This window comes from Alteromonas sp. BL110 (genome assembly GCF_003443615.1).
Classification (GTDB): Bacteria; Pseudomonadota; Gammaproteobacteria; order Enterobacterales; family Alteromonadaceae; genus Alteromonas.
The window spans coordinates 3,748,375-3,979,060 of record NZ_CP031967.1 but is presented as its reverse complement, the minus strand read 5'-3'; the positions used below and the strand labels follow the sequence as shown (position 1 = coordinate 3,979,060).

The 230,686-nt window shown below is 43.4% G+C and carries 224 protein-coding genes and 6 tRNA genes (1 of these 230 cut by a window edge); 121 read left to right on the top strand and 109 right to left on the bottom strand.

Annotation, left to right across the window (positions count from 1 at the left end; genetic code table 11):
- The first annotated feature begins 68 nt into the window (after positions 1-68).
- From pyrD to rmf, 6 genes are all read left to right on the top strand, one after another.
- Positions 69-1,076 (top strand): quinone-dependent dihydroorotate dehydrogenase, encoded by a 1,008-nt coding sequence (gene pyrD / locus D1814_RS17365; protein WP_118494765.1) that lies wholly within the window; start codon positions 69-71, stop codon positions 1,074-1,076.
- A gap of 84 nt (positions 1,077-1,160) precedes the next feature.
- Positions 1,161-3,257, top strand: coding sequence for a bifunctional 23S rRNA (guanine(2069)-N(7))-methyltransferase RlmK/23S rRNA (guanine(2445)-N(2))-methyltransferase RlmL (gene rlmKL / locus D1814_RS17360; protein ID WP_118494763.1), 2,097 nt, complete (start codon positions 1,161-1,163; stop codon positions 3,255-3,257).
- On the top strand, positions 3,254-3,487 hold the full coding sequence (locus D1814_RS17355) for a glutaredoxin family protein (protein WP_118494761.1): 234 nt from the start codon (positions 3,254-3,256) through the stop codon (positions 3,485-3,487). The genes rlmKL and D1814_RS17355 overlap by 4 nt, the downstream gene beginning before the upstream one ends.
- The gene (uup, locus tag D1814_RS17350) at positions 3,484-5,424 is read left to right on the top strand and encodes an ATP-binding cassette ATPase Uup (protein ID WP_118494759.1); all 1,941 of its coding nucleotides are present in this window, start codon (positions 3,484-3,486) and stop codon (positions 5,422-5,424) included. Before D1814_RS17355 ends, uup begins: the two co-directional genes overlap by 4 nt.
- Before the next feature lie 12 nt (positions 5,425-5,436).
- Entirely contained in the window at positions 5,437-7,194 is a 1,758-nt protein-coding gene (locus D1814_RS17345; protein WP_118494757.1) for a DUF3466 family protein, read from the top strand.
- Between the two features lie 302 nt (positions 7,195-7,496).
- On the top strand, positions 7,497-7,673 hold the full coding sequence (rmf, locus tag D1814_RS17340; protein WP_039220169.1) for a ribosome modulation factor: 177 nt from the start codon (positions 7,497-7,499) through the stop codon (positions 7,671-7,673).
- A 97-nt stretch (positions 7,674-7,770) separates the two neighbouring features.
- On the opposite strand, the gene fabA is transcribed toward rmf, so the two are convergent.
- Positions 7,771-8,289, bottom strand: a complete 519-nt coding sequence (gene fabA, locus D1814_RS17335; protein WP_118494755.1) for a bifunctional 3-hydroxydecanoyl-ACP dehydratase/trans-2-decenoyl-ACP isomerase — start codon at positions 8,287-8,289, stop codon at positions 7,771-7,773.
- A gap of 207 nt (positions 8,290-8,496) precedes the next feature.
- Between fabA and D1814_RS17330 the strand changes: the two genes are divergently transcribed.
- Entirely contained in the window at positions 8,497-8,784 is a 288-nt protein-coding gene (locus D1814_RS17330; RefSeq protein WP_118495427.1) for a hypothetical protein, read from the top strand.
- On the opposite strand, the gene D1814_RS17325 is transcribed toward D1814_RS17330, so the two are convergent.
- Both D1814_RS17325 and D1814_RS17320 read right to left on the bottom strand, forming a co-directional pair.
- Positions 8,781-10,445, bottom strand: coding sequence for a cryptochrome/deoxyribodipyrimidine photo-lyase family protein (locus D1814_RS17325; protein ID WP_118494753.1), 1,665 nt, complete (start codon positions 10,443-10,445; stop codon positions 8,781-8,783). The two genes, D1814_RS17330 and D1814_RS17325, sit on opposite strands and share 4 nt — an antisense overlap.
- 12 nt (positions 10,446-10,457) lie before the next feature.
- Positions 10,458-11,765 (bottom strand): DASH family cryptochrome, encoded by a 1,308-nt coding sequence (locus D1814_RS17320; RefSeq protein WP_118494751.1) that lies wholly within the window; start codon positions 11,763-11,765, stop codon positions 10,458-10,460.
- A 112-nt stretch (positions 11,766-11,877) separates the two neighbouring features.
- Here D1814_RS17320 and D1814_RS17315 point away from each other — a divergent pair, with 112 nt between their 5' ends.
- The 15 genes from D1814_RS17315 to D1814_RS17240 all read left to right on the top strand — a co-directional run bounded on the left by D1814_RS17315 (position 11,878) and on the right by D1814_RS17240 (position 32,382).
- On the top strand, positions 11,878-13,302 hold the full coding sequence (locus tag D1814_RS17315) for a cryptochrome/photolyase family protein (protein WP_118494749.1): 1,425 nt from the start codon (positions 11,878-11,880) through the stop codon (positions 13,300-13,302).
- A 3-nt stretch (positions 13,303-13,305) separates the two neighbouring features.
- Positions 13,306-14,844 (top strand): cryptochrome/photolyase family protein, encoded by a 1,539-nt coding sequence (locus D1814_RS17310; protein ID WP_118494747.1) that lies wholly within the window; start codon positions 13,306-13,308, stop codon positions 14,842-14,844.
- Entirely contained in the window at positions 14,831-14,983 is a 153-nt protein-coding gene (locus D1814_RS17305) for a DUF2256 domain-containing protein (RefSeq protein WP_118494745.1), read from the top strand. The genes D1814_RS17310 and D1814_RS17305 overlap by 14 nt, the downstream gene beginning before the upstream one ends.
- 280 nt (positions 14,984-15,263) lie before the next feature.
- Positions 15,264-16,628 carry an MATE family efflux transporter gene (locus tag D1814_RS17300; RefSeq protein ID WP_118494743.1) on the top strand — a complete coding sequence of 455 codons (1,365 nt, stop codon included), beginning with the start codon at positions 15,264-15,266 and terminating at the stop codon, positions 16,626-16,628.
- Positions 16,629-16,778: 150 nt separating this feature from the next.
- On the top strand, positions 16,779-18,674 hold the full coding sequence (locus D1814_RS17295) for an IucA/IucC family protein (RefSeq protein ID WP_118494741.1): 1,896 nt from the start codon (positions 16,779-16,781) through the stop codon (positions 18,672-18,674).
- Entirely contained in the window at positions 18,664-20,478 is a 1,815-nt protein-coding gene (locus D1814_RS17290; RefSeq protein WP_118494739.1) for an IucA/IucC family protein, read from the top strand. Before D1814_RS17295 ends, D1814_RS17290 begins: the two co-directional genes overlap by 11 nt.
- Positions 20,471-21,775, top strand: a complete 1,305-nt coding sequence (locus D1814_RS17285; RefSeq protein WP_118494736.1) for an AMP-binding protein — start codon at positions 20,471-20,473, stop codon at positions 21,773-21,775. Before D1814_RS17290 ends, D1814_RS17285 begins: the two co-directional genes overlap by 8 nt.
- Before the next feature lie 8 nt (positions 21,776-21,783).
- Positions 21,784-23,106 carry a DUF6005 family protein gene (locus tag D1814_RS17280; protein ID WP_118494734.1) on the top strand — a complete coding sequence of 441 codons (1,323 nt, stop codon included), beginning with the start codon at positions 21,784-21,786 and terminating at the stop codon, positions 23,104-23,106.
- Positions 23,103-23,948, top strand: a complete 846-nt coding sequence (locus D1814_RS17275; protein ID WP_118494732.1) for a sugar phosphate isomerase/epimerase family protein — start codon at positions 23,103-23,105, stop codon at positions 23,946-23,948. The genes D1814_RS17280 and D1814_RS17275 overlap by 4 nt, the downstream gene beginning before the upstream one ends.
- Positions 23,949-23,986: 38 nt before the next feature.
- Positions 23,987-24,322, top strand: coding sequence for a hypothetical protein (locus D1814_RS17270; protein ID WP_118494730.1), 336 nt, complete (start codon positions 23,987-23,989; stop codon positions 24,320-24,322).
- Positions 24,323-24,568: 246 nt separating this feature from the next.
- A complete protein-coding gene (locus D1814_RS17260; protein ID WP_118494726.1) occupies positions 24,569-26,128 on the top strand; it encodes a PepSY-associated TM helix domain-containing protein in 1,560 nt (519 codons plus the stop codon).
- A gap of 15 nt (positions 26,129-26,143) precedes the next feature.
- Positions 26,144-27,274, top strand: a complete 1,131-nt coding sequence (locus D1814_RS17255; RefSeq protein WP_118494724.1) for a heparan-alpha-glucosaminide N-acetyltransferase domain-containing protein — start codon at positions 26,144-26,146, stop codon at positions 27,272-27,274.
- A gap of 179 nt (positions 27,275-27,453) precedes the next feature.
- Positions 27,454-28,767: a DUF2254 domain-containing protein gene (locus tag D1814_RS17250; RefSeq protein ID WP_118494722.1), complete on the top strand. Its 1,314-nt coding sequence runs from the start codon at positions 27,454-27,456 to the stop codon at positions 28,765-28,767.
- A 1,783-nt stretch (positions 28,768-30,550) separates the two neighbouring features.
- A complete protein-coding gene (locus D1814_RS17245; protein WP_118494720.1) occupies positions 30,551-31,807 on the top strand; it encodes a tyrosine-type recombinase/integrase in 1,257 nt (418 codons plus the stop codon).
- Between the two features lie 224 nt (positions 31,808-32,031).
- Entirely contained in the window at positions 32,032-32,382 is a 351-nt protein-coding gene (locus D1814_RS17240) for a hypothetical protein (protein WP_118494718.1), read from the top strand.
- Between the two features lie 35 nt (positions 32,383-32,417).
- Here D1814_RS17240 and D1814_RS17235 read toward each other — a convergent pair whose 3' ends face one another.
- A complete protein-coding gene (locus D1814_RS17235) occupies positions 32,418-32,840 on the bottom strand; it encodes a universal stress protein (protein ID WP_118494716.1) in 423 nt (140 codons plus the stop codon).
- A gap of 182 nt (positions 32,841-33,022) precedes the next feature.
- Here D1814_RS17235 and D1814_RS17230 point away from each other — a divergent pair, with 182 nt between their 5' ends.
- Positions 33,023-33,496, top strand: a complete 474-nt coding sequence (locus D1814_RS17230; protein ID WP_118494714.1) for a c-type cytochrome — start codon at positions 33,023-33,025, stop codon at positions 33,494-33,496.
- Positions 33,497-33,690: 194 nt separating this feature from the next.
- Here D1814_RS17230 and D1814_RS17225 read toward each other — a convergent pair whose 3' ends face one another.
- The gene (locus tag D1814_RS17225; RefSeq protein WP_118494712.1) at positions 33,691-35,322 is read right to left on the bottom strand and encodes an FMN-binding glutamate synthase family protein; all 1,632 of its coding nucleotides are present in this window, start codon (positions 35,320-35,322) and stop codon (positions 33,691-33,693) included.
- Positions 35,323-35,652: 330 nt separating this feature from the next.
- Between D1814_RS17225 and D1814_RS17220 the strand changes: the two genes are divergently transcribed.
- The 3 genes from D1814_RS17220 to bfr (D1814_RS17210) all read left to right on the top strand — a co-directional run bounded on the left by D1814_RS17220 (position 35,653) and on the right by bfr (D1814_RS17210) (position 38,301).
- Positions 35,653-37,224, top strand: coding sequence for a cation:proton antiporter family protein (locus D1814_RS17220; protein WP_118494710.1), 1,572 nt, complete (start codon positions 35,653-35,655; stop codon positions 37,222-37,224).
- Between the two features lie 133 nt (positions 37,225-37,357).
- Positions 37,358-37,834: a bacterioferritin gene (gene bfr, locus D1814_RS17215; protein WP_118494708.1), complete on the top strand. Its 477-nt coding sequence runs from the start codon at positions 37,358-37,360 to the stop codon at positions 37,832-37,834.
- A complete protein-coding gene (bfr, locus tag D1814_RS17210) occupies positions 37,834-38,301 on the top strand; it encodes a bacterioferritin (protein WP_118494706.1) in 468 nt (155 codons plus the stop codon). The genes bfr (D1814_RS17215) and bfr (D1814_RS17210) overlap by 1 nt, the downstream gene beginning before the upstream one ends.
- A 149-nt stretch (positions 38,302-38,450) precedes the next feature.
- On the opposite strand, the gene D1814_RS17205 is transcribed toward bfr (D1814_RS17210), so the two are convergent.
- Positions 38,451-38,930 carry a hypothetical protein gene (locus tag D1814_RS17205; RefSeq protein ID WP_118494704.1) on the bottom strand — a complete coding sequence of 160 codons (480 nt, stop codon included), beginning with the start codon at positions 38,928-38,930 and terminating at the stop codon, positions 38,451-38,453.
- A 229-nt stretch (positions 38,931-39,159) separates the two neighbouring features.
- On the opposite strand from D1814_RS17205, the gene ccoN reads away from it, so the two are divergent.
- The 12 genes from ccoN (at position 39,160) to D1814_RS17145 (ending at position 50,562) form a co-directional block, all read left to right on the top strand.
- Entirely contained in the window at positions 39,160-40,593 is a 1,434-nt protein-coding gene (ccoN, locus tag D1814_RS17200) for a cytochrome-c oxidase, cbb3-type subunit I (protein ID WP_014949589.1), read from the top strand.
- Between the two features lie 15 nt (positions 40,594-40,608).
- Complete coding sequence (gene ccoO, locus D1814_RS17195; protein ID WP_118494702.1) at positions 40,609-41,214, top strand: cytochrome-c oxidase, cbb3-type subunit II; 606 nt, start codon at positions 40,609-40,611, stop codon at positions 41,212-41,214.
- Position 41,215: 1 nt separating this feature from the next.
- Positions 41,216-41,377, top strand: a complete 162-nt coding sequence (locus tag D1814_RS17190; RefSeq protein WP_012518547.1) for a cbb3-type cytochrome oxidase subunit 3 — start codon at positions 41,216-41,218, stop codon at positions 41,375-41,377.
- A 16-nt stretch (positions 41,378-41,393) separates the two neighbouring features.
- On the top strand, positions 41,394-42,347 hold the full coding sequence (ccoP, locus tag D1814_RS17185; protein ID WP_118494700.1) for a cytochrome-c oxidase, cbb3-type subunit III: 954 nt from the start codon (positions 41,394-41,396) through the stop codon (positions 42,345-42,347).
- Positions 42,348-42,577: 230 nt separating this feature from the next.
- Positions 42,578-43,057 (top strand): FixH family protein, encoded by a 480-nt coding sequence (locus D1814_RS17180; protein WP_118494698.1) that lies wholly within the window; start codon positions 42,578-42,580, stop codon positions 43,055-43,057.
- Entirely contained in the window at positions 43,057-45,489 is a 2,433-nt protein-coding gene (locus tag D1814_RS17175) for a heavy metal translocating P-type ATPase (protein WP_118494696.1), read from the top strand. Before D1814_RS17180 ends, D1814_RS17175 begins: the two co-directional genes overlap by 1 nt.
- Position 45,490: 1 nt before the next feature.
- The gene (gene ccoS / locus D1814_RS17170) at positions 45,491-45,721 is read left to right on the top strand and encodes a cbb3-type cytochrome oxidase assembly protein CcoS (protein ID WP_118494694.1); all 231 of its coding nucleotides are present in this window, start codon (positions 45,491-45,493) and stop codon (positions 45,719-45,721) included.
- Positions 45,708-46,367: a sulfite exporter TauE/SafE family protein gene (locus tag D1814_RS17165; protein WP_118494692.1), complete on the top strand. Its 660-nt coding sequence runs from the start codon at positions 45,708-45,710 to the stop codon at positions 46,365-46,367. The genes ccoS and D1814_RS17165 overlap by 14 nt, the downstream gene beginning before the upstream one ends.
- Positions 46,368-46,412: 45 nt before the next feature.
- On the top strand, positions 46,413-47,153 hold the full coding sequence (gene fnr, locus D1814_RS17160; RefSeq protein WP_118494690.1) for a fumarate/nitrate reduction transcriptional regulator Fnr: 741 nt from the start codon (positions 46,413-46,415) through the stop codon (positions 47,151-47,153).
- Positions 47,154-47,424: 271 nt separating this feature from the next.
- Positions 47,425-48,348, top strand: a complete 924-nt coding sequence (gene uspE / locus D1814_RS17155) for a universal stress protein UspE (RefSeq protein ID WP_118494688.1) — start codon at positions 47,425-47,427, stop codon at positions 48,346-48,348.
- 234 nt (positions 48,349-48,582) lie between these two features.
- Entirely contained in the window at positions 48,583-49,536 is a 954-nt protein-coding gene (gene ttcA / locus D1814_RS17150; RefSeq protein WP_118494686.1) for a tRNA 2-thiocytidine(32) synthetase TtcA, read from the top strand.
- A complete protein-coding gene (locus D1814_RS17145; RefSeq protein WP_118494684.1) occupies positions 49,537-50,562 on the top strand; it encodes a patatin-like phospholipase family protein in 1,026 nt (341 codons plus the stop codon). It begins immediately after the preceding gene.
- Positions 50,563-50,585: 23 nt separating this feature from the next.
- Here the strand turns inward: D1814_RS17145 and D1814_RS17140 are convergent, their stop codons facing one another.
- The 36 genes from D1814_RS17140 to D1814_RS19460 all read right to left on the bottom strand — a co-directional run bounded on the left by D1814_RS17140 (position 50,586) and on the right by D1814_RS19460 (position 83,229).
- Positions 50,586-51,233 carry a DUF2987 domain-containing protein gene (locus D1814_RS17140; RefSeq protein WP_118494682.1) on the bottom strand — a complete coding sequence of 216 codons (648 nt, stop codon included), beginning with the start codon at positions 51,231-51,233 and terminating at the stop codon, positions 50,586-50,588.
- Positions 51,230-52,021, bottom strand: a complete 792-nt coding sequence (locus D1814_RS17135) for a glucosaminidase domain-containing protein (protein WP_118494680.1) — start codon at positions 52,019-52,021, stop codon at positions 51,230-51,232. The genes D1814_RS17140 and D1814_RS17135 overlap by 4 nt, the downstream gene beginning before the upstream one ends.
- Entirely contained in the window at positions 52,014-52,745 is a 732-nt protein-coding gene (locus tag D1814_RS17130) for a stress protein (RefSeq protein ID WP_118494678.1), read from the bottom strand. The genes D1814_RS17135 and D1814_RS17130 overlap by 8 nt, the downstream gene beginning before the upstream one ends.
- 83 nt (positions 52,746-52,828) lie before the next feature.
- Positions 52,829-53,455, bottom strand: coding sequence for a LysE family translocator (locus D1814_RS17125; protein ID WP_118494676.1), 627 nt, complete (start codon positions 53,453-53,455; stop codon positions 52,829-52,831).
- Positions 53,456-53,467: 12 nt separating this feature from the next.
- Positions 53,468-54,193 carry a Sir2 family NAD+-dependent deacetylase gene (cobB, locus tag D1814_RS17120; protein WP_118494673.1) on the bottom strand — a complete coding sequence of 242 codons (726 nt, stop codon included), beginning with the start codon at positions 54,191-54,193 and terminating at the stop codon, positions 53,468-53,470.
- 122 nt (positions 54,194-54,315) lie between these two features.
- Complete coding sequence (locus tag D1814_RS17115) at positions 54,316-55,146, bottom strand: sulfurtransferase (protein ID WP_118494671.1); 831 nt, start codon at positions 55,144-55,146, stop codon at positions 54,316-54,318.
- A 120-nt stretch (positions 55,147-55,266) separates the two neighbouring features.
- Positions 55,267-55,764 (bottom strand): thiol peroxidase, encoded by a 498-nt coding sequence (tpx, locus tag D1814_RS17110; RefSeq protein ID WP_118494669.1) that lies wholly within the window; start codon positions 55,762-55,764, stop codon positions 55,267-55,269.
- Positions 55,765-55,838: 74 nt separating this feature from the next.
- Positions 55,839-56,531 (bottom strand): tRNA-uridine aminocarboxypropyltransferase, encoded by a 693-nt coding sequence (locus tag D1814_RS17105; RefSeq protein ID WP_118494667.1) that lies wholly within the window; start codon positions 56,529-56,531, stop codon positions 55,839-55,841.
- 279 nt (positions 56,532-56,810) lie between these two features.
- Positions 56,811-58,916, bottom strand: a complete 2,106-nt coding sequence (locus D1814_RS17100) for a PKD domain-containing protein (RefSeq protein ID WP_118494664.1) — start codon at positions 58,914-58,916, stop codon at positions 56,811-56,813.
- Positions 58,917-58,930: 14 nt separating this feature from the next.
- A complete protein-coding gene (locus D1814_RS17095) occupies positions 58,931-61,828 on the bottom strand; it encodes a hypothetical protein (protein WP_118494662.1) in 2,898 nt (965 codons plus the stop codon).
- Positions 61,821-63,182: a hypothetical protein gene (locus tag D1814_RS17090; protein ID WP_118494660.1), complete on the bottom strand. Its 1,362-nt coding sequence runs from the start codon at positions 63,180-63,182 to the stop codon at positions 61,821-61,823. The genes D1814_RS17095 and D1814_RS17090 overlap by 8 nt, the downstream gene beginning before the upstream one ends.
- Before the next feature lie 46 nt (positions 63,183-63,228).
- A complete protein-coding gene (locus D1814_RS17085; RefSeq protein WP_118494658.1) occupies positions 63,229-66,120 on the bottom strand; it encodes a hypothetical protein in 2,892 nt (963 codons plus the stop codon).
- 2 nt (positions 66,121-66,122) lie between these two features.
- A complete protein-coding gene (locus D1814_RS17080) occupies positions 66,123-66,749 on the bottom strand; it encodes a DUF2163 domain-containing protein (protein WP_118494656.1) in 627 nt (208 codons plus the stop codon).
- Complete coding sequence (locus tag D1814_RS17075) at positions 66,746-67,339, bottom strand: hypothetical protein (protein WP_118494654.1); 594 nt, start codon at positions 67,337-67,339, stop codon at positions 66,746-66,748. The genes D1814_RS17080 and D1814_RS17075 overlap by 4 nt, the downstream gene beginning before the upstream one ends.
- Positions 67,340-69,733: a phage tail length tape measure family protein gene (locus tag D1814_RS17070; protein WP_118494652.1), complete on the bottom strand. Its 2,394-nt coding sequence runs from the start codon at positions 69,731-69,733 to the stop codon at positions 67,340-67,342.
- Complete coding sequence (locus D1814_RS19825; RefSeq protein ID WP_442857724.1) at positions 69,733-69,900, bottom strand: hypothetical protein; 168 nt, start codon at positions 69,898-69,900, stop codon at positions 69,733-69,735. Before D1814_RS19825 ends, D1814_RS17070 begins: the two co-directional genes overlap by 1 nt.
- A gap of 140 nt (positions 69,901-70,040) precedes the next feature.
- On the bottom strand, positions 70,041-70,508 hold the full coding sequence (locus D1814_RS17065) for a hypothetical protein (RefSeq protein ID WP_118494650.1): 468 nt from the start codon (positions 70,506-70,508) through the stop codon (positions 70,041-70,043).
- Positions 70,508-70,927: a phage tail tube protein gene (locus D1814_RS17060; RefSeq protein WP_118494648.1), complete on the bottom strand. Its 420-nt coding sequence runs from the start codon at positions 70,925-70,927 to the stop codon at positions 70,508-70,510. The genes D1814_RS17065 and D1814_RS17060 overlap by 1 nt, the downstream gene beginning before the upstream one ends.
- A 2-nt stretch (positions 70,928-70,929) precedes the next feature.
- The gene (gpU, locus tag D1814_RS17055) at positions 70,930-71,328 is read right to left on the bottom strand and encodes a phage tail terminator protein (RefSeq protein WP_118494646.1); all 399 of its coding nucleotides are present in this window, start codon (positions 71,326-71,328) and stop codon (positions 70,930-70,932) included.
- Positions 71,328-71,879, bottom strand: coding sequence for a phage tail protein (locus D1814_RS17050; RefSeq protein ID WP_118494644.1), 552 nt, complete (start codon positions 71,877-71,879; stop codon positions 71,328-71,330). Before D1814_RS17050 ends, gpU begins: the two co-directional genes overlap by 1 nt.
- Positions 71,880-71,881: 2 nt before the next feature.
- Positions 71,882-72,163, bottom strand: coding sequence for a hypothetical protein (locus D1814_RS17045; protein ID WP_118494642.1), 282 nt, complete (start codon positions 72,161-72,163; stop codon positions 71,882-71,884).
- A gap of 2 nt (positions 72,164-72,165) precedes the next feature.
- Positions 72,166-72,414, bottom strand: coding sequence for a hypothetical protein (locus D1814_RS17040; RefSeq protein WP_118494640.1), 249 nt, complete (start codon positions 72,412-72,414; stop codon positions 72,166-72,168).
- A 59-nt stretch (positions 72,415-72,473) separates the two neighbouring features.
- The gene (locus tag D1814_RS17035) at positions 72,474-74,363 is read right to left on the bottom strand and encodes a phage major capsid protein (RefSeq protein ID WP_118494639.1); all 1,890 of its coding nucleotides are present in this window, start codon (positions 74,361-74,363) and stop codon (positions 72,474-72,476) included.
- Positions 74,360-75,919: a phage portal protein gene (locus D1814_RS17030; protein ID WP_118494637.1), complete on the bottom strand. Its 1,560-nt coding sequence runs from the start codon at positions 75,917-75,919 to the stop codon at positions 74,360-74,362. The genes D1814_RS17035 and D1814_RS17030 overlap by 4 nt, the downstream gene beginning before the upstream one ends.
- Positions 75,920-75,922: 3 nt before the next feature.
- Positions 75,923-76,435 (bottom strand): hypothetical protein, encoded by a 513-nt coding sequence (locus D1814_RS17025; protein ID WP_118494635.1) that lies wholly within the window; start codon positions 76,433-76,435, stop codon positions 75,923-75,925.
- Complete coding sequence (locus D1814_RS17020) at positions 76,435-78,501, bottom strand: phage terminase large subunit family protein (protein ID WP_118494633.1); 2,067 nt, start codon at positions 78,499-78,501, stop codon at positions 76,435-76,437. The genes D1814_RS17025 and D1814_RS17020 overlap by 1 nt, the downstream gene beginning before the upstream one ends.
- Complete coding sequence (locus D1814_RS17015; RefSeq protein ID WP_118494631.1) at positions 78,434-78,913, bottom strand: hypothetical protein; 480 nt, start codon at positions 78,911-78,913, stop codon at positions 78,434-78,436. The genes D1814_RS17020 and D1814_RS17015 overlap by 68 nt, the downstream gene beginning before the upstream one ends.
- Positions 78,914-79,018: 105 nt before the next feature.
- A complete protein-coding gene (locus D1814_RS17010) occupies positions 79,019-79,267 on the bottom strand; it encodes a phage holin (protein ID WP_159613732.1) in 249 nt (82 codons plus the stop codon).
- Between the two features lie 69 nt (positions 79,268-79,336).
- A complete protein-coding gene (locus D1814_RS17005; RefSeq protein WP_118494627.1) occupies positions 79,337-79,873 on the bottom strand; it encodes a hypothetical protein in 537 nt (178 codons plus the stop codon).
- 9 nt (positions 79,874-79,882) lie between these two features.
- A complete protein-coding gene (locus D1814_RS17000; protein ID WP_232368916.1) occupies positions 79,883-80,320 on the bottom strand; it encodes a M15 family peptidase in 438 nt (145 codons plus the stop codon).
- A gap of 182 nt (positions 80,321-80,502) precedes the next feature.
- Positions 80,503-80,853 (bottom strand): antitermination protein Q, encoded by a 351-nt coding sequence (locus D1814_RS16995; RefSeq protein ID WP_118494623.1) that lies wholly within the window; start codon positions 80,851-80,853, stop codon positions 80,503-80,505.
- A gap of 2 nt (positions 80,854-80,855) precedes the next feature.
- On the bottom strand, positions 80,856-81,563 hold the full coding sequence (locus D1814_RS16990) for a replication protein P (protein ID WP_162889841.1): 708 nt from the start codon (positions 81,561-81,563) through the stop codon (positions 80,856-80,858).
- A complete protein-coding gene (locus D1814_RS16985) occupies positions 81,502-82,191 on the bottom strand; it encodes a hypothetical protein (RefSeq protein ID WP_162889840.1) in 690 nt (229 codons plus the stop codon). The genes D1814_RS16990 and D1814_RS16985 overlap by 62 nt, the downstream gene beginning before the upstream one ends.
- 137 nt (positions 82,192-82,328) lie before the next feature.
- The gene (locus tag D1814_RS16980) at positions 82,329-82,823 is read right to left on the bottom strand and encodes a hypothetical protein (RefSeq protein ID WP_118494617.1); all 495 of its coding nucleotides are present in this window, start codon (positions 82,821-82,823) and stop codon (positions 82,329-82,331) included.
- Positions 82,823-83,077, bottom strand: a complete 255-nt coding sequence (locus D1814_RS16975; RefSeq protein WP_118494616.1) for a hypothetical protein — start codon at positions 83,075-83,077, stop codon at positions 82,823-82,825. The genes D1814_RS16980 and D1814_RS16975 overlap by 1 nt, the downstream gene beginning before the upstream one ends.
- Positions 83,074-83,229, bottom strand: a complete 156-nt coding sequence (locus tag D1814_RS19460) for a hypothetical protein (RefSeq protein ID WP_162889839.1) — start codon at positions 83,227-83,229, stop codon at positions 83,074-83,076. Before D1814_RS19460 ends, D1814_RS16975 begins: the two co-directional genes overlap by 4 nt.
- 84 nt (positions 83,230-83,313) lie before the next feature.
- Between D1814_RS19460 and D1814_RS16970 the strand changes: the two genes are divergently transcribed.
- A complete protein-coding gene (locus D1814_RS16970; RefSeq protein WP_118494613.1) occupies positions 83,314-83,607 on the top strand; it encodes a hypothetical protein in 294 nt (97 codons plus the stop codon).
- On the opposite strand, the gene D1814_RS16965 is transcribed toward D1814_RS16970, so the two are convergent.
- Positions 83,575-83,829: a hypothetical protein gene (locus D1814_RS16965; protein ID WP_118494611.1), complete on the bottom strand. Its 255-nt coding sequence runs from the start codon at positions 83,827-83,829 to the stop codon at positions 83,575-83,577. The two genes, D1814_RS16970 and D1814_RS16965, sit on opposite strands and share 33 nt — an antisense overlap.
- An 82-nt stretch (positions 83,830-83,911) precedes the next feature.
- Here D1814_RS16965 and D1814_RS19455 point away from each other — a divergent pair, with 82 nt between their 5' ends.
- Complete coding sequence (locus D1814_RS19455) at positions 83,912-84,079, top strand: hypothetical protein (RefSeq protein ID WP_162889838.1); 168 nt, start codon at positions 83,912-83,914, stop codon at positions 84,077-84,079.
- Between the two features lie 6 nt (positions 84,080-84,085).
- Here D1814_RS19455 and D1814_RS16960 read toward each other — a convergent pair whose 3' ends face one another.
- Positions 84,086-84,349 carry a hypothetical protein gene (locus D1814_RS16960; protein WP_118494609.1) on the bottom strand — a complete coding sequence of 88 codons (264 nt, stop codon included), beginning with the start codon at positions 84,347-84,349 and terminating at the stop codon, positions 84,086-84,088.
- A gap of 104 nt (positions 84,350-84,453) precedes the next feature.
- Here D1814_RS16960 and D1814_RS16955 point away from each other — a divergent pair, with 104 nt between their 5' ends.
- Positions 84,454-84,909 (top strand): hypothetical protein, encoded by a 456-nt coding sequence (locus D1814_RS16955; RefSeq protein ID WP_118494607.1) that lies wholly within the window; start codon positions 84,454-84,456, stop codon positions 84,907-84,909.
- A 252-nt stretch (positions 84,910-85,161) separates the two neighbouring features.
- On the opposite strand, the gene D1814_RS16945 is transcribed toward D1814_RS16955, so the two are convergent.
- A complete protein-coding gene (locus D1814_RS16945) occupies positions 85,162-85,713 on the bottom strand; it encodes a hypothetical protein (protein WP_118494603.1) in 552 nt (183 codons plus the stop codon).
- Positions 85,714-85,722: 9 nt separating this feature from the next.
- Positions 85,723-85,965, bottom strand: coding sequence for a hypothetical protein (locus tag D1814_RS16940; protein ID WP_118494601.1), 243 nt, complete (start codon positions 85,963-85,965; stop codon positions 85,723-85,725).
- 303 nt (positions 85,966-86,268) lie between these two features.
- Between D1814_RS16940 and D1814_RS19500 the strand changes: the two genes are divergently transcribed.
- The 14 genes from D1814_RS19500 (at position 86,269) to D1814_RS19445 (ending at position 92,545) form a co-directional block, all read left to right on the top strand.
- Positions 86,269-87,144 carry a hypothetical protein gene (locus tag D1814_RS19500; RefSeq protein ID WP_205422066.1) on the top strand — a complete coding sequence of 292 codons (876 nt, stop codon included), beginning with the start codon at positions 86,269-86,271 and terminating at the stop codon, positions 87,142-87,144.
- Positions 87,144-87,347, top strand: coding sequence for a hypothetical protein (locus tag D1814_RS16930; RefSeq protein ID WP_118494599.1), 204 nt, complete (start codon positions 87,144-87,146; stop codon positions 87,345-87,347). Before D1814_RS19500 ends, D1814_RS16930 begins: the two co-directional genes overlap by 1 nt.
- Positions 87,348-87,376: 29 nt before the next feature.
- Positions 87,377-87,745 carry a hypothetical protein gene (locus D1814_RS16925; protein WP_118494597.1) on the top strand — a complete coding sequence of 123 codons (369 nt, stop codon included), beginning with the start codon at positions 87,377-87,379 and terminating at the stop codon, positions 87,743-87,745.
- A 2-nt stretch (positions 87,746-87,747) separates the two neighbouring features.
- The gene (locus tag D1814_RS16920; protein ID WP_118494595.1) at positions 87,748-88,605 is read left to right on the top strand and encodes a DUF2303 family protein; all 858 of its coding nucleotides are present in this window, start codon (positions 87,748-87,750) and stop codon (positions 88,603-88,605) included.
- Between the two features lie 39 nt (positions 88,606-88,644).
- Positions 88,645-88,812 carry a hypothetical protein gene (locus D1814_RS19450; protein ID WP_159613765.1) on the top strand — a complete coding sequence of 56 codons (168 nt, stop codon included), beginning with the start codon at positions 88,645-88,647 and terminating at the stop codon, positions 88,810-88,812.
- 4 nt (positions 88,813-88,816) lie between these two features.
- Complete coding sequence (locus tag D1814_RS16915; RefSeq protein WP_118494594.1) at positions 88,817-88,999, top strand: hypothetical protein; 183 nt, start codon at positions 88,817-88,819, stop codon at positions 88,997-88,999.
- On the top strand, positions 88,999-89,394 hold the full coding sequence (locus D1814_RS16910; protein ID WP_118494592.1) for a hypothetical protein: 396 nt from the start codon (positions 88,999-89,001) through the stop codon (positions 89,392-89,394). Before D1814_RS16915 ends, D1814_RS16910 begins: the two co-directional genes overlap by 1 nt.
- Positions 89,391-89,948, top strand: coding sequence for a hypothetical protein (locus D1814_RS16905; RefSeq protein ID WP_118494590.1), 558 nt, complete (start codon positions 89,391-89,393; stop codon positions 89,946-89,948). The genes D1814_RS16910 and D1814_RS16905 overlap by 4 nt, the downstream gene beginning before the upstream one ends.
- Complete coding sequence (locus D1814_RS16900) at positions 89,945-90,154, top strand: Lar family restriction alleviation protein (protein WP_118494588.1); 210 nt, start codon at positions 89,945-89,947, stop codon at positions 90,152-90,154. The genes D1814_RS16905 and D1814_RS16900 overlap by 4 nt, the downstream gene beginning before the upstream one ends.
- Positions 90,155-90,574: 420 nt before the next feature.
- Positions 90,575-90,853 (top strand): hypothetical protein, encoded by a 279-nt coding sequence (locus tag D1814_RS16885; RefSeq protein ID WP_232368915.1) that lies wholly within the window; start codon positions 90,575-90,577, stop codon positions 90,851-90,853.
- On the top strand, positions 90,850-91,164 hold the full coding sequence (locus tag D1814_RS16880) for a Lar family restriction alleviation protein (protein WP_118494582.1): 315 nt from the start codon (positions 90,850-90,852) through the stop codon (positions 91,162-91,164). Before D1814_RS16885 ends, D1814_RS16880 begins: the two co-directional genes overlap by 4 nt.
- Complete coding sequence (locus D1814_RS16875) at positions 91,164-91,370, top strand: DUF4224 domain-containing protein (protein ID WP_118494580.1); 207 nt, start codon at positions 91,164-91,166, stop codon at positions 91,368-91,370. The genes D1814_RS16880 and D1814_RS16875 overlap by 1 nt, the downstream gene beginning before the upstream one ends.
- A gap of 3 nt (positions 91,371-91,373) precedes the next feature.
- The gene (locus tag D1814_RS16870; protein ID WP_118494578.1) at positions 91,374-92,375 is read left to right on the top strand and encodes a phage integrase central domain-containing protein; all 1,002 of its coding nucleotides are present in this window, start codon (positions 91,374-91,376) and stop codon (positions 92,373-92,375) included.
- Positions 92,372-92,545 carry a hypothetical protein gene (locus tag D1814_RS19445; RefSeq protein ID WP_162889837.1) on the top strand — a complete coding sequence of 58 codons (174 nt, stop codon included), beginning with the start codon at positions 92,372-92,374 and terminating at the stop codon, positions 92,543-92,545. The genes D1814_RS16870 and D1814_RS19445 overlap by 4 nt, the downstream gene beginning before the upstream one ends.
- 26 nt (positions 92,546-92,571) lie before the next feature.
- Here the strand turns inward: D1814_RS19445 and D1814_RS16865 are convergent, their stop codons facing one another.
- From D1814_RS16865 to D1814_RS16800, 14 genes are all read right to left on the bottom strand, one after another.
- Positions 92,572-93,336 (bottom strand): hypothetical protein, encoded by a 765-nt coding sequence (locus tag D1814_RS16865; RefSeq protein WP_118494576.1) that lies wholly within the window; start codon positions 93,334-93,336, stop codon positions 92,572-92,574.
- 257 nt (positions 93,337-93,593) lie between these two features.
- Positions 93,594-93,680, bottom strand: a tRNA-Leu gene (locus tag D1814_RS16860).
- Between the two features lie 59 nt (positions 93,681-93,739).
- A tRNA-Cys gene (locus D1814_RS16855) sits at positions 93,740-93,813 on the bottom strand.
- A gap of 41 nt (positions 93,814-93,854) precedes the next feature.
- Positions 93,855-93,930: transfer RNA gene (locus D1814_RS16850), tRNA-Gly, on the bottom strand.
- A gap of 169 nt (positions 93,931-94,099) precedes the next feature.
- Positions 94,100-94,672, bottom strand: coding sequence for a CDP-diacylglycerol--glycerol-3-phosphate 3-phosphatidyltransferase (gene pgsA, locus D1814_RS16845; RefSeq protein WP_118494574.1), 573 nt, complete (start codon positions 94,670-94,672; stop codon positions 94,100-94,102).
- Positions 94,673-94,795: 123 nt separating this feature from the next.
- A complete protein-coding gene (uvrC, locus tag D1814_RS16840; RefSeq protein ID WP_118494572.1) occupies positions 94,796-96,613 on the bottom strand; it encodes an excinuclease ABC subunit UvrC in 1,818 nt (605 codons plus the stop codon).
- Between the two features lie 31 nt (positions 96,614-96,644).
- Positions 96,645-97,289, bottom strand: a complete 645-nt coding sequence (gene uvrY, locus D1814_RS16835; protein ID WP_118494570.1) for a UvrY/SirA/GacA family response regulator transcription factor — start codon at positions 97,287-97,289, stop codon at positions 96,645-96,647.
- 180 nt (positions 97,290-97,469) lie between these two features.
- Positions 97,470-98,195, bottom strand: coding sequence for a pirin family protein (locus D1814_RS16830; RefSeq protein WP_118494568.1), 726 nt, complete (start codon positions 98,193-98,195; stop codon positions 97,470-97,472).
- 239 nt (positions 98,196-98,434) lie between these two features.
- Entirely contained in the window at positions 98,435-99,844 is a 1,410-nt protein-coding gene (locus tag D1814_RS16825) for an aminotransferase class I/II-fold pyridoxal phosphate-dependent enzyme (protein ID WP_409049192.1), read from the bottom strand.
- Positions 99,845-100,138: 294 nt separating this feature from the next.
- Positions 100,139-102,253 carry a 5-histidylcysteine sulfoxide synthase gene (gene ovoA, locus D1814_RS16820; RefSeq protein WP_118494565.1) on the bottom strand — a complete coding sequence of 705 codons (2,115 nt, stop codon included), beginning with the start codon at positions 102,251-102,253 and terminating at the stop codon, positions 100,139-100,141.
- A 255-nt stretch (positions 102,254-102,508) separates the two neighbouring features.
- A tRNA-Ser gene (locus tag D1814_RS16815) sits at positions 102,509-102,600 on the bottom strand.
- A 319-nt stretch (positions 102,601-102,919) separates the two neighbouring features.
- A tRNA-Ser gene (locus D1814_RS16810) sits at positions 102,920-103,011 on the bottom strand.
- 248 nt (positions 103,012-103,259) lie between these two features.
- Entirely contained in the window at positions 103,260-104,726 is a 1,467-nt protein-coding gene (locus D1814_RS16805) for a DUF3360 family protein (protein ID WP_118494563.1), read from the bottom strand.
- Positions 104,727-104,868: 142 nt separating this feature from the next.
- Positions 104,869-104,960 (bottom strand) — tRNA-Ser (locus D1814_RS16800).
- Between the two features lie 239 nt (positions 104,961-105,199).
- On the opposite strand from D1814_RS16800, the gene D1814_RS16795 reads away from it, so the two are divergent.
- The 6 genes from D1814_RS16795 (at position 105,200) to D1814_RS16770 (ending at position 108,135) form a co-directional block, all read left to right on the top strand.
- The gene (locus D1814_RS16795; protein ID WP_014949619.1) at positions 105,200-105,865 is read left to right on the top strand and encodes a Bax inhibitor-1/YccA family protein; all 666 of its coding nucleotides are present in this window, start codon (positions 105,200-105,202) and stop codon (positions 105,863-105,865) included.
- Positions 105,866-105,921: 56 nt separating this feature from the next.
- Complete coding sequence (gene tusD, locus D1814_RS16790; RefSeq protein ID WP_118494561.1) at positions 105,922-106,311, top strand: sulfurtransferase complex subunit TusD; 390 nt, start codon at positions 105,922-105,924, stop codon at positions 106,309-106,311.
- Complete coding sequence (locus D1814_RS16785) at positions 106,311-106,679, top strand: DsrE family protein (protein WP_118494559.1); 369 nt, start codon at positions 106,311-106,313, stop codon at positions 106,677-106,679. Before tusD ends, D1814_RS16785 begins: the two co-directional genes overlap by 1 nt.
- Entirely contained in the window at positions 106,679-106,987 is a 309-nt protein-coding gene (locus tag D1814_RS16780) for a hypothetical protein (protein ID WP_118494557.1), read from the top strand. The genes D1814_RS16785 and D1814_RS16780 overlap by 1 nt, the downstream gene beginning before the upstream one ends.
- Positions 106,987-107,334 carry a TusE/DsrC/DsvC family sulfur relay protein gene (locus tag D1814_RS16775; protein ID WP_118494554.1) on the top strand — a complete coding sequence of 116 codons (348 nt, stop codon included), beginning with the start codon at positions 106,987-106,989 and terminating at the stop codon, positions 107,332-107,334. Before D1814_RS16780 ends, D1814_RS16775 begins: the two co-directional genes overlap by 1 nt.
- Before the next feature lie 363 nt (positions 107,335-107,697).
- Entirely contained in the window at positions 107,698-108,135 is a 438-nt protein-coding gene (locus D1814_RS16770; RefSeq protein WP_118494551.1) for a host attachment protein, read from the top strand.
- Positions 108,136-108,212: 77 nt separating this feature from the next.
- Here the strand turns inward: D1814_RS16770 and D1814_RS16765 are convergent, their stop codons facing one another.
- From D1814_RS16765 to lrp, 8 genes are all read right to left on the bottom strand, one after another.
- The gene (locus D1814_RS16765) at positions 108,213-108,926 is read right to left on the bottom strand and encodes an SOS response-associated peptidase family protein (protein ID WP_118494549.1); all 714 of its coding nucleotides are present in this window, start codon (positions 108,924-108,926) and stop codon (positions 108,213-108,215) included.
- Between the two features lie 110 nt (positions 108,927-109,036).
- Positions 109,037-111,943, bottom strand: a complete 2,907-nt coding sequence (locus D1814_RS16760) for a TonB-dependent receptor plug domain-containing protein (RefSeq protein WP_118494547.1) — start codon at positions 111,941-111,943, stop codon at positions 109,037-109,039.
- 480 nt (positions 111,944-112,423) lie between these two features.
- A complete protein-coding gene (gene serS, locus D1814_RS16755; RefSeq protein WP_118494545.1) occupies positions 112,424-113,716 on the bottom strand; it encodes a serine--tRNA ligase in 1,293 nt (430 codons plus the stop codon).
- A gap of 10 nt (positions 113,717-113,726) precedes the next feature.
- Entirely contained in the window at positions 113,727-114,110 is a 384-nt protein-coding gene (gene crcB, locus D1814_RS16750; protein WP_118494543.1) for a fluoride efflux transporter CrcB, read from the bottom strand.
- A 75-nt stretch (positions 114,111-114,185) separates the two neighbouring features.
- The gene (locus D1814_RS16745) at positions 114,186-115,493 is read right to left on the bottom strand and encodes a replication-associated recombination protein A (RefSeq protein WP_118494540.1); all 1,308 of its coding nucleotides are present in this window, start codon (positions 115,491-115,493) and stop codon (positions 114,186-114,188) included.
- The gene (gene lolA, locus D1814_RS16740) at positions 115,480-116,262 is read right to left on the bottom strand and encodes an outer membrane lipoprotein chaperone LolA (RefSeq protein WP_118494538.1); all 783 of its coding nucleotides are present in this window, start codon (positions 116,260-116,262) and stop codon (positions 115,480-115,482) included. Before lolA ends, D1814_RS16745 begins: the two co-directional genes overlap by 14 nt.
- A 16-nt stretch (positions 116,263-116,278) precedes the next feature.
- Positions 116,279-119,086: a DNA translocase FtsK gene (locus D1814_RS19760; RefSeq protein ID WP_118494536.1), complete on the bottom strand. Its 2,808-nt coding sequence runs from the start codon at positions 119,084-119,086 to the stop codon at positions 116,279-116,281.
- Positions 119,087-119,375: 289 nt separating this feature from the next.
- Positions 119,376-119,861 (bottom strand): leucine-responsive transcriptional regulator Lrp, encoded by a 486-nt coding sequence (lrp, locus tag D1814_RS16730; RefSeq protein ID WP_118495424.1) that lies wholly within the window; start codon positions 119,859-119,861, stop codon positions 119,376-119,378.
- A 185-nt stretch (positions 119,862-120,046) separates the two neighbouring features.
- Between lrp and ald the strand changes: the two genes are divergently transcribed.
- Complete coding sequence (gene ald, locus D1814_RS16725; protein WP_118494534.1) at positions 120,047-121,180, top strand: alanine dehydrogenase; 1,134 nt, start codon at positions 120,047-120,049, stop codon at positions 121,178-121,180.
- A 254-nt stretch (positions 121,181-121,434) separates the two neighbouring features.
- On the opposite strand, the gene pyrF is transcribed toward ald, so the two are convergent.
- The 10 genes from pyrF to gyrA form a co-directional block, all read right to left on the bottom strand.
- Entirely contained in the window at positions 121,435-122,133 is a 699-nt protein-coding gene (gene pyrF / locus D1814_RS16720; RefSeq protein WP_118494532.1) for an orotidine-5'-phosphate decarboxylase, read from the bottom strand.
- A gap of 6 nt (positions 122,134-122,139) precedes the next feature.
- Positions 122,140-123,309, bottom strand: a complete 1,170-nt coding sequence (lapB, locus tag D1814_RS16715; RefSeq protein ID WP_118494530.1) for a lipopolysaccharide assembly protein LapB — start codon at positions 123,307-123,309, stop codon at positions 122,140-122,142.
- The gene (locus tag D1814_RS16710) at positions 123,309-123,569 is read right to left on the bottom strand and encodes a LapA family protein (RefSeq protein ID WP_409049189.1); all 261 of its coding nucleotides are present in this window, start codon (positions 123,567-123,569) and stop codon (positions 123,309-123,311) included. Before D1814_RS16710 ends, lapB begins: the two co-directional genes overlap by 1 nt.
- Positions 123,570-123,646: 77 nt before the next feature.
- Positions 123,647-125,989: a PilZ domain-containing protein gene (locus D1814_RS16705; protein WP_118494528.1), complete on the bottom strand. Its 2,343-nt coding sequence runs from the start codon at positions 125,987-125,989 to the stop codon at positions 123,647-123,649.
- Positions 125,990-126,193: 204 nt separating this feature from the next.
- Positions 126,194-126,481, bottom strand: a complete 288-nt coding sequence (gene ihfB, locus D1814_RS16700) for an integration host factor subunit beta (protein ID WP_014949641.1) — start codon at positions 126,479-126,481, stop codon at positions 126,194-126,196.
- Positions 126,482-126,557: 76 nt separating this feature from the next.
- The gene (gene rpsA, locus D1814_RS16695; RefSeq protein WP_014949642.1) at positions 126,558-128,228 is read right to left on the bottom strand and encodes a 30S ribosomal protein S1; all 1,671 of its coding nucleotides are present in this window, start codon (positions 128,226-128,228) and stop codon (positions 126,558-126,560) included.
- 119 nt (positions 128,229-128,347) lie between these two features.
- Positions 128,348-129,019 carry a (d)CMP kinase gene (gene cmk, locus D1814_RS16690; RefSeq protein ID WP_118495422.1) on the bottom strand — a complete coding sequence of 224 codons (672 nt, stop codon included), beginning with the start codon at positions 129,017-129,019 and terminating at the stop codon, positions 128,348-128,350.
- A 184-nt stretch (positions 129,020-129,203) separates the two neighbouring features.
- Positions 129,204-130,487, bottom strand: coding sequence for a 3-phosphoshikimate 1-carboxyvinyltransferase (gene aroA / locus D1814_RS16685; RefSeq protein ID WP_118495421.1), 1,284 nt, complete (start codon positions 130,485-130,487; stop codon positions 129,204-129,206).
- 1 nt (position 130,488) lies between these two features.
- Positions 130,489-131,574 (bottom strand): 3-phosphoserine/phosphohydroxythreonine transaminase, encoded by a 1,086-nt coding sequence (gene serC, locus D1814_RS16680; RefSeq protein ID WP_118494526.1) that lies wholly within the window; start codon positions 131,572-131,574, stop codon positions 130,489-130,491.
- Positions 131,575-131,718: 144 nt separating this feature from the next.
- Entirely contained in the window at positions 131,719-134,433 is a 2,715-nt protein-coding gene (gene gyrA / locus D1814_RS16675) for a DNA topoisomerase (ATP-hydrolyzing) subunit A (protein WP_118494524.1), read from the bottom strand.
- Positions 134,434-134,735: 302 nt separating this feature from the next.
- On the opposite strand from gyrA, the gene ubiG reads away from it, so the two are divergent.
- The 4 genes from ubiG (at position 134,736) to yfaE (ending at position 139,857) form a co-directional block, all read left to right on the top strand.
- The gene (gene ubiG / locus D1814_RS16670; protein ID WP_118494522.1) at positions 134,736-135,440 is read left to right on the top strand and encodes a bifunctional 2-polyprenyl-6-hydroxyphenol methylase/3-demethylubiquinol 3-O-methyltransferase UbiG; all 705 of its coding nucleotides are present in this window, start codon (positions 134,736-134,738) and stop codon (positions 135,438-135,440) included.
- Between the two features lie 552 nt (positions 135,441-135,992).
- Complete coding sequence (gene nrdA / locus D1814_RS16665; protein ID WP_118495420.1) at positions 135,993-138,314, top strand: class 1a ribonucleoside-diphosphate reductase subunit alpha; 2,322 nt, start codon at positions 135,993-135,995, stop codon at positions 138,312-138,314.
- Between the two features lie 127 nt (positions 138,315-138,441).
- Positions 138,442-139,572 carry a class Ia ribonucleoside-diphosphate reductase subunit beta gene (nrdB, locus tag D1814_RS16660; RefSeq protein ID WP_014949649.1) on the top strand — a complete coding sequence of 377 codons (1,131 nt, stop codon included), beginning with the start codon at positions 138,442-138,444 and terminating at the stop codon, positions 139,570-139,572.
- A 12-nt stretch (positions 139,573-139,584) separates the two neighbouring features.
- Entirely contained in the window at positions 139,585-139,857 is a 273-nt protein-coding gene (gene yfaE / locus D1814_RS16655; RefSeq protein ID WP_118494520.1) for a class I ribonucleotide reductase maintenance protein YfaE, read from the top strand.
- Between the two features lie 98 nt (positions 139,858-139,955).
- Here the strand turns inward: yfaE and D1814_RS16650 are convergent, their stop codons facing one another.
- Complete coding sequence (locus tag D1814_RS16650) at positions 139,956-140,198, bottom strand: DUF2164 domain-containing protein (protein WP_118494518.1); 243 nt, start codon at positions 140,196-140,198, stop codon at positions 139,956-139,958.
- 392 nt (positions 140,199-140,590) lie between these two features.
- On the opposite strand from D1814_RS16650, the gene D1814_RS16645 reads away from it, so the two are divergent.
- Positions 140,591-141,688, top strand: a complete 1,098-nt coding sequence (locus D1814_RS16645) for an NADH:flavin oxidoreductase (protein WP_118494516.1) — start codon at positions 140,591-140,593, stop codon at positions 141,686-141,688.
- A 23-nt stretch (positions 141,689-141,711) separates the two neighbouring features.
- Here the strand turns inward: D1814_RS16645 and D1814_RS16640 are convergent, their stop codons facing one another.
- From D1814_RS16640 to dapA, 5 genes are all read right to left on the bottom strand, one after another.
- Positions 141,712-144,066 carry a sensor domain-containing phosphodiesterase gene (locus D1814_RS16640; RefSeq protein ID WP_118494514.1) on the bottom strand — a complete coding sequence of 785 codons (2,355 nt, stop codon included), beginning with the start codon at positions 144,064-144,066 and terminating at the stop codon, positions 141,712-141,714.
- Positions 144,067-144,313: 247 nt separating this feature from the next.
- A complete protein-coding gene (locus tag D1814_RS16635) occupies positions 144,314-145,180 on the bottom strand; it encodes a DMT family transporter (protein WP_118494512.1) in 867 nt (288 codons plus the stop codon).
- A gap of 183 nt (positions 145,181-145,363) precedes the next feature.
- Positions 145,364-146,077, bottom strand: coding sequence for a phosphoribosylaminoimidazolesuccinocarboxamide synthase (purC, locus tag D1814_RS16630; protein WP_118494510.1), 714 nt, complete (start codon positions 146,075-146,077; stop codon positions 145,364-145,366).
- A 12-nt stretch (positions 146,078-146,089) separates the two neighbouring features.
- Positions 146,090-147,193 (bottom strand): outer membrane protein assembly factor BamC, encoded by a 1,104-nt coding sequence (gene bamC / locus D1814_RS16625; protein WP_118494508.1) that lies wholly within the window; start codon positions 147,191-147,193, stop codon positions 146,090-146,092.
- 12 nt (positions 147,194-147,205) lie between these two features.
- The gene (gene dapA, locus D1814_RS16620) at positions 147,206-148,090 is read right to left on the bottom strand and encodes a 4-hydroxy-tetrahydrodipicolinate synthase (RefSeq protein WP_118494506.1); all 885 of its coding nucleotides are present in this window, start codon (positions 148,088-148,090) and stop codon (positions 147,206-147,208) included.
- Between the two features lie 178 nt (positions 148,091-148,268).
- Here dapA and D1814_RS16615 point away from each other — a divergent pair, with 178 nt between their 5' ends.
- A complete protein-coding gene (locus tag D1814_RS16615) occupies positions 148,269-148,832 on the top strand; it encodes a glycine cleavage system protein R (RefSeq protein ID WP_118494504.1) in 564 nt (187 codons plus the stop codon).
- Entirely contained in the window at positions 148,810-149,274 is a 465-nt protein-coding gene (gene bcp / locus D1814_RS16610) for a thioredoxin-dependent thiol peroxidase (protein WP_118494502.1), read from the top strand. Before D1814_RS16615 ends, bcp begins: the two co-directional genes overlap by 23 nt.
- A 67-nt stretch (positions 149,275-149,341) precedes the next feature.
- Here the strand turns inward: bcp and D1814_RS16605 are convergent, their stop codons facing one another.
- The gene (locus D1814_RS16605; RefSeq protein ID WP_118494500.1) at positions 149,342-150,415 is read right to left on the bottom strand and encodes an AI-2E family transporter; all 1,074 of its coding nucleotides are present in this window, start codon (positions 150,413-150,415) and stop codon (positions 149,342-149,344) included.
- 388 nt (positions 150,416-150,803) lie between these two features.
- On the opposite strand from D1814_RS16605, the gene D1814_RS16600 reads away from it, so the two are divergent.
- Positions 150,804-152,267, top strand: coding sequence for a M48 family metalloprotease (locus D1814_RS16600; RefSeq protein WP_118494498.1), 1,464 nt, complete (start codon positions 150,804-150,806; stop codon positions 152,265-152,267).
- A gap of 53 nt (positions 152,268-152,320) precedes the next feature.
- On the opposite strand, the gene D1814_RS16595 is transcribed toward D1814_RS16600, so the two are convergent.
- On the bottom strand, positions 152,321-152,836 hold the full coding sequence (locus D1814_RS16595) for a TlpA family protein disulfide reductase (RefSeq protein WP_118494496.1): 516 nt from the start codon (positions 152,834-152,836) through the stop codon (positions 152,321-152,323).
- A 217-nt stretch (positions 152,837-153,053) separates the two neighbouring features.
- Between D1814_RS16595 and arsC the strand changes: the two genes are divergently transcribed.
- The 3 genes from arsC (at position 153,054) to D1814_RS16580 (ending at position 154,512) form a co-directional block, all read left to right on the top strand.
- Positions 153,054-153,407: an arsenate reductase (glutaredoxin) gene (gene arsC / locus D1814_RS16590; RefSeq protein ID WP_118494494.1), complete on the top strand. Its 354-nt coding sequence runs from the start codon at positions 153,054-153,056 to the stop codon at positions 153,405-153,407.
- The gene (gene wrbA, locus D1814_RS16585; RefSeq protein WP_118494492.1) at positions 153,407-154,015 is read left to right on the top strand and encodes an NAD(P)H:quinone oxidoreductase; all 609 of its coding nucleotides are present in this window, start codon (positions 153,407-153,409) and stop codon (positions 154,013-154,015) included. Before arsC ends, wrbA begins: the two co-directional genes overlap by 1 nt.
- A 74-nt stretch (positions 154,016-154,089) precedes the next feature.
- Positions 154,090-154,512, top strand: coding sequence for a DUF2069 domain-containing protein (locus D1814_RS16580; protein WP_118494490.1), 423 nt, complete (start codon positions 154,090-154,092; stop codon positions 154,510-154,512).
- 226 nt (positions 154,513-154,738) lie between these two features.
- Here D1814_RS16580 and hda read toward each other — a convergent pair whose 3' ends face one another.
- Both hda and D1814_RS16570 read right to left on the bottom strand, forming a co-directional pair.
- Entirely contained in the window at positions 154,739-155,476 is a 738-nt protein-coding gene (gene hda, locus D1814_RS16575) for a DnaA regulatory inactivator Hda (RefSeq protein WP_118494487.1), read from the bottom strand.
- Positions 155,477-155,482: 6 nt separating this feature from the next.
- A complete protein-coding gene (locus tag D1814_RS16570; protein WP_118495419.1) occupies positions 155,483-156,880 on the bottom strand; it encodes a DUF2066 domain-containing protein in 1,398 nt (465 codons plus the stop codon).
- Between the two features lie 303 nt (positions 156,881-157,183).
- Between D1814_RS16570 and purM the strand changes: the two genes are divergently transcribed.
- The 5 genes from purM to D1814_RS16545 all read left to right on the top strand — a co-directional run bounded on the left by purM (position 157,184) and on the right by D1814_RS16545 (position 163,112).
- Entirely contained in the window at positions 157,184-158,224 is a 1,041-nt protein-coding gene (gene purM / locus D1814_RS16565) for a phosphoribosylformylglycinamidine cyclo-ligase (RefSeq protein ID WP_118494485.1), read from the top strand.
- Complete coding sequence (gene purN / locus D1814_RS16560; protein ID WP_118494483.1) at positions 158,221-158,871, top strand: phosphoribosylglycinamide formyltransferase; 651 nt, start codon at positions 158,221-158,223, stop codon at positions 158,869-158,871. Before purM ends, purN begins: the two co-directional genes overlap by 4 nt.
- The gene (locus D1814_RS16555) at positions 158,831-159,583 is read left to right on the top strand and encodes a DUF3108 domain-containing protein (protein WP_232368914.1); all 753 of its coding nucleotides are present in this window, start codon (positions 158,831-158,833) and stop codon (positions 159,581-159,583) included. Before purN ends, D1814_RS16555 begins: the two co-directional genes overlap by 41 nt.
- Before the next feature lie 384 nt (positions 159,584-159,967).
- Positions 159,968-162,430: an acyl-CoA dehydrogenase FadE gene (fadE, locus tag D1814_RS16550; protein ID WP_118494479.1), complete on the top strand. Its 2,463-nt coding sequence runs from the start codon at positions 159,968-159,970 to the stop codon at positions 162,428-162,430.
- Positions 162,414-163,112: a CAP domain-containing protein gene (locus D1814_RS16545; protein ID WP_118494477.1), complete on the top strand. Its 699-nt coding sequence runs from the start codon at positions 162,414-162,416 to the stop codon at positions 163,110-163,112. Before fadE ends, D1814_RS16545 begins: the two co-directional genes overlap by 17 nt.
- A gap of 50 nt (positions 163,113-163,162) precedes the next feature.
- Here the strand turns inward: D1814_RS16545 and D1814_RS16540 are convergent, their stop codons facing one another.
- On the bottom strand, positions 163,163-163,798 hold the full coding sequence (locus D1814_RS16540; protein ID WP_118494475.1) for a response regulator transcription factor: 636 nt from the start codon (positions 163,796-163,798) through the stop codon (positions 163,163-163,165).
- A 174-nt stretch (positions 163,799-163,972) separates the two neighbouring features.
- Here D1814_RS16540 and cmoA point away from each other — a divergent pair, with 174 nt between their 5' ends.
- The 10 genes from cmoA (at position 163,973) to D1814_RS16490 (ending at position 174,979) form a co-directional block, all read left to right on the top strand.
- Positions 163,973-164,704: a carboxy-S-adenosyl-L-methionine synthase CmoA gene (cmoA, locus tag D1814_RS16535; protein ID WP_118494473.1), complete on the top strand. Its 732-nt coding sequence runs from the start codon at positions 163,973-163,975 to the stop codon at positions 164,702-164,704.
- A gap of 57 nt (positions 164,705-164,761) precedes the next feature.
- Complete coding sequence (cmoB, locus tag D1814_RS16530) at positions 164,762-165,760, top strand: tRNA 5-methoxyuridine(34)/uridine 5-oxyacetic acid(34) synthase CmoB (protein WP_118494471.1); 999 nt, start codon at positions 164,762-164,764, stop codon at positions 165,758-165,760.
- 94 nt (positions 165,761-165,854) lie between these two features.
- Positions 165,855-166,727 (top strand): kinase, encoded by an 873-nt coding sequence (locus D1814_RS16525; protein ID WP_118494469.1) that lies wholly within the window; start codon positions 165,855-165,857, stop codon positions 166,725-166,727.
- Positions 166,724-167,533 (top strand): HAD-IIB family hydrolase, encoded by an 810-nt coding sequence (locus D1814_RS16520; protein ID WP_118494467.1) that lies wholly within the window; start codon positions 166,724-166,726, stop codon positions 167,531-167,533. Before D1814_RS16525 ends, D1814_RS16520 begins: the two co-directional genes overlap by 4 nt.
- Positions 167,534-167,545: 12 nt before the next feature.
- Positions 167,546-168,769 (top strand): glycosyl transferase, encoded by a 1,224-nt coding sequence (locus D1814_RS16515; protein WP_118494465.1) that lies wholly within the window; start codon positions 167,546-167,548, stop codon positions 168,767-168,769.
- A 5-nt stretch (positions 168,770-168,774) separates the two neighbouring features.
- Positions 168,775-170,529, top strand: a complete 1,755-nt coding sequence (locus D1814_RS16510; RefSeq protein WP_118494463.1) for a sugar phosphorylase — start codon at positions 168,775-168,777, stop codon at positions 170,527-170,529.
- Positions 170,530-170,623: 94 nt separating this feature from the next.
- Positions 170,624-171,295 carry a phosphoglycolate phosphatase gene (locus tag D1814_RS16505; protein WP_118494461.1) on the top strand — a complete coding sequence of 224 codons (672 nt, stop codon included), beginning with the start codon at positions 170,624-170,626 and terminating at the stop codon, positions 171,293-171,295.
- A 228-nt stretch (positions 171,296-171,523) separates the two neighbouring features.
- Positions 171,524-172,030 (top strand): outer membrane beta-barrel protein, encoded by a 507-nt coding sequence (locus D1814_RS16500; protein ID WP_118494459.1) that lies wholly within the window; start codon positions 171,524-171,526, stop codon positions 172,028-172,030.
- Between the two features lie 208 nt (positions 172,031-172,238).
- Positions 172,239-173,453 (top strand): molybdopterin molybdotransferase MoeA, encoded by a 1,215-nt coding sequence (moeA, locus tag D1814_RS16495; protein ID WP_118494457.1) that lies wholly within the window; start codon positions 172,239-172,241, stop codon positions 173,451-173,453.
- 152 nt (positions 173,454-173,605) lie between these two features.
- Positions 173,606-174,979, top strand: coding sequence for an MATE family efflux transporter (locus tag D1814_RS16490; protein ID WP_118494455.1), 1,374 nt, complete (start codon positions 173,606-173,608; stop codon positions 174,977-174,979).
- 33 nt (positions 174,980-175,012) lie between these two features.
- Here D1814_RS16490 and D1814_RS16485 read toward each other — a convergent pair whose 3' ends face one another.
- From D1814_RS16485 to D1814_RS16475, 3 genes are all read right to left on the bottom strand, one after another.
- Positions 175,013-175,798 (bottom strand): nucleotidyltransferase family protein, encoded by a 786-nt coding sequence (locus tag D1814_RS16485; RefSeq protein WP_118494453.1) that lies wholly within the window; start codon positions 175,796-175,798, stop codon positions 175,013-175,015.
- A 138-nt stretch (positions 175,799-175,936) separates the two neighbouring features.
- The gene (locus D1814_RS16480; RefSeq protein ID WP_118494451.1) at positions 175,937-177,118 is read right to left on the bottom strand and encodes a vWA domain-containing protein; all 1,182 of its coding nucleotides are present in this window, start codon (positions 177,116-177,118) and stop codon (positions 175,937-175,939) included.
- Positions 177,118-177,954, bottom strand: coding sequence for an AAA family ATPase (locus D1814_RS16475; protein ID WP_012518654.1), 837 nt, complete (start codon positions 177,952-177,954; stop codon positions 177,118-177,120). Before D1814_RS16475 ends, D1814_RS16480 begins: the two co-directional genes overlap by 1 nt.
- 271 nt (positions 177,955-178,225) lie before the next feature.
- On the opposite strand from D1814_RS16475, the gene cysK reads away from it, so the two are divergent.
- The 19 genes from cysK (at position 178,226) to D1814_RS16365 (ending at position 191,190) form a co-directional block, all read left to right on the top strand.
- Positions 178,226-179,191, top strand: coding sequence for a cysteine synthase A (gene cysK / locus D1814_RS16470; protein WP_118494449.1), 966 nt, complete (start codon positions 178,226-178,228; stop codon positions 179,189-179,191).
- A gap of 229 nt (positions 179,192-179,420) precedes the next feature.
- Positions 179,421-179,879 carry a hypothetical protein gene (locus D1814_RS16465; RefSeq protein ID WP_118494447.1) on the top strand — a complete coding sequence of 153 codons (459 nt, stop codon included), beginning with the start codon at positions 179,421-179,423 and terminating at the stop codon, positions 179,877-179,879.
- 225 nt (positions 179,880-180,104) lie between these two features.
- Entirely contained in the window at positions 180,105-180,380 is a 276-nt protein-coding gene (locus D1814_RS16460) for a hypothetical protein (RefSeq protein ID WP_232368913.1), read from the top strand.
- Between the two features lie 211 nt (positions 180,381-180,591).
- Positions 180,592-181,698 (top strand): serine hydrolase domain-containing protein, encoded by a 1,107-nt coding sequence (locus D1814_RS16455; RefSeq protein ID WP_118494445.1) that lies wholly within the window; start codon positions 180,592-180,594, stop codon positions 181,696-181,698.
- 70 nt (positions 181,699-181,768) lie between these two features.
- Positions 181,769-182,092: a hypothetical protein gene (locus D1814_RS19440; RefSeq protein ID WP_162889806.1), complete on the top strand. Its 324-nt coding sequence runs from the start codon at positions 181,769-181,771 to the stop codon at positions 182,090-182,092.
- Positions 182,093-182,224: 132 nt separating this feature from the next.
- Complete coding sequence (locus D1814_RS16445; RefSeq protein ID WP_147402516.1) at positions 182,225-182,665, top strand: hypothetical protein; 441 nt, start codon at positions 182,225-182,227, stop codon at positions 182,663-182,665.
- A 903-nt stretch (positions 182,666-183,568) separates the two neighbouring features.
- A complete protein-coding gene (locus D1814_RS16430; RefSeq protein ID WP_232368912.1) occupies positions 183,569-184,030 on the top strand; it encodes a DinB family protein in 462 nt (153 codons plus the stop codon).
- Between the two features lie 282 nt (positions 184,031-184,312).
- A complete protein-coding gene (locus D1814_RS16425; protein WP_118494437.1) occupies positions 184,313-184,567 on the top strand; it encodes a PspC domain-containing protein in 255 nt (84 codons plus the stop codon).
- Between the two features lie 146 nt (positions 184,568-184,713).
- Positions 184,714-185,097: a hypothetical protein gene (locus D1814_RS16420; protein ID WP_118494435.1), complete on the top strand. Its 384-nt coding sequence runs from the start codon at positions 184,714-184,716 to the stop codon at positions 185,095-185,097.
- Between the two features lie 331 nt (positions 185,098-185,428).
- Positions 185,429-185,662, top strand: coding sequence for a GNAT family N-acetyltransferase (locus tag D1814_RS19650; protein WP_232368911.1), 234 nt, complete (start codon positions 185,429-185,431; stop codon positions 185,660-185,662).
- Between the two features lie 27 nt (positions 185,663-185,689).
- Positions 185,690-185,827 (top strand): DUF6624 domain-containing protein, encoded by a 138-nt coding sequence (locus tag D1814_RS19755; protein WP_310794145.1) that lies wholly within the window; start codon positions 185,690-185,692, stop codon positions 185,825-185,827.
- A 105-nt stretch (positions 185,828-185,932) separates the two neighbouring features.
- Positions 185,933-186,148 carry a hypothetical protein gene (locus D1814_RS16410; protein ID WP_118494433.1) on the top strand — a complete coding sequence of 72 codons (216 nt, stop codon included), beginning with the start codon at positions 185,933-185,935 and terminating at the stop codon, positions 186,146-186,148.
- Between the two features lie 116 nt (positions 186,149-186,264).
- Complete coding sequence (locus tag D1814_RS16405) at positions 186,265-186,558, top strand: hypothetical protein (protein WP_232368910.1); 294 nt, start codon at positions 186,265-186,267, stop codon at positions 186,556-186,558.
- Positions 186,559-186,769: 211 nt separating this feature from the next.
- Positions 186,770-187,309 (top strand): TlpA family protein disulfide reductase, encoded by a 540-nt coding sequence (locus tag D1814_RS16400; protein ID WP_118494429.1) that lies wholly within the window; start codon positions 186,770-186,772, stop codon positions 187,307-187,309.
- A gap of 1,235 nt (positions 187,310-188,544) precedes the next feature.
- Positions 188,545-189,399: an acyl-CoA thioester hydrolase/BAAT C-terminal domain-containing protein gene (locus D1814_RS16385; protein WP_118494423.1), complete on the top strand. Its 855-nt coding sequence runs from the start codon at positions 188,545-188,547 to the stop codon at positions 189,397-189,399.
- Positions 189,400-189,425: 26 nt separating this feature from the next.
- The gene (locus tag D1814_RS16380; RefSeq protein WP_118494421.1) at positions 189,426-189,794 is read left to right on the top strand and encodes an MmcQ/YjbR family DNA-binding protein; all 369 of its coding nucleotides are present in this window, start codon (positions 189,426-189,428) and stop codon (positions 189,792-189,794) included.
- Positions 189,795-189,808: 14 nt separating this feature from the next.
- Positions 189,809-190,186, top strand: a complete 378-nt coding sequence (locus tag D1814_RS16375) for a DUF3703 domain-containing protein (RefSeq protein WP_118494419.1) — start codon at positions 189,809-189,811, stop codon at positions 190,184-190,186.
- A complete protein-coding gene (locus D1814_RS16370) occupies positions 190,176-190,967 on the top strand; it encodes a PhzF family phenazine biosynthesis protein (protein WP_118494418.1) in 792 nt (263 codons plus the stop codon). Before D1814_RS16375 ends, D1814_RS16370 begins: the two co-directional genes overlap by 11 nt.
- Before the next feature lie 37 nt (positions 190,968-191,004).
- Positions 191,005-191,190 (top strand): DUF4177 domain-containing protein, encoded by a 186-nt coding sequence (locus tag D1814_RS16365; protein ID WP_118494416.1) that lies wholly within the window; start codon positions 191,005-191,007, stop codon positions 191,188-191,190.
- Positions 191,191-191,327: 137 nt separating this feature from the next.
- On the opposite strand, the gene ggt is transcribed toward D1814_RS16365, so the two are convergent.
- Together ggt and D1814_RS16355 are read right to left on the bottom strand one after the other, a co-directional pair.
- Complete coding sequence (gene ggt, locus D1814_RS16360) at positions 191,328-193,085, bottom strand: gamma-glutamyltransferase (RefSeq protein WP_118494413.1); 1,758 nt, start codon at positions 193,083-193,085, stop codon at positions 191,328-191,330.
- A 14-nt stretch (positions 193,086-193,099) separates the two neighbouring features.
- Positions 193,100-193,864, bottom strand: coding sequence for an enoyl-CoA hydratase (locus D1814_RS16355; RefSeq protein WP_118494411.1), 765 nt, complete (start codon positions 193,862-193,864; stop codon positions 193,100-193,102).
- Between the two features lie 112 nt (positions 193,865-193,976).
- On the opposite strand from D1814_RS16355, the gene rrtA reads away from it, so the two are divergent.
- Positions 193,977-194,561 carry a rhombosortase gene (rrtA, locus tag D1814_RS16350; protein ID WP_118494409.1) on the top strand — a complete coding sequence of 195 codons (585 nt, stop codon included), beginning with the start codon at positions 193,977-193,979 and terminating at the stop codon, positions 194,559-194,561.
- Between the two features lie 208 nt (positions 194,562-194,769).
- Here rrtA and D1814_RS16345 read toward each other — a convergent pair whose 3' ends face one another.
- On the bottom strand, positions 194,770-197,265 hold the full coding sequence (locus D1814_RS16345) for a prolyl oligopeptidase family serine peptidase (RefSeq protein ID WP_118494407.1): 2,496 nt from the start codon (positions 197,263-197,265) through the stop codon (positions 194,770-194,772).
- A gap of 179 nt (positions 197,266-197,444) precedes the next feature.
- Here D1814_RS16345 and D1814_RS16340 point away from each other — a divergent pair, with 179 nt between their 5' ends.
- Positions 197,445-197,999 (top strand): glutathione peroxidase, encoded by a 555-nt coding sequence (locus D1814_RS16340; RefSeq protein WP_118494406.1) that lies wholly within the window; start codon positions 197,445-197,447, stop codon positions 197,997-197,999.
- Positions 198,000-198,167: 168 nt separating this feature from the next.
- On the opposite strand, the gene D1814_RS16335 is transcribed toward D1814_RS16340, so the two are convergent.
- A complete protein-coding gene (locus tag D1814_RS16335; RefSeq protein WP_118494404.1) occupies positions 198,168-198,770 on the bottom strand; it encodes an FMN-dependent NADH-azoreductase in 603 nt (200 codons plus the stop codon).
- A gap of 240 nt (positions 198,771-199,010) precedes the next feature.
- On the opposite strand from D1814_RS16335, the gene D1814_RS16330 reads away from it, so the two are divergent.
- On the top strand, positions 199,011-201,479 hold the full coding sequence (locus tag D1814_RS16330) for a CHRD domain-containing protein (RefSeq protein ID WP_118494402.1): 2,469 nt from the start codon (positions 199,011-199,013) through the stop codon (positions 201,477-201,479).
- A gap of 109 nt (positions 201,480-201,588) precedes the next feature.
- Here D1814_RS16330 and D1814_RS16325 read toward each other — a convergent pair whose 3' ends face one another.
- Positions 201,589-202,830 (bottom strand): cystathionine gamma-synthase family protein, encoded by a 1,242-nt coding sequence (locus tag D1814_RS16325; RefSeq protein WP_118494400.1) that lies wholly within the window; start codon positions 202,828-202,830, stop codon positions 201,589-201,591.
- Positions 202,831-202,926: 96 nt separating this feature from the next.
- Entirely contained in the window at positions 202,927-203,562 is a 636-nt protein-coding gene (locus tag D1814_RS16320) for a 1-acyl-sn-glycerol-3-phosphate acyltransferase (protein ID WP_118494398.1), read from the bottom strand.
- Between the two features lie 292 nt (positions 203,563-203,854).
- Between D1814_RS16320 and D1814_RS16315 the strand changes: the two genes are divergently transcribed.
- The 3 genes from D1814_RS16315 (at position 203,855) to D1814_RS16305 (ending at position 208,454) form a co-directional block, all read left to right on the top strand.
- Entirely contained in the window at positions 203,855-204,637 is a 783-nt protein-coding gene (locus tag D1814_RS16315) for an NRDE family protein (protein ID WP_118494396.1), read from the top strand.
- Between the two features lie 147 nt (positions 204,638-204,784).
- A complete protein-coding gene (locus D1814_RS16310) occupies positions 204,785-205,975 on the top strand; it encodes an amino acid aminotransferase (RefSeq protein ID WP_039222153.1) in 1,191 nt (396 codons plus the stop codon).
- 313 nt (positions 205,976-206,288) lie between these two features.
- Positions 206,289-208,454 (top strand): S46 family peptidase, encoded by a 2,166-nt coding sequence (locus D1814_RS16305; RefSeq protein WP_118494394.1) that lies wholly within the window; start codon positions 206,289-206,291, stop codon positions 208,452-208,454.
- Positions 208,455-208,502: 48 nt separating this feature from the next.
- Here the strand turns inward: D1814_RS16305 and D1814_RS16300 are convergent, their stop codons facing one another.
- The 4 genes from D1814_RS16300 to D1814_RS16285 form a co-directional block, all read right to left on the bottom strand.
- Positions 208,503-208,961 carry a YaiI/YqxD family protein gene (locus D1814_RS16300; protein ID WP_118494392.1) on the bottom strand — a complete coding sequence of 153 codons (459 nt, stop codon included), beginning with the start codon at positions 208,959-208,961 and terminating at the stop codon, positions 208,503-208,505.
- A gap of 25 nt (positions 208,962-208,986) precedes the next feature.
- Complete coding sequence (locus tag D1814_RS16295; RefSeq protein WP_118494390.1) at positions 208,987-209,748, bottom strand: SDR family oxidoreductase; 762 nt, start codon at positions 209,746-209,748, stop codon at positions 208,987-208,989.
- A gap of 151 nt (positions 209,749-209,899) precedes the next feature.
- The gene (locus D1814_RS16290; RefSeq protein WP_118494388.1) at positions 209,900-210,667 is read right to left on the bottom strand and encodes an SDR family NAD(P)-dependent oxidoreductase; all 768 of its coding nucleotides are present in this window, start codon (positions 210,665-210,667) and stop codon (positions 209,900-209,902) included.
- 78 nt (positions 210,668-210,745) lie between these two features.
- Positions 210,746-212,548 carry an acyl-CoA dehydrogenase gene (locus D1814_RS16285; protein ID WP_118494386.1) on the bottom strand — a complete coding sequence of 601 codons (1,803 nt, stop codon included), beginning with the start codon at positions 212,546-212,548 and terminating at the stop codon, positions 210,746-210,748.
- Positions 212,549-212,690: 142 nt separating this feature from the next.
- Between D1814_RS16285 and D1814_RS16280 the strand changes: the two genes are divergently transcribed.
- Both D1814_RS16280 and D1814_RS16275 read left to right on the top strand, forming a co-directional pair.
- Positions 212,691-213,680 (top strand): GlxA family transcriptional regulator, encoded by a 990-nt coding sequence (locus D1814_RS16280; RefSeq protein WP_118495418.1) that lies wholly within the window; start codon positions 212,691-212,693, stop codon positions 213,678-213,680.
- A gap of 263 nt (positions 213,681-213,943) precedes the next feature.
- Positions 213,944-216,220, top strand: coding sequence for a TonB-dependent receptor (locus D1814_RS16275; RefSeq protein ID WP_118494384.1), 2,277 nt, complete (start codon positions 213,944-213,946; stop codon positions 216,218-216,220).
- Between the two features lie 89 nt (positions 216,221-216,309).
- Here D1814_RS16275 and D1814_RS16270 read toward each other — a convergent pair whose 3' ends face one another.
- The 4 genes from D1814_RS16270 to D1814_RS16255 all read right to left on the bottom strand — a co-directional run bounded on the left by D1814_RS16270 (position 216,310) and on the right by D1814_RS16255 (position 223,397).
- Entirely contained in the window at positions 216,310-216,666 is a 357-nt protein-coding gene (locus tag D1814_RS16270) for a hypothetical protein (protein WP_118494382.1), read from the bottom strand.
- Between the two features lie 153 nt (positions 216,667-216,819).
- Complete coding sequence (locus tag D1814_RS16265; RefSeq protein ID WP_118494380.1) at positions 216,820-218,982, bottom strand: prolyl oligopeptidase family serine peptidase; 2,163 nt, start codon at positions 218,980-218,982, stop codon at positions 216,820-216,822.
- 48 nt (positions 218,983-219,030) lie between these two features.
- Positions 219,031-222,165: an efflux RND transporter permease subunit gene (locus D1814_RS16260; RefSeq protein WP_118494378.1), complete on the bottom strand. Its 3,135-nt coding sequence runs from the start codon at positions 222,163-222,165 to the stop codon at positions 219,031-219,033.
- On the bottom strand, positions 222,165-223,397 hold the full coding sequence (locus tag D1814_RS16255; RefSeq protein ID WP_118494375.1) for an efflux RND transporter periplasmic adaptor subunit: 1,233 nt from the start codon (positions 223,395-223,397) through the stop codon (positions 222,165-222,167). Before D1814_RS16255 ends, D1814_RS16260 begins: the two co-directional genes overlap by 1 nt.
- 380 nt (positions 223,398-223,777) lie before the next feature.
- On the opposite strand from D1814_RS16255, the gene D1814_RS16250 reads away from it, so the two are divergent.
- Positions 223,778-224,086, top strand: a complete 309-nt coding sequence (locus D1814_RS16250; protein ID WP_118494372.1) for an isoamylase early set domain-containing protein — start codon at positions 223,778-223,780, stop codon at positions 224,084-224,086.
- 105 nt (positions 224,087-224,191) lie between these two features.
- On the opposite strand, the gene D1814_RS16245 is transcribed toward D1814_RS16250, so the two are convergent.
- Positions 224,192-225,118 (bottom strand): electron transfer flavoprotein subunit alpha/FixB family protein, encoded by a 927-nt coding sequence (locus D1814_RS16245; protein WP_118494369.1) that lies wholly within the window; start codon positions 225,116-225,118, stop codon positions 224,192-224,194.
- Complete coding sequence (locus tag D1814_RS16240; protein ID WP_118494366.1) at positions 225,115-225,867, bottom strand: electron transfer flavoprotein subunit beta/FixA family protein; 753 nt, start codon at positions 225,865-225,867, stop codon at positions 225,115-225,117. The genes D1814_RS16245 and D1814_RS16240 overlap by 4 nt, the downstream gene beginning before the upstream one ends.
- A gap of 370 nt (positions 225,868-226,237) precedes the next feature.
- Between D1814_RS16240 and D1814_RS16235 the strand changes: the two genes are divergently transcribed.
- From D1814_RS16235 to fldA, 5 genes are all read left to right on the top strand, one after another.
- On the top strand, positions 226,238-227,887 hold the full coding sequence (locus D1814_RS16235) for an electron transfer flavoprotein-ubiquinone oxidoreductase (RefSeq protein WP_118494363.1): 1,650 nt from the start codon (positions 226,238-226,240) through the stop codon (positions 227,885-227,887).
- A gap of 122 nt (positions 227,888-228,009) precedes the next feature.
- Positions 228,010-228,408: an H-NS histone family protein gene (locus D1814_RS16230; protein WP_118494360.1), complete on the top strand. Its 399-nt coding sequence runs from the start codon at positions 228,010-228,012 to the stop codon at positions 228,406-228,408.
- 103 nt (positions 228,409-228,511) lie between these two features.
- Positions 228,512-229,291, top strand: coding sequence for an alpha/beta fold hydrolase (locus D1814_RS16225; protein ID WP_118494357.1), 780 nt, complete (start codon positions 228,512-228,514; stop codon positions 229,289-229,291).
- 124 nt (positions 229,292-229,415) lie between these two features.
- On the top strand, positions 229,416-229,634 hold the full coding sequence (locus D1814_RS16220) for a DUF2788 domain-containing protein (protein WP_012519093.1): 219 nt from the start codon (positions 229,416-229,418) through the stop codon (positions 229,632-229,634).
- A gap of 26 nt (positions 229,635-229,660) precedes the next feature.
- A complete protein-coding gene (gene fldA / locus D1814_RS16215) occupies positions 229,661-230,185 on the top strand; it encodes a flavodoxin FldA (protein WP_118494354.1) in 525 nt (174 codons plus the stop codon).
- Positions 230,186-230,317: 132 nt separating this feature from the next.
- Here fldA and D1814_RS16210 read toward each other — a convergent pair whose 3' ends face one another.
- Positions 230,318-230,686: the end of a methyl-accepting chemotaxis protein gene (locus tag D1814_RS16210; RefSeq protein WP_118494351.1), read on the bottom strand. The gene runs 1,638 nt beyond the window's last position; 369 of the gene's 2,007 nt are visible here — the last part of the coding sequence; the start codon falls outside the window, past its right edge — the gene reads right to left on this strand; the stop codon is at positions 230,318-230,320.

Sequence of the window (230,686 nt, the reverse complement as noted above, 5' to 3'; positions counted from 1 at the left end):
GATAACCTGTAAACGTGAGCCGTAGTTACGACCAACAGACCATTAATAAGCGAGCGTTAAACACAACCATGCAATCTCTAGTGCAAAAGTTCTTACTTCAGTGCGAGCCTGAAAAAAGTCACGATTTCACCATTAATTGGTTAAACAAGACACAACATACACCGCTGAAATGGATGTACAGCACACCAACGCTTAAAAAGCCCGTTACCGTTGCCGGCATGACTTTCGACAATCCTGTGGGGTTGGCCGCAGGCCTGGATAAAAACGGTGATTGTATTGATGCGTTTTCAAGCATGGGGTTTGGTTTTGTAGAGATTGGCACAGTCACGCCTCGTCCACAGCCTGGCAATCCTAAACCTCGCTTATTTAGAATTCCTGAAAAGCACGCCATTATTAATCGCATGGGATTTAATAATAAAGGTGTTGATCACCTTGTCGAGCAAGTAAAAAAAGCCCAGTTTAAAGGGCCGATTGGTATTAACATTGGTAAAAACAAAGACACCGAAGAAGCGAAAGCACTCGACGATTATTTAATTTGCTTAAATAAGGTTTATCCTTACGCCAGCTATATCACTATTAATATCTCATCACCTAATACGCCTGGGCTTAGAAATCTGCAATACGGTGAAGCGCTTGATAAGTTGCTAGTAGGCTTAAAAGCCGCGCAAGAAACACTAACTCAAACTCACGGAAAATACGTACCGCTATTTATTAAGATAGCGCCAGATTTAAGTGATGTTGAAATCGAAAGTATTGCAGCATCGCTAATTAACAGCAAAATGGACGGTGTGATCGCGACAAATACAACGCTTTCACGTGACTCGGTTGCTGGACTACAGCACGCTGATGAAATGGGTGGCCTTAGCGGTTCAGTGATGACCGACATGAGCCTAGAAGTAACCCGTAAACTAAATAAGGCGCTTGACCGCGCTATACCTATTATCGGCGTAGGGGGCATCGACTCTCCCGAAGCGGCGCAAGCGCGGTTAGACGCAGGCGCATCATTAGTGCAAGTCTACTCGGCCTTTATTTATCAAGGCCCATCACTCGTTAAACGTATCGTAAACGCGTTATAATACAGTCGGATTAAAGTACACCCGAAACCAATCTCTCGTGTACGTGCTTCAAGTTAAGCGCGTACATCAAAAACAGGTACATGAATGAATACTATTCTGGTTACGACCAGTCGCGGTCTTGACGAACTATTGAAACAAGAAGTGCTAAGCCTTTGCCCTGATGCACACATTAAACAGGGGCCTGGTACCATTCAGTTTGAAGGGTCAAAAGAAGATGCTTATAAGCTTTGCTTATGGTCACGCTTGGCTAATCGCGTAATCTGGGTACTAGCATCCGGTAAAGCTGGCGATGCAGAGGCTTTGTATAACACAGCTATGGGCATTGACTGGCAAATGCAGATGGATTCACGTCATACCTTATCTGTACAGTTTATCGGTACTAACTTTGCTATCAAAAATACTCAGTTTGGCGCGGTTCGTGTTAAAGACGCCATCGTTGACTCATTCGTTGAGCAAGGTTTGCCTCGCCCGTCAGTCGAGCGTAAAAGCCCTGATATCTCTGTTTATGCCAGACTGCATCGTGACAATGTGATATTGGGTATAGACTTAGCGGGAGCGAGTCTGCACCAACGCGCGTACCGACAAGAGACCGGTGACGCTCCGCTTAAGGAGCATATCGCCAGCGCAATGCTTATGCGCAGTGGTTGGACAGAAAACACCGATGCACCCATGGTAGATTTAATGTGTGGCTCAGGCACTATCGCAATAGAAGCTGCTTATATAGCTCGAAATATAGCGCCGGGGATTAAGCGTTCATATTGGGGCTTTACTAAATGGCTCGGTCACGAAGCAAAGATTTGGGAAGATTTGGTAGAGCATGCCATTTCGGTTCAAAAGCCAAGCTGTGGCGGTATTTATGCGGGCGACTTCAGTCGTAAAATGGTTGCGATTGCAAAAGCTAATGCCGATTTCGCTGGCGTATTCAATGATATTTCGTTTTCTCAGCAAGATGCGACGAAATCGTCGCCGCCAGTTAGCACACCAGGTTACGTTGTGTCTAACCCCCCGTATGGTGAACGCTTAGGCGAACTAACTTCATTAATACCGCTATTTAGCGATTGGGGTAAACGTTTTAAAGAAGCTTGGAAAGGCTGGCATGTATCGCTGCTTAGTAGTAACCGTGATTTGCTACGGGTATTAAAGCTACGCGCAACCAAAGATTACGCCATGAATAATGGTAAGTTAGAGTGCCGTTTAGCTAACTATGTACTTGATGAACAAAACACGATTCAATTTAGTGAAGACGCCGGCAACCATGAATTTGCTAATCGTTTGAAGAAAAACCTCAAGCGTATGAAAGGCTGGATCAAGGGCGCTAACACAAACTGCTACCGAATTTACGACGCTGATCTTCCCGATTATAACGTGGCCGTAGATAGATACGGTGATTGGCTGGTAGTACAAGAATATGCACCTCCGAAGACTGTTTCGGAAGACAAGGCGCGTAAACGCTTGCAAGAGGTATTACTACACCTACCGGCAGTTACTGGAGTCTCTCCTAAGCACATAGCACTTAAGGTACGTAGCCAGCAAAAAGGCACTAAGCAATACGAAAAAATAAACCAGTCTGGCGAAATGATGGAAGTGTTCGAAAACGACGCACGTTTTCTGGTTAACCTTACTGATTACCTGGATACGGGTCTTTTCTTGGACCACCGCAATACTCGTCAAAAAGTGCAAGCCTTATCCCAAGGTAAAGACGTACTCAACCTGTTCTCTTACACGGGCAGCGTTTCGGTATTTGCGGCAAAGGGCGGCGCAAAATCTGTAACTACAGTAGATATGTCAAATACGTATTTAGAGTGGGCAAAGAAAAATATAGCGTTAAATAAACTAAATGGCCCCCATGCCTTCATTCAAGCCGATTGCACCACATGGTTAGGTACGCACAAAGGTAAATATGACCTTATTTTTATCGACCCACCGTCGTTTTCAAATTCAAAGCGCATGCAGAACACATGGGACGTTCAGCGCGACCATGTAAAGATGCTTACCGACGCCAAAGCCTGCTTAAAAGAGCAGGGGACGATTATTTTCTCTAACAACAAACGTGGGTTTAAGCTTGACGAGTCAGCCATTAATGCCCTTGGCTTGACGATTGAAAATATAACTCACGAGACCATACCCGAAGATTTTGCTCGTAAGGGTAAAATACACCAGTGTTGGATTTTGCGTTCATGAAAATAATTTTCTACACGGGCCCCCAATGTAGCCTTTGTGATTTAGCCGATGCAGAGCTTCAGCAGACGTCTACATTTTCGTCACTTGATATTGAGAAAGTCAACATTCGCACAAGTACCGAGCTTTATCATCTGTATGGTGCCCGTATCCCAGTGTTAAAGCGGGCCGATAATGAAAAAGAGATTGGATGGCCTTTTAATGCCGCCGATTTAGAGGAGTTTCTTCAGTGAGCATTTTGCAGTTAAAAAACATCACTGTCATATATGGAAATCCACCGCTTTTAGACGGTGTTGAACTGGTTGTTCAGCCCAAAGAGCGCGTATGCTTAGTTGGTCGCAATGGAAGCGGTAAATCAACCCTAATGAAAGTTATCGCAGGGGATATTATTGCCGACGATGGCCAGCGTATTATTGAAAATAATACTGTAATCGCACGTTTAGAGCAGGACCCGCCACAAACGACAGATGTAACACTGTTTGATTACGTTGCTGAAGGTTTATCTGATGTCGGTGAAACGCTAAAAGCTTATTTTCATCAAACCCGCATTGTGGGTGAAGACCCTAGTGAAGCTAACTTAAATAAGCTCCAGCGCTTGCAAGAGCAATTAGAGGCTAGAGACGCTTGGCAGTTTGAGCAGCAAATTGAGCAAACGCTTACCATGCTTAAACTGGACCCTGAAATATCGTTATCAACGTTATCTGGTGGCTGGCGCAGAAAAGCCGCGTTAGCGCGTGCGCTAGTACGTCAGCCGGATTTATTGCTGTTAGACGAACCCACTAACCACCTTGATATTGAAATGATCCGCTGGCTTGAATCGAGCTTAAGCAACTATCAAGGGGCTATTGTATTTGTCAGCCACGACCGTGCTTTTATACGCGCCATGGCAACGAGAATTATTGACCTAGACCGCGGTTCTGTTACCAGCTATCCAGGCAATTACGAAACCTATCTTGAGAAAAAACAGCACGATTTAGAAGTTGAAGCGTCGCAAAACGCTGAATTTGATAAAAAGCTTGCGCAAGAAGAAGTATGGATTCGACAAGGTATTAAAGCTCGTCGTACCCGTAACGAAGGCCGAGTGAGAGCGCTGAAAAAACTACGCGAAGAGCGCAAAGCGCGCAGAGCAGTGCAGGGCAATGCAGTGGTTAACCAACATCAGGGCGCGCGCTCTGGCAAAATGGTGTTTGAGGTAAAAGACTTAAGCTATAGCATTGAAGGTAAGTCTATCGTAAATAGCCTAAACTTAAATGTCTTACGCGGTGATAAATTAGCACTAATAGGGGCTAATGGTTGCGGTAAAAGTACACTTATTAAACTGCTTTTAGGCCAATTACAGCCGGATAAAGGTTACTGTAAGCAAGGCACGAATCTAGAAGTTGCGTATTTCGACCAGCACCGACATGGTTTAGATCTAGAGCAAACAGTTATCGATGCAGTAGGCGATGGTAAGCGCGACCTTATGGTGAACGGCCACCCGCGCCACGTAATTAGTTATTTGCAAGACTACTTGTTTACGCCTGAACGCGTAAATGCGCCAGTTAAGTCACTGTCAGGGGGCGAAAAAAACCGCTTGATGCTCGCCAAACTTATGCTTAAACCGAGCAATGTTTTGGTTCTCGATGAACCGACTAACGACTTAGACGTCGAAACCTTAGAAATGCTTGAAACCTTACTCAACGAGTATACTGGAACCGTGCTTTTAGTAAGCCACGACAGGGAATTCGTGGATAATGTTGCTAATAGCAGCGTAGTTTTTGAAGGTAACGGCCTGCTTCGTGAATTTATAGGGGGTTTCACTGACGTAGAAAACTGGTATAAAGAGCAACAGGAAAAACGTCAGCAAATCGAAAAGGAAGAGAAAGCCAAGGTAAAGAATGAAACTAATTTAGCTTCTGACAGTCCTAGTGCTAAGTCTTCTCCCCGTAAGACGAAAAAGCTATCATATAAAGACCAGCGTGAACTTGAGTCCTTGCCCAAAGAACTAGAAACACTTGAGGAAGAACTTGAGGCTATGCAAGAAAAAGTCAACGACCCAGACTTTTTCAAACAAGACAGTGACATTACTGCCAAGGCGTTAGCCGAACTGGCAGATAAAGAAGAATTACTTTCCCAGAAATATGCGCGCTGGGATGAACTAGAAAGTATGCTGGAAGATAATCAGCAGTAAATAGGATTTTAAATGAAACGAACTCAGCTTGCCGCCGCCGTTCTGTTGGCAACAGGAAGTGTTTCGGCATTTGCCGCGACCTATTCAGTGACGCCTCTTCCTTTACAGGATACCGCTAGAAACAATTTCGCTCGTTCAATCGATAACTCAGGCAAAATGCTGTCTGTAGTTCAGCTTGAATACAATCCCCCAGTAGATGTAGATCAGCTTGAAGACGACACAACCTTCTTTGATGTTAATGGCTCAGCTTTAGAAAATGAAGACGATGCGCGCCAAGGAGTCTTCACTGATGCAGATTACACGACAATAGTTAACTATTTGCTCTCTAATAGTACTGCGACCACAGGTCAAAAACTTGCACCTTTCAGAACCTTCTTAGCTGACACGCAAGACATTTCTTTGGTGCCAGGCTTAGACGAAGTGACTGACAAATTTGATGATTACACCCGCTCGGTGGAAGCAATAGGTAGAGACAGCCTAAACGGCAACTTTATAGTAGGTGATTCATCTGGTTTGGTCGTTTTAGACCCATACGAAAATGAAGATGGCGATACCATCAACTACACTTACGCGGAATCAGCTCAACAAGGTTTCATTCAAGCATCTGGCGTATCTAAAGCGCTACCAGCTGTAGACACCACAGCCGGCGGCTTTTCTTCAGCCCGTGCAGTTAATGCAAACTTACAGGTCGCAGGCTTTAGTACAGTTAGTTTCCAAGACGATGTGGAGGAAGCTATTGAAACCTGTGAAGACGATGAGTTACGTGGCGACCAGTCTGAAGGCCGTTGTCTCTTCACCATTTACAATGGTGATTTTGCAGTACCACGCATTTCTAGCTATTTCCTCAATACATCTACGAACTATCTGCCAGGCTTCGTTTTATTGTCAGAAGTTAATGCCACCATATGGCAAGTTGACGTTAATGGAGATGTGATTAGCACAGATACTTACCCATTATTGTTCGAGCCAGATGAAGACGATACTTCACACTACTTTACTTATGCTTATGATATCAACAACCAAGGTATTGCAGTAGGTGAAGGGCTAACTGGCGATCGTATTACAATTACTCGTCCTAACCAATCTGGCTTGACTGAAAGTGAGCGCGTTGCAACGGTATTTAGAGACGGCGAGACCATTGAGCTTCTTCCTCGAGAAGAGAACATTATCAGTCAAGCAATTGCTATCAACGACGAAAACTGGGTAACTGGCGCCGTACTTCGCTCACAAAGCGATATCGCGCGTTCACGCCTATTCGTATATAACCTCGATACGCAAGAACAAAAATATCCTGATGGCTTTTTCGTAAGTGCAGGTGTTACTGCTAACGCAATTAACAATAACAATATCGTGGTGGGTAAGGCAGATGTCGATGCTACAAGTGACACGCTACGTGAAACTGCTGCATTTATGTATAACATTGATACTGAAGAGTTTTTGGATCTAAATGATCTAGTTTCGTGTGACAACACCTACGAATTAATTGAAGCGGTTGATATCAACGACGACAACGAAATTATTGCTAATGCGCGTATTAAATCAAACAGTAAATACGTAACTGGCGTCGACATCATAAACTCAAGCGGAGAAACAGAACTAGTTGATTCTGTCGTTGCGGTTAAGCTATCTCCATTAGCTAATGGTTCTATTGAAGATTGTGAGGTACCTGAGGACGAACAACCGTTTGAGCGCAGTGGCGCATCTACTGGCTGGTTCGCATTTTTTGGTTTGTTGGCTGCTGCTTTTGTGCGTAGACGTTTTAAAAAATAAATAACCTTTTTAAGTTAATCTATAATGCATTTTAAAAGCCACATTCGTGTGGCTTTTTTTATGCCTTAAAGGCGCAAAAATAGACATATTTATGCATAAAAAATGTAATATAAATTTCACTGAAACTTCATTTATTTATCGATTGTCAAGCGCTTTAATTTTATATTTTTCTTGAACCATTTTGTTAATTGCACTATCAAAGTAATGTACGCGATCAATTTTCCGGCACTATCAACCGATATGATGTAGAGCGCTCGAGAAAATGATTTGTTGTACATTCAACAAACAAAAGAGGCTAATCAATGAAAAGACAAAAAAGAGATAAAATGACTCGCGCCCATTCTAAAGGCTATCAAGCTGGTATTAGCGGTCGTTCAAAGGAAAATTGTCCATTTCAGCAAAACGATGCACGTTCACAGTGGTTAGGTGGATGGCGTGAGGCAGTAGAAGATAGACACTTAGGGTTAAGCGTCAAATAACACTTCTCTTTTATGAACTGATTATGCAAAAAGGAAAGCCCCTGAAAAGGGGCTTTTTTGTGCGTAAGCGTTTTATGCAGTGCTGAATGAGCAGCGCTTAAAAATTTGATGTATCTTGGAATAGACCTACTTTCAAATCTTTTGCGACATAAATTTCCCGGCCATCTACCTCAACCGAACCATCTGCCATACCCATGAAAAGTTTACGTTTAATTACGCGCTTCATCGTGATTTTATACGTTACTTTTTTTGCTGTGGGTAGAATTTGACCAGTAAACTTCACTTCACCAACCCCAAGCGCTCGCCCTTTACCCGGCCCGCCGCTCCAACCAAGGAAAAAGCCAACTAGTTGCCACATTGCATCTAGTCCAAGACAACCTGGCATGACAGGGTCACCTGGAAAGTGGCAATCGAAAAACCATAAATCTGGGGTAATATCTAACTCAGCGATAATTTCGCCTTTGCCATGTTCGCCGCCGTCTTCAGTAATGGATACAACGCGGTCCATCATTAGCATATTTGGTGCAGGCAATTGACTGTTACCCGGACCAAACATTTCACCACGGCTACACGCCAATAAATCATCTTTATTAAAACTACTTTTCTTCTCGGACATTCCCAACTCTTTGTTGTTATTTAAGTGACGGTGTTAATTTAGCGAACACTTGTACGCCAAACAACTCTGAACAGTCATTTTTCTGAAGAAAAACGCGTGCTACTATACTTACTATAAATTTAATCCGTACAAATATCGCCCCATGCGTGCAATTTATAAACAGCGATTATACTACGCTCCACAATATAGTATTTGTGTGTGAAAACTATGACAGAACAAACATCAAAAAAAACCAGTAAAAAAAGCCCTGCAGATAGAGCAAAAGCGAACGCTGATAAACAACGTCGTTTTAGAGAAAGACAAAAAGACGCCGGCAAAAAGCTAGTGAGAGGCTATGTCAGCCCGGAAGCGAAGGCATGCTATGACGAAATACGCGAAAAAACAGATTGGACCGACAGTGAAGCTATGTCGAACGCTATGCGGCTAATGTATGCGGCCTACAAGTGTGGTCAGATTAAGCTATTAAATGAGTGGCTAAGAAAGAATAACCGTTAGGCTGTTTTTTCAATTTTCGATTTGAGCCACATTCTGCTTGGACTATTTTGCATGGTATGGCGCCTGACAATACGCTGCGCTTCTTTTACCACATCATCGCGCTCGCGATAGTCCCATAAACGTTTCGCTGTTATACGGTTATTCTCTGCAATATCAATAACGGGCAACGCATAATCTTGTTTAACATCAAAGCCAAGCATTTGCGCTTCTAATGGCGGTAGGTCGTAAGGCGCATGAACGGCTTCATTAGGTAGTTTAGCTAGCTCTGGCACCCACTTCTTAATAAATACGCCATCAGGGTCTAATTTTTGTGACTGTGTTGCCGGATTATAAAGTCGAACGGTATGAATACCGGTGACACTCGCCTGCATTTGAATTTGTGGATAATGGATACCTGGTTCAAAGTCTAAAAACTGTGTTGCAAGATAATGTGCGGCTTTAAGCCAGTGCACGTTTAAGTGGTGACACAAAAAACTCGTTACCATTGCCCGCATCCGAAAGTTAATATATCCAGTCTGTCGTAGTGCTCGCATACAGGCATCTACTAGAGGGTAACCTGTGCGTCCAATGCTCCAAAGATAGAAACGTCGCTCAGCTTCTGGGCCGTCTATAAACGGAAAGTGTTCATAAGCTCTGTTCATCGGGCGCCACTCTATACTGGCCTCGCTTTCAAATTTTTGAATAAAGTGGCAGTGCCAATGCAGTCTGGATGTTAGAGCGGATAGGGCGCGACTCCACTGTTTGCGCTGTGATGTTGGCAAAGCTTTCTTAGCTTGTTTTTCCAACTGAACGCTTTGATACACCTGCTTGATAGAAATGTTGCCCCATGCGAGATAAGGGCTTAATCGTGAACATGCGCGTCGTGCATACTCAGGTTTTGAAATATGTTGGTGATAATACTGTCCACGAGAACTGAAAAAATCCTTCAAAACCTGCCAAGCACGCTTTTCACCACCAGGCTGCATCAAAGCGATATTAGGTGTTACTTCAATTTCAGTCATTTCGCCCTTGAATGCGCTATCGTGTATATTACCGCTACAGTAGTTGGGTAGGTCAGGCGATGACCGTTTAAGTTCAGCTATCTCGTTAATAGATTTCGACGCTTTTAAAATGTCTGAAATTTCACGCCAGTTAGCCCAATTAGCCGTTTCTATATCAAAATCATAGGTGGCGGTTGCGAAATGGTGCTCCCAGTTTTGCTGCCATTGTGCTCTATGAGGCAGACCACGTATTACTGCACCATACTGATATTCAGCGAGCATAATAGATCTATTTATCAGATATTTAGCAACATCAATATCGCGGTTATGCGTAACCGAAAGGCCGGTTTCTTGGTAACTCCTAACCGCATCAATGTTATAATTTTGAGCAATAAGTTCAAGTGCTTCTATTACTTCACAGTGCAAGGTCAAAACACGGGCATGAGCGGGCAATTGGCTGTTAATGTCATCTATACTTTGTTGCATAAATCGCCAATGGCGAATATCCATATGCGGGTCTGCAATAAGCGAGGGCTCCCAACAAAAAAGTGGGAGCAGCTTTTCACCTGCCTGAACAGCGCGATAAAAAGGCTCGTGATCACGTAAGCGAAGGTCTCGCTTTAACCATATAACCGTGACTGTCTCTTTTGAGTTAGCCTTTTTTAAGTTATCTGACGCCATACAGTTAAATAACTAAAGCCATTTATTACGAAATGCGCCTGCCGGGTCGTAAATTTCAGTCTGTTTTTGAAGGTTGAATTGCCTATGTCCGCGAGGGTCGCTTCCCACGCCGGCAAGGTAAAGCCAATTTCCCCAATTACTTCCCACATCATGATCAACTAACTGATGTTCAAACCACGCAGCACCGTAACGCCAGTCTTGCCGAAGTTCGTGTACAAAGCAGCTAGCAACAAGCTGCCTACCGCGGTTCGACATATAGCCTGTCTCTGCAAGTTGTCGCATACACGCGTCTACAATAGGGTATCCAGTATTGCCTTCACACCACTGTGCAAAGGTGTCAGGGCAATGTGAAGTGGAAGGTGTTTTACCTTGAATGCCGCTAAAGCGAAACCATTTAGCGCCATACTTACACTGCAGCCAGTGAAAAAACTCTCGCCACAACAGCTCGAAATAAATCCAATAAGTGGAATCATTTTTTTCTACGGTCTCTTCAAAGTTATGAACTTGCCTCATCACTTCGCGCGCAGAAAGTGAACCATTAGCTAACCAGGCAGACAACTTTGTGCTGTCTTTCCATGTATCAAGTGCATTGCGTGTTTCCTTGTAAGATGACGCAGCATGCCAGTCAAACAGATACGTGTTTAGGTGAGAAAGCGCTGCGGTTTCACCACCAACGAATGACGATTCAGACGGTTTCGGTAAATCGAGGTCAATACTGAATAGAAAAGACGCGTCTAATGTTGGTGTGAAGGGGGTAGGAAAGCACTCTGGTGTAGGATGAACCGCTAACGGTTTGCAATGTTTCTCTACTTTTCTTCGAAACGGACTAAAAACATCGGGCATCTCTTCAATACTAAACGGAAATGTTTGCGCATCAAAAAGACCAAACGTCGAGCGCTCGACAACGGTTAGTGAATCAAAGAAACGTTTTACTGTGTTTAATTCTGCGGTTTCATCATAACCACAATATTGACTCACTCCAAGGTGGGTGTACTGCCCAGATTTTAACAGCTCAACTAGACACTCTGCAGTGCTACCTTTTACAATAAGTAAATCCTGCCCAAGCTTTGCTAGCTGTTGCTTTAAATCTACTAATGTCTGCAGCAAGAAGGTGTGTCTGTGCTCGCCCATTGGATTAAGCCCAAACGCGTTGGGCTTAAAGTTCTTATCATCTAATATATAGACGAACGTAACTTGGTCGACCTTTTCGCACAACGCCGTAATAGCCGCATTATCGTGCAGCCTTAGGTCGTGCCTGAACCAGAATAGTCCTCGGTTATCACTAGATTGAGGTTTATCGTTGGAATGCTGATTTATCATACTAATTTTAAGCGTTATTTTTTATAATTTGACGGATCTTGAATCCGCTTTACTACGTAAGATATAAGATACGAATAATATTTAGATTTGGCGCAACGCCTGAGGAAAAAAAGTGACCGTTCCTGTTAGTATCATGTGGTTCAGACAAGACCTACGCGTAAAAGACAATCCTGCATTAAATGCAGCTTGTGATATGGGGAAAATAGTTCCCATCTATATTTATGATGATACAACCCCTGACGGTAGAGTACCTGGAGGAGCCAGTAAATGGTGGCTTCATCATTCTTTGGCTTCTCTGAATCAGCGCCTTAATGGCCACCTACAAATTTTTAAAGGCAACCCAAAGGATATCATTTCAACATTAATGAAATCTTTTGACGCAAAAGCTATCTTTTGGAACCGGTGCTATGAACCATGGCAGATAAATCGCGATAAAGAGATTAAGCAATCTCTCATTGGCAGTGATTACGAAGCGCACAGCTATAATGGAAGTCTTTTATGGGAGCCAATGAAAGTGCTCAAAAAGGACGGCACGCCTTATCGCGTATTTACTCCTTATTACAAGAAAGGTTGTTTGCAAGTAGAAGAGCCGCGTTATCCTAAAGCGCCGCCAGCACGCATAACTTATGCAGATGTAGAAAATGAAGGTATTGAATTAGCATCGCTAAACTTACTGCCCACTATCAATTGGGACGAGACCATTTCGAAAGAATGGTCGCCAGGCGAAGACGGAGCTGCGGATAATTTAGCAGATTTTATTGAAAAGTCTGCGCGTAAATATAAAGACGGAAGAGACATCCCTTCAGCTCGCGGCACATCACGCTTATCGCCCCATTTGCACTTTGGTGAGGTTTCGCCAAACCAAGTGTGGTACGCAATAAAAGACAAATTTGGCAATAGTGAAGACAAAAGCATTGAAACCTATTTGAGCGAATTAGGTTGGCGTGAGTTTAGCTACTACTTGCTATTCCATTTTCCAACTCTGCCAAATAAAAACTTCAACGAAAAATTTAATAAGTTTCCTTGGCGTTCAGATGCTAAGGCGCTTAAGGCTTGGCAAACAGGAAAAACCGGAATACCAATTGTCGATGCGGGTATGAGAGAACTATGGCAAACCGGATACATGCACAACCGTGTACGCATGATTGTGGGGTCATTTCTGGTGAAAAACTTACTGCTTAGCTGGCATGAAGGTGAGCGGTGGTTTTGGGATACACTGTTAGATGCAGACCTTGCCAGTAACAGTGCCGGTTGGCAGTGGGTAGCAGGTTCTGGGGCCGACGCTTCGCCATACTTTCGCATTTTTAACCCACTATTACAGGGCGAAAAGTTCGATAAAAAAGGCAGCTATGTTCGTAAGTATTGTCCAGAATTGAATAAGCTATCTGATAAGTACATACACAAGCCTTGGGAAGCACCTAGTGCAATACTAAAAGATGCAGGGATTGAACTTGGTAAAGAATATCCCAAGCCGCTAGTTGATTTAAAAGCATCACGGCAGCGTGCTTTAGACGCATTTCAGCAAATAAAAGAGTAGGCTATGGCAGCACTTATTTTAGTTTTAGGCGACCAGCTTACCGAAACCTTACCGGCTATTGCCAATGCTGTAAAAAACAAAGATACCATTCTAATGGCGGAGGTTCGTGAAGAAGCGACGTACGTAAAGCACCATAAAAAGAAAATAGCGTTTTTATTTAGCGCTATGCGCCACTTTGCTAAACGTTTGCGCGATGAAAACTATAACGTTAACTATGTTCACTACACCGATAGCGCTAACAAAGGCGACTTACTCGCTCAAGTTAAGCACACATTAAGCGAAAAGGATTTTGCTGAAGTAAAAGTGACCATGCCTGGTGAATACCGCTTGTTGAAAAGTATAGAGCAGTGGGGAAACGTGCTCGGTATACCCGTTACTATATGTGAAGACAATCGTTTCTTATCCACCCCCCAAGAGTTTACAGACTGGGCGGAAGGTAAAAAACAGCTTCGGATGGAGTTTTTCTACCGTGAAATGCGTCGTAAGCACAAAATACTTATGGATGGGAAAAACCCTATTGGTGGTAAGTGGAATTACGATGCTCAAAATCGTGAATCTATGCCAGAAACCCAAAAAGTACCAAAGCACACCACATTCGACAATGACGATATTACTTCAGATGTCATAGAACTAGTAAAACACGAATTCAGCGACCATTTTGGTGATATTGATAACTTTCATTTTGCGGTCACGCGGAAAGGCGCTCTTACCGTTTTAAACACCTTCATAGAACAAAGGCTGCCAAATTTCGGTCAGTATCAAGACGCCATGGTCGAGGGAAAGTCTTGGCTTTATCATTCTCATATCGCGTTCTACCTAAACTGCGGGTTATTAACTCCCAAAGAAGCCATTCAAGCTGCCGAGCAAGCCTATCATGCTGGGCAAGTACCCCTTAATTCTGCTGAAGGGTTCATCCGGCAGATACTCGGCTGGCGTGAATATGTAAGAGGTTTTTATTGGCACTTTATGCCGAATTTAAAAACGGACAATTATTTTAATAACACTCGCGCGTTACCTTCTTTCTTTTGGGATGCACAAACCAATATGAATTGTATGCGCCAATGCATAAAGGAAACCCAACAAAACGCTTATGCTCATCATATACAGCGGCTAATGGTGGTTGGCAACTTTAGCTTGTTGACCGAATTAAACCCCGAAGAGGTACAAGCGTGGTATTTGCTTGTTTACGCCGATGCTTACGAATGGGTTGAACTGCCCAATGTAGCGGGAATGATTTTGTACAGCGACGGCGGCAACTTAGCCAGTAAGCCATATGTCGCGAGTGGTAGCTATATCAACAAAATGAGCAACTACTGCAAAAACTGTGGCTATCAAGTTTCGAAAAAAACGGGACCAAAGGCTTGCCCGTTCAACTACCTATACTGGCATTTTATTGATAAGCACAAAGAAAAGCTAAGTAACAATCACCGTATGGCCATGATTTATAAAACCTATGGGCGGATGAAAGAAGAAAATATAGAAACCATGAAACAGGACGCCACAATATTTTTATCAAAGCTAACTAAAAATGAAGAAGTCTGACTTACCTACTAAAATGTGCCCAGTATGCGATAGGCCGTTTACATGGCGTAAGAAATGGGAGAAAAACTGGGAAAACGTTCGCTTTTGCTCGAAGCGGTGTGCATCTTCAAAGAATAAAGCACAGGTAAACAATGTCTAACCTAGTGCAAATAAACTGGCAAATTAAGAATAATGACGCTTCTTGGTTTGCCAACCGTATAGCAAATGTACTTGCCCCCGTTAATACCAACAATCTAGGATGCAGCGGCATTGACTTGTTAACGAACTCGCCTTTAAACAGTTACCATTGGCGACTAATACTATAAAGCCTTTTTTAGAGGGTTGTTACATGTCATTAACATATGTGTCAAATGTAACCTTCATTGAACGACTCGCTCAACGAACTTAGGATTACGGCAAATCAAGTTCGAGAAGTAGTAATGGCACTGTCTGCAAAAGCTGCAATTTTAAACAACCCTTTATTAAGCACTTTTTTCAAACAATCGTTTTTATCACTTATTGGCCTTAGTGCTTTAACAACCGCCAGTTTAGTTGATGGTATTTTTATAGGCCAATACGTCGGCCCACAAGGTCTAGCCGCAGTTACGTTACTTTTACCCTACATCACCTTTCTTGTAGCGCTTTCTTTGATGCTCGCAATTGGTGGAAGCGTTACTATCGGCACCTTCATGGGGAAGGGCGACACTTATTCAGCCAGTGCATTATTTACGCAAATAATAATAGTTACGGTAACGCTTAATATTGTATTGGCAGTATTAAGCTACATTGCAGAACCTGCATTATTTTGGCTACTTCATATACCGTCTGACATTGTGCCGCTGACAAAGCAATATTTTTCCGTGCTTAGATGGGTATTCATCCTTCAATTTTCGGGCATGGTGTTCTACTACCTAGTTCGAGCGGATGGATACACGAAACTTGCTACCACTGCATTACTTATAGGTGCATTGACTAATATAGCGTTAGATGCACTATTTGTAGGGCATTGGGGTTATGGGATTGAGGGCGCAGCTTATGCGACAGGCGTAGCACAAACTCTTCAGCTCTTTGTATTAGCCGCTTTTTTCGCAGATAAAAACCGAGGCGTAACACTTGCAACGTTTAATAAACCCTGGCGCAGGCTATTCAGCGTATTAAGAAACGGTATTTCAGAATTTACTAACGAAATTTCAGTGGGTGTACTTTTCTTAGTCATCAATGCACTACTGGTTATTAAAACTGGCAGCGATGGGGTAGCGGCCTACAGTGCGGTTAATTACTTTATATTCCTTAGCATCATGCTTAGTTTCGGTATCGCAGACGCACTTCATCTACTTGTTAGCTACAACCGGGGTGCCTCACAACCAACAAGAGTCAATGCTTTCCTGTTAATAGCATTAGCGACAGTATTTACTGTTGGGCTAATAATGACAGCGTGTTTGCTGTGGTTTAAACCTTTCTTCGTTGGCCTTTTTCTTGCCCCAACACAATATGAAGTTTCTACCTACGCGTATAGCATCATTCTATATATTTGGCCGCTTTTCCTTGTTAACGGCTGTAATGTATTACTTAGTGTCTTTCTAACTGCCATTGAAAAGCCATTTCAGTCTGCTGTTATTGCGTTAAGCAGAAGTATACTGTTTCCAGTTGGCCTTCTATTTTTATTATTCTACTTCACGTCTTCTACATCAAAAAATAAGAATCCTGACTTTTCGTTCCTCATAGCACTTCCCGTTGCAGAGTGGGTGACACTTTGCTGCGCCGTCTTTTTTGTTTGCAAGCATTGCATGAAAAGAGAAACCTAAGAAAAACATTAAAAGAAGCTCTTAGAAAGAAACGCCTAAGAAATAACACCCAAAAAATAACCACATGTAACAAATGTAAAAGTCTTTGCTAATGAGAACTATTCTCACTAGATTGTCGCGGTAATTTGCTCATCCTAAAAGGGTATAACCATGACTTCAGTAGCTAAGAAACAAGCTAATAACGCGTCATTTCAAGCATTCATGAATGCTTATATCAAAGAAATCGATACGGGGGTTTGGCACACTAAAGCAGATTGGGTCATTCGAACAGGCGTCCAGCTACATCAAAATGATAAATATGCCGTTGAGCTTTATCTAACCGCAAACAACACTCGGCTTTCAGTATCCGCATCGTATCGCTCTACGGTAGGGCGACATGTCTTCAATTCGGTTTACAAACAACTTCCCAATAGCCTTCAGTGGGAAGAAATTTCCTTCATGAGCGCTATTTTATTGCTTATCGACGAGATTTACAGTGGGGGCGAAACAAATAAGGAATCAACAGACACAATCGCAGAGCAAAGCTTAGAACTTTATGCCAGGATGATAGAAAGTCACCAAATTATGGCGATGTACTTGGAAAATCGCGCTGGTGATCCCGCCCTCGAAAGTAATCAATTTATAGATTCGGAACAAGCCATTCTTTTTGGCCATTGGTTACACCCAACGCCAAAATCAAGGCAGGGTATGCACCGTTGGCAACATGAGCTTTTCACGCCAGAGCTTAAAGGGAATTTCAAACTGCATTATTTTGCAGCTAAGCAATCCATCACTTTTTCTAATAGTGCAGAGACAGCGTCTGCTTTTGAAATACTAGAGAATATAGCGTTATGCGATGGCGACCCTTCAACCAAAGGGGTTATCAAGGAATTACATAGTAAGAATTTAAAATTGTTGGCGGTACATCCGCTGCAAGCTGACTGGCTGTGTGCTCAGGCTCATATACAAAAATTGCTTGATGAGGGCAAGTTGCTTCACTTGGGTGAGTTAGGGCCTTTATTTACGCCCACGTCTTCAGTAAGAACTTTGTATAACGCAGAGTTAGATTATATGGTGAAGGTATCTATACCTGTGAAGGTAACCAATTCTTTAAGAAAGAATATGCACCATGAATTAGAGGCTGGCGTCACCCTTTGCCGCTTACTAAAACGGTGTGGTTTTTCTAAACTCTACCCTGAATTCAAATTTATCGATGACCCTGCATACGTTTCTCTCAACGCGGGGAATGCGAAAGAAAGCGGGTTTGAATTGATATTAAGAAAGAACCCTTTTAATAAAGCGAGTCAAATCGATGGCCTTGGCGGAACGCAGTCTATAGCAGCGCTTGTTCAAGATCCTCTTTTTCCCGGTGCGCATTCTCGACTTGCGAATATCATTCATTCACTGGCACAAAAAGAGGGCATTGATAGTAGTGAAGTGGCTATTAAGTGGTTTGATAGTTATTTTAACTGTGCAATCGAGCCGGCAATAAGGCTCTTTGACCAGTGTGGTATTGCCTTAGAAGCGCATCAACAAAACTCGCTTTTATCAATGGCAGAAGGTTACCCTGCAGCTTATTATTATCGCGATAACCAAGGTTTTTATTTGTCTAGAGAAAGACAACAAATACTTGAAACCATGGAGCCTCAACTCGTTCTCTGCAAAGACCTGTTTTATGGTGAGCAGATGATAATCAATCGATTCACATACTATCTTTTCTTCAATCAGTTATTTGCTGTTATTAATCGCCTCGGTAGCGACCAGCTTGCGCCAGAGCCTACGTTACTACACATAGTCCACTGTAGATTAAAATCCATGCTCCCCAGCTTAGGTTCATTGGGCTCGGCATTCGTCACCTCAGTGTTAGAGCGAGAAAAGCTTCCTTTTAAAGCCAACCTTCTAACTCGGGTAGAAGATGTTGATGAGCTAGAAGCACAAGATGAGCTAGCCGTGTATGTATGGGTAAACAACCCATTTAAAAGTGTTGGAAAGCTGAGTGAAGCGCCATTATTAGTTAACGAGCAACAAGAAAAAAGTACAGATAAGGTAGTGGCCGATGCTTGCTAACCTCATTTTAGAAAAAACCGAAGCACCAGAGGTTGCATTGAAAGAAGCAAGTGCTTTAGCGATGTGTGAAAACGAGAAGCGCGTTGTTCGCCAGCTGTTTGAAGCTTTGCTCTACGAGGGCTTAATCGAATACTGTTTTGAAGGCGGAAAGTTTACGTTAAATATTGGCAAGGCACTGATAACGGCCCAGGGCCAAATTACACATTTCAGTAGAGTTCGTTTAGATCCTGATTCAATTAAAAGAGATGGTGTGCCCTTAACACTGTCCAACGCTATCAAGCTGATTCATTCGCTACCTTACGCCGAAGAAAAGCGGATTCAACTCGCCGATGAATTAGAACACACGTTATTACTTTGCCGCTGGAATCAAAAGAACCTGGCTCAAATGCCAAGTAGGCGCGCGCTTAGTTATAACCGCTTAGAATCTGCACTTATAGAAGGGCACCCGTACCACCCATGCTTTAAGTCAAGAAGCGGCTTTAGTGTTGCAGATCATGAGCAATACGGCCCTGAAACCGGCGGAACGTTTAAGCTTCATTGGCTTGCAATAAAGCGTGACTTTTTAAGTGCAAATTTTAACGGCGAGGTCGAACAAAGCTTCTGGAAAAGAGAGCTGGGCCACTCTACCTACAACTATTTGACTGATATCTTGCGCCAGCAGGGGGGAAATCATCAAGATTATGGCATAGTGCCGGTGCACCCGTGGCAGTACAACAAGCTAGAGCCCATTCTCCAACAACCTACAGCAGATAAAAAAATTTACTGTCTTGGGCTTGCTGGAGATGACTATCAAGCGAGTACGTCTTTAAGAACCCTACTCAATGCAAGTAATGTAAATAAAGCCAGCGTAAAGCTACCGCTTAATGTGGTAAATACCTCGTCTTTGCGTACGATTGAACCTCATTCAGTCTGCACTGCCCCCCATATTTCTAATTGGTTAGCCAACGTAATTAATAATGATGAGTGGTTACAAAGCCAAAACGTTCTATCTATTCAAAAAGAATACGCCGGCATTGCTTTAAAAAATTCCGAAGATCATAGCGAAAACGGTAGTTGGATTAACGCTTTGTCACCGAGTCTGAGCGCTATCTTTCGTGACGCTAGCGTGTTAAACGAGCCTAACTCTAAAACTGTACCCTTTGCCATCCTTGCAAGTACTGAACAAGACGGCAAACCATTTGTTGCCCATTGGATTGATAAACACGGCGTAGAAAAATGGTTAGACGCACTTATCAATACTGCAGTGCTTCCCGTATGGCATTTATTGGTTAATCACGGTATTGCAGTAGAAGCACATGCTCAAAACATGTCCTTAATATTGGACGACGGTTTACCAAAGAAAGTGGTGTTACGTGATTTTCATGAGAGTTTAGAGTACGTACCTGAATTTATTGCAAACGCAAGCATTGTGCCTGAGTTTGAAAAGATAAACCCTGAGTACGTCAACGCCCCTTTAAACCACTATTACTGGATGGATAATATCGGCGCATTGCGAGAGTTATTCGTGGATACGGTCTTTGTTTATAACTTAACGGAGCTGTCCTTTCTTTTTTCTAAACACAATTACTGTAGCGAGGGTTTCTTTTGGTCGAAAGTAGCGTGCACTTTGCGCTCGTACAACGATAGCGGAGTTACAGACTACTCTCGTATAAATCGCCTGAGTCTATTTGAACCACGCTTCATTACTGAATCACTTTTAAAGAAAAAACTTCATGCAAGCAGTACGCATGAAGAGTTTCATCACACCATTGATAACCCATTAGCCAAATGTTTCAAAGATACTTGTGGAGAGTCACATGCTTAGTATCGACGATAAAGTCATCTCAGCCCAAGATATAAGCTCAAAATTTGAGGTATTTTCAAATACCCCTTACCTAAAAGCAAAAAAAGGTAGTATTGCTGTGTGCATTGAAAGCGTTACTGATTGGCTTTCACTGTGTTTTTACGCAAAAGAAACCGGGCTTACTGTTATGCCTATTCATGCTAGTACGCCAGAAGCGTTGGCCCAAAAATACGCCAATAGAGCCGGGTGCTATGCACTTATTTACCAAACACTCGACAATGTGATTTTATTTCCGCATAACGAAATGCCTGACACTGCGCCTGGATTAATTCAAATGAGTTCGGGGACCACTGGCGAACCGAAAAGTATCAAACGGTCTTGGCGTAGCATTGACCAAGAGGTAGCGGCTTACGTCGCACATTTTAGAGCACCGAACTCTATGACTCCGGTTATTGCTTGCCCCGTTACTCACTCATACGGGCTTATATGCGGGATATTAGTTGGATTAGCGCGAGGTAAACACCCTAGAGTCTTTACGAGTATCAATCCCAAGCATTTACTTAAAGCGCTGCTTAAACTTGAGCAACCGCTATTGTATTCGTCACCATTAATGATAGATACGATATGCATGCTTTGGCCCAACAACAGTAAGCTTCACGCTGTTATGACCTCTGGCACCTTGATGTCAGGCCCCGTGTTTGACCGAACCAAATCCAAAATCAAACATTTTTATCAGCAATACGGATGCTCTGAAGCAGGATGTGTTGCAATAAGCGAAACCTTTGACCGCGCTAATGTAATAGGTGAAGTGCTTCCTCATGTTACCGTTAAAGCTGGTGATAACTCGAAAGCACCGAGTGAAATTGTAATAACGGTAAAGCAACCACTCGATGGTCAAGTTTCAGAGATCTATACCAGCGACCTTGGTTATTTCGAAACCATCGATGGCAAGAGCCAGCTATGCTTTGTTGCGCGCCAAGATGACACCATAATTGTTTCGGGTCTTAACGTTTACCCCAAAGATGTTGAGGACATTGTATTAACCCATCCCGACATTAAAGATGCGGTTTTATTTAAAGTAAAAGACCACAGCACAGGCTATCGGGCTTACCTACAATTTTGTGCGCCCCGTCGTTATACCAATGAAGATAAAGCTGCGTTAAAACGCTGGTGCCATCAGCATTTAGCAACCTATCAAGTCCCTTTTGATTTCGTTCAAGTCGACGCTATTGCCCGTTTGCCAAATGGCAAGGTAAATAGAAAAGCCATAGCAAAAAGCTATCAATTAGAAACAGAAACTCAAGTAGCTACAGCCTAGAGCCCTTTATGAATTTAGACTCTTTAATAACTACAATTAAGCATGTGCTTACGCACGATATGAAGTCACAACACGCTGAAAAATTTTCTCCTTCAGCTCGCCTGAATGAAGACCTTTACATTGATTCAGTGGTGCTAATGCAGATGCTGATTCAACTAGAATTGTCTTACGACATTGAAGTGCCTGAAAGTGCTATATCTCAAGACGACGTAAAAACGGTAGAAAGTTTTGCGTATTTTATTTTATCTCATCAAGATGCAAATCAAGACGAAGATAATACTCAGGTTCAAGAAGTGCCCTTTGAAGATATAAAGGTTCACTGTTTTGTAAGCTGCTTGTGTGAAAGTATCAAAGCTTCGCCAAAAGTCGACCACCGACCTTTTTACTTCGGTGTGTGGGATGCGGATGTTGTTGTCACAGAAGAATTTACACTGGCTTATCATGACGAGTCGGTCAGCCACGACTTTTTTATTCAGTGGTATAAACGTATTTATGGTGTAGAGGTTGCGCCTTGGTATGACAATACGAAAACTAAGGCACAGAATATAGCCGAACTAGAAAGCTTACTCGACAATGCCACTGATTCCCAAAATATCATGGTAATGCTAGACATGTACCTGCTACCTGAACGGGAGAATAAGTTTAACCAGAACCCATTTCCTCACTATGTGATGTTGAAGAAAACAGACAACCAGCAGCGCTGGTTTATGTCTGACCCAGACTTTAGGTGGGAAGGAGAGGTTGAACGCACGGATGTTATTAATGCCATTACATCACCACATGTTGCAGGGGGGTATCTATTCGACAGCAATGATATCGCGCCTTCGTCGCTTGAAACTATTACCGAATACTTTAAAGCTACTTTTTTACCCAATCATAACGTTCTTACAGATGCCATAAGGAAAATTGTCGTTGCCCATCGTGACTATCCTAACGGCAAGGGGGCTCATCTAGGTGAAGCATTAAAGCAAATTCCCGTTCTTGCCATTAGAAAGTATGCATATGAACACGGGTTCGCTTATTTCTGGCGTGACATTGGGTTTCCAGAAGTCACTTTCGAACTGTGGTGCGATGAAATAGAGAAACTTGTATCGACGTATAAAGCAATACAATACCGTGCTATCAAACTTTCAGAGCTGGCGAAGGAAAGCAAAGAGACTGCAACGCTTTTTGAAGAAATTATTAGATTACTCGATGAACAAGATAGTACTGAGAAGAAAATAAAGTCAAAGCTTAATGATGTGTACTGTGAATGGTTGGCCTTTCACAAACTTCATACTAAAGCGGAGCCCAGTTTAACGAGTGTTTGTGAGCTGGAGGCTGCCCTATGAACCTTTCAGTATGCACCATATCATTCAGACACCAGCTTATATCAATAGCTGAAATCGCAAAATGGTCTGTGGCCAATAGCTTTCAAGGTATTGAACTGTGGGGAGCCCATGCGACCAATTTGGAAGATCAGCCATTATACGGTAAGGAGTGGCTTTCAAGTTATTCCTTGAGAGCCACGATGCTAAGCGACTATTTGCCACTTTTCGAGGAAAGGGACGCGTTATATTTCAAAGTCCACCGCCTTTGTCGCTTAGCGAAACATTGGGGAGCGACTAAGATTCGGACATTTGCAAGCAATGAAGCGAGTAGCGATATTACCGAAGACAAAAGGCATTTACTTTTTGAACGGCTGAAACTTGTTTGTGATTGGTTGAGTGACTATGACCTTAACTTAGTAATAGAAACACACCCGAATACCTATGCCGATTCTGTAGCTTCTACTATTGAGCTTTTCGAGGGGGTTAACAAAAAGAATCTACAGCTTAACTATGATGTATTACATGTGTGGGAGTCCGGCGCAGATGTTATTGCATCTTGTGAACTACTCGCCCCATACATCAATCATTTTCATTTCAAAAATATAAGTAGCAGTAAGCATTTGAGCGTGTTCGCACCAGACAATGTTTATGCTGCTGCAGGTTCACGCGAAGGGATGGTCCCCATTTTTGATGGTGCGGTAGATTATCAAGGGTTCATCGAACATCTGTATTCAAAACCACAGCTACGCAATATAGATTCGTCGTTGGAGTGGTTTGGCAACGACTGTAAAAATGTTCTTAGTCACGACAGATATAAACTTCAAAAGATGAGTCAGGCGGCCAATACTGCTATAGCCATTTAAACGACATGGTGAAGATAAGCAAAAGGATTTGAATCTTTATGTTTTTAATTACAAATATACTCGCATTGCAAACATTATGGGGTGGGTGCGCAGCACTTTACTTTTCTTCTACGCATCAAAGAACTGACGCACCAACTATATCAAAGGTTTTAAGCAGTATTCTGTTCGTCACTGCATTGATAGTGGCAGCTTTTCTCTTAAAAGAGCAGTACAACATTTGGGCGGTAGTGTTTTCCATCATCACTGTAATCATGATGAACTTTATCTTTATAACCCTTATTGGCGCTCACGAAAATCGCTTTCTTAGACTTATTGCGTACGGCACCGTGTTTAACTTCGCTTTGTCTTTAATAGGAGGGGTTTATGTGGCGTAAAACACTGCTTTCATTTTTTATCGGTTTAGTGCTCAGCGTAAGTATCACGTTAAATATCAACCACTTTTTACCCTTTGATGTAGGCATCAAATTACTAGCGGGTTACATACTCGGCTTTCTACTTTGGGCTGGATTAATCACCTATTTTTACTGTTTCGAAACAATAAAAAAGCCGTTACTTCAATGCTCATGCGCTTTACTAATTTCACTTGTACTAAACGTGCTGATTAAGATGGGAGTTGTTGCATGAAAGCCAGTACTATTCGTTCTGCATTAGAAGGTCACGGTTGGATAGGACTATTCATTTCAATTCCTCTGTTTATCGTGTTTTGGGCTGGCTCTCTTACATTGTTCTATCCAGAGTTAAAAGCATGGTCGGTCTTACCTCATACAGAATTCCGTTCAGCAAAGGACGCTTTACCCCTGAGTGAAATAGTAGATTCCGCACTTTCGGAACATGATGTGGACATGCAAGAAAGAATGTTTGTCGTACTCCCCACTGACACACTGCCACTGTATGAACTCTATCTTCCAGTGAAGCAAAATGAAGCAGACCACACCGAGCTAACTTCTCTCTATGTAGACCCGGCAAATGGCAAAACTGTAGCGCCTATCGCCAGTTTCCACTTAGCCGACTTCTTATATGGCTTACATATCGATTTAAATTTGCCAATGGGTGGTCACATTGTTGGAATAATTACCTTATTTTTCACTGTGGTCATTTTCACCGGATTAATTGTTCAGTTTAAAAAGCTGATAACACACTTTTTTTACTATAGAGGTTCAAAAGCTACACAGCGCTATCAGCTTACAGACATGCACAATGTAATAGGGGTAATGAGCTTACCCTATACATTTATGTATGCGCTTACCGGCTTGATGTTTAATCTGGGCTTAATTTCACAAATCGTCACGCTTTTATTTGTTTACGATGGAAATAGAACCGCGCTGCTCAATGACTCAGGGTTCCCAAAAATAACAGAGTCGTACGCTGGTATCGAACGAGAAATGCCTGACTTAGACGCACTGGTGGCATCGTGGGAAGAGGAGCAACACGCAAAGGCTCACTCGCTAAGACTCACAAATTATGGTGACGAAAACGCGTTAATTCGCATCATAGGTCAACATGAAACAAACTTCTCACAACGTATAGATATAACTTACCGCGTACGTGAAAATGCATTTTCTACAGAGCTAAACCCAAGTGAGAGAAACGCTTTTGCAGATGGAACACGCTTTCTTTATGCGCTACATTTTGGCCACTTTGCGGGCCTTGATATCAGGGTTGTTTTTTTCATTCTGGGCCTTGCCGTATGCGGCCTGATTGTTGTTGGTAACATGTTGTGGCTTAACAAGTTCCAAAACAATCGCAGTATCTCAAAACGATTCAAACGTAATACCTCCGCGCTTACATTAGGAGGGTGCGCAGGTATTATTCCGGCTACCGCACTTGCCTTCTTACTTGAGAGAACGTTAGCTGCCGGTTTGGATAACAGGGCACTGATGGTTGAAGCTGCTTTCTTCTTAGTTTACGGCCTTTCTGTAGTCGCTACATTTTTTATTAAAAATGGGGTTAGAACGATAAGTGTCATGGCTTTAGTTAGTGGGGGCGTTCTAGCACTTTTAACGTTCGTCGACGTGATCTCTCACAGTCGAGGCATAATGCAATACTTCAATGGTAATTATAAAAGCCTTTTTTCTGTGTCTTTAACTTGTTTTAGTTTTTCTTGCCTGCTTCTTTGGTTAGGTATGAGCTTATTAAAGAAGAGTGAAGTGACACGCCATACCAATACTGGCCACCAATAATAAAAAGCGAAAATAATGAAATTATTCTATTTACCCAATAGCTCAGCCACGCACTGCCTTAACCGACAACTAACTTTTGATGTTGCAAAGGGTGTGGCAGTGTTACTTATGATAATGATTCATGTATTAGATTTTTACGGTTTGGACGAGGTCAGGTTCAGCACGTTTGGTAATACCATCAAGTTTGCTTTAGGTTGGCCTGCTGCATCGATGTTTGTTTTTATTATGGGAATTTTTGTAGGCTTCTCAACGTCGTCAACTCCCACCGAAGACGTCAAACGCGCGTTGTCGCTATTCGCACTTGGCTATTTACTCAACCTTGTTCGCGGAACAATACCCATGTGGCTGTCAATTGAGTTAGGGCTTGTTACATATCAGGACGTTGCTCCTCACACGCCTTTAAGTGAACTGCTAATAGGTGATGTATTCCAATTCGCGGGCATTTCTCTATTAATATGTTCAGCTTTGAAACATGCAACTAATAAAATTTATATTTGGTTATGCGCGGCAACCGCTATCGCTTTTTTATCGCACACGGTTTGGGATAAATATACGACAGTCTCTATTTTCAATGAGTTACTGAAGTTATTTGTCGGAAACGAAGAAGTAGGAGCCATATTTCCTATTTTCCCCTGGGCCGCTTATCCCATTGCGGGAATGGCATTTGGTCGCTTTTTGAAACGTAAAAATGATTGCAACGCTATTAACTTTACTTGGTGTTTTAAGTTCGGTGCTGTTTGCGCGACATTAGGCGCTGCAATTACCTTAAGTAACCCCGACTATCACATCGTTACAAACCTTCGAAGTGGCCCAGGGATAGTGCTACTTATGACAGGCATTGTTATGCTATTTATCTTTGCGATTCACTTGTTCGTAGTGAGGTACGAAGCAACCTATGTGGTTTCGCTACTTGCCTTTTGGGGTGAAAATGTAACCGCGCTGTATGTCTTACAATGGGTATGTATAGGTTGGGGGCTTATGCTTGTTGGACTTCAGCAGCTATCAACCCTGGGCACCTTAACAGCGATGCTTATTGTTTTATTCGCCTGTCACTACCTTGTATTACCTTGGTATAACTATAAATTTAAGAGAAGAGGCACCACGTCTAAACCTCACGTTTCAGTTAAGGCCAAGGCGCCGGTTTAACGCCTTAAACCGATATGGATCCATATTATTTATCTTATATACGGGTCTATATAGCAAGTCATATGTACGCAAAGGGCCTTTCTTTTTACGTACTGCTTTCACCTAATAAATGTAATGTAAATCAGAAATCTAATAACTTTCGTACTTATAAGTGAAAAGTTAACTAAAAAGAGAGCAACGTGGAAGCCCCGATAACTGTAGATAGACTCAGATTCCTTATTTATAGCCTAAAAGAAAAGCTTTGGGTGAAGCCACTTGGGTTTTGCCTTCTTTCTATTTTCGCTGTGTTCCTAGCCAAAGTGGCCGATGGCACTTCGCTAGCCGAACATATCCCTGAAATTAAACCTGACTCTGTCGAAACTCTGCTTTCGATAATGGCATCGAGCATGATGGTTATTGCCACATTCTCAGCAGGTACTATGGTTAATGCCTATGCATCAGCCAGTCAGTCATCTACACCTCGTTCATTAAGTCTAATTATCTCTGACGATGTCTCGCAAAACGCATTATCCGTCTTTATCGGTGCATTTATTTATAGCGCTGTGGCCCTTACTGCAATGACACAAGCTTTTTTTAATGAAGCCGGGCTCTTCATTTTATTTTGCTTAACGTGCTTGGCCTTTGTGATAGTAATTTTAACGTTTATACGATGGGTAGATAGCGTTGCTCGTTTAGGTCGTGTGGGATCGACACTATTAAAAGTGGAAGCCGCCACTACACGGGCGGTAAAAAATAGAATAGACAGCCCTTGTCTAGGGGCAGTTCCGCAAGAGGAAATAAAAGAGCAGGGGAGTTATGCTATTTCCACCGAGAAGGTAGGGTATATCCAGCTAATTGATATCGCTAAACTGCAAGCCTTAGCGAAAAGTAAAGACTGCTTTATCAATGTCGCTTTACTACCCGGCGAATTTGTAACCCCAGAACGCCCATTGGCGTATTCAAACAAAGATATAGAAAAAGATGAAATTGTTAGTGCTTTTACTATAGGCGAAATACGATCATTTGAAGCAGACCCTAGGTTTGGATTTATTGTTCTCGCTGAAATTGCATCCCGAGCTTTATCACCATCTGTCAATGACCATGGTACAGCGATAAACACCATCAGTAGTATCACCAGGCTAATGCTACTGTGGCACAAGCCCGTTTATAAGGATAATAGAGGCGCGACTAACGCTAACCGTAATTCACGACAAGCTAGTAAAAATGACACGAAATATGACCGGGTTTCTTTACCTAAGTTAAGTGTGGACGATTTATTTGATGACGCCTATACGAGTATTGCTAGAGACGGTGCGGCTAACATAGAAGTGGCAATACGAATTCAGAAATCTCTTAACACTATAAAAGCTTGTTTCGATAACAGCGATACAGATGTAGATAAAGACTTCACAAATGCGGCGAATAAATTCGCTAAGCAAAGTTATGAGCGTGCTAAATTAGCACTAAACTATGCTGAAGATATAAAGCGAATTGACCAAGTTTATAAAGGCTAAACTTTAACCCGCAATTAAGGCTAAAAATAAAAGCTATTGCGGGTTTCTTTGACATTGTTATTTTCACATCATACCAATAGTTATCATGACTAGCGTGTTTCGATACGCCAGATAGACGAACGACTAGCGTTATAAGTTATCTTGAGGTTATTTAGATAATTAGCATAATACGAATTAAGTCTATCTAAATAAATGCAACGCAGGTTCTGAGTGCTCACACTTATCAACTGTTCTCAATATTAAAGTTAAACCATAATACCTGAGTCCGATCCCCTTAAAAATCTAACGTAACGCTACGTGAATGAAATTATATTTTGTGAGGTGTAGCACACCAGATTTCACGTAGCGCACGATTCAATTTATCACGCCTAAATCAAATTATCTGAGCGGTTTTAAATCAAAAGTACCGCTGTAAGTTAAGCGTTCACACACAAGCTAAAAACGAAACGCTGAGCTAACACAGCAGCCACGCATAAAAGTTCGTAAGTAATTACAGCCAACAAAGCATCCGAATAGAGCGACATCATCGCCCTAATCGTCCATATACCTAATTACGCATAATGTATATTATGTTAAATAGAGTATTGAAGTAGATATAAAAAGCTCGCACGAAACATAACGCTATCCCGCTGAACTTACCTTCTACGTGTAATTCACTTTTTCCTCGTTTAAATAGAATTATGACCAGGTATTTATACGATAATGATTATCACAGAAATTAAATATGTTGGGTTTGAAACTGCGATTGTTTTTAAAACTTAATAGGCAGCTTATCCTAATTTGCCTATTTTTATAAAAGCGTCATCTTTATTATCTAGCGCTGTTTATATCTATTCCTTCTGTCTGTATTTCTTCTAGCGGAAAAATATGCTTTACGCGTATTTAAGAAGCTCTGTACGTAAAAAATAACGTCCATGATAAATGGCCGTTATTTTTAATTAACTATAAAAACTGAGCCGCTGTAATGCTTAGCAGAATTTTTGTTCGATGTATTTTTTCAATAAATAAGGAACTTACAAAAGTCATTTCGAATAATATAAGTAAAGTAACCAAAGCGTATCTATTTAGGATTAGAGCTAAATTTAGGTATTTAAAGGCTCTCAATTGCTGGTTGCTGTTGTGTGACTAAAAATAACTTTCCTAAAGGATTAGTTTAACTAGCACTTAAAATATGTAGTACGTATTTTAGCTGCCACGTTTATTTTGAGCGCAAAGGTAGAAGTACTACTTACAAAACTATCGCCTATTCTTCTTCGTAAGTGTGAAAACTTAAGTTATCTCGTTTAGACTAATCGCTGCTAGCGGCAAGCTCCAATGCTTTTTATAGGCATAATATTCTGACGCTGAACACAGATTTCAGGGCGATGCATTTAAGTATTGCTGCTCATTTTTCGGGCGACGCTACGTGAAATCTGACGTGCGATTAGGGGTATTGCCTTGCAGATTTTACGTAGCGCACGGTTCAAATTGGGGTGCTAATAACACAATATAGACATATAAACTGTGTTTAAGGTACAACGACAAGAGAGATACTGATTTCTCGCCTTGCAAGCTTATACATACTAAAGTTAAAACTGTTCGTATATACAGTGGTATGATAGAGTATCACACATTAAGTTGTGTAAGCACATGAATGAAAAGTTATCCTTTTCGCTCAGTAGGCGCTTAAGTTCACGCATGATAATTACAGTTATCATGCGTGAATTATCATAAATATCAGTAACTTATAGTCTTCCTCGCAATTAAGCATAATACACACATATCGTGGCTATCGGATTATTTAATGTCTTCAAAATTAAACAATTTGCACTTATCTGGGCGCAAAATGACTAAAGGCGCCACTAATGATTCTCCGATGAAAGTTACAAAGAACACTGATAAAGCAAGTTATTCCTCAGACTCAACTGCCGTTGCTAATACGGGCGATGGTTATGTTACCGAGTCCGATTCTAATGTGCAGTTTTCGACTAAGGCTACTGAGACTCGTGAAACATCATCCCTAGAGGTAAGTTCCAATGACAGAAGTTTTGAAAATTACTACCAGCAATACTATCAAGACATTTTTACCAAGCTACCTTATAACACACAGCGTGCTTATATAAGTGACTATAACGAATTTGCAATTTTTTGCAGGCAGCACGGTTTTGATGGTTTCAAAAATGATTTTGAACACAATGAAACCTGCATAAAAAATTATGTAGAAGAGTTGTGTCGTTCTCCCCTAGCCTATAGAACTATCAAGCGTCGGCTATCCGCGCTTAGTAAATTTCTAGGCGTCGCCAAGTTACCTAATCCCATTATTAGATCAGCGTACTTAAGAGACTTTATTCGACTGTCGTTAATTGAAAATAGAAAGTATAGGCTTTCACATAAACAAGCGGTTCCTCTTACTATCGATATGGTCGAACAGATTAATAACGCTATAATTCCAGATTCATTGCTGGAACTGCGCGACCTCGCTATTATTAATTTGATGTTCGATGCTTTACTACGTGCCGATGAGCTAGTGCGAGTTTGTGTTGAGGATATATCTGCTCGAAATAACACGCTCCTCGTTGTTTCATCAAAAAGTGATCAAACTGGCCAGGGCCAATATCGTTACGTTTCGTCTAGTACCATTTCTATGGTTCAAGAATATATCAATGAAGCAAACATAGACCCAAAGTCCAAAACACAAAGACTACCCTCTGATTTACGCGGTTTACACAAAGGCATTTTATTCAGGCGGCTTACGAATCATAAAACTGCACTTTTACCTTTTGACGAAAACATACCAAGTCATAAGGCTAACGTACTTAACTATTCGAGCGTATACAGAATTTGGCAACGCATTGCCCATCGTGCTGGTATAAGCGAAAACATTACACCCCATAGTGGTCGCGTCGGGGGAGCTGTTTCTCTTGCCGAAGATGGTGCGTCCTTGCCTGAACTTCAACTTGCTGGCGGTTGGCAATCACCAGAAATGCCCGGTCATTACACAAAGCAAGCGAACGTAAAACGTGGTGGAATGGCAAAATTATCGGCGAAAAGAAAACGATAAATATAAACAAAACAAAAAGATATAACCATTACTAGTTACGCGTAACTAGATTTGGCGTTTAGATTCTCATTCACCTACTCTCTTTATCATCATACCAATCTGAATTGCCATAACGTGCGTATTGATTATGCATGATTAGAATATTTTCACTAGTTTGTGTTACGACTTACACTAAGTAGTGTTGTTACAAATAAACTAGAACGCCCAGAATAAAGGAGTTATATATGAGTAGCGGTATCGATACTAAACATGGAAAATTACTCGCGGAATTGGTTGTTCCCTCTTCTTCATGGAAAGTTCAACCGGAAAAGCAAGACCCCTTTAAATCGCAAGAGGCTGCGATTGATTATTTAAAATCAAATAACGAGCCATTGTATCTTCATGTGCCCCTTGCGCAGACTGACGATTATGTTCGAATTTGTGTTACTTCTCGCGGTGATGATGTCGTATTTACAATAAAAGACATCAACGAGGGCGGTGAGACGTCTGTACATTATTCACATATAAAAAACCTAGAAAGTACCATTAGAAGTCTAGTCTTAGAATGTTGCGATAAAAAAATCAAAGCTTTTTAAAAAGGTCTTATTTGTTTATCAATCGCAGTATTGGTTTATACTTTCACAGCTAGTACGTCGGTTTTTACGCCATGTAAAACCGCATTAGCTGTGGAGCCCAGCAGTAGCCTTAGGCCGCTTTGGCCATGGGTTCCTACAACAATAAGGTCTGCATTAATTTTCTCAGCCATGTGATGAATTTCATCCGCTGGCGAACCTATTTCAACGTTTATGTGGCTGTAAGGAATATCGTGTTTTGCGGCGACATCCTTTAAGAGCCTTTGTGCCTGCTCTCTTACCTCTTCGGAAAAGTCTCTTTCTAAGAATAAACCATAAGGCTCAACATTAGTTTGTGGATAAGCGACATATAGCAAATGAACCTTATGGCTATTACCGGCTATAGCAATCGCTTTTTCCACTACAAGTTCGTGATCAGAATATATATCGATGGGTACTAGTATTGTTTCATAGCTTTGCACTTTTACGCTCCTCAGCCTTGCATTGTTAAGATCATCGCGGCATCTATCGTTTAGTACTTCACATAATAGAGCCTTACAAATATATATTCTTTGCGCTAGGTCAATGTTCAGATTGCAAACTTGTTCATACTTAGTTTATGCACATAGCTTTTTACAAACGTTAAACGTGTGAGGGGAACGATATGAAAACAATGATATTAGTTTTAGCTACGCTTTTACTCTTTGCTTGTGACCAAGGGGCAAAGTCGCCACGAGGTTTTAGTTTACCTGAAGGTAATATGGAACAAGGCGCAAAAGTATTTAAAAAGTATCAGTGCCAAGACTGTCATAGGATTGCGGGAGAAAAAGAGCGGGAGGACGCCAAGTATTTAGTGGCAGCGCCCATTCCATTAGGCGGAAGTAGTGGCCGAGTCAAAACATATGCTGAATTAGTTACCAGTATTATCAATCCCTCCCACAAACTTACACCTCGTCAGCCTGCAAGTTTTACGAGCGAAGACGGTGTTTCATTAATGCGAGTGGTGAATGACGAACTTACTGTATCTGAGCTTATTGATTTGGTTGCATACTTACAGCCTAAATATAAAGTAACGCCTTACAGAACAAGTGACTACCGCTTATACCAATTGCGTATTCCCGAAAAGTCCAATGAGTAGCAGTACCATATCTAGTTGGTAAGAACCACTAAGCCAAGCATACGAATTTCGATTCGATTGAAAACCTGGCTTAGTGGCGTTTTCCTTTTTTTGCACTTTTTTCGGCTAATTAACGACGTAATTGGCCTAGTGAAACAATTCTGTAAAAAGTACTTTTACCCTGCACCGCTCATGTGCTTATTCATAAATAAACGCTATGATACGTCCTTCGTCTCTTTTTCTATTTCAGCTAACAGGCTACAAGGCATAAAGCTTTGAGCATTTGCTTCTTTCAAATGAAGTTTAAACCTATCGGGCACGTCATCTGTGAGAAAGCTTCCCGTTTTAACTAGCGGAAAGATTTCGTCATAACGAGCGATGTTACATTGGTCAACCCGCCTAAATATATGGGTACGGTTTAACTCACTTGTTCTAATATGGCCTGTCGATGACAAGATATCCATTAGCGCATGAATAGTCTTTTTATGAAAGCGGTACACACGCTCATACTTATCTTCCACGTTTAAACCTTTTGCTAGCTTAGGGTCTTGAGTGGCTACACCGGTGGGGCATTTATTTGTATTGCAGGATAACGACTGTACACAACCAAGCGCCAGCATCATCCCCCTAGCGCTGTTACAAATATCTGCTCCCAAACTCAGATTTTTGGCTACCTGAAAGGCGGTAATAATTTTACCTGATGCAATTATTTTTATTTTGTCACGCAGACCAAAACCTGTAAGACAATCGTCCACAAAAGCGAGTGCTTCACGAAGAGGAAAGCCAATAGAATTGGTATATTCAAGGGGCGCAGCACCTGTACCTCCTTCACCGCCATCAACCGTGATAAAGTCCGGTGTAATACCTTTTTCTACCATGGCTTTGCACATGGCGATGAACTCGCTTTTTCTGCCAAGGGCAAGTTTGATTCCCACCGGTTTGTACCCGCTTAATTCTCGAAGCTGGCTAATAAAATCAACCATTTCTAATGGTGTTGAGAAAGCTTTATGTCTAGGTGGAGAGTCTACCTGAGTACCAGGTTTAACGCCCCTAATCTCCGCTATTTCTGGAGTGTTTTTATAAGCAGGAAGAATGCCGCCGTGCCCGGGCTTAGCGCCTTGGCTCAGCTTTATTTCTATCATTTTAACATTCTCAAGATTGGCTTTTTCTTCGAACGCATCAGGGTCAAAACCGCCATCCTCGGTTCGGCAACCAAAGTACCCCGTACCAATTTGCCACACAATGTCGCCACCGTTTTCCAGGTGATAAGGGGTTAACCCGCCCTCGCCAGTATTATGAGAGAACTTTCCTTTTGCTGCTCCTTTATTTAGCGCTAAGATAGCATTTTTCGACAAGCTCCCAAAACTCATGGCACTGATATTAAGCACACTAGCGCGATACGGCTTTTTACAGTGGGGGCCTCCCACCAAAACGCGAGGGTCTTCATCCATATCTTCTACTTCTCTGGCAGATAGAGAGTGGCCGATCCACTCATAACCATCTTTATAGGTATCTAGTTGAGTACCGAAAGGTATCGTTTCTCTACTATTTTTCGCTCGCTGATAGACTATAGAGCGAAACATGCGGGAAATAGGCGTACCGCCGGTATCTGTTTCTATGATGTATTGCTGGATGTAGGGTCTTAACCCTTCTACCGTCCAGCGCACTCTGCCTATTAACGGGAAGTTTTTCAAAATGGCGTGTTTAGTTTGGAAGGCGTCGTAAAGACCAAATATCAATAACGTGACAGATAAAAGTAAAAACCACCACACCGGAGCCCATAGCAGGCCAATTACTACATTAAAGGCGACCAGTAAGATGAGTATGGTTAAAATAGTTAAACGCATTAAGAGTCCTTCTTTAATTCGGCCATATTTAAACAAGATAATATGCCTATAACCCTGTTCAATACACCTCAAACCAAAAACTAGATTCACGCTAAAGGTAAGCCCATGATTTACCTATTAAATTTATACCCCAACATCAAAACTCATATATGTTACGCGTAACCATTACATCGCTAAGTGATACTTTTTTAGCTGCGAAAACAAGTCATTACGTGCTAATCTACAGCATTAAATTAGTGAGTTTACCCATTATTTGCAAATAGTGGGTTATAGATAATGTGACCTGTTAAGGGTAACGGATTTTACGTTCAACTTTTTGAAAGGTAATTCATGGAGTATGCATTTCTTCTTTTCGCATTTATATGTGGCTTATCGGTAAAACTAATTGGCATTCCTCCTCTTGTCGGCTATTTGGTAGCGGGCTTTTTATTGAACTTTGCAGGTTACACACTCACTGAAGATTTAACCCAAATAGCCAATTTGGGTATTACTATTATGTTATTTACCATCGGCTTGAAACTTAATATTCGTGATTTGAGCCGTCGTGAAGTTTGGGCAGGTAGCATTTCCCATACACTAATATGGGTGGGCGTAATAACTTGCTGCGTTTATGTAATTGGCGCAGTTGCCGCTAATTTCGTTGACGGTCTTACTTGGAAAAGCGCAGCGCTTATCGCATTTGCACTTAGCTTCAGCAGTACCGTATGTGTGGTTAAAGTTTTAGAAGAGAGCGGTGAAAGTAAGACTCGCCACGGTCGCCTCGCCATTGGCATTCTGGTTATGCAAGATGTTTTTGCTGTTATCTTTCTTGTTGTGGCAACAGGTAAGCTCCCCTCGGTTTGGGCACTGGCGTTACTTGCGTTGTTCCCTGCAATGCCCATCATCAATAAGATGATTAATAAATCGGGGCATGGCGAATTGCTCCCGCTGACGGGGTTTATTCTCGCGCTCGGTGGCTATCATTTATTTGAGTTAGTTAATATCAAAGGCGACTTAGGCGCCCTTATCTTCGGTATTATGCTAGCGCAACATGAGAAAGCGTCAGAACTTGCCAAATCATTGCTTAGTTTTAAAGACCTATTCCTGATTGGCTTCTTCCTTACCATCGGTCTTACTGCCCTCCCCGATCTAAGTATGGTCCTTCTTGCTATAGTGTTCTGCTTGTTTATCCCGTTAAAAGCTGCGCTGTTTTTCGGCTTATTTACCTCGCTACGCCTTCGGGGGCGAACCGCCTATCTAAGTAGTTTAGTGCTTTCTAACTATAGTGAGTTTGGGCTTATTGTCGGTGCCCTCGCAGTTTCCCTAGGGTTGTTAGAAAATACTTGGTTAGTGGTTATTGCTTTGGCCGTTTCCATCTCGTTCGTTTTTACCAGCGTGCTTTATCGCAATTCACACTCCCATTATCACAATCACAAACACACCATTAAACGTTTTGAAAAAGAAGAACGATTAAAAGAGGATATTTATCCAACTCTCCATAATGCAGAGTTCTTAGTACTGGGCATGGGTCGTGTTGGTCGCGGTGCTTTTAATGCACTGTCAAAATTAACAGGTGTTAATGTTTGGGGAATGGATGCCGATCGCGTAAAAGTAAAAGAAATGGCAGATGAAGGCTTTAATGTAATTTGCGGCGACGGTGAAGACGTAGATTTGTGGGATAACCTAGATATTAAGCAAGTAGAACTTGTCCTTCTTGCGTTACCTTCTATTCAAGATTCAATCAACATCACGCGACAACTTAAAAACGCAGGTTACACCGGAAAAGTTGCTGCCATTGCACGCTATGAAGATGAAGTATCTTACCTTCTAGAAAACGGCGTTGATAAAGTCTTTAACTTTTTTACTGAAGCAGGGCTCGGTTTCGCTGAAGAAAGTCTCGCTTATGCCCACGCACAACGGTAATGCTGTTCTAAATACGAACAATGGATGAATTGAGAAACATTATCGTTAGTAAATGTATGTTTTACAAGGAGATTTTGACAGTTCATCAAGTTTAGTCTACACTTTATCCAAATTCGTTAATAGGGTTTTCACAATGCAAGGTGATAAACAAGTCGTCGCAAAATTGAACGAAGTACTTACGAGTGAACTTACTTCGATAAATCAATACTTTCTGCACGCTCGTATGTTCAAAAACTGGGGTTTTTCTGAACTTAACGAAAAGAACTATAAAAAGTCCATCAAGGATATGAAGCAAGCGGACGAGCTTATCGAACGCATTCTTTTTCTTGAAGGCCTTCCTAACCTTCAAGCGTTAGGTAAGCTTTATATCGGTGAAGACACCGTAGAGATGTTGTCATGTGATGCGCGTTTTCAAAAAGAGCAGCTTCCTCTACTTCGCGAAGCTATCGCGCTATGCGAAGAGAAGCAGGATTATGTCTCTCGGGATTTGCTTGAAGACCTTCTTGAATACGAAGAAGAGCACTTAGACTGGATTGAAACGCAAGAATACCAAATTGATGCAATGGGAATTGAAAACTACCTACAAGCGCAAGTAATGGGAGATGACTAATGAAAGGTAACCAGGCAATCATCAATGGCTTAAATGAACTACTCTCTTACGAGTTAGCCGCCATGGATCAGTATTTTATCCACTCCCAGATGTATCTTGATTGGGGTATGAACAAGCTATATGAACGCATCGATCACGAATTTGACGATGAACGCGGTCACGCCACTAAGTTAATCGAACGCATGCTGTTTTTAGAAGGTACGCCTGACATGACAAAGCGTACAGGCTTTAAAGTGGGTAAAGACGTACCTGAAATGCTTGAGAGTGATTTGCGAGTTGAATACGAAGTTGACGCAAAGCTGCGTGAAGTTATCGCACTTTGCGAAACTGAAAAAGACTATGTAACCCGCGACATGCTAATTGTACTACTAGACGACACAGAGATGGATCATGCACACTGGTTAGAGCAGCAGCTAGGTCTGATAAAACGTATAGGGCTTCAAAACTATTTGCAATCGCAAATGTAAGATTTATGCCTAAAGCCTGTACATTTAGTTAGTATTAAATAAAACGGCCGTTTAAACCATGTGTTTAAGCGGTCTTTTTTATTTATAACGCTTTATTAGCTTAACTACACTCGTTGCAGCTCTTCTATTTATATAAGGGTCAAATCTGCTTACTGCTGCGTGACAAAATACAAATAGCTGGGACTGTCCATACCTTCTATATTCAGTCGCAACTGCCACTTCATTACGGGTTCACTACAACTGCCTAACATAAACCAGCCTGACCACTTTCCTTTACCATCGCTATCTAACAACACTGGAATTTTGCCCATATACATATTTACGCCTTCAATCCAAGCGCTTTCAATATTCTTCCCTTCGGGAATTAAAAGTTTAACTGTTACTGATTCTTCGGGCTTTGGCATGGTTGAAAAGGATGCAATGGCAAGCTTGTCATCAATTAAGAATTCGCAAGTTTCATTGACAAAGTTGCAGCTATTTCCTATTCCATTAACAACGCTCGTGTCTTTTAACGCCGATGACTGGAATTTATGTGCAAGGTATACACACACAGCTACAACAACAATAGCCACTAGCGGCAGCTGCGAATGTAAAATTTTTGATCGTTTATTGTTATCGTTATTTAGCATTTCTTAAATTTTGTGTATTTCTTCATTGATGGAGATCAAGCTTACGTAGTTTATGGTATCTTTTTGTAATTAAAAACCTTATCATCCGCGTACCAACTGGCTTGGAGACAATAATTATTACTCTTTCCGAGCTCGGTGTGAAGCGTTATTCCTTAGCTGATACACGTCTCGACCGTACTATTCCGGCAGTTGGAGACCATAGTTCATTTGAAGTGGAAGATTCATTAAAATGAGTGAAATAAGCCAAGCACAACCTGACTACAATTATAAAGTAGTTAGGCAATTTACCATCATGACCATAGTCTGGGGTATCATTGGTATGGGCCTAGGGGTATTCATTGCCGCGCAATTATTTGCACCTATGCTTAACTTTGACACACCATGGCTAACATTCTCACGTTTGCGTCCGTTGCACACTAATGCCGTTATTTTTGCCTTCGGCGGCTGTGCGCTATTTGCAACGTCGTACTACATCGTTCAGCGTACCTGCCAGGTAAGACTGTTCAGTGACAAACTTGCCGCATTTACCTTCTGGGGTTGGCAAGCCGTAATCGTTCTAGCTGTTATCACCCTGCCTATGGGTTTAACTAGCTCGAAAGAATACGCTGAACTAGAATGGCCAATTGATATCCTTTTGGCACTGGTTTGGGTCGCTTATATCATCAACTTCTTCGGAACCCTAGTAATCCGTAAAGTTTCGCACATTTATGTTGCAAACTGGTTCTTAGGCGCGTTCATGTTAACTGTTGCAATTCTTCATATTGGTAACAGCATGGCTATTCCGGTATCTTTCACTAAATCGTATTCATTGTATGCAGGCGCAGTAGACGCCATGATGCAGTGGTGGTACGGCCACAACGCGGTAGGCTTTTTCCTAACTGCGGGCTTCCTTGGTATGATGTACTACTTCGTACCTAAGCAAGCTGGTCGCCCGGTTTATTCATACAGACTTTCAATTGTTCACTTTTGGGCACTTATCTCTCTGTATATCTGGGCTGGTCCTCACCACCTTCATTACACTGCCCTACCTGACTGGACTCAGTCACTAGGTATGGTGATGTCTATTATCCTATTCGTTCCATCTTGGGGTGGTATGATTAACGGTATTATGACGCTATCTGGCGCGTGGCATAAACTTCGCACCGACCCAGTATTGCGCTTCCTTATTGTTTCATTGTCTTTCTACGGTATGTCTACCTTTGAAGGTCCAATGATGGCAATTAAGACCGTTAATGCACTGTCTCACTACACTGACTGGACAATTGGTCACGTACACTCTGGTGCACTAGGTTGGGTTGCAATGGTTTCAATTGGTTCAATTTACCACTTAATTCCTGTGCTATTCGGTCAGCGCGCGATGTACAGCACTAAGCTTGTTAACGTTCACTTCTGGTTCGCAACTATCGGTGTTGTTCTATACATAGTAGCGATGTGGATGTCTGGTGTACTACAGGGGCTAATGTGGCGTGCAGTTAATGCTGACGGTACCTTGACCTACAGCTTTGTTGAGTCATTAGAAGCGTCTAAGCCTTTCTATGTGGTTCGTTTCATTGGTGGTTGTTTCGTGGTAGCGGGTATGCTTGTTATGGCATACAACACATGGAAAACCGTTCGTGCACCTAAAGGCAGTATCGCTGCAGATCCAGCGACTCAGCCAGCGTAGTAAAGGAGACGAATAATGAAAAACGCACATGAGTTAATTGAAAAGAACGTCGGTCTGTTAACGGTATTAATTCTTATCGCTATCAGTTTTGGTGCCATGGTTCAAATTACGCCGTTGATGTTTCAACAGCAAGTAATGGAACCGGTAACAGGCCTACGTCCATATACCGCGCTTGAGCTTGAAGGCCGAGACATCTACATCCGTGAAGGTTGTGTAGGTTGTCACAGCCAGATGATCCGTCCATTCCGTGCAGAAACTGAGCGTTATGGTCACTACAGCGTTGCTGGTGAGTCAGTATGGGAGCACCCTTTCCTTTGGGGCTCTAAGCGTACTGGTCCAGATCTAGCACGCGTTGGTGGTCGTTACAGTGACGAATGGCACCGAGTTCACCTGCTTAATCCTCGTAACGTAGTACCTGAGTCGAATATGCCAGGTTTCCCTTGGCTAGCGGAAAACACGCTTGACGGCGAGTTAACAGCTGAAAAAATGGAAGTATTCCGTGGATTTGGTGTTCCGTATACCGACGAAGATATTGCGGGTGCGAAAGCGGCAGTACAGGGTAAAACGGAAATGCAAGCCCTTATTGCTTATCTACAGTCTCTTGGCACACATTTGAAATAATATGGATCAAGGAATTGTAGGCAGCATTTTTACTGTCATCGTCTTTGTAAGCTTCATCGGCGTTGTGTGGTGGGCGTTTAGCGGCCGCAACAAGAAAAAATTCGACGAAGCAGCAAACTTACCGTTTGCAGACGAAGAAAAAGAAAAATCAAAAGAAGATTAGCAGGAGTCTCGAACTCATGAGTATGTTTTGGACAATTTGGATTTCAGTGATAACCCTAGGGTTAATCATTGGTTGCTACTTCCTTCTTCGCTGGTGCCTTTCTAACAAGACTGGCGTAGCTGAAGGTGAGTCAATGGGTCACGAATTTGATGGTATTGAGGAGTTGAATAACCAACTACCTCGCTGGTGGACAATTATGTTCTACATGACCATCGTTTGGGGCTTTATATACCTAGCGCTTTATCCTGGCCTAGGTGCGTATGAAGGTATTTGGGGTTGGAAGAGCTCTAACCAAAATATTCAATCACTAGAAGAATCTGCTCAGGCGCGTATTGACGCAAAAGAGCAAGGCTACCTAGTAGAGTATGACCGTGAACTTGATTTTGCCGCAGAGAAGTTCGATCCGATCTTTGAAGCGTATGCACAAGTTCCTGTTGAAGAACTGGCTAAAGACCCAGAAGCAAATAAAGTAGGTCAGCGTTTATTCCTACAAAACTGCTCTCAGTGTCACGGTTCTGACGCTCGCGGTCAAAACGGCGGCTTCCCTAACCTAACGGACAACGATTGGTTGTACGGTGGTTCAGGTGCGAAAATCGTTGAAACCCTTACGCTAGGTCGTAAAGCGGCAATGCCAGCATGGCTTGACGCTATGGGTGAAGACGGTATCGAAGAAGTGGTTAACTACGTACTTAGCTTAAGCGGTCGCGATGTAGACCCACAGCTAGCCAATGCGGGTAAAGCTCGCTTCGCAGCATGTGCGGCATGTCACGGTATGGACGGTAAAGGCAACCAGGCGCTTGGTGCGCCAAACCTTACCGACAACATCTGGCTTTACGGCGGCAGCCACAGAGCGGTAACAGAGACGCTTACTTACGGTCGTAACGGTGTAATGCCTTCATTCAAGAAAACCTTGGGTGACGACAAAATTCACGTTGTTGCAGCGTATGTTTACAGCCTTTCAAATGATTAATGATTTAAATCATTAAATATCTTAAAAAGCCTCGTTACTACGGGGCTTTTTTTATGAGAAAATACAGCTATATAGACAGTGCCATTACGTACAAACTTAGCGCGCTGTAGGTGCAAATTACTAACACCATATTTATCTTTATTACACAGGTCGGATACGCATGTTCAGTAGTAATAATAGATATGTTGTTAGCGACCTTGCTAGTGAAGTAAAGACGAGTAAATAATTAAATGAATAGACCCTGGTATAAAGAGTTCTGGCCCTGGTTTTTAATTGCCGTTCCTATCATTACCCTTATTATGGGTGGCGTATTGTTAAACCTTGCTATTTCTACTGAGGATAGCCTTGTTGTAGACGATTATTACAAAGAAGGCAAAGCAATTAACGCCCGTTTGGACAAGGAAGCCATAGCCCGGCGCATGAATATCACCACAGACTTGACCATTGAAGATGGTAGCATAGCGCTGCAATTCCATTCGGGTATCCCACAAGAAGGTAACGCAGTTAAGTTAAGTTTCTATCACGTCACGCTAGAAGAGCGTGACGTCAGCGTTTTACTAAGTCGCGATGCGAATGGGATTTATCGCGGTTTTGTCGAAGAAGACTTAGATGGTAAATGGCGCATATCGCTCACGCCAATCGATGATAGCTGGAAAATTCAAAACACGGTCTATCTGCCCCACTCTGGCAAAATGAAATTCAATCCATAATGGCCAAGCACGACTGTTACCATTGCGGTTTGCCAGTGGCAGATTCCGACGATGGCAAATTTACTACTGTTATTTTAGGGCAACAGCGGGATATGTGTTGCCCAGGGTGTTTAGCGGTAGCTGAAGCTATTGTTAGTAATGGTCTTGAAGACTATTATCAGTTTAGAACCGAACCTGCCCAAAAATCAGATGATAGCATTCTAGAAACACTCGACAAGCTCAAAGTGTATGACGACCCTTCCCTTCAAGAAGAGTTCGTGTTTGAAGAAGGCCAAGATAAGCAAATTCAGCTGACCCTTGAGGGTATCACATGCGCTGCGTGTGGCTGGCTGATTGAAAAGCAATTATCGAAAGTTGAAGGCATTAAGCAAGTAGCTGTAAATGTACAAGAGCGCAGAGCACTGGTTACCTGGTCACCGTCTCAAATTAAGCTCAGCCAAATTCTGTCTACGCTGAAACGCATTGGCTATATTGGCTCACCATTTCATCCTGATGAGCACGAAGCTAGTTACAAGCGCGAACAAAAGACCTTTTTGAAAAAGCTGGGGCTTGCAGGCATTATGACCATGCAGGTTATGATGTTAATGACCGGTCTTTATTTTGACTGGTTTGGCGCTATTGAATTAGAGACTCGACAATATTTTTACTGGGTTGCTCTTACACTGACTACACCGGTTGTGCTGTATTCTGGTAGCACCTTTTACGTGGGTGCAGCTAAAGCACTTAGCGCGAAAACGGTTAACATGGATGTGCCGGTTACACTGGCAATATTTGGCACTTACATCGCCGGTATTCGCTCTACCATGCTAGAGCAAGGCGAAGTGTATTTCGAATCCATCTGTATGTTCATTTTTCTGCTGTTACTTAGCCGATTCTTAGAACACCGTAGTCGACACAGAGCCGCGCAGATTTCTGCGAATATGATGCAGTATGTGCCTGTGTCAGCGACTAAATTAATGTCAGATGGTAGCGTTGTTGAATGTCTAGCAAAGCAGTTAAAGATAGACGATGTAGTGCTTGTTAAGCCTGGTGAGACTATCCCCATTGATGGGCTGGTTACAGAAGGGAACGCTGCGGTTGATGAGTCTATGCTTACCGGTGAATTTAACCCAGTTCGTAAATCAAGCAACAGCGCTGTTTACGGGGGTACCGTATGTCAGGACGGTAGCCTCACCATTATAGTTACGCAAACTCTTAAAAATGCGTTGGTAAATCAGATTGTTAGGCTTCAAGCAAGCGCGATGGCAAGTAAACCGAAAGCCGCACAGATAGCCGATAATTTCTCTCGATATTTTGTCTCGGCGGTACTGCTTATTTCAGCGGTAACCTACGCCTTTTGGGCCTTTAACGGCAGTAATGATGCATTTTGGATCACCATTTCAGTGCTGGTAGCTACTTGCCCTTGCGCCCTAGGATTAGCCACGCCATCAGCGCTTACTTGCGCTATGGCGAAATTAAACAGGCAAGGTATTTTGCTAAAGCGTGCCGACGCCTTAGAGCAAATAACTGATATTGACACCATCGCGCTAGATAAAACCGGTACGCTTACACAAGGTAAGTTCACTATATCAAACGCCTGGTATGCTGATGGTGTCGATAGTGATAGCGCGCTATCCATCGCCCGCTCGCTGGAATCTCGTTCTGAGCACCCTATTGCTAAAGCCTTTAGCGATAATAAAGCCCTTAGCGATAATAAAGCGTTAAGCAGCAGCACTATCCACAAAGTCTCTAATTTTACGGTCACACCAGGTGGCGGAATTAGCGGTGAAATTAATGACACGCTTTTTTCCATGGGCTCTGCAGCATTCAGCGTTCACGAATCACAGTTAAAAGTCATCGATGAATTTCCTTCAGCTAACGTGTTTCTTACTGTCAAAGGCCGTATTATGGCGGCATTTGAAGTTCGAGACTCACTGCGTGACGATACCCAAGAAACCCTCGATATATTGGCAAAAAGTCATACTCTTGCAGTATTAAGCGGTGATACACAGCCAAATGTGAATTCTCTTACCGCGTCTTTACCAATTTCCACTGCGAAAGGTGGACTTACACCAGAGCAAAAATACGAAGCAGTTCAAGCTATGCAGCAATCAGGCTCAAAGGTAATGATGATGGGGGATGGCATCAATGACGCACCTGTTCTAGCCAGTGCTGATGTAGCAATAGCAGTAGGTAATGCCACTGATGTTGCAAAAACTGCCGCTGACGTGATTTTGCTAGGCGACCAATTACTCTCAGTACCTGAACTTATTCGCACATCACATCAAGTGAAGCAAAAAATAAGACAAAATATTGGTTGGTCGGTAGGTTACAACGTTTTGATCTTACCTTTCGCTGTATCAGGCCTACTTTCGCCGTGGATGGCGGTTGTTGGCATGTCATTAAGCAGTATCATAGTAGTGACAAACTCTACGCGACTTTTAGGCAAATAGCATGAGCATTATTTACGTTTTAATACCAATCGCGATCATCATAGTGGCTGTGGCAATCGTGATATTCTTCTGGGCGGTTAAAACCAATCAGTTTGAAGACTTAGACCGTCAGGGCTACAGCATACTATTTGATGATGATCTTCCGCCTGAGGAGAAAAAGCTCGCTGAGCAACGCAAACAACTTCAGGAAACTAAAGCAGAGAAAAACCAAGGGCAGCATGGAGGGGATTAATTACTTCTCGGCCTTTCTTATCGGCTTAGCTGGCGGTGTTCATTGTGTGGGCATGTGCGGTGGTATAGTAGCGGCGCTGAGAATGGTCTCACCAAAAGGTGCATCAGCAGTACCTTACACCCTCGCCTATAACATGGGGCGCATAGCTAGCTACACCATTGCTGGCGCTTTAACCGGGGCACTTGGAAAAATTGCAGCAGACTATATCCCTCTTGCCAACTATGCCCTTTCCCTTCTAAGTGGAATTATGTTGCTTTTACTGGCCTGCTATTTAGGCAAATGGTGGACGGGTCTAACGGTATTGGAAAGCGCAGGAAAAGGTTTATTCTCCAAACTACAGCCGTTATCTAAACGTTTTTTACCGTTCAAAACACCGCTTAGTGCTATACCCTACGGGTTTATCTGGGGGTGGCTGCCGTGTGGATTAGTGTATTCAACACTGACTTGGTCTTTAGCGGCGGGGAATGCGCTACAAGGCGCTGCTATTATGTTTTTCTTCGGTTTAGGCACCCTGCCTACTCTCCTCGCTGCAAGCGCAGGTAGTCATTACATTACCCGTAGTTTTCAGCACAATCGCGTTAGACAAATCATCGCAGTAATGATGGCCATATATGCAGCCTATCTTATTCATGGCGCAATAGTTTAAAAATGGGTGTATCATAATTGCGTAATCTTCAAAAGAGCATGCATTATGAGCAAAGGAAGCCAATTTTCTATTCACTGTCAAAACTGTAGCTTCAGTCACTTATGTTTACCGGTGGCACTGAACAAAACAGAAATTGAGTCTCTTGACGATATAATTGAGCGCAAAAAACCGCTCCATAAAGGCGATACGCTCATTCAAACTGGCGATAAATTTCGTTCACTTTTCGCTGTAAGAACGGGCTCTTTCAAATCATTTGTAACCAACCAAGAGGGTGAAGAGCAAATCACCGGCTTCCACTTCCCGGGTGATATTATTGGGTTCGATGCCTTACGGGAAAATAAACACCAAAGCTACACCTCTGCGCTAGAAACAGCCATGGTATGTGAACTGCCTTACGACACCCTCGATGAAATGTCGGTGCAATTCCCTAAGTTACGCCATCAAATAATGAGCTTTATGAGCGCGGAAATAAAACAAGATCACGACATGATTATGCTTTTAAACAAGCGTACCGCAGAAGAGCGTTTACTTTATTTTATATCGCATCTTTCCCAGCGCTTTGAAGAGCGCGGCTTCTCGCACAGGGAATTTCACCTGACTATGACCCGTAACGAAATCGGCAACTATTTAGGGTTAACGATAGAAACCATTAGTCGTCTATTGAGCCGTTTTCAGAAGGAAAACATTATAAAAGTAGACGGTAAGCTTATTTCTGTTTTGGATTTTGATCGGTTAAATACCAAGCTAGAGGCGTTAAATGGACCTAGCGTGGTCTGTAACGGCTAATTTTTCGTGTGTTACCTTAAGCGCGCGGAACGTGCGCTTTTGCTTAACACTCGTTCATCTCATATCGCTAACTTTTACCTTATATCTCACTGAACGCGCTCAGCTTTCGTTTTAATTCCTGAACTTTTCATTTACGTTTAACACTCTTGATCCAAAACAACTCACGTTTTTCAAAATGTCGTTTATAGTTAATATAAATGGTTTATATAAACTGTTTTGAAACAATTTCGATGTCGACAGCCATACAAAGCTTTGTAGTTGAGGAGACGTTATGATTGAGTGTAAACGAATTCTTGCCGTAGTGGATGCGGAACGCGATAACCAGCCTGCCCTAAGCCGTGCCTATGAACTTGCGTCAAAAACGGGCGCCACGGTTACTGCTATGATGGTGGTATTTGATCTGTCTTACGATATGACAACCATGCTTAGCCCCGACGAACGTGAATCAATGCGCGATGCCGTTACAAAAGAGCACGCCAAATGGCTTTCTGCCCAACTAAAAGAACAAGGCTTTTCAGAGACCGATATTGTAGTTGAGTGGAACAACCGTGCTTATGAGTCGATTATTTATTTCGCCCTTAACAACCAAATCGACTTAGTAGTAAAAGCCACTAAAAAACATGACGACCTTGCCTCGGTGATCTTTACCCCTACGGACTGGCACTTAATGCGCAAGTGTCCGCGCCCCGTTCTACTCGTTAAAGAACATGACTGGCCAGAAGGCGGTGAAATCATTGCTGCAGTGAACGTAGGAAGCGAAGATGATGAACACGCTGTACTAAACGACAAGCTTACATTAATCGCGAATGACTATGCCTCTTTGCTGAAAGGTAACGTTAATTTAGTCAACAGCTACCCTTCAACACCACTCAACATTGCCATCGAAGTGCCGGAGTTTGACCCTGACACGTATCACGATGCGGTAAAAAACCATCATATGAAGGAAATGCGTAGTCACGCACTCAAATACGGTATTCCAGATAATAAATGTGTGGTGAAAGAAGGCTTACCTGAAAAAGTTATCCCACAAGTAGCAAAAACACTCGATGCAGAGTTAGTTGTAATAGGTACCGTGGGACGGGTGGGTATTTCAGCAGCGCTTATTGGCAATACTGCCGAACACGTTATCGATGAACTGAATTGTGACGTATTAGCAATTAAGCCCGATGGATTTGAATCACCGATAACCGTGTAGTTAACTACTTAGTTGCGCTAAAATACCAAGACACTCGGTGGCAACAAATAGCGAGTCGGCGCTTGGCGTTTTTCATAAAAAAAAGTGCGCATTTAGCGGTTAATTACGCGAATTAGTCACACACGCTTAAATCAGTACTTAACGCTTCTCGATAAATTTAACTACACAGCGATAGTCTCGAAAAGGCGCTTTAATGTATAATGGCGTCTTTATCACAAACCAAGCTAGTTAATTATGAGTTTAGGCACAAGCAGTGCTGACGCGCCGACGTTAAACGCCGCGCAAAGTAAGCAAAAGTACAACTTCAACAAACTTCAGAAACGACTTCGCCGCAACGTGGGTAAGGCCATTGGCGATTTCGGTATGATTGAAAACAACGACAAGGTCATGGTGTGTTTATCTGGCGGTAAAGACAGCTATACCATGCTTGATATTCTATTGTTTTTAAAGAAGATTGCGCCTATTCATTTTGATATTGTTGCGGTAAATCTTGACCAAAAGCAACCTGGTTTTCCCGAACATATCTTACCCGAGTACTTAGACAGCATTGGCGTTGACTACAAGATTGTAGAAGAAGACACCTACTCTATTGTTAAAGACAAAATTCCTGAAGGGAAAACGACCTGTTCGCTTTGCTCTCGTTTGCGTCGTGGTATTTTATACCGCACAGCGAAAGAGTTAGGCGCGACTAAAATTGCTTTAGGACACCATCGTGACGACATGTTAGAAACTTTCTTTCTGAACATGTTTCACGGTGGTAAGCTGAAATCTATGCCACCAAAACTGGTCAGCGATAACGGTGAACATATTGTTATTCGCCCACTTGCGTACTGCAGCGAAAAAGACATTGTGAAATATTCACAAGCCGCTGAGTTCCCAATAATTCCGTGTAACCTTTGTGGTTCACAGGAAAATCTACAGCGCCAGAATATCAAAGCAATGCTTCAAGACTGGAACCGCCGTTTCCCAGGTCGTATTGAATCAATGTTCCGTGCGCTTCAAAACGTGGCCCCTTCACACCTTGTAGACAGCAACCTTTATGACTTTAAGTCTATTGCCACCCAAGACGGCCCCGTTGCAGATGGTGATATCGGATTTGATGAACCTTCTTTTACTACAGAAAATAGTGCAGATCTTAACGATGAAGATAACGCTATCGAGGTAGTAAATATTATGGAACCAAAGTAAATGAAAATTGGACTTGCGTTAGGTGCCGGTGCCGCAAGGGGCTGGACGCACATTGGTATAATTGAAGCATTAGAAAAGCTTGGCGTTAAGATTGACGTTGTCGCTGGTTGCTCCATTGGTGCTTATGTTGGCGCTGCCTACGCAAGTGGCAGATTAGAGGGTTTAAAAGAGTGGGCCTGTTCACTTAGTGACTGGCAGGTACTTGCGCTTATGGGCGTTGGATTAAGACGCGGCGGTATTGCCAGCGGACAAAAGGTTTTCGACAAACTTGCAAGCGAGTTTTGTGTCTCTTCTTATGAAGACATGCTTAAACCTTTTGCCACAGTCGCTACCGACCTATACACAGGTCGAGAAGTGGTGTTCAATTCAGGGCCCATTGGCGACACCATTCAAGCATCTTGCGCTATCCCTGCGCTCTTTGCCCCCGTCGCTCACGGCGATCGCTGGCTGGTAGATGGTGCGGTGGTTAACCCTGTACCGGTTAACCTGTGTCGACAGTTAGGTGCAGACTTTGTAATTGCGGTTAACCTTAACGCCGACTTTCGCCCGCTTCGGTTAGAAAAGTTAAGGCAAGACCACGAAGAAAACCAACGTAAAACCGAAGACTTTTTTACTAAAAGCCAAAACGTATTGCGCCAATGGTTTTCGCCTGATAGTAAAGATGACAAAGCATCAGCGGAAAATGAAGAGCAGCTTCAATTTAATGCTTCTGACGATGTGAATACCGAAGAAAGCATAGCGTCTGACGTTATTGAAAAAGTAGAAGAAGAATTTACCGAAGTACCCGCTAAGGTGAATAAGCGAAATCCACCGGGGATCATGAGCGTAATGAGTAGCTCACTTGAAATACTTCAAGCTCGTGTTACTCGTTCACGTCTAGCCGGCGATCCGCCAGATATACTTATCGAACCTCAGCTTACTGATGTTGGCATTATGGAGTTTCACAGGGCGGAAGAACTTTGCGCAAAAGGTGAAGAAACCATCGCGCGGATCGCAGAGCAAATTAGGTATCAGTTGCTAACCTGATACCTAATTGTTCAAAAGGCAGATTAACTAGATGCCATAGCTGTTACACGAAGCGGCGCTTTAGGGAGCGTTAAGCCTTTCGCCTCATTTATCCACTCTTGTTCTAAATGCAGAACACCGTTGTTAATTTGTACACCTTGCGGCGTAACGAAATCTAAATTCTTGTCGTCAAACTGAATCATTAAGCCCTTCACTGACGGCATCATAAAAGACAAAAAGCTCCCCATCTCATTGAAGAAAGCTTCATACTGTTCATATAAGAAAGTGAGTTCTTCTTGCTTGTAATACTGTTTAAGGTATTCGGGCTTAGTTTCAAGCTGCACTGACATATCACAAACGTTCGCACGTTCGTTTAAGTCGATACGTACCAGTGCATTAGCCAGTTTCAGTGCTTTTTCAGTGGGTACGGTAAAACGTCCTTCATCAGTAACTTCTAGTGACATTGTTTTCTTATCGGTAACGATAGATGCACCGTTAACCCCGCATAAACGCCCTTCACCTACTCGGACAAAACCAAAAGCAAACTGAAGTGCTTGGGTATCTTCGTTATCTAGCTTTTTAACATGGCTGTAGAAACGGCTGTACTCTACATCTATCGTTTCAGCAGTTACGGATGTACTGCCAAAACCGACAAACAGAGATGAAGCAATAAATAATGCAGCGCGTATCATTCGGATAAAAACTCCTCGTTAAATAGGATCATTGTTTGGAGCTCTTCAACATAAGCGGCTCCTCGCTCGGAATAATTCATTAGCCCTTCTGCCAACGCAACACCAGTAATAGGTAATTGGTTAGCTCGTAGACGGCTGCGGATCTCTCTTAAATCAGCATAGGCATCGTGTCTGTTGAGGTTACGCATATAGGTATAGGTGGCGCGCGATAAGCTATCAAACTTAGCAACTTCGTGTGATGCGCCGGTATTTCGGCGATTTGGGACGAAACCGCACCCTTTTGAAAAACACCATAAACCAAAAAAGTTGTAGCCCTTTCTTGCAAATCGGCTTGTTCCCCAAGCAGATTCATTTGCAGCTTGAACAAGTACTAGCTCTTCAGGTAAAACATCAATTTTTTGCAATAAGGCCAATAGCTTGGTTTTTAAAGGCTGTGTGGACTTTACCCGATACTCTTCTTCAAGCCATTCAAGCCTAGCCATGTCGTCTTCTGAAAGTGACTCGTTAGCTAACGCTTTTCTATACAAGGTTTGTACATAATGTCTCAAGGTGAGTAGGTAGGCATTTTGCTTCTCTACCTCAGGGCGCAGATAATCAAAAAACGCCTCTTTCTTCTCTTTTACGTTGCTATAAGAAGAGAAATCAGGCACCGGCTTTTTAGCCTCTACCGTTTGCGGTATATCTAAAATATCCGGTTCGTCCTTAGTAAAAATAATGGCATTAATAACAATAACCGCCAATACACCTAGCGTTATAAGGACAATTTTAAAGGTTTCTCTTTTATGCATCGAAGCTCGACTCATTCACATCATTTACAGATGCTTCCGTGCTTACTCCCTGCTCGCCAATCAATTCCTGATAGAGCAACCCCATCATACTAAAATAAAAAGGTAACACCCAGATGAGGGAAACCCCGAACGTCAGCGGTACCGAAACAAACAATAAGAAGAGCACCCCGAAGATACTGGCAATGTGAGCCCAGTACGCATTGAATACACGGCATGAAAGAATAATTGCGCTTATTGGCGTTAACTTTCTGTCGGCCACTAACATAAGTGAAAAAGACGACGCTAAATAGAAGTACACACCAGGTAAGATGAGCAGCATCATGCCCAGCTGCACCAGGATACTGTTAACTAGCTGGGTTAACGCAACCAGAAATATAAGGGGAAAAAACTGAAATACCGTAAATACCGATATTTTTACGCCTCGCGCTACAAAAACGCCCATCATATATAAGCCTGTAAGTAGCGGAGCAACAATGCAGATTGCCACAATCTGGATTATAGACTGGTGCTCGAATACATAGCTACCGTCGTCATTGATTGTAATGTACTGTTGAGCAACCCCCCCAAGCACCACAAAGGCCAAAAATAGAACAAGGCTACCTTGAAACAATGATGAAAAATTAGCTTTTGTTAAACCGGCAGCGCGGCGCAAGAGACCTTTAGTATCGAATTGATACTGTTTAGACAACGTATTGTTCAGGCGGTCTGGGTTTACGTCTTTCACACAACTCTCTTATATTTTTAGAAAAATCGGCGCGATTATACCAATTCACAAAAATAAATGCCTGCTTGTGTAATAAACAAAAGTTAACCTAGCACTAACTTAGCTGCTAACCCAACTAAAAGCACGCCCATAGCCCTATCCAACCAGTAACCTTTTTTACCAATAAGTTCGGCGACTTTACTAGTACTTAAGAGGTAGGAAAGGAAACAAAACCAAAGCCCAGTGGCAAACGCTAAATAGATACCATAGCCGAGCTTTACGCTAAATGGCGTATCAATGCTGATGATGGCGGTAAAAAGTGAAAGGAAAAACAGTGTTGCTTTTGGATTAAGCCCGTTTGTGAGAAACCCCATCCATACGGCACGTTTTGCAGAGATCTGTGATGTTTTCTTTTCGGCGTTTACGGGTTGCTCCTGGTTTACAGGACCACTTCTAAGCGCACCGAACGCCAGATAAAGTAAATAAGCGGCGGCAGCGTAGCTAAAAGTGGTGAAAAGCCAAGGAGTTGTTGCAATTACTACACTTAACCCAACTAGCGAGTAGGCAACGTGCAGTAAGATAGCTAGGCCGATACCGATACTGGTGTAAATGGCTATACGTCTGCCATAAGCCACGCTGTTTCGAACAACCACCGCAAAGTCAGGTCCTGGGCTGGCAACAGCCACAAGATGGACCAGTGCAATGGTAAGAAATTCGTTCATATACTGCATGCTTTGCGCCTCCTACAGCGCATACTTTGAAATTAGTTCATCTACCCACTGCGGAACTATGCGCGAGGCAGGACCGGTGAGTGATGCGTCGAACAAGGCATTGGATACACCAGGTTCTAAATTCGCTTCTATTGTATGTGCCCCATTTTCTTTAGCAATCTGAACAAACCCAGCAGCCGGATACACATTACCCGATGTACCGATAGCTAAAAATACATCGGCCTGTGAAAGAGCATCGTAAATCTCTTCCATATACATGGGCATTTCACCAAACCACACGATATCCGGTCGAAGGGTTAAACTGTTGCAACACGGGCATTTAGTGGTGTGGTCAAAGCTTTCACGCCAATCAAAAGTTTGCTGGCTAATAGCACAGCGCGCCGACAATAGCTTACCATGCATATGATAAACCGATTCACTTCCACCACGCTCATGTAAGTCATCTACATTTTGCGTCACCAACATTAGCTTATGACCGAAAGCTTTCTCGAGTTTAGCAAGCGCCCTATGTGCTGCGTTAGGCACAACATCATCCTGTTGAAGCTGTGCTCGTCGCGCGTTATAGAAGCGATAAACCAAACTAGGATTTTGCTCGAAAGCTTCGGGTGTAGCGACTTCTTCAACGCTGTGATTTTCCCAAAGACCGTCATTATCGCGAAAGGTTTTTAACCCAGATTCAGCGGAGATGCCTGCACCGGTGAGAATAACAATATTGGGTAAGGATTGATTAGCTGACATCGGATTATTTTTACTCTGTTGCGATAAAACCAATTATTCGGTTTGCTATGAAGCTCGCGATAATATGGCGCTTAGGCGTACAATTTACGTAAATGATTGCTGTACTTCATGTTTCTATGCTTTTAAACGTCTTTGACCACAGGATACTGAGTATTGGCGCCCCACTCAGACCATGAGCCATCATATACTGAAACTTGCGTAGCGCCGCACATAAGAGCTGCAACACCAATGATACAAGCAGTAACGCCTGAACCGCAGGTGCAGATAATAGGTTTACGTAAATCGACTTTTGCTTGTGCAAAAACAGTACTAAGTTCATCTACAGATAAGAAATGCCCGTCTTTTACTAGTGTATCGAAAGGAACATTGAATGCGCCTGGCATATGCCCTGAACGCACGCCCTTGCGGGGTTCTGAAATTTCGCCTTTGAATCGCGGGGCACTTCTAGCATCAAGCAATTGCGCTTCGGTATTTATAGCTTGAAGCACTGCGCTAGAATTTGCAAACCACCCTGGTCGAGGTGTAGCTTGATAGGTCAATTTCCCATACTGCTGTTGTTCTGATACGGGAAGCCCTGCCCGCTCCCACGCTGGTTGACCACCATTTAATATATATACATCTTTATGCCCTAATGCTTTTAACATCCACCATACTCTAGGCGCAGAATAAATACCTCGGGTGTCGTAAACCGCTATGGGCGTATTCGCTGTTATACCCTGATTACCGAGATAAATAGCAAGGTCTTCAGCTGAGGGCATACTGTGCGGTAGGCCTGTAATGTGATCACTACCTTCGCTATCTAGATCAAAATCCACTGATGCAGGCAGTACCATGGCTGTTCGTGTATCCGGTGTTTTTGACACGGGATCATCCATCAACGCTCTTACAAGCGTGACTGGCTTTTGTTGCATTGCATTAGCTAGCTCGCCTATTGATAGCAATACTGATGCCATTACATCCTCCTGGAAAGCGCCCGTATAAGTGGGCGCCTTGTAATACCGGGTTAAAAACTAGTCGGTACGTGTTGATTCACATTAAATATGAATCTTTTTACTTAGTACTAAACTGGCTTCTTAGCTTAATGCAGCAATAGCAGACTCGTAGTTTGGTTCTTCAGTAGTTTCTGCTACTTGCTCTGTATAAACCACTTTACCTTCAGTATCGATAACAACAACCGAGCGCGACAGTAAACCTGTTAGCGGTGCTGATTCAAATGTTACACCGTAATCATCGCCGAAGGTTGAACGGAAAGTAGAGCCTGTAAGCACGTTTTCGATGCCTTCTGCGCCGCAGAAACGGCCCGCAGCGAAAGGAAGATCTGCCGATACACAAATAACCGTAGTGTTATCTAGCTTCGCCGCTTCTTCGTTAAATTTACGTACTGACATCGCGCAGGTGCCTGTGTCGATTGAAGGAAAGATATTCAATACAATGTTTTTTCCAGCAAGTTCAGACAGCGTTACTTCGCCCAAATCCGCCTTTACTAACGTAAAGTCTGGTGCAGCTGTACCAACTTCTGGTAACTGCCCTTTAGTTGTAACTGTGTTGCCTTGAAAAGTAACTGATGCCATTCGCTTTCTCCGTTTTTCATTAATATAAAATAGTGGATGTAAAACAATACTTTCGCAAATAAAAGTGACACTTTTTAGGTGTTATCTTTAACCTGCGACTCCGCAAACGCGAGTTTATGCTGTAAATGGGGCTTACCTTTTAAGTATTCCCGCCTGAACACGCTAAAATAATGCGCTAGCGTTTGAGCCCCTCGCTTTTGTTCAGCAAGTGCTAAAACGCTAATACCTACCTCTGCGGTGCAGTGTTGGAAATCATGGGTAGACTCTCTTAATAGATAGTCTGAAGCCACTTCCATGCTAACACCCAACACAGGAAAATTATGTAAGTAAGGGCTTTTTACAAACATCTTCTTTGCTTCACGCCAGGTTCCATCCAAAAAAATAAATAGTAACGTTTTGCCAGTATTCAATGGTGGAGCGTCAATACAGCGTTCAACTGCAGCATATTCGTGTGGAAATACCACAACGGGAAAGTATTTTTCGTCACTTAACAGTTTCAGTAACGCTTCATCAGGTTCGGTTCGTTTCCATAAAAACGCGTGGTTGTCTTTAACCACATCCGCTATCAAACGGCCTGTATTAGTAGGTTTATAGTATTCGCCTTTATACATTAAAAACAAAACCGCCACGTCTGTGCCAGCTTCAGGCTTAAATTCACAAATACAGTTTTGCGTTGGAAGCAAACATGCATCACAGCGAATTACTTTGCTACCACGGGCGTGAAATGGACGTTCAGCACGAGATAGCTCGTCTAAACGAAGTGACATAACAGAATTCAAGATAGTACGTCTTTACCAAAGATTTTTACGGATTTTACCATAGTAAATCGTAGTAAAAGAGCGTGATTGACAAAGTTTTGTATTGAATAGAAATAGGAAATAAAATGGTGCCCGGGGCCGGACTTGAACCGGCACGCTGTTACCAGCGAGGGATTTTAAATCACACTATAAAAAATAACATTATCAATAATATATAATTAAATTTCAAAATATAATGCAGCCCTGCAGACCGCATTATACCGTTAAAAAAACACTGATATTATGAAGCTAAAGTGTGACGTATGACATCGGTTTATTGCCGCTGGACCCCTTCGAAGATACGACAACACCTTTAGTGTCACCCTCGACAAAAACGACGATAGAGAAGTAAAGACTACCGTTTTTAGAAGCCTCTAAATCGCCTAATCTCACTAGCATCTCAGAACCGTCCAAATTAATTGAGTCAGTCTTGGAAGATATCGAGCTACCTCCAGCTATAACCCTCACCTCTTCTATGGTGTTGCTGTCGAGCAGCATGAAGCCATCAGCATCGAGCGCCAATCCAGTAGGGTCTGACGGCTTTAGCTTCATAACCTCTCTATTTGCACGTCCAAAGTATGCATTAACATCGCCCTGCGTTGCCAAATCAAAATCTAGTCTTTCAATAACTTTTAAAATTTCAGACAAGACTACCGCAGCAACGTTAACATTGACGGTACCAGGCGAACTTTCTTCACCTTCATCATCAACCGTTATCAGCTGAAATGTTAGCGTTTGCGCTATCGTTCTGCTGGGTGATGTTGCGGTGGGCCTAGCGGGGTCTTCTAGGTTAAGTATTACAGTGTCACCCGCGGTTTGTGTCCAGCGCCATTCGACTATAGTGCCGTCTGTATCTAGCGAACCGGTACCATCTAGCATGAATTGCGTTGCGGCCGCTACTGATTGGTCGGGTCCAGCGTTAGCAGTTGGGGTTTGGTTTACGGGCACTGCTGATGTCGACAGTCCTTCAAATTCGTCTGCAATTGCTATCGATATATTCTCAGCCCAAATATCTTGACCAGCATAGTTCAAGTGAGAGATATCAGAGTAGTAATAACTTGACCAAACGCCTATTCGCTCATCGCTATTCAGGTCGTAGCGCAAATCAATAGAAGTTTCAGTGTTTGACATTATCCAGTCGTTTACTGCAACGCGTGTGGCTTCAATTGTCTCCGTGGAAGTATCGCGAGGCGGTATAGTTGAAATAACAACGTAAAAGCCTAGCGCCTTTGCCCTTTCTGCTAAGTCAGTAAGGCTTGCAATAATATCGCTTGAACTTCTACCTAATCGACAATCATTAATACCGAATCCATTTAGTACATAGATATTGAACTCTCTGGACTCATCATAAGCAGGGATAACATTAGCGTTAAATGTGCTTTGCGCGTCTGATGTTTGTTGGCCACCTACACCAAAATTGCTGAAAGTTGGGGTTGGTGTGAGTAAATCATTAACCCTATCAGGTACAGGTAAAACGGGGTCTGAGCCTGTGCCGAATGTGCGGCTATCACCATCCCAAACGATGTTGTATGTTCCAGCTACAACCCCCTGTTGTACAACAACGGTGACTGTATCAGTGTCCGTAGTATCTCCATTCGACACTTCGAGTTGGAAAACAAAATTTTCTGTTATATCTGGTGCGTCAAAGTTAGCTATAGCATTATTAGCGTTACCAATGATAACAGTAGGTGAGGCAGGGCTAATTTGCGTCCACGTATAGCTAGTAATTGGATCGCCCGTGCTAGTTGAGGCTGAACCATCCAATATAACAGGGTCGTTTGGCTCTGCGTTTAGATTAGGACCAGCGTTAGCCGTTACCGTTCCTGAGCCTTGAGAATACTCAACAAAATTGTAAGTAGCCATTGGCGTGATAAAAGTTGCATTGTTAGAGCCGCTAACTTCGTTCTCATCTTCCAAAGCTGAATCGGTTACTACATAGCTTCTATCATCACCTGCCGTTGATAGAGTTAAGTAGTAAAGGTCTATCGAAGCACCGCTGTAACCGCTATTTGAATTAAATCCGATAGCATCAATATTCATTGTCCCACTATCTGTACCAGAGGCAATTTCAGATCCATCCACTGATATAGAAATGGCACTACCTACCCTTGTTATCGTTAATTCGATGTACTGGTCTATAGGTGGGTTGTAACCCGTAAAAATTGCGGAGCTTGCTTTAAAAAGCAACTCGCCACTTGGGAATGTAGCAATGTAGCTGTTACCTGAAGACTGAAGGCCAATAAACAACTCTTCTACAGCTTTGAACTTCAACCCTGCCGTGATAGTAAAATCACCCGAAGCTTGCCAATTTGGGATAGTTGCCTCTGCTTCAAGCATCTGTAAATAAAATGCCATATTTTATATTCTCTCTATACTGTAATTGAAATTGTGTTAGACCATGCGCCAGTAAGCGCACCGTTTAGGCAACGGCATCTGATCTCGTATGTGCCTGAAGAAAAAGAAAGGGTTCGTCCAAATGCGCCGATGACACCAGGCAGGTCAATGTTGGGGACATTTAAAGTAGACCAAGTCGAACCACCGTTGCTTGACACTTCAAATTCCATATCGGTCATAGCAAAGCGGTTCAAATCATCTAGGGTTGGGTAGGTTTTTAAAACCTCTACTGAGTTTCGGTTTGGACCTAAAACGCCACGCCCTTCAAAGTAGAATGTTTCGTCTTTGTGTTGGTTAACAAGTTGCTCTTTGGTTACGCAGCGAACCCCATCAACCGCGCAATTCCAAATCTCTATAATTGCGGGACTGTGCGTAGGTGAGAACACTTCACGAGTGCCGTAGTCTTGCTCAAACTCAGTATTCGTTACTAATGCTTTGCCATGCTTGTGTGTTCTAAGCATTTTGCAAGCACCGAAGTAGTAAGCGTTGTTAACCTCAACATTCTTTTTAAGGTCTGTTACTGCATCAGAACCGGCACGCAAATCGGCGTTGTATATGTGAGCGCTATACAAATAACTTTCTTCGCCATCATAGGCACCGTTGACAACAATCGGATCGGAGTTACCAAACTGAACGGTGTAGTCACCAAAATTTGAGGGCAACCCTAAATCAATTTCTAAGTTCCCAAGTTGCTGTATCTTGGCGTATGGGGTATATAAATCGACTTGAATGCCAACTTGCCACGTATCATTTGCGCCAGTGTAACCACCAGTACACTCAAAACCGTCTACCTCGACTGACTCGGCACCATAGAGGCTTATGCCTTTACGCTTACCAGAACACCATACGTTTTCAAACAAGTAGCTTTTTGTTTCATCTTCGCGGTAATATCCAAATTGCGTATCGTGATCGAGTTCTTGGTTTTGAATGTGAATGTCTGCGGTGTATGAATCTCGTAAGCGAGCAACGGGAATGATTTTCCATTTAAGCGTTGCCTCATTACCGTTAACTGAGCCGCTTAAAGTTGGTACTGCAGGCGTTTCAGTTCTTAGCAGCTTGCGTACATAGATATTCTGTACGTTACCCTTGTAGCCACTGGCTGTGATTTGCACTTGCGTAGCATTAGCTGGCGCACGAATAAGCCATACTTCTGTACCTTCAATAGCATGGCTATATTGACCAACTGAATTACCGATTTTTGGCGTGACCGAACCGCTTTTTTTGTCTACTAACTTTAGTGATATTTGATAGACTTCACCGGCTTCAAAGTTGTAACTGGCACTTAAAGCGTTACTTGTGCCTGCAGCGTAATAGTTGTCGCCACTCTTAGACCAACCCGAACCGCTAAAACCATCTGGCTGTACTACTTTTGAACCTACTTCAGGTGAAGGCAGTATTTCAAATGTGTGCATGAATATCAGGGTTTCAGTTGAATATCTAAAGTAGTCTGCCCCTGTTTCCCCTGGGTCTAAATGAAGCCATGCTTCACCAGGTATGTAACGCAATGAGCCATCACGAGTAGGCGCTATTCTTGCGCCACTGGGTAACGTGATCACACTTTCAAACGGGCGCTGAGAGCCTTGAACAGCAATAGCGTTAGCCATTTCAGGAATGTGCAAGTAAGGAAGTGATAGCGTTTTGTTTGCGTATACAGGAATAACATTAGGTGTCACAGTGGCTTTAACACCGCGCCATGATTCACCCTCAGTCAACTCAATGATTTCGTTATAAAGCACACCGTTTAGCGTTACGTTATTCAAAACTACTGTGCAAGAACCTAGCGCTGATAGGAACGGCAACGGCAGGTGCGCTCGGTAATCACCACCATTAATAGTAACGGTAGCATTCTGGCCAATTACAACTACGCCTAAGCCGCCTGTCTCATCTAAGTTACAGCCGCAGTTATTTAATTCACCGTCTTTGTGAAAGTAGTAAGCAAAGCTGTCACCGGATAACTGGCGCGTCCAACTCACCATACAATCACGAGCAGTAGATACTTCTGCAAACTCAATGCCTGCGCCATCACGTGTAGAGTGCAATCCTTTTACATCAACTTCGCAACCGAACTTAAAGCCGTTACCACTAAAACCTACAGTGCGCACTTCGCGAACAATGGCTTTTGCGCCCTGCTCTATCTCTAGCCCGTATAGAAGTGTTCCGTTTTCGCTGAACTCATGGTTATCATTAGTTATCGTGCCGCCGATCACTTCCATTTCTGAATGACCAGAGCGAATAACGATGCCGCAATCACCCGTACCTGTTATATCAAAATCCTGCGTTGATACATTACTTGAACCAAATGGGATATCGAGAGCTTTGAATATCGTGTTGATAAACGTGAGCTTGCGTAAAATCCAGTCGAACATAGCATAACCTTGTGTATCTATGAGTCCAGTGTTGCTTAATAAAGCGCCGTGAACTTCCCCGCCTCTGTTATCTGCGTTCAGTTTCAATACTGGGTCTGAGTCTTTAACCTTTAACCCAAAAAACCTATGGTAATCGGCGTCAAGAATGATGAAATCACCAGACACGTTTTGCATCCATGGGCTGTGGTTTTCTAAGTTGGTATCTATTTCACGCTCACCTACCTGTAGACCGAAATAGAAAGAGAGCGGATTACCATCGCGGCCTTTATCAATTTTTAAATTCCACGGCAATGTGCGAGGCGTCCAATCTCTTACTTGGTTTGGGTGGGCGCCTATGTAGAAATTGTCACCTGGGTCTATTCGATAGCTCGGGTCATCTTCTTCACTGTCGCTAAAAGTGCGACGATAAACACGCGCCAAGTCTTGCGCTGGGTTACACTCTGCCCACTCTTGGCCATCCGTCCAGCCAGACACATCAAGCAAATTGACATCAAACAATCTATCCATAATGCGGGATTCTCATTTTTATTGATTCAACTGTAAGTGCTGCGGTAGTAGAAGAACCGGCGCGTTTAAAGTAAATGCGCTCATCTGTGATAAAGCGTGCTGGGCCTTGGTAGTAAACTTTATTGGGGTCAGAGTTTGAAACTGTTAAAGCAAGTGTTCCATCGATATAAGAAACGTTTAACACCATTTCAAATTGATATTCGTCATAGCCATCACCAAAGAAACGAAGAGCGTCTGTACTGCCTGTGGCTTCGGTTACTGTAAATATGCGGTGGTTGTTTGCATCTTGTACCCAGCTAGGGCCGATCTCATCTAACGTATCGGGAAACATATCATCGCTATACCAATAGCCATCCGCTTTTTGGTAGAAGACTCTGAACGGTGATCGGAAGGTGCCAAAGGCAACATCAAACTTAGCATTAAGCGAACTTACATCAGACTGGTTAACATCAAATTGATGCCAACCGTTATCTAATTCGATGTACTCAATAATTCCTTCAAAATACTCACTGTTAAATTCGCCTATTTTGTATAGATTCGTTACGCTTGTTTCGTATTCTTGCCATTCATGATCGTTAATAAATGGTGGGTTACCTGGCAAACCTAAACCGCCCTTCCCCATGGGATATACGCGCATTTTAATGTTGCCGCTGTACGAACTGTTGTTATTGAAGCGAAGTATCAGGCCCCGATAAAAAATTGGGAAAGTGCGACTTGCTATAGTTGTGGGTACAGTGAACCATCTATCGGTTAACGCTATGTGCACTTCGCCGCGCACATCATCAAACTGGATTAATCGTTTGTTGTTTGGTGACTCCGTGGGGCGAACTTCTGTTTTCTTGAGTGTTGGATAGTCACTTAATCGCTGGGTTAGACTTTTTTCGCGTTTGATGGGAGGACTCATTGCCTGAGTTTTTTTATTGTCTGTATCAATATCGTCCGGCAATTGCTCTTTCGATATCTTTCCAGCCAGCTCAGAAAAGTTTGGCCATCTAAGTGCAGTTTGTGGAGGGTTGTTTACTTTCTCCCATTCAACTTCACCACTTCCCGCGTTTTCTAAAAATGCGGCATAAGCAGCTCTGTTATTTTCTAATGCTTGAAGAAGTACACCCACCGCCCCTATTGGCACTACTTGAGCAGCCACATTACTTAAATCACCTTGCTGCCAGTTATATTTAAGCGTTAGCGTGTTGGCGGTAGTGTCATGATCAATAATTGTGGCAGGTAGCTTTCCAGCAATGAATAACTGGCTACCCTCAATCAACCCAAAGAACGAATCTAAGTTATTTACAGACACAACTGGGCTACCGTCTTCAACACTAATGTCGTTGAGACTAAAAACGTAGGTACTCATTATTTTTCCGATATCTGAGAAGAAACGACTTTATTTAGAGCCGTTTTTATTGGACAGGCTGGCCTTGCTGAAGCTGCTGTATGCCAAATGCCTGTTTGAATACTTGAACGAAAACATCACCGTCGATAATGCATGTTCCGTTGTTACTGTTACCTTGAATTTTGACATCAACAACGACATCGGTGTTGGCCGGAACTCTAACAACCACGCCAGAAACACTATCGCCTTTGAATGTATCGCCTGGCGTTGAGATAACATGCACAGAACTACCATTCACGTCTGCAGTGATAAACAAGTTGTCCAAACTGCCCCACTGAATTGGAATGGGGTGAACGTAAGCGACACGCTCGAATGGTTGCGCCTGGATAAGAAAATTAACAAGTACGTGCTCTTGCGTTGGCGTGCCAGAACCATCAAACGTAATAGGCCGCATATCTAGCACTGCACCGTCTGTAATATCTCCTTCGATATTTTCGGCGTATATAGTGGCATAGGACTTAATGGTCCCTGATACACTGTCCCATTCTTGCCAAACGGCTCCATCCTGACTGGTAATTTTAACGTTCTCTGCAGCCAAAATAATTGAACTGACGTTTTCACTGCCTTCAATGAACATTCCGGTTAAACGGCCATTCACATCGATGGCGAACTGAATCTGTCCCCTTACTTCACCAATCGCAGTTTCCAGTGCTTCGAAGTAAGAAAAAACGCTAACCTGATCACCATCCAAGTTGTTTATTTTTATTTCTTGGAAAGCCTGCGCGAACGCGGCCCCTTCTATCCATTCGCCGTTTTCGTCTTCGTAGCCTATCTGAGCATTTTTAAAGTCAGAAATTTGCGCTTGAACACTCTTATCACCTATCTTTTGTTTAACGCCTAGCACATCTAAGCTGATAACTTGGTTTTCTTGCGCTACTTCAGTCACGCTGTAGAGTAACGTCGAGTACTGTTCGCCTAGCTCGTTCGTTTGCTGTGACCAGTTGGCCACATCATTGACTACACTATTTATAGTGTCACCAAGGTTTTCAGGTAAGCCTGGTAACATCACCGTTCTAACGATATTGCCCCAAAATTCATCTACTGCAGAAGTCCGTGCAACTACGAACGTCCATTGCGACTCGCCTAGAGCATTGGATGAGCAAACCCATATTTTGAAATCACGTTCTGGTGCTAAGCCGGGGAACGTGTAAGCATGAGCTGGCCCACGATACGGCAAAGGCGGCTCTTCATCCGCTAAGTCATGGCTAATGGAATACAGAAATGCGGTTGAACTATCAGAACCGGCTAAGTATGGAATAACTTCCAACTCTGTAGCAGTGGGGTTTATTGTAATGTCAGTTGGCACGCCAGGCTTTTGCATTATCAGCGGTATTTCGGCCCATCCGCTTCGCGCAGAAAGACCACCTAACGCCATAACTCTAAAACGGTAGGTACCAAGCGCGTAGCCTGAAAGGTTTACGTGATAACGCGCAATTGAGTCAGTTTCTATTAGCAAGCCTTGTTCATCTAACACCTGATATAGAAAACGTGATGCTTCAGAATACCAAGAGATTTTAACTTGTACGAACGCAGAATATACGTGTTCAATCGTCAAGTCGCTTGGCTCATCGGGATTAGTAAAGCTATATGTGGTATCAGGTATTTCTGGTTTGTTGCCTTCCCCAAAAAAATCGTAGATATAGGGCTGGTGTTCGCGAACCGTTAATGTCACACGTTGTTTATTAGAGGAAATTTGTTCTATTCGAAATAGCTTTCCTTCCCAGCCTAAAAACGAATCGTAAACAGGCACAATGTCACCCACGTCATATATAAGCGCCCACTTGGGCAAATGTATGCGGGTTTTCGTTTGCTCACGTGAAATTTCAAGCCATGTTTTGGCGAACTCAAGGGCTTCGTAAAAGTTGTTGCAAGTAACCAGGTCAACGGAACCTTCATTAATGAAGCCGTTATCTTCTTCTAACAGCTGAGTCTCTAACGCACTGCCTTTAGGTGGATAAACAGCTTCCTGCGCAGTACCATCTGCTGCAGGTTCATAGTATGTTACAGCAACACGATTATACCGCTTGTTCTTACTGCCTTCGGAAACACCATCCATCTCGATAATATCTTTCTCAAGGATTGGTATGCTAACCGGGTCATCATCTTGCTCAATAACTAAAGTCAACTGGCCATCTATAATAGGCAGCCAACCACGCATAGGCTTTAACAGCACATTGACGTTTTCCAATATGTCTTTACTTGTGTCTAGCTTGCAGTTACAGCTAAACAGTGGTCTTTGTTCTGGCTGGCCAACGACCTCATCGACAAGAGAGTCGCAAAGGTCCCTCCCTCTGTAAAAAGAATTTGTGTTAATCAGTCCAGTAGAGAGGCCTTTCCCATAAAGAGGATCTTTAAGATAGTCGAGTAAAGCCAGTGCTGGGTTTGAGTGAGTGGTACCCGTTAAATCAGCGGTAATTTTAGGCTCTGATGAGATAGCAAACTCGCCACCATGATATTCAAGACGAATGTAGCTGCATGCTTTACCTGAAGCTTTGTCTGATAATCGCCACCCTGCTGCAGTAAGCATAGGATCTTCATAGTTATCCATGCCATCAGGAAAATTACGCATGTGCACCACGCGCCCGCCATCATCGTGAAAGAACGCAGGATTATCAGAAGAAACGGGAATATCGTCTACATAAACCTCATCAATTGATTTTACCTTTTCAGCCCACACGACAATGATATGAAGCAAGTCATTTTTAATATCATCAGAGTCACCATCATTGGTTTCTTTAAATATAATATTACCCGTTGTTTTGTGGACCTTGCCTATAACCACACCAACGTGCGCATCAGTTTGCGCTGATGTTAACTCAGTGCCAGGTGGCATTGGCTCTGGTGCTTCAGGTGCTAACCACCCAAAAAAGAACCCACCAACATCTTCTAAAAAGCTCATTTCTAAACCTGCTGCGTTATTCTTGGCAGATCAAAGCGGCCACTACCAGAGGAACTGCCACTACTTGATGCAACTGGCGCATTTTTACCCCAATAAATTTTTCGTTTTGCTCTGGCTACATGTTCAAAGGCCGTATCATCTGGGTAATATTTTTGATGTGAACCTGAGTTCGTCTTGGTACCGGCTTGCTTTTCGAAGTCAGCCCAGACTGATGCTAAAACCGCGTCAATTTTTCTTGTTTCTTTGAAAATGTCACGAGAATCAATGAAACCTTCAAATACATTTAAAGTGACGATCACGCCTAGCTCATCAGCATGTTGTTCATAAACCGTTACTTCTGAGTTATTCCATCCCTTATTTAGAAAGTAAGGAATGAACGCACCGTCACGCGCATCCAATGTGGTATTGAACTCATTTGTTGCAGGCTCTGAAGTCACTTCAATGTCATCAATACTGTCAGACGTTATATAACCCGGTTGATAGTAAACACCACCGTAGAAAACAGGGGCATCCCTATCTGTCAGATAAAGCATATTCCCGTTTATGTTCATTTTTATTAGGTAGGTTTGGTAGCGTGTGGGGTTGTAGCCTTTTAAGCGCTCAATCTCTGATGCTGTTAGATTCTTCAAAGCTGCTCCATTAACTCTAAATCGAAGATGGTTTTCCCCGCATCTTTAACACCAAACTCACCACCATTTCGGTTCTTTACACACACCTGAAAACTTACGTCATCGCCATAGCGAATCTGTGTTCCAGCTGGAATATTATGTAAAAGCGGCTGGGTGAGCGTTATTGTAGCGCGGCCTGTTGGGTCTGAGTTTGCACTAAAAGCAATTCGATAGCCTTTGGTGTTTATATCGGGTTGTATAAAATCCCCACCCCACACTGCTTTTTCACGCGATGGCGGTAATCCTGCAACTTTCAATTCTTGACTACCGACGAACCCGCCTGTTGTCAGATAAAGACCGCTAAGTTTTCTCACCGACTTTAACGGGTTAGGCAGAAGAAAGTTCCTAATTGAATCGTTGTACCAATCAAGGATTCCGCTAATTTCCATCGCGTCATCATGGTTAACTGGTGTAGAGGTGAGCGCAAAGAGGTAGTAAGGATCTTCACTCCCTAATGACTTGTTTTCATACAGTCGCTCTTCTGGTTTGATGATGTCGAGAATTAACGTAACCTCAACCTGTTTAAAAAACTGAATAGGAAAAGCAGACATTTATACTGGCCTCTCAAGACGTGCTTTGAACAAGCGAATGAAGCGCTTGTCGCGCAATGCTATCTCTCGCCAATCGCGATTTGATGCATCACCGTGAATATGGGTTTCGTTTTTAACGCTAAGACTTGAGGAATTATTCGTTTCTGATGAACTTAAGAATCGTGTTAGGTCGCGGTTCTGGTCTGGTTGAACAACCCGTTCCCCTCCGTCTAGTAGATAGGTACCCTCAGAAGGAATGTTTGTCATACCGCTGTGCGCCATACCAGTTAACTTTGCTGCTGCAGCTGCACCCGTAACGACCACACCCGCATAAGCAGCGCCACCCAATACTGGTCCGATATAGGGAATGCTGGCCAGTGCGTTATAGGCCCCCATCGCCGCATCCATGGTGTTAGTCCATATAGACTGCAGACTTTTTCGCTTCTTTTCGTTAAGTAAGGTTTCACCGATAGACAAAGCCATTCGCGCGTAACCCGCTTCGCGCCCTTCCATGCCATCAAAAAAGCTGTTAGCTGCATCAAATAGCACTCCGTAACCTTCTTGTTGACGTGCTTTTTTCTCTTCTTCCTTCTTGAGCTCTTCCTCTCTCGCTTCATCGCGAATTTCAGCAAGCCTCCCTTGGTGAGTTGCTTCCAGGTCTTCCATTGCCTGCTTATGGGCCGCTTCAATTTCCTGTGTTGCTAAGCCTTTTTCGCGTAGCATGTCGAGCTCAGCTTCAATTTCCTCTACACGCTTGTCATGCCTAAACTGGGCTAATTCTTCATCTTTTCCGCCAGCTTCAAGGGCAGCTTCACGTATTGCAGCATACTTCTCCGTTGCCGCATCTATTTCGCGCTGGTTCAGTTCTGCAACCTTCTCCTCTTTTGTTAGTAGAAGATTATTCAGTGCTTCTTGATGTTCCTTTTCGAGCTCTTGGGTCAGCAGTCCCTTTTCACGCATAAGCTCAAGCTCTGCGTTCATCTCTTCAACCTTGCGCTCGTAGCGCAAGTTAGTTAACTCTACCTCTCTACCGTCAGCTGCCAGTGCTTCGTCGTAAATTCGCTGATACTGCGCACGAAGGCTTGAAGCCATTTTCTCAGCTTCTTCTTGCCGTTTAACTTGTGCAGCCTGATCAGCCTCTTTTTTAATTGCAGCCTGAGTTTCGACATGGGCTTGGTTAGCGTCTTCTAGTTGTTTTTTCTGACGCTTAAATTCTTGGAGTTCTGCTGCAGCTTTTCGTTGTTGCTGTTGAAGCTTCTCTTTTTCAGACTTACCGAACCTACCGACGCCACGCGAGCTCGCTTCAGGTAACCTGGTATTTATTTGTTTTAGCTCATTCGACCTTTGTTCTATTAGTTGGTCGAGAGCCTGCAGATCTCCCTGCTCTGCTTTTAGCTGCAGAATTTGTTCTTTTAACGCTTCAGCTTCTGCAGAACGAACCGCATTCGCGGCCTTTGCAGCGTTGCCGCCACGCCCAGTTGTCGCTTTCTGCTGACTGGCTTCAAGAGTTTCTAATTCTGCTTCAAGTTCATCAATGGTTGGCGCGATTTTGCCGCGCAACTTATCAAGGGAGTATGAAATACCATCTAACCAGCTTTTAACCCCGCCACCAATAGAAGAGCTTTCAGAAAAACTGAGTAGCAATTCATCCCAGCGCTGGCCAAGCGTGTCTACTGAACCTGCTAACCCGCCAGCTTCGGCAGAACCAGCACCGCCTACTTGACCCGCAAGCTGTTCAAGAATGACCTTCTGAGCGCCTGCAGTATCGCCCATTTCTACCATTGAACGAATCATGTCTTTCTGCGCAGAAGTGAAGCTAACACCACTGCGCTTAAGTGCATTAATACCGGCTACAGGATCTTCTAATGCTTTACCCAATTGCAGGGCTTTATCTTTAGCGGTACCGCCAAAAACAGCGGCCATATCCTGAGAAAGTTCCACTGCCTGTGTGAAGGTTTCTCCGCTCACAGACTTAAACGTCTGAAGAACGTTCTGTGCTTCGGTTATTCCCTGCACACTGGCCAGCGTGCTTAACGCAACTTGGTTAGCTTGTTGTTGTAGTTGCTCAGCAGTAAAACCAGCTGCATTACCAGTCGCCCTAACTAATGCTTCGGTTCTTAATTGGCTTTTTTCGTATTCATTGAACACCTGCAGCGACTTATAGCCAACCGCAACTAGGCCAGCTAAAGCCGCAGCTAAACCGCTAGTGACGGCAGCACCAGAAGAAAACAATGAATTAACGACAGATACCCTACTGGCCACGCCGCCCATTGGGCCCTGAATAGCTTGAGCGCCCTGTGATAATCCACGCATTGAGTTGTTAAAGCGGTCATTGCTTGTTATTGCACGCCCTAACTCGCTGCGATAAGACCGGGTATTGCCTCGCAGTTCAACTTCGTAGTTCTTTTTGTTCATTATCTTCTCGTAAAGCGCTTATAAAGCTCTTCTACAGACATAGGTTTGACTTGCATTTTGGGGCGATATCCAACGATAAAATCGCTAGATTCAAAGGGTTTATCACCCTTTTTGCGTAAATAATTTGCCACTTGTGCACGTAAACCAGCTACTTGGAACTGGTCAATTTTGCCGCCGTATGGCTCGATTTCGCCAAATCGTAACCATTCGAGAAGCTTTGACGCACTGAGTCTATCTAGGAGGGAGTCTGCATCTTCGCAGCCTAGCTTTAAGGCCAGCCTAAGTGTGGCTGTTCGATACGGCTGGCCTATGAGGGGTTTCTTGCTAAATCCTCATCACTAAGCGGTTCGGGCTCTTCTGATTGCGAGTTGCCTTCACTGCTTGGTGGTTGATAGAGGGGGTCTATCCAAGGCATATCAGAAACACTGGCAATCTCTGCAAGCACTAAGGAAATTTTCGACTGTGGGAATGATGCGAGAAATAGAAGGTCAGTTTCACTATCCCATTTAAGAGGTATGCGACCAGACTTAGTTCGCAGCGACATTGCAATAGCCTGGTATCTCAGTGCCATTACATTGCGCCCTTTCTCTTCCAAGTCAGCATGGGAACGCTGAATAAGATTGAGTTGGTCCATGATCACTACAGCGTCAGCTGCAGAAAGCTCAACGATAAGCCAACGCCCCAATTTAACTGCTGCACTTTGCGCGCGATGCACGAAGGTTTTATCCTTCGGCATCTTACGCTCAGCGATAAAACGCTTAAAGAAACCAAACATTAAGTAAGATCTTCTTCAAGAATAGGACCGTCGACTTTTAGCGTTAAGCTTCTGTCTATTTGACCTTCTTTAGGAATTGCATAACCGACTTTTGTGGTTAGGCAACGGAATGATAATGTTTTAGAAATTGGTGCTGGAAATTGCACCTGTACGTGGTTTTTCGTGCCGTTATGAAAAGCATCAATAATACTTTCAACATCAGTCTGCGTTTCACGGTAACGAACAGTAATATTCCATTCACCGCCATCACGCAAACCGTAGTCCGACTCTTTCCAGTCATGTTCGGTACCATACTGGGTTGCATCTACCACTTCACTGGTCATTTCACCAGGCTCCATGGTCATAATGTCTGCTATAGAATTACCGAATGAAGTGCCATCATCCGTCGATAAGTGCAATGAAACTAATTTACCCTTCATGATTAATCCTCGTCTAGGTATTGTATTGTGTAAGTAAGCTGCAATTCACCGATAGTCGTTTCACTGTCACGGTCGTATGCAAAGTTGGTTCTATTTATGCCTTCAATCAGGCCGTCTAACTGGGGGTTTTCGCGCAGCAGCTGCTGCACTGCAGTGGCTTTTTGGTCTAATGCATCATCAATATTGCCCGGATCACGAAGCATGATTTCAACAATGACTTGCGCCTCTGTAATTCCGGTGTCATCGAAGTCATATTCAGTCTCACCCGAATTAAAGAAGACCTTCAACGCAGGTAGCTCGTCTTCGAATATCTGCGCTGGAGAGTAATTAAAAGTAGTGGAGAAGCCAGCAGGCTCCGCTATAGCGCGGATTGCTTCTCGTATCTGCGAACGTGTGGCCATTACTTAATTCCTAGCGCTTTATCTAATCGCCAGGTCAATTGGCGAAATAGCTCTAAAGGAAAGTCTTTAGCAAGTGAAGCTTCTGTCTCTTGGTTTACAGCATTCTTAAGCGTTTGCTCTGTGAACTTTGCACCAAAACCAGCGACTTCAATATTTCCTCTGCCCTGACCTTTTCGAACATAAATGTTGCGTAAGCCTTTATTGGTAAATGTGTTTGGCCACTCGTAAGGACCAACCGCATGACCATCACCTCGCGGCTTAGCGCCTGCCGTTCTTGCAGACAGCCTATTGGTACCGGCCCACACTTTTCCATGCAGACTAGTCGCTTTAGCACGTGTGATTTTCACACGTTGTCTTATAGGTGCTTGCTTAACTTGCATGGCCTTAGAAGCACGGCGAACTATTTTCGTCCGTGATTTTTTAAGACTATCGTTGATGGTTGCCGCCATTGCACGGTTAACCTCGCCTTTTCTATGAGTATCTAGCGCACGACTCATTCGCTTCATTTCAGCTAAGGCTTGTTTTGAGTTAACCGATACAATTTTTGACATTACTAAACACGCTCAAGGATCAAGCTGGTAACTTCGCCAGACTCTTGCTTTGTCACGAAAAGGTATTTAACGCCGTTTACCGTGATAGGTTCCCTGCGCTTTATGGCTGGTAGCGATGTTTTCGGTGTGTCGAACTGAACCTGATTAGTGTCCAGTTCACCGAATTCATGCGCCCTGGTGTACAGGTATCCGTTCACCTCTACACCAGCGATAACCGCCACATGTTTAAAGTCAGCAAAAAAAACTGACTCCATATCTGCGGCAAGATCATCTTGAAAGCTCATAGCTATTCGCTTTCACCATCTGTTTCTGGACCAAACGCCGCGTCTAAACCGTCATCGATTTTTGGCACTTCGATTTCAGTATTAGCTTTTGCGTCGACAATTTTACCTTTCGACGCTGCCTGCAGTTCCTTTGCCATCGAAGCATCAATCGAGATGATTGTTTTACCCTTTGCCTTAGGAAAGTAGCTTTTACCCATAAGGCGCACACCGCGTGTAAGCTCAAAGCTTACTTTTTTACTATCTCTAGCCATTTTCTTTTACCTTAAAAAAAAGCACCCGAAGGTGCTTTGCTAGTTAAAAATTAAGTAGATTACTCACCCAAGCAGAATGCTTGAGGGTGACGAACCGCAACGTCTGCGTCTTGGAACAAACGCATAACAAGACCACCGCTAGCAACTTTGGTAGCGCGATCAGGTACCACGTCAAGCGCACCCCACAAGCCAATTAGCGCTTGCGAGAAGTCACCAAACAACATCTGGCCAGCGTTCATTTGTGTTGTTACTGCAGCGTTGTAGTCGTTAACACGGCCATTCTGCCAAATAAACTGGCCTGTGCCTGAAGCTTTCTCAGTCGTTTTAAGCTTGCCGCGTAAAGACGGGCGCATTAGATAAGCCATGGTGTTAGCATCTGCGTTGGCTTCTGCCACGTCAGTTTCAAATGCAACAGTTTCAGCCCATGTAGGACTATTTGGTGTAGCGAACGCAATTGCACCGATACCGCTGGTGTTAGCGATACCTGTAGGCTCATTGCCAATGCCCGAACCGTAAAGCGCGCCCTGGTCTAAACCTAAGCTTTGACCACGCATGATGTCAGCCATAACCAGCGCTTCAATATCTGGCGTAGACTGGTTCATGATACGGCGAGTGATAGGAACCGCAGTAGCTAGCGTTTTAGGTCGTAGCTGTACAGTGGTGAAAGACAGGTCACTGTCTGTAGCTTCACCGTCTTCCTCTACCCAGTAGAAGGTTGCCGAACCATTCTGTTTAGGAATATCAACATCACCCACAAGGCCAGACACCATGCGCGCACCTAATTGACCCACCACTGCTTGTGCGCGAAGTGCTTCAATGTACATTTCAGCATGAAGTTCGGTAGCTACAAGCTCAGCGCCTTTACCCGCACCGCCAGCTGATTGCATGCGCGCAAGTTGCATTTGGCGCAAACCATAGCCCATGGCTTCATAGCTAAGGTAAATACCATCAGCATCACGGCCAACACGTTTAGCTATAGCTTCTGACACTTCACGCTCAAGGCCAGCTTTCTTAAAGTTACCCGTAGCAACAGCACGAAGCGCATTGATAACACTGTACTTGCGAAGCTCGTTTTCACCGATATCCAAATTAATCATTGTGGACTCAGCTTCAGGGTCTCTTCGCTTGCCGTGAAGCTCACGAATAAGCGCACTGTTAAACTCTTCGTAGCTGCGGCCTTTAGCAATAAAGTTATTGCCTAAATCAGTGGCACCGTACTGACGTGCAGTTTCAGCAATACGTTGAGCATCGCTTGCTTCAGGTGCGGTTTTCACTTTGCGTGGCTCTGCGAATTCACGCTTAGTTTGGTTAGTCGTTTCCGGTGATACCGAACGTTCGGCTGTTTCATCCGGGGCGTTGTTGTCTTGGATTTCGATATCATCCATTTTACGTACCTCAGTGGTGGTTATTTTTACGGGGTTGTCGTTTGTTTCAGCGTTTCGACCAACACCTACGGTAGGGTCTGCCGGTACTGATACAGAAGATATTTCTAGCGGTTCCCAGTGGGTAACGCGGTAGTAATCTAAATCGTTTTCTTCGCGGGTTAATTTCGCGGCGTGGATGCGGTAGCCAACAGATACATTCACACGAATCTCATCTTGCATATCGATAAGAAGCTGCTGTCCGAGCGGGTTGCGGCTCATCTTTATTTCAGCGTAGCCACGGCCTTTCTCAATCCATGCTTTTTGAATAACGCCGCGTTGGTCGTTCCAATTGTGATCACTAAGGAACGGACCTTTATTGTTAATTCGTGCTAGGTCACATTCACCTTCATCATGACCAAGGGTTTCTACCCATCCCCAGCGCTCAACTTCATATTCACTGGAAAAGCTAAGGGTGACGATACGGCTTTCTTCGTCTACCTTTTCAATTTGCGCTTCCATGTCGCGCTGCATGACAGGGCATTGCCCTTTGCGCAACATGGCTGCAGTAACTTTATTTACGTTCACTGTTCGCCCTCTTCTTCGTCATTTTTAGGGGCGTTCTTATTGGCTGCAGCTGCAACTTTTGCCCCTTTGCCAATACCAAAACCTTTAGCCAGCTCCATCGCTGGACCTAGTATCTGAAGATATTGCTGCCAGCCTTCAGCCATTTCGTCGACATCAACACCTTTTTCATTCAGAACGTCCATCGGGTTAACGGTGAAGTTATCCATGGCAGCGCCGATGGCCTGTTCATCTTTTAATGGGTCAACCCATTGCCATCTGCGGCCCTTGAAAGAAAATGCATCAACGCTGCGCTCTAGGTCGTAACCTCTTAAGTTATCTATAGCGCCATTCAAAAGCGCATGTTTAAGCCAGCGTTGGTATATCGAACCAACCACTTGGCTTATTAACCAACCTTGAAGTCGCTTCCAGTGCTCTCTATCTTCGAGTACAGCTTGACGAAGGCTTGACCATGAGACGCCTTCATAATCGTTCGCGCCTGTGTTGTAGTTCACATCTACGCCAGCAAACGCGCCTTTAAGCGATGCCTTTTGAAATCCTTCAACTGAATCGCCGTGATGTTGAAAGTTTGTTTCTTTTGCGCGGTAACCCTCTGGGGTAATTGCTGCACCGCCTGGTTCAAGTTCGAAAATGAAATCACCTTCGTCCTCTTCTTCAGGGGCTTCTTGCTCTGGGTCGCGTTCGTAAATAACCATGTTGCTGGCTGCAACCCTGCTACCCACTAGCGCTGATTCGCGATAACCACCGATATCGTGAAAATCTAAAAGTGATGCGTGAGCCCATGGAACACCGCGTGTTTGACCAGGGCGGAACATTGGGAAAGGAAGAATGATTTCATCTGCAGGAATACGAACGTAGCGTTTGCCAGTATTGTCATGGCGCCACGTATGCTCACCAGGGTGGTTAGTCAACAAGTGGTAAGCAACATGTCTGCCCCACTTATCTATTTCAACGCCCATCTTGATGCGAACGCCGTTCCCTAAATCTTTGTTTAACGTCGCGTCTAACAGGTCAGCTTCAATCAGCTGAATGGCATACCCAAACTTATTGGGCGCGCCGTGAATGTGACGAATGATAATGTCACCGTCTTGGCATACGGTTTTTGCAATGAGCTGCATGGCCCCAATGAAGTCCATGCGCCCACTTATTTCACACACGCCAATTTTGCACCACTTAGCGAACGCTTTTTCAATAGATTGGTTAGCTAAGCGGTCTAAATTTCCATCGTTTCCGCGAACTTCAGCGTGTAAGCGCGGCCCCTTATCACCAACAACGTGAGTCTGCACCATGGAAAAGAAGCGCTTCATATAGCCAACGTCTTCACCAGCTTTGCGACTAGCAGCCTTAATTCTTGATAAATCGCGTCTTAACGTTTCATCAATGCTAAGACCAGAACCAAAGAAATTATTTGAACTGATACGTGGACTTTTTGCTGCAGCAAAGCGTTCCTGTGCATGCAATTTATGACGCTGACGATCACGGCTAGAACCAGCGCCTTTCCCAAGAACTGGTTCAAGTCGCTCGGTTTCGCCTTTCGACTTTTTAAAGAGATTAAACATACACTACCTGTAGTAAGCTCGACGGGGTGGTTTAGTTAAGCCCTTCTTCTGCTTAACTGTGCGAACGCGCCAGCTATATTTGCGCTTTAACTTTTCAAGCTGCTCAATAGGTATGCGAGTTAAGCTGCGACCATCAACGGTATAGTTTTCATGATCAGAAAGAATGCGGCCTTCAATACGCTTTTCTATCGCCTTTAAAACGCGTTCGGCATGGCTGGTTGTGTCGCAATACTCTAAATCATGCGGGTTCGCGTCGATAATGATGTAACCATGGGCTACTGTTCTGCGGCCTGTGCCATCATCGCTAAAAAGATGCCAGCGGTATTCGCCAGACTGATAGGTCTTTGTTTCTTCAGAAGCCAGGTCAACATGAAGCGTCCCATCAACCACAGTCGTGTCGATGGTAAATTTGCTTTCGGGGCCAACCAGAATGTACTGATAAGTGTGTGATGCGTTCACCACTTTACGTGACCACTTTGCGTAGTCACCTTTTACTAAACGTTTTGGTTCGTTCATTATCTAACCTGAGTGCTAAAGCCACGCTTTCGCCGTGGGCGAGTGGCAGATGATTGGCGTTTTCGCTTGGTAGCTTTCTGTTCAACTTCGCTTTCTAATTCAGCGCTAAACATGTCTTTCTGACTTAAGCTGCTCTCTAATGCATCCCATTGGGCGCTAGTTTTGGCGTGAACCTTTTGAGACATTGCAGCGTGAAGCGCATAAACTTCGCAGTCGGTACCTTCGTTTCGTCTACCGCTCCGGCATTGCCAAGTCATTTGGCCGCGAAGCTTTTTACTTGGCGCTTTGACCTCAGCCGTGACTTGTTCCCAGTAGTCAGCGCGCGCATCTTTGTAGCTGTGCATGAAAGCACTGGTACCTTGAAGCCGTTTTGATAGAAGATCTTTAGCCTTGTGAGTACCAACCAGGTAAACAAGAACGCCGTGCTTGTCTGCTTTTGTTGAGCGCTTGGCGTTGTTATGGTCAAGTTTTGCAGAAGGTAAGCGGAATATTTCACGCTTGCCGTTGTCGTTACTGTCACCTTTGATTGCCATAAGGTGAACACGCTTATGTTTCTTACTTCGTGTTCGAACGTAGTGGTAAACCGCTTGGTTGGTACCACCGTCAGAGCTATCTATACTGGCCGCTGAAAGATAAACCCTTCCAAGCGTTTCATGCTCGAACCCGTTGAAAAGTAGCTGGTCCAACTCATCCCACACTGGATCAGCTTTATCAACACAGTCACCGGCAATTTCTTTCCAGAGAACCAGCCAGCTTTCCTCGTTTCTACCGAACGCCCGAATGATGATAGCTAGCCTATCGTGCTGAACATCGACACCAGCGGTAACAATTAAGCCGCCTTTTGGTACCGTTAACTCTGGGTAGTCGTCGGCAAGCGCCTGCAGCTGCTCGTGATTCAGGTTATCTTTACTGCGGTATGCGTAAGGCTTACCCAGTTTAGAATTCTGAAAAATTATCCTACCGGCTTCATCACCAGCTGCAGCTTCATGCTCTGCTTCAAGAAAGTCCTTAACCAAACTAGAAAGCGATGTACCAGGAATACAAACGTAAAGTTCAGACAGCCCTTTGAAGGTTTCAATTACGCCATCAGTGTTAACTGTTGGTACCCAACCGCAGAACTTATCACCTTCTTCCTCTGCAACTCTGCAGGTATTGAAAATGTTTTGCTGACGCTGCCAGTCATTCCACGCGCTACCACAGTGAGGGCATGCGTAAACCGCCGTTTCCGGTAAATTTCTACCGTAAACAGGGTGAACGGGGCCTTCATCTTGCTCTACCCAGCTGACATTTTCCCAGTCTAAAACGTGCTTTTCGCCACAATCGTGGCAGGCCACTGGCAGAGTTCGCTGGGTACCGAGGTTGATGTAATGCTCAACTTCGCTTAAATCCTCGACGGAAGGGGTACCGCCAAGAACAAACTTACGTTTTCGAAAGCGCTTAATGCGTTCACGCGCTAGGCGTATCGCATCACCCTGATCACCAACGTTACCGTTTGTGTCGTCGGGTTCTTCAACCAGCACCACTGGCGATGGCGTCGACTTAACGTTACTGACTGAGTTAGAGCCAAAAACCTTAAGAGAGCCCCCAGGGAAATTCTTTTTGTTACTTCGGTTACCCGCCTTTCTACTGCTGCTTACATCAACTTTTTTAGCAAGTTCTGGCGTAGCCCTGATAACAGGTTCAAACTTCTCTTCAATGAAGTCGCGCGCTTTGTCGTCTTTGGGAAATAAGCCAAGAATACGACTGGGTTCACAGCAAATACGCTTTGCTATCCAGCCAGTTTCAAGCAGTGTCCAGCCGATTTGGGCAGCTTTCATCAAGCCGACCATTTCAACAAAGTCGTCATCTAAGGCATGCATTACACCCCAGAAGTACGGCACGTAATCCGCGTTATACAAACCAGCAAAGTCTGCATCTTCAGCAGGGAGTCGAAAGTATTTTTCAAGCCATTCGCGCGTTGGAATGTTTTCAGGTGGTAGCCACCCAGCACGGCATTCGTCAATCAGAGTCTGTAGATTGGAACTGGAAGTCTGCAATAACTCGCATGGCAGCAGCTGTGGTTCCATCAATTGATTCTCTGTCTATGGTGATACCATGCTGGCTTTCCAGCATGGCTAAGATTTTTTCTATCGAGTTTGTGTACTCAGATTTCGCCAGGGCAATCCAACCGTCGATAGCCTCACGAACTTGTGCCTTGTCGAGAATTAGCTTTTCCTCTTTGAATAGCATGAGCTCTTTCATTCTCGCGTTGGCAGAAGCTTCGCGCGTTCGCGCTTCATCTAACTTTAAGCGCTGGTCGCTTGCGGTTCTTCCGCTGGCTTCGTCGCGTAGTTTTTCGCAGTAAGCACGTAACCACTGGCGGTAGGTACCACCACGAACTAGGGTTCCGTTATCGAGATGTTTGTGAATGGCCGGTTGTGAAGCACCAACCAAAGAAGCGAATTCTGTTTGTTTAGCTTTATCATCTAAATCAAACAAAATATAACCCCCCTATGGGATTTTATAGCTGTTAAAAAAACGCGGGTCTATGCGCCGTGTGAGGGGGTACCTCCAAAAGGACCCGCGGAAATATTTTTATGAAAGTTATTTAGGAATGCATTCGTTGTTAGGTGATGCTTCCATAAGTTTGGCATGAAGCTCTTCTTGTCGTCTGTCTTCTTTACGCTTGAAGTAGACGTTAACGCCGAAGGTGGCTATGGCTATGATAATACCTATCACTGCTACTAGATGGTCGATGTTTACCATTCCCCATAAAGCCGTAAGGCCACTGGCTGTGTAGTTAGTAGCTGTGGTCTTATCACTCATTTTAAATCTGTCGCTATATGCTGACATGCTATGCACTCCTGTAGGGCCCATAACATGATTATTCAATTGTTGTTCCATTGTGTATTAGACGTAAGATTAAACCTTACTCTTAAATGCCAATACATTGCGCTTACCAATCTCTCTCAACCCTGCATATGCAGTAGGTAGAGCCAAAAATGCGCTTAACACCAATAGGTCTGGTTGGTTAGTAAACAGACCGTAGTAGATACCAGCAACCAAAGATAACGTTGCATGCATAGGACGTATATATTTAACTGCACCCTCTGCATTATCGCCATTACGTATGGTCTTTTGAGTTTCTGAATGGCTCAGTTGCGCATCATTGTTATCAGCCTTCTTGTGCTCAAGCTCTATCGAAAGCGTCGCCTCTAGATGCCTATTTAATTCAGCTTCTCTTTCAGCTGCTATCTCTTCTAACCTGACCATTGCATCAGGGTTACGCTGAAGAGCGGCTAATGCCTGGTCTGGGTCAGTCGTCCCCGTTGCCTGTGCAACCATTGAGGCCCCAGCACTCACAGCGCCTACTACATTGCCAGTCAATAGCGAACCAACTAGCCCAGCTACGCCTGTTTTGTTTTCCTTTAGAAAATTTCCAACGTCTGACCAATTCATTATTTCACCTTATGGCTTATACAGTTCAAAATGTGGTAAGTCGCGGAAACGCTCATCACGGCTTCTACCGTCCATATCCCAATCACCACCCCAGCGAAGCAAGTGGGTTGTTTTACCCTCAGCGTATAGCTGACGAGCAATACACATGACATGTCCTGCGAATACAGCGAAAGCTAATTCGTCTTTCCAGTCTGTGTTACTTAATTCTACGAAGTAAGGGCCAGCATCAATAGCCATGGAAGGAAAAGTGTTGTGCTTTGAGTTAGGCCACTCCAATTGACTCAAACCATCGGCAAAGGCTTTGTTCTGCTCATCTTTACCGCGATAGCCGCAAAAGATCGACGCATTAATGAACTTCTTCACCTCATTGAATATCGTTTGAGTATCAACATGGCACGTATCAAGACGGGCTTGTGAAGTTTTGCCGTAGGGAAACATAATCTTCATCCATAAAAAAGCCCCACCAAATGGTGAGGCAAGGTTGGGATAAACAAGACACAACAAGCAGAGAAAAGCAGGCACAAAAAAAGGCCACTCAATGAGTGACCTTTGTGTCGAGTGCAGCTTCGCTTAGCTTACGTGAAGTAAAGTAGATGATCCGCGCGCGCAGATCAACAAGTTTTTTAAAATTATGCCAATTTAACGTCTAACGTAAACCCAATTAAAGCCCCATCAACCCAACAAATAGCTGATTTATGGAGACTTCTTGCTTTTGTCTCACCAATATTTAACGCGTTAGAAATCATTGGATAATTGTAATCGCTTCGATAGTACATGATGACTATGTTGGCTAACAAAGGTCGCTCTCGCTTCAGTTCTGCAACAAGACGGTCTACCAATAGCGCCATATCGTCATTGATGAAATACACGTTGTTGTTATCGCTTTTACCGATATTGAGCCCTAATCCCATTCGGCTCCATTTGCCCCACTCGTTAAGCAAAGTCTCGGTTTCGCTTGTATCGTGCTGAACGTCTGTCACTACTACGCTACCTTATCGTCTGGTGTGCTTATGTGCGCTTGGCGTTTTCTAGAAACTAGCATGCCAAGCTCTTTAATTTTCTGACTAACCAGGTCATCCCCAAGCATAGGCTTGCCGTGCTTAGCCACGTAACTGTCGATAACCGGCTTTTTCGGTGTTGAGTATTCAAGCGCTTTTTTCGCTTCAGGCAAATCCCCTGTCATAGCTCTGCCTACCCAGTACTCATACTCACCTTTGAACAGTTCCATGAAGTCAGCGTCTCGCATTTGATAAACACGATGACCAACACGTTCGTCTACCAGCTCAACCGCGCGATGGCTAAATTCAAAGTCTTTACCTTTGAATCTTCCACGTCTGGCGATCACTTCATCGTAAGCTTCACGCAGTGAGGGTATGCCAAGTTCCTCAGGTGTAGGCTTACAAAGCTTCGCAAACTCTGTAGGCCGTGGGCGATATTGCTGCTTACACGCCTTTGCAATACCCGATTGAATTTGTCGGCTACTGGAAACGCCCTCGTCAACCATCTGCTTAGCGTATTCACGAATGGCCCATTGCTGCATATCCAGTTCTGGGTACTTGTTCACGAATTCAGGCCAGTACTCCATCAACACTGGTTTCAAGTTCGTTAGGCAAAACTGGTAGACAGTATCAAGTCTGCTCGGTAGAGAAGTCGAACGCTTCGACCCCTTCGCCTCGTTGCGCTCGTTCATAACAGTCTCGCCATGCGGTTGCGGTTGCATTGCGATACCCACTTTGTTGACTAGATTGCTGCTTGAGTGCATGACTGCCCCCTTTGACTTGGTTGTGCTTGATGGTTGCGCAGTAACGCATCCAGTACTTTCGATGTGTGGCTATGTGGCGATAGGTGTTACCTGTATCGCTAAACTTCCACTTGTTGAAAATCGCTTGTAGTTCATCCGTACTGACTGAAAGACCAACTTGCTTGGCCAACCCTACCCAGTCGTTACAGAAGTTCAGATTTTCGCGCGCGCACGCGCTATCTTCTTCTTCTATATCGGATATAACGGATATGTGTTGTTCATCGGACTTTTGAAATTTTAAGACGTTTCCGCCGTATCGCTTATGTGGTGAGGGTTGTGGCGTTTTTTTGTTGCGTGTTGTTCCCGTGTTGCTCTCGTGTTGTTCCTCATTTGAACCTGATAAGTCTGTTGAGGCTAAAGAGCAGTGATAACAGGCTGCTTTTTGTTCTTTAATAGAGCCTTTTCTAACCAGTTCGATTAGGTTTGCGCGCTCTAATTGTCGAACTGCTGTTCGTATTTTCTCAGTGGTAGGCTTGGGCTCAACCGTGTTAGAGCCACGAGGGGGGGTGTGCTCCATTTCCTCTTTCATAGAGCGTAAGGAAACATGCACTAAGCCGTCACTATATCTCATTTTTTTTCGAAAGCAACGTATGTATAGCGTAACTGCGAATGGAGGCAAGCAGTTATCGCTTAGCGCTTCATACTCGGCCTGATTCACTGCATGCCCTCGCCTAGCTTGGTTATCGCTTCCAGCTGCAGCAGGTCGTCTGCTATTTCAACTAGCTTACTTGATATGGTTGGATCCATGAATCTGGCTAACGCATTTAGTGTTTCGCGCTTAATGCTAAGGTCTTGCGGTTTACGTCTAATTGCGATGAACAATGCTTCCAAGCTTTTAATGGATGTGTGAACCGGGTCTTCCTGCTTTTGGTCTTTAGCAGTTCGTGCTGCGCTGATATCTTTCACTTTGTCGTTAAGTGAAGCCACAGTACCGCCAATCGGCTCGAAGTAAGTAGCTGCTTTACCTTTGGCCGTTAGTGACCACGTCTTCTCAGCAGGATCTTTAACGATATACCCTTGCCCACTCAGTCTACCCAGTGCTGCAGAAAGTGGTGGTAATTCAACTGCACCAACAACCTCGGCGAGGATTTCGCGGCTATATGTACAGTTGGGCCTAAAACAATTTAGCAAGTCAGTATCAGTAAACATTACTGGTCCTCAGCGGCAGTGATCAGAATTAAGTCTTCAGGCGCTAAATGAATGCGCCCGTTCAAGTCGTCATCAACGTGGATGATGCGTTCAAAAACAATGGCTACTTTTCCGTAGCTTTTACCATCAAGAATGGTGGGTTCAGTTAATGTGCGTGCGCCTGGCATTGGCCGAACTGCATCACCAACCTTAAAATTCTTCTTTCGGGTTGGTGGTAAGCCCATGTACTTCATCATTCGGCCTTGTGCGCTCATAGTGCCACCAGAGCATAAGCGGCAATAGCGAACGGCATAGCGACTACAAAAAGCGAAATGGTAAGCAAAGCTGCTCTTACCATGCGCACAGTAAGTGGTGGCTGGTGCCACATGTGGTGGTGACCTTTAACTGCTTTATTTTTTGTAGACATAACCATTACCTATTAAAAGTCATCCCAAAGGCTGCTAAGCTGCAAATCGGACAAAAAACAACCCGCAACCAAAGGAATGAAACTATGTACAACCTGCTAATAAAATCTAAATCTAATAGTGAAGTAGATACTGTCGAAATTGATTCAGACGCGTTGCCCCGTATTGGTGAGCAGTTATTCATTGATGATGAATTAATTGCTCAGCACTGCGGCGGCATGAAACACTTTTTAGTTGTTGATATTTCCTATTCACTCAGCTACAAACACCGAGAAGTAGCACCATTTGTAACTGCTGTTCCGGTTTCCTCAACCGAAGATGGGATTCCCGAAAAAAGAGCCGAGCTTCTACAAAAGTTCGGTTGGCTTAATGAGGTTTAACGCCTCTTCAGCTAATTTTTCAATTTCCACGGCCTTTTTATAAATCTCAGTCTGTTCAAACGCGTCTCTCTTTTTTTGTATTGATGCGTTTTTTTCTTCGCTATGCATGGAGCATGTTTGTTGCACACTAGTAATGACACTGAGTGCACAGCTAGCGGCCTTGCTTAAGTTTTTTTCAATCTTTGCTGCTTGCCATACTGGCAGTTGAATTGGTTGGCTCACGATTTCCGCTCCTTAGTACAGTTATAGGTTTGCAGTGCTTCAGTTATGCTTTCGAGTGAAACACTGTTTAAAAGGTATTGTGATGAAACAGCAAAAAAACCTAGAAGCGGCTTTTGCTCTGTTAAAAGAAGCTGTTGAAGCGTTGCGGCCACTTTCGCTGAATGGCTGTGACGACGATTTAGCGTTATTCGTGCAATGCGTGAAGTGTGAGCTAAGCGTTCACAAAGCGCTTCTTGATGAGAAGTCCTAGCTAGAGTCATGCTGCCTTGCTCTCTTCTTCATGTTGCTGCTTTGTGCTAAATACTTCCGCAATGTCGGGTCTTTCGTCTTCTGGAAAGATCACTTCGCCAGGTGTTAATTCCACTGAGGCCGAATACAATGCGGCACACATAGACACGCTGGCCTTTTTTGGGGTGTATGCAAGTTGATTGAGATAACCGACAGTGCTATCCGCTTTTTCAGCCAGCTTCATTCTCATATCTAGCGATTTGTGCTTTTGAAACCATTCTTTGAGTGTCATAAGTCACCTTAACCTTACCGTTAAAGTAAGATTCTAGTATTGACAAATCTTACCGTCAAGCTAATTTACCATTTAGGTAAGATATGGTTTGATTGAGAGACTAAATGAATAAGCGACTGGAATTTATAATGGATGTAAAAGAGGTTAGGCGATTAAACCTTGAATATCTTATAGCTGTGATCGGTTCAATCAAGGCGTTGTCGGACCTTGTAGACACTGATGCAAACTACATAAGCCAACTGAAAAATGGCAATAGCAATAAGAAAATGGGTGATAAGTTCGCAAGGAAGCTAGAAAAGGCCTTCGAAAAACCTGTAGGCTGGATGGATAAACTACAGGTTTCGAAAGATGATAATGTTGGTCACTTGAATGATGAGGACCTACTTACACTGGCCGTTAAAAACGTAATAAACCAGTTAATAGCTGCGGGTATTTATGAGCCAAAGAAATCGATAGACTCAGAAGCTGTCACAAGCTTAATTATTACGGAGTATAAAAACCTAATTAATAGCAAAGATGCTAAGCGCTCTGGCGGGAACGAAAGTCATCAAGCTTTATAATATCAGCCGATTTGACTGCATCACAGTCAGTTAGTTTGTGTTTCTCAATGTAACTTAGGAGCTCTTCTATCAGGGCTTCTCTTCTCTTCGAATATTCAAGCGTTTGCAGTCCGTCACTGCACTCTTCAGCACACTTTTTGAGGTATCTTACATTGGCAATATATATGGCCAATTGCTTTTGTTTTGCCTGATGGTTTGGTTTCGAAAATGATACGAAAACCATTGCAGAAACGACTAAACCAAACACTAACACTAAGAAAAACGTGAACATAGATACTCCTTTATATCCTCACCAACGAACAAATATATAAATAAAAAACAACCAGTAACATTCAAACTTACCGTGTAAAAATCCCATAAGTACCAATATCCAGATGGGAAACCTTTATTGGCAATAGCGGTCCCCAGCTCAATAGATTCACTTATTTTGTTTAGCCCTATCACATTTCTATCAATGTGAAGAAGCAGCTGCATGACCATTGAAAAAATCATGACTGAAAAAACTGTTGTCGTGGTGAAGTTGGGCCCTAGTCTAAATATAAGCGCAGCCATGAAGAACCCGGCGAGCGCATAAAGAAGAAGCCTCGAAGAATAACGAAAGTACACCTGTTCATCGAACGGTAACTCGTTAATCCAAGCCAGTAAGAAGTGCCCAAAGGCGTACATCAAGGCAACCGTAAGTGAAGATGCTATAAGTCTGCTGTTGTGTGAGTTAAATGTCATGTTGTAGACGAATGCCAGGGCGGCAAGTACTACCGCCCACTGGTCTAACGCCCATTCAAAAGCTATTGATATGAGCGCCATGTAATACCTCTATTCGTTATTTTTCTCATCATTTACACCGTTTGTAATTTCCGTTTTCGTACCAGTGTTACCGCCATTATTGCCACCGGTACCACCATGACCTGTCCCCCCAGCCCCAAGCGTTGATGAGCATGAAGAAGGGTTTAAGGCGCAAGTAAGCTTGCTAACGGTATCAGCGTTAGCATTGGTAGAGGCGTAGCACGCGAAGATTGCGATTGAAATTAGAGAGGTGTTTTTAAGCAGCTTTTTCATGATAGTTCCTGTGTATGTTGTTGTACGGATGTACAGCACAACTCTAACAGAAATCTTACTGCTTCAATGAAAATCCCTTACTTCAAACCCCAACTATCTGGTCTTACCAGTTAATTTCTTACCGTTTTGGTATTGCATAACCTTACCTTTTTACTAATATTAGTATTATCTTTTTGGTAAGTAAAGGCAAGATTCTTACCTTTAAGCATATTCCCTGTGGGGTGTCGGTTTAATAAATAACCGCGCCTTAATATATAACGACTGTTCAAAAAAGCAATAGATTTGAACTGGAGATGCGAAAACATGCAAACAAATTCAATACTTAAAGAATCCATCGCGGCAGGCAAAGACGAAATGCTGCTTCTTACAAATGCTATTGCTGAGGACGCACGCTTTACTGTTCAGCACCAAATAGCGCTAGATAAAGGTTATTTCTTTATCGATATTTGGAAAGACGGTGTAAACCACTGCTACTTAAGCAATGCGAACTCGTGGCCTGGTGAAAACTATCTGTTTGAGAAGATTCAAGAGACAGTAAGTAAGCTGCGTGAAATCTGTAAAGAATTTGGTGTTGAATTTACCAGTAGCCAGGCTAAACCGAATAATGTTGTACCTCTATCAAACGCTCACGTTCCTCCTAAGGTTCAGCTGCGTTCCGGTACCATGTTTGATTACACCAACATTAAGCACATGCTTTTTGATATTGAAGACATCGCACACGCGCTTTCTAACATGTGCCGCTTCAATGGCCACACCAATAAATTCTACTCAGTAGCGCAACATTCAGTTCTTGTTAGTGAGTTGGTACCAGAAGAGCATGCGCTAGCTGCCCTACTTCATGATGCTGCAGAAGCTTACTGTGGTGACATGGTTTCCCCTTTAAAGCAGCTGCTACCTGTTTACCAAAGTATTCACACCACTATCGAGCAGAACCTTTACAGAAGTGTCGGCGTTGAATGGCCAGTTCATGCATGCGTAAAAGACGCTGACGTAAAAATGCTAGCTACCGAGGTGCGCGACCTTATGACACCTCACCCTGCTCACTGGGCATTCATTAGTGATCAAGTGCCTTGTGAAGAAATCATTCATCCGCTTCCACCAATGGGCGCCAAAGAACTATTCCTAGACCGCTACTTCAGTTTGCAAGCTAAAGCTGCAGCGTTAGCTGCTAATGCTTAATGAAGCGCGAAGACGAGTTGAACATTGACCTTGGCTTGGCAGTGCTAAGTGTGCTTATCGAGCCAGGGCAAATAATTACTCGTGACGCTATTGCAGAAGTATGCGGCTGCAACGTTTACCGCATCGACAAACTAGAAAAAACCGCGCTTGAGAAGTTCAAGCGAAGAGCACAGCAACGCGGTTTAGACGATTTTATTGAATAGCTGCTAGCAGCTTAACCAAAGGAAAAACGATGAGCGAACAAGGCCCATTAAATGAATTTCTCGCTGAAGTAGATAGCGGTGCATTTGAGCGTCAGCTAACTGCCTTTCTTACAGAGGTGAGTAAATCAATCTTTCGATTCAATAAGGGTGGCAAGTTAGACGTTACCTTCAAAATTGAACCGGCTGCAACGTCTGCCCAAAACGGCGCAGGCATTAAAGTGAAAGTGGTATCTACTGCCAAATATTCACGTCCTACCCCAACGGGCAAGATTAACGAAGAGACCACCACTGAAACCCCAATGTGGGTGAACAAGGATGGTTCTATTAGTTTGCTTGCTAAAAGCCACGACGACCTGTTCGCGGGTCAAGCCAATGTAACTAAGATGACTAAGGAATAACTATGTTAGATCGCGACACACTTCTAGAACTTCAAAAGAGCGAACTTAACAAGCAATTAAATGCGCAGCTGGCTGACACTACTTGCTTGATTCAGGAAAGAGAAGCGCCGGCCATGATGGTACCTGATAATTTCTCTTTACTTAACTTTGAAAACCAACTGCAAAACCGAACACGCTTTCGTGGCTCCTTCACTACGGAAGATATCAAAAGCTTTGTTGATTATGTGAGCGAGTACGTTGGTGATGAAACCCCGCTTTACCCTAACGCGCAAGTATTTATCGACGGTGAAGACATGAAGGCCGCAGCCATTTTAAACGTTGGTGATTTAACTGTACCTGGTCACTGTGATCACAAGGCTACACTTAGCATCCCTAAAACAGCTGCTTACAAAGCGTTGATTTCTGCATGCGATAGGCGTTCTGGTCAACAAGACCTTAGTGATTTTATTGAAGACTGGAAAGACCGCATCACAGTAGACGGTATTTCAGGCGAACAAATGAACCTATCTGTGGCCATTAACGCAGTAAGAACGGTAACCGTTGAGCGTGTACGAGAAATTGAAAGTTCAATAGACCAGTTCGAGAACAGCGCCAGCGTGACAGAACGTGAAGCGGCCAAGAACAAAAAAGACCTACCAGCCTATATCAATTTTACATGCGTGCCCTATGCAGGTCTATCAGAAGTTACGTTCAGGATTCGCGTTTCAATGCTCACTGGTGATGCGCGCATTGCCTTCACGCTGCGCATTGTTGGTGAAGAAGAGCATAACGAACAAATCTCTGAAGAGTTCAAAGAGAAGATTTCAGACAACCTAAACGAGTTGCCTGTTGAAGTATTTATCGGCGGCTTTCGCGCTTAACCATCAATAAGGTGTGGGGCACTGCCCCACTCAGTAACTATGAAACACATATTTCAATTGAACGGTACCGGAGTAAGCGCGTTGGCCAAGGTGATTGGTTCGAACCTGCCGGTTCAGTTTAGCGTTGATGAGGTTCGCCAGTTAGAGAGCCTTGCCATTCAGTTAGAACGCGCTGAAGCGCTAGAAGAAACAAGCAAAAAGGATTAGGCAAATGAGACCGCATAACGATGTATTTCAACAATTCACTGATTCATGCTTTCGCGGCAAAGGAACGACTGAAAAGCGCCGCACCAAGCAAGAATCACTCGAAGCTTGTCGCGTTCGTCGTCGTATAGAAGCGCTGGAAATGGCGAAAGAACTGGGCGTAACACTTGAAGATTTGGGGATGCAGTAATGATTAAACTTGATTTTAAGGCCTTAGGCCACTGCCCTGTTAATGGCGCCCTAATTTCAGCTAATGAGGTTAGAGAGGCATTCGCCCCAATCGTTGAAGCTGCCACGCGTAATGAGCAAAAGCTTGAAATGCTGCTTGAACATTGCGCTGTTAACAACTTGGTTAGCGAAGGTGGATGTGCAGTTGATGCAATTATTCAGGAACTGGCACGCGTTAATGCAGAAAATGAGCGCTTAAAGCGTTTGGCCATGTCTGAACTGCAGCAGCATGCAGAAACCATTAATGACGGAAACGTCGAATGCGGCCTATTACAAAAACAGTGTGAGCAGCTGCAGGAACAAATCAACCAGGTCACTCGCGAACGTGATCAATGGAAAGAGGTGGCCAGCGCATGAGTAATGTATTTAAAGATATAAAAAAGCTTCCTTTTCCTCATACAGCCAGAAGCTTTCCTGAAATGGCCGCGGTATTCGCTGAAGAAGATGTTCGGGAAACTGTAGCTAGTTTTGAAGCCGAACTCGCAAGGGTTAGTGATCGCGTGAGGGAATTAGAGTACATCAAAGAGGGTCTAGCAAAAGAAGTGTCCATTTTGTTGAGGCGCTATGGTGATATTTGGTATGACGGCTTCCAAAGCGCCAAGGAAGAGCAATCAAAATTGAATTTGGGCTGTATAACAGACATATCTGATGACGTTATTTTATCTATGTCAGAGGCTGCTGAAACAAAGTATTTAAAAAAAGCTTCCTCGAAAGTCGCAGAGTTACCAATGCAAAAAGCGCTAAACAAATTCGCCATAGAGAAGAAGATTGAGGCGCTTCATTCAGCTGCCAGCGATTTGGAGGAGATTAAGTCAAAGCTAGGAGAAGATATAGTAAGAAGTTCTCTAGCAGTTGCTATAGGTTACTTAAAGTCTAAAGCAGAACAACTACACAAGGAGCAAGAAGAATGAGTGATTTAAAACCATGCCCTTTTTGCGGTGGTGAGCCTGAGTTGATTTCAAGTAAACCATCAACGGCTAATCACAACAAAGGCGCAGTGCATTTCGGAGTGGCTTGTTTTGAGCTCAAGTGCCCTATAATGCCCTACCCTAAACTTTGGCAAGTTAACGAAACTGACGCAGTAAACGCTTGGAACAAACGCAAGGAGCAAGAGTGATGAGTCTGGTAAGAGAAAACTTGTTATCAAGGTTAAATTACACGCCTTATTGCGGTGGAGAGTGTTGCAAGGTAATGCCTCGCACTTCCTTTAATGGTAGCCAGTTCCAATGCTCTAGTTGTGGTTGGGTTTCAAGGTTCGAGCCTGAATTTATTGAGACGTATATTTCTAGGCAAGAACAACTACGCAAGGAGCAAGAGTGATGGACTACGATAATCTTTTTAACATCAGCTGGGCGCTTCTGATTTGCTCTTCACTTCTCTGTTTTTTCGGTGTGATTGTTAGCTTCAAATACTACGGTGGAGACTGCCGAACAGAGCCAAGGGCGTTTAACTATTTAATGCGTTCTGTGTGCTGGGTATGGATTGCATCTATAGTAGCCGTTTTCGTGTTTGGCCTACTGGCGTTGGGTAAAAACTCATGATGCAAATGAAACTTCCTAAGGCATGCATAGCCTGTAATCACTTTTCAGTTGAAGGGTATAAGCAAGATAAGCACTGCCCTTACGTTGAAAAGTATACAGGCCGTGCGAAAAACAGAACCCAGTTCGGTACCTGCGAAGCGCATGGTAAAAAAGTATTCTGCACTGAAATCTGCAGCAGCTTCGTTCACGACTCTTTAATTGAAGTATTCGAAGTTACGAACAGGCCAGAGCCGCTAGAGCCACACCAGGCTAAAATGTTTGGACAACTTGAATGAAACCGCAAAATGAACTTAAGCCCTGCCCTTTCTGTGGAAACTCAGACGTGCATGTGGATGGCGTACACCTAGCTTTTGCGCCCCTTCACCGCGACAACCACACAGTGAACGCGTTCATTAGATGCGAGAAATGCCCGTGCAGCATGCACATGCAATTCGATTCAAAACAGAAAGATTGGCGAAACATTATAGCAGCAGCATGGAATCAACGCATGGAAGGCAAGCCAAGAAATAACGAAAAACGGAATGTTAATGTTGCTAGTTCACCAACAGAAGTAGCGCATCAAACTGATTTATTTGGAGTCCTTTAATGCAAATTGTAATAGGCTCAGATATAACGACAATGACCGGGTACGAGAAGCGAAGCTCTCAAGTGCGCTGGTTTGAAGAGAACGGTATCACCTACCGTGTAAATGCTAAAGGGGAAGTGTGGACAACCGACGACTGGCTAAATGGCCGCGACAAAGCGCCAGCTGCAGCAAATGATGACGGTTTTAACCCTAACTTTTTGAAATAGATTATGCCACGTAAACGTAAAGTAGAAGATCAATGGATGCCTCAGCGAGTGTACAAGGGGCGCAGCGCTTACGAGTTTAAACCCGTAGGTGGTGGAACTGTGCGCCTTTGTGATGTCGACGCCAAACAATCGGAAGTATGGGCTGCTTACGAAAAGTATATGGCCATAGCCAACAACAAACACACTGTTCAACATCTAGTTGAAACGTTCTTTGATAGTGCTGATTTCCGCGAGTTATCGTTACACACGAGGAAAGACTATAAGAAGTACAGCAAGAAAGTACTCAGTGCATTCGGCAAAATGGACCCGAATACGGTTACCCCTGTTCATGTAAGAAAGTTCATGGACATCCTTGGCCAAAAGTCACCAGTTCAAGCAAATAGACACAAAGCATTTTTATCTCGTGTATTTCGCTGGGCATACGAACGCGGCAAAGTTCAACGTAACCCATGCCAAGGTGTTAAGCAGTTCAAAGAGAAAGCGAGAGACCGCTATATTGAAGACTACGAGTATGACGCGGTTTATCAGAGAGCTTGCCCAGTAGTTAAAGCAGCAATGGAAATTAGCTATTTGTGCATGGCCCGTAAAGCTGACGTGGTTAAACTGCATCAAAGCCAGCTGCTTCAAGACGGTATTTTCATACAGCAAGGTAAAACGGGTAAGAAACAAATTAAGGAATGGGGCCCACGACTACGCAAGGCTGTAAGCACAGCAAATGAAATAAACCCAGACGTATTCAGTATGTTTGTGCTTCACCAGAAGAACGGTCACCCTTTCGCAGTAGCGAGTTTCGATCAGCGCTGGCGCAAAGCTATCATCAAGGCGCGTGAAGAAACCCAGCTACCTTTAGATTTCACGTTCCATGACATCAAAGCAAAAGGTATTAGTGACTTTGAGGGAACAGTAAGCGAGAAACAACAAGCCAGTGGCCACAAGACAGAAAGCCAGGTTCGTGTTTATGACAGAAAAGTCTCGGTGGTACCAACAGTGGAGAGTAAGAAGTGAGTGAAGACTATTGTGATGTAAGTGGGTGTGAGTACTGCCATAGAATTCCAGTCTCTAACTATTATGGCGCACGTCTTTGTGATGACTGTATTGAAATGGAAAGGAATACAGACTGGGATGCTTATGAAGAGAAGAAGAGAAAGCGGATAGCAGAAGAAAACGAATACTAAAAACCCGTCATGCGACGGGTTTTCTTTTACTGGTCTAAGCCTTCGAGCTTTCGAACTTCGCGAATAGCTGCTCTTAAACTCTCTTTCTTTTCCGGGGTCCATTCCGTATCGGTAACCGAAGGGCTTGGAGCAGAAGCCGCAAGGTCACCAGAAGCAAATGCTAACTTAATAGTTTCTGCTAGAGGTGATTCGCTTAACTTTAAAATTTCTTTATCATTTAACGTCATTATATACCCTCCATGAATGATGCTGTCTGTAATACAAGTATAGTCGTAGACAGGATCTTTTACATTTGTTTTACCGCTATTGAAATCAACGTACTTATGTATATTGCTAGTAAAAGGATCCCGCTCCGCCGCAGCTGTCAATGCTGTCCTTGAGCACTGTGTAACAACCCAGCTCTCAGCTGCTGCTTTTCCACCGCTACCAGTGAAGGCTGCTTTTAAATCGCTAGTCTCAACACACTTGTAAGCTATTTTAAGACCACAATCGTGAATCACTTCGTTATTGACCTTATCAATAACGATCAGTGAAATACCATTTTGTCCGTTCACTTCAGTTTCTGGTAAATCATCAGGGTCTAAACTTTCAAACCACCATTTTTTCCATCGAGCGATTAACTGACCATCGCCAGCTAAAATCATTACCGCGTTATCTCTGTTTGCAATTTTTTCAAATTCGCAATCATCGACGAAAACTAAGTAAATAGTACCTTCGATATTAACGGGAGCTGACCATCTAGTGTCAGTCAACACAAGCCTATTGAAGCGATCGTAAATTGTGGTAGTCATCTATTCCCTGAATCTTTCTTATTTTTTGCTTTTGCTCAATCTTTAAAACAACTTTAATCTCTCATAAGAAAAAAAATTGTTCAACAAAAAGCGCAATACAACCAGGGCGTGAATACTGACAGAAAGGGTAGTAAATTTCAATTTTTGAGGATTAATATTCTGAAATAATATTCTGAAATATTATGAAATGAGTTTTAGATGTGTTTTAAGTGGCGGGGGTGATTGTTGTAAGTTGCTGAATTTAAATAGTTTTTAATTGGTGCCCGGGGCCGGACTTGAACCGGCACGCTGTTACCAGCGAGGGATTTTAAATCCCTTGTGTCTACCAATTTCACCACCCGGGCATCGGGTTGCTTTTCAGCAAAGGTGTCAGGTGTAGAACCTGATGCTGCGTTGCAGCGTTTGGAGGCGGAACCCGGAGTCGAACCGAGATAGACGGATTTGCAATCCGCTGCATAGCCATTCTGCCATTCCGCCAGATGCGTCTGGCGCGTGATTAAAACTCATCTCTAAGAGATTGGAGCGGGAAACGAGATTCGAACTCGCGACCCCGACCTTGGCAAGGTCGTGCTCTACCAACTGAGCTATTCCCGCATGTCTTAATCGACCATTTCGTTTGGTTGATGTCCTCTCGAAATGTGGGGTGCATTCTACCTACCCATTCAAAACTGTCAACACAAAAAAGCGTTTAAATTGAGATAAATGCGGTTTTTTATGATCGTTTGCTATTTTTTTATTCACTTTGATTAAACCGCGATCAATTCTACTTTACTGCGCCACTTCGAAGGTGTGGCCACGCCGCTTTTGTATAAACAAACATTGACCAAATTGACAGCACTGCAGAGAAATATAAAAGAATATAACCTAAAGAAACCCAATAAATTGTTACGCCCATAAAAGTTTCTAACCCTGAAAGTAACCCAATTAAGGCCAACATTTGAGCAGTTGTTTTGGCTTTACCTATAAAAGACACTTTAACTGCGTCTCTTACGCCATTTGAACCCATCCATTCTCTTAGGGCCGATACATAAATTTCACGCACTAAAAGCGCAATGGATGGCAACGTTATCCAAAGGTTTGCATAACTATGTGTGATCATAAGAAGCGCGGCACCAACAATGAGTTTATCTGCCACTGGGTCTAAGAAGGCACCAAAGGGCGTAGATTGCTGAAGTTTTCTTGCTAAATACCCATCAATCCAGTCAGTAATGGCTGCCAGCCAAAAGATAAAGGCCCCTGCCTCGTGCGCCCAGCGCCAATCAAGAAAATAAACAACCACAAAAACAGGTATAAGGATTACTCGAAATAAAGTAATACAGTTTGGAACAGTCCACATAAAAATTACGTCTCGGTGTTATGCCTCTATGGGCGTTTCAGCGCAGTAGCTTTTTAGCTTAGCGTCTTGCATTTTCATAACACATTACCTTAATTCGTAATGTATTGCTTGTTACTCAGTCATTTATTGATGAAGGTGGTCGTAAATAGTATCCGCCAATTCAGGGCTTATGCCTGGTACACTTGCTATTTCATCTTTACTAGCCTTTTTGAGACCTTGTAAGCCGCCCATAAACTTTAACAACGTTTGTCTGCGCTTAGCGCCAATACCAGGAATACTTTCAAGACTCGAGGTTGTTTTCACTTTCTGACGGCGGTTGCGGTGCCCAGTGATAGCAAATCTGTGTGATTCATCGCGGATATGCTGAATAAGGTGAAGCCCAGGCGAATGGCTATCCATTGGAAGCACTTGATGACTGCCTGCCAGTATCAAGGTTTCCAAGCCCGGCTTACGAGTAGTGCCCTTTGCTACACCTAACAACATGGGCTTCTTATCATGAGGCCAGTCTTCAAAAAAAGCCTCAGCTTGAGCAAGCTGACCTTTACCACCATCTATTAATAGAAGGTCCGGAATTTTTTGCACTTCTTTAACGGACTTATAGCGACGCTTTAGTGCTTGCGCCATAGCCGCATAATCATCTCCAGGTGTAATGCCTTCAATGTTATAGCGACGGTAGTCACTTTTAAGCGGCCCTTCACGATTGAATACCACGCAGGACGCCACTGTTTGTTGACCGGAGGTGTGAGAAATATCAAAACATTCCATGCGCTGAATGGGTGTATCCACTTCAAGGGCAGCTTCTAAATCGAGATAGCGTGCAAACACCGACTTTTGTTGACTGTACTGTGCATCTAACGCAGTTTCTGCATTTGATTGAGCTAGCTGCAGGTATTTACGCTTCTCTTCCCTCGCCCCTTTAAAGAAATGCACCTTGTGCCCTGCTTCACTGGCAAGTACATCTGCAATAGCATTTTCATCACTTAAGGTGTTGCTTAACACTATTTGCTTGGGAATGACTTTGTTACCCGCTAAATAAAATTGTAGGAAGAAAGATTCGAAAACTTCTTGCTCGTCGGCCGTATTGGGTACTTTAGGGAAATACGCTTTACTGCCTAATAACTGTCCTTCGCGAATAAACATAACTTGAATGCAGGCCATGTTGCCTTTGAACGCAAACCCAAACACATCCATTTCGTCCTGGGTACCGGCAACCCATTGTCGCTCTTGTACTTTCCTTAATGCGTTTATCTGATCGCGATAGCGCGCAGCGGCTTCGAAGTTTAATGCTTCACTGGCTTTTTCCATTTTGTCCACCAGCCCACCAATAACTTGCTGGTTTTTACCTTTTAAAAATAAGCGAGCAAAATTGACCTGCTCTTTATATTCCTCGTCGCTCACATAGCCTTCAACACAAGGCGCGCTGCACCGTTGCATCTGATACTGAAGGCAAGGTCTGCTGCGCGCACGGTAATAGCTGTCTTCGCATTGACGAACAGGGAAAATACGCTGCATAGAACGTAAGCTTTCTCGAACTGACCATGCACTAGGGTATGGCCCGAAATATTCACCCTTTTTCTTTTGCGGGCCGCGATGAAAAGACAGCCGCGGATGCTCGTGGTCTGATAAAAAGATGAAAGGGTAAGACTTGTCGTCACGCATTACCACGTTGTAACGCGGCTTATACTTCTTAATGAAGTTGTTTTCTAGCAGAAACGCTTCGGTCTCACTATTTACTACGGTTACATCCATGTTCGCAATCTGACTGACTAACGAACGGGTTTTAGCGTTATCAAGGTTAGTACGAAAGTAACTTGATACTCGCTTTTTAAGGTTTTTGGCTTTTCCTACGTAAATAACCTCGTCCTGGCTGTTGTACATACGGTACACACCAGGTTGAGAGGTTAAATTCTTAAGAAATGCTGCTGAATCAAATGCAGACATAATCACTTTGACGTTATGCGTCTAGTGACGCTTAAAAGGTATTAGGATTGATTAGCTTATGACGGTAGGCTAAGTGTGTTAACTCTACGTCAGACGTCACGCCTAATTTTTGAAACATACGATAACGGTAGGTATTAACCGTTTTGGAATTGATGCTAAGTTCTCGGGCAATATCTGGCACTTTATGACCTTCGGTTAATCTCATGGCTATAGTAAGTTCTCTACTCGATAGCTCATCAAATGGATTATCCGAACTTGGCAATAACTTACTTATCGCAATAATATTGGCCATTTCGTTGTCGAGATACATTTGCCCCGCTGCTACTTTACGAATGGCAAGAATGACCTCGTCTGGCTTTGCGTCTTTGGTAAGAAATCCAAACGCCCCCGCTTCCATTACCTGCATAGGTATAGGGCTTTCTTTGTGCATTGAAACACATATCACCCGCGTATTTTCTGACATGCGAACAATTCTCTTAGTCGCTTCTAGTCCACCAATACCGGGCATGTTCACGTCCATGAGTACCACATCTGGCGCATTTTTTCGGCACATTTGTACCGCATCTTCACCGTTACTTGCTTCATCGATAACAGTAAAATCTTCTACGTCTTCCAGAATTCGGCGTATCCCTCTTCTGACCAAATCGTGATCATCTGCTAGGATTATTTTTATCACTCTAGTATCTCACTGACTTCAGTTTTCTAAACAACTAGGTTAAAGGCCGCTAATTTTCGTTAATGATAACTATTAACAACCTAAAACCTTATCACAGTCATCATACCACGAGATAAAAATTCGTGAAGTAGAGATACACAAATTGAAACTAAATTATTGATCTAGATTACTTTTAGTCAATTAAATTGGTAAATCAAACCAAAGGGCAACCAAATCTTGAGATGCAGTGAGCGAAATACTATCTTCCTCGTAGATTCCAATAGCATCGCCAGATTCTAATTCTACCATCCCAGGTTCACTTTTCACCGAAGCTTCAGCCACACCTGAGATGATATGAAGATATCCTTTCTGCCTTTCAGTATTTCGATACCATGCTTCTTGATACCTCAAGGTCAAACGACTTATTGATGCATTCTGCTTAATTCTCAACGATTCATGTCTGCCGTCGTCACTTACAAGCAATTCAAGCTTTTCATTTTCTTTCCCACCAGCGCGTCTGCCGAAGGTTTTTTGCATATAACCTGGCGTTCCGCCTTTTACATTTGGCGCAATCCAAATTTGCAGAAAGTTCACAGGTTCTTCACTAGACGGATTAAACTCTGAGTGCATGATGCCGCGACCTGCACTCATCACTTGTATATCACCCGCAGGTACCACGTATTCATTGCCCGTGTTATCTTTGTGTTTCAAGGCACCGCTCACTACATATGAGACGATTTCCATATCTCTATGGCCGTGAGTCTCGAAGCCTCTACCTGCTTGAACAATATCATCATTAATCACCCTTAACGCTGAAAAGCCCATGTGTTTCGCATCATAATAGTGCCCAAATGAAAAACTGTGTCGGCTTGTTAGCCAACCAAAATTGACTTTTCCTCTTTCATTCGCTTTTCTCAAGTACATCATTTTATTTCCTTAAGCCTTTCTGCTCTCACAACACCTTCTAACTTTCCACGTGCCACGTAGCAGCTTCTATCTTGGCTGATTTCATTCGCAATAAAGTTAGTTTAATTCTTTCTAGTCGGAATAAAATGCGGGATTATAGAGTCAGTTATTCTATTATTTAGAATGCTGTCATCGGTCATGAAAAAGGGGTCGATTAGAAACTCATTGGTTTGTAATTCAAGCTAAGCGGTAGCGAACAGCTACGACATGAAACACAAACGCTGCAGAGCGGTCTCGATAACCGCTGGATGACAGGCCAAATTAAGCCTTATATGATTCGGCGCACCGAAGGGTGCTCCGTCGTTACCTACTACGCCCCGCTCTATACACTGCTCTACACTTGCAACAGGTGAATAACGAAGAATTTGATCAGACTCCTTTCCTAATGAGTCTTTTTCAGTCGACACAGAAACCATTGGTTGCGAAATGTTCGAGGGAAATGTGGCGAGATCTAGCCAAAGAAAGTAGCCAGCGCTTCCCATTGTATAATTTACATTGATGCCGTAGTGCTTGAAGAAACGCACAACGAGCTTTCTATTGAAGGCTAACGCACCTTTAACCCCATCTAACCATGTACTGCCTTTTTCATAGGCAGCAATAAGTGCAACTTTGCCCAAGTTGCTCGCATTAAGGTGCCGTTCGCTAATAGCTTGGGCAAACCTTTCTCGTGTCTTTTTGTCTTTTACAATTGCATACGACGCACCGGGAATACTCGCTAGGTTAAAAGCTTTAGAGGCGCTATTAATGTGAATGCTCCGAGGCGCAGGCACAATATTTTTACCTATTGGTTTATCTCGCTTATTTATTTCCTCTTCATTTAAACCTGCCCTATCAAGTTCACAGCCAAAGATAGGAATAAGGGTCGGTTCGTTGTGTGAGTTGAAGGCAAATTCACTGTGTACTTCATCAGTGATCAATAAAATATTGTGGTTAGCGCAGAAATCCACAATCTTACGCTGTGCTCTAGCGCTCAATACGGTGCCAGTAGGATTATTTGGATGGCAGATTACAAATGCTGCGGCAGATTTGTCTAAAGCGTTAAGAGCTATGTCGGTAAACGAATTATTAATACTTTGATGATTACAAGTGTGTGACGAAGCTACATCAGTAAATTTTTCTTCAATGGTATAGGCTGACTGCCCTACAGGTATATATACAGGTTTTAAATCGTTGTTTTCCACCGTTTCGGTTATAGGCGAATAAGTAGGCGTTAAAACCATCACCTTTTGTCCGGCTTTACAGAATGTACGAAGCGCGACATCTATTGCGCCAATTACACTGGCTACATCGACCACATCACTACTGCTAACTTCAAACCTGCTATATCGTGGCGCACTACGTTCAAAACGTTTGGCTACTGCCTCACCAATATCAAGAGACTGATATCCGTATGTTGAGCGAAGATTTTGTGTAACTGCACTTATAATGTTATCGCAAGGGGGTATATCCATGTCGGCTATCCACATTGCAATAGGTTCTTGCTGCAAAGCTCTAACCGATGCCTGATTGCCCCCTATGCTATAAAAGCGACGCAATATAGCTGAATACTTAAGTCGGGTTTCATCGAGTTTTAGGTGAGCAGGAGCCTGCCACACATTTTTGTGAGGCATAAATTCATGCTCAACTTTACTGAACACTGGCAGTTGACTTTGCCCTTTGTTCACCCTCGACTTACCCTTTTAAACGTTGTTTTGCCTTTTAGCTTACTCTGCTAAGTTTGTTCCGTTGAGTTACCCTGTTGACTCGCTTTACTTGGCTTGTTGGCACTGTAACAATCTCAACGCGTTGCCCAATTATTATTTATGCAGGTATAGATTCAGACATCAATATCAAGCCGCGCTTTGTTTAGTGGCATAACCCAGAGCACGGGCCCTAAGCGCGGCATTATGCTCCTTTTTTCGCTTTTACTCGCTTATCTTTTCAAATACATTGAACTCCGAAAGCGTGTGCTGATATTTACGTTTGGTTTCGCGGATGACAAACGGCAACTCTGTGGGCTCCCCAACACGCTTGAAGCCGCTACCTAGGGCATCTTCTAATGCTTGCGTAGAGCTAAGTGTTTCACCATTTTCATCTTTATAGCCCCCTAACCACTCGCTTCTCTCTGTGTATTCTTCCAGCCAAGTGAAGGGGCTGGCTACAACCAGCAGACCGCCTTTGTTTAAACGTTTTGCCATATCAGCCAATACTTTTCTAGGGCTGTAGACCCTATCAATCAAATTCCCCATGAAGATAAGGTCGTACCCAGTATATTGAGGCTTTAAATTACACGCATCGCCCTGAGCAAAAGCGACTTTTTCCGCACTTTCTTCTAAACCTAAGGCCGAAAGTTTCCTTGCCTTGAATGACGTTAGTTCGCCTTCTTCTATTAGGTTATAGCGGATCTCTCCACGCTCTTGCATATCGAATGCGGTTTTTATAAAGCGAGCAGAAAAATCAATGCCATCAACGTGGTCGAAATACTTAGCAAGTTCAAAAGAAGACCTTCCCACAGCACAACCTAAGTCTAATGCTTTGCTATGCTCACGCCCTTGCATATTCTCAATACAAAACTGAGCACTGGCTTTGGCGAAATTAGGCACACCATAGTATTCGTCACCATAGTGAAACTCGCTATATTGCGACACTTGTGTATCGCTTTCGTAATCAAAATCGTTCACTGCTATAACTCGCTTTCCTTGAACATATCTAAACCCGGCGTGCTGAAAGAAATGGCGCCTAAATGCGTAACGGCTGTCTTTCATTGCCTCGTTGCCAGTAGATACCCAGCTACCACCTTTAATGAGGTTATGCTTGTTATCATACGTTGGCGTAGTAAAGTCATCGTACAGAGGGTGCACCTTAAAACCTTCAAACGGATAAATTGGTGTTTCAGTCCACTGCCATACGTTCCCTACCACATCAAAAAATTCACCTGACTGATTAACATTAACAGGCTCACTCGAAGCGTATTTTTGAAGCGCAATATTGAAACCATCAGCGTATACGGTTTGTGTTACACCAGCATTCTGACGTAGAGCTTGCCATTCGTTTTCTGTCGGTAGGCGAACAAGCGAACCAGTCTTCTCGCTTAAGTAATTACAAAAGGCTTTAGCTTCATGATAATTAACGTCTACCGGCCAATCTACAGGAAGTGGGTGTTCTTCAAGCATACTGCGATAGGCATAGTCATCGCCCTTTTTGACCCAAAACACAGGGTGTTGAGCCTGGGTGTATTCACGCCACTTGTTGCCTTCAGCTTCCCAGTACTTCGCGTTGTGATAACCGCCGTCTTTAACGAAAGCTAAATACTCGCCATTGCTTACCAGAAACTTAGATGCACTAAACTCGCTTACAGATTCTTGCTGAGTTCCGTATTCATTGTCCCAGCCGTAATAGGCACTACCCCAATTTTTATCATTAATTACCGTTTGCGCTTGAACTGTAATTAATGCGTTGGGAGCAAGTTCTTCAGGATTAGTGAGCATTGTAGGGCAAACAGGCCATTCTGAACTAGGTCGTACAGACGAAATGGGTAACTGCCTAATAAGTACAGACGAGGTTTCTAAATGAATGCGTTCGTGTTCTATTCCCATCACTACAGGCCACATTGGACTGTCCCAGTCGATAGGCATGCTAAAAGACATGGTATCTATGAGGTCACATACCAAGGTGCGCACTTGATTTCGATATTGACGCACCTCTTCAACCTTTGGCCAGTCATAATTTTCATCGTTGAGGTCATCCCAACTCATTTCATCTACGCCTATCGCAAAGAGCGATTCAAACTTAGGGTTGATACGCTCGTTGATAGCCTTTGAAAGCACGAGCTTATTGATAAAAAACGTGGCAGTGTGGCCGAAATAAAAAATTAACGGATGACGCAGCGTTTCAGGTCGTTCGTAAAAGGCCTCGTCATTCGCTAGGCAAGAGAAAAGTGATTCATATGTGTTGAATGAGTCGAGGAAATACGCCTTTATTTCCTGTCTTTTTTGTCCAACCGTACCTTCCCGAAGATTAAGTGTGGGCATTGCCTGCATAATGTCCTCTTGAATTCTTGTTATTACTACCAACTGCGTAGGACCAGCGATATACGTACGAGTACACCGCTTTAATATGCCGTAATGATTTCAGTTGATTGTAAACCTTTTTATATATATCAAGCTTTTGTGAATAAAGCGCGACATAACTTGGTTTTTATGAAATGTTTTGTAATTACAAGATACAGACAGGATGAGATCAGAAAATATTTCACCCATAAAAAAACCCGCAACAATGTGCGGGTTTTCGTAATATGGCGGAGAGTGAGGGATTCGAACCCCCGGTGGGTTTGACCCCACGTCTGATTTCAAGTCAGGTGCATTAAACCGGGCTCTGCCAACTCTCCTTAAGTGATGCTTATCTTAATGATTTACGGCACGCTGTAAAGCACTAATTTCAATTAAATCAATCAACTGGTGAAATATTCATCTTTTTGCAAGAAGCTTAATCACCTTTGATTAAAACTGAATCCATTTGTATTACTTATGCGCTTAGTGTTTCTAGCTATAAATTCTTTAATGTACAACTTGAGGGATATAAGTGCCCTTTCCACAGCACTAGTCCTTTGCGTTTATTAGTCGAGCGACGGCGCTCCTTCTCTCACTCAATAAAACATTTATTTTAGCCATAAAAAAACCCGCAACTGTGTGCGGGTTTTTCAAATATGGCGGAGAGTGAGGGATTCGAACCCCCGGTGGGTTTGACCCCACGTCTGATTTCAAGTCAGGTGCATTAAACCGGGCTCTGCCAACTCTCCTTAAGTGCTGCGTATCTTAATGATTTCTGAGGGCCTGTAAAGCACTAATTGTAAGATTTCGATCTAAGCGAACAATTGATAAACAAAGTGTTCAATTATTAGTAAAAGAACACTCCGTTTACCTATATTTCATACTGTACTTGATAAACTACGAACATAAATTGTGTAGTGCATAAATCACAAACGTTCTAGTTTTCTTAGCGAAATCACGGAGTGGAAGAAAGCTCCCACGCCGTATGCTTTTGACACTACATTCTAAAGCTTTCCATTATTGCTGGCACACCAGGGAACATACCGATTAATGCCATAACCGTACACAGCACTAAGAAAGTAATACCAGGAATCACCCAGCGCCCAGCTTTGCCTAAGTCACCTGCCCTGTCTTTACATCCAACTACACCCAAATTATCTAATAGCATGGTAAAAGACCACCCAAATACAGGGTTAACTAGCACAGACGAAATGACGACCAATGCCGCAGACTGGGTTGTTTTTCCTTCTCGTGTCATTTGCATACCCGCTTCCATTAACGGAAGGAACACGCCAACAATTAAAGCCACACAGAGTACTGGAGGCCAAATAGCTAGGTCCATAGGATAACCCCACAGCGCGGCGACAACACACAATAGCCCGGTAACTAATGCGCCACCGGGAATGGGTCTGCGAGCAATAGACGCAGGGATAATGTAGGTTCCCCACGAAGAGGATATATTACCACCTCCCAATAAGCTTCCTACTGCTTGACGGCTTGAAGCTGCAATCATGGTGTCATCGATATTCATGTGCGCCCTTTCACTTTTTTTAGGGTAGCTAAGCTTTTGAAAAACTTGATGCCCCAAAAAGTCTGGCGACCACATAGACACTGCGAGTACAGCAAAAGGAAGCACTGCAATAAAGTGCGACCAGTCTGGTAAGCCTAGTTTCCAGCCTGTGTCTTCGCCCCACCAATATGCAGGGTTCAAATTAGGCATACCCGGCGATGTGGTGAACTCAAACGGTGCGCCAAAAGCAAAAGCTATTACTGCAGCCATCACTGCGCCAAGTGGAATGGCTAACCAGCGCTTTTTAATATGCTCTAGCCATGCGTACATAAGAATAGTGGCAATCAGCACTACAAAGGCTAAATAAGCCATGTCGAAGCTCTCTGCCCAAGCAAATAGCTTCTTAACCTGGCCTGTAATGCCTATGAAACCTAAATATAGCAATAGCCCACCACACACACCGTTACTGGTGAGTTTAGCGAGTATGCTACCGCCCTTTGTTATGCCTAATATGAAACCAAACAAACCGATGAGCAGGCCGAGCGCCATGGGGTGACCACCAGAAGCAACGATAAGAGGCACCAGTGGCAAAAGCGGCCCATGGGTTCCCGCTAAATTGGCAGACGGGTTAAGAAAACCTGAAATCAAAACAACGAACAATACGGCGGCTATAAGTAACTCGAAGCGTACGTTTTCAATAACAAATTCAGGTGATAAACCAAGCGGCGCTGCGAATGCACCAACGACGGCGGCAACCATAACAATTTTACCTATGGTTGCAGCCATACCGGGCACAAAGTCTTCCCACTCAACGCGATAATCTTTACCAGGTAGGTTTAACCGCCAACGTTTAGGAGAAAGTATTTGTAATTCGTGGTTTAAATAATCGTCTCGTGATTTAAAGCTACTGCTCGGTTTGTGAAGATTTTGATAAGAAGAACTTTCCTGTGACACATAACACCTTTAGATTGCGCGAAGAAAACGCAAGCCTAAACATGTGAATGGAATGTAACAATGCGACTGTGGTCTTATACGAAAGTTTAACGTGGCAGATAGGCATAAAAAAACCCGCAACAATGTGCGGGTTTTCATAATATGGCGGAGAGTGAGGGATTCGAACCCCCGGTGGGTTTGACCCCACGTCTGATTTCAAGTCAGGTGCATTAAACCGGGCTCTGCCAACTCTCCTGAAGTGCTGCGTATCTTAATGATATTTTTATGACTGTAAAGCGAAAAATTAAAAAAGTTGTCTAAGTGCCGAGATTTCAATCAAATACGCTGTTTAGCACGTATAAAAGATGTTTTTATATTCACCTGACACCATTTTCATCTGAAACTACTTGAAAATGGGAACTAAAACCCATACAACATACACTAAATAATTGTGTACCATTTTGGTCATATCATAAGTCCTATTGGAGGAAACAATGGATCAACGTTCGATGTATTCAAGTGCATCTCAACCATCGGTATTGCAGACGAACAAGGTTCTACGCAACACCTATATGCTGCTTGCGATGACACTAGCGTTTAGTGCGGTTTGTGCTGGTATAGCAATGGCGGTAGGCATTTCTCCTATGATGTCTCTTGTTATGACTATCGGCGCATTTATTACTCTTTTTGTAGTCCAGAAAAAAGCGGATTCAGCGTCTGGTATTTACTGGGTGTTTGCATTCACTGGTTTAATGGGTGCTTCACTAGGTTACACGCTTAATTTCTATTTAGGTGTAGCTGGTCCTGGCCTAATCATGGAAGCACTGGGTGCAACAGCACTTGTGTTCTTTGCGCTATCTGGCTATGCCCTTACTACTAAGAAAGACTTCTCGTTTATGGGTGGCTTCTTGGTTGTAGGTTTAGTTGTAGTGCTTGTAGCTGCTATTGCGAATATCTTCTTCGCAGTACCGGCGGTAAGCCTAGCAATTAGTGCAGCGATTGTGTTCATCATGTCTGGTTTCATCTTGTTTGATACAAGCCGTATCATCCACGGTGGTGAAACAAACTACATTCGCGCTACAGTTTCGCTATACTTGAACATCTATAACTTGTTCACGTCTATCCTTCACCTTCTAGGTGCGTTTGGCGGCGACGATTAGTTTAGCGTTAAAGGTTGAAAAGATAAACACCCCTTGACCGGGGTGTTTTTATTTGTATGGCAGAATATTCAATACTTATCACATCATCACCGTTTCAAGGCGACACGGCACTACGTGCCCTCTCCTTTGCGCAAGGTGTTATTGATAATGGTGATGTAATAAACAACGTTTTCTTTTACAGCGAAGGTGTACACCACACTAACAACTTAATGCTGAAAACGGGCGACGAGCTTTTTGCGTTTGATGGCTGGAAGACCTTGGCAACGGAACACGGGATAGAGTTACTCGTATGTATTACCGCTGCCGTTAAGCGAGGCATTGTGAGTGAGTTAGAGGCGAAAGAAAATGGGTTGGCTCAGGCCAATTTAACCGCGCCTTTTGAACAAGCAGGCTTGGGCGAATTCTTCACCGCGCTCCATGATTGCAATAGGCTGGTGCAATTCTAATGGCGCATTTACTTATTAGATTTACCCAAAGCCCATTTTCCAGTGCGAAAAGCCAAGACGGTTTAGACTTTGCGCTTGCCGCTACAAACTATGGTCACGATGTTAAGGTGCTGTTTGAAAACCAAGGTGTACTGCAGCTGGTTAAAGCGGCGTCAACCAAAGGGCTGAAAAATCACACTAAACGTTTGGCTAGCATGCCGTTTTTCGATATCGAAGAATGTTATGTGTGTAAAATGAGCGCAGAAACTTATGATATTGAACACGTACTCGCCAACACTGACTTAGTTGAAGAGCTTGAATGCAAATGGGTAACTTCATCTGAAAAAGTTGCGTTAATTCAACGCGTTGACCATGTGGTGACCTTTTAATGCTTATTTCCATTTCAACGCCAACCGTTTCCGTTGCTGACAAGCAGTTTCTAATAGCAGCCTTAGAGCAATTAAGCGTAGATGTCTACGTGGTTTGTATAGGCGACGGTGTTTACGCCCCTACAATCGAAAGTTTGTTTTTTGAAGAATTAACGAATCACTTGAAAGAAGAATCACCACTTAATTTGGCATTTATCGATGGCGATGCATCGGCAAGAGGTGCTAAGTTGCCAAAGCAAGCCATGTCTATCACTTCCAGAGAGTTTGCTGCTTTGTCAGCGAAAAATACGCATTGGGTAACCCTTTAATGACACAAGAAACTTTTAGCTTTACCTATAGTGGTCAAGAGATCCCTACTGATAAAGCCGGCTATTTACTCGACTACACGCTTTGGGAAGAAGGTATGGTTGAAATGCTGGCTGAACAAGAAAACATCGAACTTACTGATGCCCATTGGGAAGTCGTTCGGTTCGTACGTGCATTTTACGAAGAATACGAAACCAGCCCAGCGATTCGTGCTTTAGTGAAAGCCATGGCCAATAAGTTTGGGCCAGAAAAAGGTAATAGCCGCTACCTGCAGCGACTCTTCAAAAAAGGCCCGGCCAAGCAAGCCACTAAACTGGCTGGATTACCAAAACCAGCGAAATGCTTGTAAAGGCGATTACATATTATATTGAAAGTGCTAGCGCCCCCTGCTAGCCTTTTTCTCTTTCGCATATTCCTCAAGATTACTTACTCGTCATATCACAGTATCGATTGTTGTATATTGACAAGGGTTAAACCACCTATCCCTCTTTTACTAAAAACACTTGTTTAGCTACCGCTCCTGATGAAGCTTGATTCAAGGTAGCGAGTAGTAGAGCCGTCCTATTGCTAACTTGTTTTAGCCTTGGTGTTGATATTGCAACTCCCCTCTTACATTAGCGTTTTATCTCGGGTTTTGGGCACATTTTTCATACTTGCCATTACCGAACACTATAAACGTGAATGTTTTACATAAATGGACATAGGAGGCTGTATGACAGTTCAAAAACACTACGTAATTGTGGCTAACCACGAAGACGCCACAGCTTACACCTATACCAACCACGGAAGTGCACTTGTTGAAGTAAAGAAATGGCACAATGAGTTTAGTGGCGCGAGTGACCAAGACATTTATACAGATAAACCCGGCAGACAATCGGCTCCCGCTTCGCAGGTACCGGGCGTTGATAGCATGAACAGAAAAGATGCCGCAGAACTTGAAGATGAACGATTTGCCAGTGACATTGCCGACTGGCTAGATGGTGAGCGTAAACGGGGGGCACTAGGCTCAATTGATATTATTAGCGGGCCAGGATTTCTTGGCAAATTAAGAAACGGAATGTCATCTCAATGTACGGATGTTGTCGATAAAGAAGTCAAAAAGAACGTTTTAGGTGCGGACGAGGAAACCTTACTTTCCTACCTTAAATAAAACGTTATTTAGAACATAGCTTATCACAGGCGGCTGCTGTTAAAGCCGCCTTTATTTTGTTCGCATACGAGTTTAATTCAAAAGTTTTCGTCAGCCTTTAACATATTAACTTCACCGATTGCCTCGGCACTCTTAAACGTTTTTACTCGCGTGACTTCAAGGTCGGTATAAATACGAGGGTTATTCAAAATATACTCTACCTCATTATCCAATGCCCCTTCTTTGTCAACGGTTAACCACGCATTAATAGCGTGACTGTCATGAGGAAGAAAGCAGGGAATGGATTTTTCATGATACTGACTAAAGCCATCTATAGGCGGGCGTGTTACTACTGCACAGGAAAATAGCCCATTACTAAACCGCCGATATACCGCGCCAATAAGCAATGCTCCGCTAGTGGGCTTCATTAAATAATGTGCTTTTCCTTCCCCAATCGGATTAGACTCCCCTACAGCCGTTGCTACGACTATAGCCCGCCTTTCTCGAATAAACTTTCCCCAATAAGGGCTTTCTAGATTACGGGCGTTAAATGTTGTTCTATTGCCAACCTCTAACGTGTTGCCTACGGGCTTAGCATCAAACCACCATGTAGCATCTATGGTGCTATCACAAGAAACAATTAAATTGGTAATTTGTCGTTCAGGCACTTTTCCAAATGCAGGATAAAAGTTGATGACATTGCTTGTAGAAGATTCGTTGACGAAAAGCGGAATGGTTTGTGTGAGACCTACTTCTTCAAGAAGCGCTATAACGTCTGGAGAGTCAGTAACACGTTGTATAAATCCACACATAAAGAACACTATTGAAAGTCTGGTTTGTCTTTAAAGTACAGAAATATTTAGAGAAGTAAAATAAAAAGAGCCACCACATTACAGTGATGGCTCATAGTTTTTAGCAGTATTTATTCGAAGCGAACAGTAATACCAGCATTCAATCTGCGACCTAAAAGGTCATACAGTGGATTGAACGTGTAGCCAGGTGGTACCTTATTGAAGGCGTTTCTCAGGCCCACATATACGTCAACATTTTCGTTGTAGGTATATTCAATGCTGAAGTCGTGAGTCCAAATACTTCCAACAAAGGCTGGTGAAGTGTCTTCAGGAGTATCTCCGCCAGGTGAAACATCAAATAATGCAGAACGGTCAATAAAACGACTTGTGTAGTTGAAGTTCCACTCATCCAGACGATAGTCAACAATCGTTCTCAATTGATACTCTGGGTCTCCTACCTCACCCACTTCTACGTTAATTTCATCTGGACGGTCTTGGAACGCGTACTCTTCAAGTTCATTAACTTTGTTACCTTGAAGGTTTAAGCGTAGCTCACCCGGTAGACCTAAATCACCAAGTTCGGTCGTATAGCGGATTTGGAATTCTACACCTGACGTTTTAAGTGCAGACGCATTGATAAAGCCTGAACGTACAACTTCCACATCGTTGTTCTCGTCACGGTCAATCTGCGAGCAGAAACCCGCGTCAGGGCCACCCGTGGCATCAACACAGTTATCTAGGATATCCTGTGCATCAACTTCTGTGATTGCATCTTCAATTTCAATGTCGTAGAAATCAAGGGTAACAGAGAAGTTTTCTAAAAACTCCGGCGTCCAAACTACACCAACGGTTTTCGATTCACTGCTTTCAGAAAACAAGTCAGGGTTACCGCCAGATAGTGTTTCAATACTTACGTTGTCGTTTGCTTCAAAGCCAGCAGGAATACCCAGTGCTAAACAGTTCGCAGCGCGGTCTGGATCATCATTAATATTGTCGGCGTCACACGGGTCGTTAATATTTGCGAAACCTGGCGATTGCGGAGAAAATGCCTCATCCACGTTAGGTGCACGGACAGCTTCACCTACTGTACCGCGAATACGTACATCTTCAATTGGTGCCCACATAAAGCCTACTTGCCAAGCATCTGCACTACCTGCGTGTGAATAGTCAGCTGTGCGATACGCCGCGTCGACCGACAGTTCCTTGGCCAACATAACATCACTAAGTAAAGGTAAGCGAAGCTCAATGAAGAACTCACTAACATCATAGCCACCAAAAGAATCAGGAGTGGCAGCGCTGGTAAATACGCCTTGTTGCGTTAATTCATCGGTAGTTGTTTCAACATCTTCTTCACGATATTCATAGCCGAACGCGATACCTAGCGGACCACCTGGAAGCTCAAACCACTCAGCAGAATCAAATGCCAGTGTTCCACCAATCATTTCTTGAGTGATTTCATCTTCGCGCTGTACATCACCGGCGATGAAGTCTGCAGAAGCTGCGCTTGCTTGACCGAAACCAAATGGGTTGAACGGTGCACAGTTCTCTGGATTAACTAAAGCTGGATCTTCATAGTCATCGCCTTGAAGTGCAGGGACCTGACTACGACATGCAGCTTGCCCTGTCTCAGGATCGATTACAGAATCCAAGGCAGCTAGGAAGTTTGAAGGAATTAAGTCGTTTAAGGTACGACGCACGTTAGACACTTCGCCTCGCGTGTAATAAACGTCGTAGTCAAACTCAGTATCGCTTAGCGAGAAATACCCTTCGAAACCGCCAATAAAGCGAAACAGTTCACGATCGTTAGACGCTGTTCGGTTACCTATATCAGTGAAAAAGCGCGACATTTCTACCACGGATTGACCACCATCAAGAAGGCGAGATCGCGTAGAGTCGTCTAAAAATGCATTGTCTTCAACATCGACGAAAATACCGCCAAAGCGGAAAGATGGTTGAAACTGCTGCTCAATCTTCTTATCTACATGTTTAACGTCACCATAGAAACGTACGTTGTCTGTAATGTCATAGCGGAACGTACTGGCTAACGTAACTGTTTCTTGATCAGGAACGTAGTTAACATAGTCTTCACCGAAGAAAACCGTATCATAACGCTGGTCAAAACTACCAAACGCAAAGCTGTTCGTTTCTAAACGAGAGACTTGGTCCATAGGTGTGCCGTTTGGCATAAACGTAATTCTAGGACCACCACCAAATGGGTTGATAATGCCAAACTCGTTGATCATCTCTGAACCAACAAATGGAACGCGAAGTCTATCTGCGATACCATCGTCTTCACCAGTGTCTAGTGGGTTTACTATAGTTCCCCACGCTGCTGCTTGCTGAAGGTCAGGCTCCATAACTTGGTTGATGTTGTTCTTTTCAGCAAAGAAGGTAATGTTACCTTTACCGTCGTCGGTAGTGTGACCGTAAAGCGCACTAAAGTTGTTAGTTCTGTTACCAACACCTTCAAGGTCAGTAGTACCATCAAACCTAAACTCTAAGCCCTCGTAATCGTCTCGAAGAATTACGTTAATAACACCTGATACCGCATCAGAACCATAAATAGCCGACGCACCGCCGGTAATGACTTCAATTCGTTCGATCATAGCAGCAGGAATTGAGCCCGTATCTACCGCATTTGAAAATGGTGAACCCGCCACGTGACGTTTGCCATTTACTAGTGTTAAGGTTCTGTTTTCGCCAAGAGAGCGTAAATCTGGTGAGCTAAGCCCAGCATTGGCATTACTGTTGTTGTTACCAATTAGGGTTGAGCCTGCAGCAATTGCAGGAAGCTCGGCAAGAATACTACCTAAGTCGGGAGTACCGAAGCGCTTTATTTCCTCTGCACTTACTGAAACGATCGGTGCCGGCGTTGAAAGCTCTGCTCGCTTAATGCGCGAGCCTGTTACTTTGATTTTTTCAACTGTCTCTTCGTCTACAGCCATCTCTTGTGACATAACTGGGTAGGCAAGTGACCCAACAAGACCTACTAACGCCGCATTTCTCAACGTAGTGGTAATGAGGTTTTTTTTAAACATGTGTTTTCCCTGGAATTTTGTTGAGGAAACGGAAATTCCAAGAAGGACATTTCCCTTATCCCCAACCGTCATTGTTGATTTATCAATCGATTTTTATGCGCGCAACTAGATTTTATATTTCATTCTTGTTACGCAAACCAAACATTAGCCAAAAGTGTAAGATTTGTAAAGAAATGCCAGTGTCGACACTAACGTATGAAAATTATAAGTTTTTTACCAAATGTGTGAGTTTATTTACAATTTGAAACAAGTTATATCTTTTGTTCTTTGTTCGTAAAACTTTGATTACATGCGTATTTTATAATATCTCTTCACTTTTTTTCACTTGTTTAGAGGATACTTGTGATTAAAGTATTAAATTCTAGACACGTTAGAGCGAAAAAAATCCGACACCTTATTAGGATATCGGATTTTGCTTTAATTGGCTTAGAAGTTTATTTTTGGATCAAATAATGTCGATTATCTATCTAAATTACTGTTTTACGCCTTAATCACTTCTTGGCCTGCCATGTAAGGCACGAGCGCCTTTGGAATGGTTACGCTTCCGTCTGCTTGCTGGTTATTCTCCAGAATAGCTACAAGGGTGCGCCCTACCGCCAAACCAGAACCGTTCAATGTATGAAGCAGTTCAGTTTTATTCGTTTCTGGGTTACGGAACCTAGCCTGCATACGTCGTGCTTGGAAATCCAGCATGTTTGAACATGAAGAAATTTCACGGTAAGTGTTCTGTGCAGGTAGCCATACTTCAAGATCGTAGGTTTTACATGCACCAAAGCCCATGTCACCCGTACATAGCAGCACTTTACGGTACGGCAACTCTAGCTTTTGCAGAATAACTTCAGCATGTCCTGTAAGTGCTTCTAGTGCGTTAAAGCTATCTTCTGGCTTAACTAGTTGCACTAGCTCGACTTTGTCGAACTGATGCTGACGAATTAGACCACGGGTATCACGGCCATAAGAACCGGCTTCTGAACGGAAGCAAGGCGTATGTGCCGTCATTTTCACAGGCAGCGTTTTCGCATCTAAGATTTCATCGCGGGCGATATTCGTTAGCGGTACTTCTGCCGTTGGAATAAGGCTTAGCCCCTGCCCCTCTTCGGTTGCAGGCTTCGTATGAAATAAATCTTCACCAAATTTGGGCAATTGGCCTGTGCCGTACAAGCTGTCAGCATTAACCAAATAAGGCACGTACATCTCTTGATAGCCGTGTTCTTGGGTATGAGTATCAAGCATGAACTGAGCTATGGCACGATTTAGGCGAGCCATGTCACCGCGCATAACTACGAAGCGACTGCCTGTAAGCTTACTTGCCGTTGCGAAATCAAGACCATTGTTTAAGCCTTCCGCAACATCTACGTGATCTTTTACTTCAAAATCAAACGTACGAGGCTCACCCCAACGGGAAATTTCCACGTTGTCGTCTTCATCCTTACCTTCTGGTACAGACTCATCCGGCAAGTTAGGAATGCCTTGTGTAAGGGTATTTATTTCTTCTAACAGTTCGCTAAGCTCCGCTTTAGCGGCATCAAGCTCGTCACCCAGTTTACCCACTTCAGCTAAAAGCGGTGCGATATCTTCGCCCTGCGCTTTTGCTTTACCAATGGATTTACTTCGTACGTTACGCTCGTTTTGCAGATCCTGTGTTCTGGACTGAAGTGTTTTTCTTTTTTCTTCAAGCGAACTGAAAGCTGCTACATCGAGGTTAAAACCACGGGCAGCTAATCGCTTAGCTGTTTGTTCTATATCGCTTCGCAAACACTTTGGATCTAACATGTGTTTCTAATTATCCTTTCATTAATTGAATGGCTAGCCAACCTGCTATTAGGCAAGCGCCAACGTTAAGAAATACATTCGCTATGGCTTTGAGCCACAACCCGTTTTCTAATAAAGTTAAGGTTTCAACAGAAAATGTTGAGAATGTAGTAAAGGCACCTAATAGGCCCACACCGATAAGCGCACGGTAAGGAGAGTCGCTTAAATCGTGACGTTCAATAATGCCGTACAGTAACGCGAGTGCAAACGACCCAACCACATTCACCGTTAGTGTACCAAACGGCATGTGTTTTCCAAATAAGGAATCAACACTTGTGGTAACAAAATAGCGTAAACAGGCGCCAGTCGCCCCGCCTGCGGCAATAAAACAATACAAAGCTAACCCTTGAGGCACGTAAAACTCCCTAGCGCGTTCTTTTTATGAACTAATCCATAGTCTTTGGATTAGTAAAGGTACATATGTACAACTTTACCTTTTATTATTGCTTCTCGCATTAAGCGAGTCGAGGAATTCCCGTTTGGCTTTAAGCGCTTTTTCTAAACCGCGCTCATTGGGCTTGTATAAGCGAGTACCTACAAGGTTTTCTGGTAAGTATGTTTCGCCTGCAGCGAAGGCATTCGGCTCGTTGTGTGCGTAGCGATAACCGTCACCATGACCCAATTCTTTCATAAGCGATGTAGGCGCATTGCGCAAATGCATGGGAACCGGTGCATCAGAGGTCTTTCGCGCTAACGCTTTCGCTTCATTAAACGCCATGTAAACCGCATTACTTTTTGCAGCTAAGGCACAGTAAACGGCAGCTTGTGCAATGGCACGCTCGCCCTCTGCAGGACCTACGCGATGAAAGGTGTCCCATGCGTTTATACATAGCTGCATAGCCCTGGGATCGGCGTTACCAATATCTTCAGACGCGATAGCCAGTAATCGCCTCCCCACGTAAAGTGCATCACCGCCGCCATCCAAAATTCTTGCATACCAATAAAGTGCCGCGTCGGGATCTGAACCCCTTACAGATTTGTGAAACGCTGAAATGAGGTCGTAGAAGGTATCGCCCTTATTGTCGTAGCTGGCAACTTTCTCGCCCACTGCATGCTCAACATCGCTAACGGTGATATTGTTAGCACTTGTGAAGTCGGCGGCCAGTTCTAAATAGGTAAGAAGGCGCCTGGCGTCGCCACCGCTTAAATCTATAAGGGCGTTTCTTGCTGTCTCTTCAATACCAAGGGCTTTATCGCCCAAGCCTTTTTCACTATCACTCAGCGCTCTATCGACTAGTTCAGATAGCGCGTGTTGTTCAAGTGTTTTTAGCACGTAAACGCGAACTCGAGATAACAGCGCTTTGTTTAATTCAAACGACGGGTTCTCTGTCGTTGCGCCAATAAAGGTGACCACACCCGATTCAACAAATGGCAAGAACGCATCTTGCTGACTCTTGTTGAACCTGTGTACTTCGTCAACAAACAATAAGGTTCGCTGATTATAGCGGGCGTTTTCTTCAGCCGTATCCATGGCTGCTCTGATATCTTTAACCCCTGAGGTAACAGCAGAAATACGCAGTACAGATGCATTAGTGTACTGAGCGATAAGTTCAGCGAGGGTGGTTTTGCCTGTTCCTGGCGGCCCCCACAAGATCATAGAGTGGCAGTGGCCTGCCTCTAGCATTTTACGAAGCGGCTTGCCCTCGCCAAGTAAATGTTCCTGACCGCTGTACTGCTCAATGGTAACAGGGCGCATTCGCGCCGCTAACGGCGCAAATTCTTGATTAACGCTGGTCATCAACTATGAAGCTATCTGGAATATCAACTGAGAAGGTGTCGGCTGACACTGGAAAGCGAGTTTCAATATTATTGAACACTAAGGTGCTAATTTGCTGTTGCGCATCGAGCATATTAAGCGAAGTGAGCTCATTATCTTGATTGAAGGTTAAAGTAAGCGTGACAATTTGACCGCCTTCTTCCTTCGGAGTGATTTGATAACTTTGCAAGGCAGTATCATTGTTGATGACACTCGTTGAATTGTCAGCAGATATCCCACTGTTCATTTGGCTAATAGAAAACTTCGACCAGGTCCCATCATCCGTAGAAGTTAGCAAAACGATAGGGTTGTCTTTAATCGCGTTGGCTTGAGATAGAACCGTGACCTGCTCTACAAAGGTATCCACATTCCATACAGCTTCACCATCAGCTACCAGCAAGGTTTCATCAGGAAACGTGGTTTCCCAGCGTAACTTATTGGGGCGAGTCATAGTAAGCGTGCCTTGTGCTTCATGAACTACGTTTTGCTGGGCGTCTACCACTGTTTGTTCGAAACCTGCACGGAACTGTTTCATATCGCTTAATAGCGCTCGTAGCGATGAACTCACAACTTCGTTTTCACTGACCGAAGTAGCCGTAGCAACTGTGTCAGCGCTAACATCATACGCATTCTGAATGTTAGTAGCGTTAAGCTCTACTGACGTAGTTGCAGAATCCACTGGTACGCCCGCTAAGGATGGTGCACTTATGAAAAATGCACTTATAAAATAAACCGAAACTGCTTTATTCATTTATTCAATCCATTCGTTATTCTTTGTGGGGCGGCGGTGCAAGCACCTCTCGGTTTCCGTTATGCCCCTGTGCACTTACGACACCACTCATTTCCATTTGTTCAACTAAGCGCGCTGCGCGGTTGTAACCAATTCTAAATTTACGCTGCACACTAGAGACACTTGCACGACGAGTTTCGGTAACAAATGCGACTGCCTCATCATAGAAAGCATCGAATTCTTGGTCTTCGCCCTCCGGTTGTTCACCCGGAAGTAAGACTTCTGCCGTTGCTTCGCCATTGAGAATTTCATCTATGTACTCTGGTTCACCGCGCTTCTGCCAGTCGGCCACTACCGCGTGCACTTCGTGATCGTCAACAAACGCACCGTGAACACGGGTAGGTACTGGGCTTCCAGGTGGAAGATAAAGCATATCACCCATACCTAGCAGGGTTTCTGCGCCTTGTTGGTCGAGAATGGTTCTTGAATCTATTTTGCTTGATACCTGGAATGCACAGCGAGTTGGAATGTTCGCTTTAATCAAACCGGTGATAACATCTACCGATGGACGCTGTGTAGCAAGAATAAGGTGGATACCTGCCGCACGGGCTTTTTGAGCAATACGCGCAATAAGCTCTTCCACTTTTTTGCCTACAATCATCATCATGTCGGCAAATTCGTCCACTACCACCACGATAGCTGGAAGTTTTGCTAAGTCTGGCGCTTCGGCATCCATACTTTCTTCATTCTTCCAAAGCGGATCTTTAATTGGTGTGCCGTTAGCGATGGCTTCTTCTACCTTAGCGTTATAACCTTTGAGGTTACGCACACCAAGGGCGCTCATTAAGCGATAACGGCGTTCCATTTCTCCAACACACCAACGAAGTGCATTGGCGGCCTCTTTCATGTCGGTCACAACCTCAGAAAGTAAGTGCGGTATGCCTTCATACACTGAAAGCTCAAGCATTTTGGGGTCTATCATGATCATGCGAACGTCTTCAGGCGTGCTTTTATAAAGCAAACTCAAGATCATTACGTTCACACCGACAGACTTACCTGAACCTGTAGTACCGGCAACTAAAAGGTGAGGCATTTTAGCTAAATCAACTACTACAGGCTGACCAGAGATATCTGCTCCCAACACCATGGTTAAAGGCGATTTATTAGATTGGAAGGTATCGCAGCTAATTACTTCGCTTAAACGCACCATTTCGCGTTTTTTGTTAGGGAGTTCTAACCCAATAACCGACTTACCTGGGATAACCTCAACTACACGAACTGAAATAGCTGACATTGCACGGGCTAAGTCTTTTGATAGCCCTGTAATTTTGCTCACTTTAACGCCAGGCGCTAGGTCTAGCTCAAAGCGCGTAATTACTGGCCCTGGGTACACACCCACTACAGTGGCTTCAATATTAAAATCAGCAAGCTTTTCTTCCACTAAGCGCGAAATGCCTTCAATTTCTTCTTGCGTTAACGGGTTTTCATGTTTGTCAGCACGTTCTAGCAAATCAAACGACGGCATAGGTGGCAAATCAGGATCAACCCCATTCGACTTTGCTTTAACCGGCTTAGCGCCAAGCGCTGCAGGCGTGAATGCTTGAGTGCTTTCTTGGCTCGCTGGTTGTGCCTGTTCTGTTTGTGAATGCGCCGTTTGTGCTGCTGCGGGAGCAGGTGTTTCGCTAACACTTACGGAAGGCGCGGGCTTACTTCCCGTTTCATAAGGCAAATCTTCGTCAAACTCTTCTAGCTCGTCAAAGTTAATATGTGGGCTTTGCTGAACCTGAGGCTCACTTCGAGTATTTTCACTTTCTGACGTCACTCGCTCATCTTGGTTAGATTTACCCAAGCCAGTTTTATCTTTAAAGCTACCCGTTACCGCATTACGCATGCCTGATAGTGAAAATGCTGACTTCTTCGTCTCAGGTTCAATTTCGCCCGCATTTGAAAGCGCTTCATCGCTTCGCAAGTTTTCGCTGTCTTGCGTCGACTTTCCTTCAGATTGCGCTTTATCGCCGCCATCATAAGTATAAAACGGTGGTTCATTATCAAGCTCATTAATACCGAAAGAGGGTTCATTGCGAATCGGTGTAGCTCTCTGAGTAGGCGTTTGCGGTTGCTGTGGCTGTTCCTGAGCTTGTGCGGAAGAAGCTAAGGGTTCTGCTCGCATACTGGTAATATCCAACTCGGCAGTGTCGGGGCTTTCTTGATTTGAAGATTTATTAGCCAGCGCCAGACGTGGCATTTCAAGTGCCAATAAACTTTGTGGTGCAGACAGGGTTTTACGACCCAACCACAGCGTTCCCTCTCCCAACCTGTCGATAATGGTAAGCCAGCTAATACCTGTTAATAGAGTAAAACCGGTACAGAAAAAGCAAAGCAGCAATAGGATAGTACCGGCAGTATTAAAGTACGGTATAAGCGCTGAACTAATCACATCACCTACAAAGCCGCCAGCTGAAAAATTGTAAATATCATCAAAATTGATACTGGCGATACCCGTTGCGCCCAGGGCCATTAATAACCCACCGATAATTCGCAACCCTATGGTGAGATAGTCGAATTCGTCCAGCTCTTTGATGTGCTGGAAAAGGAACCACCCTAAAAATGCAGAGCCAAATGGGAGCAAATAAGCAAGAAAACCAAACGAAAATAGCAATAGGTCAGCAACCCATGCCCCTGTCGCGCCAACCCAATTGTGAATGTCTAATTGTAAACCAGCCTGACTCCAACCTGGATCACCTGGATGAAAAGATACTAGTGCCAGCAATAAGAAAAAGGCGAAAACACAGGCGATAATCATGCCTGCTTCCCACACTCGCTGAACCCCTGTTAATCGCGCCATAACCCTAAAGAACCTTCAATTTCTATCGCATGTAGTTTTATATCGACTAACGGTCTTAGTCTATACGTACTATCTTTGCGTTAAACGCTACAAAGAGCTTAGCGAACTCTTTGCAATCCCTACATAATTATTATTTGAGTAATATGGTAAGTAGCTGAACCTAATAATAAAACTGACGGTATGCACCCCTACCCTATTGCTTGTGAACCGCAACAATCCTTTCGTTGCACACAAACACTGTATTTTTGCACAGCCTACCATAAAAACACACTATTGAGCCATGCTTTCATTACTTCAAATTAATGCGCAGTGATGATGTGCTTTTTACTTCTTCCATCACAACATATGTCCGCGATTCACTTACCCCCGGCAAACGCAACAATGTATCACCCAACAGTTTTCTATAACTGCCCATATCCGCAACACGCGCTTTTAATAAGAAGTCGAAATCACCAGATACCAAGTGACACTCTTGAATATCGTCATGCAGTTTTACCGCAGCAGAAAATTCTGCAAAGATATCCACCGATGTTTTGGTTAATGTAATCTCAACGAACACGAGCATAGCAGCGCCAAGCTTTTCCGGGTCAACTAAGGCGTGGTAGCCCTTTATATAGCCCTGAGCCTCCAATCTCTTGACTCTCTCTAAGCAAGGACTTGGACTTAAGCCCACCTCTTTAGCAAGTTCGACATTAGATATACGCCCGTTTTTCTGCAGTTGTACCAGTATATTCCTGTCTATTCGGTCAATGTGTTTAGGCGTCTTCACCAACATATAAAATACCTCACAACCCATCTTTGAAAGCATTATATGCTACATAACTCTATTATTCAGCAGATAGTTCGTTTTTTTATGGCGTATACTCGCCAATAAGGTTTACGGGCTTTCAAGACTGATTGCTACGAAACAAAGTTCAACCGGAGCCACATAGAAGCTCGTTATAACATTGAGGACGATACATGTTAGTTGGTGTACCAAAAGAAATTAAGAACCACGAATATCGTGTTGGCTTAACGCCAGCAGCAGTAAAAGAATTTGTTACTCACGGTCACAGTGTTCTTGTTGAAACCAATGCCGGTGATGCCATCGGTTTCACTGACGAAATGTATGTAGATGCCGGTGCTGCGATTGCACCTACTGCTGAGCAGGTGTTTGCTGAAGCAGAGATGATTGTAAAAGTGAAAGAGCCTCAACCAAACGAATGTAAAATGCTTCGTAAAGGCCAAACACTTTATACTTACCTTCACTTAGCCCCAGATCCTACGCAAACTAAGCTACTTGTAGAGTCAGGTGCTACATGTATTGCTTATGAAACAGTAACTGACGACCGCGGTGGTCTTCCATTACTTGCACCAATGAGTGAAGTAGCGGGCCGCATGTCTGTACAAGCGGGCGCACACTATTTAGAAAAAGCGCACGGCGGCAGCGGTACTCTACTTGGTGGTGTACCTGGCGTAGCACCAGGCAAAGTTCTGGTAATTGGTGGTGGTGTTGTAGGAACTAACGCTGCGAAAATGGCACTAGGTCTTGGCGCTGATGTAACCATTTTAGACCGTTCACTTCCGCGTCTTCGCCAGCTTGACGATATCTTTAACGGCCAAGTTAAAACAGTTTACTCTACCGTTGATGCTATCGAGCATTACTCTTCTAAAGCAGACCTTGTTGTTGGCGCGGTGCTTATTCCTGGTGCAGCAGCGCCTAAGCTATTAACTGGCGAACAAATTAAAGCGATGAAGCCGGGCTCTGTGCTTGTAGATGTTGCTATTGACCAAGGTGGCTGTTTTGAAACGTCTAAAGCCACTACGCACCAAGACCCAGTTTACGTTGTTGATGACGTAGTTCACTACTGTGTTGCAAATATGCCAGGTGGTGTCGCGCGCACTTCTACTATGGCGCTTAACAATGCGACCTTGCCATTTGGTTTGGCGCTAGCAAACAAAGGCCCTGCCAAAGCTATGTTAGAAGACAAGCACTTGCTAAACGGCTTGAACGTTCACGAAGGTAAAGTAACCTATAAAGCGGTTGTTGATGCACTAGGTGAAGAACTAGGTTTAACCTATACACCCGCTGAAGTAGCGCTTAAAGGCGAATAAGGTTTTCGGTTATTCTCAGAGCGTTCGAGCGCTTAGGTGAATAAAGAGCCTTTGATAATGACTTAAATAAAAAAGCTCGGTATGTGAACACCACATCCGAGCTTTTTTTGTATTTGATCACTTAGTGACGAGATAAACTTAACTTTTATTGCTTTAAGGCTTTAATTCAAAAATATTCCGGTAGCGCTTTACATGCGTAACTCACCCTGTATCAAGCCAAATTAATAGCCATACAAAAGGTTTCTTAAGTCGCGCTAACCGTTTATAGAAGTGTTTACAGCTTTTAATACAGCAATCGGGTCATCTGCTTTGGTAATAGGCCGTCCCATTACCAAATAACTCACGCCCGCTTTCATTGCATCAGGTGGAGTCATTACACGTTTTTGATCGCCGGCGTCAGCGCCTACTGGGCGAATACCTGGCGTAACTAATAGAAAGTCATCGCTGTGTTTTTTGCGCAACGCACTGGCTTCTTGCGCTGAACAGACGATGCCGTCCAACCCTGCTTTTTCTGTCAGCGCTGCTAAACGCAATACTTGTTGTTCAGGTGTTACACCGCTTACCACTTCTGCAAGCTGCGCTTCATCCATACTGGTAAGAACAGTAACCGCAATAAGCTTAGTTTGAGGATTACTGCTTGTAGCAATGGCTTCTTTAGCCGCTTGCATCATAGGTAGGCCACCCGATGCATGTACATTTACCATCCATACACCCAATTCCGCCGCTGCTTTACACGCCTTGGCGACGGTATTAGGGATATCGTGGAATTTGAGATCCAAGAAAACGTCAAAGCCTTTAGCTATTAGCGCTTTTACAAATTCCGGCCCAAATAAGGTGAACATCTCCTTGCCCACTTTTAGCTTGCACAAGCTTGAATCTAATTTGTCAACAAACGCCAATGCAGTGTCTTTATTGTCATAGTCTAAGGCAACAATAACGCGTGGGTCATGCATGTTCTTTTATTCTCCGTCTAGCCCTTTGATAGGTTTTACTACGCCCCACTTTTTACAACTAGGACATAACCAATATAATTTTCGACCGGAAAAGCCACAACTGCCGCAGCGATATTTAGGGCGTTGCAACATTTGCTTTTCCACTAACTCTTTAAGTAAGCGCAAGCTATCAGCCGTGGTTTTATCTGAAAGCTGGTCAATATAAAGCCCCATAAGGGTTTTAAAACCGCGCATGGTCGGGCGTTTACGAAGCTGTTCTAACAGATATTCTGCGGCTTGCGCTGTTTCACCGCGCTTCATTAAAACATCAACCATAGCCAGGTAAGAGGTGGCACACTCTTGCCAATGCGCTTCTAAGTTTTTCTGAAAACTTTCCCAGTCATCGGTTTCTTCCGCGATTTTTTCGAGGCTCGGTACGGCTTCGCTGAACCAATTAATATCGCGCTCTGCAACTTGAGTAAAATAGGCATTTGCATCAGTAAAGCGTTTTTGATTAAGCGCTATATCACCTAACATAAGCCACGGCCTAACCGCATGTTCGTCGGCGTTTACCGCTTTTTGTAATAAGGTCAATGCCGCCCCTTGGCTATCGTTTTTCAACTCAACTGATGCCTGTTCACAATAAAAATGAGCTAAGCGTTCGCACAGTTCATCGTTATCACCATGACACTGCACCATACGCTCGGCCAATTCTATCGCTCTTTCCCACTCTTTCGTGGTTTGGTAGATACTGAAAAGTTGCTGTTGAGCTACAAGGTAGTGTTTATCGCTGTTAAGCAGTTGAAGAAAGGCATTTTCCGCACGCTCTAAAAAGCCGGCTTGCGTATAGTCGTGGCCAAGCTCTCTCAACGCGTTTTCACGTTGGGCGGGCTGAAGCTCATCACGACTCACCAAGTTTTGGTGAACTTTAATAGCGCGATCTATTTCCCCACGATGACGGAAAAAGCTGCCCATTGCTATATGAGTCTCAACCGTATCGCTATTCACGTTTATCATTTTGATTAACGTATCAACGGCCTTATCTGGCTGGTCTGAAAGAAGGAAGTTAAGGCCTTTATAGTAATGCTTAGATAGGATACTTGACTGTTTTCGCTGCGCTTGACGGACACTATTGCGCCCCATTATCCAACCATACCCTGCCGCAACAGGTAAAAGGAGAAACAGCAGTTCGAGCATTAGTGGTCTTGTTCCAAACTCTGTATTTTAGAATTAGCAGACATTAACTGAACCCGTAATTTAAGCCAGCTCATAAGCATTATTAATATACCTATACCCACGCCTATCGACAGCGTTATCGCTATTAATGTTGATAAACGCACATTCGCCTGAGCAATTAAATAATTAACTGTTACTTGCGCTTCGTTTTGAGAGCCAATAACAAACGCGATGGCAAGAAGCACCAAAATGATGAGAAACGTTAGGATCCCTTTCAACACTCAACCCTTTTTTATTGATTTATTTACAAGAATAGCAAAATGCGAAAAGAGATAACACAAAAAGCGTGTTGGAAATTTTAAGCCGCGCCCTCACCCTCGAGATCGCGGCGCTGAGGTTTTGCTATGAGGTTTTCTACCACAAGGTCGTGGTGAAGCGCGGACATATTTGTAATAAAAATACAGTGTGTGTAGCCTGCCTGCATGGTTTCAAGCTTGTCATACATGGCTTTGTCTAGCTTAGAAAGCTGTGCTAGTCGCTTTTTGGTTAACGGCGTAATAGCGCCGTGACAACGTACTGCGGTAACGTCAGTAGCACTTAACTGAATTTTTTCATCATCCAACTGAGTTTTGATTTGCGTGCGAAGTTTAGAGAACAAGAAGTCTCGTTCTTTGATGTACACTAAACGGCTGTCGCTCTTTCTCACACAATGAACCACTAATGCTTGTTCAGAGGTTTCTTTAAACATGGCTTCTAATATTTGGGACTTAGGCTTTGCCTGACCTTTATCTGCAAAGAAACCGTGGAGTGGTATAATATTTTGTGTACGTGAAAACGGATAAAGATCGTCAGATGCATCGCTTTGATAAACAGTTTTTAGCCGGTCGAGTGTAAACCTATTCATTACGCAAAGTACCGATAACGAAGGCATATGCCTTACGGCAAGTTCCCAAATGTAACGATGTGTTAAGCGCTGGATACGAGCAATATCTCTCAGTTTAAAATAAGCCGTATTTTCTTCAACCATGTGATCGACGTTAGAGCTCACTTTTGCTTTACGTGTGTCTTCCACGAGGCACAGCCTGACCACGCCAGTTTCAGCTTGGTAATGCACAACCTTATATTTTTCGCCCTTAATTTTCAGTTCCGGCACAGAAACTCGTATCTCTTTTTGCAGATCGCTGTGCGGTGCAACTGCCAATTTCATACCACTAGCGCTTAAATCGGCGACCCGAGCGTCAAGAGAGGTAAGCAAGCCTACTTTAATGGAAGCTGGTTTATCGATAACGTAGCGGGTTTCACTCCGTCTATCTAAATCTTCTTCCATGACATAATCTATGCGCCAGTTGTCACCGCTAGCTTTCAACGTTTTCGACAAAGGCTTGAAATCGCATTTAGCAGAAAGCGTTAAGTTTGTAAGGTAGGCTGATACATCTTTGCAGTATAAAACATGAGAAATCTGGCCAAGCTGCTCAAACTCTTTGCTCGCAATATCGTGAATAGCAAAGGATTTTTGTTTATCTTCACGAGTCACACTATCGAGGCGACAGTGGGTACATATAAAGTCGCCACTTTTAGCAAGTAAATATACAAGCGCGTTAAGTTGCTTAAGCGCTAGTAGTTGCCTGTGTGTAGCGGTTATCTGTACGTTACCACTTTTGGTTTTAATATTGCCATGGAATACATAGGCTTCATTGTACTTTCGCAACTCATCAACTAAGGTGGAGAAAATAGGCTTATCTTGCAAACTTGTCAGTAGTTTGTCCGCATCGTTGTGCTCAACATTCGCCTTAGTAAAAAGGGCTATCATAGGTTTGAGCGATTGCTTTTCAGGTGCAAGAAAAACAGGGAGCCACGGGCTATTTTCTAAAATACGGTCGCGCTCAAGTTCTTGCATGGCGCGCTCTATTTCTAAATCGCGTTGTAGTGGTTGCTTGTATGAAGTTACGGCCACATAGCGTTTTAGTGTTGCGAGAAAGCTTTTATCGATATCGTCTTTAAAGTTAAAGGTCGTTTCGTATTTTCCCAAATGCTTGTTGTATTTTACAGACTCTAATTCGAGCGTAATTTCAGTGGGCTCTTTGGTCAGGCCTTTTACTTCAGGAATAGTAAAGGTAATAATATCGCCGGTAGAAGCATTGGGAGGCCTTTTTGTCTCCAGTGCAATACCTCGATGCGACATAGAGCTTATGGAGCAATGTCGCCCTTTCTCAAACTCAGGTGAAGACAACGTAAAGTTTGGGCGAATGGCAATGTCATCGCCAAAGTCGATATCGGTAAATGACTGACTCTCAACGTTGAACGCGTCAACGATTTTTTTAAACTGTTCTTTTTTTATCTGGTTTTGGTAGAAGTCTGAGTTCATTACCGACTCAAACACACCTACGGTATATCTGTCTTGATAGAGTGACGTTTCGTTTTTAAGGATTTGCGCCCCAACCTTATCAAGGCGCATTTGCACACCGAAGTGCTTAAATTTCATGACAGGAAACTGGGCAAAAGCAGAATTGTCGGCGGGTGCATCAGTCAGTGATGTTAATCGTACCACCTCTTCTTTCACGACCTTTCGGACACTACTAGGCAAGCGCTTCGAAAACTTGTTAATTCCCTCCAACAATCTATTTTGTTGTTCGTATGGGATTAACGCGCGAATGAGCGGCTGGTACTGTTTTATTATTGCTTGTTCATCGCCGGCTGACATTACTTCTATGTATACCGTTTATTATTATTTGAATAATATATAACCCTACTTTAGCCGGGGTCAATAGGTATAAAAATTTAAACGAATGTATATAGGGATATTCGAAGTATTAGAGGTGGAAATAGTGTAAAAACGAGTGAAGTTGTGCCCAAAGCTTATCGGCATATACAAAAAAGCCGCTATACAGCGGCTTTTTAAAATGTACTATGCGATTGAGGCGTCTACCCTTTCGCGAAGCTCTTTACCAGGCTTAAAGTGCGGTACATATTTACCGTCTAGTTTCACTGTTTCACCCGTTTTAGGATTTCTACCAACGCGTGGGGCGCGGTAGTGAAGAGAAAAACTACCAAAACCTCTAATTTCAATACGCTCACCCTTTTGAAGAGTTTGCGCCATTTGCTCTAGAAGTTCTTTTATAGCCAGTTCGAGTTCTTTCGCCGGAATATGACGCGCTTGATCCGCGAGCCGTTCAATTAATTCAGACTTGGTCATGCTTAACCTCGTTGTCAATATTATTGTTTAAACAGCTATCGCGAATTGGGTGTGCAGACGCACACCCACAAAAGCATTATTCGCCTTTAGCAGCTTTAAATGCTTCTGCCATCGCGTTAGCGAAACCAACATCTTCTTGCTGGTTAACTTTATCGATAGCTTCTTTTTCGTCAGCCTGATCTTTCGCTTTAACAGATAGGTTAACAGTGCGGTTCTTACGGTCAACGCCCATGAACTTCGCTTCGATGCTATCACCAACGCTTGCTACTTCAGTTGCGTCTTCAACACGCTCTACAGCAAGGTCTGCAACGCGGATGTAGCCGTCAACTTCTTCAGCTAGGTTTACAGTAACGCCTTTCGCATCAACTGCTGTTACTGTACCAGTAACGATAGCACCTTTCTTGTTATCTGTCAGATACTTGTTGAAAGGATCTTCTTCGATTTGCTTAACGCCAAGAGAGATGCGCTCACGCTCTGGGTCGACTTGTAGTACAACTGCAGAGATTTCGTCGCCTTTCTTGTAGTCGCGAACCGCGTCTTCACCAGACTTGTTCCAGCTGATGTCAGAAAGGTGAACTAGACCGTCGATGCCGCCGTCAAGACCGATGAAGATACCGAAGTCAGTGATTGACTTGATCTTACCAGATACTTTGTCACCTTTTTCGTGTGACTCAGCAAATGTTTCCCAAGGATTAGCAATGCACTGCTTAAGACCTAGAGAAATACGACGACGCTCTTCGTCAATTTCAAGAACCATTACATCTACAGTGTCACCTAGGTTAACAACTTTAGATGGGTGGATGTTCTTGTTAGTCCAGTCCATTTCAGAAACGTGTACAAGACCTTCAACGCCGTCTTCGATTTCAACGAAGCAGCCGTAGTCAGTAAGGTTAGTAACCTGACCGTTGATCTTAGTACCTTCTGGGTAACGAGACGCAATTTCTTGCCATGGATCGTTGCCCATTTGCTTCATACCAAGAGAAACGCGCTGCTTCTCTTTGTCGAACTTAAGTACTTTAACGTTGATTTCGTCACCAACATTCACGATTTCACTTGGGTGCTTAACGCGCTTCCAAGCCATATCAGTGATGTGTAGAAGACCGTCTACGCCACCAAGGTCAACGAACGCACCGTAATCGGTAAGGTTCTTAACGATACCCTTAATTTCATGACCTTCTTCAAGGTTAGCAAGAAGCGTTTCACGCTCTGCGCTGCTTTCTGCTTCGATAACTGCACGACGAGAAACAACAACGTTGTTACGCTTAGCGTCTAGCTTGATTACTTTAAACTCAAGCTCTTTGCCTTCAAGGTGAGTAGTGTCACGTACTGGACGTACGTCAACAAGAGAACCAGGAAGGAACGCGCGTACACTGTTAACTTCAACAGTGAAACCGCCTTTAACTTTACCGTTGATAACGCCTTTAATTGTAGCTTTATCTTCGTAAGCTTTTTCCAGCTCAACCCAAGCTTCGTGACGCTTCGCTTTTTCGCGAGAAAGGATAGTTTCACCGAAACCATCTTCAACTGCATCTAGTGCAACGTCTACTTGGTCACCGATAGCGATTTCTAGTTCGCCTTCAGCGTTTTTAAATTGGTCAGCTGGGATAGCACTTTCTGATTTCAAGCCTGCATCAACAAGAACGATGTCTTTGTCGATAGAAACAACAGTACCTTTTACAATTGAACCTGGACGTGTTTCTAGTTCTTGTAAGCTTTCTTCAAAAAGTTGTGCAAAATTTTCAGTCATAAGTCTCAAATAAACTTTTAAGTTGATATCCACGCTTCTTATCCGGATAACGCGGGGTTATTAAAATTAGTCGCCACTTCCTGTAGCAACACTGCTTTGGATGCGATCAGCTCTCGTCATTAAAGGCGTGAGGAAATAATATCCATCGCTTTTTCAAAGACTTGGTCAATATCCAAGTCCGTTGAATCTATAATTACAGCATCTTGTGCCGGTACCAAAGGCGCCACCGCGCGTTGTGTATCACGCTCGTCTCTTGCCTTGATATCGGTTAAAAGGCGCGCAATATTAACATCCATACCCTTTGCTTTCAACTGGCTATAGCGCCGCTCAGCGCGGGCTTCTGCGCTTGCTGTAAGAAAAATCTTTACAGGCGCATCTGGAAATACCACAGTTCCCATGTCGCGACCATCAGCAACAAGACCTGGATCTTGCTGAAACGCGCGCTGTCTGCGAAGTAGTGCTTCGCGAACGCGGGGTAAAGCTGCAACTCTCGATGCCACAGCACCAACTTCTTCAGTACGAATATCGTCAGTAACGTCTTCGCCTTCTAAGATAATGCGAGTAGTATCGCCATTCGTCTCGAAACTAACATCAAGACCGGTTGCTAGAGGAACAACACATTCTTCATCATCACACGGAAGGTCGTGGTGAAGAGCAGCAACTGCTAATACGCGGTAAATTGCGCCGCTATCTAGAAAGTGCCACCCTAATTTTTTTGCCAGCAAGCTACTTAATGTACCTTTACCAGCACCACTAGGACCGTCAACCGTGACTACGGGTGTGGAATGCATACCTGCTCCATCATTTAAATTACTAAAAATCGCGCGCAATTATACGCTTTAGTGAGAGATAAGCAATGCCGCCTCTAATTGGCGGCATTGTACATTAGGATAAATCTGATTCAGATCAACGAAGAAGCTAAAGGGTTAACTTGCATCGCTCTTCATTAACCAGTGACTGATTTTTTCAAGGCTCTTACGCGCTATATAGTGTTTGAAAGCGGGTAAAGTAGTCTGGGAAGGTTTTGCGAGTACAACCTGGGTCATTAATGGTGACCGGTGTATCGCTTAATGCAACCAATGAAAAGCACATTGCAATACGGTGGTCGTTATACGTATCTATCTCGGCGTGTTTTAGCGAATCAGTTGGCCACACTTTTATGTAGTCATGCCCTTCTTCTACTTTCGCACCCAGCTTTTGAAGCTCCGCTGCCATAGCCGCAAGTCGGTCTGTTTCTTTAACACGCCAGTTATAGATGTTAGTCATGGTCGTTGGACCTTCGGCAAACAGCGCTGTAGTGGCAATGGTCATGGCTGCATCTGGAATATGGTTCATATCCATGTTTACGCCTTTAAGCGGCGCACCGGTTATTTCAACATATTCATCGTTCCACACAACCTTCGCACCCATAGCTTCAAGCACGTCAGCAAAGCGGATGTCACCTTGGATGCTGTTTTGACCAATTCCGGTTACGCGTACCGTTCCGCCTTTAATGGCACCGGCTGCAAGGAAGTAAGATGCAGAAGAAGCATCGCCTTCTACCATAAATTTACCCGGCGCAAGGTACTTAGCGTCACCGGAAATCGTAAACGTCTGGTAGTTGTCGTTCTCTACAGTAACACCAAATTTAGCCATGGTGTCTAGCGTGATATCGATATAAGGCTTAGACACTAATTCGCCTTTAATACGAATAGTCACATCACCTGAAAACAAGGGAGCTGCCATTAAAAGCGCCGTTAGAAATTGGCTAGACACGCTGCCATCCACCGACATTTCGCCACCGTTTAACGTCTTCCCTTTTATTTGAAGCGGAGGGTAGCCTTCATTTTTTAAATAAGACACGTCAGCATCAGCTTCGCGTAGCGCATCAACTAAATCGCCTATTGGGCGCTCTTCCATTCGCGGTTCACCAGTAAGTACGGTATCAACGTTACTTGCGGCAAGTGCTGCGCATAAAGGACGCATTGCTGTACCGGCATTACCTAAGAAAAGCTCAAGTGGCTCAGCCACCTTAAATGCGCCACCATTACCTTGCACTACGCATTGGGTTTTATCTTCGCTTAAGCGATAGCTAACGCCTAACTTAGTAAGAGCATTTAGCATATGCTCGATATCTTCGCTATCAAGCAAGTTAGTTAATTCAGTCTCACCTTGTGCTAACGCAGCAAGCAACAGTGCGCGATTAGACAGACTTTTTGAGCCAGGTACATTGACCTCTCCCGATACTTTTGCAATCGGGTCTAATGTTAACTGCTCCATTTTATCCATTCACTCTTTCAAATTCGCGCATAAATTCAACTAGCGCAACAATGCCTTCGGCTGGCATTGCATTATAAATACTTGCACGCATGCCCCCTACCGAACGGTGTCCTTTCAATGCAAGCAAACCCGCATCTTGCGATTGCTCAAGGAATAGCTTATCTAAATCAGGATTAGCCAAATGAAACGGCACGTTCATTTTTGAACGGTTATCAGGGTGAACTTTACTTGAGTAAAAGTCAGAACTGTCGATGGCTGAATACAATAACGCCGCCTTTTCAGCATTGCGTTTAGCCATTGCGTCTACACCGCCCATATCTTTAAGCCATTCAAATACAAGCCCCGCTAAATACCATGAGAAAGTTGGCGGCGTGTTGTACATAGAGTCAGACTTTGCAGCTAAGGCATAATCAAAAATTGATGGCGTTTCTTTGCGCGCTTTGCCAACAAGGTCTTCGCGAACAATAACCACAGACAAACCACTTGGACCGATGTTCTTTTGTGCGCCTGCGTATATTACACCGTGTTTTGCCACATCTAGCGGCTGCGATAATATCGTTGATGACATATCAGAAACCAGCGGCACCTTGCCAGATTCTGGTAGCCAGTCATAAGCGATGCCGTCTACCGTTTCATTTGGACAGAAGTGATAATAGGCCGCAGACTGATCGATGTCGCTCAGAGCAGGCTTGGCAATATAGTGAAGCCCGTCCTTTTCGGTGACCTCACCCACTACTACCGCATTATTGTATTTGTTCGCTTCACTCACCGCGCCTTTCGACCAAGAACCACTCACTAAGTGAAGGCTGGTATCGTCAGCGGATGACAAATTAAGGGGAACAGCAGCAAATTGACCACGTCCACCACCGTGTGTGAAAAGCACATGGTAGTTAGATGGTACAGATAGCAAGTCACGCAAATCCTGCTCTGCTTTTGCGGCTATCTCAATGAAGTCCTTACCACGATGGCTAATTTCCATTACAGAACAGCCTAAATCGCGCCAATTTGTAAATTCTGATTGTGCCTTTTCCATCACTTCTTTAGGAAGCATGGCCGGCCCAGCACTAAAGTTAAAAACCTCTTTCATTGCGTTTTTCAACACCTGTAGATAAGTACCGTTCAACCCGCTTCATCATAAACATTTTGCGGGTCTATTAGGTAAACAAGCGGCAAAAGCCGCTTGTTTGAAAGAACACTGATAATGCGCATAGCCTATGCCTGCGCGCTATCCCTACTCTTCTGTCGTTGAGCTATCACCGTCTTCTGCGGTGTTTTCTTGCTCTTGAACAGCAGTTTCTGCTTGTTCTGGCGCATCTTCTAAAATGATTGGGTTACCGTCCTCATCGAGTTCTTGTAACTCTGCCACTTCTTCAATACGTTGTAACCCTACAACGTGCTCGCCTTCTACTGTACGTATTAAGCGAACGCCCTGTGTGTTACGGCCTACTACTGACACTTCACCTACACGAGTACGAACCAGTGTACCTTGGTCACTAATAAGCATAATTTCATTGGTTTCGTCTACCTGTACAGCGCCAACTACTTTACCGTTACGTTCAGATACCTTGATAGACACAACACCTTGTGTCGCGCGGCTCTTCGCTGGGTAATCTTCTAGCGGTGTACGCTTACCAAAACCATTTTCTGTTGCTGTCAGGACTGGCCCGTTACCTTTTGGAACAATAAGCGATACCACTTTTTGTCCATCTTGAAGACGAATACCGCGAACCCCTGTTGCTGTTCTTCCCATAGGACGAAGTGCTAATAACTCTTCCCCTGTCTCAGGGTCGCGTTTAACTTCACCGGTTTCGCTGTCGCGAAGCTTTTCGTTAAAGCGCACCACTTTACCAGCATCAGAGAATAACATAATGTCGTCATCACCGTGGGTGATATCAACGCCAATTAGTTCATCACCTTCATTCAAGTTAACTGCGATAATACCGCTTGAACGTGGGCGAGAGTATAGGCTTAGGTCAGTCTTTTTAACTGTACCGTTTGCCGTAGCCATCAATACAAACTTACCTTCTTCGAATTCTTTAATTGGAAGAATGGCGGTAATACGTTCATTATCTTCTAGCGGTAATATGTTTACAATTGGGCGTCCGCGCGCATTGCGGCTAGCAAACGGCAATTGATATACTTTCAACCAGTATAAGCGACCACGGGTTGAGAAGCACAGTATGTGATCATGCGTATTAGCCACAAGAAGTTTTTCGATGAAGTCTTCATCTTTCATCTTGGTTGCAGATTTACCACGACCGCCACGACGTTGTGCTTCGTAATCAGTTAGCTTCTGATACTTAACATAACCTTCGCGTGAAAGTGTTACTACAACATCTTCCTGTTCGATTAGGTCTTCAATATCAATATCGTGACTTGCAGCAGTAATTTCAGTACGACGTTCGTCGCCAAACTCATCACGTACTTTTTCTAGCTCTTCTTGAATCACTTCCATCAAGCGCGCTGGGCTATTAAGGATGTGAAGAAGTTCTGCGATTAGCTCTAGAAGTTGCTTGTATTCTTCAAGGATCTTCTCGTGCTCAAGACCTGTTAGCTTGTGTAAACGTAGGTCAAGAATCGCCTGGGCTTGCTGTTCAGTCAGGTAGTACTTGCCGTCGCGGATACCAAACTCAGGCATTAACCAATCTGGACGCGCTGCGTCATCGCCTGCGCGTTCAAGCATCTGCGAAACGTCACCTAAGTCCCAACCTTGTGCAACAAGCGACTTTTTCGCATCTGCAGGGCTTTGAGACGCTTTTATCAACTCAATGATTGGGTCGATATTAGCAAGTGCAATTGCTAAGCCTTCAAGGATGTGCGCACGATCGCGAGCTTTGCGTAATTCAAATACAGTACGGCGTGTTACTACTTCACGGCGGTGAAGAATAAAGGCTTCAAGCGTCTCTTTAAGGTTAAATACCTTAGGCTGACCGTTGTCTAGCGCAACCATATTAATACCGAATACCGTTTGAAGCTGGGTATTGGCATATAAGTGGTTAAGCAGAACTTCAGCTGACTCGTTGCGTTTAACTTCAACAACAATGCGCATGCCGTCTTTGTCAGACTCATCACGCAATGCTGAAACGCCTTCAATACGCTTTTCTTTTACCAATTCAGCAATCTTTTCGATAAGACGTGCTTTGTTAACTTGGTAAGGAATTTCGTTAACAACAATGGTTTCTTTGCCGTTGTTGTCAGTTTCGATTTCCGCTTTAGCACGAAGGTAAATTTTTCCGCGACCAGTGCGGTACGCATCTTCAATACCTTTACGACCGCTAATCATCGCTGCAGTTGGGAAATCAGGGCCTGGAATATGGGTCATCAGATCATCAATGGTAATTGATGGATCTTGAATTAAGGCAATACAGCCATTTATCACTTCAGTCAAATTGTGCGGCGGAATGTTAGTCGCCATACCAACTGCGATACCTGACGAACCATTCACTAGAAGGTTGGGAACCTTAGTTGGCAATACTTCAGGAATAAATTCAGTACCGTCGTAGTTAGGTACAAAATCGACGGTTTCTTTATCTAAATCGGCTAGTAATTCGTGCGCAATTTTCGCCATGCGAACTTCGGTATAACGCATCGCAGCGGCAGAGTCACCGTCTACAGAACCAAAGTTACCTTGACCGTCAACCAACATGTAGCGAAGTGAAAACGGTTGGGCCATACGAACGATAGTGTCGTAAACCGCAGAGTCACCGTGAGGGTGATATTTACCAATTACGTCACCTACCACACGGGCAGATTTTTTATATGGCTTGTTAAAGTCGTTTTTCAGTTCGTTCATTGCGAACAGCACACGACGGTGCACTGGCTTCAAGCCATCTCTTACATCAGGCAAGGCTCGCCCGACAATAACGCTCATCGCGTAATCAAGGTAGGAGTTCTTTAACTCTTCCTCAATATTAACGGGGAGGATTTCTTTAGCGTTATCAGACATAAACTGCTTAATCCCTTTATTTTGGTTTGTTCTGCGTTATCCAGCGCTTCACTTCACATCATTGTGAAAGCAAGCCATGGGAGCGCACTGTTGTTATTATGTGGGTCATAATCGTGCTTCGAGTGTACCACTTGATGACAGAATTATGTAGCGCTTAATTACGCTTATTAATCAACTAAAAGGCAAGCGATTATTTTTCGCGCACCCCTTCCTATAATTTAGCTATTTCTGTTTAAAAACAGTGAAACACAACCTGAATTTACGATATCTTAAAAAGAGATAGCTTAAGGATTGTTTTACTAATGACGAACGTCGATCAACAAGAAATCAACAAATTCTCTGAACTTGCTTCTCGCTGGTGGGATCCAGAAGGCGAATTCAAGCCATTACACCTTATTAACCCACTCCGTCTGGACTTTATTAACCAACACAGCGAAGGTTTATTTGACAAAGAAGTCGTGGACATCGGTTGTGGTGGCGGCATTCTGGCAGAATCTATGGCCCGTGCTGGAGCAATAGTTACGGGTTTAGATATGGCAGAAGCGTCGTTAGAAGTGGCCAAGCTTCACGGTTTAGAGTCTGGTATTAAAGTTGACTACGTCTGCTCTACGGCTGAAGCATTTGCACAGACGAACGCAGGCAAGTTTGATGTAGTAACCTGTATGGAAATGTTAGAGCATGTGCCCGACCCAGCATCTGTTGTTATGGCCTGCGCTAAGTTGGTTAAACCTGGCGGCCATGTTTTCTTTTCCACACTTAACAGAAACTTGAAGTCATATCTGATGGGGATCCTGGGCGCGGAATACATTCTTAAATTGGTACCAAAGGGCACCCACGATCACGGTAAGTTTATAAAGCCTTCGGAACTTATGGCGATGACAGATCAAGCAGGTTTGCTTCCGCGCGACATGACGGGTCTGCACATGGACCCAATTTCGCAAGGCTTTTATCTTTCGTCTAATAACGTAGACGTAAACTACTTACTATATACAGTAGCGCAAAGTTAATTTAACACTATATATTGGGCTGCGGCGATATTTTAAACACCATATATCGTGTCTGTATAAAAATTGAATTCTAAGAATAAATTAATTTTTGTGCTTAAGATTTTATTTAAAATGCTTGCATTCCAGATATTTTACGCTTGTAGAACGCTAAAAAGTTAGTTGTTACTAACATAAATTTCATGCCAGATTGAGTGCTTGAAATACCACCAGATATTGGGTTGCATTCAAGACGAAACCTCACTATCTTGTGTTTAATTCAGCGCGGGATCCCATAGTTAACTTTTCGGGATCTCTACTAACGACAAACTGTTTTTGGGGCACCACTGATAGTTTGAAACAACAATCTCGCTGAAAATATAAAAAAGCAGTACAGAATTTAATGAGCAGTCTCTACTACAATACCTCGCGGTATTAGTTTAGGCCGCTTTTTTTGTGTGTGTTTTTATCTGGCGTGAGCCAATGATGATAAAGACATTCACATTTAAAATTAAAAACGAAAATGGGCAACAGATAGCCCACGCATCAAGCGCTAACAGACAAACGGCCAGTAACATGAACAACAACTTATTCGTCACCAAACGAAACGGTGAAAAAGAGTCCATCGACTTAGAAAAAATCCACAAAGTCGTTACATGGGCAGCCAAGGGATTAAACAACGTTTCTGTTTCACAAGTTGAAATAAAAGCGCAAATTCAGTTCTATGACGGCATTAATACCAGCGAGATCCACGAAACACTGATTAAGTCAGCGGCTGACCTGATCTCTACTGATGCGCCAGACTACCAGTACTTGGCTGCGCGTTTGGCTATTTTCCATCTTCGTAAAAAAGCGTACGGGCAATTTGAGCCGCCAGCGTTGCTTGAACACGTTGGAAAAATGGTAGATTTGGGTAAGTACGACAAACATTTACTTGAAGACTACACGCCTGAAGAATTCGCAGAGATGGAAACGTATATCGACCATTGGCGCGATATGAACTTCAGTTATGCTGCGGTTAAGCAACTTGAAGGTAAGTATTTAGTTCAAAACCGCGTTACTGGCGAAATTTATGAAAGTGCCCAGTTCCTTTATATTTTAGTAGCGGCTTGCCTTTTCGCGAACTACGACAAAGCGACGCGCATGGATTACATCCGTCGTTTCTACGATGCTGCATCAACGTTTAAGCTGTCGCTACCTACCCCAATTATGGCCGGTGTACGAACGCCAACGCGTCAGTTCAGCTCATGCGTACTTATTGAAACAGGCGACAGCCTAGATTCAATCAACGCCACGGCTAGTGCAATCGTGAAATATGTAAGCCAGCGCGCGGGCATTGGTGTGAATGCGGGGCGCATTCGTGCACTTGGCAGCCCTATTCGCGGTGGTGAAGCGTTCCACACAGGCTGTATTCCGTTTTACAAATACTTCCAAACTGCAGTGAAAAGCTGTTCACAAGGTGGCGTTCGTGGTGGTGCGGCTACGTTGTTCTACCCTATCTGGCATATGGAAGTTGAATCTCTGCTAGTGCTTAAGAATAACCGCGGTGTAGAAGAAAACCGTGTACGTCACTTAGACTACGGCGTTCAGTTCAACAAGCTAATGTACCAGCGCATGATGAAAGATGGCTACATTTCATTGTTTAGCCCATCTGACGTTCCTGGTCTTTATGATGCGTTCTTCGCTGACCAAGACAAATTCGAAGAACTGTACGTTAAATATGAAAACGACGACAGTATCCGCAAGAAGCAAATTAAGGCAATGGAACTGTTTAGCTTGTTCATGCAAGAGCGTGCAAGCACAGGTCGTATTTACCTTCAAAACGTTGACCACTGTAATACGCACAGCCCGTTCAACCCAGAAGTTGCGCCAGTTCGTCAGAGCAACCTGTGCCTTGAAATTGCGCTACCAACTAAGCCGCTTCAGCACGTTAATGATGAAAACGGTGAAATTGCCCTTTGTACGCTGTCTGCATTTAACTTAGGTGCGATTGAGTCAGTTGATGAGTTTGAAGAGCTTGCCGACCTTGCGGTACGTGCGCTTGATAATCTACTTGATTATCAAGACTACCCTGTTCCTGCTGCGTACAATGCAACTATGGGCCGTCGTACTCTGGGTGTTGGTGTTATCAACTTTGCTTACTACCTTGCTAAGAACGGTGTTAAATATTCAGATCACAGCGCGAACGGTTTGGTTCACCGCACGTTTGAAGCAATGCAGTACTATCTACTTAAAGCGTCGAACAACCTAGCTAAAGAGAAAGGTGCGTGTCCTAAGTTTAATGAAACTACTTACTCGCAAGGCATCATGCCAATTGATAGCTACAAAAAAGACCTTGATAGCGTGTGTAATGAACCCCTTCATTACGATTGGGATGCACTTCGCGAAGAAATCAAGACTCACGGTCTGCGTAACTCTACACTATCTGCATTAATGCCTTCAGAGACATCTTCGCAGATCTCTAATGCGACCAACGGTATTGAGCCACCACGTGGGTTCATCAGCATTAAGTCGAGTAAAGACGGTGTACTTAAGCAAGTTGTACCTGAGTACGAAACATTAAGAGATAAATACGAGTTACTTTGGGATATCCCTTCTAACGATGGCTACCTTCAACTTGTTGGTATCATGCAGAAGTTTATCGACCAAACTATCTCTGCAAATACCAATTACGATCCAAGCCGTTATGAAGGTAATAAGGTACCAATGAAGCTTCTGCTTAAAGACCTTCTTACTACGTATAAGCTTGGTGTTAAGACACTTTATTATCATAACACTCGTGACGGTGCCTCAGACACCTCAGCGCTAGACGCTAAAGCAAACGAGCCTATGCCACGTCAAGAAGAAGTTGTGGTAGAGGAAGACGATGATTGTGCAGGCGGTGCGTGTAAAATCTAGAACACGCACTCTTTGCAAAAATGGCAGGTTCGCAAAAGGATTTTGCAGCAACACCTGCCATTAACGTTTCGCAGCAAGAACACAAACAATAATACGCGTTAATCACTAAGTTTTTAGTTAGGCCATCATGAAATACACTACGTTTAATCAGCAAAGTACTAATCCATTGATCGAGCCGATGTTTTTCGGTAATCCCGTTAACGTTGCACGCTACGATCAGCAAAAGCATGCCATCTTCGAAAAGCTTATTGAGAAACAAATAAGCTTCTTTTGGCGCCCTGAAGAAGTTGACGTTTCACGCGACCGTGTCGATTTTCAAAAATTAACCGACCCAGAAAAGCACATCTTCATATCAAACCTAAAATACCAGACCCTTTTGGACTCGGTACAAGGTCGTAGCCCGAATATTGCTTTCTTGCCTATTATCTCGCTACCAGAGTTAGAAACATGGGTTGAGACATGGTCTTTCTTTGAGACTATCCACTCGCGTTCATATACCCATATTTTGCGCAATTTGTTCTCAGACCCGAGTGAAATATTCGAAGATATCGTTGTAAATGACGAGATTAAGCGTCGTGCTGCTGATATCTCGAAGTATTATGATGATCTCATTTTCGCCACTCAGCTTTGGCAAACACAGGGGGAAGGTGTTCATACTGTTAATGGTGTCGCACACACGATTAATATGTACGAGCTTAAAAAGAAACTCTACCTATGTATGAACTCGGTAAATGCACTTGAAGCAATCCGTTTCTACGTTTCTTTTGCTTGTACGTTCGCCTTCGCTGAGCGTAAATTGATGGAAGGTAACTCGAAAATCATTCGACTAATTGCGCGTGATGAGAACCTTCACTTATCTTCAACCCAACACATTCTAAACTTATGGGCCAAGGGTAAAGATGACCCTGAAATGGCACAAATAGCAGAAGAGTGTAAAGAAGAAGCCCGCGCTATCTTCATGAATGCAGTAGAGCAAGAAAAGCAATGGGCTGACTATCTGTTCCAAAACGGTTCGATGATTGGCCTTAACAAAGAAATTCTTTGCCAATATGTTGAGTACATTGCGAATCAGCGTATGTCGGCAATTGGCTTAGACACACCGTTTGAGATTAGCAGTAACCCACTTCCTTGGATGAATAACTATCTGAATTCAGACAATGTACAAGTGGCACCTCAAGAGTCTGAAATCAGCTCTTACCTAGTTGGTCAGATTGACTCTGCAGTAAGCGAAGACGACTTTGCTGATTTCGAGCTGTAAAACTACAGCTTAATGAGCAGTAACGATAAATCACTCCGCATCGACGTTGTCGATGTGGGGTCGATTATTGCCCCCTCTGATATCACTATCTTGAGCGCCCTTGAATCAGCGGGCGTCAATATTCACTATCATTGTCGTGAAGGGTTTTGCGGTGCATGCCGTACAAAGCTTATTGAAGGCGAAGTTGAGTATACCACCGATCCCCTCGCCTTCATTGACGACGATGAAATTCTTCCATGTTGCTGCGTAGCTAAGTGCCCGGTAAAGATAAAAGTTCCGCTATAATGTTTCGTGCTCATTTATAGAGCAGTCTACGCCCCAGCCTCGCCGTATCAACCACTGGCCTTGTACCCTCTCTTTTTAGCAAGTTACTTTACAGTTATCTACAGCACTTTTTCGATGGCGTATAATTCTTCATCAATGACCTGTAAGCGCGTTGCAACAACGGCTCGTGCGTCGTTTACGCCTTTGTTATAAAACGATGCGCCCATTTCTTTGCTAATGAAATCAAGAAGAAACTCTCCGTCGAATTGACCCAGTTCCACACCTAACTCATTATCAAAATATCGTTGCAGTTTAGTAACCAATGCGTCTTTTTCCTCACGGGTAAATGCGATATCACTCATTTTCTTCCTTCTTCGATAATTTTTTAAAGCATCAACCTTGTTGTCTTTGGCTAATAGCAATTTGTTTAGGCTTTTTGTTAATCTAAACCTATTGGAAACATTTTAACGTTATAAAGCTCATCTTTTTAATATTAACGTTTTTGCTAACGTCTTGATATCGGTGAAGCATAACCATCTGATTAGCAAATGCCTTGCGTTGATAAGCATTTAGGCAGTGATATTTATGCCCAGGTCTGTACCCTTATTTATCATGGCTCAGAAAAATGTGAACGCCTCTTCAGATTAACTCCGCACTTCACTTTTACTTATGTCTTACTATCAACATTTGAAAATTGACTTAACCTACCTTGCCAGTAGTATCTGAAAACAAATTAAAAAACTAGAGATAAAAAATGGCAGCAAACGCACTGTTTAAGCCTTATTCACAAGGCAACCTAACTTTAACTAATCGCATTGTTATGGCGCCTATGACTCGCCAGTTTTCGCCAAACGGTGTCCCTACCAATGACGTGGCAGGTTACTATAAACGTCGTGCCCAAGGTGGCACCGGGCTAATTATCACTGAGGGCACCACAGTTAACGACAAGGTCGCCACAATGGACGCTAATATTCCTCAGTTTCACGGCGAGGCAGCCCTAGCCGGTTGGAAAAATGTGGTTAATGAAGTTCACAGTGTAGGCGGGAAAATAATGCCACAACTATGGCACGTAGGTATGGCTCGAGTTGCAGAAAAAGCGCCCTACCCCGAGCTTCCAAGCGCGGGTCCGTCGGGACTGTTCAAACCCGGAAAACAGGGTGCTGAACCAATGACAGTTAACCATATCGAATCTGTAATATCTGCCTTTGCTCAAGCCGCAGCAGATGCTAAGACAATTGGCATGGATGGAATAGAAATTCACGGAGCACATGGTTATCTAATCGACCAATTCTTTTGGGAGGGAACCAATCAGCGTACTGATAGCTGGGGCGGTAGTATGGAAAACCGCGGTCGGTTTGCAGTGGAAATAATTAAAGCCATACGCGATGCCACCGGACCCGATTTCCCAATCGTGCTACGCTACTCACAATGGAAACAGCAAGACTACACCGCTCGCTTAGCACATACACCCCAGGAACTTGAGCAGTTTCTACTTCCTTTAAGTGATGCAGGCGTAGATATTTTTCACTGTTCTCAGCGCCGTTATTGGGAAAATGAGTTTGAAGGTAGTGAGCTGAACCTTGCGGGCTGGACAAAGAAGATAACAGGAAAACCAACAATTACCGTAGGGTCAGTGGGGCTTAATGATGACTTCTTTGGCGCGTTTAAAGGGCAAGACTCTAGCACCCGAGCTGTTGATGATTTACTCGAGAGACTTAACGGCGGAGAATTTGACTTGGTTGCCGTTGGAAGAGCCTTGTTACAAGACCCCAATTGGGCTAACAAGATTAAAGACAACCGCACTGAGGAACTAGAACAGTACTCTGGAAAGGCTCTAGCTACGCTATCCTAGCTAGTGGCGTACAGCTTGATATATCAACTAGCACTGCTCACGGTGCTAGTTGCCTTTAGAAGTGATTCGAAGTCGAGCTTACTCATAGGTCTCGCTATATAATAGCCTTGCCCATAGTCACATTCCATTCCTTTGAGAATTTCAAATTGCTCTCGGGTCTCAATGCCCTCTGCAACAACCTTAATTCCAAGCTTTTTAGCCATAATGATAATAGCTTCACAAAGTACTTTATCGTTACTTACATCTGTCATCGTTTTAACAAAGCTTTTGTCGATTTTTATAAAATCGGTAGGAAACTTTTTCAGATAAGAAATGGAAGAATACCCCGTACCAAAATCGTCAAGGGCTATACCAACACCAGCTTGCCTAAACTGAAACAACTTTCTAGAGACCTCTGCGTCAGCCTTCATTAAAAGGTTTTCTGTCACCTCAAGTAGAATCGACCTCGCTGAAATATTCATTTCAAGCAATCTGTTAAGCCAGTCAGTAATATTCGACTCTTGATGAAAATAATGACTAGGTGATGTATTGATACTGATTTGAAGATCACGGCGATATTGCGACTGCCAATACTTTACATTCCTGCACACTTCATTAAAAACCCAGTCGCTTATTTCAATAATTAAGCCAGACTCTTCAGCTAAAGGTATAAATTCGTCGGGCGGGATTCGCCCTTTTTGAGGATGCTGCCATCGAAGCAAAGCCTCTGCCTTTAAAATCTGACCATTGCTAAGTGTCGTTATAGGCTGGTATTCAACGAAAAGTTCATTGTTTTTAACAGCATAACGGAGGTCATTTAAAAGAGAGAGCCGTTTTACCGCTGCTTCATGCATGTCTAGGGTATAGTATTTGTAACTATTTTTCCCAGAGGCTTTCGCTTTGTACATGGCTTGATCAGCATACTTCAACAAATCCTTAGTATTATCAGCATCATCTGGATATAAAGTTACCCCTAAACTACCGCTAGTATGCACCCGCTCTACATCGATAAGAAATGGCTCAGCTATCACTTCGAGAAGCTTCTGTATTATATCGTCCACTGAACTTAAGTTATTGATACTACTCAAAATGAGGACAAATTCATCGCCACCCAGCCTAGAAACCGTATCATTGGCGCGTACGTTTTGCTTCAAGCGCTTAGCACAATCTTTTAAAAGCTCATCGCCTACATCGTGTCCGAGCGTATCATTTATATCTTTAAAGTTATCGAGGTCCAGAAAAAGAACGGCGACCTTGTCATTTTCTCTCTTAGCTGCCTTAATCGCTAAGTCGAGATGATCAAGCATGAGGTTTCTATTCGGTAGACCCGTAAGCGTATCGTAATTGGCTTGGTTCCAAATAAGGTCGTTAGCTATATCTCGCTCTATCGCTATGCTTGCAATATGTGCAAATTGTTCTATCAGGATAACTTCTTCAGGGGTCGGTATCGCCTTATAACTATGATAGACAGCGAAGGTACCGATTACATTTCCATTTGCCCCTCTGATAGGTTGAGACCAGCAAGACGCTAATCCCGCTTTTGCAGCCAATTTGTGGAAACCATCCCAATAGGGGTGTGTACTAATGTCTTCCACAACTGTGGGACTATTGGTCGCTGCTGCATTGCCACACGATCCTACACCATGCCCAATTTGAAGACCGTCTATGGCATCGTTATAGAATTCAGGTAATGATGGCGCTGCACCTTTTCTTAGCTTGCCCTCTTGCAGCAGCAAAATACTACAACGCTTGTTGGGGTATTCTCCTTCAATAGCATCAACAATATCGAAAAGAACACTGTGGAGAGATTCCGCATTTACTACTTTTTCGAGAATAGTACTTCTAACCCGCGTGAGTTTTTGCGTTTGCTCAAGTCGGTCTTGGTACTCAGTAATTTGCTTTGATAGCTCTGTGTGTTCTTCTCTACAAATCTCTGCGTTCGCGAGTTCAGCTAGTTTTTCAAGTTGAAAAAGTTGATTTTCACTTAAGTCATGTGGCTTTGTATCAAGTACACATAAAGTGCCTACAGCACAACCATCTACAATAAGCCTTATTCCTGCGTAAAAGCGAATATGGGGTTCACCTAGAACAAATGGATTATCTTTAAAGCGCGGATCTTTTTGTGTGTCTGGGACAATAAATGGGCCAGTTTCATAGATGGTATGACTACAAAAGGCAATATCGCGTGCGGATTCCTTTAGATCAATATTGAACGAGGATTTAAACCATTGTCTGTCGGTGTCGATAAGCGTGATCGTTGCGAACCGGCAATTAAGTACGCTACTTGCTAACCTAGTAATGCGATCAAAACGCTCTTCATTAGGCGTATCTAGTAGCGCTAACCTTTTGAGAATAGATATTCTCTCGACTTCGCTAGTCAATGCTCCAGAAATTGCCACTCTATACTCCAATATACTAACCCACCATTAGCCGCCGTTTCATTTCGCCACACGGCGACAGCGATATAAGCATTGCTAACCACTAAACTTTAGCATTACTAATAGAAATGTAACATTTTTCTTTAGTATACAAAGATAGCCCCTGTTACGCTTTCCCTAAACACATGTGGGAGTAAACAGCCTATAGAGAGAACACTCGTCAAATTTGAGGTATTCAAAGGGCGATGCATTATTCTTCGCGCGGTTACTATCGTTTTATAACCAAAAAGATACCACCCAATGTCATGATAGAAGCGAAAACAACCTGAATATTTAGTTGCTCACCAAGTATAGTCCATCCCATCAAGGTTGCGATTACTGGAACACTTAACTGTACAGTAGCAGCAGTAGTTGATTTTATAAGTGGTAACACGCTATACCAAATTGCATAACCACATCCTGAAGCAACCATACCTGACATTAGTGCTAATAACGCTCCAGTATTATCGAATACTATTTCATTACTATTTAGCGTTAATAAAAACCCAAATAATGGAATACACAAAATAGATGCGTAAATAAAGTTGCCCGACGTAGCAAATAAAGCAGACTTGCTTGTTTTCCCTAATACAGAATATACACCCCACGCAATACCTGCTGTTACCATTATTATGCCAGCTAAAAGTGAAGGGGCCGATGCACTCGGCAGTAATAAAATCACGAGGCCAGCGAAAGCTAGGAGAAAACCTAGCCATTGGACACGCTTAAATCGCTCGCCTGTTGCTAAGCCAAAGGTGATCATTGTAAGTTGGACTGCGCCGAATAGTAATAACGCCCCTGTGCCAGTAGACATGGAAATATAGGCGTATGAAAAGCACAGCGCATATAAAAACAGCGAAAGGCCACCTAATAAACTCGCATTGCTTTTAAGGTTTACCCAAAGGCTTGAATCACCCGGTGCTTTTCGCAAAGAAAAGAGCGACAAGAACGTAAGTGCTAACGCGCCGCTTATTAAGCGCAACGCGGTAAAGCTAGCGGGATCAATGTCTGTATTTGCTAATGCCATTCTGCACAGTAACGAATTTGCAGCAAAAGCAACCATTGCTACCGTAACTAAAGAAAATGTTTTAAACAATGAACGCTCCTTTGCGCTTGTCTCTATTCCTAAATACGCATTCTTTCAAAGAATGTATCGCTAAAATAATAACTTAAAAAGGTTTTCTTCAGATAACCAACTTTTAAATGTTAGTTGTAGACGAATAAACAAAAAAGAGGACCCAAAGGTCCTCTTTTATTCAAACTGCAACCAGCTTTGTGACTATAAAGACAAACCTAAACGCTCGGCAACTTCAATGTAAGTTTCTACAACTGAACCAAGCCCCTGTCTGAAGCGGTCTTTATCCATCTTCTTGCGGGTTTCTTTATCCCATAAGCGACAGCCGTCAGGTGTAAACTCATCGCCTAATACTATGTTGCCATCTTTATCGACACCAAACTCGAGTTTGTAGTCAACAAGAAGCATACCCGCTTCGTCGAACAAAGCTTTCAATACATTGTTTACTTTGAAAGTTAGCGCCTTCATTTCAGCAATCTGAGCTTCGGTTGCCCAACCGAATGATAAAACGTGATAATCATTTACCATTGGGTCGTGAAGCGCATCGTTTTTAAGGAAAAACTCGAAAATAGGTGGGTTCAGGTCTGCACCTTCCTCCACTCCAAGTCTGCGCACCAAAGAGCCGGCAGACAAGTTTCTCACCACACACTCGACAGGGATCATATCGAGCTTTTTAACCAAAGACTCTGTATCAGAAACCAAGGCTTCAACTTGTGTTGCAATGCCCGCTTCTTCAAGCTTAGTCATTATAAAGTGGTTAAACTTATTGTTTACTTCACCCTTGCGGTCAAGCTGCTCTATTTTTTCACCGTCGAACGCTGAAGTGTCATTGCGAAAGTGAAGAATTAGTTTATCGCTATCATCAGTGTAATAAACAGTTTTTGCTTTACCGCGGTAAAGCTCGTCGCGTTTTTCCATTCTCAGTCTCAGTTATATATCAAGGTTATCTTCTGACATGACCTCAGCGAATGCACTGTAAAGGTCGGAAACCTGATTTGCTTCAAACGGTACACTTTCATTATTCATGAAGGTAACTGATGTGCGATTTGCACCCGCCTTTGCAACTTTCAAGCGATAATCACCCTTTTCAAGTAATTCGGCATCGCTTGAGAATAAACCATCCCACCAACTGCCCTGGTCGCCATTATAACTGACGAATAACAGGCCATTTGATTTATCTAAATCTTTAACATCAAACCCTAGTTTGCGAAGTACTAAAAGCATTCTTGGCCAGGCAACATCATATTGCGCTTCTACGATATACGCTGCATCACCATCATCGTTAAAGCCCATTTCTGTGTTAATGCCCTGACGAATCTTCGCAATTCTTCGGGTTTCAGCAAGCTGAATTTGGTATTCGTAATGACCAATAACCTGGTTCAATACCTCAACTTCTTCACGGCGTTCTTCCATAGAAGAAGCTTCTGCAACTACATCTTTACCAATTGTTTGCATGTAGTCTTTTAAATCAACCGTTAGTGCAGCGCTACGCCCATGAGGTTTAACGTCCAGGCTGAATTCAAAGCGACGACCTATTTCACTTTCTTCATCTGTAAAACTATACCACGGGCCGTCGATTTCTTTAGTCATGACCATCCAGTCGGTGACCAAAACTTTATCTTCAGGGCTGAAGCTATCTACACCTATTCCCTGCTCATCTAAGAAACTTAATAATGAGTTCCAGATCGCTTGGCTTAGCGGTTGGCTATCGTCAACTTGGTCGAACCAAATGGTTGCCGAACTCTTACCTTCTTCAACGTGAGAACCAGTAACTAGAGGAAGAACCAGCGCAGGAGATTGAACCATCAAGTTCTTACCTACCAGCGAAGGGTCTGCTTCTTTGCCAACCTCAGGTAAAGCAAAGTCTCTTGAAAAACTAGGTGCATCTAAGCCAGGCGGTACTTCTAACGTCTTTTGTTCTTTAGTTTTTAAGTACCCGTAGTTACCTGACGCAGTCTTTCTATCTATTTGGCTTGAACAACCTGCAAGTGCAACCATCGCTACTGAACTTGCTATAGCCAGCGTTCTTTTCATCTGTATTCCTTATTACCCAGAAATCAATGCGTATTTTTTTAGTAGTTCTTCGATACGTTTTTGGCTTGATAGTTCCGGTAAAACCATAGGTAATCGCATAACAGCACTTTTCATCATCCCCATTTTGTATAACGCCCACTTCGGCATTACAGGGTTTGGCTCAATGAAAAGGTCACTGTGCAATAGCTTGATTTTTTCGTCGATCTCTCGACATTTATCAAATTCTTTATTGAGGGCTGCTTCGCACATCTGCGCAATGGCCTTAGGTACGATATTAGCGGTGACCGAAATGACACCATGTCCACCCTCACACATAAATTCAGCACTTGTGCCATCGTCGCCACTAAGAATAACAAAATCTTCCGGCACGAGGGGCTGGGTTTCTTTTAATCGAGCAATATCACCAGTCGCGTCTTTAAGGCCAACAATATTCTTGTGGGTTGATAATTCTGCAACGGTTTCAGGAAGCATGTCAGCGACGGTGCGCCCCGGTACATTATAAAGAATCACCGGCAAGTCGCTGGCATCGGCGATAGCGTTGAAATGGGCAATCATACCAGCCTGTTGTGGCTTATTGTAATAAGGCACTACGCTTAAGAAGCCGTCAATACCTGTCGCACCTAATTGCTCGGTAAGAAAAATGGCTTCCGCGGTAGAGTTTGCACCACTACCCGCAATAACTGGGATAGCACCTGACGCCATTGCTACTGTTTCTTTGACCACGTTAATATGTTCATCAAACGGTAGCGTTGCTGACTCACCCGTAGTTCCAACAGACACAATACCATGAGTGCCCTGCTCTACATGAAACTTCACAAGCTTCTCTAAAGACTTGTAATCGATATCGCCGTTTTCGAGCATCGGCGTGACGAGTGCTACGTAACTACCAGTAAACATAATCTCTCCGCAAAATGTGAGCGCACATGGTAATTATGTCGGTGCTTAAACACAAGTAATAGCGCATGTAAAATGACAAGAATTTGACAATATCTTATTCAAACGCAAGAAAAAGGCGCTGACTTCTAAAAAAACTCTGTGCTAACATCGCGTCATTATTAACATTGAAGTGAAGAAGATGTCGAAACAACAACTTATCGTTACCATTTTAGGTACAGACAACACTGGCATCCTAAGCGAAATTGCAACTACGGTATCAGAAGCTCAGTGCAATATTCTAGATAGCAGACAAGCTATTTATGGCAAAGAGTTTTCGTTGACTATGATCATTGAGGGAACGCAAACTGCCATTACCAAAGCAGAGTGTATACTGCCTGCGTTGTTTCAGCGCCTTGATTTGCTGTCAATGATGAAGCGAACAAGTCACCATGAAAAGCAAAATCTCGCGCACCTCTTTAATGTTGAATTTAGTGGTCAAGACGAAACGGGTCTAATTAAAGCCGTTACCGGTTTTTTCGCAGAGCGAGACGCCATGATTAGTGCGTTTAGACAACGTACATACAAAGACAAAGCCACTGGTAAAGACAACATGCGATGCAAATTTATTGTTTCGCTTACCTCAGATGAAAATATCGATGTTTTAGAATCTGATCTAATGTCCCTGTTCGAATCGTTAAACGTGACAGGCAAAGTAGTAGACAAACATAAAAAGGATCCCAATGAAAACGTTACAAGCTGGTGATAAAGCTCCACAATTCTCATTGCAGAACCAAAATGACGAAACCGTATCTTTGACAGATTACGCGGGTAAAAAAGTACTCGTGTATTTTTACCCTAAGGCAATGACGCCAGGCTGTACAACTCAAGCACAGGGTTTACGCGATGTTAATGATGAACTGACTGCAAAAAACGTGGTTGTGTTAGGTGTAAGCCCAGATGCCGTTAAACGCCTGCCTAAGTTTATTGAAAAAGAAAACCTTAATTTTACTCTGCTTTCTGATGAAGACCACGCTGTTGCCGATGCATTTGGTGTGTGGGGACCTAAAAAGTTTATGGGTAAAGAATATGATGGCATTCATCGCCAAACTTTTCTGATAGACGAGAACGGTGTAATTGAGCATGTTTTCAATAAATTCAAAACAAAAGAACACCACACCGTCGTTCTTGATTACCTGAACAGCTAGATTTTAGTGCTAACAAAAAAGCCCCGGTAGCGCTGTGTTGTCGGGGCTTTTTTATGCGTAACAATGACTACTTTGCCTCTTCGGGAATTGCAACAGGATTGCTTGACCATGCCGTAACGACGGCTTTCACAAGCGTTGCAAGCGGGATCGCGAAAAACACACCCCAAAAGCCCCAGAGGCCACCAAAGACTAAAACAGCAACAATAATGTAAAGCGGGTGAAGACTAACCGCTTCAGAGAATAATAGCGGAACCAGTAAATTACCATCTAACGCCTGAATAATGCCGTAAGCAATCATTAGATACCAAAACTCTGGTGATATCCCCCACTGAAACATTGCAACAACGGCAACGGGTATTGTGACCACGGCAGCACCGATATACGGGATAAGTACAGAAAAGCCGACTAAAACTCCAAGCAAAATGGCGTAACGCAAGTCCATAAGAACAAAAGTCACACAGCTCACTACGCCAACGATAATAATCTCAATCACTTTGCCGCGAATATAATTAGCAATTTGAGAGTTCATTTCATGACCCACCTGTGTAATTAAGCGGCGTTCTTTTGGCAATAACCGAGAAATACTGTCTAGAAAGAAAAGCTTGTCTTTCAACATGAAAAATACCATTAAGGGCACTAGCACCATATATACTAGCAGTGCGGCTAAATTAGCAATATTGCTGAACGAAGCGGAAATAAGGGTTTCTCCTACCTCTACTAGCTTTTCATTTAACCCCTCCATCATCTGATGGATTTGATACACCTGTACGTAATCTGGGTATTTATCAGGTAACGTTAAGATCCACTCTTGGGCCTTTTGCCAAATTAATGGCGTTTCTTGAATCAGGTTCACGCTCTGTTTGGAGATAATTGGAACCAATCCAATCAAGGTTAAAATCGTGATAGTGATAAAGCCGAGCATAACCACACCGCATGCCAAAGTGCGACTGACCCCAACATGTACTAAACGACTTACCGGCCAATCAAGCAGATAAGCTATAACCGCAGCGACAAGCACAGGCATAATTAGCCCGCCCCACAACAACAATACTGTTGTGGTTAAAAGAATCAAAATGAGCAGCATTGCCGCATCAGGATCGGAAAATTTGCGTCGGTACCATCGACCAAAAACGCTAATCATAGAAACGCCTAGAAATAACTAAGAATAGGACGTGCATCATAGTTTATAGCACTAGCAATTAGCAATAAGTAGTAGTTAAGAATCTTTCAAAATCAAACTGGTATGATGTTTTTACAGTATTACTATTAGTGTGTAGAGTATCATTATAGACAGTTGTTAAATAAACTAGGTTAACTTGTCGTAATATAAGCGGAGCAAGTGGCAAGCCTAGTCAAATGTTAAAGTTCGGTCGAGTTTTCATTTGGCATGTATTTTTTAGACAACAATGTATTTGTAATCTCATTTACTTGAAAAGTGAGTTTAAGAAAATAATAAAATTTGAAACTGTTTAGCTACTTAGTGCTCTAAGCGTTATGCAGTATTAAACATGTACAATAATTGTAGGTTCATGAGAAAATATTTTTCAGCATCTTTAGTTGCCCTTTCCTTCGTGCTCACATCGAGCCTAACGGCTGTTGCACAAGATGCCAATTACAATAATAAGAATGCGCTCCCCGAAATAGGTGTGGTTGCCTCCGATGCTATATCACTTGATAAGGAAATGATTGTAGGCGATGCCGTAATGCGCCAAATGCGCGGGCAAAGCCCGGTTATCTCAGACCCCGTATTGGATGAATATTTGCAAGATATTGGCAACCGCTTAGTTGTCCATGCCGACAACGCAAAGTTCCCCTTTGAGTTTTTCTGGGTTAACAATGACGCCATAAACGCGTTTGCGTTTTTCGGTGGTCATATCGGAGTACATACAGGGTTAATGCGCAGGGCTAAAAACGAAAGCGAATTGGCTTCAGTACTTGCTCACGAAATATCTCACGTTACCCAGCGTCACATAGCGCGACGTATGCAGGCGCAGCGGCGCTCATCGCCTTTAGCTCTGGCTTCGCTTATTGGTGGTGTACTCATTGCAATGGCTAATCCTGAAGCCGGGATTGCGGCCATGCAGGCAGGTTCCGCGGCATCGGCCCAGCTCCAAATTGACTATACACGGACAAATGAACAAGAAGCAGACCGAATTGGTATTGCTATGCTGGCAAGAGCAGGTTTTGATCCAAGCGCTGCTGCTTCTTTCTTTTCTACAATGGCGGAAGAGTACCGTATGGTTTCCCGACCGCCTGCACGACTTCTGACTCACCCTTTGACCGAAACTCGTATTGCTGACGCAAGGAACCGCGCCGGAGATTACCCTCGACGTTACCTTCCTATAAATAAGCAGTTTGAATTGGCAAAAGCGCGAATAAAAGCGCGCTATTCGTTTAAAGCTGATTACGCAATAGAATATTTTGAAGCCGCGGTAGACCAAGATGTTCAGCGGAGTAAAGAGGCATCGCTTTACGGCTTGGCACTCGCCTACATGCGAAACGAACAAATTGATAAAGCCAAAAAAATAATGGATAAGCTTATTGCCGGCGATAAAGATAATCTTTTTTATCTCGATGCTATGACTGACATTTACATCTCTTTAGGGCAACCTTTAAAAGCGGTAGAAATGCTAACACCTCACGTTCAGCATAACCCGAGAAATCAGGTTTTGGCGCTAAATCAGGCGAATGCCTACATTAGTGCACACAAGTACGACGACGCTATTTCGTTACTTAAAGATTTTCTACTGGTAAGGAAAGATTACCAGCTCGCACACCAGTTAATGAGTGAAGCGTATCAAAAGTCCAAACAGTTTTCGCAAATGCATCAAAGTAAAGCGGAAGTCTATGCCCTTTATGGTGCATACAATCGCGCAGTAGATGAACTTCAATATGCATACAATTTTGCAGGTGACAACCACCTTGCCAAGCAGCGAATTAGGGCTCGCATAAAGCAATTCCGCGACCAGGAAGAGCGCTTAGAGCGGCTCTAGTGGGCTATATAGTAGAATTGCCGTCGCCCCTTACCTTTTTCACTTAACTTAAATCAATCTTGCTCAGCGCTTTTTAATTCACTAAGGCGCTGGCGCAATTTCGCTGCTGTCACTTCCCCCATTATCGTATCTTTTATATTCCCATTTGGGCCCACAATAAAAGTGGCCGGTAAATATGGGGGCTTATCCATCGGTAGTTTAGTATCAGAAGAACTAATGACAACTGGCACTGCAATGTCGTGCTTCTTTATCATGGCTGTCAGTTCAGCCTTTGTTTTGGGGTCGTAATTAATTGCGAACAGCTGGGTATCATTTGGCAAGGATTGATGAAACAACGCCAGTTCTGGCATTTCTCGAAGGCATGGGGCACACCAAGGCGCGAAGTAGTTCACAATTACCCATTGTCCTTTAAGGCCACTCCAACTATATTTTTCCCCATCCAAGGTTTCAAAATCATTCTGAAGACTCTGATAGGTAAAGAGCCCAGCTAAGGCAGCAATAGTAAAAAGAATGATAAGAAGAAGCGGTTTAGTTTTGCCCACATTGCTGTTTAAAAGTGAGAACGACATGCAACCCTCTAATTACATTTGTTTTTGCCATAGTGCCAGATTCTTCACCCCTTCTCTAATAGAATTTGAAACACCCTTCGTTAAGCTCCTTTCTGATTTAGCACGATGCAGAGGTATATTGCGCACTTTATTAACAACTAGGCGTAAACTGCTTGATATTAAGAAGCAAAAACGCAATAGTTCGCGCCAAAAGTAAAAACTTTGAAAAGGGGCCTATATGTCAGACATTACTATTATTCATAATCCACGCTGTTCTAAGAGCAGACAAACACTTGCGCTACTCGAAGAAAAAGGTGAAGCGCCAGTGGTGGTTGAATATTTAAAACATCCCCTAGATGCACAAGGGCTTAAAGCGATATTTAAAAAACTTAACCTTGAATCGGTTAGGGATATGATGCGTACAAAAGAGAAAGAGTACAAAGAAGCTAATTTAGGTGACGAAGAATTATCTGATGAAGCACTTTTCAACGCCATGGCTCAGACGCCGAAACTAATAGAACGTCCTATTGTTATTAAAGGTGAGAAGGCACGTATCGGTCGACCGCCTGAATCGGTATTGGATATTTTGTAGTGCAACCCGTTCTTGTACTTTATTACAGTCGACATGGCAGTACCAAGCGTTTAGCCGATGCTATCGCCCAGGGAATATCGTCACAAAATGTGCCGGTTATAGTGCGCACGGTTAAAAGTATTAACGAATCGAGTAGCACCTCTGAAGATGTGTCAAAAGATGCTGCAAGTGTAGTCCCCGAGGTTACACTTCAGGAACTTGAACAATGTAGCGCGTTGGCTCTTGGTAGCCCTACTCGCTTTGGCAACATGGCCGCGCCAGTTAAACACTTTTTAGACTCGACAAGCAGCCAATGGTTGAAGGGTACACTGATTGATAAACCGGCCTGCGTTTTTACTTCGTCATCAACCATGCACGGTGGCCAAGAGTCCACGCTGTTGTCTATGATGATACCGCTTATTCATCACGGTATGGTAATTTGCGGTCTTCCATACAGCGAACCAGAACTGCACAACACAACTATGGGCGGTAGCCCTTATGGTGTAACACATGTCGCGCACCACAGTTTAAGTGCACCAGAGCAACTAAGCGCGGATGAAAAAGCACTGTGCTTTGCTCAAGGTAAGCGTTTGGCGACGTTTGCAAAGAGACTGGCGAATAACGATTGATTTGCGATACGACAAACGCGTATCGCCACAACGTTTAGATAAAAATTAAAACCTGATTTCTTCGGAGAATAAACATGGCACCAGATACGCGTTTCTTTCGCTATCTAGCACTTATCAGTCATACTGGGCTAATCATATGGATAACGCTCTGGCAATTTACATTTACTAAAGAGCATACTTACTCCCCAGTCTTTATTGCCCTATTTTATATTCTACCCTTATTGTTACCCTATTGGGGCGTATTAAAAGGCAAGCCATACACTCACGCTTGGGCGAATTTTGTAGTCTTATTTTACCTCATTCACGGGTGTACCGTTGCCTACGCTGTGCCTGCTGAGCGCTGGTATGCGGTAGTAGAAATTATTTTGTGCACCGGCATGTTTGTTGGATGCAGCGCCTTTGCGAGAAAACGTGGTCGCGAACTGGGGCTAGGCATTAAAAAGCTCAAAGAAGAAATGAAAGAAGAAAAAGCGCGTTTTGAGCAAGGGCAACAGTAGCGGTTGGGTGATACAGCGTTTCTCTAAGCTTTTCACCCGTATTGGACTCTATCTGGCAACTGGCTTTTTGTAGTGGACATAAATCTGCACTTTAGCTAATTCAGGTTAAGCTCCCGCTTAGCTAATCTAGTTTAAGCTCCCGCTCAGCTAATCTAGGTTAAGCTCCCGCTCAGCTAATCTAGGTTAAGCTCCCGCTTAGCTAATCTAGGTTAAGCTCGCGCTTTAGCTAATTTAGGTTAAGCTCGCGCTTAACCATGCCCACCGATAGGCGTTTTTGTTCTTGGAGTGAGCGTGTGTCTAGGCGGGCAAGCAAAGACATGAGGCTCTTTAGATCTCGTTCGCTGTGATGCAGTAGAAACTGCAGTGCTTGGTTTGAAAGCTTAAGGCCCCGCTCTTCAGCGCGCAGGCGTACCGCCTCTTCACGACCGCTATCATCAAGCTGATTAACGTGATAAATAACACCCCACGCCAAGCGGGAACGCAAGTCAGGAAGCACGAATGCCGGGTTTGATGGACCCAAATGGCTGGTACAAATTACCATGGCTTGTTTAGCTTCCATAACACGATTGAATAAATCAAACAGCGCTTCTTCCCAGCGCTTATCACCAGCTATAGCGTGTATGTTGTCTAATGCTATAAGCGACAGGTTTTCTAACCCTTCGAAAATATCTAACGACCACGCTTTGTAGTCATTAAGATTTAAGTACAGGTGATTGACTGTTCTGCCTGCTAATTGATGGCAGGTGGCAAACAGTAGGTGACTTTTGCCTACTGCACTGCTGCCTAATAAGGTTAGCAGTGGAAGTTGTAATGAAGCCAAAGCACTCAACTTTGAGGTATCTCGCCAAAGTGGTAGCGCTTCTGAAATTTGCTCTAGCACTGAAACCACTTCTTCGTTACCCGTAGAAACGAAACTATCAAAATTTTCGTCTACAGGTAGCGTTACGGGCAAAGGCAGCTGCATGCTAATTTAATTGCTCCAATAGAAACTGTTTCCGTTAACAGTTTGCCCGTAAGCGTCGGTTACAGGACGTAGTTTATTTTCTAACTTAACGCTGTTAAGTAAATCATCGACCGTACCCACTAAAGTTAACGAATAAGTGGCCACCGTACCTGATTGCTCTACGAGGGTTGCGTTTTCGATTACACTTAAGCTGTTTAAATAGTCTGTGGCACTGGCATAGCTTGCAATGGTACCAACGTTAGCGATTGAGATTTTGATAACCTCGCGTTCAGACTCCTCGATCCCCACAACGGCGTAAAGCGATGATAGATAATTTGAATACGCGTCTACCAGTTGATTGCCCAAAGCTTCCGGTGAATCACCATAAATGCTACCGTAACTTACTTTACCACCGCCGATGAAAACCCAATCCAGCGCAAAGTCGCCTTCATCTGCTCGCTTAGCGTAATTGGCAAATTCGTTCATTGTAAATGGTACTGTTGTATTTTCTATTTGTTCTACAGGCAATGGTTTTTCACCATTTCCGCTAGGCTGACCAGTAACAGCATCGTTCTCGTTTATTGGGCCTTCACCACTACCAAGCAACGAATTCGTTTCTGCGTTAGTTGAATCGGTTGATTGATCATATTGGCGTCTAGCCTGCGCTTCATCATCGAGCACATTATCTAATGATTCCACTGTACCTGACGGCACAATATTTTCGGGTAATTCCGGTATCGCATTTGGGTCATTGCGATACACTCTGGCGCCGATAATGTTATCCACGCTATATCGCATTGAAGCTTTACGAAGCGGCTCTACAAATCGTCCCCATACATCGTAAGTAGAAATATTAACGCTGTCTGTTAAGTCCATTAGAGGCAGGCTGAGGGGCACGCCACGCTCTTTAGCAGTCTGTTTCAGTGCTTGCTGTAGCTCAGTATCGAGTGACTCATCAAGGATGGTACGCGTTGCGCTTTCATCTTCCTGTGCCAGCCACACTATAGTCTCGGGGCGTCTGTCGCCCCAAAGCGGTAGCAATTCGCGCTGCAGAATCTCATTAAGTTTTGCTTGGTCGAATTCAGCGATGTAGTAGGTTCTGTTTTTATCAAACGCAAAGCGATATGAGCGCAGTAGCGATTGAGGTGATGTTAATGCTGCTCTGACACCGGCGTTGTCAAGTACACTCGTGCTGCCCGACATTTTAATAAATACTTGCTTTAGCGCTTTTTTGAGTGCTGTTTGCTGAGTGCGCTGTGTTTGGTCTTCAACTTGGACTTGCGCTTCATTAACAACTACGCGCTGAGCGGCATGCGTAACTGCACTGTAGCTAAGTATTGCAACAAGAGAAGCACTCAGTATACGTTTTAAACCTACTCTCTGCTTATTTGCCTTATTGGTGTTACGCATTACTGCCGTCAACATTGACACTCCATACTCTCTAAAAATCAATTCCTTACCTACCCAACCATGAGCCAAACACATTTCAAAAAACGCTTGAAAGCAGCCCACCATTCACTTTGTTCACTCTTAATATCAGAGCAAGACATTTTATGTAGCAAGATGTTCACCAAAAACTAGCGTTCTATTGTCTTTTATATTCAGTTTAATTTCACCCTTAAAATAAAAAAGATCAAAAAGCGCATAAAATAGCCGTCACAAATTGGACTTGTGCCGACTTGCTGGTAGAATCCGCGGTTTTCTACCTCTTAGTTTCAGGGCCCAACCGTGAGCGAAAATAAAACCTCTTTAAGTTACAAAGATGCAGGCGTAGATATCGATGCAGGCAATCAACTTGTTGAACGCATCAAATCAGTTACCAAGAAAACCCATAGACCTGAAGTAAAAGGTAATTTGGGTGGTTTTGGTGCACTTTGCGAACTACCTACCAAATACAAAAAGCCGCTACTTGTATCAGGTACTGACGGTGTAGGTACTAAACTAAGAGTGGCAATGGATGCGAATCGTCATGACGGTGTAGGCATTGACCTTGTGGCAATGTGTGTTAACGACCTTATAGTGCAAGGTGCTGAACCGCTATTTTTCCTAGACTATTATGCTACAGGTAAGCTTGATGTTGACGTTGCAGCTTCAGTGGTTACCGGTATTGGTGCAGGGTGTGAACAGGCGGGTTGTGCGCTTATTGGCGGTGAAACTGCTGAAATGCCCGGCATGTACCACGATGGCGATTACGACATTGCAGGCTTCTGCGTTGGTGTAGTTGAGGCTGATAACGTTATTGACGGCACGAAGGTTAAACCAGGCCAAAAGCTCATTGCTTTAGGTTCGTCGGGCCCACACTCAAACGGTTATTCTTTAGTAAGAAAAATCATCGAAGTAAGCGGCGCTGATGTAAATGCTAGCCTAAACGGTAAGCCAATCATTGACCAGTTACTTGAGCCTACTCGCATTTACGTTAAGTCGGTATTGGCTTTGCTTGAAGAGGTTCAAGTTAGTGCAATTTCACACATAACAGGCGGCGGCTTCTGGGAAAACATCCCACGCGTACTTCCTGAAGATGCGAAAGTGGTAATTGATGAAAGTTCGTGGGAATGGCCTGCTATCTTCTCTTGGCTACAAGAAAACGGTAACGTAACGCGCCATGAAATGTACCGCACCTTCAACTGTGGTGTTGGCTTAGTTATCGTTGTTGATGAAAGCGATACCGATGCAGCCCTAAACATCCTTAAGCAACATGGTGAAAATGCGTGGGTTATTGGTGACATCGCTGCAAAAGACGGCGAAGAGCAAGTAGAGATCAACGCGTGAGTAGCAGTGTAACCAAAATATGCGTACTTATTTCTGGTAATGGCAGTAACTTGCAGGCCATTATTGATGAAATAAAAGGCGGCCGTCTTAACGCGAAAATCAGCGGCGTAATTAGCAACCGCCCTAACGCTTATGGCCTTGAGCGCGCAAGAGAAGCAGGTATCGAAGCCGTGTGTCTTGATCACACTGGTTTTGATACTCGAGAGTCTTATGACGAAGCACTCAAGGCACAAATTGATGCTTTTGGCGCAGACTGTGTTGTACTTGCTGGCTTTATGCGCATCTTAACTCCAGAGTTTGTCGATAGCTTTGCTGGAAAATTAGTGAACATTCACCCATCTTTGTTGCCGAAGTACAAAGGTTTGAATACGCATCAGCGAGCCATTGACAATGGAGATAAAGAGCACGGTGTAAGTGTACACTTTGTTACACCTGAACTTGATGGTGGCCCGGTTATCATTCAAAGTCGTGTGCCTGTGTTTGATGAAGACACAGCTAGTGACTTGGCTGAGCGTGTTCAGGAACAAGAACGCCGCATCTATCCGCTAGTACTATCATGGTTTAGTGCTGGTCGATTATCGATGCAAAACAATAAGGCAGTTTTAGATGAGCAAGAACTACCAGAATCTGGTTATGCAAGCGATTAAGCCTTTTGCTGTTGGTGCACTGTTAGCGGTATCCATCTCAGGGAACGCACAAACAATGTCCCATGCCGAGGAAACTGAACTATCGCTTCAGCCTTATAAGGCTACTTATACCGCTTACAAATGGGGTGACGACGTAGGCGAAGCGAATATTGAGCTTTCGAATTTAGGCAACCAACAATATTCCTTAATTTATACATCCAAGGTTTCGAAGTTTTTCTTGTCAGACAAACGCAGCGAGCACTCTATCTTCACGGTAAACGAAGATACGGTTGTGCCCTCTGAGTATTACTATAACCGCTCAGGAACTGGGCCGGATAAAGAGCTTAAAGTAACATTCAGTCAGCAAGGACAAGGTAAAATTGAAGTCGAAAATGGCGAAACCTTCGACTGGAATGGTGAATTTGATAATCAAATTTATCGGATAGATTTGGCCAAACAGCTAGCCGCAGGTAAAAAGTCGCTAGACTATAACTTTGTTAATTATCGTGGGCAGCTACGCCACTATGGCGTGCAGGTAGTAGATAAAGAAGTATTGTCGCTGCCGTTTGGAAAAGTTGAAGCAGTTAAAGTAAAGCTCATTAGGGAATCGAAGAAACGTGAAACCTTTGCTTGGTTCGCACCATCGCTAAACTATACACTGGTTAGACTTCAGCAGTTTAAAGACGGTGATGAGCAAGGTGATATCAAGCTCAAGTCGTTTGAAATACTGTGAAGTGTACTAAAACGATACAGCTCGTTTTGTAACAACTTATTCAACATGCAATAAAGCACGCTTTAAATAAGATTTAGGCGTGCTTTTTTATTAACAAACATATGTTGCACGTCTGCTGCTTACCCACTTTAAAACAGTCGCAATTCACATTTTCAATCGCCCAATATAAGTAGCGACTATACTTATAAGTAGTGATGCCCACTACCCTATTATTTATGTCGTTGTTAATAGAATATTCATGTAAAAATCTTGATCTTTGCCCTATTAAATAATAGGTTTACAGCATGCTGGTCAGACCTCGATTGTTAACGACTTTTTTTGAAGCGTTTTTATAGAACCGAGGAAATGACAAGTGTAACGTTTAACGCCTTTCAGGAGTGAAGTATGGCAGATTTTATATGGTTTTTACTGGTCGTTCTGACACTAGCGATTGCTAGCTATCAGCGTACCAGCTTGGTAACAGCTGTTGCCATGGGCGCAGGTGTTATGATTTTAGGCACCCTTTTCGGTGATATCGGCCTGCTAGGTTGGGTAGTGTTCCTTGCTTTAACACTGCCGTTCACGCTTGCTAATATCAGAAAACAGCACATTTCTAAAAAGCTGCTTGCCTTCTATCGCAAGGTTATGCCGGAAATGTCGAGCACAGAACAAGAAGCTATCGACGCGGGCACCGTTTGGTGGGACGGCGATATCTTTAGCGGTAAGCCGGACTGGGACAAGCTTCACCGCATCCCTAAAGGTCGCCTAACAGCAGAAGAACAGGCATTCTTAGACGGGCCTTGTGATAAAGTTTGCTCTATGGTCGATGAGTGGCAAATTAACCACAAAGATGCAGACCTACCTCCTGAAATTTGGCAGTTTTTGAAAGAACACAAATTCTTTGCCATGATTATAAAGAAAGAATATGGCGGTCTTGAATTTTCAGCCTACGCACAATCACGTGTTCTGCAAAAGCTTGCAGGCGTAAGTGCGGTACTATCGAGCACGGTTGGTGTGCCAAACTCACTAGGCCCGGGCGAACTACTACAACACTATGGTACGAAAGAGCAACAAGATCACTATCTACCTCGTCTTGCAGCGGGTGAAGAAATCCCTTGTTTCGCATTAACTGGTCCTGAAGCTGGTTCTGATGCTGGTGCAATTCCTGATGTTGGTGTTGTTTGTAAAGGCGAATGGAACGGTGAAGAAGTACTGGGTATGCGCCTTACCTTTAACAAGCGCTATATCACTCTTGCACCTGTGGCTACCGTTATCGGCCTCGCTTTTAAACTGCAAGATCCTGAAGGTCTTCTTGGCGATAACAAAGAGCCTGGTATTACCTGCGCGCTTATCCCTCGCGATACTAAAGGTCTAGAAATTGGTCGTCGCCACTTCCCTCTTAATACACCATTTCAGAATGGACCTATCAAGGGTGAAGAAATCTTTGTACCTATCGATTACATTATCGGTGGTCCAGCGATGGCGGGTCGCGGATGGCGCATGCTTGTAGAATGTTTATCAGTAGGACGTTGTATTACCCTACCTTCGTCTGCTGCTGGTGGCGCAAAATCTGTTTCACTTGCAACAGGTGCATATGCACGTATTCGTCGTCAATTCCGTATGCCTGTAGGCCATATGGAAGGTGTTGAAGAAATGCTTGCGCGTATTGGTGGTAATGCCTACTTGATGGATGGTGTAACGCGCTTTTCAACAGTGGGTGTTGACCTAGGCGAGAAACCTTCTGTTATCTCAGCAATTTGTAAGTACCACTTAACCGAAAAAATGCGTCAAGTCATCAACGACGCGATGGATGTTCACGGCGGTAAGGGCGTAATGCTTGGGCCAAACAACTATTTGGGTCGCGGCTATCAAGGTGTACCTGTTTCAATTACGGTTGAAGGTGCAAACATCCTTACTCGTAACATGATGATATTCGGTCAAGGCGCGATGCGTTGTCACCCTTATGTGCTTAAAGAAATTGAAGCTGCATCTATTGAAGACAAGAAAGAGGCGCTTCAAGCGTTTGATAAGGCAGTATTCGGTCATATCGGCTTTGCAGTAGCTAATACTGTGCGCAGTATTTGGTTCTCACTAACTAATGGTGCGTTTAGCAGTGCTCCATTTACTGATGAAACAGCGCGTTACTATAAACTGCTTCAAGGTTATAGCGCTAACCTAGCACTTCTTACTGATGTTTCTATGGGTGTACTTGGTGGTGACCTTAAGCGTCGCGAGCGTTTATCTGCGCGTTTAGGTGATATTTTAAGTGGCCTTTACATGGGCAGCACTACTTTGAAGCGCTTCGACGAAGAAGGACGCTTGAAAGAAGATCTTCCGCTTCTTCATTGGGCGATGCAAACCACATTGCACGACATTGAGACAGCAATTGATGACTTCTTAGCGAACTTCCCTAACCGTGCAATTGCGGCAGCGCTTCGCGTTATGGTAATTCCGTTTGGTCGTCGTATTGGCAAGCCTTCTGATAAAACAGAGCATGCTATTGCACAAATGCTTCAAACGCCTTCAACTGCACGTAGCCGTTTAGGCTATGGCCAGTATCTAACACGCGAGGAAGGCAGTTTGTTTGGCGACCTAGAACAAACACTTGACGATGTATTAGCGAGTGAGCCTATCTTTGAGCGCATTTGTAAACACAAGAAAGCCAAGCTACCGTTCACTCGATTGGACGTACTGGCTGATGAGGCATTAGCTGAAGATGTTATTAACGAAGAAGAAGCGAACTTGCTACGCAAGACAGAAGCAGGACGACTTCGCACCATTAACGTTGATGATTTCGATCACGAAGAGTTAGTAGCTAAAGTTAACTCAACGTCAGCTGCTAAGAAACGAGGTGGTAAAGCTGCTTAGTTCAATCCCCAGAATAAAAGGCCGCGAAAGCGGCCTTTTTTGTCAAAAATTCATTATAGCTACGCTAATTGCTCTGATTGCCCAAAGTACTAGCTTCGCCAACCCCGTTACCTGTGGTAATACTGAGCAAGCTCAAGCCTTGTCTTTACTTATTGCTAACGATAAAGGGCAAAAACGCAATCTGCTGCAGTGCAACCCGACACTCGTTGAATTAGCTGAAGTCAAAGTGAAAGATATGGCCGACAGAGGCTTAGTTTCACATTTTTTAGGTGGTAGCCCTAACACTCGCATTCGAAATGCGGGGCTCACTCTACCTGAATATTATGGTAAGGCTATGAGCAACCAAGTTGAAGCGTTAGCGGGCGGGTACACTACGGCTGTTGATGTTTGGTACGCATTGAAAAGGTCTAACTCTCATCGACAGCACTTGTTAGGCGAACTTCCGTTTTATGAAGAGCAAGACCAAATTGGTGTTGCTTTTTATAAAGACTATTCAACACCTCACGTTGAATACTGGGCGGTGTATCTAACTAAGTTAGCGGACACTACTACTTCTTTAAAAGACGATAACTCATCAACGACGTTACTCTTGAAACGCCAAAAGAAATTTGATCATGTACCTGATAAAGGTTTAGACATTGTAACCGAGAGCGGCAATATTATTTTAAAAACAGAACTTTAAAGACAAAAAAACCGGATGATTAATCCGGTTTTTTTTAAGGCAAAACTTACTTAGCTAAGCTGAAGCTTGTCCATCAATAACACAGCCTGCGTACGAGTATTAATCTCTAGTTTACGCAGTATGGCACTGATATGCGCTTTAATCGTTGCTTCGGTAACATTCATTTCATGAGCTATCTGCTTATTCATCAAGCCGGCCCTTAAGTATGAAAGAACCTGAATTTGCTTTGGTGTTAGCTCACGGAAACGCTGGAGAAGTACTTTCAATTCATCATCAACTTTCTCAAGCTCTTCTTCCATACCTTCCGGAAGCCACTTTTTGCCGTCGATGATATCTACGATAGCTTGTGCAATTTCACGGGTTTCAGATACTTTAGGAATAAAGCCCTGTGCGCCTAAGCTCATTACCTGAGCTACCACTTCAACCGTATCGCTGCCTGAAACCACCCCGATAGGGATATTCGGATATTGCTCGCGAAGGGTGATAAGGCCGTTGAAGTATTCACCGCCTGGCATGTTAAGATCAAGAAGCACTAACTCAACGCCGTCGAATTCATTAAGTTTTGCCAATGCATCGTCCAAACTTCCGGCTTGGATTATTTGTGCATTTTCAAAGTAAGGTTCCAACGCGCCGCTCAATGCCTCGCGAAACAATGGGTGATCGTCTGCTACTAGAATTCTCGTCATTAGCGTTACTGCTTCCTTTTTCTATTATGAGTATAGATTAATACTTTAGACCATTAACGAAAAGACCTAATACTGAAAAATACTGTAAAAAACTAACAAATTTAGCGTTTTCCATTGGCATTTACGTACCAGACGGTAAAATTGCGCCCCAAATTGGCTAATTGAAGATTCACAGTGAAGAAACACGATAATATTTATGCAAAGGCACTCAATAAAGTAGATGACTTTAAATTTGATGAGTCTGTCGTTGATGTGTTTCCTGATATGATTCAGCGTTCAGTTCCTGGATACGAAACCATTGTTCACACCATAGGCGAATTGGCTAAAACTGCAGTCACTTCAAATTCCGTGGTTTATGACCTTGGTTGTAGTTTAGGTGCAGCGAGTTTATCTGTTGCCAGGGCGCTGCCAAGCAAAACGTGTGAAATAATAGGTGTAGACGCATCTGAAGCAATGGTTGAACGCTGCAAGCGTGTTGTTCAAACGTTTTCACTTCCAAATCCTATTTCCATAAAGCATGGCTACGCCCAAAATATTGAGATACAAAACGCCTCCATGGTTGTGATGAACTTTACCTTACAGTTTATTCCACCAGCTGACCGCGAAGCACTATTAAAACGCATTTACGATGGGTTAAACCCAGGCGGTATTTTAGTATTGTCAGAGAAAATTCGTCACCCTACCCTCAATGGAAACGAATTGCTTGTAGATTTACACCACCAATTTAAACGCGACAATGGATACAGCGAGCTAGAAGTAAGTCAAAAGCGCGCAGCGCTAGAGAAAGTCATGTTAACCGACACCTTCAGTGAACATGAAACGCGCCTTAAAAAAGTAGGGTTTACAGATGTAGTGATGTGGTACAAGTGCTATAACTTTACGTCCATGGTCGCCATCAAAAGTTAGGCGCAAGCGCATTTCAGACTTCGCGTTATTTCGATTTCAATACATATAAAGAAGACTATGAGCAAACTAGAACAGACATGGTTCAACGATTGTTACAAATCATTGATAGACAGCCCTCTTTCGCATTGGCTACAAACCCTTCCTGCCCAAATGGACGACTGGCAGCGAAACGCCAAACACGGCGAGTTTGATAAATGGTGCCGGATGCTCGGAAAACTTCCATCGACCTCACCAAGCCATGTCGATCTTTCATCGAACGTTTCGATAGGCACAAAAGACGACGTTAACGAATATACGCAAAAGCAAATAGAAGGTTTGCTGAAACAATTTATGCCATGGCGTAAGGGACCTTTTCACCTGCACGGGATTCATATAGATACCGAATGGCGTTCAGACTGGAAATGGGACCGTGTAGCACCTCACATTACATCATTAAAAGGCCGAAACGTTTTAGACGTAGGTTGTGGTAGCGGCTATCACATGTGGCGTATGCTTGGGCAAGGCGCCGAAAAAGTAATAGGCATAGATCCTACTCAATTGTTTTTTATTCAGTTTCACGCTATTAAGCAATTTATAAGTAATTCCACTACGCCATGCGACAACATTCACTTTCTGCCGTTAGGTATTGAAGAGATGCAGCCGCTAAAAGCCTTCGATACCGTATTTTCTATGGGCGTTCTGTATCACCGCAAAGATCCTATGGCTTTTCTACAGCAGCTTAAAGATCAGCTAAGAAAAGGTGGAGAGCTAGTACTTGAGACGCTTGTTGTTGATGGTGACGAAAACACCGTGCTAATGGCCGGTGAGCGCTATGCTCAAATGCGAAACGTTTGGTTTTTACCGAGTACCGCCGCTCTTTCTGTATGGCTAGGTCGCCTAGGATTTGAAAATATCCGTGTTGTGGATGTTAACCACACTACTCTGGACGAACAACGTGCAACGTCGTGGATGGAATCACAATCTTTGAAAGATTTTCTCGATCAAGAAGATATTACTCGCACCATAGAAGGTTATCCTGCACCACAACGGGCCGTGATCGTAGCAAATAAGAAGTAATCCTTAGGGTACCTAGCAAGTTCCCCGATTGGCACAAATGTTGTTATCTCAATCAAGAAGAACGTGCGAACTCTGCATTGATTAAGGTGACAACATGGATATACATAGCTTTTTAACGACGCACCAATTGCCAAGTAGCTATGCAGAAACTGCACAAAAATGGTTCATACCATTATGTAAGCAGCTGCTAAAGCACCAAGAAGGTGCAACAAAACCTTTTATTGTCGGTATAAACGGTAGTCAGGGATCGGGTAAATCTACTCTGACCAGTTTTATCGAGTCTTTCCTTTCATCGGTACATAATAAACAAGTTGTATCACTGTCTATTGACGACTTTTACTACGACCAATCTCAGCGCAACGCGCTAGCGATTAAAGTGCATCCGCTTCTAGCGACACGCGGAGTGCCGGGTACGCACGACGTCACTTTAGCTTTGAATACGCTTCGTAGCCTAGCCAAAGGCACACGAACATCCCTACCTCGTTTTAACAAGGCAACGGATAACCCATTCCCAAAGGAGCAGTGGCCTGTAATAGAATCTTCACCTGATTTCATCATACTAGAAGGGTGGTGTGTAGGTGCCCCTCCTCAGGCTTCAGGCGAATTGAAACGCCCCGTCAATCACCTCGAGGAAGTTGAAGACCCACTAAGCATTTGGCGTTCGTTTGTTAACACTGAACTAGCCGGTGATTACCAAACGCTCTTCGACAAAATTGACTATCGCATCATGCTTAAAGCGCCAAGTTTCGATTGCGTTTATCAATGGCGCTTAGAACAAGAACATAAACTTGCCCAAAAAGCGTTAAAAGATAGTGACGGCGTCATGTCTGATGAAGAAGTGGCAAACTTTGTGCAACACTACCAACGCATCACTGAACACGCATTAGCGCATTTGCCTGAAAAGTGCGATACCGTGTTTTATCTTGATGAAACAAGAACGATAACTAAACAGGACGTAAAACGATGACGAAAACGCTTGTTTTCACCGATATGGACGGCACGCTGTTAGACCACCATACCTACTCTTTCGAGGCGGCGAAACCGGCTTTAACGGCATTAGAAGTACAAGACATTCCCGTTATTCCTACCACCAGTAAAACCTTTGCTGAATTACAGCCATTACGTGAAAGAATTGGCTTAGACGGGCCGTTTATTATCGAGAATGGTGCCGCCATTTTCATCCCCCATGGTTTTTTTAAACAAAAGCCTAGCGGCACGGTTTGGATAGACGGCTATTGGTGCAAAGCTTTTATCTCCAATAAAAATTATTGGATTAAGCTATTGGAAAAAATTGGCAGCGAATTTGAAGGTAAATATAAGCAGTTTTCAAAAATGTCGATTGCAGAAATTCAGGAATGTACAGGTCTCGATGAGCGGTCAGCATCGCTTGCGGCCAAACGTCAGTTCGGCGAACCCGTTTTGTGGTTGGGCAGCGACGAAGAGAAACAGCGATTTTTAAACGTTGTTAAAGATCGCGGCGCCTTTCCGCTAGAAGGTGGCCGTTTTATTCATATTTCAGGTAATTGCGATAAAGGCCAAGCGCTTAAATGGCTGGCCAGTGAATATCAAAAGCAACATACCACCAAAGTAAACACTATTGCCCTTGGCGATGGTAAAAACGACGTAGCAATGCTTGAAGCGGCGCACGTTCCAATTCGCATTTTATCACCGGTAAATCCTCCACCAGCTGTAAAAAAAGAAGAGGTCTATACCAGCACCCTAACCGGCCCTGAAGGCTGGAACGAAATGCTTACTCAATTATTATCCCTATGATCAGGAGGACACATGGCTGATTTTTATCAAAATGGTGTGGTTACTACGTTACATAACTTAGCTCGTCGTCCTACCGAAGAGCTGGAAACAGAACTTTTACAGTTTTCACAAAAGCGCCCTATGGCACTTATTCTTCCGTCACTGTTTTCGGAGCTAGAAGGTGACGCACTTCCGCATATTGTTAACGAACTAACTGGCGTTCCCTATTTATCAGAAATTGTAATTGGCTTAGACCGAGCCAACGAAGACCAGTACAAACACGCGCTAAAATTCTTTGGAAAGCTACCTCAACACCACAGAGTACTTTGGAACGATGGGCCGCGCCTTAAAGCCCTTGACGAAGAACTTCAGGCCCAGGGTCTAGCACCTAAAGAGTTAGGTAAGGGTCGTAATGTGTGGTACTGCATGGGATATGTATTAGCGTCTAACAGAGCTGAATCTGTAGCATTACACGATTGCGACATTGTTACCTACGACAAAGACTTGCTGGCGAAGCTTATCTATCCTGTCGCTAATCCCATGTTCAACTATGAATTTTGTAAGGGTTACTATGCACGTGTAGCTAACGGCAAAATTAACGGTCGTGTTTCACGTCTTCTCGTCACCCCCCTACTTCGCGCATTAAAACGCATTATGGGTGATAACGAATACTTGGAGTTTATGGACAGCTTCCGCTACCCGCTTGCGGGTGAGTTTTCGTTTAGACGAGATGTATTAAACGATATTCGTATACCTAGCGACTGGGGCTTAGAAATTGGCGTGTTGTCAGAAATGCACCGCAACTATTCACACAATCGTCTGTGCCAAGCAGATATATGCGATATTTACGACCATAAACACCAAGACCTTTCGCTTAATAACGACCAAGGTGGTTTGTCTAAAATGTCTATTGACATTACTAAGGCAATTTTCAGAAAGCTCGCGACGCAAGGCTACACGTTTAGCAATGAAATGTTCCGTTCGATTAAAGCCACCTATTTCAGAATTGCGCTAGACTTTATAGAAACTTACCACAATGACGCGGTAATGAATGGACTGAACTTAGACATTCACAGCGAAGAAAAAGCGGTAGAAATGTTCGCCAGTAATATAATGAAAGCCGGACAAAATTTCTTAGAAAACCCGATGGAAACACCATTCATACCAAGCTGGAACCGCGTAACCAGTGCGGTGCCAGATATCTTAGAACGATTATTAGAAGCGGTTGAAGCCGATACTGCAGAATATATGGAGTAAATAATATGGCATGGGAGCATCTCCATGACAAAGTAAAACACCATTTAGAAAGCATTTATGCCGATGTAGCGCTAGACGTCTCTTACGAGACGCTAGCGACTGACTTAATGAATACAATAGGCATTCAGCAGCAAACGGACATTGCGTCACCTAAGTCACACCATAATTATTGGGATGAAGACGACATCATCATGATTACTTATGGTGATAGCGTTATTGACGACGGTGAGCGCCCGCTGGTTACATTGAATAAGTTTCTGCATCGCTACTGTAAGAATACGGTGAACAATGTTCATATCTTGCCATTTTTCCCGTACAGTTCAGACGATGGGTTCTCGGTTATTGATTATTCAACCGTGAACGAATCTCTAGGCTCGTGGGACGATATTGAAGCCATAGCCGCTGATTACGGACTGATGACAGATTTAGTTATCAATCATTGCTCTGCAAGAAGCGTGTGGTTCGATAACTTTATCAAAGGCGAAGGTCCAGGATCTGACTTTTTCTTCACAGCTGACCCTAGCGATGACTTATCTATGGTGACGCGCCCTCGCGTGTCGCCATTACTTCGGGAAACAGAAACCGCAGACGGTACGAAACACGTGTGGTGTACTTTTAGTCACGACCAAGTCGACTTTGACTTTAGAAACCCCAAAGTTCTGCTAGCCTTCATTGATATCATCAAGCTGTACATCGACAAAGGTGCTAAAATCTTTCGTTTAGACGCCGTGGCATTTCTGTGGAAGATTGTAGGTACAAACTGTATCAACTTATTCCAAACCCACGAAGTTATTCGCTTGATAAGAACCCTTATCGAGCATGTGGACCCATCAATTATCATTATTACCGAGACCAACATTCCCAACAGGGAAAACTTGACGTATTTCGGTAACGCAAATGAAGCTCACGCTATCTATAACTTTTCACTGCCACCGTTGCTTGTAAACACGCTAGTTACCGGTGACTGCTCGTACTTGAAAAGTTGGATGATGAGTATGCCACCGGCGCAAAACGGAACGGCTTATTTCAACTTTATAGCATCCCATGATGGTATTGGACTTCGTCCAGCCGAAGGTTTGCTTTCTGAAGAAGAAATATCCGACTTAGTCCACGCTATGCAGCACTTTGGTGGAAAAGTGTCGTGGCGCGCATCTGAACACGGACAGCAAAAGCCTTATGAGATCAATATTACGCTATTTGACGCTCTTCAAGGCACTATTAAAGGTCCGGACAAATATCAGGTTGACCGATTTATCTGCGCCCATGCGATTATGTTAGGTATGGAGGGTATTCCGGGTATTTACATCCACAGCCTACTTGGTACATCTAACGATTATGAAAAAGTCGCTAATACCGGGCAAAATCGTTCTATAAATAGAAAACGCTGGGACTTTAACGAACTAGAGGCACTGTTAGACTCACCCTTCTCTCAACACCATAAAGTACTAACGCGAATCTCGCAGCTTATACGCATTCGTAAAGCTCAGCCTGCATTTCACCCCAACGCCACACAGTTTACGCTACAGCTAAATAATCAGCTGTTTGGCTATTGGCGTCAAAGCTTGGATAGAAAACAAAGTATTTTCTGTATTAGTAATATTTCAGATGAAGAACAAACTATTCTGCTGTCTGACATTAATCTTATTGGTACTGATAACTGGATTGACCTTATCACCCGTGATGAAATAGCGCTATCCAGTGGTTTCTTACAAATGAAGCCTTATCAAGTACTTTGGATCAGCAACAAAGATTTTGAGTAAATAGTTGAAATAAATCTAGGTGGCTAAAATATCTACCGCGGTACGGATACTGCGGTGTTATGATTACCACATTCGTTAGTTAATCAAGTTTGTAATGCAAGAAATTAATACCTTTCTTTTCGACTTAGACGGAACGCTGGTCGATTCTGTGCCAGATTTGGCTACTGCCCTTAATAAGATGCTAAGTGATTATCAACTGCCAACTTATGACGAGTACGTTATACGACACTGGGTGGGAAATGGCGCTAGGGTATTAGTGGAACGCGGGTTAAGTGGGGATACGAAAATAAACCACAACCGTAAGCAATTAGAGGTTGATACTGCGTTAGATAAATTTCTTTTCTATTATCGAACGTTAGAAACTAAAAGTACTGTGCTTTATGAAGGTGTTCATGACACTCTCCATGCGTTAAAAAATCGTGGTTTTAGGTTAGCATTGATAACTAATAAGCCTTCAGAGTTTATTGAGCCTATTTTGTCTTCATTCTCATTGTCAGCAGTGTTTTCCCTTACCATAGGCGGCGACAGTTTACCGGAGAAAAAGCCGTCTCCCCTGCCCCTCTTAAACGCCTGTGAACAGCTTAATGTTTCACCTTCACAATGTGTGATGGTAGGCGATTCCAAGAATGATATTCTTGCTGCAAAGGCCGCCAACATAAAAAGTATTGGCCTTACCTATGGCTACAATTACGGCGAAAGTATTGCGACCTATCAACCTGACTGGGTGTTTGATAGCTTTAGTGAAATATTGGCGTCACTCAGCTAATCTCTTTATTTGAATAAACTAATTGCTTTATGTGAGAAAACTGGTAAAAATCTTCGTGCTATTGAGAAAGGGACTTCCGTAGACAGCTAGGCCGAAATCAGGAATGTTTTAATAAACAACACTGAATTTAATCATCAAAGTTACTACCCTCCCCCTTTCTTTCAGCTTCAATGCGTTAGCATTTTAAAAATCATCAGAATAATAAAAGTTTTTTAAAAAGGAATATTTATGTTTAAAAAGGCACTTTTAACTGCAGCATTAGTTTCTGTTTCTATGTCTGCATCTGCGAATTGGGTTTTGGGAGTGGGTTATAGCAATTTATCCGACAGCGAGGGTGATGTTGATATTAGCCTCGGAGCAATTGTTGCTTCGGCGGGTTATGCATACGCAGTTAATGAAAATTTCACGCTGGTTCCAGAATTGAGATACGGAATCGGCGTCAGCGATGATGAAATTTTTGGCGTTGATATTGAACTGGATTCATTTTACGCACTTTCGTTGAAAGGTGAGTTTAACGTAAGCGACAACGTTTATGCGTATATTGCTCCCTCCTATGGTAAGCTTGAAATGACGGCAAGCGCAGGCGGCTTTTCTGAATCAGACACATCAGATTGGGAGTTTGGATTTGGTGGTGGACTGGGCTATAAATTTAATCCAACCACGTCTATCGAGGCGTCTTACGAGTCATTTGACGGTGCAGACGTACTTAGCCTAGGAGCTAAATTCGCTTTCTAGTTTTGTTCTTAGTGGGTGGTGGAATAGATAGCTTCTCCGTCACTCACTTCTACTGACACAACTTATTTTCCATCAACACCTTTCCCTAACCTATCAATAATTGTGGTTTTGTTCATACCTAGTTTTTTATTTCACACTTTAAACTTTGGTATAAGGATGTTTTTTTCTGTAATATCCGCCTGTTAAATAATTAATTGGAGTTGTTGGTATGTCATCTAAATGGCTTTCACTCGAAGAAGCCCTTACAAAAGCGCTTAACGCTGCAGAAGCGATAGGCGACATTGAACATGTGAGTATTTTTGACGCCAACAACCGCATTTTAGCAGAAGATGTTATTGCTCATATTGATGTTCCACCTTGGGACAACTCGGCGATGGACGGCTACGCCGTTAACGTTGAGGACCTTTCTAATAGCGCTGAGCTTGAAGTACAAGGTGTTATTACCGCAGGCATGAGTGCTGACGAGCCGCTTGAAAATGGCAAAGCGTTTAAGATAATGACCGGCGCACCTATTCCGATTAATGCCAATGCCGTCGTGATGGTAGAAAATACTGAAAGCCGCGACGAGGCTGTAGTCATAAAAAAACTTCCTTCGGTAAAAGAGAATATTCGCAAAAAAGCCAATGATATTGCCTGTGGCGATACGCTAATTAGTAAAGGCACCCGTCTTCACGCCGAGCACCTTATGCTGCTTTCTTCTCAGGGAAACAGCACCGTAGCCGTTTACCGAAAGCTCCGCGTTGGTGTGGTCGCGACTGGTTCTGAACTTGCTGCCCCTGGTGGCCCCCTTAAACCAACACAAATTTTCGAGTCGAACCGGGTTGGCGTGAGCAGTATATTACGCAGTGAAAACGTAGAACTTGTAGATTTCGGTATTGTGGAAGATGACGAAGCTTCCTTACGTACGTTATTTATTGAAGCCAGCAAGCGCGTAGACGTGATGGTAAGTAGCGGTGGTGTTTCAGTTGGCGATGCTGACTACGTAAAAGATATCATCGCTGAACTAGGCACTATCGACTTTTGGAAAGTCGCGGTTAAACCGGGAAAACCTTTCGCTTTAGGCAAAATTAATAATACCTTGTTTTGTGGATTACCAGGCAACCCCGTATCTTCATTTGTCACCGCCAAGTTACTGGTTGTGCCCGTTATCAAGAAAATGCAAGGCCAAGCCAAAAGCCACGAGCCGTTTTTTGTGAACGCGACGATTACCACATCGCTTAAGCGCCGTGCGGGACGACGAGATTTCCAACGTGCGACTATGGTGAGAAACAACCAAGGAGACTGGGAAGTCACGCCGTTTAAATCACAAAGTTCTGGTGTGATGACGTCAATCACCTCTGCCAATTGCCTTATGGTAGTGCATGAAGATATAAGTGAGTTAAACATTGGCGACACTGTTCCCGTTATGCCGCTTCATTTTTAGAATGGCTGTAGTTTAAACGCTTTACGTTAGATCACTTTTTTTGCGATGCGGTTTGACAGCTGTATTTACCTAAAATAATTATCGAAGCATTACGCGAAACAATTAGCCATTATTCTCATCGCCCTTGGCGACTTATATAGAGACAAATTACCGTGAATAAGAAACGCTTTCTTGTAGAAGGAAGAGATATTTTAAAGCTAGCCTGGCCATTACTAGTTGCGCAGATTACACAAATGCTAATGGGCGTAAGCGATACGATTATGGCAGGGCGTTACAGTGCAACCGACATGGCAGCAGTGGCGCTTGGATTTAGCATAACCGTGCCACTTATGTGTTTTATTCAAGGTATAGCCCTCGCGCTTCCCCCTATTATTTCGCGGTTACAGGGTAATAAAAGTATTAGCAGCATTGCTGATGCCAGTCAGCAGGCCGGCTACCTGATCTTCTTTGTAGGACTAGCAATAGCAGGATTAATTCCCTTCACTGAAAATATGGTAGCGCTTTTTCCAATGGCGCCTGAATTGCACAGCATCACCGTAGAATATGTGCTTTACGTGCTATTCGCCATGCCGGGATTCGCACTGTACCAATGGCTTAGAAACTATTGTGAAGGCCTAGGTAAAACAAAGCCGACCATGATCATTACCGTTATCGGATTGATGGCAAATATTGTCGGAAACTACCTGTTTATTTATGGTGTTGGCCCATTGCCTGCTATGGGCGGCGCTGGTTGTGGTATTGCTACCGGCATTGTTATTTACACTATGCTGATTGCAACTTTTATTTATGTGCGCCTCGCCCCTGCCCTTCAAAAATACAATTTGTTTAGCCAGCTGTACAAACCAAACATGGTAACCATCAGCCGAACTTTTAAAATGGGCTTGCCTATCGCTATGACAATCTTGTTCGAAGTAACGCTGTTTTCGCTAGTTGCGTTGCTGTTAGCACCATTTGGTGCCACCACCGTAGCGGCCCATCAAGTTGCCCTAAATTTCTCGGCGCTTATGTTTATGTTTCCTATGAGTATTGGTATGGCCGCTGCAATTCGGATTGGCTATCGAATTGGACAAAAAAATCAGCGTCAGGCCAAGATTGCAGCCCGCGCTGCTATTCTTATCGGCTTTTTCACCTCGGCATGTACGGCTACCTTCACCCTATTGGCTAAAGGTTTCATTATTGGGCTATATACCAGCGACGATGCTGTTTACACGTTAGCTAATGCGCTACTTATATACGCTGCACTGTTTCAGCTATCAGACGCCGTTCAGGTTATCTCTGCCAATGCTCTACGCGGATACAAAGACACTACGGCGATGTTTATCATTACCTTTGTGTCGTACTGGTTAATAGGCCTTCCTACTGGTGTACTTTTGGGAAGAACAGACTGGATAACGGCTGAGCCGATGGCCGCTGCGGGCTTTTGGATTGGTTTCATCGTAGGGCTAAGTGCGGCAGCAGTAATGCTAGGAGCGCGCCTTCTTTATATTCAACGACCAAGTGCTGCCCATCGCTTAGCGAGTGCTTAAACAGAATTGTTAGCGAAGGCTGCCTAAAAAGTACTAGTCTGGCTTTTTGAAATTTTCCCAATCTTGTGGGGTGTCTATATCAAATCGTGCATTCGGTATAGACACAGCCGTTACTTTCCCTAACTTCGCATACTTTTTAATGATTGGCTTAGCGCCGGTATCGCCCTGTAGCGCTAATAATTCGCTAAACATTGCCTCTGGGAAAATGGCAGGCACTGTTAACCGGCTATTAGGCTTTCCATCCTTCTGCCCACCCCTTTGCCCGTCCTTCTCCCCATGCTTCTGCCACTCGCTACACACTATGTGGTTTGGGTAAGCTTTAGAAGTATCAATAAGGCGGATAAGATCCTGTGTGTTAAGGCTTGGCAAGTCAGCAAGAGTAAAAAGCACATGTGAAGGCTTGGTGCTCGGTAATGCTGACGTTGAAAGCGCAGGTGTTGAAAGCGAGGAAGTTTGAGGCGACGTTTTTGGGTGCAACGATAGGCTCAACAGATGTGAAAGCCCGCTGCGAATACTTGATGCTATCCCTTCTTCCCAGTGTCTATTGTGTATCACCTCAAAAGGAGTCTCAGTTAGACCACAAAAAGCCTCTGCTAACTGCGAACTTACACTGTCGTGCCATTTGCCCGTAACAACCGTGACTGGATGTTTGCTTATTGACCCTATTTTATCGCGAGCGCGAATAACTTCGTTAACACTGTGCTGAACAAGCGGTAATTTTGTAATAGGATGCTCTGATAAGAGCTTGTTACCGTTATAGCGGGAACTTTGCCCGCCTGCGAGTAAAACAAAAGCTAAGCGATAAACATCCGAACTCAATGTAACACCTATTAGTTAACGCGATTTATCAAGACAAACGCAAAATCATCAACGTCGCAATAAGACCCATCTTTAGCTAAAACGCTAGTGCCACCGTAGTATTCGCGTGTGCATGAAAACCGTTATCCATAAAATGACTTAACGGCTTCTACTAAGCCCTTTAATCGCTTCCGTTAACCCTTCGAGAGTTAACCCATACATTCTGTCTTCCATAATTTCACGAATAATTTTGATAGACGAATAATACGGCCAATAATTCTCAGCTTGCGGGTTTAGCCATACAGCATTGTTAAAGTGGTTAAGCAGTCGTTGCATCCATACACTACCAGGCTCTTCATTCCAGTGTTCTACACTGCCTCCTGGGTAAGTAATTTCATATGGCCCCATGGTAGCGTCACCGACAAAAATAACTTTATAGTCTTTTCCGTAGCGATGAATGATATCCCAAATCGGAATGCGTTCTTTATTTCGGCGGAGGTTATCTTTCCATACTTCTTCATACACGCAGTTATGAAAATAAAAGTACTCAAGGTACTTAAACTCGGTCTGCACTGCTGAGAAAAGCTCTTGGGTGCTCTTAACGTGAGGGTCCATAGAGCCGCCCACATCAAAAAACATCAATACCTTTACAGCGTTATGACGTTCTGGCGCCATATGAATATCGAGCAAGCCACCTTTTTTAGCCGTTTCGCCTATGGTTGTAGGCACATCTAAATGCTCGCTGGCACCCGTGCGAGCAAACTTGCGCAGCTTCCTTAGCGCCACTTTAATGTTACGCGTACCCAGCTCAACATCTGAACTTAAGTTTTTGAACTCGCGCTTATCCCACATTTTAGCCGCCGAGAACTTTCTATTCCCTTTTTGCCCTATTCGCACGCCTTCTGGGTTGTCGCCATAAGCGCCAAAGGGCGAGGTACCGCCCGTGCCAACCCATTTGTTTCCGCCTTGGTGACGTTTTTCCTGTTCTTCTAAGCGTTTTTTCAAGGTTTCCATCAGTTCGTCGAGGCCGCCCGCTTTACGCAGTGCTTCGCGTTCTTCAGCGCTTAAGTTTTTCTCAATTTCCTTACGAAGCCATTCTTCAGGAATGTCTTTCCCAAACAAGTCGATAGACTCTACGCCTTCGAAATACTCAGCGAACGCCCTATCGAACTTATCGTACTGAGTTTCGTCTTTCACCATTATAGTACGAGACAAGCTGTAGAAAGCCTCGATATCGGCGTACACCACGTGATGCTGTAACGCTTTAAGTAAATCAAGCAACTCGCGCAACGTGGTTTTGACCTGATATTTTCGCAGCGTATAAAAAAACTGAATAAGCATTAGCGACGCGCCATAAAGACCAATTTTTCAAACAAATGAATGTCTTGCTCATTTTTAAGCAATGCGCCGTATAATGGCGGTATTGCTGCTTTACCGTCTTTTGAATGCAGCGCCTCAGGTGGAATATCTTCCGCAACTAAAAGCTTAAGCCAGTCGATAAGTTCAGACGTAGAAGGCTTTTTCTTAAGCCCTGGAACATCGCGAATTTCAAAGAAGGCTTTTAACGCTTCATCAAGCAGCTTTTTCTTTAGGTCAGGAAAATGCACATTAACAATTTCTTGCATTTCATCTGGATTCGGGAATTGAATGTAGTGGAAGAAGCAGCGGCGCAAGAAAGCATCAGGTAGCTCTTTTTCGTTGTTCGAGGTAATAATAACAATCGGACGCTGCTTCGCAACTACACGTTCTTGTGTTTCGTATACGAAGAACTCCATCTTATCGAGCTCTAGCAGCAAGTCGTTGGGAAACTCAATGTCGGCTTTGTCGATTTCGTCAATCAGCAGTACCGGGCGTTTTTCTGCGCTAAATGCTTCCCACAATTTACCTTTTACTATGTAGTTACTTATATCGTGAACACGGTCATCGCCAAGTTGAGAGTCGCGAAGGCGCGATACTGCATCATATTCGTACAAACCTTGCTGCGCTTTGGTTGTAGATTTAATGTGCCACTGAATTAATTCGGTGCCTAAACTCTCTGCCAACTCTTCAGCTAGCATAGTTTTACCGGTACCTGGCTCGCCCTTAATTAGAAGCGGACGCTCTAGCGTGATGGCAGCGTTCACCGCCAGCTGTAAGTCTTTGGTTGCGATATAATTAGACGTGCCACTAAAAGCCATTATTGTTGTACTCCGTATAATTTTTCGTCTTTTCAATTTCAACTATAATATCAAGGCCTTCTCACGATTGCCCATAGATATAACATATAGCTAAAAAGCACTTTGCATTTTACTGATTGGGACCAATGATATAGGGGTATGACGAAATCCCCTAATTCAGGCTGTGAATTATTAACTATCACACGCGTTGAATTATTAACTACTAAAAAGGTCGTACAGATCACGACAGACGGGGTTTCCTGTAAAATAAGGAACGAGGTAAGGATTTATAATGAACGTATTTGACGACAATTCCCTATCTATTGGCCGCACGCCACTAGTTAAACTAAATCGCGTAACATCAGGCAATGTATACGCAAAAATTGAATCGCGTAACCCCAGTTTCAGCGTTAAGTGCCGTATTGGCGCTAACATGATTTGGGATGCCGAGAAGCGCGGTGTCCTTACCGAAGGTAAAGAAATTGTAGAGCCGACCAGTGGTAACACAGGTATCGCTTTGGCGTTTGTTGCTGCCTCTCGCGGGTACAAGCTAACGCTAACCATGCCTAGCAGCATGAGCTTAGAGCGCCGTAAACTTCTTAAAGCATTGGGCGCAAACCTTGTTCTTACCGAAGCACCAAAAGGCATGAAAGGTGCGGTCGCTGCTGCACAAGAAATTGTCGAATCAGATCCAGATAAATACGTATTGCTTCAACAGTTCGACAACCCAGCAAACCCAGCCATTCACGAAAAAACGACAGGCCCTGAAATTTGGGAAGATACCGACGGTAAGGTGGATGCGTTTGTAGCAGGTGTGGGTACTGGCGGTACTATTACGGGTGTAAGCCGCTACCTCAAGAATACAAAGGGCAAGGCAATTACCTCTATCGCTGTTGAACCAACAGACTCACCAGTAATAACGCAAGCGCTTGCAGGTGAAGAACTTACGCCTGGACCACACAAAATTCAGGGTATTGGCGCCGGTTTCATTCCAGGTAACCTAGACTTAGACCTAATCGACGAAGTTGAGCAAGTTACCAACGAAGAATGTATGGACATGGCGCGTAAGCTAATGACTGACGAAGGTATTCTTGCGGGTATTTCTTCTGGTGCTGCGGTTGTTGCCGCTAAGCGTTTTGCTGAACGCCCAGAAAATAAAGACAAAGTAGTTGTGGTACTTCTAGCAAGTGGTACGGAACGTTACTTAAGTAGCCCACTATTTGCCGGTGCGTTTGACGAGCAAGAAGAAGTGCAATAACTGCCTTTCAATTTAAACAATGCTAAAACGAGGCCTGGTGCCTCGTTTTTTATGTTTCTAATAAAACCCGTATATAACAACAATTTGTAAAATCCTATCGTCACTTTGCTTTTATACAGGTTTTTGTGAATAATCCGCTTAGCAAACTTCTTGGCAGTCGTTACATTGACTTAGTTAAGATATGAAACTATCAATAAGAAACGGACCTCTTTATATTAAGGAAACCTAAATGAAAACGCGTATGTGGTACGCCCTATTAGGGCTTTTTACAGTTTTGATTTTATCGGCTTGTGGTGAGAAAAAAGAAGGAATTGGGCGGTATGGCATGCTTGACGAGAGCACACCTGAATACACCACAGTTATGTTCCTAAAAAGTGTTTACGAAGACGACAATCTTGACACAGCAATACGCCTATCCAGTGAAAAAATGTCGCGCATACTGACGCGATACCACACCAATAGTAACGTTCAACGACATCTGCTTAATTTAAAGTACGACACTGTAACCGTAACCCCGCAAAGTGCAGGTAAGATTGGCAGAAACGAATTTTCAGAGAAATCCACTATTACCGTCTTTTTAAGCGGAAACTATAATGGCGACAAAGTAGAAGACCTTCGAAGCCTTGATTTGATTAAAGAAGATGGTGAATGGAAGGTAAACAAGATTCACCCCGATGCTTATCTGTAGCACTCAAAAAACACTGTTTATATAACCAGCACTCCACATTTTTGCGACACTAAAAAATAAAAAAGAAACTTTCCAGCTTTTATACTCAGTTGTGTTTCTTTTTATTTAATACGTTGTTTTAAGGTGATAACTTAGAGTAACCGAAAAGTGATATACGGATATAATCCAACTTGCATAAAGGATTTTTTCCGGACACTAAATTGTTAGGTGCTAAAAGGAAAAACTATGAAATCATGGAATGAATTAACTAATTTACAACGCGCACTTATCGGTATCGCGATGGTTGTTGCGGCGGCATTTTTACCAGAGATAGCCTTCTTAGTTCAATTAGGCGGTGTGGAAGTAGCATTTGCTCTCACTTTTGCTAGCCTTGCTCCACTCATTTCTTGGCTTTCAATTAAATACCAAGCAATTAAAGAATGTTTTAAAACTTCAGTAGTAGCTTTTAGGCATAGTGCTTCTTTTAAACCTTCCGTCTTTTTCGTTCAAGCATCTTTTTGAGCCGTCGCACTACTATTTACAAGTTCAGGTTTATTGGCTTTTTACTTTTTTATTCCTAGTATGCTGCTAAATGGGGTCTTGGCGTGAGCGCACCTAACAAAAAAATTAAGTCACTCACTTCGTTCGCTGGGACGCATACACGTGGGCTGCTTCGCAGTATAGCCCACGCGCCTGCGCCCCTTATTTAAAAGTTATACGCTCAAGGAAAGTCATGTTTAGATCTATTTTGATAATATCTGCCTTCGTTTTAGCCAGTTTTGTTACTGCCGAAGAATTTACTGATGTGTCTGAGCTCTCAAAGCGCTTGGACGATGGAATACCGAAGATTTTAGGTAAACATAAAGCTCCAGGTGTCGCACTGGCATTCGTTAATGGAAATAGAATCATCGAATTTCGCTCCTATGGTTTTGCTGACGTTGCGACAGAAGTTGAAATTACCAAGAACACAATGTTTAACGTAGGCTCTATTTCTAAGCTGGTTACTGTTTGGGGAGTAATGCAACTTGTGGCCCAAGACAAAGTCGAATTAGATGCGCCAATTAATCAATATCTCAAACGCTGGCAGATTCCTAATTCTGAATTTGACGTAAAAAAAGTAACGCTAAGAAATATCCTATCTCACACTTCAGGCTTGTCGCTGGGGCCGTATGTTGGATGGGACTCACACGAAAAGCTATCTTCTATTGTTGATTCACTAAATGGTGATAACAACGGTGCTGGACCCGTTGAAGTTATTCATGCGCCAAATACAAAGTGGTCTTATTCTGGTGGTGGTTATTCAGTGGTGCAACTATTAATTGAAGATGTATCGGGCATGGCATTTGAAGACTATATGCAGCAAAACGTGTTCGAACCTTTAAATATGAAGGATTCAACTTTCAATATTACTGAAAAAGTTTTAAGTAAGTCGGCAACACCTTATGACGATACTGGAAAAGTCACTGGTATGTTGTACTTCAATGAAAAAGCTGCAGCAGGTTTACAAACAACGCCTATAGATTTAGCTCGCTTTAATATGGCAGTGTTGAGAAATAACGATGGGCATTATATTGGTTCAAAGTTATTGCCAGAAAAACTAATTGATCTAATGATAAAGCCAGCTCCTAATACTAACGGGCGCTGGAGCATGAGCTATGTAGTTGACTCAGAGAACAAAAGTCTCGGCTTTGCTGGATTTAATCGCGGTTGGATCGCACTAACTCGGTCTATAACGGACTTGAATTTTGGTTATGTAATATTAACTAACAGTAGTATTGGGCCAGTGAGTAACGAAATAGACAGTTTCATCCTTTCTACTATTAGACAAAAACACAATTAAAGTACGTACAACAAGGCATTGCAGCGGATAAACCGCTGAATGCGGCGTTAGCCACTAAAAAGGATTCTCCATGGATACCGGTTTTCTAATTCTTTTAATATCCTGCTTAAGCGGCTTTATATATTTAATCATTGGGTATTTGCTTAGCTTTAAGCAAAAAGCGGATGTACTTAACGGCATCGACTTTTCTAAAATTTCCGACTTACCTGCTTTCTGCAAATACGTAGGCAATAGCTTTTTACTATCTGGTGTAGTACAAATCTTACTTGGGGTGTTGATTTACTTAGCTTATTTAAACCTTATGCTGTTCATAGCTATTTTTGTTCTCTTCTCGACATTGCCAATTATTAATGTCGTGAAAGCTATGCGTAAGTTTCAAAAAAGTGCTTCGTAAGCAAAACGTGGCTAACAACCCAATCAACACACTCACTGCGTTCGCTGGGACGCATACACGCGGGGCGGCTTCGCCATTATGCCCCACGCATCTGCGCCCCTTAGCTTAAAGTTAGCCATCATGGAAGGTTCAATGTCTAATTCTAGAAACAAATTTAGAATTGTGAGAGGGGGAAAGGAAGCCTATCTCAGTTTTATCAGAAATTTAACACCACAAATTTTACTTTTTTCTTTTGTTTATATTACTGGGCGTCAACTAGATTTCACCAAAATAGACCTAAATAACATAATGCCAACAGCTCTTTTTTATACATTGCTGCTCTCACTTTGTTTAGCAGTTTATTGTAATTGTAGTATATTTTTAAATGCACTTTATCCTAACAAGAATAAATGGGTAGATTCATACATTAAAAAAGCTAAAGCCATAAAAAATAGCAAGTTATATGTATTTTACTTTCTTGTATTGGCTGTTGTAAGAAAAAGGTATATTGCGTGTATTGAATTATTTTTGGTTATGTTTTTTTTACAAATAACCGTTGCAGCAGTAAAGTCAGCAATTGCAATGAGTGGCTAACAAGTCGTTTAAAAGGACAAAAATGGGGCAAACTCATCGACGCTTTGTCTTAAGCAGGTTCCCATATTCTATTATTTATAAAATTATCGAAAACAGGGAAATTAGTGTGGTAGCTATTATGCACAACCACCGAAAACGAGGGTATTGGCACGAACGCGGCTAACAAACGCATTAACTCAGTCGCTGGCGGTTTTTTTACACGTTCATTGGTATATGGTCTGTGGGGACATTTATTGTTATATGGGCAAGCCGTTAACGATGCGCTATTGTCATTCTCTGCAATCACTAAGACACTACCTGGGTACTTCGCGGTTTTGGCCCACTTCTGCGCGCTAAAGCTCAGCATTAGGTGCTACACGGATATGAGCTTCGAAAGATTTCAAAAACATCGACACATCGTAGAAGATAATATAGTTTGCGTATCTTATGACCGCTTTACGACAAAGTTTGAAGTAAAGGTGGGTGACACTTTTGCCTATTCTAAGTACTTTTGGTTGTGGCCTAGGCATAACGCCACCGTTCAAATCGGTTCTAGTTCTTATGCGCTCAGTGTATATTGTTTTTTTATATGGGGAGCGTCTTTAAAAAAGGACGATACAGTTGTTGTAAAAGAGCTACTGCCTAAACGCCGTAGGCGTTCTATTTGGCTTCTAGGCTATGGTGTTTTTATTCTTTTACTTAGGGCTGCTTTTGTTGTTTTTGCTCCATAGCACCTAACAACAGTATTATGTCGCCCGCAGGCGGTTTGGAATACAAATCCATGCGCGGTTTCGCCATTATGCCTTACGTGCCTACGCCCCTTATTTTAAAGTTATGCCCAAGTTCAGATTATGTCTTTGAAAAGTAATTTCATATTAATGGCTGAGTACAATAAATGGATTAAATGAGTCCATTTACTCGGCTGTGTCACATTTAAGTAGAGACTCACTTTCAGAAAACAAAGGCGCTTTCTTTGGTTCCATTATCGGAACCCTTAATCATATATTAGTCGCCGATCTCATTTGGCTAAAACGATTTGCGTCTCATCCCTCAAATTTTAGTTCATTGCATAGCCTCGCAATGACGCCATTACCAGAAAGGCTCGATTCAATACTGTTTAGCGACCTTGCAAAGCTAAAAAATGAAAAAAACCGATTAGATGGCGTAATTCTGGAGTTTGTTAATCAGCTCAGCGATGAGCTTTTGGACAGTGATTTATCCTATCAAAATTCAAATGGCGTCCCTTTCAAAAAGCCTTTTTCGCACCTCATACAACACTTTTTTAACCATCAAACTCATCATCGAGGTCAAATTTCTACATTGCTTTTTCAGTCTGGTATAGATTTAGGTATCACAGATTTGTTGGCTAAAGTACCCAATGCGTAAGAAGCATGATAAGACTCACGAAGGGACACATACATGCAGCGGTTTTGCCGATATTCCCCAAATATCTGCTCCTATCATTTAAAAGTTAGGTACTCATAAACAGAAATCAGCTCAACTGATGTTCTGATGTTCTGATGTTGCCTTAGTAGAGACTTATTTATGAGTACTCTATTAAAACAAACAAGCGTCTGTGCTTAGTATTTTAGCTTGCTAGCTGTCATTTGTGTCTTGTAGTCTGTAAGCTAGTTACTAAGATTTTTTCTTCATGAAACAGGAGGTTTTATGCCACATAGGGAATTCTCAGTTCTCACTCGCGGGGAACACGGCATTATCGCTGGTGTATGCTCAGGTCTTTCTCAATATTATGGACTCCGTAAAGCGGGGCTGCGGATAGCGTTTCCTATATCTTCCTTTTTCTTTGTTTTACCAGTTTTTTTATATATTGTTTTGTGGCTAATTTTGCCTAAGTACCCAACTACTCAGGCGATGGCTCGACAGCTACGAAGACAAAGTGGTCGTTTAGGAAAAAACAATTAACAAAGAATTATGTCGCCAGCGAGCTAGCTGGGACAAAAATATAGAGGCCTTGTCAGCCCATATGAATACGAAGTGACATGCACTTAACAAGGTTGTTCACTTTAAGCGGTTAAAATCAGCTTCTAGCATAGGTGACAGGTTTAATTATGGAAAAAGAAATTTCTAAGTTCATTCATGAGTTTTTATCCTTCACACCAGAAGGCTCTTTATATTCTGTAGCGCGGATACTAAATCAAGAAGAACACGAGAAGTATAAATGCACCATGATCAGATGGAGCTATTGGCATTTTTGGTATTTCCATGCTCCAAAATCAAAAACTATAAAAAAAATAGTAAAGGGTTTTCGTAATAAGATTGGCATTTATGGAATTGAAGGTGCTAACTCACTTGTCACAGGTGTTATAGCTAGAGAGTCCGGCGGTTGTGTTTTCGTAACAACATACTCTATAGGTAATGAAAAAATGGAACCATTGTGCTTTGTTATGGAAAACCAAGATAAAGATTGGGCGCTGATGCAACACCACGATTAAATAAGGTAAAGTGATAATAAATTATTCTTGTTCCAATAAAGTATTTACCGTGTTGTATATATTTAGCTTAATTGTATTTTAAGTTAACGTAACAAAAGTAAATCACAATAAAATGGAAATTTATAGGGCTGATAAGAATAACGTTGAAGCCGATTCAACAGTTTTTGATTTATATCGTCAGTTTTATAGGCAACCGACAAATTTGAACGCTTCTGTTGAATTCTTAACTGAGCGTTTCGAGAAAATGGATTCAAGGTTCTTTATTGCACTCAGTTCAGCTGGAGATCCTTTAGGGTTTATTTAGCTTTACCCTTCATTTTCATCTGTTGCTATGAAACAGGTGTGGTATTTAAACGACTTGTTCGTTGTACAGAGTGCCAGAGGTAAAGGTGTGGCTAGCGCATTGTTAGAGCATGTGAAAGTATACGCTAAAGAAAATGATAGCTTCTCTTTAAAATTAGCAACGGCAATTGACAATATTCCAGCAAAAGAGCTTTACGAAAAACACGGTTATAGCAAAGTAACCGCGTTTGACCATTATGTTGTTCGAACTGACATGATATAACAACTTACTCACTGCGTTTAGCTTGGTATTGTAGGTGGCGAATTAGTTTTCGAACCAATTTTAGACCAAGAGAATGTAAATCACAGAAGAGCAGAAGTTGGACTTCCATCATTGGAGAAATACAAGAAAGTAGTTGCAGAGGCTTATGGATTGCCAGTGAAGTGAATAGGTACGGGACTGCTAGAGCTTGGCTCAGTTCCGCGTTGCTACACAGTTTAGCCAGGCATTAATAGCGCCTTAACTCAGGCGTCATATACACATGGAGGTACTATGAATACTGCCACACTATTAAATTACCTGATTATTATGGTTGTTTGCGCTTACGGAATAGCTTTCTTTGGTGGTTATTTAAAACAAGCTAGAACATCACCCGCGCTAGTATGGGTTAAAAACAAAAATTCAAAGGCTCCTAAAATATTGGAGTGCATTTTTATTTTTGTTTTTGCATACAAAACGGCAGAGTTATTAAAAAGCTTACTGTTTTAGTTTGTAGTTCGCCGGCAAATAACATGCTAATTCACAATAGCATTGTTTGCTAGGGCGCATACACTCGTGGCGGATTCGCTATTGTGCTCCATCAGTATAAAGTTATACGAATAAATGTGAAAAATAAGAAAATCATTGGTAACCTAAAAGCTCTATTCAAATATGGAAGTTCTATGAAAAGCCGTACAAAAATAGTTTTATCAGCCGTTGCTTTCACATCTGTAATAAGCTTACAGTCCTTTATCCTGTATCAGCAAAATCAAGCAAATAGTAGTCTACATGTCAAAGTTGACAGACTTCAGAGTCAAATTGAGCAAACAAGCAAAGCTAATCAAGATCTTCTCTTAAAAATAGAAAACTTGGAAAGCAATTTAGAGCTTAAACCTCGTAGCCTTCTTTCTATGAATTAATTGGCTCTTTGAATAACAACCTAATCAACCTACTGTTTTCTTGAGCTAGGTTGTTATATGCCAACAATTTTTACGAGTCGCACAATAAAAGGGAAATATTTGATTTATCTATTCGCGTTTGTGTTGTTAGAGGCCGGAATTGTTTGGAATATAGCTCGCGAAAGGCGCTCGCTATTAGAAAGTTATATACGTTGACAGTTAGGAGGTCATTATGAAGAAGGGTTTATTACTATTATTGCTTATTTTCTCAGACAGCTCTTGGAGTCAGACATACGAAGAGAAAATTGCTGCATCTAAAGCGTTTATCGGAAAGCCTGTTCAAGAACACACTTTTTACACTTTAGATAAACAACCAATTACCTTCCAAAACCTAAAAGGTGAAGCTGTTGTAGCTTACTTTTTCGCATCTTGGTGCTCTCCCTGTTATGAAGCTCTAGAGAACTTAAACAAAGCAATCGAAACTACCCCACCAACTGTTCACATTGTTGCAATTTCTTTAGACGAAGATTGGGCCAGCCTAGAAAGAATGTTAGCAAGAACAGGTTACACTGGTGAGGTATGGAAATCGGCAAACGCAGAGTTGGCATTTCAAAAACGCTTATTTGCTAATTTTACCAGTTCTCTGCCTCATATTATTCGGATAGATACACAAGGAATACTTATTGAAGGCGGTTCAAGAGTAAAATCCTTTGAGCAATGGACAGCGGTCATCAATCAAAACGCATCTATAAGTAAAGCCAGTGGTATTTAACAAGTCGGTAAGTTCGTCCACTTAAATACCTCCTTTCGGGTCGCCTTCTCCTTTGTGCCCACTAATGGGCGCCCCTTATCTAATAAATTATTGGCTATACGGAGAAATTTAGCAACGGAACATATCGTACCAAGTAATCGTAAGGCGAATTCAACTCCGAAGCGCAACACGAAGAAGTAACTAAGCAGCTTTTTCAGCCTTGAAAAACAATCAGCAGACCACACTGATATTTAAACGATTAATTCAAGGATGAAGAAATGCCACAAATAAATAGTTTGTTTAAAGAAAAATCGATAATAGCAGTTCTAGCTTTGTGCGTTTTCTCATTTGGGATTTACGTTGTTTATCGTCTGTGGCAGTTTACCGAAATTCTGAATTCGACAAAGAAAAGTCACATTTCAAAGGCATTCACATCAACTGCAATTTCTGTTCACATACTTTCGTTACTTGGACTTGCTTACTATTTTCTGTTCCCTGCACCAGTAGCGCTACTATTTACGGCTAAGGTTCTTCATCTAATATCCACAGTTTTTCATATTGTATGGATTATCAAAGTTAGAAATAGAATCAATAGGGTAAATAAAGCGTCAAAAGGCAATTATTTATGGCTAGACCCATTTCTTAGTAGTTTTTTTCATGTCATTTACTTTCAATACAAAATAAACCAATCTATAGGTTGTAGTATCTCTAGAAAAACTGCGATATAACAATTAAAACATGTTGCTCGCAGTATCGCAGGGAGACAAGAGTGGCGCCTAAATGCTTCGCTTTGATTAAGGACATAGTTAGAAACGTATGTGAATGGTGAAATAAGTAGAAATCATGTATGTTTTGTAAACAAACACGATATGATACGTCTCTTCTCAGGCTTGAAAATATAAATTATGGGCTCGTAAAGTTGTGTAAACCTTAGTTTTTGAAAACATCAAGGGAATAACAATGCCTCTTAAGAAATGGACGTTACAATACTTAATAGCATTCCCCCTGTTACTCGCCATTTTTGCTAGCGTTCAGTATCTTAAGGGGCAATCTATCCTTTATTCGCTGGAATTCGGAGTCACTTGGGCTTTCATTTCCATCTTTATCTTTGCAGTCCGCCGTGCATACAACTTCAAAAGGCGGAACCACTGCGATATATGCATCGATTTACCGTTTCACAGCAAAATTAATTAATTAAAACTATAAGTGGTACTTCCTACTAAACCTTTATCTTAAGTTATTTAAACGGGTATTAAATGAACACACAAACCGTGCTTTTTTGCTTTATCTTTTTCTTACTAGTATCAATGCAATGCGAAGCCTCTACTCGAACACTTAAAGTTGAAGATGAGGGCTTGGCCGCTACCTACTATGCACCTGATTCTAGCGATGGCAAGATGGGTGTGTTAGTGCTTGGCGGTTCAGAGGGCGGTTTACCAGAAAAGCTTGCGAAGCCCATAGTGGAAGCGGGATTCCCTACTCTAGCTTTAGCTTATTTTAAGGAAGAAGGCTTACCGCCAGAGTTAGAGCGAATACCTCTTGAATATATCTATCAAGCTGTCTCATGGTTGAAAGTGCAACCAGAAACCATGCCAGATAAAATAATTGTAGTTGGCTGGTCAAAAGGCGCTGAACTATCACTTCTTTTAGCGTCAAAAGATTCAAGTGTACATAATGTGGTTGCTATTGCTCCTAGCTCCGTTGTGTGGGCGGGCATTTTGAAAGATTGGAGCAAGGTCCCTGGACCCAGCTGGACTTACAACGGAAAGGACTTAGCATTTGTTCCGTTCAATCCGTCGGGTGAAGTTAATGGTTTACTAGACCTCTATACACAATCTTTAGAAAACCGAACAGACAGCGGTGAAGCTAATATGCCCATACAGGATATCAGCGCTGGAGTCGTGTTGATGACTGGCGAAAACGATGAGATCTGGCCATCGCCAACGATGGCTGAAACAGTATGTGAGAGGATAAATGCACGCACTGAAAAAAAATGTAAGCACATAAACTATCAAGGTGCAGACCATTTGCTTAACTATGAGTTTTTAAAAAGTGGTAGCGATATGAACCAAACCTTTATTCAGGCGCTCACCAAGCACAATAACCACTAGTCAGTTTCTTCAATAAATAGAATGATATGACCATTGATGAATTCAATCTCTTTTGTAAAGCGCTACCCCATACTACTTATGTCGTTCAATGGGGAAACTCAGATGTATGGAAGATAGGTGGGAAAGTTTTTGCTATAGGGAGCATTGGCAAAGACGGGCCCCCTGCTTTTACCTTTAAAACGTCAGAGCAAAACTATTATTTTCTGGAAGAAAAGCCTGGCTATAGGCCTGCGCCCTATCTTGCTAGTCGTGGAATGAAGTGGATACAGCAGTACAATTGTGAGAGCGATGAAGATGAAGCGTTAGAATATTATTTAAGCGCATCATATAAACTAGTATCGTTAGGGTTAACCAAGAAAATGCAAAAAGCGTTTGGTTTAAATCAACCTCAATAGAAGGTGCTTACACCATGTTCAACACAAAAAGCTTTACGCGCAATATTCGCCCGTATGTAGAAGCTGAACTAGCGCAAGCTCATGAAAAGCGAAATCAAAACAACCAACCGTGTGCTTTTACACACTTAGAAAACGCCCATGTTCTTGGTCAAGCTTCAACAAGGCTACACGTAAAGGTACACGTTCAAATGCTTTTATGGTCAGTAAAGACAGGCAATTTGCGCGAGTTTTTTGGTCAGCTGTTCAGAATAGTAGGCGCAGCCACGAAAACTATTTTTGGGCTGGTACCTCATGGAAATACAGGCGGGGCTAACGTTAGTCCATTTAAAGTAATGCCAATTAAACCGAACCTTGCAAGAATATTAAAAAAAGCGCGATCGTATGAAAATTAAGATTAACGTTGTTGATGCATTTACCAATGTAAGGTTTAAAGGCAACCCTGCTGCCGTTGTTATAACGGGTAAATGGCTTAGCGATGAAGAAATGCAAGAAATCGCTGCTGAAAATAATCTTTCAGAAACCGCATTTTTAGTAGAAGATGACAACGGCGTATTTGCTATACGTTGGTTTTCCCCCATAACGGAAATTGACTTTTGTGGCCACGCAACGCTTGCGTCTGCATTTGTTATTTTTAGCGAAAATTACCAACTACCGCACATTTCGCTTTTCGCCAAATCGGTGGGTATGATGAAAGTCGTTAAGAAAGACGACGGATTCATTCAAATGGATTTCCCTAATAGAATGCCTAGCCCAGTCAACGACGTACCTGAAGCACTATTGCGAGGGCTTTCAATTAAACCGAAAAGCATTTTGAAAAATGACCAAGCTTATTTTGCTGTTTATTCCGACGAAGACGACGTTTTAAGTGTAATTCAAGACAGCGAACAACTAAAAACACTTGCGCCCTATGATGTGGTAGTGACAGCACCGGGTACGCAATTTGACTTTGTATCCCGTTATTTCTGGCCTGCGAACGGCGGTGATGAAGACCCGGTTACCGGTTCAATCCATACTGGGCTTGCGCCCTATTGGGCAAAAGTCTTTGGACAGTCAAAACTTATGGCTTACCAAGCATCTAAACGAGGTGGTACAGTAAAATGTGAAGTAGCAGGTGATCGCGTGCTTATTTCTGGCCAAGCGGTGTCTTACCTTGAAGGTTATATTACTATTTAAGAATTTGAAGAATAAAGCTGTAGAAGGAACTATATAAATGCAAAAAGTCGTTGAATTTAAAACTCGTAACTTTTGGTCTAGCCAACTCAATTTAGACACCCTTAACGAGGAAATTAAAAAGTACAACAATCAGAGCTGGCGTGTTATTCAAGTTACACCGGCAGCGTCGTTTTCCGCACATATTCGTTCAGTATTACTCCTTCTTGAAAAATCGAATGGTTAAAAGTAAAAACTAGAAAGAGCCGGCCATTCTATTTACATTTACTGGCGCAAACAAAAAAGCGGAAGATATTTAATCTTCCGCTTTCACTCACTCAACAACATACTGCTGTATCTTGTTCTATCTACGCAAACTCAGCGTTAGCGCCCTACTGCAATGCCTTCCCTACGAGGGTCTGCACCGCCAATTAATTTGCCTGACTTAAACTGAATACCGTGAAGACCGCTATTTAAATCTACTACTTTAACCTTGTGGCCAATTGCTTTTAATGGCTCTTCAAGCTCAGCTATTGGCGTGCCCTTCTCTAACGCCGTGTAGTCGTTTCTATTAGTGATTTTAGGAAGATTGATGGCCTGCTGAATATCCAAGCCAAAGTCTAAAACACCTATTAGCGTTTGAGCTACATAGCTTACAATTCGAGATCCTCCCGGCGAGCCGACAACAACCTCAAGGTTCCCGTCTTTGTCGAACACCATTGTAGGGCTCATAGCGCTTCTAGGGCGTTTACCAGGCTCTACGCGATTTGGTACAGGAAAGCGGTTTTTGGTTGGCGAAAATGAAAAGTCGGTAAGTTGGTTATTAAGCAGGAAGCCTTCTACCATAATCCCAGAACCAAACATAAATTCTATGCTTGTGGTCATTGATACTGCATTACCCTCTTTGTCCACAATAGAGACATGTGACGTGTTCGGCAATTCCATTGACGTACCAAGCGCTACATTCGCATCAGCGTATGGATTACCCGCACGCTTGCGGCGCCACTCTTTATCAACAGCAATATTCTCAGCCCGGCGCTCAAGATAAGCCGTATTGATCATGGCCGCAAACGGTAGGTTAGTAAAATCGCTATCTGCTATAAACTTCTCGCGATCGGCATACGAAAGCGCACTTGCTTGCGTGTACAAATTCGCAAACTCTACTGAATCCGGCGCATACTGACTAAGGTCAAAACCTTCTAACATTTTAAGAATTTGATAAACATTCACACCACCAGAGCTAGGTGGAGCCATACCGCAGATACGCTTTTCGTGATATAGCCCACAAACAGGTTCGCGTTTTACAGGCTCGTAGCTTGCTAAGTCTTCTAACGTCATCTGGCCTGGGTTGATTTCAGCGCTATTTACCGCTTTTACTATTTTCTCAGCAACCTCACCTTTCAATAAATAGTCGCTGCCCTTGTCCGCAATACCTCTTAAGGTTTTAGCTAGCTTTTTGTTTTTCTTAACCGTGCCTTCTTTTAAAGGGAGACCCGCTGGAAAGAAGTAAGTAGAGCTTGCAGGAAAGGTTTTTAGACCTGGGTGATAGTCTAAGGCCACCAACTTAGCTAACCGTGGCGATACTTTAAAACCATCTTCGGCTGTTTTAATTGTATCGTCGAATAGCGTATTCCAAGGTAGCTTTCCAAACTCTCCCTGCGCCATTTCTAGGGCTTTGACTGCCCCAGGTACACCCACTGATTTACCGCCAACTACGGCATCTAACCATCGCATTGGCTTGTTACCTTCAATAAACCAATGAGAATTGACGGCTTTGGGCGCGGTTTCACGTCCGTCGAAGGTATGAAGTACTTTGTTCTTATTATCCCAATAAAGAATAAAGGCACCACCACCGATGCCTGACGATTGCGGCTCTACCAGAGAAAGCATTGATTGAACAGCCACGGCAGCGTCAATCGCGCTGCCGCCTTTTTCTAAAATATTCTTCCCCGCCCATGACGCATAGGGGTTTGCCGCCACTACCATATAGTCTTTGGCTTCAAAGGCCTTTTTCTCTATGTAGCCTGTAGCCGCTTCAGGCTCGCCAACTTCGCGAGCTTGTTTAGCGTTAGCTCCAAAAATGAAGCAACTAGATAATGCAAGAGTAACTACTGAAGCTCTGAACAAAGCACTGCGTCTCAAAATAATACTTCCTCTTATTTAAATTTTTCGGGGTTAATTGGGCGTTTTTTAAGAAACGCATCAAACGCTTCTTGGGCCGCGGTTGTGCCCAACGCTTCTAAAAATATATCAAACTCTTCGTTCATTTGTTGGTTCGTGCGTTCCCCGTCACCTTTCAATAATGCTTTAGTCTGCCTAAGCGAGAAAGAAGGCTTGGCAACGAGCTTCTCTACCGTAGATTGAACAGTTTGATCTATCTCTTTTGCGTCGATTATTTTAGTCAGAATACCAAATTGATAAGCGTCGGCAGAGGTAAAGGGTTCACCCAGCATTAACCACTCTGCCGCTTTGATATGACCTGCAACCTTAGGCAAAAGATAACTTGATGCATATTCGGGAACAAGCCCTAAGTTGATGAACGGTAGAACAAATCGGGTATCTGGTGTGGCGTACACAAAATCGCAGTGAAGTAAAAGCGTTGTGCCTATACCTACCACCAAGCCATGAACTTGCGCAATAACCGGTAAGTTACATGCAGCTAGTGCACGCATAAACGCTGCTGTCTCAGGTACTTGAGCATGATCTTGTTGCTGCGCAAAGTCACCAATATCGTTACCTGCGGTAAAACAATCGCCGGCGCCTTTGATCACCACCACTTTCGTTGAGCCATCATTTTTAACGCTTAAAATAGCATTCGCCATTTCTTGGTACATGTCGCGGGTTAACGCATTTTTCTTGTCGGTCCGATTGAGTGTAATAGTTAAGCACTGCTGACTATTGTCGGTAATGATGTAAGACATAATCACTCCTTTACTGTCGTCTTTTTTATTTCGGGTGTACTTCAGTTTTCACCCAGTAGGCAATTTCTGTATCATAGCCAGCAAATTCTGAATTCAAAAATAACTAACACTGATGATGTCACTGCCGTTTTCGCTTAAGTATAGCGCGGGTCCCCTTTTTATTGCGCTATGCTCAGTTATCGCGTTTTTCTTTGAGCCTATGTCTGGCAATTATTTAGCTTACGACAGGTATGCCATTCAAGGTCTAGAGACTTGGCGTATAGTCACTGGTAATATTGTTCATACCAATGGCTACCACCTACTGTTAAATTTAGCAGGTCTGGTGCTGTTGTGGGCCCTGCACGGTGAACATTATCGCATTGGTTTGTATTTGAAAGTTTTTGTATGGTGCTGCTTAGGAACCAGTGTCGGGCTTTATTTTTTCTCCCCAGATCTGATTTGGTACGCAGGTTTGTCTGGCGCACTACACGGTATTTTCGCATGGGGTGCCTGTGTTGATATAAAAGAGAAGATGAAGTCGGGTTGGCTGTTACTTATTGGCTTAGCCATAAAAGTAGGTTACGAGCAAATTGACGGTAGTAGTGAACAAGTTGCTAACCTGATAGACGCAAAAGTTGCCGTAGATGCGCATTTATTCGGTGCGCTTACCGGTATCGCAATCTTTCTACTTATGTTTATTACGGCGAAAAGAAAATAAAAACTCGAGCGATATAGCGTCACTCTTATTGCGCACTTTGAGTCGTGAAATAGATAAAATGCGCTTAAGTAAAAGAATTATGATAATAAAAAAGGCCCGAATTCTTTGAATTTGGGCCTTTTTTGTAAGCTTTTATCCGTCCTCAATAGCTATCGTGCTGTGAGCAACTCAGTGGCTCTAAACCACTGGATTGCACTCGCAGTTCTGCCTATAAGTTTTCTTCGAATAGTTTGTAGATTCGGCGGTATTCATCAAGCCATGAGCTTGGCTGTACGAAGCCATGTGGCTCTACCGGATAAATAGCCGTTTCAAAATCTTCCTTTTCAAGCTCGATAAGACGCTGTACCAATCGCACTGTGTCGTGGAAAAACACATTGTCATCAACCATAGGCGCATTGATAAGCAATGGCTTTTCTAGCCCATCAGCGAAATAAATTGGCGAGCTACGCTCGAATGCGATGGGGTCAATATCAGGCGTATTCAGTATGTTTGCCGTATAGGGCGTGTTGTAATGCGCCCAGTCGGTTACCGGACGAAGTGCAGCGCCTGCCGCAAACAGATCTGGTGCGGTAAACATAGACATAAAGGTTAAGAAGCCGCCGTATGAGCCGCCGTATGTGCCAATACGTTCACGATCTACATTGGCATTTTCAACAAGCCAGTTAACACCATCACGCAAATCTTGCACTTCAGGTGTACCCATTTGGCGATAAATAGCCGTTCGCCAATCACGCCCATAGCCAGCGCTAGCACGATAGTCCATATCTAGTACTACATAACCTTGCTGCACAAGCATGCTATGGAACATGTATTCTCTAAAATAAACAGACCACCCCATGTGGGCGTTTTGCAAATAGCCTGCACCGTGGTTAAACACTACCGCTTTATTCGGCGCTGACTTATCGTAATTTTCAGGTAAATATACCCTAGCGTAAATAGGTGCATCGGTATGCGACGATTCAATTGCAACAATGTTCGGCACAGCCCAAGGCAGTGCGTTGAAATCAGCACTGGTGCTTTGTGTAATTTGCTTTGCCGCAGCGGTTTCATCTGCAGGCTTAATATAAAGCTCTTGTGGCTGATTAACTTTGCTATGACTTAGTAACAAGTTTTTACCATCAGGGCTAAGTGAATAGTCGGTCATACCATTCAAATTAGTCATGGTGTCGATGGTATTGTTGCTTAAATCAGCGCGATAAACTTCGTAAAGCCCCGGGTGCTCCATGTTAGCTTTAAAGTAGATATAGTTGTCATCGCTAGAAAGCGTTAAATCGTCAACAATAAAACGGCCGTTGGTCAGCGCGACTGGTTTCTCGCCTGGCTTTTGAACGTATAAGTGAGAGTAACCGGTATGTTCAGACTGATAGTAAAGCGTCTCGCTATCATTTAGCCAATCAAACGCGTTGAAACGGTAGTTTACCCACGCATCGTCATGAAGCCTATGCTGGCTTTCGAGTGTTTTGTTCGCTAAATCAACCGTCGCGATCCAACGATCTTTGTTGTCCCACGCTTCAAGCATAACAGCAACGGCGTTACCGTTTTTGTGCCAGCGAATCGAAGGCTTGGTCCAGTACCAACTTTGCAGCAAGGTAATATCGCGAGGCAGGCGATTAACTTCATAGGTCTCGCCTTTTGCTTTCGCGTTTTCTGCTTTTACGTCAGCAAGTACATCGTCATTGTAACCAGGCAAATTGAAGTATTTTAATTCGCTTTTCTCGCCGGTTTTTATATTTAGCAGCCAAAGTGTGTGATTTACCGATTCTGTATCAGCCACACGCTGGCGAACAGGTTTCGCAGCAATGCGGCTATCTTCTTGAATGTAATGCGGCATGATGTCGCTGTCGTCGCGGGTAGGTTTAATTTCGGTGGTGGCGACTACTGCAAAATTGCCCGCAGGGGATACACTAATCCCCGCTAATCGATGCGACTTGTCAAAGTAAAACGGCGTTGGTGCTACGCTATCATTAGCTTGAGCTAGTGCCTTATGTGCGTTTTCTTTGTCTTGTCTGTTTTTGCGCTGCTGCTTGATATATTCCACCAGCGACTGCTGCTGTTCGGCAATATAGTCTTTTGGCGGCTCTACTGCTTTAGGTTGATCGCTAAATTCCCAGCTCAACAATTCTTCGCGAGTACCGTTTGACAGATCGATAGCAATGAACTTGTTACCGCTTAGCGCCATCAAGCGACCATCAGTCATAAATGAAAGTGTTGATAGTGCATTACCGCCACGAGCAATACGCACAGTTTCACCATTGGTAAACTGTACATAAACACTGTCTTCAAATGAATAAGCAATAACCCCGTCATCCCCTACTACACGTTCGTCAAAACGGTATTTGTGCAAATCGGACAATGGTGCTTTTACAGCATTTGTAGGGTTAGAAAGCTCTGCAATATAGACATCTTTAAGCGCACTGTTTTGTCTTTCTTTTTCAAAAACAATTTTATCGCCGTTAACCGACCACCCCATGGCGTTTGGAAGCGCGCCCATCCACTGAGGATCTGACATTATTTGCTTTAAAGTAATTTCACCTTTTTGCGCGTTCTTCTGAGACGCTACATCTGGTGTAACGGTTTGCTGAACTGTGGCAGCAGGAAGCGATGTAGAGGTTGTTTGGCTAAATGGTTCGTTAGTGGTGCTTGCACATCCGCCTAACGCAAAGGTAACGCTAGCCGCGATGAGTAAAGAAGAGTATTTTTTCATTATTTTAAGTCGTTGTTATGTAAAAATCGTTAACATTATACGCAGAGCCATAGCTAAAGCGCTAACGTTCATCGAGTGTGATAGTAAACCAAACGTAAACCATTGTCGTTTATGGTCTTGAAACAAGGTCTGATGATCTTCAACAAAATAACAAAAATTAACTAATGAGGTAAAACACTATGAAAGCAAAAGGTATTGTACCTGCGCTGCTTGCGCTCAGCTTTTTCACATCTGCCAGCTTTGCGAACGAGTGCCCTAGCGTACTCAAATTTATGAAACGTAAGCTCAACTCGCAAGAAACGGTAAATTTGTGTAGTGAATATGGAGGAAAGACACTACTTGTCGTTAACACTGCCAGCTATTGCGGTTTTACGCCACAATTTGAAGGGTTAGAAGCGCTATACAGCAATTATAAAGATAAGGACTTTGTCGTACTAGGATTCCCTTCACACGACTTCAACCAAGAAGACAACGATGAGGGCAAAACGGCAGAGCTTTGTGAACTAACCTACGGCGTTGAATTTCCTATGTTTGAACCTGTCTCGGTGAAAGGTGACGACGCTGACCCAATGTATCGAATGCTTAAAACTGCCACTGGAAAAGCGCCCTCTTGGAACTTTAATAAGTACCTTATTGATAGCACAGGTAAACAAATCACTCATTACCCGAGCTCCACTAAACCTACTGATCCTGCCTTTATCGCCGATGTTGAAGCACTTATCAAGGGTGAATAGATACTCGAATATTTTTTCTTTTTTAATTCAAAAGCATAGCCGTAAAAGCTCTGCACATAAAAAAGCCCCGCCTAATAGGCGGGGCAATCAAGCACACTCAACTTGGAACACACTTTTAGCTGAAAACATACTTCCTGCGTTTTAGCTAACTGCAATAATTTAGTGTGCCTAGTGATTAGTTAGTTCAATAATTTTTTCACTTGCAACGGCAAAAGCCTTGTTTGCTTGCTCTTCACCCATGTTAAGTCCCTCAGCATAAACGAATTTTACATCACTAATTCCGATGAAATTTAAAAAGTGTTTTAAGTATGGCGTTTGCGTATCGAAGTCCGAGCCAGCATATACTCCACCGCGAGCAGCAAAAACAGTGGCTGATTTATTTTTTAGCAAGCCTACAGGGCCAGTCTCGGTGTATTTAAACGTTATGCCCGCTCGCGCAATGCGATCGAAGTAGGCTTTCAAACTAGATGGAATACCAAAATTGTACATTGGCACTGCCAATACAATTTCATCAGCCGCTTTTACTGCTTCAACAATATCGTCCGAGTTATTCGCTAGTGCTTGCTGAGACTCATCTCGCTGTGCTGCTTCAGTCATCCACGCCTGCATCTCAGCGCCTGTTAAGTGAGGTAGCGCCAGTGAGGCTACATCCACGCGGTTAATATGTACTGAGCCATCATTTTCAATTTTCGAAAGGTAATCGTTAGCGAGCTTTGACGAGTTACCCTGTGTGCCATTAAGGCTGGAAAATATAGCTAAAACTGTTTTCATGCCGAACTCCAATATTCGTTGTTTCAATGATACGCAACATTGTTAACGGAATAGGTTTGGATAAAAATTTCAAAAAAATGGGGGAATCGTTCTAATTTACCGAACAAACTAGGGTGTGAAAAACAATCTTGTTAATTATTTGAAAACATTACATTACGTTAATGTTGCAAGAAGGATGATCTTCTCATATTTACCTCGCGTAATCGAGTTTGCCACAACACAATAAAGAGGATACAAAAAATGAGAAGGACCAAAACGCTCCTTGCATGCTCAATCTTACCACTATTCTTAATCGGCTGCTCTGACGATGATGACGATGAAATCGTTGAAGTCCCCGCCCCCGTTATCGAATATTCAAATGTGCGCGTTGTCCACGCCGCATCTGACGCCCCTATGGTTAATATTACCGCTAATGATGCGATCCTTAACGGATTAGAGAATGTTGACTACCAAGTTGCTTCATCTCGCTTCGAAGTCGAAACAGGCACGTACGACATTGGCGTTACCGGCATTCTGCCAGGTGAAAATGCTGAAGTGCTTCAGGCTGACGTTACGCTAGAAGCTGATATGAACTATGACGTTTTTGCCGTGGGAAACGTAAGCGATGAAACGCTTGCGTTATTAACGGTGACCAGCATGGAAACCGCCGTTGAAGCCGGTAATGCCCAAGTGCAGATTGTACATGCAGCATCTATGGCACCGACTGTTGACATTTACGTCACTGCGCCAGATACCGACATTACTGCAGAACAACCTCTAGTTACCGCTGAATTTACTGATTCTACAGATTTGATTCAAGTCCCTGCGGGCGATTATCAAATTCGCATTACACCGGCAGGTGAAACAACGGTTGTATACGACTCAGGTACGGTTAACTTAGCCGACGGTGCTGATTTGCTTATTGCTGCAACTAACAATGTGGGAACCGGTGATTCACCTGTTACGCTCTTAGCTGCAGACGGTGACAGCAGCTTCAAGATATGGGATTCAGAAGCAGGTGCCGAGCTTCGCGTGGTACATGGTATCAGCGACGCACCAGCGGTAGATGTTGTAGCAAATAACGAAATAGTACTGGTAGACGGAATACAGTTCCCCCGTACGACAGACTACTTGTCTGTTGCAGCAGGCGACTACCTTATTGACGTGGTAGCCGATAGCGACAACAGTGTTGTGGCGGTTGACGATGCTGAGTTGACGCTAGAAGTAGGTATGTCTTATACCGCTATAGCAAATAACGTTTTAGCTGCACCAGAACTTGATGTACTTGTTGATGTGCCTCGCTCAGTAGCGACAGAAGCTAAAGTGCGTATTGTACATGCTTCACCTTCAGCGGGTAACGTCGATATTTACGTAACCGCAGATGGCGAAATAGATGCGGTTGACCCAGGCTTTGCCAATATTGCCTATGAGACTGGTGAGCTTGTCGAAACAGGTTACGTAAGCTTGGCGGAAGGTGACTACGTAGTGACCGTTACGCCAACGGGTACCAAAACAGCGGCAATTGAAACAGGCGTTTTAACCCTTGAGAATGGTGAGATTTACACTGCTATCGCACTAGATGGCGCAATGGACGGCGACCTACCTCAATTAGCATTGCTTGATGGACTTGCGCCTCCTCCACCCGCGTTCAACGCTGACATGACTTACAACATAAGCTTGAGTGGCTCACAAGAGGTACCTGCTGTTGATACCGAGTCTACTGCAACTGCAGTAGTTGAGATTGATGAAGATCTACCTGCATTTAGCGTAAGCGTTGACGTTTCAGGCCTAACTGATGTCACTGGTGTACACGTACATGACGGCGGTATTGGTATGAATGGCCCGGTTGCTTTCCCACTTACGGATGCAGGTAATGGCACTTACATTCTAACTGAAACTAACATTTCACCAAGTAACCTAGATGCGCTGACTAACGGTGAGTGGTATTTAAACGTGCATACCACAGCCAATCCAAGTGGCGAAGTACGTGGCCAGATAGTTCCTGACACAACAGCGGTAGTGACATTCTCGCTAAGCGGCAGTCAAGAAGTACCAGCGGTAGATACTATGGCAATGGGCTCTGGCTATGCTCTTTTCGATACAACCAACAATAATGTTTCTCTAGTGGCGGTGACCACCATCGATAATGCAACCATGGCACACATCCACACAGGCTTCGCTGGTGTGAATGGAGACGTTCTTGTAGGGCTTGTGGAAAACGAAGAAACAACTGGCGTTTGGATGACAGACGGAAGCGTAATGCTAGATGAAGCCACAGCTACACTACTATTATCAGGTGGTCACTATGTCAACGTACATACAGCGGCATTCACTGACGGTGAAATTCGCGGTCAGATCACGCCTGACAACATTGAAGTGTACGGCATCGTTGCCGATGGCTTACAGGAAGTGCCAGCCGTCACTACAACAGCGAGCGGTGCGGGCGCGTTTACACTTAACACATCTACAGGCGCATTATCCGGTAGCGTAACTATAACTGGTATGACTGCCAACATGGCGCACATTCATGAAGGTGAAGAGGGTGTAAATGGCGGTGTATTGCTGGGGCTGACTGACGGTACAGATGGAATGTGGACGGTGCCTGCTAATACAACGCTAACGGCCGAACAAATGGGCGTAATGGCTGACGGAGGTCTTTACACAAACTTCCACTCAGACGCATTCCCAAGCGGTGAAATTCGCGGTCAAATCACACTAGGTTTTGACTAATTGAATCACATTGCATGCTTTTTAATTAAAATTTTCCAAAAAGCATCTGAATTAAATTAAGAAAGGGGCGAAAGCCCCTTTTTCTTTACTCTACTCAGCAAAACATTGCCTAGATCGTGTTTAGCGCTGCTTCAAAATCCGCAATAAGATCCTGTGTATCTTCAATACCTACCGAAATACGTAGCATGGTATCGGAAATACCCATAAGTTCACGTTCTTCTGCCGTGTTCTCGAAATAAATAGTAGGTGCTACAGGTAGTGCGAGGGTTCGATTATCGCCTAAGTGAGTAGCGCAGATTACCAGCTCCATTTCGTTTAAAAATGCAACAGGGTCAGCACCATCAATTAGATCAAAACTCAAAATTGCACCGTAGCCACCGTTAAGGTATTCCCGTGCCATAAAATGCTGTGGATGGTCGGCAAGACCTGGATAAAACACTTTAGAGACTTTCGGGTGATTATCTAGAAAGGTTGCTAGCTGCATAGCATTGTGTTGGCTTCGAGATAAACGCAAATCTAAGGTTTCCATGCCTAAAGCGATAGCCGTGGCTGATTGAGGTGCCAATGTAGCGCCTAAATCACGAAGGCCTTTCTTTTTGATTTGAGTAATGCCCCACTGTGCTGTATCCGCAACCTGATAAGCAGGCTTGAGGTTGTCAAACTTTGTCCAGTCAAAGTTGCCAGTGTCGACTACTGCGCCGCCTAATACATTGCCGTGACCTGCAATGTATTTAGTTAATGAACAAAACACTAGTGAAGCCTTAACATCTTTTGCGTAGAAAACAGGTGGCGGCGTCATAGTGTTATCAACCATAAACAGCATTTGCTTTTCTTCACAGAATTGACCGATGGCGTGAAGATCAGCAACCTGAGTTACAGGGTTGGCCACGGTTTCCGTGTAGACACCTTTTGTGTTTGGCTGATACGCTTCTTTAACTTGTTGAATGTCGGTCACATCAGTGTAGGTAACCTGCACACCGAAGTCTTTAATGGTTTCAAAAAAGCTTCTTGTGTTACCGAAAAGGTATTGGCTTACGATTAAATGATCGCCCGCCTTTAACAGAGCGAATAAAGAACTGCTTATGGCCGCCATCCCGGTTGAGTAACATAACGTACCTACACCGCCTTCTAAGTCATTTAGCATATTTTGTAATGCAGCCACCGAAGGCGAAGAAGAACGAGAATAGACGTGAGCTACGCGCTTGCCTTGAAACGCATCTATGATGCCTTGCGCATCTTTAAACTCAAAAAGAACCGAATTAGATGTGCTGCTGTGAACACCACCATGTTCCGGGGTGTTTAGCATGCGATCAGAATGTACCTGACGGGTTGTGAATCCCAATTTTGTCACGGGTGAAGCTCCGAAAATAGATGTTTGCGACCTAGCCAATTACGCACCGTATTAGTCTATGTAAAACAGATGCGTACATACCACTTACAAAAATGGTTATGGCTTTATAATGCAGTTTTTAGGATATTTTGCGCAAACATTATCATAAAACGTATAAATAGTTTGCATTTGTTCATCTATATTAGTCACTTTCTGAATAATCGGCCCCAATACAATTCTCTTTCTAGCGTAGTCCAACCCTAATACTTGGATTGGAATTTCAGCTTGTTGTGCAATGTGCATAAACCCCGTTTTCCAAGGGTAAATGGGACTGCGTGTACCTTCAGGCGCTAAAGCAAGAATAAGCTGATCAGCCTCTTTAATTTTACTTGCAATGGAGGTGACCACGCCGTGGGCTTTGCTTCTTTCAATAGGGATGCCCCCTAACCTCCTCACAATGGCACCTAGTGGTGGCTTAAAGATGGTGTGTTTGCCAAAAAAGTTAATATTCAGCTTGAATGAAAAAACCACGAACAAGCCAATGAAAAAGTCCCAGTTTGATGTATGCGGTGCTACCGCTAGTATGGCTTTTTTCTGATTAATCAGCTCGCCTTCTACTTGCCAGCCTCTTTTTGTGAGTACCCATGCGGCAAACGACGACAGCCAATTTGGCCACTTGCGAGGAATACTGCTCCCTACGATGAATTTACTGGCTGGTTGAGAATGGTTATTAGGGTGCGAGGGTTTTGTCATTATTATTATGCTCTGCTTTTGTTCTATATTGGGTTTTATTTAAGGCTTGCTTTAGGGCTTTAAATTCCGGTGAGCTACATCGGATGGCACTATTGGCAGTTTGCTTTAAATACTTCATAGGCCTTAGTGCTTTCTTTTTCTGTTTTGTACCCGCATATTCCTTTATTACGTAACACACTATACTGCGCGTACATTGACGAAGAGTAATCAAAATAGAAATGTAACGCAATTGTTAACACAAGCGATTGAGCGATGTGTGGTGAACAAGTTAAGAAAAGGACACTAGTACGCTATGTGTATTTTATTTATCGCAAACAAAATGCGAGATGACTACCCTCTTATAATCGCAGCAAATCGAGACGAGTTTTACGCAAGACCAACTGCACCTTCAACATTTTGGGAAAGCCACCCGCACCTGCTTGCTGGGCAGGATTTAGAAGCTAATGGAACTTGGATGGGTGTTACGCGTAACGGAAAAATTGCAGCGCTTACCAATGTGAGAGACCCACACAACATCAATAAAAATGCTGTATCTCGCGGGGAATTAGTTGCTAATTGGCTAAAACAAAACCCGGCCCAAAAAGATTATGCCGAACAGTCAGCATATTTAGCTACCCTTGAAGAAACTCGTCACCAGTACAACGGATATAACTTACTATTTGGCGATGTAACTGCACTTCGCGTTTACAACAACGTAAACAATTCGACCCACTCAATTGATACCGGTGTGTATGGGCTGTCCAATGCTGATATTGCTACTCCATGGCCAAAAGTCACTCAAGGGGTTACTGCGTTAAATGACTATGTGCAGCAGCAAAGCACAATCAATGCTGACGATTTATTTAATATTTTGCGCCACGAAAACAAAGCAGAGGATGCCCTGCTACCCGACACGGGTATAGGTTATGAGTGGGAAAAGGCGTTATCTTCCATTTTCATTCAAACAGAAAAATACGGCACGCGTACATCTACTTTGTTATTGGTGGATAAAAACAATATGCTCACTTGGAAAGAGCGTCGGTTCTCAGACAAAGGAAAAACAGTGGAAACTCGTGCCTTTTCTTTTTCAATTTAAGGTATTTTTGAAATGAAACTTTCGTTTACGCTTTATAAAGCAGATTAATTGAAATATTTTCAACCTTTAGGGGTCGTTTTTTCTACCATCGGTGGCATAATGCCTGCCTGCTAATTATTGCACACCAACGTAACGTGAGGACATATCGTGTTTGAAGTATTACCCCATCTCGCCCCAGATCCAATTCTTGGCCTGTCAGCTGCTTTTCGTGAAGACACCAACCCAAATAAAATCGATTTAGGTGTTGGCGTTTATAAAGATGAGCAAGGTAATACCCCTATTCTTTCAAGTGTCGCTAAAGCGCAAAAGGTGCTTTTAGACAAAGAAACCAGCAAAACCTACATTACGCCTCAGGGCAACCAAGGTTTTATCGACGGTATGTTGTCTTTGCTTTTAGGTAAGAATAGCCCAGTACTTCTTGCTGACCGCGTTGCAGCGGTTCAAGCTCCGGGTGGTTGTGGCGCGCTGCGTATTCTTTCAGAATTGCTAGTTCGTTGTAATGAAAATGGCAAAGTATGGGTAAGTGACCCAACATGGGCTAACCATATTCCACTTATCGGCTCTGCAGGCCTTAAAATTGAAACCTACCCGTACTTCGATAAAGCATCAGCGAGCATTCGTTTCGACGCTATGATGGAAACCCTTCGCAAAACTGAAAAAGGCGACATCGTTCTTCTTCACGGATGCTGTCACAACCCAACAGGTGCTGATCTTACTAATGCACAATGGGATGAAGTACTAGAAGTAGCGAAAGAGCGTGAATTCTTGCCTTTCATCGACGTAGCTTACCTTGGTTTCGGTGAAGGCTTAGACGAAGATGCTTACGGCATGCGTTTGTTGGTTGAAAACCTGCCAGAAGTAATTGTAGCGGCGTCTTGCTCTAAAAACTTCGGCCTTTATCGTGAGCGTGTTGGTCTAGCAGCTATTATTACCGAAGATTCAGCAACCCGTAAAATTGCACAGGGTCAAATTCAGTCAATCGCACGTGGCATCTACTCAATGCCGCCAAGCTACGGTGGTGCACTAGTAGACATCATTCTTGCTGACGAAGCATTGAACAACGAGTGGGTATCTGAAGTGAACGAAATGCGCGACCGCATGAAGTCTCTACGTGCCATGCTTGTCCAAAACCTTCACGATAATGGTTCACCAAAAGACTTTAGCTTCGTGAACGACCAAAAAGGTATGTTCTCATTCTTGTGTATCACGCCTGAGCAAGTACGCGAAGTACGTGAAAAGCACAGTGTCTACTTTGTTGATTCTAGCCGCGTAAACATTGCGGGCATCAACCAAGAAAACGTAGAAACATTAGCAAAAGCATTGGTGTCAGTGCTTTAAGCAAAAGTTAGCGGTTTTAAAATTTCAAAAGGCAGAGTTGATACTCTGCCTTTTTTGTTTTCGTTGGAATTATTCTCTTTTCCTTTCGTCTTTCCTTTCGCCTTTTCTTATTGTGCGACAAGCGTATTCATACATGCTTTCAATTGCAGTTAGTCACACTTCCTAACAAATTTACGTCGTGCTTTATACACTTTTTCATAGGTCGCACAGAATATTATCGTTACACTATAACAATGTTGACGTAGACGTTAACTTTGTATTTATTAATACTGACGTATAACAATGAGATTAACGACAAGAACAAGGATCACTGATGTCTAAAGTAAGTGTATTTTGTATTTCTGCCGCATTACTAGGCAGTGCTATGCAGGTAGATGCTAAGGAAGGCATGTTCACGCCAGAACAGCTCCCTTCAATTGCTGGCGATTTAAAAGAAACCGGTTTGGAAATTCCTGCAAGTAGTATTAACGACTTAACCGCGTTTCCAATGGGCGCTATTGTTTCTCTTGGTGGATGTTCAGCATCGTTTGTGTCTGACAAAGGCTTGGCAGTAACCAATCACCACTGCGCACGCGGTTCAGTACAATACAACAGCACCCCCGAAAACAACTATTTAAAAGACGGTTTTCTAGCAAAAGAAATTGGTGACGAGCTACCCGCAGCACCGGGTACTCGCATGTTTGTTACTGTGGATTTTTCCGACGTAACCGATAAAGTTATTGGCGGTATCGATGATGATGTTCAAGGGCGTGAGCGCTACGACCTTATCGAAGCTAATCGCAAAGCACTCATTGCAGAATGTGAATCTGAAGCAGGCTTCCGCTGCTCTGTACCTTCATTTTTCCAGGGCCTTGAATACAAGCTTATTAAGCAGATGGAAATCCGTGACGTGCGTATTGCCTATGCACCTGCTGACTCTATCGGGAAATACGGCGGTGACGTAGATAACTGGATGTGGCCTCGTCACACCGGTGATTTTTCTTTCTATCGCGCTTACGTTGGTAAAGATGGGAAACCAGCTGATTACAGTGAAGACAACGTGCCTTTTAAACCTGATCATTTCCTAAAAGTATCGGCTGCGGGTCTTGAAGACGGTGATTTTGTTATGGCAGCGGGCTACCCTGGTTCTACAAACCGCTATGCCCGTTTGTCGCAAGTTTCGTACATGTTTGACTGGCTGTACCCTACTTATCTTGAACTGGTAGACGAATGGATCAAGACCATTGAAAGCTCGTCTGAAGAAGGAAGCGATGCCCGCATTAAATATGAAGCAACGCTTGCTGGACTGAATAACTTTCACAAAAATACCTTGGGCCAACTTTCTGGTGCTAAGCGTGTCGGGCTTGTTCCTCGCCGCGCCGAGCGTGAAGAGCAACTAGCAGCATGGCTAGATAAGAATGGTAAGAGTGAACTGAAGCAATCATTGGCCGCTCTTGATGCGGTTAGCGCTGAACAAATGCAGATGAACAAGCAAAACTTCTGGTACAACAACCTAAGTCGTGCACAGCTTTTATCTTCTGCTCAAACCCTTTATCGCAATGCAATTGAAAGAGAAAAGCCAGATGCGGAGCGCGAACGTGGGTATCAAGAGCGTGATCAAATTCGTCTTAAAGAAGGTGAAGAGCGATTAGAACGCCGTTTTGATCCAGTTGTTGATCAAGCTGTATGGCAAAAAATGATCAGTATGTACTTAGAGCAGCCTGAAGAAAATCGTGTTGCCGCTTTTGATAAAACAGTAGGCATTGATGGTAGTACAGACAGCAAAACACTTCATAAAACGTTAAAAGCGTTTTACGACAACACGTCACTGAACAACACTGAAGAGCGTTTGAAGTGGTTAACCGCAAGCCGTGCTGAGTTCGAAAACAGCAGCGACCCATTTATAAAACTTGCAGTTGCACTATTTGATACCGAGATGGCGATTGAAGATAAAAGCAAAACGCTAAGCGGTAAATCTGCTGCACTTCGTCCTAAATACATGAGTGCTATTATTGAGTGGCAAAAATCTTTAGGCAGCCTTGCTTACCCAGATGCAAACAGCACGCTTCGTGTGACTTACGGTAATGTGATGGGCGGCTCTCCAAAAGATGGCCTTATCTACGAACCGTTCACTCGTCTTGAAGGCATTACGGAAAAAGATACCGGCGAAACACCGTTTGATTCACCGAAAAAGCAGCTTGAGCTTATTAAAAACAAGCAGTACGGTCCGTACAAACTTGAAGACATCAATAGCGTGCCGGTTAACTTCCTTACGGACTTAGATTCTACAGGCGGTAACTCAGGCTCAGCAACGCTTAACGCAAAAGCAGAACTGATCGGTTTGTTATTTGACGGTACGTTTGAAAGCGTTAACTCAGATTGGGACTTTGATCCGAAAACAACCCGTACCATTCACGTAGACTCGCGCTACATGCTGTGGGTAATGGAGTACGTTGACGGTGCAACAAACCTTATCGAAGAAGTGACCATAGTGAAATAGCGACAACGCCAATTATGGGGTCAGAGCCTTAACTCTGACCCCAATATTTTATTTGAGGTTGCGTAGGCCTTGGGTTAAGAGGCGGTCTAGCGCATTGGCAAAATTTTGTTTATCACGCTGGGAGAAGGCTTTTGGCCCGCCAGTGTGTTCGCCGCTTGAACGCATGGTGTCCATGAAGTCTCGCATGCCTAAAATCTGCTTGATAGACGACTTGTCGTATTCCTCACCACGATTGTTTAATGCAAACGCATTCTTTGCCAACACATCTGCGGCAAGTGGGATGTCGTTAGTTATCACCAAGTCACCCGCTTCACACTTCTCTACAATGTAATCATCAGCAGCATCGAAGCCAGAAGGCACTTGCGTTAAAGTTATGTGTTTGTCTGGTGGGACAGACATAAAATGGTTAGCCACCAAAGACAAAGGCAGCTTAGTACGTCTGGCTGCCTTAAAAAGAATGTCTTTGATCACTGCAGGGCACGCGTCGGCGTCAACCCATATATGCATGGTCGTATCTCGTAATTGAAACTAATTACGCTAGCATACCACCATCTACTACTACTGTCGTGCCTGTGGTGTAGCTAGAAGCGTCTGATACTAAGTACAATACTGTCCCCGCCATTTCATCTGGATCTGCCACGCGGCCCAACGGAATAACTTTCAGCGCGTGCTTCAAGATTTGCTCGTTGGTTGTTAACGCTGACGCAAATTTAGTGTCGGTTAACCCTGGCAGTAATGCGTTTACGCGAATGTTTAAGCTACCGCACTCTTTTGCGAACGACTTAGTCATACTGATGACTGCAGCTTTGGTAATAGAATAGATACCCTGCATGTCGCCCGGCGTTACGCCATTAACTGAAGCAGTATTGAGTATGACGCCACCGCCCTGCTCTTTCATCATTTTGCCTGCTTCAATCGACATGAAGAAGTAGCCACGAATGTTCACATCTACAGTTTTGTTATAAGCGCCTAAATCAGTATCTAAAATATGACCAAAATATGGGTTTGCCGCCGCGTTATTTACCAGAATATCCAGCTTACCGAAATCACGTTTGATGACATTGAAGGCTTCGGTAATTTGCTCCATTTCACCTACGTGACAGGCCAGCGCCGTCGCTTTACCACCGGCATCGCGAATTGAAGAAGCAACCGCTTCACAGCCATCAATTTTGCGGCTTGATACAATAACGTGGGCGCCATACTGGGCCAGCAACCGAGCAATAGATTCGCCGATACCGCGACTAGCACCTGTAACCAGTGCAACTTTTCCTGTTAAATCAAATAGGTTGTTCATTAAACATTCCTTCTCTTGCCATTTGTACGCAAACTACGTATTTCAGTGTCCTATCTACGATAGCTGCATTTGTCGTGTAATAAGTCTTTTAAAGGCTTTAAAAATACGCAGCCCTAAAAGCTTATCGTTTTATCTTCATCACACTTGGCGCTTATGCCAACATACCGCCGTCAAGCACCACGGACTGCCCCGTCATAAATGACGATTCATCACTACACAGCCATGCAATAGCATTTGCAATTTCTTCAGGCTTACCCAAACGTTTCATTGGGTTGGCTGCAATTAACCCTTTTTGACCGCGTTCATCTAGTTTAGATAACACGCCTTGAACCATAGGCGTATCAACAAAACTCGGACATACCGCATTAATACGAATGCTCGCTCGCGCGTATTCCACCGCCGCCGATTTAGTTAGCCCTATTACCCCGTGCTTTGACGCACTATAGGCACTTATCATTGGCGCTGAACGTAACCCTGCTACAGAGGCGATATTGATTATGTGACCGCCACCAGTCGTGGTCATGTGCTTCAGCGCGTTTTTCATGCAGTACCAAACACCAGCTAAGTTGACCTGAATGTTTTTCATAAACATAGCGTCGTCGACTTCGGTAAGTGGCGCAGGAAAATGATCAATGCCCGCGTTATTGATGATCACATCTATCTTTTCAAGATGAGAAAGCGCTGTTTCAAACGTAGCTTTGACCTGAGCAGGTTCGGTAACATCAACAGTTACTGCATAGGCTTTGCCGCCTGTAGCAATGATTTCTTTAGCCAATGCATTCGCGTTGTCTTCATTTAAATCGGCAATACCCACAATTGCGCCACGTGCACTTAATACACGGGCCGATGCGGCACCAATACCTGACCCGCCACCAGTAATAAGAATATGTTTGCCTTCAACATTTGCAGCTACATTCATTAGCTGTACTCCAGTTCAATTTATGTGCGCAACATTGTCTTCTGCAATGTCTTATGCGCACATAGTAGTGTTATGTATTTAGAAATAGCTTGCCTTTACATTGTTGCAAGATGCTTCTCGTGACGTCAGTACTTCTATATCGCGACTTACCAACGGTAATTCCCAATTTAAGAAATATTCTGCTGCGGCAAGTTTTCCTTCGTAGAAGTCAACATCCTGATCGCCTGCACCATTACTTAACGCTTGCTCGGCAACGTTAGCTTGGCGCAGCCAAATCCAACTCACTACACAGCTGGAAAATATGTTTAAGAAGCAGCTTGCGTTGGTTAGCAACACAGACTGTTTATCAGAGCGTAGGTCTGCTGCCGCTTGTTGTATAAGTGCGCCAAGCTGGTCCAAATAAGGTTTTAGTTTTGCCGCCAGCGCCTGTGCCCTAGGGGTTTCTGCGCGTTTCATGTCGCTTGTTACTCGCGATAGTAAAACTTGCAAACCTTTTCCGTCGTGCTGCCATAGCTTTCTTCCTAAAAGGTCTAACGCCTGAATGCCGTTAGTACCCTCGTGAATTGGGTTTAGGCGGTTATCGCGCCAGCACTGTTCAACCGGGTATTCGCGGGTGTAGCCAGCGCCGCCTAGAATCTGAATAGCCAAGTCGTTAGCTTTAGGGCCAAACTCTGACGGCCACGCCTTAAATACAGGGGTTAATAGATCGAGAAGCTGTGAAAGCTCGGTACGCTTTTCACTGTCTGATTCGGTTTCCATCTCATCGATGAGCATGCTGCCGTATAAGCAAAGGGACATACCGCCTTCACAATACGCTTTTTGCGCTAGCAACATACGTCGCACGTCGCCGTGATTGATTATAGGCGTTGGGTCGTCTTCGGGGGCCAAATTCGGCGCAGCGCGACCTTGTGTACGGTCTTTTGCGTACTCTAATGAATATCTATAGCCGCGATACCCTATCATTGCCGCACCGTAGCCCACACCTATACGTGCTTCGTTCATCATCATGAACATATAGCGCAAACCTTGATGGGGTTCACCTATAAGGTAGCCATGACAATCGCCGTTCTCACCAAACGTTAGCGCCGTTGAAGTGGTGCCTCGATAACCCATTTTATGAATAAGGCCGGCAAGTGTTACATCATTGCGTACATCTGGGTTGCCGTCTGCATCAAGACGGTACTTAGGTACGGCAAATAGTGAAATGCCCTTAACACCTGCAGGACCGCCAGGAATTTTTGCTAATACCAAATGAACAATGTTATCGGAAAGCTCATGTTCACCGCCTGAGATATAAATTTTACTACCTTTGATGCGGTACGTACCATCATCCTGAGGCTTCGCAGAGGTGCGAATATCGGCAAGGGACGAACCCGCATGAGGCTCGGTAAGCGCCATCGTTCCGGTAAAATCGCCTGCCAGCATTTTTGGTAAAAATGCGCTTTTGATATCGTCTGAGGCAAAATGTTTAATCACATTGGCGGCAGCCGCTGTTAAAAAGGGATAAGCAGTAGACGACGGGTTTGCCGCTAAAAAATATCCAGCACAGGCATTCATTACGGTGACGGGTAGCTGCATACCACCATCTTCAAAATCGAAGTGACCCGCAATAAAGCCTGATTCCCTGTACGTATCGAAAGCGACTTTCACTTCGTCGATCATCGACACTTTAGTGCCATCAAACGTAGGCTCGTTTTTGTCAGCTACTGCGTTATGAGGAAGAAACAACTCTTCTGCCATTTTTTCTGCCATATCTATAACGGCGTTAAAGGTTTCAACATTGTGTTCTTCAAAGCGTGGCTTTTCGCACAGTACTGCTGTGTTCAATACCTCGTACAGCTGAAATTGCATTTCACGGCGGGGAATAAGTTGGTCGGCCATGGTGTCCTGTCCTCTACGAATATTTGTTAACGCATTGTGTCATATTCGTTACCATGCCATTATTGTCATTTATGACACAATAATGGCTAATACCGCCATTAATCACTGTGTTTTATTTTCCTTTATAAATTTAATTATTTTTATGAATAGCACTAAATTTACTGTTACTGTACTTGGGTTCGATCAAGCATTGGCATCTGCCATTACAGGCGCACTCGATGTGTTCGCTTTTGCTGGTATCAGTTGGCAGCGAATTCACAATCTGCCCACTGCACCACAATTTAAAGTGCAACTGGCGAGTCATCACGGGCAATCTATTCTGTGTACTAATCAAGTTGTGCTACAGCCCAATATTGCTATTGAAGATGTATCTCACACTGATGTTTTGCTGATTCCAACTATCGGTGGCGATATTGATGAGGTACTGACTGATACACAGCCGCTACTGGTTCATATAAAGCGCCTTCAAAAAATGGGAGCGGATATAGCAGCTAATTGCACGGGTAACTTTTTATTAGCGCAGACAGGTTTGCTTAACAATAAAACCGCAACGACTCACTGGGGTTATGCTGATAAATTCGAAACCATGTTTCCAAGCGTAAATCTGCAGCCAGAAAAAATGGTGACAGAGGACGACACCGTCTATTGCGCGGGCGGCGGTATGGCATGGATTGATCTATCCATACTTTTGATAGAGCGCTACTGTGGTCACCAAATTGCCAGCGATACCGCAAAGTCTCATGTGTTAGATGTGTCAAGAACAAGCCAAACGGTATATGCCAGCAGTCGCCAACGGCGATTCCACACCGACAAAGATATTAAAGCGGTTCAGTCGTTTTTGGAAAGAAATCTACAGAACAAATGTAAGCTAAGCGACTTGGCCCACCAACATAACATGACTGAGCGCACGCTTATTCGCCGCTTTAAAAACGCGTGCGACACAACGCCTGGCCAGTATTTACAGTCACTGCGCATTGAACACGCAAGGAAACTCCTCGAAACGTCCAGCATGCCGCTTGAGAGTTTGATAAGTGCGGTAGGATACGAAGATCTCAGTTCTTTCACTCGCCTTTTTAAAAAAACGACAGGATTGTCGCCTTCTCAGTATCGCGCGAAATTTAAACGAAGTTAATCACTTACCGAACATCGCTATATAAAGCGCACCATTAAGTATCTTTATTTGCTTTAATATGTTTCATGCCTGTGCATTAAGGCGTTTCAAGCATATGCAATCTAACTAATATTGTGCATTTATGATGAGAATGCGCGTTCTGTTGCACAAATTTGAAGTTTTTGTGTCAAAGTTTGTGTAAAATGCAGCGCCAAGCATGAATCGATTATTTTTGTGCTAAAAACACTACAAAAGTATAATTTTAAAATCATCTTGGTGGAAACATGAGAACACATAAAATCGCCACACTAGCGTTAGCTGTTAGTGCTGCGTTCAGCTCTTCAGTTCTTGCTCAAGAGGCCGCATCGACAGAAAAAAAAGAAGCCTCACTTGAACAAATTACCGTTACCGCACAAAAGCGTACCCAGTCTATTCAGGAAGTCCCTATTTCTGTTGCGACATTAAGCGGTGAAAAATTCGAAAGCCTATTCTCAGGCGGTGAAGATATTCTTGCTTTAGCGGTTCGCGTTCCAGGCCTTTACGCTGAGTCTTCAAACGGTCGTGTTGCACCACGCTTCTACATTCGCGGGTTAGGTAATACCGATTTTGACCTAGCTGCATCACAGCCTGTTTCTATTATCATGGATGAAGTGGTAATGGAAAATGTGGTACTAAAAAGCTTCCCGCTTTTTGACGTACAACAAGTTGAAGTACTTCGTGGTCCACAAGGCACGTTATTCGGCCGTAACACCACAGCCGGTATTATTAAATTTGACACCGTTAAACCTACACAAGATGTAGAAGGCTATGCGAAAGCTGGCTTTGGTTCATATGGAACTATGAATTTTGAAGGCGCGATTAGCGGCGGCCTTACTGACGAGCTTTCTGCCCGTTTATCATTGCTATCGCAAGAACGTGATGACTACATTGATAATGCCTTCACAGGCGAAAACGATGCCATTGGTGGCTACGACGAAAAAGCCTATCGTCTACAGCTTCTTTGGGAACCATCAGCTGACTTCTCTGCCCTATTAAACGTACACGGCCGTGAGCTTGAAGGTACAGCCTCTATTTTCCGCGCTAATGTATTTACTAAAGGTAGCAACGAGCTTAACGCTAATTACGATCGCGAGACCGTATACTACGATGGCGACCTGCAGGGCGATGGTATTGATAACAACCCACAAGAGTACGACGGTTTTGGTGCGTCACTTAAACTAGAGTACGACATGGATGAGGTTACATTCACGTCTATCTCAGCTATTGAGACTGCTGACGGTTCAAGCCTAGGTGATGTTGATGGTGGCTTTAATCGTGCCGATGGTACATCAGGCCCTGGCTTCATTCCTTTCTCAGCGGTAACGCAAGATAACCTTGACGATCTAGAACAGTATACGCAAGAGTTTAGATTTGCTAGCAACACGACTGATGCCTTGAACTGGCAGCTAGGTGCTTTCTACTACGATGCATCGTTTAACGTTACCAGCATCGACGGCTTCTTTGGTGCAACCACTGTATTCCATGAGAACCAAACATGGGCAGTATTTGGCCAAACGTCTTATCAAGTAAACGAGAAGCTCAATGTAACGGGCGGTATTCGCTATACACATGACTCTAAGAGCCTAGTGGTTGGTGATCAAAACGTTAACGGCTTCGCGTTAGTGATAGGCGCAGCTGAAGTACAAGACTACGAAAACATTGATGTAGACGACGGTCAAACTAGCTTTGAACTAAGCGCAAACTATCGCGTTACTGATGATATGTCTGTTTTTGCTCGCTATGCTAACGGCTTCCGTGCACAAACAATTCAAGGTCGTGACGTTGCATTTGAAGGCTCGCCTTCCGTCGCAGACGCTGAAACCATCAACTCTTTTGAACTTGGTATCAAGTCTGACTTGTTCGACGATTCATTACGCCTAAACGCAGCCGCGTTCTACTATACTGTTGATGACATGCAGTTCTCAGCCATTGGTGGTGGCAACAACTTTACTGCGCTTGTAAACGCAGACAAAGGTGAAGCCTACGGTTTTGAAGTAGACGCACAGTGGCTTGCTACTGATGAGCTTACGTTTACAGCAGGTTACAGCTACAACCACACTGAGATTAAAGATGATTCATTGACTGTTTCTCCGTGTGGTACAAGCGCTGCTGATGGTTTTACCGGTAACTGTACTGTAACTGACCCTCGTCCAGACGGGTTTGTTGCTTCGATCGACGGCAACCCATTCCCACAGGCGCCAGAGTCTATCTTCAACTTCACAGCACGCTACACCATCCCTATGGGTGATGACGGTGAATTCTTTGTATTTACTGATTGGGCGTTCCAGGGTGAAACCAACATCTTCCTTTACGAAGCAGTTGAGTTCACTACTGACGACAACTTTGAAGGCGGCCTACGCATTGGTTACGAAAACTTCGCGCACAATTACACTGTAGCGCTATTTGGTCGTAACATTACTGACGAAGATAACGTTAAAGGTGCAATCGACTTCAACAACCTCACAGGTATCGTAAATGAGCCTCGCGTTTGGGGTGTTGAGTTCAAGTACACTTACTATTAAGCAAAGATAAGTAGCAACTTTATTTACAGTAGCTACATTATTTATGAAAAGCGGTGCCGTTAAAAAACGGCACCGCTTTTTTATGTCTTTTACGCCGCCATGTGAACGTCTGAGGTTGGCACCTGCACTAACTGCTGTAGTTTTCTACACACTTGCACCCAGCGAGCGACTTTTTGATAGTAGACTTGCTCTATCAAATGCCCTTTTTCATCAAACAAAAAGCTCGCTAACTTTCCTTTATTTGCGGGCATATAAAAATGGTGCACGGTAAATTGCTTTGATAAAGGGGCGTGTGCCACTTTTTGATACATACAAAAAGGCAGTGCGTTTGCGCGCTCATCGCCCCCTGTAAGGCGAGCGCGGCGTTGAAACGTGTCTGCACCTAAATCAGCCATAATGCCGTGTTTTGAAATAAGTTGATCAACCGCTTTAATGCCTGTTTGCATAATTTTCTCCTAAAGGTTGTGCGACGTAGCCCAACCGAATAAGACTCAAAATAAACCATACTGATATTTATACAGTATATGGTCATTTGTCTAAAATGCAAACAAAAAAGCCGCTTTTTACAGCGGCTTGTTTTCTTTCGAAATAATGAGAAGTTAATTAAGCGCCGATTCTAAAAACGCCCACTGGTCGGCATACCCCTCAATTCGCATCCACGTAGGCGTACCTGCGCCGTGACCCGCGCGGGTTTCTACACGAAGAAGTACTGGGTTATCACATCCTTGATCTGCCTGTAATTGCGCGGCGAACTTATAGCTATGCCACGGTACTACTCTGTCATCGTGATCACCTGTTGTTACCAATGTGGCCGGATAGCAAGTGCCAGGTTGAGTATTGTGAAGTGGCGAATAAGCATAAAGCGCATCAAACTCGTCTTTGTTTTCACTTAAGCCGTAATCGGAAGACCAAGCGCGGGCGTTCGCACTGGGCGTGTGGTAGCGAAGCATGTCTAACACGCCCACTGCAGGTAGTGCTGCAGAGAAGAGATCAGGTCGCTGGGTAAGTGTTGCGCCCACAAGTAAGCCACCATTTGAGCCACCTTGAATACCCATTTTGTCTGGGTTGGTATAGCCACTTTCAACTAAATACTCACCTGCCGCAATAAAGTCATCAAAAACGTTTTGCTTGTTAAGCTTAGTACCAGCCTTGTGCCACTGCTGTCCATATTCACCACCACCTCGTAAGTTTGCGATAGCCAGCACGTTGCCTTGCTCTACCCAAACCATGCGTGACACTGAATACCGTGGAAGCAGTGAGATATTAAAACCACCATAACCGTACAATAGGGTTTTGTTGTTTCCGTCTAGCTTCAACCCTTTCTTGTGCACAAGAAACATGGGAACTTTAGTGCCGTCTTTACTGGTATAAAACACCTGCTTGGTTTCATAGTCGTCGTAGTTAATACCCGTGTTGATAGTTTTAAATAGTGATGACTCACCACTTTCAACGTTATAGGCATAGACCTGACCCGGGTTAGTAAACCCAGTAAGTTTATAAAAAGTGGTATCTGCGTTTTTACCGCCATAAAAACCGCTCACGCTACCGATATCGGAAAACGCAATTTCATCAACTTTTTTGCCGCTTAAATCAAAGACACTCACTTGCCCTTTTACGTCTTTTAGGTACTGAGCAAAAAGCTTTTCTCCTAAAAGTGAAACACTAGACAAGGTATCTGCGGTACTTTCAATTACAGTGCCTGTTTCTTTAACACCACCATCATATTTGACTTTGATAACCTTGCCAGTTGGCGCGCCCGCGGTAGACTTAAAAAATAGCGCATCTTTGTGTTCGCCGATTAAATCGTATCGTCCATCCCATTTATCGAAAACGGGAACTAGCTCACTTTTTTCTGTTTCAAGAGATTTAGCATAAACCCCATTAGCCTGATATCCCTCAAATACGGATATAAGCAAGGTATCTCCATCTTGCACAACTGATGGATATGGGTTCCAAGTGGGTTTATTCTCAAATGCAAAGATTTTTTTATCTGCAGTTTGCTCTGTACCTATAGCGTGAAAATAGATAGATACAGTTTGACTATCATCGTATTTACCCGCCTCATTTTGTGGGTAACGAGAATAGAAAAAACCACTTTCATCGGGAAGCCATGCGATATTTGAAAACTTAATGCCTTCAATGGTATCGGTTAAGTCTGTTTTACTGCTGGTGTTACGAACGTGGATGGTTTTCCAGTCGGTGCCGCCATCAGACAGCATATAGGCAAGATAAGACGCTTTAGGGCTGAGTTCAGTCGACGCCATTGACACGGTGCCGTCATCACTCAATGTATTCGGATCGATAAGTACTTCAGGTTCACCGTTCACGCCGTCGGACATATAAAGTACGTATTGATTTTGCAGGCCGTCGTTATAAGAATAAAACAGCTTGCCGTTCACCATGTAAGGTGTCGAATACTTTTCATAATCCCACAAGGTAGTTAAGCGCTCTTTGTAAAGCTCTCTAGAGGGTAAATTTGCTAAATAAGGGCGAGCCAAAGTGTTTTGCGATTCGACCCAAGCTTTAACTTCTTCGCTCTTTTCGTCTTCTAACCAACGATAAGGGTCGCTTACCATAGTGCCGTGATAGTTATCTTGCTGCGCAACGGTTTTAGTTGCTGGGTAACTAGGTAACTTTGGCATAGCAAGGCTTTGGGTTTCATTTTCAACCAAATTAGTATTAGCGGTATTTGAACTAGTGCAGGCAAAGGTTAAGCCTGCAGATGCAGCAACTACCGCAGCGTAAATTAGATTTTTCTTCATTTTGTCAGTCCTTAAAAGAAAATGCCGGTGTTACCCGGCATCGTCTATTTAGCTTTCTGTCGTAAGTTCTGCGTGTTTTCGACCTTTAAACACATTTTTAATGTCGTTTAGAATTAAGTACAGCGCAGGAACAAGCAGCAAGGTGATCACCGTGGCAAATAAAATACCAAAGGCCAGAGAAACCGCCATTGGAATAACAACCTGAGCCTGTAGGCTGCGCTCGAACACTATCGGCATGAGCCCCATAAAAGTTGTTAATGAAGTCAGGATGATAGCTCTAAAACGCTGCGTACCAGCACTAATAGCCGCATCCATAAGCGACATGCCTTCTTTACGCGCGCGATTCACAAAGTCCACCATAATCAAGCTATCGTTCACCACAACACCTGATAAGGCGATGATGCCGCAGACAGACAGAACGCTAACCGCCATGCCCAATACCAAATGACCGACTATGGCGCCAACAATACCAAAAGGGATCACCGACATGATTATCAAGGGTTGGCTATAAGATTTAAGCGGGATGGCGAGTAAGGCATAAATAGCAAATAACGCAAACAAGAGTCCCTGCATTAAACTAAACATAGCATCAGCCTGCTCTTTTGAATTTCCTTGAAGCTGAAACTCAACACTTGGATAGCGGGCTAGTAGGTCTGGCATTAAGTTTTCAATCACATCGTTAGTCACTTCTGACGGGTCAAGCAATGCTTTATCCACGACTCCCGTTACGGTGACTGAACGTTTACCATCTACACGAATAATTGAATCGAAACCTTGGCCTACAGTGAATGTAGCCACTTGCTCGAACGGAATTTCTTGACCGTTTGGCGCGCGAACACGCATGTTTTCAAGGTGTTCAATAGAGCTGCGCTCCGCTTTCGGGTAGCGTACCATGACTTTTATTTCTTCATCATCACGCTGAATACGCTGCACTTCTGCACCGTAAAAGCCAAAGCGAACTTGCTGGCCTAAATCGCGAAGTGAAATGCCTAACGCATCGGCCTGAGGTTTCAGTGCTAGCTGAATTTCTTCGCTACCGCCTGAAAAAGTATCGTTGATATCCGTAACGCCTTCGTATTTATCTAAAGCCTCTTTTATGTCATCACTAATAGCTCGCAATGCTTTAATATCGCTGGAGCTAAATTCAAAGCTAAGGTCAGAGCCGCCGCCAGGACCACCCGGAGAGCTAATATTAAATGACTTCACTCCCGGAATTTCAGGGACCTCTTGACGCCACATATCCTGAATTTCAAAATCAGTTAGCGTGCGGGTTTCACCTTTCGTAAGCTCAGCAAAAATTTCACCACCTAAGTTACCATTGTCAAAGGCGATAGCGTGCTTAATGACATTTTCGCCCGTCTCTTCCGCGACTTTGTCATCCATACGGTGCATAGCTTCACGAAGTGTAGTGAGCACCTTGTCGCGCTGCTCTAGTGAGGAGCCGGGCTCTAACTCAAAGCTGGCCATCATAAAGTCACTTGGGATATTCGGGAAGAACACAAAGCGCACGATCCCGCCACCAAATAGCCCTACAGTAAGAATAAGCATGGCCAAAAACACGGCCACTGTTGTATAGCGATTGCGTATCGCTTTTGCTAAAAACGGCGCGTATTTGTTATTAATAAATGTCTTTATACCTTCGCTAAAGAAGTCTCGGAACTTTTGGAACGCGTTGGCTTTTTCCGGGTCATAAGGCTTAAGCTTCATGTGCACCAAGTGAGCCGGCAGGATTAACTTCGATTCAATAAGCGAGAAAATAAGACAAACAATCACCACCATACCGATGGTTTTCCAAATAATGCCGAACGGCCCGGATACCATAAGCATGGGTGAAAACGCGGCAATAGTGGTTAAAACACCAAAAGTTGCAGGCATAGCAACTTTTTTAACGCCCGCAATAACGTTATCAGCACTGTGTCCTTTTTTATCTATTTCAGAGTAAGCCGATTCACCCATGATAATTGCGTCATCTACCACAATCCCCAATACAAGAATGAATGCAAATAGACTAAGCATGTTGATGGACACGCCAACCATATCTAACGGCATTACAAGTAAGGTGCCAAGGAAGCAGACTGGCAAGCCCACGATGACCCAAAACGCGAGCTTAATTTTCAAAAACAGTGAAAGCACTAAAAATACAAGCAGCGCACCGAAGAACATGTTTTCAAGCATCATGTTAAGTCGGTCAGCTAAATAGAATGAGCTATCGCCCCACGTATCGGCAGTAATATGCGCGGGAAACTCCGATTTTTGACTATCAACGTAATTGTTAACTTGCTCAGAAATTTCCAAGGCATTTTGATCGCCCACAGCCTGCACACGCAAGCTAACCGCTGGTTTATCATCAAACAGCGCATATTGATTGTTTTCGATAAAGCCGTCGTTGATATAGGCAACATCGCCCAACGTAACGCGGGTACCGTTTGAATTTGTGACTAATACTATTTGGGAAAAGTCCCAACCGGTATAGGCCTGCCCCTTTGTTCTAAGCAGTATGTCGCCGTTTTCCGTGCGGATTGAACCACCTGGTAAGTCAACACTGGTTTGACTCAAACGCGCTACCACATCAGCAAACGTAAGGTTGTACTTTTGCAAATCAACTTCAGAAAGTTCTACAGAAATTTCATAATCTCTCGCACCTACAACCTGAACACTTGATATACCCGGCAAGTTAGCAATGTCATCGCGTAAGTCTTTAGCAAACTCCTTTAACTCCCTTTCAGAAGCATCACCGTAAACCGATAGCCATATCACGTCCTGTTGGATTTTTTGGCGATATATAACGGGCTTTTCAGTATCCGCTGGAAAACTTGGAATGGCATCAACTTGAACCTTTACTTCATCAAGTAGAGACTGAACATCGTAGTCTTCCTCAACTTGAATACTTACCGTCCCCATGCCTTCAACGGCAGTTGAGTTTAGCTGTTTGATGCCCTCTAAATCTTTTATGGCCTCTTCAATTTTAAGAAGCACACCTTCTTCTACTTCCTGAGGTGCAGCACCTAAATAAGGAACGCGCACGCTTATAACGTCAATTTCGAAGCTAGGAAACACTTGCTTTTGTATACTGAACGCACTGAACAGCCCGCCAACGATAAGCAAGATCATTAATAAGTTTGCCGCTACATTATTACGCGCAAACCAAGCAATTAAGCCTTTATTGGTATCGATGCGACTCATTAGTTGTCACCTTTCGATGATTCGCTTTCAACGATATCCGCGCTATCGGTAGTATCTGCTTCAGCAGTGTCAGCAAGCACGGGCTCGTCACCTGGCAGGCGCACTTTCATTCCGTCGTATGGGTTTGGCACAGCGCTGGTTACCACCAAACTTCCTTCCGCAATACCTGAGCGAATAAACACATCTTGTGCTGTGGTGCGGGCTACTTCGACAAGCATGATTTCAATTTCGCGATTATCGTTTACAGTAAGTACGGTATTGTCTAAACGCAAAATACTGCGAGGTAATACAACAAGCTCTTCGTTTTGACGGGAGGTAATTTCCGCTTCAACGAATTGACCAAAACGCAACGGTGACTTGTGTGAGGACTGCAAATTGTAAGGGTCTTGCACCTCAACAATGGCATACACCACTCTGCTTCCTGTATCCAAAATACCTTCTGAACGAACCAGCTGACCTTCCCAAACGCGTTTAACACCACCAACAGTCGCTGTTAATGAAACAGGTGCTCCTTCGCTAGACTGCCCAGCAATGTTAATAAACATTAAGTCGCTGTCGGTAATAGGTAGCCTAACTTCCGCGGTATCGGTAGAGTAAATAGTGCCAAGTACAGATCCCATGGCAACAAACTGACCAAGATCTATATTTCGCTCGACCACTATTCCATTATAGGGCGCAGTTATTTGCGTTCTAGCTAGGTTTCGCTTTGCGCGTTCCAACTTAGCTTCTGCCGCTTTTACGTTGGCTTGTTCTTTTGCCAATTGAGGCTTTCTTAAGCCTAACTCAGGCGGGGCTACGTTTCTGACTGAACGCCATTCTTGTTCGGCTACTTTACCGCGAGCTATTTCTTCTTGAAGGGCTGCTTTTGCTTGAGCCAATTCAGCTTCGGCTAGTTTGAGGTCAGTGCGGTAATCATCTTGCTCTAACGTGGCAAGTACGTCGCCTTTTTTAAAAGTTCCACCAGCAACAAAAACTTTCGACAGGCTTATCACTTGACCACTGACCTGTGCACTTAACGATGTTTTATTTTGTGGTACTACATTGCCTTGAGATTTAACAACAAAATTTACGGGTTCTGCTGTTACTTCCTTAGCATCAACAAGAAAAGCGGGGATTTCTACGGGCACCTGTTCCGGCGGCTTACGTGACTTGATCATAACCGTCGCGGCGATAAATGCGACTAGCACGATGACTAATGGAAGACCACTTTTCATTAACATGGAGTTTTTCATTTACTATCCCTGGAAGAGAAGGCATCCGAGTTAGTGAAATTTCAACAGTAAATTACTGCGCTACTCACTTACCACCTGATTACCCACTAAATTCTATTATTATTGTTTCAACACTAGTGTACTGATTTTGCGTTTTTTATGCTCAGTTAGATTGTTAAATTTTGTGTCTGATTATTGTTTTTAATATGCACGCAAAAATCCGAAGCTCTAATATAGAAAATTCTTAAAAGAATACAAAGTAAGATTGATAATTATCAGGTTTTCGTTGATTATTTAAGCACTCATTGGTTATGAGTTAACCGACGGCTGTTGTTCAAGCTAAGTCTTTAATGGGAAATAGCCTCGGGAATGATTTCGCTACGTTGAAGGGAAAACACATTATGAGTCTTAAGAAACAATACCTTAAATCAAAACCTCTGTGCAAAGTGACATTTCGACTGAATGCGGAAGCAGCAAAAGATGCGAAAGAAGCTGCACTATGTGGAGATTTCACTGATTGGAAAACACAGCCACTGACGATGAAAAAGCTTAAAAGCGGCGATTTCACCTTAACCGTGGACTTGGAAAAAGATCACGAATACCAGTTTCGTTACCTTATCGATGGCGAAAAATGGGAAAACGACTGGGAAGCCGACGCTTATATCCCCTCGCCTGTTAGCATAGAAGATAATTCGGTTGTGCGTGTTTGAATAGTTAGTCCTATACCAAGCGAAATCTTGATTCGCTTTGAGTATGTCCACTACAAAAAAGGCTGCATACTGCAGCCTTTGTCTTATTTAGCTTTAAAGCGCTAATTAAAGAGAGCCTTCCAACTCTGGAAGTACTTCAAATAAATCACCTACTAAACCATAGTCAGCAACTTGGAAGATTGGCGCTTCTTCATCTTTGTTGATAGCAACAATAACTTTGGAATCTTTCATACCTGCAAGGTGCTGAATTGCACCCGAGATACCTACTGCAATGTAAAGTTGAGGTGCAACAATTTTACCTGTTTGGCCAACCTGCATATCATTCGGAACAAACCCAGCATCTACCGCTGCACGCGACGCACCAATAGCAGCGCCAAGTTTGTCAGCAATGCCTTCAAGAAGCTTGAAGTTTTCCCCATTTTGCATACCGCGACCACCAGAAATAACCACTTCTGCTGCAGTTAATTCAGGGCGCTCAGACTCAGTAAGCTCTGCTGATACGAAGTCAGACTTCTCACTACCTTTTACAACATCAACTGTTACTACTTCTGCGCTACCGCCTGTTGCAGCTGCATCAAACGATGCGGCACGAACCGTAATCACCTTTTTCGCATCAGACGATTGAACAGTAGCGATGGCATTGCCTGCATAGATTGGACGAACAAAAGTATCTTCGCTCTCTACACCAATAATGTCTGAGATTTGCGCAACGTCTAGTAATGCTGCTACGCGAGGCATAAAGTTTTTGCCTGTTGTGGTCGCGGCTGCAACAAGGTGACTGTAGTCGCCAGCCAGTTCTAACACTAAGTCAGCCGTATTTTCTGCCAGCTGATTTTTATAGACTGCATTATCGGCACACAGCACTTTTGCAACGCCGTCAATTTGCGCCGCAGCTTCAGCAACAGCTTGGCAACCTTCACCCGCTACTAATACGTGAATATCTCCACCCATTTTTTGTGCGGCATTAACAAGCTTATGCGTTTCAGTTTTTAAGCTTGCATTATCGTGTTCTGCATATACGAGTACGCTCATGAGATCACCTTTGCTTCATTTTTTAACTTGTCTACTAACTCAGCCACGTCTGCAACTTTAACACCACCCTCTCGTTGAGGTGGAGGTGTAACTTTAAGTACCTTGACGTTTGATTCCAGTGCTACGCCGAAATCTGCCGCAGCTTTAACATCAAGAGGCTTACGCTTAGCTTTCATAATGTTTGGGAGCGATGCATAACGTGGTTCATTCAAACGAAGATCTGTCGTTACAACAGCCGGAAGCGAAAGCGCTACCGTTTGAAGGCCACCGTCAATTTCACGAGTTACATTCACTTTCTCGCCATCTACAACCACTTCTGATGCGAAGGTACCTTGAGGCATACCTGTTAGTGCTGCCAGCATTTGGCCCGTCTGGTTGTTGTCAGAGTCAATACTCTGCTTACCAAGAATAACAAGTTGAGGCTGTTCTTCTTCAACCACTTTAGCTAAAAGCTTTGCCACTTGAAGTGAATCAAGATTTTGGTCTGTATCGATTTGGATACCACGGTCAGCGCCTAGGGCTAGTGCTGTACGTATTTGTTCTTGGCAGCTTTTGTCACCAATTGAAACAACAACGATTTCAGTGGCCACGCCTTTTTCTTTTAATCGAACGGCTTCTTCAACAGCAATTTCGCAAAAAGGATTAATAGCCATTTTCGCGTTTGTAAGATCTACGCCTGATTCATCAGCCTTCACTCTTACCTTAACGTTGTAGTCGATCGCGCGTTTGACCGGTACGAGTATTTTCATATTTACCTCAATTGTTGAGTTCGTCAGTGCTAATTACGTTTCATTAATAATTAACTATTAATAATTAAAAACGTATTACTTCACCACGCTTTTTGAAACTTTAACAATGCTTATACGTTAAAAAAGAAACTGTGGAACGCACGTTTTTTAAAGGCTAGCCTTAAAACGACGTTAACACCACGTTTACGAGCAGGTATAATGCGCCGCCAGTTAACGTTAACGTAAACTGCTTTGCAATGTACTTACTGTTGACGTAAACGTCAACCTGCATTACCTTGCAAAACGACAATTAATTTACATGTTTTTGACACAAAGCATTATTTGTTTCATCAATAGTGCACTATAAAAATACAAACATAAGGAGCCTCCCGTGGAACGAGAATCGATGGAGTTTGACGTAGTCATCGTCGGTGCCGGCCCAGCTGGATTATCAACTGCTTGTAAGCTTATGCAGCTTGCGAATGAAAAAGACCAAGAACTTATGGTTTGTGTGGTCGAAAAGGGCTCCGAGGTAGGTGCACATATTCTCTCAGGCGCGGTATTTGAGCCCCGCTCGCTAAACGAACTATTTCCCGATTGGAAAGAGAAAGGTGCGCCACTTAACACGCCGGTAACCGAAGACCACATCTATTTACTTAATGATGAAACGTCAGCGAAGAAGTTACCAAACGGTATTACGCCCAAAACTATGCACAATGACGGTAACTATATAGTGTCTATGGGTAACGTTAGCCGTTGGCTAGCAGAACAGGCCGAACAGCTAGGTGTTGAAGTATTCCCCGGCTTTGCAGCTTCTGAAGTTATTTATAACGAAGACGGTAGTGTTGGCGGCGTGCTTACCGGCGACATGGGCGTGGGTGAAGACGGCGAGCCTAAGGATGGCTACATGCCAGGTATGGAACTGCGTGCTAAATACACAGTGTTTGCAGAAGGCTGCCGCGGTCATTTGGGTAAAGAGCTCATTTCTCACTTTAAGCTAGATGCAGACAGCTCACCTCAGCATTACGCTATCGGGTTTAAAGAGATTTGGGATATCGACCCAGCGAAGCACCAGCCGGGCTTAGTCGTGCACAGTGCAGGTTGGCCACTTGATGATGCCACAGGCGGTAGCTATCTATATCACGCTGAAGATAATCAAGTATTTGTAGGCTTAATTGTCGACCTTAACTACGACAATCCGTACTTAAGCCCATTCGACGAATTCCAGCGCTTAAAACACCACCCTGTTTTTAAACAGTACCTTGAAGGCGGAAAGCGAGTATCTTATGGTGCACGTGCAATTGCTAAAGGTGGGTTTAATTCGTTACCTAAAATGACTTTCCCAGGTGGCTTACTGGTAGGTTGTGAAGCAGGCACCCTGAATTTTGCGAAAATTAAGGGTAACCACACAGCGATGAAGTCGGGCATGCTCGCAGCCGAGAGTATTTTCGAGGCCATTTCAGAAAACGCAGAAGCACCAGTAAAAGAGCTAACTAGTTTTACAGATAAATTCAAATCCTCTTGGTTGTATGATGAATTATTCCGTTCTCGTAACTTCGGCCCTGCTATTCATAAGCTAGGTAATTTCTGGGGTGGCGCGTTTAACACAGTAGAACAAAATTTCTTTAACGGTAATTTGTTCTTCACTATGAAAGACGAGCATAAAGACTACGCGCAGCTTAAAGAAGCAAAAGATGCCACAGAGATATCATATCCGAAGCCTGATGGCGTGCTTAGCTTTGATAAACTCTCATCCGTGTTTTTATCTAATACAAACCATGAAGAAGACCAGCCGTGTCATTTAAAATTAAAAGACCCGTCTATTCCTTTACAGGTTAATTTACCAAAATTCGCAGAACCCGCACAACGTTATTGCCCTGCTGGCGTTTATGAGGTTATTGAAGAAGAAGGTGAAAAACGCTTCCAAATTAATGCGCAAAACTGTGTTCACTGTAAAACTTGCGACATCAAAGATCCTAGTCAGAATATTAAGTGGGTTGTACCAGAAGGTGCTGGAGGCCCGAATTACCCAAATATGTAAATTAATGCATTATTCGGTTATTTAACTTATATTTTTTAAAAGCGAGCCTAGCTCGCTTTTTTTTTGTGCTACTTTTAATTATTATCCTATAGAAATTGAGTACAACGTATTAAGGTTAATTAATGAGCGAATTTTTAGATATTTTAACCCATGGAAGACGTTTACAAGGTGCTGTTAAGGAATTAAGCATAGAAGAACTTGAACAGGTTCAGGAAAAACTTAGCGGTATAATAGAAAAAAGAAAAGAAAAATTACTCGAACAAGAAAAACTTAAAAAAGAAAAGTTAGAAAAACTTGCCGCAATTAAACAACAAATGGAAGAAGCAGGTCTAAACGTAGAAGATTTACAAGCTTTAGATACCAGCACAAATAAAAACGTAGGTAAGAAGCGCCCTGTTAAATACAAACTTGTGGATGACAGTGGCGAAGAGCACTTGTGGACTGGCATTGGTCGTATGCCTCGCGTTTACAAAGATGCACTAGATAGTGGTAAATCACTTAGCGATTACGCTATTAATTAATATTACTTCTTAACGTGTTAATAAGGTCTGTTTTTACAGGCCTTATTTCGTTTCTAACGACTAAAGCAGTGTTTAGCAGACAATATTCATGGGTAAATAAGTCGTGAAGTTAAATTATAAACTTTCAAAGCGAGATTCATCATCACCATGGTTAATTTTAATCCATGGGCTTTTTGGTAATGCGGATAATTTAGCCGTTGTTAAACGGCATTTTGAATCAGCTTTTAATATTATAAGTGTAGACCTTCCGGATCACGGTGAGTCTCCGTGGACTGATAGTTTTTCTATGTCAGATGCCGCGGACGCAATTTACAGCATTATGCAATCTTTAAATATTAAAAAAAGCGCTGTATTAGGGCATTCCCTTGGCGGAAAAGTTGCAATGAAGCTGGCCTTAAATCACAACGAGAATATTACACATTTGATCGTAGCTGATATTGCCCCAGTGAGTTATGACCACAGCCACCAAGCTGTATTTGATGGATTGAATTCAGTTTCTTTGGATACCATTGAAAGTAGAAAGGACGCTGAAAAACAAATGGCTGCCCACGTTAAAGAAATGGGCGTTAGACAGTTCCTTTTAAAGAGCTTATATCAAGATGAAAGTGGAGCATGGAAGTGGCGCTTCAACGTGAGTGGGCTAATCAAAAGTTACTCGCACATTATTGATTGGGAGCAAACAAATCAAACGTTCGATGGGGTAACCTTATTTATAAAGGGCAGCGAATCCGACTACATTACACCGGCCTATCGCAATGCAATAGCTCGCTACTTTCCAAATGCGAAAGCGCATATTATTGAGGGTACAGGGCACTGGTTACACGCAGAAAAACCAGCGATATTTAACAGTATTGTAGAGAGAACGCTCAACAAATCGTCATAAAGTGTAAGATTTCTCATTCGACAGGATGAGAATGACTATTATTACATATTTTTGAACGTTTTAGGCTCTTACAGGCGTACATACTGTGATATAGTTGCGCCAGAATTTTTTAAGTAACAACACTATGCTTGCAGAAAATTACGAACTCATTGAGTCCATTATGCTGTATGGCGGCTTATCTATTCTTTTTGGATTGATGGGTTTTGCCGTACACGATGTACTGCGTAAGAACGATGTTCCACTTATTGGACGAGTGGTTACCTATGGCGTGCTTGGTTTAGGCGCTTTAGGGTTTCTTGCGAAGGGCATAATTGAATGGTTTTGGCTAAGCACAGGCGTTTAATTAGTAACGATTAATAGAGGTTAGATATGGCAAGCGTTGGCCTATTTTTCGGAAGTGACACGGGTAACACCGAACATGTTGCGAAAATGATCCAGAAGGAATTGGGTAAACAGCTAATTGATGTAAAAGATATTGCCAAGAGCAGTAAAGAAGACATCGCTGAGTTTGATTTGCTTATCTTCGGTATCCCTACGTGGTACTACGGCGAAGCACAGTGTGACTGGGATGACTTCTTCCCTGAACTTGAGCAAATTGATTTTAACGACAAGCTAGTTGCTATTTTTGGTTGTGGCGACCAAGAAGACTATGCAGAATACTTCCTAGATGCTATGGGCATGGTGCGCGACATTGTTGAAGCCAAAGGCGCTATTTTGATAGGTCAATGGTCTACGGAAGGCTATGACTTTGAAGCATCTAAAGGCATGGCAGACGATAACCACTTTGTTGGTCTTGGTATTGATGAAGACCGTCAGCCAGAACTAACAGACTCTCGCGTTAAAGCCTGGTGCAAACAAATTCACGATGAGCTTTGCTTGGCAGAATTGGCGTAGACGTTGTTGAGACAGCTATAAATTGGCTATCAAATAGCTATCAAGTGAAAAGCCGCTCTACTGGAGCGGCTTTTTGTTATGTATAAAATAACTCTTTGAATTTTGGCTTATTCTTTTGCACCATTGAACTCACTATAGCTGAAAACGCTCTACCGCCTTTCTTAAACTCTCTGTTTGCGCGTCTAGCATCATAGTCGATTCGTTCGACTGTCTGGTACTCTGTGCACTTGAATCGGCCAGCGCTACAATACGGTTTAAACTTGTGGCCACGTCACCAAGTAACACATCCTGCTGCTCTGTGTCCTCAACAATGTGTTCGTTAATGTCGCTCAAACGTTCAATTATTTCTCTAATGCTTTCGACTTGTTGAGAAACTTGTTGGGTTATTTCCACCCCTTCTTGCGCTTGCTCTCGACCAGCGTTGATGGCTTTCACAGCCTGCGCTGCATCTTTTTGTAAATTGCCAATCATTTGCTCAATTTCTTCCGTGGAGTCATGCGT

Bases quoted from the DNA above. Each gene is read 5' to 3' on its own strand.
- pyrD (WP_118494765.1), top strand. From the start codon at position 69: ATGCAATCTCTAGTGCAAAAGTTCTTACTTCAGTGCGAGCCTGAAAAA.
- rlmKL (WP_118494763.1), top strand. From the start codon at position 1,161: ATGAATACTATTCTGGTTACGACCAGTCGCGGTCTTGACGAACTATTG.
- D1814_RS17355 (WP_118494761.1), top strand. From the start codon at position 3,254: ATGAAAATAATTTTCTACACGGGCCCCCAATGTAGCCTTTGTGATTTA.
- D1814_RS17345 (WP_118494757.1), top strand. From the start codon at position 5,437: ATGAAACGAACTCAGCTTGCCGCCGCCGTTCTGTTGGCAACAGGAAGT.
- rmf (WP_039220169.1), top strand. From the start codon at position 7,497: ATGAAAAGACAAAAAAGAGATAAAATGACTCGCGCCCATTCTAAAGGC.
- fabA (WP_118494755.1), bottom strand. From the start codon at position 8,289: ATGTCCGAGAAGAAAAGTAGTTTTAATAAAGATGATTTATTGGCGTGT.
- D1814_RS17330 (WP_118495427.1), top strand. From the start codon at position 8,497: ATGACAGAACAAACATCAAAAAAAACCAGTAAAAAAAGCCCTGCAGAT.
- D1814_RS17325 (WP_118494753.1), bottom strand. From the start codon at position 10,445: ATGGCGTCAGATAACTTAAAAAAGGCTAACTCAAAAGAGACAGTCACG.
- D1814_RS17320 (WP_118494751.1), bottom strand. From the start codon at position 11,765: ATGATAAATCAGCATTCCAACGATAAACCTCAATCTAGTGATAACCGA.
- D1814_RS17310 (WP_118494747.1), top strand. From the start codon at position 13,306: ATGGCAGCACTTATTTTAGTTTTAGGCGACCAGCTTACCGAAACCTTA.
- D1814_RS17305 (WP_118494745.1), top strand. From the start codon at position 14,831: ATGAAGAAGTCTGACTTACCTACTAAAATGTGCCCAGTATGCGATAGG.
- D1814_RS17300 (WP_118494743.1), top strand. From the start codon at position 15,264: ATGGCACTGTCTGCAAAAGCTGCAATTTTAAACAACCCTTTATTAAGC.
- D1814_RS17295 (WP_118494741.1), top strand. From the start codon at position 16,779: ATGACTTCAGTAGCTAAGAAACAAGCTAATAACGCGTCATTTCAAGCA.
- D1814_RS17290 (WP_118494739.1), top strand. From the start codon at position 18,664: ATGCTTGCTAACCTCATTTTAGAAAAAACCGAAGCACCAGAGGTTGCA.
- D1814_RS17285 (WP_118494736.1), top strand. From the start codon at position 20,471: ATGCTTAGTATCGACGATAAAGTCATCTCAGCCCAAGATATAAGCTCA.
- D1814_RS17280 (WP_118494734.1), top strand. From the start codon at position 21,784: ATGAATTTAGACTCTTTAATAACTACAATTAAGCATGTGCTTACGCAC.
- D1814_RS17275 (WP_118494732.1), top strand. From the start codon at position 23,103: ATGAACCTTTCAGTATGCACCATATCATTCAGACACCAGCTTATATCA.
- D1814_RS17270 (WP_118494730.1), top strand. From the start codon at position 23,987: ATGTTTTTAATTACAAATATACTCGCATTGCAAACATTATGGGGTGGG.
- D1814_RS17260 (WP_118494726.1), top strand. From the start codon at position 24,569: ATGAAAGCCAGTACTATTCGTTCTGCATTAGAAGGTCACGGTTGGATA.
- D1814_RS17255 (WP_118494724.1), top strand. From the start codon at position 26,144: ATGAAATTATTCTATTTACCCAATAGCTCAGCCACGCACTGCCTTAAC.
- D1814_RS17245 (WP_118494720.1), top strand. From the start codon at position 30,551: ATGTCTTCAAAATTAAACAATTTGCACTTATCTGGGCGCAAAATGACT.
- D1814_RS17240 (WP_118494718.1), top strand. From the start codon at position 32,032: ATGAGTAGCGGTATCGATACTAAACATGGAAAATTACTCGCGGAATTG.
- D1814_RS17230 (WP_118494714.1), top strand. From the start codon at position 33,023: ATGAAAACAATGATATTAGTTTTAGCTACGCTTTTACTCTTTGCTTGT.
- D1814_RS17225 (WP_118494712.1), bottom strand. From the start codon at position 35,322: ATGCGTTTAACTATTTTAACCATACTCATCTTACTGGTCGCCTTTAAT.
- D1814_RS17220 (WP_118494710.1), top strand. From the start codon at position 35,653: ATGGAGTATGCATTTCTTCTTTTCGCATTTATATGTGGCTTATCGGTA.
- bfr (WP_118494708.1), top strand. From the start codon at position 37,358: ATGCAAGGTGATAAACAAGTCGTCGCAAAATTGAACGAAGTACTTACG.
- bfr (WP_118494706.1), top strand. From the start codon at position 37,834: ATGAAAGGTAACCAGGCAATCATCAATGGCTTAAATGAACTACTCTCT.
- D1814_RS17205 (WP_118494704.1), bottom strand. From the start codon at position 38,930: ATGCTAAATAACGATAACAATAAACGATCAAAAATTTTACATTCGCAG.
- ccoN (WP_014949589.1), top strand. From the start codon at position 39,160: ATGAGTGAAATAAGCCAAGCACAACCTGACTACAATTATAAAGTAGTT.
- ccoO (WP_118494702.1), top strand. From the start codon at position 40,609: ATGAAAAACGCACATGAGTTAATTGAAAAGAACGTCGGTCTGTTAACG.
- D1814_RS17190 (WP_012518547.1), top strand. From the start codon at position 41,216: ATGGATCAAGGAATTGTAGGCAGCATTTTTACTGTCATCGTCTTTGTA.
- ccoP (WP_118494700.1), top strand. From the start codon at position 41,394: ATGAGTATGTTTTGGACAATTTGGATTTCAGTGATAACCCTAGGGTTA.
- D1814_RS17180 (WP_118494698.1), top strand. From the start codon at position 42,578: ATGAATAGACCCTGGTATAAAGAGTTCTGGCCCTGGTTTTTAATTGCC.
- D1814_RS17175 (WP_118494696.1), top strand. From the start codon at position 43,057: ATGGCCAAGCACGACTGTTACCATTGCGGTTTGCCAGTGGCAGATTCC.
- ccoS (WP_118494694.1), top strand. From the start codon at position 45,491: ATGAGCATTATTTACGTTTTAATACCAATCGCGATCATCATAGTGGCT.
- D1814_RS17165 (WP_118494692.1), top strand. From the start codon at position 45,708: ATGGAGGGGATTAATTACTTCTCGGCCTTTCTTATCGGCTTAGCTGGC.
- fnr (WP_118494690.1), top strand. From the start codon at position 46,413: ATGAGCAAAGGAAGCCAATTTTCTATTCACTGTCAAAACTGTAGCTTC.
- uspE (WP_118494688.1), top strand. From the start codon at position 47,425: ATGATTGAGTGTAAACGAATTCTTGCCGTAGTGGATGCGGAACGCGAT.
- ttcA (WP_118494686.1), top strand. From the start codon at position 48,583: ATGAGTTTAGGCACAAGCAGTGCTGACGCGCCGACGTTAAACGCCGCG.
- D1814_RS17145 (WP_118494684.1), top strand. From the start codon at position 49,537: ATGAAAATTGGACTTGCGTTAGGTGCCGGTGCCGCAAGGGGCTGGACG.
- D1814_RS17140 (WP_118494682.1), bottom strand. From the start codon at position 51,233: ATGATACGCGCTGCATTATTTATTGCTTCATCTCTGTTTGTCGGTTTT.
- D1814_RS17135 (WP_118494680.1), bottom strand. From the start codon at position 52,021: ATGCATAAAAGAGAAACCTTTAAAATTGTCCTTATAACGCTAGGTGTA.
- D1814_RS17125 (WP_118494676.1), bottom strand. From the start codon at position 53,455: ATGCAGTATATGAACGAATTTCTTACCATTGCACTGGTCCATCTTGTG.
- cobB (WP_118494673.1), bottom strand. From the start codon at position 54,193: ATGTCAGCTAATCAATCCTTACCCAATATTGTTATTCTCACCGGTGCA.
- D1814_RS17115 (WP_118494671.1), bottom strand. From the start codon at position 55,146: ATGGCATCAGTATTGCTATCAATAGGCGAGCTAGCTAATGCAATGCAA.
- tpx (WP_118494669.1), bottom strand. From the start codon at position 55,764: ATGGCATCAGTTACTTTTCAAGGCAACACAGTTACAACTAAAGGGCAG.
- D1814_RS17105 (WP_118494667.1), bottom strand. From the start codon at position 56,531: ATGTCACTTCGTTTAGACGAGCTATCTCGTGCTGAACGTCCATTTCAC.
- D1814_RS17100 (WP_118494664.1), bottom strand. From the start codon at position 58,916: ATGGCATTTTATTTACAGATGCTTGAAGCAGAGGCAACTATCCCAAAT.
- D1814_RS17095 (WP_118494662.1), bottom strand. From the start codon at position 61,828: ATGGATAGATTGTTTGATGTCAATTTGCTTGATGTGTCTGGCTGGACG.
- D1814_RS17090 (WP_118494660.1), bottom strand. From the start codon at position 63,182: ATGAGTACCTACGTTTTTAGTCTCAACGACATTAGTGTTGAAGACGGT.
- D1814_RS17085 (WP_118494658.1), bottom strand. From the start codon at position 66,120: ATGAGCTTTTTAGAAGATGTTGGTGGGTTCTTTTTTGGGTGGTTAGCA.
- D1814_RS17075 (WP_118494654.1), bottom strand. From the start codon at position 67,339: ATGTCTGCTTTTCCTATTCAGTTTTTTAAACAGGTTGAGGTTACGTTA.
- D1814_RS17070 (WP_118494652.1), bottom strand. From the start codon at position 69,733: ATGAACAAAAAGAACTACGAAGTTGAACTGCGAGGCAATACCCGGTCT.
- D1814_RS17065 (WP_118494650.1), bottom strand. From the start codon at position 70,508: ATGTTTGGTTTCTTTAAGCGTTTTATCGCTGAGCGTAAGATGCCGAAG.
- D1814_RS17060 (WP_118494648.1), bottom strand. From the start codon at position 70,927: ATGAAGGGTAAATTAGTTTCATTGCACTTATCGACGGATGATGGCACT.
- gpU (WP_118494646.1), bottom strand. From the start codon at position 71,328: ATGGCCACACGTTCGCAGATACGAGAAGCAATCCGCGCTATAGCGGAG.
- D1814_RS17050 (WP_118494644.1), bottom strand. From the start codon at position 71,879: ATGTCAAAAATTGTATCGGTTAACTCAAAACAAGCCTTAGCTGAAATG.
- D1814_RS17045 (WP_118494642.1), bottom strand. From the start codon at position 72,163: ATGAGCTTTCAAGATGATCTTGCCGCAGATATGGAGTCAGTTTTTTTT.
- D1814_RS17040 (WP_118494640.1), bottom strand. From the start codon at position 72,414: ATGGCTAGAGATAGTAAAAAAGTAAGCTTTGAGCTTACACGCGGTGTG.
- D1814_RS17030 (WP_118494637.1), bottom strand. From the start codon at position 75,919: ATGTTTAATCTCTTTAAAAAGTCGAAAGGCGAAACCGAGCGACTTGAA.
- D1814_RS17025 (WP_118494635.1), bottom strand. From the start codon at position 76,435: ATGAACGAACCAAAACGTTTAGTAAAAGGTGACTACGCAAAGTGGTCA.
- D1814_RS17020 (WP_118494633.1), bottom strand. From the start codon at position 78,501: ATGGAACCACAGCTGCTGCCATGCGAGTTATTGCAGACTTCCAGTTCC.
- D1814_RS17010 (WP_159613732.1), bottom strand. From the start codon at position 79,267: ATGTCAGCATATAGCGACAGATTTAAAATGAGTGATAAGACCACAGCT.
- D1814_RS17005 (WP_118494627.1), bottom strand. From the start codon at position 79,873: ATGAATTGGTCAGACGTTGGAAATTTTCTAAAGGAAAACAAAACAGGC.
- D1814_RS17000 (WP_232368916.1), bottom strand. From the start codon at position 80,320: ATGAAGATTATGTTTCCCTACGGCAAAACTTCACAAGCCCGTCTTGAT.
- D1814_RS16990 (WP_162889841.1), bottom strand. From the start codon at position 81,563: ATGAACGAGCGCAACGAGGCGAAGGGGTCGAAGCGTTCGACTTCTCTA.
- D1814_RS16985 (WP_162889840.1), bottom strand. From the start codon at position 82,191: ATGGAGCACACCCCCCCTCGTGGCTCTAACACGGTTGAGCCCAAGCCT.
- D1814_RS16980 (WP_118494617.1), bottom strand. From the start codon at position 82,823: ATGTTTACTGATACTGACTTGCTAAATTGTTTTAGGCCCAACTGTACA.
- D1814_RS16975 (WP_118494616.1), bottom strand. From the start codon at position 83,077: ATGAGCGCACAAGGCCGAATGATGAAGTACATGGGCTTACCACCAACC.
- D1814_RS19460 (WP_162889839.1), bottom strand. From the start codon at position 83,229: ATGTCTACAAAAAATAAAGCAGTTAAAGGTCACCACCACATGTGGCAC.
- D1814_RS16970 (WP_118494613.1), top strand. From the start codon at position 83,314: ATGTACAACCTGCTAATAAAATCTAAATCTAATAGTGAAGTAGATACT.
- D1814_RS19455 (WP_162889838.1), top strand. From the start codon at position 83,912: ATGAAACAGCAAAAAAACCTAGAAGCGGCTTTTGCTCTGTTAAAAGAA.
- D1814_RS16960 (WP_118494609.1), bottom strand. From the start codon at position 84,349: ATGACACTCAAAGAATGGTTTCAAAAGCACAAATCGCTAGATATGAGA.
- D1814_RS16955 (WP_118494607.1), top strand. From the start codon at position 84,454: ATGAATAAGCGACTGGAATTTATAATGGATGTAAAAGAGGTTAGGCGA.
- D1814_RS16945 (WP_118494603.1), bottom strand. From the start codon at position 85,713: ATGGCGCTCATATCAATAGCTTTTGAATGGGCGTTAGACCAGTGGGCG.
- D1814_RS16940 (WP_118494601.1), bottom strand. From the start codon at position 85,965: ATGAAAAAGCTGCTTAAAAACACCTCTCTAATTTCAATCGCAATCTTC.
- D1814_RS19500 (WP_205422066.1), top strand. From the start codon at position 86,269: ATGCAAACAAATTCAATACTTAAAGAATCCATCGCGGCAGGCAAAGAC.
- D1814_RS16930 (WP_118494599.1), top strand. From the start codon at position 87,144: ATGAAGCGCGAAGACGAGTTGAACATTGACCTTGGCTTGGCAGTGCTA.
- D1814_RS16925 (WP_118494597.1), top strand. From the start codon at position 87,377: ATGAGCGAACAAGGCCCATTAAATGAATTTCTCGCTGAAGTAGATAGC.
- D1814_RS16920 (WP_118494595.1), top strand. From the start codon at position 87,748: ATGTTAGATCGCGACACACTTCTAGAACTTCAAAAGAGCGAACTTAAC.
- D1814_RS19450 (WP_159613765.1), top strand. From the start codon at position 88,645: ATGAAACACATATTTCAATTGAACGGTACCGGAGTAAGCGCGTTGGCC.
- D1814_RS16915 (WP_118494594.1), top strand. From the start codon at position 88,817: ATGAGACCGCATAACGATGTATTTCAACAATTCACTGATTCATGCTTT.
- D1814_RS16910 (WP_118494592.1), top strand. From the start codon at position 88,999: ATGATTAAACTTGATTTTAAGGCCTTAGGCCACTGCCCTGTTAATGGC.
- D1814_RS16905 (WP_118494590.1), top strand. From the start codon at position 89,391: ATGAGTAATGTATTTAAAGATATAAAAAAGCTTCCTTTTCCTCATACA.
- D1814_RS16900 (WP_118494588.1), top strand. From the start codon at position 89,945: ATGAGTGATTTAAAACCATGCCCTTTTTGCGGTGGTGAGCCTGAGTTG.
- D1814_RS16885 (WP_232368915.1), top strand. From the start codon at position 90,575: ATGATGCAAATGAAACTTCCTAAGGCATGCATAGCCTGTAATCACTTT.
- D1814_RS16880 (WP_118494582.1), top strand. From the start codon at position 90,850: ATGAAACCGCAAAATGAACTTAAGCCCTGCCCTTTCTGTGGAAACTCA.
- D1814_RS16875 (WP_118494580.1), top strand. From the start codon at position 91,164: ATGCAAATTGTAATAGGCTCAGATATAACGACAATGACCGGGTACGAG.
- D1814_RS16870 (WP_118494578.1), top strand. From the start codon at position 91,374: ATGCCACGTAAACGTAAAGTAGAAGATCAATGGATGCCTCAGCGAGTG.
- D1814_RS16865 (WP_118494576.1), bottom strand. From the start codon at position 93,336: ATGACTACCACAATTTACGATCGCTTCAATAGGCTTGTGTTGACTGAC.
- pgsA (WP_118494574.1), bottom strand. From the start codon at position 94,672: ATGTGGACTGTTCCAAACTGTATTACTTTATTTCGAGTAATCCTTATA.
- uvrC (WP_118494572.1), bottom strand. From the start codon at position 96,613: ATGTCTGCATTTGATTCAGCAGCATTTCTTAAGAATTTAACCTCTCAA.
- D1814_RS16830 (WP_118494568.1), bottom strand. From the start codon at position 98,195: ATGATGTACTTGAGAAAAGCGAATGAAAGAGGAAAAGTCAATTTTGGT.
- D1814_RS16825 (WP_409049192.1), bottom strand. From the start codon at position 99,844: ATGCCTCACAAAAATGTGTGGCAGGCTCCTGCTCACCTAAAACTCGAT.
- ovoA (WP_118494565.1), bottom strand. From the start codon at position 102,253: ATGCAGGCAATGCCCACACTTAATCTTCGGGAAGGTACGGTTGGACAA.
- D1814_RS16795 (WP_014949619.1), top strand. From the start codon at position 105,200: ATGGATCAACGTTCGATGTATTCAAGTGCATCTCAACCATCGGTATTG.
- tusD (WP_118494561.1), top strand. From the start codon at position 105,922: ATGGCAGAATATTCAATACTTATCACATCATCACCGTTTCAAGGCGAC.
- D1814_RS16785 (WP_118494559.1), top strand. From the start codon at position 106,311: ATGGCGCATTTACTTATTAGATTTACCCAAAGCCCATTTTCCAGTGCG.
- D1814_RS16780 (WP_118494557.1), top strand. From the start codon at position 106,679: ATGCTTATTTCCATTTCAACGCCAACCGTTTCCGTTGCTGACAAGCAG.
- D1814_RS16775 (WP_118494554.1), top strand. From the start codon at position 106,987: ATGACACAAGAAACTTTTAGCTTTACCTATAGTGGTCAAGAGATCCCT.
- D1814_RS16770 (WP_118494551.1), top strand. From the start codon at position 107,698: ATGACAGTTCAAAAACACTACGTAATTGTGGCTAACCACGAAGACGCC.
- D1814_RS16765 (WP_118494549.1), bottom strand. From the start codon at position 108,926: ATGTGTGGATTTATACAACGTGTTACTGACTCTCCAGACGTTATAGCG.
- D1814_RS16760 (WP_118494547.1), bottom strand. From the start codon at position 111,943: ATGTTTAAAAAAAACCTCATTACCACTACGTTGAGAAATGCGGCGTTA.
- serS (WP_118494545.1), bottom strand. From the start codon at position 113,716: ATGTTAGATCCAAAGTGTTTGCGAAGCGATATAGAACAAACAGCTAAG.
- D1814_RS16745 (WP_118494540.1), bottom strand. From the start codon at position 115,493: ATGACCAGCGTTAATCAAGAATTTGCGCCGTTAGCGGCGCGAATGCGC.
- lolA (WP_118494538.1), bottom strand. From the start codon at position 116,262: ATGAATAAAGCAGTTTCGGTTTATTTTATAAGTGCATTTTTCATAAGT.
- D1814_RS19760 (WP_118494536.1), bottom strand. From the start codon at position 119,086: ATGGCGCGATTAACAGGGGTTCAGCGAGTGTGGGAAGCAGGCATGATT.
- lrp (WP_118495424.1), bottom strand. From the start codon at position 119,861: ATGTTGGTGAAGACGCCTAAACACATTGACCGAATAGACAGGAATATA.
- ald (WP_118494534.1), top strand. From the start codon at position 120,047: ATGTTAGTTGGTGTACCAAAAGAAATTAAGAACCACGAATATCGTGTT.
- pyrF (WP_118494532.1), bottom strand. From the start codon at position 122,133: ATGCATGACCCACGCGTTATTGTTGCCTTAGACTATGACAATAAAGAC.
- lapB (WP_118494530.1), bottom strand. From the start codon at position 123,309: ATGCTCGAACTGCTGTTTCTCCTTTTACCTGTTGCGGCAGGGTATGGT.
- D1814_RS16705 (WP_118494528.1), bottom strand. From the start codon at position 125,989: ATGTCAGCCGGCGATGAACAAGCAATAATAAAACAGTACCAGCCGCTC.
- ihfB (WP_014949641.1), bottom strand. From the start codon at position 126,481: ATGACCAAGTCTGAATTAATTGAACGGCTCGCGGATCAAGCGCGTCAT.
- rpsA (WP_014949642.1), bottom strand. From the start codon at position 128,228: ATGACTGAAAATTTTGCACAACTTTTTGAAGAAAGCTTACAAGAACTA.
- cmk (WP_118495422.1), bottom strand. From the start codon at position 129,019: ATGCATTCCACACCCGTAGTCACGGTTGACGGTCCTAGTGGTGCTGGT.
- aroA (WP_118495421.1), bottom strand. From the start codon at position 130,487: ATGGAGCAGTTAACATTAGACCCGATTGCAAAAGTATCGGGAGAGGTC.
- serC (WP_118494526.1), bottom strand. From the start codon at position 131,574: ATGAAAGAGGTTTTTAACTTTAGTGCTGGGCCGGCCATGCTTCCTAAA.
- gyrA (WP_118494524.1), bottom strand. From the start codon at position 134,433: ATGTCTGATAACGCTAAAGAAATCCTCCCCGTTAATATTGAGGAAGAG.
- ubiG (WP_118494522.1), top strand. From the start codon at position 134,736: ATGACGAACGTCGATCAACAAGAAATCAACAAATTCTCTGAACTTGCT.
- nrdA (WP_118495420.1), top strand. From the start codon at position 135,993: ATGAACAACAACTTATTCGTCACCAAACGAAACGGTGAAAAAGAGTCC.
- nrdB (WP_014949649.1), top strand. From the start codon at position 138,442: ATGAAATACACTACGTTTAATCAGCAAAGTACTAATCCATTGATCGAG.
- yfaE (WP_118494520.1), top strand. From the start codon at position 139,585: ATGAGCAGTAACGATAAATCACTCCGCATCGACGTTGTCGATGTGGGG.
- D1814_RS16650 (WP_118494518.1), bottom strand. From the start codon at position 140,198: ATGAGTGATATCGCATTTACCCGTGAGGAAAAAGACGCATTGGTTACT.
- D1814_RS16645 (WP_118494516.1), top strand. From the start codon at position 140,591: ATGGCAGCAAACGCACTGTTTAAGCCTTATTCACAAGGCAACCTAACT.
- purC (WP_118494510.1), bottom strand. From the start codon at position 146,077: ATGGAAAAACGCGACGAGCTTTACCGCGGTAAAGCAAAAACTGTTTAT.
- bamC (WP_118494508.1), bottom strand. From the start codon at position 147,193: ATGAAAAGAACGCTGGCTATAGCAAGTTCAGTAGCGATGGTTGCACTT.
- dapA (WP_118494506.1), bottom strand. From the start codon at position 148,090: ATGTTTACTGGTAGTTACGTAGCACTCGTCACGCCGATGCTCGAAAAC.
- D1814_RS16615 (WP_118494504.1), top strand. From the start codon at position 148,269: ATGTCGAAACAACAACTTATCGTTACCATTTTAGGTACAGACAACACT.
- bcp (WP_118494502.1), top strand. From the start codon at position 148,810: ATGAAAACGTTACAAGCTGGTGATAAAGCTCCACAATTCTCATTGCAG.
- D1814_RS16605 (WP_118494500.1), bottom strand. From the start codon at position 150,415: ATGATTAGCGTTTTTGGTCGATGGTACCGACGCAAATTTTCCGATCCT.
- D1814_RS16600 (WP_118494498.1), top strand. From the start codon at position 150,804: ATGAGAAAATATTTTTCAGCATCTTTAGTTGCCCTTTCCTTCGTGCTC.
- D1814_RS16595 (WP_118494496.1), bottom strand. From the start codon at position 152,836: ATGTCGTTCTCACTTTTAAACAGCAATGTGGGCAAAACTAAACCGCTT.
- arsC (WP_118494494.1), top strand. From the start codon at position 153,054: ATGTCAGACATTACTATTATTCATAATCCACGCTGTTCTAAGAGCAGA.
- D1814_RS16580 (WP_118494490.1), top strand. From the start codon at position 154,090: ATGGCACCAGATACGCGTTTCTTTCGCTATCTAGCACTTATCAGTCAT.
- hda (WP_118494487.1), bottom strand. From the start codon at position 155,476: ATGCAGCTGCCTTTGCCCGTAACGCTACCTGTAGACGAAAATTTTGAT.
- D1814_RS16570 (WP_118495419.1), bottom strand. From the start codon at position 156,880: ATGTTGACGGCAGTAATGCGTAACACCAATAAGGCAAATAAGCAGAGA.
- D1814_RS16555 (WP_232368914.1), top strand. From the start codon at position 158,831: ATGAGCAAGAACTACCAGAATCTGGTTATGCAAGCGATTAAGCCTTTT.
- fadE (WP_118494479.1), top strand. From the start codon at position 159,968: ATGGCAGATTTTATATGGTTTTTACTGGTCGTTCTGACACTAGCGATT.
- D1814_RS16540 (WP_118494475.1), bottom strand. From the start codon at position 163,798: ATGACGAGAATTCTAGTAGCAGACGATCACCCATTGTTTCGCGAGGCA.
- cmoB (WP_118494471.1), top strand. From the start codon at position 164,762: ATGAGCAAACTAGAACAGACATGGTTCAACGATTGTTACAAATCATTG.
- D1814_RS16525 (WP_118494469.1), top strand. From the start codon at position 165,855: ATGGATATACATAGCTTTTTAACGACGCACCAATTGCCAAGTAGCTAT.
- D1814_RS16520 (WP_118494467.1), top strand. From the start codon at position 166,724: ATGACGAAAACGCTTGTTTTCACCGATATGGACGGCACGCTGTTAGAC.
- D1814_RS16515 (WP_118494465.1), top strand. From the start codon at position 167,546: ATGGCTGATTTTTATCAAAATGGTGTGGTTACTACGTTACATAACTTA.
- D1814_RS16510 (WP_118494463.1), top strand. From the start codon at position 168,775: ATGGCATGGGAGCATCTCCATGACAAAGTAAAACACCATTTAGAAAGC.
- D1814_RS16505 (WP_118494461.1), top strand. From the start codon at position 170,624: ATGCAAGAAATTAATACCTTTCTTTTCGACTTAGACGGAACGCTGGTC.
- D1814_RS16500 (WP_118494459.1), top strand. From the start codon at position 171,524: ATGTTTAAAAAGGCACTTTTAACTGCAGCATTAGTTTCTGTTTCTATG.
- moeA (WP_118494457.1), top strand. From the start codon at position 172,239: ATGTCATCTAAATGGCTTTCACTCGAAGAAGCCCTTACAAAAGCGCTT.
- D1814_RS16480 (WP_118494451.1), bottom strand. From the start codon at position 177,118: ATGCTTATTCAGTTTTTTTATACGCTGCGAAAATATCAGGTCAAAACC.
- D1814_RS16475 (WP_012518654.1), bottom strand. From the start codon at position 177,954: ATGGCTTTTAGTGGCACGTCTAATTATATCGCAACCAAAGACTTACAG.
- cysK (WP_118494449.1), top strand. From the start codon at position 178,226: ATGAACGTATTTGACGACAATTCCCTATCTATTGGCCGCACGCCACTA.
- D1814_RS16465 (WP_118494447.1), top strand. From the start codon at position 179,421: ATGAAAACGCGTATGTGGTACGCCCTATTAGGGCTTTTTACAGTTTTG.
- D1814_RS16460 (WP_232368913.1), top strand. From the start codon at position 180,105: ATGAAATCATGGAATGAATTAACTAATTTACAACGCGCACTTATCGGT.
- D1814_RS16455 (WP_118494445.1), top strand. From the start codon at position 180,592: ATGTTTAGATCTATTTTGATAATATCTGCCTTCGTTTTAGCCAGTTTT.
- D1814_RS19440 (WP_162889806.1), top strand. From the start codon at position 181,769: ATGGATACCGGTTTTCTAATTCTTTTAATATCCTGCTTAAGCGGCTTT.
- D1814_RS16445 (WP_147402516.1), top strand. From the start codon at position 182,225: ATGTCTAATTCTAGAAACAAATTTAGAATTGTGAGAGGGGGAAAGGAA.
- D1814_RS16425 (WP_118494437.1), top strand. From the start codon at position 184,313: ATGCCACATAGGGAATTCTCAGTTCTCACTCGCGGGGAACACGGCATT.
- D1814_RS16420 (WP_118494435.1), top strand. From the start codon at position 184,714: ATGGAAAAAGAAATTTCTAAGTTCATTCATGAGTTTTTATCCTTCACA.
- D1814_RS19650 (WP_232368911.1), top strand. From the start codon at position 185,429: ATGAAACAGGTGTGGTATTTAAACGACTTGTTCGTTGTACAGAGTGCC.
- D1814_RS16410 (WP_118494433.1), top strand. From the start codon at position 185,933: ATGAATACTGCCACACTATTAAATTACCTGATTATTATGGTTGTTTGC.
- D1814_RS16400 (WP_118494429.1), top strand. From the start codon at position 186,770: ATGAAGAAGGGTTTATTACTATTATTGCTTATTTTCTCAGACAGCTCT.
- D1814_RS16385 (WP_118494423.1), top strand. From the start codon at position 188,545: ATGAACACACAAACCGTGCTTTTTTGCTTTATCTTTTTCTTACTAGTA.
- D1814_RS16380 (WP_118494421.1), top strand. From the start codon at position 189,426: ATGACCATTGATGAATTCAATCTCTTTTGTAAAGCGCTACCCCATACT.
- D1814_RS16375 (WP_118494419.1), top strand. From the start codon at position 189,809: ATGTTCAACACAAAAAGCTTTACGCGCAATATTCGCCCGTATGTAGAA.
- D1814_RS16370 (WP_118494418.1), top strand. From the start codon at position 190,176: ATGAAAATTAAGATTAACGTTGTTGATGCATTTACCAATGTAAGGTTT.
- D1814_RS16365 (WP_118494416.1), top strand. From the start codon at position 191,005: ATGCAAAAAGTCGTTGAATTTAAAACTCGTAACTTTTGGTCTAGCCAA.
- D1814_RS16355 (WP_118494411.1), bottom strand. From the start codon at position 193,864: ATGTCTTACATCATTACCGACAATAGTCAGCAGTGCTTAACTATTACA.
- rrtA (WP_118494409.1), top strand. From the start codon at position 193,977: ATGATGTCACTGCCGTTTTCGCTTAAGTATAGCGCGGGTCCCCTTTTT.
- D1814_RS16345 (WP_118494407.1), bottom strand. From the start codon at position 197,265: ATGAAAAAATACTCTTCTTTACTCATCGCGGCTAGCGTTACCTTTGCG.
- D1814_RS16340 (WP_118494406.1), top strand. From the start codon at position 197,445: ATGAAAGCAAAAGGTATTGTACCTGCGCTGCTTGCGCTCAGCTTTTTC.
- D1814_RS16335 (WP_118494404.1), bottom strand. From the start codon at position 198,770: ATGAAAACAGTTTTAGCTATATTTTCCAGCCTTAATGGCACACAGGGT.
- D1814_RS16330 (WP_118494402.1), top strand. From the start codon at position 199,011: ATGAGAAGGACCAAAACGCTCCTTGCATGCTCAATCTTACCACTATTC.
- D1814_RS16320 (WP_118494398.1), bottom strand. From the start codon at position 203,562: ATGACAAAACCCTCGCACCCTAATAACCATTCTCAACCAGCCAGTAAA.
- D1814_RS16315 (WP_118494396.1), top strand. From the start codon at position 203,855: ATGTGTATTTTATTTATCGCAAACAAAATGCGAGATGACTACCCTCTT.
- D1814_RS16305 (WP_118494394.1), top strand. From the start codon at position 206,289: ATGTCTAAAGTAAGTGTATTTTGTATTTCTGCCGCATTACTAGGCAGT.
- D1814_RS16300 (WP_118494392.1), bottom strand. From the start codon at position 208,961: ATGCATATATGGGTTGACGCCGACGCGTGCCCTGCAGTGATCAAAGAC.
- D1814_RS16295 (WP_118494390.1), bottom strand. From the start codon at position 209,748: ATGAACAACCTATTTGATTTAACAGGAAAAGTTGCACTGGTTACAGGT.
- D1814_RS16290 (WP_118494388.1), bottom strand. From the start codon at position 210,667: ATGAATGTAGCTGCAAATGTTGAAGGCAAACATATTCTTATTACTGGT.
- D1814_RS16285 (WP_118494386.1), bottom strand. From the start codon at position 212,548: ATGGCCGACCAACTTATTCCCCGCCGTGAAATGCAATTTCAGCTGTAC.
- D1814_RS16280 (WP_118495418.1), top strand. From the start codon at position 212,691: ATGAATAGCACTAAATTTACTGTTACTGTACTTGGGTTCGATCAAGCA.
- D1814_RS16275 (WP_118494384.1), top strand. From the start codon at position 213,944: ATGAGAACACATAAAATCGCCACACTAGCGTTAGCTGTTAGTGCTGCG.
- D1814_RS16270 (WP_118494382.1), bottom strand. From the start codon at position 216,666: ATGCAAACAGGCATTAAAGCGGTTGATCAACTTATTTCAAAACACGGC.
- D1814_RS16265 (WP_118494380.1), bottom strand. From the start codon at position 218,982: ATGAAGAAAAATCTAATTTACGCTGCGGTAGTTGCTGCATCTGCAGGC.
- D1814_RS16260 (WP_118494378.1), bottom strand. From the start codon at position 222,165: ATGAGTCGCATCGATACCAATAAAGGCTTAATTGCTTGGTTTGCGCGT.
- D1814_RS16255 (WP_118494375.1), bottom strand. From the start codon at position 223,397: ATGAAAAACTCCATGTTAATGAAAAGTGGTCTTCCATTAGTCATCGTG.
- D1814_RS16250 (WP_118494372.1), top strand. From the start codon at position 223,778: ATGAGTCTTAAGAAACAATACCTTAAATCAAAACCTCTGTGCAAAGTG.
- D1814_RS16245 (WP_118494369.1), bottom strand. From the start codon at position 225,118: ATGAGCGTACTCGTATATGCAGAACACGATAATGCAAGCTTAAAAACT.
- D1814_RS16240 (WP_118494366.1), bottom strand. From the start codon at position 225,867: ATGAAAATACTCGTACCGGTCAAACGCGCGATCGACTACAACGTTAAG.
- D1814_RS16230 (WP_118494360.1), top strand. From the start codon at position 228,010: ATGAGCGAATTTTTAGATATTTTAACCCATGGAAGACGTTTACAAGGT.
- D1814_RS16220 (WP_012519093.1), top strand. From the start codon at position 229,416: ATGCTTGCAGAAAATTACGAACTCATTGAGTCCATTATGCTGTATGGC.
- fldA (WP_118494354.1), top strand. From the start codon at position 229,661: ATGGCAAGCGTTGGCCTATTTTTCGGAAGTGACACGGGTAACACCGAA.